Annotated in this window: 204 protein-coding genes and 13 pseudogenes (1 of these 217 running past the window's edge); 92 read left to right on the plus strand and 125 right to left on the minus strand. The window is 70.1% G+C overall.

Going from position 1 to position 229,094, the window contains the following annotated elements:
- Positions 1-547 precede the first annotated feature (547 nt).
- The 6 genes from ACYVF7_RS29815 to ACYVF7_RS29840 form a co-directional block, all read right to left on the minus strand.
- On the minus strand, positions 548-1,177 hold the full coding sequence (locus ACYVF7_RS29815) for a TetR/AcrR family transcriptional regulator (RefSeq protein ID WP_460347282.1): 630 nt from the start codon (positions 1,175-1,177) through the stop codon (positions 548-550).
- A gap of 505 nt (positions 1,178-1,682) precedes the next feature.
- On the minus strand, positions 1,683-2,891 hold the full coding sequence (locus ACYVF7_RS29820) for an MFS transporter (RefSeq protein WP_460347284.1): 1,209 nt from the start codon (positions 2,889-2,891) through the stop codon (positions 1,683-1,685).
- Positions 2,892-3,091: 200 nt separating this feature from the next.
- A complete protein-coding gene (locus ACYVF7_RS29825) occupies positions 3,092-3,544 on the minus strand; it encodes a GNAT family N-acetyltransferase (protein ID WP_460347286.1) in 453 nt (150 codons plus the stop codon).
- Between the two features lie 767 nt (positions 3,545-4,311).
- Entirely contained in the window at positions 4,312-4,959 is a 648-nt protein-coding gene (locus tag ACYVF7_RS29830; RefSeq protein ID WP_460347288.1) for a nitroreductase family protein, read from the minus strand.
- A gap of 60 nt (positions 4,960-5,019) precedes the next feature.
- Positions 5,020-5,844, minus strand: a complete 825-nt coding sequence (locus ACYVF7_RS29835) for an isocitrate lyase/PEP mutase family protein (protein WP_460347290.1) — start codon at positions 5,842-5,844, stop codon at positions 5,020-5,022.
- Positions 5,845-6,199: 355 nt separating this feature from the next.
- Positions 6,200-6,754 (minus strand): carboxymuconolactone decarboxylase family protein, encoded by a 555-nt coding sequence (locus ACYVF7_RS29840; protein ID WP_460347292.1) that lies wholly within the window; start codon positions 6,752-6,754, stop codon positions 6,200-6,202.
- 763 nt (positions 6,755-7,517) lie between these two features.
- Here ACYVF7_RS29840 and ACYVF7_RS29845 point away from each other — a divergent pair.
- Positions 7,518-7,745 (plus strand): annotated as a pseudogene (locus tag ACYVF7_RS29845) (non-reducing end alpha-L-arabinofuranosidase family hydrolase); the annotation flags it as partial.
- Positions 7,746-8,136: 391 nt separating this feature from the next.
- Here ACYVF7_RS29845 and ACYVF7_RS29850 read toward each other — a convergent pair.
- The 4 genes and pseudogenes from ACYVF7_RS29850 to ACYVF7_RS29865 form a co-directional block, all read right to left on the minus strand.
- Positions 8,137-8,520, minus strand: a complete 384-nt coding sequence (locus ACYVF7_RS29850; protein WP_460347294.1) for an MmcQ/YjbR family DNA-binding protein — start codon at positions 8,518-8,520, stop codon at positions 8,137-8,139.
- Positions 8,521-8,920: 400 nt separating this feature from the next.
- Complete coding sequence (locus tag ACYVF7_RS29855; RefSeq protein ID WP_460347296.1) at positions 8,921-9,667, minus strand: SDR family oxidoreductase; 747 nt, start codon at positions 9,665-9,667, stop codon at positions 8,921-8,923.
- A gap of 115 nt (positions 9,668-9,782) precedes the next feature.
- Positions 9,783-10,319, minus strand: coding sequence for a hypothetical protein (locus ACYVF7_RS29860; RefSeq protein ID WP_460347298.1), 537 nt, complete (start codon positions 10,317-10,319; stop codon positions 9,783-9,785).
- Positions 10,320-10,459: 140 nt separating this feature from the next.
- Positions 10,460-10,651 (minus strand): annotated as a pseudogene (locus ACYVF7_RS29865) (IS5/IS1182 family transposase); the annotation flags it as partial.
- 356 nt (positions 10,652-11,007) lie between these two features.
- Between ACYVF7_RS29865 and ACYVF7_RS29870 the strand changes: the two are divergent.
- The 4 genes and pseudogenes from ACYVF7_RS29870 (at position 11,008) to ACYVF7_RS29885 (ending at position 15,310) form a co-directional block, all read left to right on the plus strand.
- The gene (locus ACYVF7_RS29870) at positions 11,008-12,069 is read left to right on the plus strand and encodes an MFS transporter (protein ID WP_460347300.1); all 1,062 of its coding nucleotides are present in this window, start codon (positions 11,008-11,010) and stop codon (positions 12,067-12,069) included.
- A 1,149-nt stretch (positions 12,070-13,218) separates the two neighbouring features.
- Complete coding sequence (locus tag ACYVF7_RS29875) at positions 13,219-13,992, plus strand: SDR family NAD(P)-dependent oxidoreductase (RefSeq protein ID WP_460347302.1); 774 nt, start codon at positions 13,219-13,221, stop codon at positions 13,990-13,992.
- A 966-nt stretch (positions 13,993-14,958) separates the two neighbouring features.
- A pseudogene (locus ACYVF7_RS29880) lies at positions 14,959-15,180 on the plus strand (DUF6000 family protein); the annotation flags it as partial.
- The gene (locus ACYVF7_RS29885; RefSeq protein WP_460347304.1) at positions 15,119-15,310 is read left to right on the plus strand and encodes a DUF6000 family protein; all 192 of its coding nucleotides are present in this window, start codon (positions 15,119-15,121) and stop codon (positions 15,308-15,310) included. The pseudogene ACYVF7_RS29880 and the gene ACYVF7_RS29885, both read left to right, overlap by 62 nt.
- 26 nt (positions 15,311-15,336) lie before the next feature.
- Here ACYVF7_RS29885 and ACYVF7_RS29890 read toward each other — a convergent pair.
- Positions 15,337-15,807 (minus strand): annotated as a pseudogene (locus tag ACYVF7_RS29890) (helix-turn-helix domain-containing protein); the annotation flags it as partial.
- Here ACYVF7_RS29890 and ACYVF7_RS29895 point away from each other — a divergent pair.
- Together ACYVF7_RS29895 and ACYVF7_RS29900 are read left to right on the plus strand one after the other, a co-directional pair.
- A pseudogene (locus ACYVF7_RS29895) lies at positions 15,725-16,788 on the plus strand (lactonase family protein). The pseudogenes ACYVF7_RS29890 and ACYVF7_RS29895 sit on opposite strands and share 83 nt — an antisense overlap.
- A 43-nt stretch (positions 16,789-16,831) precedes the next feature.
- Positions 16,832-17,476 (plus strand): TMEM175 family protein, encoded by a 645-nt coding sequence (locus ACYVF7_RS29900; protein WP_460347306.1) that lies wholly within the window; start codon positions 16,832-16,834, stop codon positions 17,474-17,476.
- A gap of 16 nt (positions 17,477-17,492) precedes the next feature.
- Here ACYVF7_RS29900 and ACYVF7_RS29905 read toward each other — a convergent pair whose 3' ends face one another.
- Positions 17,493-20,198 carry a hypothetical protein gene (locus ACYVF7_RS29905; RefSeq protein WP_460347308.1) on the minus strand — a complete coding sequence of 902 codons (2,706 nt, stop codon included), beginning with the start codon at positions 20,196-20,198 and terminating at the stop codon, positions 17,493-17,495.
- On the minus strand, positions 20,173-21,711 hold the full coding sequence (locus tag ACYVF7_RS29910; protein WP_460347310.1) for a purine-cytosine permease family protein: 1,539 nt from the start codon (positions 21,709-21,711) through the stop codon (positions 20,173-20,175). The genes ACYVF7_RS29905 and ACYVF7_RS29910 overlap by 26 nt, the downstream gene beginning before the upstream one ends.
- Before the next feature lie 240 nt (positions 21,712-21,951).
- Between ACYVF7_RS29910 and ACYVF7_RS29915 the strand changes: the two genes are divergently transcribed.
- The 11 genes from ACYVF7_RS29915 to ACYVF7_RS29965 all read left to right on the plus strand — a co-directional run bounded on the left by ACYVF7_RS29915 (position 21,952) and on the right by ACYVF7_RS29965 (position 33,265).
- Positions 21,952-22,431 (plus strand): MarR family winged helix-turn-helix transcriptional regulator, encoded by a 480-nt coding sequence (locus ACYVF7_RS29915; protein WP_460347312.1) that lies wholly within the window; start codon positions 21,952-21,954, stop codon positions 22,429-22,431.
- Positions 22,432-22,653: 222 nt separating this feature from the next.
- Complete coding sequence (locus tag ACYVF7_RS29920; protein WP_460347314.1) at positions 22,654-23,922, plus strand: FAD-dependent oxidoreductase; 1,269 nt, start codon at positions 22,654-22,656, stop codon at positions 23,920-23,922.
- A gap of 131 nt (positions 23,923-24,053) precedes the next feature.
- Positions 24,054-25,436, plus strand: coding sequence for an MFS transporter (locus ACYVF7_RS29925; RefSeq protein WP_460347316.1), 1,383 nt, complete (start codon positions 24,054-24,056; stop codon positions 25,434-25,436).
- Between the two features lie 16 nt (positions 25,437-25,452).
- A complete protein-coding gene (locus ACYVF7_RS29930) occupies positions 25,453-26,283 on the plus strand; it encodes an FAD binding domain-containing protein (RefSeq protein WP_460347318.1) in 831 nt (276 codons plus the stop codon).
- Positions 26,280-28,613, plus strand: a complete 2,334-nt coding sequence (locus ACYVF7_RS29935) for a xanthine dehydrogenase family protein molybdopterin-binding subunit (RefSeq protein WP_460347320.1) — start codon at positions 26,280-26,282, stop codon at positions 28,611-28,613. Before ACYVF7_RS29930 ends, ACYVF7_RS29935 begins: the two co-directional genes overlap by 4 nt.
- Positions 28,610-29,110, plus strand: coding sequence for a (2Fe-2S)-binding protein (locus ACYVF7_RS29940; RefSeq protein ID WP_460347322.1), 501 nt, complete (start codon positions 28,610-28,612; stop codon positions 29,108-29,110). Before ACYVF7_RS29935 ends, ACYVF7_RS29940 begins: the two co-directional genes overlap by 4 nt.
- Positions 29,107-29,811, plus strand: coding sequence for an SRPBCC family protein (locus ACYVF7_RS29945; protein ID WP_460347325.1), 705 nt, complete (start codon positions 29,107-29,109; stop codon positions 29,809-29,811). The genes ACYVF7_RS29940 and ACYVF7_RS29945 overlap by 4 nt, the downstream gene beginning before the upstream one ends.
- Positions 29,804-30,463: an isochorismatase family protein gene (locus ACYVF7_RS29950; protein WP_460347327.1), complete on the plus strand. Its 660-nt coding sequence runs from the start codon at positions 29,804-29,806 to the stop codon at positions 30,461-30,463. Before ACYVF7_RS29945 ends, ACYVF7_RS29950 begins: the two co-directional genes overlap by 8 nt.
- Positions 30,456-31,325: an alpha/beta fold hydrolase gene (locus tag ACYVF7_RS29955; protein WP_460347329.1), complete on the plus strand. Its 870-nt coding sequence runs from the start codon at positions 30,456-30,458 to the stop codon at positions 31,323-31,325. Before ACYVF7_RS29950 ends, ACYVF7_RS29955 begins: the two co-directional genes overlap by 8 nt.
- 114 nt (positions 31,326-31,439) lie before the next feature.
- Positions 31,440-32,471: a M29 family metallopeptidase gene (locus tag ACYVF7_RS29960; RefSeq protein ID WP_460347331.1), complete on the plus strand. Its 1,032-nt coding sequence runs from the start codon at positions 31,440-31,442 to the stop codon at positions 32,469-32,471.
- A gap of 35 nt (positions 32,472-32,506) precedes the next feature.
- Entirely contained in the window at positions 32,507-33,265 is a 759-nt protein-coding gene (locus tag ACYVF7_RS29965) for a maleate cis-trans isomerase family protein (protein ID WP_460347333.1), read from the plus strand.
- Positions 33,266-33,315: 50 nt separating this feature from the next.
- Here the strand turns inward: ACYVF7_RS29965 and ACYVF7_RS29970 are convergent, their stop codons facing one another.
- A complete protein-coding gene (locus tag ACYVF7_RS29970; RefSeq protein ID WP_460347335.1) occupies positions 33,316-33,927 on the minus strand; it encodes a polysaccharide deacetylase family protein in 612 nt (203 codons plus the stop codon).
- Between the two features lie 796 nt (positions 33,928-34,723).
- Here ACYVF7_RS29970 and ACYVF7_RS29975 point away from each other — a divergent pair.
- Positions 34,724-36,280, plus strand: coding sequence for a Mur ligase family protein (locus ACYVF7_RS29975; RefSeq protein WP_460347337.1), 1,557 nt, complete (start codon positions 34,724-34,726; stop codon positions 36,278-36,280).
- Here the strand turns inward: ACYVF7_RS29975 and ACYVF7_RS29980 are convergent.
- The gene (locus ACYVF7_RS29980) at positions 36,246-37,253 is read right to left on the minus strand and encodes a DUF1259 domain-containing protein (protein ID WP_460347339.1); all 1,008 of its coding nucleotides are present in this window, start codon (positions 37,251-37,253) and stop codon (positions 36,246-36,248) included. The two genes, ACYVF7_RS29975 and ACYVF7_RS29980, sit on opposite strands and share 35 nt — an antisense overlap.
- A 334-nt stretch (positions 37,254-37,587) precedes the next feature.
- Here ACYVF7_RS29980 and ACYVF7_RS29985 point away from each other — a divergent pair, with 334 nt between their 5' ends.
- The 3 genes from ACYVF7_RS29985 (at position 37,588) to ACYVF7_RS29995 (ending at position 40,265) form a co-directional block, all read left to right on the plus strand.
- Positions 37,588-37,788: a hypothetical protein gene (locus ACYVF7_RS29985; RefSeq protein ID WP_460347341.1), complete on the plus strand. Its 201-nt coding sequence runs from the start codon at positions 37,588-37,590 to the stop codon at positions 37,786-37,788.
- Between the two features lie 119 nt (positions 37,789-37,907).
- Positions 37,908-39,263 (plus strand): acyltransferase family protein, encoded by a 1,356-nt coding sequence (locus tag ACYVF7_RS29990; protein ID WP_460347343.1) that lies wholly within the window; start codon positions 37,908-37,910, stop codon positions 39,261-39,263.
- 186 nt (positions 39,264-39,449) lie between these two features.
- Positions 39,450-40,265 carry an acetate uptake transporter family protein gene (locus tag ACYVF7_RS29995; protein ID WP_460347345.1) on the plus strand — a complete coding sequence of 272 codons (816 nt, stop codon included), beginning with the start codon at positions 39,450-39,452 and terminating at the stop codon, positions 40,263-40,265.
- Between the two features lie 175 nt (positions 40,266-40,440).
- Here the strand turns inward: ACYVF7_RS29995 and ACYVF7_RS30000 are convergent, their stop codons facing one another.
- Positions 40,441-41,040, minus strand: a complete 600-nt coding sequence (locus ACYVF7_RS30000) for a CBS domain-containing protein (RefSeq protein WP_460358176.1) — start codon at positions 41,038-41,040, stop codon at positions 40,441-40,443.
- Positions 41,041-41,183: 143 nt separating this feature from the next.
- The gene (locus tag ACYVF7_RS30005; RefSeq protein ID WP_460347347.1) at positions 41,184-43,790 is read right to left on the minus strand and encodes a cation-translocating P-type ATPase; all 2,607 of its coding nucleotides are present in this window, start codon (positions 43,788-43,790) and stop codon (positions 41,184-41,186) included.
- A 263-nt stretch (positions 43,791-44,053) separates the two neighbouring features.
- Here ACYVF7_RS30005 and ACYVF7_RS30010 point away from each other — a divergent pair, with 263 nt between their 5' ends.
- The 3 genes from ACYVF7_RS30010 (at position 44,054) to ACYVF7_RS30020 (ending at position 45,685) form a co-directional block, all read left to right on the plus strand.
- Complete coding sequence (locus tag ACYVF7_RS30010) at positions 44,054-44,500, plus strand: pyridoxamine 5'-phosphate oxidase family protein (RefSeq protein ID WP_460347349.1); 447 nt, start codon at positions 44,054-44,056, stop codon at positions 44,498-44,500.
- 12 nt (positions 44,501-44,512) lie between these two features.
- Entirely contained in the window at positions 44,513-44,974 is a 462-nt protein-coding gene (locus tag ACYVF7_RS30015) for a pyridoxamine 5'-phosphate oxidase family protein (RefSeq protein WP_460347351.1), read from the plus strand.
- A gap of 63 nt (positions 44,975-45,037) precedes the next feature.
- Positions 45,038-45,685 carry a CBS domain-containing protein gene (locus tag ACYVF7_RS30020; protein WP_460347353.1) on the plus strand — a complete coding sequence of 216 codons (648 nt, stop codon included), beginning with the start codon at positions 45,038-45,040 and terminating at the stop codon, positions 45,683-45,685.
- Positions 45,686-45,807: 122 nt separating this feature from the next.
- On the opposite strand, the gene ACYVF7_RS30025 is transcribed toward ACYVF7_RS30020, so the two are convergent.
- Entirely contained in the window at positions 45,808-46,320 is a 513-nt protein-coding gene (locus ACYVF7_RS30025; protein WP_460347356.1) for a flavodoxin domain-containing protein, read from the minus strand.
- 37 nt (positions 46,321-46,357) lie between these two features.
- Positions 46,358-47,194 carry a universal stress protein gene (locus ACYVF7_RS30030; RefSeq protein WP_460347358.1) on the minus strand — a complete coding sequence of 279 codons (837 nt, stop codon included), beginning with the start codon at positions 47,192-47,194 and terminating at the stop codon, positions 46,358-46,360.
- 286 nt (positions 47,195-47,480) lie between these two features.
- On the opposite strand from ACYVF7_RS30030, the gene ACYVF7_RS30035 reads away from it, so the two are divergent.
- Together ACYVF7_RS30035 and ACYVF7_RS30040 are read left to right on the plus strand one after the other, a co-directional pair.
- Positions 47,481-47,888 carry an Hsp20/alpha crystallin family protein gene (locus tag ACYVF7_RS30035; protein ID WP_460347360.1) on the plus strand — a complete coding sequence of 136 codons (408 nt, stop codon included), beginning with the start codon at positions 47,481-47,483 and terminating at the stop codon, positions 47,886-47,888.
- Positions 47,889-47,921: 33 nt separating this feature from the next.
- Positions 47,922-48,758 carry an HAD family hydrolase gene (locus ACYVF7_RS30040; protein WP_460347362.1) on the plus strand — a complete coding sequence of 279 codons (837 nt, stop codon included), beginning with the start codon at positions 47,922-47,924 and terminating at the stop codon, positions 48,756-48,758.
- Positions 48,759-48,974: 216 nt separating this feature from the next.
- Here the strand turns inward: ACYVF7_RS30040 and ACYVF7_RS30045 are convergent, their stop codons facing one another.
- Positions 48,975-49,841 carry a universal stress protein gene (locus ACYVF7_RS30045; RefSeq protein WP_460347364.1) on the minus strand — a complete coding sequence of 289 codons (867 nt, stop codon included), beginning with the start codon at positions 49,839-49,841 and terminating at the stop codon, positions 48,975-48,977.
- A 428-nt stretch (positions 49,842-50,269) separates the two neighbouring features.
- Here ACYVF7_RS30045 and ACYVF7_RS30050 point away from each other — a divergent pair, with 428 nt between their 5' ends.
- Complete coding sequence (locus ACYVF7_RS30050; RefSeq protein WP_460347366.1) at positions 50,270-52,675, plus strand: glycoside hydrolase family 65 protein; 2,406 nt, start codon at positions 50,270-50,272, stop codon at positions 52,673-52,675.
- 8 nt (positions 52,676-52,683) lie between these two features.
- On the opposite strand, the gene ACYVF7_RS30055 is transcribed toward ACYVF7_RS30050, so the two are convergent.
- The 9 genes and pseudogenes from ACYVF7_RS30055 to ACYVF7_RS30095 form a co-directional block, all read right to left on the minus strand.
- Positions 52,684-53,154: a hydrogenase maturation protease gene (locus ACYVF7_RS30055; protein ID WP_460347368.1), complete on the minus strand. Its 471-nt coding sequence runs from the start codon at positions 53,152-53,154 to the stop codon at positions 52,684-52,686.
- Positions 53,151-54,443: a Ni/Fe hydrogenase subunit alpha gene (locus ACYVF7_RS30060; protein WP_460347370.1), complete on the minus strand. Its 1,293-nt coding sequence runs from the start codon at positions 54,441-54,443 to the stop codon at positions 53,151-53,153. The genes ACYVF7_RS30055 and ACYVF7_RS30060 overlap by 4 nt, the downstream gene beginning before the upstream one ends.
- A complete protein-coding gene (locus tag ACYVF7_RS30065; protein WP_460347372.1) occupies positions 54,430-55,188 on the minus strand; it encodes an NADH-quinone oxidoreductase subunit B family protein in 759 nt (252 codons plus the stop codon). Before ACYVF7_RS30065 ends, ACYVF7_RS30060 begins: the two co-directional genes overlap by 14 nt.
- Positions 55,189-55,992: an FAD/NAD(P)-binding protein gene (locus ACYVF7_RS30070; RefSeq protein ID WP_460347374.1), complete on the minus strand. Its 804-nt coding sequence runs from the start codon at positions 55,990-55,992 to the stop codon at positions 55,189-55,191.
- Entirely contained in the window at positions 55,989-56,477 is a 489-nt protein-coding gene (locus tag ACYVF7_RS30075; protein WP_460347376.1) for a Crp/Fnr family transcriptional regulator, read from the minus strand. The genes ACYVF7_RS30070 and ACYVF7_RS30075 overlap by 4 nt, the downstream gene beginning before the upstream one ends.
- Positions 56,470-57,567: a 4Fe-4S dicluster domain-containing protein gene (locus ACYVF7_RS30080; protein WP_460347378.1), complete on the minus strand. Its 1,098-nt coding sequence runs from the start codon at positions 57,565-57,567 to the stop codon at positions 56,470-56,472. Before ACYVF7_RS30080 ends, ACYVF7_RS30075 begins: the two co-directional genes overlap by 8 nt.
- 120 nt (positions 57,568-57,687) lie before the next feature.
- Entirely contained in the window at positions 57,688-58,335 is a 648-nt protein-coding gene (locus ACYVF7_RS30085) for an acetate--CoA ligase family protein (RefSeq protein ID WP_460347380.1), read from the minus strand.
- Between the two features lie 386 nt (positions 58,336-58,721).
- Positions 58,722-60,218 (minus strand): annotated as a pseudogene (locus ACYVF7_RS30090) (GNAT family N-acetyltransferase); the annotation flags it as partial.
- Positions 60,219-60,485: 267 nt separating this feature from the next.
- Positions 60,486-60,917, minus strand: coding sequence for a universal stress protein (locus tag ACYVF7_RS30095; protein ID WP_460347382.1), 432 nt, complete (start codon positions 60,915-60,917; stop codon positions 60,486-60,488).
- Positions 60,918-61,098: 181 nt separating this feature from the next.
- On the opposite strand from ACYVF7_RS30095, the gene ACYVF7_RS30100 reads away from it, so the two are divergent.
- A complete protein-coding gene (locus ACYVF7_RS30100; RefSeq protein WP_460347384.1) occupies positions 61,099-62,586 on the plus strand; it encodes a bifunctional aminoglycoside phosphotransferase/ATP-binding protein in 1,488 nt (495 codons plus the stop codon).
- An 88-nt stretch (positions 62,587-62,674) separates the two neighbouring features.
- The gene (locus ACYVF7_RS30105; RefSeq protein ID WP_460347386.1) at positions 62,675-63,007 is read left to right on the plus strand and encodes a YciI family protein; all 333 of its coding nucleotides are present in this window, start codon (positions 62,675-62,677) and stop codon (positions 63,005-63,007) included.
- Between the two features lie 52 nt (positions 63,008-63,059).
- Here the strand turns inward: ACYVF7_RS30105 and ACYVF7_RS30110 are convergent, their stop codons facing one another.
- Positions 63,060-63,707 carry a TetR/AcrR family transcriptional regulator gene (locus ACYVF7_RS30110; RefSeq protein WP_460347388.1) on the minus strand — a complete coding sequence of 216 codons (648 nt, stop codon included), beginning with the start codon at positions 63,705-63,707 and terminating at the stop codon, positions 63,060-63,062.
- 158 nt (positions 63,708-63,865) lie between these two features.
- Here ACYVF7_RS30110 and ACYVF7_RS30115 point away from each other — a divergent pair, with 158 nt between their 5' ends.
- Entirely contained in the window at positions 63,866-64,540 is a 675-nt protein-coding gene (locus ACYVF7_RS30115) for an SRPBCC family protein (RefSeq protein ID WP_460347390.1), read from the plus strand.
- A gap of 224 nt (positions 64,541-64,764) precedes the next feature.
- Positions 64,765-65,814: a S1 family peptidase gene (locus ACYVF7_RS30120; protein ID WP_460347392.1), complete on the plus strand. Its 1,050-nt coding sequence runs from the start codon at positions 64,765-64,767 to the stop codon at positions 65,812-65,814.
- 150 nt (positions 65,815-65,964) lie between these two features.
- Here the strand turns inward: ACYVF7_RS30120 and ACYVF7_RS30125 are convergent, their stop codons facing one another.
- The 3 genes from ACYVF7_RS30125 to ACYVF7_RS30135 are packed head-to-tail and all read right to left on the minus strand — an operon-like array spanning position 65,965 to position 67,439.
- The gene (locus ACYVF7_RS30125) at positions 65,965-66,384 is read right to left on the minus strand and encodes a hypothetical protein (RefSeq protein ID WP_460347394.1); all 420 of its coding nucleotides are present in this window, start codon (positions 66,382-66,384) and stop codon (positions 65,965-65,967) included.
- Between the two features lie 3 nt (positions 66,385-66,387).
- Positions 66,388-66,987, minus strand: coding sequence for a hypothetical protein (locus ACYVF7_RS30130; protein WP_460347396.1), 600 nt, complete (start codon positions 66,985-66,987; stop codon positions 66,388-66,390).
- Positions 66,984-67,439 (minus strand): PadR family transcriptional regulator, encoded by a 456-nt coding sequence (locus tag ACYVF7_RS30135; protein ID WP_460347398.1) that lies wholly within the window; start codon positions 67,437-67,439, stop codon positions 66,984-66,986. Before ACYVF7_RS30135 ends, ACYVF7_RS30130 begins: the two co-directional genes overlap by 4 nt.
- A 196-nt stretch (positions 67,440-67,635) precedes the next feature.
- On the opposite strand from ACYVF7_RS30135, the gene ACYVF7_RS30140 reads away from it, so the two are divergent.
- From ACYVF7_RS30140 to ACYVF7_RS30150, 3 genes are all read left to right on the plus strand, one after another.
- Entirely contained in the window at positions 67,636-69,258 is a 1,623-nt protein-coding gene (locus ACYVF7_RS30140) for a CehA/McbA family metallohydrolase (RefSeq protein ID WP_460347400.1), read from the plus strand.
- Positions 69,259-69,426: 168 nt separating this feature from the next.
- Positions 69,427-70,680 (plus strand): MFS transporter, encoded by a 1,254-nt coding sequence (locus ACYVF7_RS30145; protein WP_460347402.1) that lies wholly within the window; start codon positions 69,427-69,429, stop codon positions 70,678-70,680.
- Between the two features lie 321 nt (positions 70,681-71,001).
- Positions 71,002-72,084 (plus strand): MGDG synthase family glycosyltransferase, encoded by a 1,083-nt coding sequence (locus tag ACYVF7_RS30150; protein ID WP_460347404.1) that lies wholly within the window; start codon positions 71,002-71,004, stop codon positions 72,082-72,084.
- 74 nt (positions 72,085-72,158) lie between these two features.
- Here the strand turns inward: ACYVF7_RS30150 and ACYVF7_RS30155 are convergent.
- The 7 genes and pseudogenes from ACYVF7_RS30155 to ACYVF7_RS30185 all read right to left on the minus strand — a co-directional run.
- Positions 72,159-72,512: pseudogene (locus ACYVF7_RS30155) on the minus strand (TlpA family protein disulfide reductase); the annotation flags it as partial.
- 12 nt (positions 72,513-72,524) lie between these two features.
- Positions 72,525-73,610, minus strand: coding sequence for a beta-propeller fold lactonase family protein (locus ACYVF7_RS30160; RefSeq protein WP_460347406.1), 1,086 nt, complete (start codon positions 73,608-73,610; stop codon positions 72,525-72,527).
- Positions 73,611-73,677: 67 nt separating this feature from the next.
- The gene (locus tag ACYVF7_RS30165) at positions 73,678-74,919 is read right to left on the minus strand and encodes a glycosyltransferase (protein WP_460347408.1); all 1,242 of its coding nucleotides are present in this window, start codon (positions 74,917-74,919) and stop codon (positions 73,678-73,680) included.
- Positions 74,920-74,973: 54 nt separating this feature from the next.
- On the minus strand, positions 74,974-76,692 hold the full coding sequence (locus ACYVF7_RS30170; protein WP_460347410.1) for an amylo-alpha-1,6-glucosidase: 1,719 nt from the start codon (positions 76,690-76,692) through the stop codon (positions 74,974-74,976).
- A 33-nt stretch (positions 76,693-76,725) separates the two neighbouring features.
- Positions 76,726-77,544 (minus strand): carbohydrate ABC transporter permease, encoded by an 819-nt coding sequence (locus ACYVF7_RS30175; RefSeq protein WP_460347412.1) that lies wholly within the window; start codon positions 77,542-77,544, stop codon positions 76,726-76,728.
- Positions 77,545-77,600: 56 nt separating this feature from the next.
- Positions 77,601-78,554 (minus strand): carbohydrate ABC transporter permease, encoded by a 954-nt coding sequence (locus ACYVF7_RS30180; RefSeq protein ID WP_460347414.1) that lies wholly within the window; start codon positions 78,552-78,554, stop codon positions 77,601-77,603.
- 19 nt (positions 78,555-78,573) lie between these two features.
- Complete coding sequence (locus ACYVF7_RS30185; protein WP_460347416.1) at positions 78,574-79,839, minus strand: sugar ABC transporter substrate-binding protein; 1,266 nt, start codon at positions 79,837-79,839, stop codon at positions 78,574-78,576.
- A 198-nt stretch (positions 79,840-80,037) separates the two neighbouring features.
- Here ACYVF7_RS30185 and ACYVF7_RS30190 point away from each other — a divergent pair.
- Both ACYVF7_RS30190 and ACYVF7_RS30195 read left to right on the plus strand, forming a co-directional pair.
- Positions 80,038-80,166 (plus strand): annotated as a pseudogene (locus ACYVF7_RS30190) (LacI family DNA-binding transcriptional regulator); the annotation flags it as partial.
- Between the two features lie 91 nt (positions 80,167-80,257).
- On the plus strand, positions 80,258-81,061 hold the full coding sequence (locus tag ACYVF7_RS30195; protein WP_460347418.1) for a LacI family DNA-binding transcriptional regulator: 804 nt from the start codon (positions 80,258-80,260) through the stop codon (positions 81,059-81,061).
- A gap of 206 nt (positions 81,062-81,267) precedes the next feature.
- On the opposite strand, the gene ACYVF7_RS30200 is transcribed toward ACYVF7_RS30195, so the two are convergent.
- From ACYVF7_RS30200 to ACYVF7_RS30255, 12 genes are all read right to left on the minus strand, one after another.
- On the minus strand, positions 81,268-81,744 hold the full coding sequence (locus tag ACYVF7_RS30200) for a DUF4279 domain-containing protein (RefSeq protein WP_460347420.1): 477 nt from the start codon (positions 81,742-81,744) through the stop codon (positions 81,268-81,270).
- 646 nt (positions 81,745-82,390) lie between these two features.
- On the minus strand, positions 82,391-82,786 hold the full coding sequence (locus ACYVF7_RS30205) for a VOC family protein (RefSeq protein ID WP_460347422.1): 396 nt from the start codon (positions 82,784-82,786) through the stop codon (positions 82,391-82,393).
- Between the two features lie 672 nt (positions 82,787-83,458).
- Entirely contained in the window at positions 83,459-83,842 is a 384-nt protein-coding gene (locus ACYVF7_RS30210; RefSeq protein WP_460347424.1) for a hypothetical protein, read from the minus strand.
- 129 nt (positions 83,843-83,971) lie between these two features.
- Positions 83,972-84,739: an SDR family NAD(P)-dependent oxidoreductase gene (locus tag ACYVF7_RS30215; RefSeq protein ID WP_460347426.1), complete on the minus strand. Its 768-nt coding sequence runs from the start codon at positions 84,737-84,739 to the stop codon at positions 83,972-83,974.
- Between the two features lie 64 nt (positions 84,740-84,803).
- Positions 84,804-86,627 carry a flavin-containing monooxygenase gene (locus tag ACYVF7_RS30220; protein ID WP_460347428.1) on the minus strand — a complete coding sequence of 608 codons (1,824 nt, stop codon included), beginning with the start codon at positions 86,625-86,627 and terminating at the stop codon, positions 84,804-84,806.
- Between the two features lie 119 nt (positions 86,628-86,746).
- On the minus strand, positions 86,747-87,370 hold the full coding sequence (locus tag ACYVF7_RS30225; RefSeq protein WP_460347430.1) for a TetR/AcrR family transcriptional regulator: 624 nt from the start codon (positions 87,368-87,370) through the stop codon (positions 86,747-86,749).
- Positions 87,371-87,641: 271 nt separating this feature from the next.
- The gene (locus ACYVF7_RS30230; RefSeq protein WP_460347432.1) at positions 87,642-89,096 is read right to left on the minus strand and encodes an ATP-binding cassette domain-containing protein; all 1,455 of its coding nucleotides are present in this window, start codon (positions 89,094-89,096) and stop codon (positions 87,642-87,644) included.
- Positions 89,093-89,371 (minus strand): hypothetical protein, encoded by a 279-nt coding sequence (locus ACYVF7_RS30235; protein WP_460347434.1) that lies wholly within the window; start codon positions 89,369-89,371, stop codon positions 89,093-89,095. The genes ACYVF7_RS30230 and ACYVF7_RS30235 overlap by 4 nt, the downstream gene beginning before the upstream one ends.
- A 41-nt stretch (positions 89,372-89,412) precedes the next feature.
- The gene (locus tag ACYVF7_RS30240) at positions 89,413-89,664 is read right to left on the minus strand and encodes a hypothetical protein (protein ID WP_460347436.1); all 252 of its coding nucleotides are present in this window, start codon (positions 89,662-89,664) and stop codon (positions 89,413-89,415) included.
- A 25-nt stretch (positions 89,665-89,689) separates the two neighbouring features.
- Positions 89,690-90,232 (minus strand): MauE/DoxX family redox-associated membrane protein, encoded by a 543-nt coding sequence (locus tag ACYVF7_RS30245; protein ID WP_460347438.1) that lies wholly within the window; start codon positions 90,230-90,232, stop codon positions 89,690-89,692.
- 154 nt (positions 90,233-90,386) lie between these two features.
- On the minus strand, positions 90,387-90,929 hold the full coding sequence (locus ACYVF7_RS30250) for a TlpA disulfide reductase family protein (RefSeq protein ID WP_460347440.1): 543 nt from the start codon (positions 90,927-90,929) through the stop codon (positions 90,387-90,389).
- A 170-nt stretch (positions 90,930-91,099) separates the two neighbouring features.
- A complete protein-coding gene (locus ACYVF7_RS30255) occupies positions 91,100-91,789 on the minus strand; it encodes a GNAT family N-acetyltransferase (protein WP_460347442.1) in 690 nt (229 codons plus the stop codon).
- Positions 91,790-91,994: 205 nt separating this feature from the next.
- On the opposite strand from ACYVF7_RS30255, the gene ACYVF7_RS30260 reads away from it, so the two are divergent.
- Positions 91,995-92,672 (plus strand): pentapeptide repeat-containing protein, encoded by a 678-nt coding sequence (locus tag ACYVF7_RS30260; RefSeq protein WP_460347444.1) that lies wholly within the window; start codon positions 91,995-91,997, stop codon positions 92,670-92,672.
- A gap of 138 nt (positions 92,673-92,810) precedes the next feature.
- Here ACYVF7_RS30260 and ACYVF7_RS30265 read toward each other — a convergent pair whose 3' ends face one another.
- The 3 genes from ACYVF7_RS30265 to ACYVF7_RS30275 form a co-directional block, all read right to left on the minus strand.
- Entirely contained in the window at positions 92,811-93,239 is a 429-nt protein-coding gene (locus ACYVF7_RS30265; protein WP_460347446.1) for a hypothetical protein, read from the minus strand.
- Positions 93,240-93,265: 26 nt separating this feature from the next.
- Positions 93,266-94,351, minus strand: a complete 1,086-nt coding sequence (locus ACYVF7_RS30270; protein WP_460347448.1) for a hypothetical protein — start codon at positions 94,349-94,351, stop codon at positions 93,266-93,268.
- Positions 94,352-94,619: 268 nt separating this feature from the next.
- On the minus strand, positions 94,620-94,745 hold the full coding sequence (locus ACYVF7_RS30275) for a hypothetical protein (protein WP_460347450.1): 126 nt from the start codon (positions 94,743-94,745) through the stop codon (positions 94,620-94,622).
- A 124-nt stretch (positions 94,746-94,869) separates the two neighbouring features.
- Between ACYVF7_RS30275 and ligA the strand changes: the two genes are divergently transcribed.
- Both ligA and ACYVF7_RS30285 read left to right on the plus strand, forming a co-directional pair.
- Positions 94,870-96,861 carry an NAD-dependent DNA ligase LigA gene (ligA, locus tag ACYVF7_RS30280; RefSeq protein ID WP_460347452.1) on the plus strand — a complete coding sequence of 664 codons (1,992 nt, stop codon included), beginning with the start codon at positions 94,870-94,872 and terminating at the stop codon, positions 96,859-96,861.
- Between the two features lie 437 nt (positions 96,862-97,298).
- Positions 97,299-99,440, plus strand: coding sequence for a glycoside hydrolase family 3 C-terminal domain-containing protein (locus ACYVF7_RS30285; protein WP_460347454.1), 2,142 nt, complete (start codon positions 97,299-97,301; stop codon positions 99,438-99,440).
- A gap of 19 nt (positions 99,441-99,459) precedes the next feature.
- Here the strand turns inward: ACYVF7_RS30285 and ACYVF7_RS30290 are convergent, their stop codons facing one another.
- The 3 genes from ACYVF7_RS30290 to ACYVF7_RS30300 all read right to left on the minus strand — a co-directional run bounded on the left by ACYVF7_RS30290 (position 99,460) and on the right by ACYVF7_RS30300 (position 101,530).
- The gene (locus ACYVF7_RS30290) at positions 99,460-100,074 is read right to left on the minus strand and encodes a bifunctional 4-hydroxy-2-oxoglutarate aldolase/2-dehydro-3-deoxy-phosphogluconate aldolase (protein WP_460347456.1); all 615 of its coding nucleotides are present in this window, start codon (positions 100,072-100,074) and stop codon (positions 99,460-99,462) included.
- Complete coding sequence (locus tag ACYVF7_RS30295; RefSeq protein WP_460347458.1) at positions 100,061-100,822, minus strand: IclR family transcriptional regulator; 762 nt, start codon at positions 100,820-100,822, stop codon at positions 100,061-100,063. Before ACYVF7_RS30295 ends, ACYVF7_RS30290 begins: the two co-directional genes overlap by 14 nt.
- Before the next feature lie 207 nt (positions 100,823-101,029).
- Positions 101,030-101,530 (minus strand): hypothetical protein, encoded by a 501-nt coding sequence (locus ACYVF7_RS30300; RefSeq protein WP_460347460.1) that lies wholly within the window; start codon positions 101,528-101,530, stop codon positions 101,030-101,032.
- A gap of 18 nt (positions 101,531-101,548) precedes the next feature.
- On the opposite strand from ACYVF7_RS30300, the gene ACYVF7_RS30305 reads away from it, so the two are divergent.
- Positions 101,549-101,947, plus strand: a complete 399-nt coding sequence (locus ACYVF7_RS30305; RefSeq protein ID WP_460347462.1) for a HEAT repeat domain-containing protein — start codon at positions 101,549-101,551, stop codon at positions 101,945-101,947.
- Positions 101,948-102,003: 56 nt separating this feature from the next.
- Here ACYVF7_RS30305 and ACYVF7_RS30310 read toward each other — a convergent pair whose 3' ends face one another.
- From ACYVF7_RS30310 to ACYVF7_RS30335, 6 genes are all read right to left on the minus strand, one after another.
- Positions 102,004-103,497: a CoA-acylating methylmalonate-semialdehyde dehydrogenase gene (locus ACYVF7_RS30310; RefSeq protein WP_460347464.1), complete on the minus strand. Its 1,494-nt coding sequence runs from the start codon at positions 103,495-103,497 to the stop codon at positions 102,004-102,006.
- An 8-nt stretch (positions 103,498-103,505) separates the two neighbouring features.
- A complete protein-coding gene (gene iolD / locus ACYVF7_RS30315) occupies positions 103,506-105,362 on the minus strand; it encodes a 3D-(3,5/4)-trihydroxycyclohexane-1,2-dione acylhydrolase (decyclizing) (RefSeq protein ID WP_460347466.1) in 1,857 nt (618 codons plus the stop codon).
- Complete coding sequence (gene iolB, locus ACYVF7_RS30320; RefSeq protein ID WP_460347468.1) at positions 105,359-106,198, minus strand: 5-deoxy-glucuronate isomerase; 840 nt, start codon at positions 106,196-106,198, stop codon at positions 105,359-105,361. The genes iolD and iolB overlap by 4 nt, the downstream gene beginning before the upstream one ends.
- The gene (locus ACYVF7_RS30325; RefSeq protein ID WP_460347470.1) at positions 106,195-107,064 is read right to left on the minus strand and encodes a Cgl0159 family (beta/alpha)8-fold protein; all 870 of its coding nucleotides are present in this window, start codon (positions 107,062-107,064) and stop codon (positions 106,195-106,197) included. Before ACYVF7_RS30325 ends, iolB begins: the two co-directional genes overlap by 4 nt.
- Positions 107,057-108,010 (minus strand): 5-dehydro-2-deoxygluconokinase, encoded by a 954-nt coding sequence (gene iolC, locus ACYVF7_RS30330; RefSeq protein WP_460347471.1) that lies wholly within the window; start codon positions 108,008-108,010, stop codon positions 107,057-107,059. The genes ACYVF7_RS30325 and iolC overlap by 8 nt, the downstream gene beginning before the upstream one ends.
- A 194-nt stretch (positions 108,011-108,204) precedes the next feature.
- Complete coding sequence (locus tag ACYVF7_RS30335; protein WP_460347472.1) at positions 108,205-109,263, minus strand: LacI family DNA-binding transcriptional regulator; 1,059 nt, start codon at positions 109,261-109,263, stop codon at positions 108,205-108,207.
- A 238-nt stretch (positions 109,264-109,501) separates the two neighbouring features.
- On the opposite strand from ACYVF7_RS30335, the gene ACYVF7_RS30340 reads away from it, so the two are divergent.
- Together ACYVF7_RS30340 and ACYVF7_RS30345 are read left to right on the plus strand one after the other, a co-directional pair.
- Positions 109,502-110,731: a metal-dependent hydrolase family protein gene (locus ACYVF7_RS30340; RefSeq protein ID WP_460347474.1), complete on the plus strand. Its 1,230-nt coding sequence runs from the start codon at positions 109,502-109,504 to the stop codon at positions 110,729-110,731.
- On the plus strand, positions 110,721-111,068 hold the full coding sequence (locus ACYVF7_RS30345; RefSeq protein WP_460347475.1) for a hypothetical protein: 348 nt from the start codon (positions 110,721-110,723) through the stop codon (positions 111,066-111,068). Before ACYVF7_RS30340 ends, ACYVF7_RS30345 begins: the two co-directional genes overlap by 11 nt.
- Positions 111,069-111,130: 62 nt before the next feature.
- On the opposite strand, the gene ACYVF7_RS30350 is transcribed toward ACYVF7_RS30345, so the two are convergent.
- From ACYVF7_RS30350 to ACYVF7_RS30435, 18 genes and pseudogenes are all read right to left on the minus strand, one after another.
- Positions 111,131-112,021 carry a TIGR03621 family F420-dependent LLM class oxidoreductase gene (locus ACYVF7_RS30350; protein ID WP_460347477.1) on the minus strand — a complete coding sequence of 297 codons (891 nt, stop codon included), beginning with the start codon at positions 112,019-112,021 and terminating at the stop codon, positions 111,131-111,133.
- Between the two features lie 22 nt (positions 112,022-112,043).
- Positions 112,044-113,276 carry an MFS transporter gene (locus ACYVF7_RS30355; RefSeq protein ID WP_460347479.1) on the minus strand — a complete coding sequence of 411 codons (1,233 nt, stop codon included), beginning with the start codon at positions 113,274-113,276 and terminating at the stop codon, positions 112,044-112,046.
- Entirely contained in the window at positions 113,273-114,514 is a 1,242-nt protein-coding gene (locus tag ACYVF7_RS30360; RefSeq protein ID WP_460347481.1) for an ATP-grasp domain-containing protein, read from the minus strand. Before ACYVF7_RS30360 ends, ACYVF7_RS30355 begins: the two co-directional genes overlap by 4 nt.
- 36 nt (positions 114,515-114,550) lie before the next feature.
- Positions 114,551-116,356, minus strand: a complete 1,806-nt coding sequence (locus ACYVF7_RS30365; protein ID WP_460347483.1) for an ABC transporter substrate-binding protein — start codon at positions 116,354-116,356, stop codon at positions 114,551-114,553.
- A 13-nt stretch (positions 116,357-116,369) separates the two neighbouring features.
- Positions 116,370-116,696: a hypothetical protein gene (locus ACYVF7_RS30370; RefSeq protein ID WP_460347485.1), complete on the minus strand. Its 327-nt coding sequence runs from the start codon at positions 116,694-116,696 to the stop codon at positions 116,370-116,372.
- A gap of 10 nt (positions 116,697-116,706) precedes the next feature.
- Positions 116,707-117,561 (minus strand): dimethylargininase, encoded by an 855-nt coding sequence (gene ddaH, locus ACYVF7_RS30375; protein ID WP_460347487.1) that lies wholly within the window; start codon positions 117,559-117,561, stop codon positions 116,707-116,709.
- 16 nt (positions 117,562-117,577) lie between these two features.
- Positions 117,578-118,822 carry an ATP-grasp domain-containing protein gene (locus ACYVF7_RS30380; RefSeq protein WP_460347489.1) on the minus strand — a complete coding sequence of 415 codons (1,245 nt, stop codon included), beginning with the start codon at positions 118,820-118,822 and terminating at the stop codon, positions 117,578-117,580.
- Positions 118,819-120,441, minus strand: coding sequence for a class I tRNA ligase family protein (locus ACYVF7_RS30385; RefSeq protein WP_460347491.1), 1,623 nt, complete (start codon positions 120,439-120,441; stop codon positions 118,819-118,821). The genes ACYVF7_RS30380 and ACYVF7_RS30385 overlap by 4 nt, the downstream gene beginning before the upstream one ends.
- Positions 120,438-120,803: a cupin domain-containing protein gene (locus tag ACYVF7_RS30390; protein WP_460347493.1), complete on the minus strand. Its 366-nt coding sequence runs from the start codon at positions 120,801-120,803 to the stop codon at positions 120,438-120,440. Before ACYVF7_RS30390 ends, ACYVF7_RS30385 begins: the two co-directional genes overlap by 4 nt.
- A gap of 9 nt (positions 120,804-120,812) precedes the next feature.
- Positions 120,813-122,141: a lysine N(6)-hydroxylase/L-ornithine N(5)-oxygenase family protein gene (locus ACYVF7_RS30395; RefSeq protein WP_460347495.1), complete on the minus strand. Its 1,329-nt coding sequence runs from the start codon at positions 122,139-122,141 to the stop codon at positions 120,813-120,815.
- A gap of 64 nt (positions 122,142-122,205) precedes the next feature.
- Positions 122,206-122,466, minus strand: a complete 261-nt coding sequence (locus ACYVF7_RS30400; protein ID WP_460347497.1) for an acyl carrier protein — start codon at positions 122,464-122,466, stop codon at positions 122,206-122,208.
- Position 122,467: 1 nt separating this feature from the next.
- On the minus strand, positions 122,468-124,132 hold the full coding sequence (locus ACYVF7_RS30405) for an HAD-IIIC family phosphatase (RefSeq protein ID WP_460347499.1): 1,665 nt from the start codon (positions 124,130-124,132) through the stop codon (positions 122,468-122,470).
- Complete coding sequence (locus tag ACYVF7_RS30410) at positions 124,129-124,287, minus strand: hypothetical protein (RefSeq protein WP_460347501.1); 159 nt, start codon at positions 124,285-124,287, stop codon at positions 124,129-124,131. Before ACYVF7_RS30410 ends, ACYVF7_RS30405 begins: the two co-directional genes overlap by 4 nt.
- A gap of 17 nt (positions 124,288-124,304) precedes the next feature.
- Positions 124,305-125,270, minus strand: coding sequence for a 3-oxoacyl-[acyl-carrier-protein] synthase III C-terminal domain-containing protein (locus ACYVF7_RS30415; RefSeq protein ID WP_460347503.1), 966 nt, complete (start codon positions 125,268-125,270; stop codon positions 124,305-124,307).
- Positions 125,271-125,557: 287 nt separating this feature from the next.
- Positions 125,558-126,292 (minus strand): annotated as a pseudogene (locus ACYVF7_RS30420) (FAD-dependent oxidoreductase); the annotation flags it as partial.
- Positions 126,293-126,317: 25 nt separating this feature from the next.
- A pseudogene (locus ACYVF7_RS30425) lies at positions 126,318-126,569 on the minus strand (FAD-dependent oxidoreductase); the annotation flags it as partial.
- Between the two features lie 25 nt (positions 126,570-126,594).
- Positions 126,595-129,246 (minus strand): aminopeptidase N, encoded by a 2,652-nt coding sequence (gene pepN, locus ACYVF7_RS30430; protein ID WP_460347505.1) that lies wholly within the window; start codon positions 129,244-129,246, stop codon positions 126,595-126,597.
- On the minus strand, positions 129,198-130,136 hold the full coding sequence (locus ACYVF7_RS30435) for a ParB/RepB/Spo0J family partition protein (protein WP_460347507.1): 939 nt from the start codon (positions 130,134-130,136) through the stop codon (positions 129,198-129,200). The genes pepN and ACYVF7_RS30435 overlap by 49 nt, the downstream gene beginning before the upstream one ends.
- Positions 130,137-131,204: 1,068 nt before the next feature.
- Between ACYVF7_RS30435 and ACYVF7_RS30440 the strand changes: the two genes are divergently transcribed.
- Together ACYVF7_RS30440 and ACYVF7_RS30445 are read left to right on the plus strand one after the other, a co-directional pair.
- Positions 131,205-132,524 (plus strand): APC family permease, encoded by a 1,320-nt coding sequence (locus tag ACYVF7_RS30440; RefSeq protein WP_460347509.1) that lies wholly within the window; start codon positions 131,205-131,207, stop codon positions 132,522-132,524.
- Between the two features lie 648 nt (positions 132,525-133,172).
- Positions 133,173-133,583: a VOC family protein gene (locus ACYVF7_RS30445; protein WP_460347511.1), complete on the plus strand. Its 411-nt coding sequence runs from the start codon at positions 133,173-133,175 to the stop codon at positions 133,581-133,583.
- Positions 133,584-133,661: 78 nt separating this feature from the next.
- Here ACYVF7_RS30445 and ACYVF7_RS30450 read toward each other — a convergent pair whose 3' ends face one another.
- The gene (locus ACYVF7_RS30450; RefSeq protein WP_460347513.1) at positions 133,662-134,966 is read right to left on the minus strand and encodes a cation:proton antiporter; all 1,305 of its coding nucleotides are present in this window, start codon (positions 134,964-134,966) and stop codon (positions 133,662-133,664) included.
- A 402-nt stretch (positions 134,967-135,368) separates the two neighbouring features.
- Between ACYVF7_RS30450 and ACYVF7_RS30455 the strand changes: the two genes are divergently transcribed.
- Complete coding sequence (locus tag ACYVF7_RS30455; RefSeq protein WP_460347515.1) at positions 135,369-135,719, plus strand: DUF3054 domain-containing protein; 351 nt, start codon at positions 135,369-135,371, stop codon at positions 135,717-135,719.
- Positions 135,720-135,746: 27 nt separating this feature from the next.
- Here ACYVF7_RS30455 and ACYVF7_RS30460 read toward each other — a convergent pair whose 3' ends face one another.
- Positions 135,747-136,511 (minus strand): NYN domain-containing protein, encoded by a 765-nt coding sequence (locus ACYVF7_RS30460; RefSeq protein WP_460347517.1) that lies wholly within the window; start codon positions 136,509-136,511, stop codon positions 135,747-135,749.
- Between the two features lie 131 nt (positions 136,512-136,642).
- A complete protein-coding gene (locus tag ACYVF7_RS30465) occupies positions 136,643-138,970 on the minus strand; it encodes an ATP-binding protein (protein ID WP_460347519.1) in 2,328 nt (775 codons plus the stop codon).
- Between the two features lie 119 nt (positions 138,971-139,089).
- On the opposite strand from ACYVF7_RS30465, the gene ACYVF7_RS30470 reads away from it, so the two are divergent.
- Positions 139,090-142,440: a hypothetical protein gene (locus ACYVF7_RS30470; RefSeq protein WP_460347521.1), complete on the plus strand. Its 3,351-nt coding sequence runs from the start codon at positions 139,090-139,092 to the stop codon at positions 142,438-142,440.
- A gap of 56 nt (positions 142,441-142,496) precedes the next feature.
- Here the strand turns inward: ACYVF7_RS30470 and ACYVF7_RS30475 are convergent, their stop codons facing one another.
- Positions 142,497-142,742, minus strand: a complete 246-nt coding sequence (locus tag ACYVF7_RS30475) for a hypothetical protein (RefSeq protein WP_460347523.1) — start codon at positions 142,740-142,742, stop codon at positions 142,497-142,499.
- A 183-nt stretch (positions 142,743-142,925) separates the two neighbouring features.
- Between ACYVF7_RS30475 and ACYVF7_RS30480 the strand changes: the two genes are divergently transcribed.
- From ACYVF7_RS30480 to ACYVF7_RS30490, 3 genes and pseudogenes are all read left to right on the plus strand, one after another.
- Positions 142,926-144,290, plus strand: coding sequence for an MBL fold metallo-hydrolase (locus tag ACYVF7_RS30480; RefSeq protein ID WP_460347525.1), 1,365 nt, complete (start codon positions 142,926-142,928; stop codon positions 144,288-144,290).
- A 107-nt stretch (positions 144,291-144,397) separates the two neighbouring features.
- Positions 144,398-144,658, plus strand: a pseudogene (locus ACYVF7_RS30485) (MFS transporter); the annotation flags it as partial.
- Positions 144,659-144,735: 77 nt separating this feature from the next.
- Complete coding sequence (locus ACYVF7_RS30490) at positions 144,736-145,572, plus strand: MFS transporter (protein WP_460347527.1); 837 nt, start codon at positions 144,736-144,738, stop codon at positions 145,570-145,572.
- On the opposite strand, the gene ACYVF7_RS30495 is transcribed toward ACYVF7_RS30490, so the two are convergent.
- Complete coding sequence (locus ACYVF7_RS30495; RefSeq protein WP_460347529.1) at positions 145,566-147,167, minus strand: FAD-dependent oxidoreductase; 1,602 nt, start codon at positions 147,165-147,167, stop codon at positions 145,566-145,568. The genes ACYVF7_RS30490 and ACYVF7_RS30495 overlap by 7 nt on opposite strands.
- Positions 147,168-147,333: 166 nt before the next feature.
- On the minus strand, positions 147,334-148,194 hold the full coding sequence (locus ACYVF7_RS30500; RefSeq protein WP_460347531.1) for a haloalkane dehalogenase: 861 nt from the start codon (positions 148,192-148,194) through the stop codon (positions 147,334-147,336).
- Between the two features lie 235 nt (positions 148,195-148,429).
- Between ACYVF7_RS30500 and ACYVF7_RS30505 the strand changes: the two genes are divergently transcribed.
- A complete protein-coding gene (locus ACYVF7_RS30505; protein WP_460347533.1) occupies positions 148,430-149,815 on the plus strand; it encodes a cytochrome P450 in 1,386 nt (461 codons plus the stop codon).
- A gap of 4 nt (positions 149,816-149,819) precedes the next feature.
- Here the strand turns inward: ACYVF7_RS30505 and ACYVF7_RS30510 are convergent, their stop codons facing one another.
- Positions 149,820-152,198 (minus strand): xanthine dehydrogenase family protein molybdopterin-binding subunit, encoded by a 2,379-nt coding sequence (locus ACYVF7_RS30510; RefSeq protein ID WP_460347535.1) that lies wholly within the window; start codon positions 152,196-152,198, stop codon positions 149,820-149,822.
- A 221-nt stretch (positions 152,199-152,419) separates the two neighbouring features.
- Between ACYVF7_RS30510 and ACYVF7_RS30515 the strand changes: the two genes are divergently transcribed.
- The 3 genes from ACYVF7_RS30515 to ACYVF7_RS30525 all read left to right on the plus strand — a co-directional run bounded on the left by ACYVF7_RS30515 (position 152,420) and on the right by ACYVF7_RS30525 (position 156,115).
- Positions 152,420-154,804, plus strand: a complete 2,385-nt coding sequence (locus tag ACYVF7_RS30515; protein ID WP_460347537.1) for an ATP-binding protein — start codon at positions 152,420-152,422, stop codon at positions 154,802-154,804.
- A 94-nt stretch (positions 154,805-154,898) separates the two neighbouring features.
- Positions 154,899-155,918, plus strand: coding sequence for a LacI family DNA-binding transcriptional regulator (locus tag ACYVF7_RS30520; RefSeq protein WP_460347539.1), 1,020 nt, complete (start codon positions 154,899-154,901; stop codon positions 155,916-155,918).
- Positions 155,873-156,115, plus strand: coding sequence for an SDR family oxidoreductase (locus tag ACYVF7_RS30525; RefSeq protein ID WP_460347541.1), 243 nt, complete (start codon positions 155,873-155,875; stop codon positions 156,113-156,115). Before ACYVF7_RS30520 ends, ACYVF7_RS30525 begins: the two co-directional genes overlap by 46 nt.
- Positions 156,116-156,225: 110 nt before the next feature.
- Here ACYVF7_RS30525 and ACYVF7_RS30530 read toward each other — a convergent pair whose 3' ends face one another.
- The 12 genes and pseudogenes from ACYVF7_RS30530 to ACYVF7_RS30585 form a co-directional block, all read right to left on the minus strand.
- The gene (locus ACYVF7_RS30530) at positions 156,226-156,639 is read right to left on the minus strand and encodes a gas vesicle protein K (protein WP_460347543.1); all 414 of its coding nucleotides are present in this window, start codon (positions 156,637-156,639) and stop codon (positions 156,226-156,228) included.
- Entirely contained in the window at positions 156,636-156,923 is a 288-nt protein-coding gene (locus ACYVF7_RS30535; RefSeq protein ID WP_460347544.1) for a gas vesicle protein, read from the minus strand. Before ACYVF7_RS30535 ends, ACYVF7_RS30530 begins: the two co-directional genes overlap by 4 nt.
- Positions 156,920-157,291, minus strand: a complete 372-nt coding sequence (locus ACYVF7_RS30540; RefSeq protein ID WP_460347546.1) for a GvpL/GvpF family gas vesicle protein — start codon at positions 157,289-157,291, stop codon at positions 156,920-156,922. The genes ACYVF7_RS30535 and ACYVF7_RS30540 overlap by 4 nt, the downstream gene beginning before the upstream one ends.
- 82 nt (positions 157,292-157,373) lie before the next feature.
- Positions 157,374-157,712: pseudogene (locus ACYVF7_RS30545) on the minus strand (GvpL/GvpF family gas vesicle protein); the annotation flags it as partial.
- Positions 157,705-158,160, minus strand: coding sequence for a gas vesicle protein (locus ACYVF7_RS30550; protein ID WP_460347548.1), 456 nt, complete (start codon positions 158,158-158,160; stop codon positions 157,705-157,707). The gene ACYVF7_RS30550 and the pseudogene ACYVF7_RS30545, both read right to left, overlap by 8 nt.
- Complete coding sequence (gvpO, locus tag ACYVF7_RS30555) at positions 158,157-158,558, minus strand: gas vesicle protein GvpO (RefSeq protein WP_460347550.1); 402 nt, start codon at positions 158,556-158,558, stop codon at positions 158,157-158,159. The genes ACYVF7_RS30550 and gvpO overlap by 4 nt, the downstream gene beginning before the upstream one ends.
- A gap of 33 nt (positions 158,559-158,591) precedes the next feature.
- On the minus strand, positions 158,592-158,834 hold the full coding sequence (locus tag ACYVF7_RS30560) for a gas vesicle protein GvpG (protein ID WP_460347552.1): 243 nt from the start codon (positions 158,832-158,834) through the stop codon (positions 158,592-158,594).
- A gap of 4 nt (positions 158,835-158,838) precedes the next feature.
- Positions 158,839-159,624 (minus strand): GvpL/GvpF family gas vesicle protein, encoded by a 786-nt coding sequence (locus ACYVF7_RS30565; protein WP_460347554.1) that lies wholly within the window; start codon positions 159,622-159,624, stop codon positions 158,839-158,841.
- 1 nt (position 159,625) lies between these two features.
- Entirely contained in the window at positions 159,626-160,021 is a 396-nt protein-coding gene (gene gvpJ, locus ACYVF7_RS30570; RefSeq protein ID WP_460347556.1) for a gas vesicle protein GvpJ, read from the minus strand.
- A gap of 96 nt (positions 160,022-160,117) precedes the next feature.
- On the minus strand, positions 160,118-161,278 hold the full coding sequence (locus ACYVF7_RS30575) for an SRPBCC family protein (RefSeq protein ID WP_460347558.1): 1,161 nt from the start codon (positions 161,276-161,278) through the stop codon (positions 160,118-160,120).
- Positions 161,279-161,283: 5 nt separating this feature from the next.
- A complete protein-coding gene (locus ACYVF7_RS30580; protein WP_460347560.1) occupies positions 161,284-161,877 on the minus strand; it encodes a hypothetical protein in 594 nt (197 codons plus the stop codon).
- 205 nt (positions 161,878-162,082) lie between these two features.
- Complete coding sequence (locus ACYVF7_RS30585; RefSeq protein ID WP_460347562.1) at positions 162,083-164,356, minus strand: FdhF/YdeP family oxidoreductase; 2,274 nt, start codon at positions 164,354-164,356, stop codon at positions 162,083-162,085.
- On the opposite strand from ACYVF7_RS30585, the gene ACYVF7_RS30590 reads away from it, so the two are divergent.
- Positions 164,301-164,549 carry a hypothetical protein gene (locus ACYVF7_RS30590; RefSeq protein WP_460358641.1) on the plus strand — a complete coding sequence of 83 codons (249 nt, stop codon included), beginning with the start codon at positions 164,301-164,303 and terminating at the stop codon, positions 164,547-164,549. The genes ACYVF7_RS30585 and ACYVF7_RS30590 overlap by 56 nt on opposite strands.
- 13 nt (positions 164,550-164,562) lie before the next feature.
- Here the strand turns inward: ACYVF7_RS30590 and ACYVF7_RS30595 are convergent, their stop codons facing one another.
- Positions 164,563-165,723: a cytochrome P450 family protein gene (locus tag ACYVF7_RS30595; protein ID WP_460347564.1), complete on the minus strand. Its 1,161-nt coding sequence runs from the start codon at positions 165,721-165,723 to the stop codon at positions 164,563-164,565.
- Between the two features lie 534 nt (positions 165,724-166,257).
- Between ACYVF7_RS30595 and ACYVF7_RS30600 the strand changes: the two genes are divergently transcribed.
- Both ACYVF7_RS30600 and ACYVF7_RS30605 read left to right on the plus strand, forming a co-directional pair.
- Positions 166,258-166,632 carry a DUF805 domain-containing protein gene (locus ACYVF7_RS30600; protein ID WP_460347566.1) on the plus strand — a complete coding sequence of 125 codons (375 nt, stop codon included), beginning with the start codon at positions 166,258-166,260 and terminating at the stop codon, positions 166,630-166,632.
- Positions 166,633-167,030: 398 nt separating this feature from the next.
- Positions 167,031-167,735: a cytidylate kinase family protein gene (locus ACYVF7_RS30605; protein ID WP_460347568.1), complete on the plus strand. Its 705-nt coding sequence runs from the start codon at positions 167,031-167,033 to the stop codon at positions 167,733-167,735.
- A 43-nt stretch (positions 167,736-167,778) separates the two neighbouring features.
- Here the strand turns inward: ACYVF7_RS30605 and ACYVF7_RS30610 are convergent, their stop codons facing one another.
- The 13 genes and pseudogenes from ACYVF7_RS30610 to ACYVF7_RS30670 all read right to left on the minus strand — a co-directional run.
- Positions 167,779-168,708: a DUF1963 domain-containing protein gene (locus tag ACYVF7_RS30610; protein WP_460347570.1), complete on the minus strand. Its 930-nt coding sequence runs from the start codon at positions 168,706-168,708 to the stop codon at positions 167,779-167,781.
- Between the two features lie 210 nt (positions 168,709-168,918).
- Positions 168,919-171,624 (minus strand): fumarate reductase/succinate dehydrogenase flavoprotein subunit, encoded by a 2,706-nt coding sequence (locus ACYVF7_RS30615; RefSeq protein ID WP_460347572.1) that lies wholly within the window; start codon positions 171,622-171,624, stop codon positions 168,919-168,921.
- A complete protein-coding gene (locus tag ACYVF7_RS30620; protein WP_460347574.1) occupies positions 171,624-172,427 on the minus strand; it encodes an ABC transporter ATP-binding protein in 804 nt (267 codons plus the stop codon). Before ACYVF7_RS30620 ends, ACYVF7_RS30615 begins: the two co-directional genes overlap by 1 nt.
- Before the next feature lie 58 nt (positions 172,428-172,485).
- Positions 172,486-173,349 carry an ABC transporter permease gene (locus tag ACYVF7_RS30625; protein ID WP_460347576.1) on the minus strand — a complete coding sequence of 288 codons (864 nt, stop codon included), beginning with the start codon at positions 173,347-173,349 and terminating at the stop codon, positions 172,486-172,488.
- A complete protein-coding gene (locus ACYVF7_RS30630; RefSeq protein WP_460347578.1) occupies positions 173,346-174,776 on the minus strand; it encodes an ABC transporter substrate-binding protein in 1,431 nt (476 codons plus the stop codon). The genes ACYVF7_RS30625 and ACYVF7_RS30630 overlap by 4 nt, the downstream gene beginning before the upstream one ends.
- Before the next feature lie 22 nt (positions 174,777-174,798).
- Positions 174,799-175,026: a 4Fe-4S dicluster domain-containing protein gene (locus ACYVF7_RS30635; protein ID WP_433189484.1), complete on the minus strand. Its 228-nt coding sequence runs from the start codon at positions 175,024-175,026 to the stop codon at positions 174,799-174,801.
- A gap of 120 nt (positions 175,027-175,146) precedes the next feature.
- Positions 175,147-175,242: a putative leader peptide gene (locus tag ACYVF7_RS30640; RefSeq protein ID WP_460347580.1), complete on the minus strand. Its 96-nt coding sequence runs from the start codon at positions 175,240-175,242 to the stop codon at positions 175,147-175,149.
- Positions 175,239-176,000 carry a GntR family transcriptional regulator gene (locus ACYVF7_RS30645; RefSeq protein WP_460347582.1) on the minus strand — a complete coding sequence of 254 codons (762 nt, stop codon included), beginning with the start codon at positions 175,998-176,000 and terminating at the stop codon, positions 175,239-175,241. The genes ACYVF7_RS30640 and ACYVF7_RS30645 overlap by 4 nt, the downstream gene beginning before the upstream one ends.
- Positions 176,001-176,128: 128 nt before the next feature.
- Positions 176,129-177,040, minus strand: coding sequence for a carbohydrate ABC transporter permease (locus tag ACYVF7_RS30650; protein WP_460347584.1), 912 nt, complete (start codon positions 177,038-177,040; stop codon positions 176,129-176,131).
- Complete coding sequence (locus tag ACYVF7_RS30655) at positions 177,037-177,990, minus strand: carbohydrate ABC transporter permease (RefSeq protein WP_460347586.1); 954 nt, start codon at positions 177,988-177,990, stop codon at positions 177,037-177,039. Before ACYVF7_RS30655 ends, ACYVF7_RS30650 begins: the two co-directional genes overlap by 4 nt.
- The gene (locus ACYVF7_RS30660; RefSeq protein WP_460347588.1) at positions 177,987-179,240 is read right to left on the minus strand and encodes an extracellular solute-binding protein; all 1,254 of its coding nucleotides are present in this window, start codon (positions 179,238-179,240) and stop codon (positions 177,987-177,989) included. Before ACYVF7_RS30660 ends, ACYVF7_RS30655 begins: the two co-directional genes overlap by 4 nt.
- Positions 179,241-179,425: 185 nt before the next feature.
- Positions 179,426-181,315 (minus strand): glycoside hydrolase family 15 protein, encoded by a 1,890-nt coding sequence (locus ACYVF7_RS30665; RefSeq protein ID WP_460347592.1) that lies wholly within the window; start codon positions 181,313-181,315, stop codon positions 179,426-179,428.
- A gap of 80 nt (positions 181,316-181,395) precedes the next feature.
- Positions 181,396-181,575 (minus strand): annotated as a pseudogene (locus tag ACYVF7_RS30670) (DUF5999 family protein); the annotation flags it as partial.
- 249 nt (positions 181,576-181,824) lie between these two features.
- Between ACYVF7_RS30670 and ACYVF7_RS30675 the strand changes: the two are divergent.
- From ACYVF7_RS30675 to ACYVF7_RS30705, 7 genes are all read left to right on the plus strand, one after another.
- Positions 181,825-182,277: a cupredoxin domain-containing protein gene (locus ACYVF7_RS30675; protein WP_460347594.1), complete on the plus strand. Its 453-nt coding sequence runs from the start codon at positions 181,825-181,827 to the stop codon at positions 182,275-182,277.
- On the plus strand, positions 182,274-183,227 hold the full coding sequence (locus ACYVF7_RS30680) for a metallophosphoesterase family protein (RefSeq protein ID WP_460347596.1): 954 nt from the start codon (positions 182,274-182,276) through the stop codon (positions 183,225-183,227). Before ACYVF7_RS30675 ends, ACYVF7_RS30680 begins: the two co-directional genes overlap by 4 nt.
- 114 nt (positions 183,228-183,341) lie before the next feature.
- Complete coding sequence (locus ACYVF7_RS30685) at positions 183,342-183,875, plus strand: RNA polymerase sigma factor (protein ID WP_460347598.1); 534 nt, start codon at positions 183,342-183,344, stop codon at positions 183,873-183,875.
- Between the two features lie 3 nt (positions 183,876-183,878).
- The gene (locus ACYVF7_RS30690; protein WP_460347600.1) at positions 183,879-184,526 is read left to right on the plus strand and encodes a Rieske (2Fe-2S) protein; all 648 of its coding nucleotides are present in this window, start codon (positions 183,879-183,881) and stop codon (positions 184,524-184,526) included.
- 162 nt (positions 184,527-184,688) lie between these two features.
- The gene (locus ACYVF7_RS30695; protein WP_460347602.1) at positions 184,689-185,888 is read left to right on the plus strand and encodes an RNA-guided endonuclease InsQ/TnpB family protein; all 1,200 of its coding nucleotides are present in this window, start codon (positions 184,689-184,691) and stop codon (positions 185,886-185,888) included.
- An 86-nt stretch (positions 185,889-185,974) separates the two neighbouring features.
- On the plus strand, positions 185,975-187,195 hold the full coding sequence (locus ACYVF7_RS30700) for a hypothetical protein (protein ID WP_460347604.1): 1,221 nt from the start codon (positions 185,975-185,977) through the stop codon (positions 187,193-187,195).
- Between the two features lie 196 nt (positions 187,196-187,391).
- Positions 187,392-188,576, plus strand: a complete 1,185-nt coding sequence (locus ACYVF7_RS30705) for a glycoside hydrolase family 64 protein (protein WP_460347606.1) — start codon at positions 187,392-187,394, stop codon at positions 188,574-188,576.
- Between the two features lie 53 nt (positions 188,577-188,629).
- Here the strand turns inward: ACYVF7_RS30705 and ACYVF7_RS30710 are convergent, their stop codons facing one another.
- Positions 188,630-189,829 (minus strand): ROK family transcriptional regulator, encoded by a 1,200-nt coding sequence (locus ACYVF7_RS30710; RefSeq protein ID WP_460347608.1) that lies wholly within the window; start codon positions 189,827-189,829, stop codon positions 188,630-188,632.
- Between the two features lie 265 nt (positions 189,830-190,094).
- Between ACYVF7_RS30710 and ACYVF7_RS30715 the strand changes: the two genes are divergently transcribed.
- The 8 genes from ACYVF7_RS30715 (at position 190,095) to ACYVF7_RS30750 (ending at position 196,757) form a co-directional block, all read left to right on the plus strand.
- On the plus strand, positions 190,095-190,229 hold the full coding sequence (locus ACYVF7_RS30715) for a hypothetical protein (protein ID WP_460347610.1): 135 nt from the start codon (positions 190,095-190,097) through the stop codon (positions 190,227-190,229).
- 8 nt (positions 190,230-190,237) lie between these two features.
- Entirely contained in the window at positions 190,238-190,579 is a 342-nt protein-coding gene (locus ACYVF7_RS30720; RefSeq protein WP_075033765.1) for an ArsR/SmtB family transcription factor, read from the plus strand.
- Positions 190,580-190,582: 3 nt separating this feature from the next.
- Complete coding sequence (locus ACYVF7_RS30725; RefSeq protein ID WP_460347612.1) at positions 190,583-191,083, plus strand: SRPBCC family protein; 501 nt, start codon at positions 190,583-190,585, stop codon at positions 191,081-191,083.
- 6 nt (positions 191,084-191,089) lie between these two features.
- Positions 191,090-191,710 (plus strand): dihydrofolate reductase family protein, encoded by a 621-nt coding sequence (locus tag ACYVF7_RS30730; RefSeq protein WP_460347614.1) that lies wholly within the window; start codon positions 191,090-191,092, stop codon positions 191,708-191,710.
- A gap of 76 nt (positions 191,711-191,786) precedes the next feature.
- A complete protein-coding gene (locus ACYVF7_RS30735) occupies positions 191,787-192,197 on the plus strand; it encodes a hypothetical protein (RefSeq protein ID WP_460347616.1) in 411 nt (136 codons plus the stop codon).
- Positions 192,194-194,398 carry a CARDB domain-containing protein gene (locus ACYVF7_RS30740; protein WP_460358178.1) on the plus strand — a complete coding sequence of 735 codons (2,205 nt, stop codon included), beginning with the start codon at positions 192,194-192,196 and terminating at the stop codon, positions 194,396-194,398. Before ACYVF7_RS30735 ends, ACYVF7_RS30740 begins: the two co-directional genes overlap by 4 nt.
- Before the next feature lie 444 nt (positions 194,399-194,842).
- Positions 194,843-195,145: a hypothetical protein gene (locus tag ACYVF7_RS30745; RefSeq protein ID WP_460347618.1), complete on the plus strand. Its 303-nt coding sequence runs from the start codon at positions 194,843-194,845 to the stop codon at positions 195,143-195,145.
- Between the two features lie 451 nt (positions 195,146-195,596).
- Positions 195,597-196,757 (plus strand): hypothetical protein, encoded by a 1,161-nt coding sequence (locus ACYVF7_RS30750; RefSeq protein WP_460347620.1) that lies wholly within the window; start codon positions 195,597-195,599, stop codon positions 196,755-196,757.
- A gap of 134 nt (positions 196,758-196,891) precedes the next feature.
- On the opposite strand, the gene ACYVF7_RS30755 is transcribed toward ACYVF7_RS30750, so the two are convergent.
- Complete coding sequence (locus ACYVF7_RS30755; RefSeq protein ID WP_460347622.1) at positions 196,892-200,518, minus strand: glycoside hydrolase family 3 C-terminal domain-containing protein; 3,627 nt, start codon at positions 200,516-200,518, stop codon at positions 196,892-196,894.
- A 242-nt stretch (positions 200,519-200,760) separates the two neighbouring features.
- On the opposite strand from ACYVF7_RS30755, the gene ACYVF7_RS30760 reads away from it, so the two are divergent.
- Entirely contained in the window at positions 200,761-201,975 is a 1,215-nt protein-coding gene (locus ACYVF7_RS30760) for an ROK family transcriptional regulator (protein ID WP_460347624.1), read from the plus strand.
- 48 nt (positions 201,976-202,023) lie between these two features.
- Here the strand turns inward: ACYVF7_RS30760 and ACYVF7_RS30765 are convergent, their stop codons facing one another.
- Positions 202,024-202,734 carry a GntR family transcriptional regulator gene (locus tag ACYVF7_RS30765; RefSeq protein WP_460347626.1) on the minus strand — a complete coding sequence of 237 codons (711 nt, stop codon included), beginning with the start codon at positions 202,732-202,734 and terminating at the stop codon, positions 202,024-202,026.
- Between the two features lie 18 nt (positions 202,735-202,752).
- Positions 202,753-203,517: a maleate cis-trans isomerase family protein gene (locus ACYVF7_RS30770; RefSeq protein ID WP_460347628.1), complete on the minus strand. Its 765-nt coding sequence runs from the start codon at positions 203,515-203,517 to the stop codon at positions 202,753-202,755.
- A gap of 263 nt (positions 203,518-203,780) precedes the next feature.
- On the opposite strand from ACYVF7_RS30770, the gene ACYVF7_RS30775 reads away from it, so the two are divergent.
- Positions 203,781-204,788: a D-2-hydroxyacid dehydrogenase gene (locus tag ACYVF7_RS30775; protein ID WP_460347630.1), complete on the plus strand. Its 1,008-nt coding sequence runs from the start codon at positions 203,781-203,783 to the stop codon at positions 204,786-204,788.
- On the plus strand, positions 204,785-206,245 hold the full coding sequence (locus tag ACYVF7_RS30780; protein WP_460347632.1) for an amidase: 1,461 nt from the start codon (positions 204,785-204,787) through the stop codon (positions 206,243-206,245). The genes ACYVF7_RS30775 and ACYVF7_RS30780 overlap by 4 nt, the downstream gene beginning before the upstream one ends.
- Positions 206,246-206,302: 57 nt before the next feature.
- Here the strand turns inward: ACYVF7_RS30780 and ACYVF7_RS30785 are convergent, their stop codons facing one another.
- The 3 genes from ACYVF7_RS30785 to ACYVF7_RS30795 form a co-directional block, all read right to left on the minus strand.
- Positions 206,303-206,788: a DUF3830 family protein gene (locus ACYVF7_RS30785; RefSeq protein WP_460358180.1), complete on the minus strand. Its 486-nt coding sequence runs from the start codon at positions 206,786-206,788 to the stop codon at positions 206,303-206,305.
- Positions 206,789-206,860: 72 nt separating this feature from the next.
- Positions 206,861-208,321 (minus strand): MFS transporter, encoded by a 1,461-nt coding sequence (locus tag ACYVF7_RS30790; RefSeq protein WP_460347634.1) that lies wholly within the window; start codon positions 208,319-208,321, stop codon positions 206,861-206,863.
- 222 nt (positions 208,322-208,543) lie between these two features.
- Positions 208,544-209,437, minus strand: a complete 894-nt coding sequence (locus ACYVF7_RS30795; protein ID WP_460347636.1) for a LysR family transcriptional regulator — start codon at positions 209,435-209,437, stop codon at positions 208,544-208,546.
- 231 nt (positions 209,438-209,668) lie between these two features.
- Between ACYVF7_RS30795 and ACYVF7_RS30800 the strand changes: the two genes are divergently transcribed.
- Positions 209,669-210,547, plus strand: a complete 879-nt coding sequence (locus tag ACYVF7_RS30800; RefSeq protein ID WP_460347638.1) for a maleate cis-trans isomerase family protein — start codon at positions 209,669-209,671, stop codon at positions 210,545-210,547.
- 33 nt (positions 210,548-210,580) lie between these two features.
- Here ACYVF7_RS30800 and ACYVF7_RS30805 read toward each other — a convergent pair whose 3' ends face one another.
- Positions 210,581-212,095, minus strand: coding sequence for a PucR family transcriptional regulator (locus ACYVF7_RS30805; RefSeq protein WP_460347640.1), 1,515 nt, complete (start codon positions 212,093-212,095; stop codon positions 210,581-210,583).
- A gap of 190 nt (positions 212,096-212,285) precedes the next feature.
- On the opposite strand from ACYVF7_RS30805, the gene uraD reads away from it, so the two are divergent.
- From uraD to alc, 10 genes are read left to right on the plus strand one after another with little or no spacing between them, the layout of a single operon-like run.
- Positions 212,286-212,801, plus strand: a complete 516-nt coding sequence (uraD, locus tag ACYVF7_RS30810; RefSeq protein ID WP_460347642.1) for a 2-oxo-4-hydroxy-4-carboxy-5-ureidoimidazoline decarboxylase — start codon at positions 212,286-212,288, stop codon at positions 212,799-212,801.
- Position 212,802: 1 nt separating this feature from the next.
- Positions 212,803-213,114: a hydroxyisourate hydrolase gene (gene uraH, locus ACYVF7_RS30815; protein WP_460347644.1), complete on the plus strand. Its 312-nt coding sequence runs from the start codon at positions 212,803-212,805 to the stop codon at positions 213,112-213,114.
- Between the two features lie 2 nt (positions 213,115-213,116).
- Positions 213,117-213,998 (plus strand): factor-independent urate hydroxylase, encoded by an 882-nt coding sequence (gene pucL, locus ACYVF7_RS30820; protein ID WP_460347646.1) that lies wholly within the window; start codon positions 213,117-213,119, stop codon positions 213,996-213,998.
- Between the two features lie 13 nt (positions 213,999-214,011).
- Entirely contained in the window at positions 214,012-214,881 is an 870-nt protein-coding gene (locus ACYVF7_RS30825; protein ID WP_460347648.1) for an FAD binding domain-containing protein, read from the plus strand.
- Positions 214,872-215,345: a (2Fe-2S)-binding protein gene (locus ACYVF7_RS30830; protein ID WP_460347650.1), complete on the plus strand. Its 474-nt coding sequence runs from the start codon at positions 214,872-214,874 to the stop codon at positions 215,343-215,345. Before ACYVF7_RS30825 ends, ACYVF7_RS30830 begins: the two co-directional genes overlap by 10 nt.
- Positions 215,342-216,694 carry an 8-oxoguanine deaminase gene (locus ACYVF7_RS30835; protein WP_460347652.1) on the plus strand — a complete coding sequence of 451 codons (1,353 nt, stop codon included), beginning with the start codon at positions 215,342-215,344 and terminating at the stop codon, positions 216,692-216,694. Before ACYVF7_RS30830 ends, ACYVF7_RS30835 begins: the two co-directional genes overlap by 4 nt.
- Positions 216,691-219,000 carry a molybdopterin cofactor-binding domain-containing protein gene (locus ACYVF7_RS30840; protein WP_460347654.1) on the plus strand — a complete coding sequence of 770 codons (2,310 nt, stop codon included), beginning with the start codon at positions 216,691-216,693 and terminating at the stop codon, positions 218,998-219,000. Before ACYVF7_RS30835 ends, ACYVF7_RS30840 begins: the two co-directional genes overlap by 4 nt.
- The gene (locus ACYVF7_RS30845; protein WP_460347656.1) at positions 218,991-219,374 is read left to right on the plus strand and encodes an allophanate hydrolase-related protein; all 384 of its coding nucleotides are present in this window, start codon (positions 218,991-218,993) and stop codon (positions 219,372-219,374) included. Before ACYVF7_RS30840 ends, ACYVF7_RS30845 begins: the two co-directional genes overlap by 10 nt.
- Positions 219,371-220,705 (plus strand): allantoinase AllB, encoded by a 1,335-nt coding sequence (allB, locus tag ACYVF7_RS30850; RefSeq protein WP_460347658.1) that lies wholly within the window; start codon positions 219,371-219,373, stop codon positions 220,703-220,705. The genes ACYVF7_RS30845 and allB overlap by 4 nt, the downstream gene beginning before the upstream one ends.
- A gap of 3 nt (positions 220,706-220,708) precedes the next feature.
- Positions 220,709-221,749 carry an allantoicase gene (alc, locus tag ACYVF7_RS30855; RefSeq protein WP_460347660.1) on the plus strand — a complete coding sequence of 347 codons (1,041 nt, stop codon included), beginning with the start codon at positions 220,709-220,711 and terminating at the stop codon, positions 221,747-221,749.
- Between the two features lie 22 nt (positions 221,750-221,771).
- Here the strand turns inward: alc and ACYVF7_RS30860 are convergent, their stop codons facing one another.
- On the minus strand, positions 221,772-222,968 hold the full coding sequence (locus ACYVF7_RS30860; protein WP_460345227.1) for an IS110 family RNA-guided transposase: 1,197 nt from the start codon (positions 222,966-222,968) through the stop codon (positions 221,772-221,774).
- 318 nt (positions 222,969-223,286) lie between these two features.
- On the opposite strand from ACYVF7_RS30860, the gene ACYVF7_RS30865 reads away from it, so the two are divergent.
- From ACYVF7_RS30865 to ACYVF7_RS30890, 6 genes are read left to right on the plus strand one after another with little or no spacing between them, the layout of a single operon-like run.
- Complete coding sequence (locus tag ACYVF7_RS30865; RefSeq protein ID WP_460347662.1) at positions 223,287-223,589, plus strand: urease subunit gamma; 303 nt, start codon at positions 223,287-223,289, stop codon at positions 223,587-223,589.
- A 40-nt stretch (positions 223,590-223,629) separates the two neighbouring features.
- Positions 223,630-223,932 (plus strand): urease subunit beta, encoded by a 303-nt coding sequence (locus ACYVF7_RS30870; RefSeq protein ID WP_460347664.1) that lies wholly within the window; start codon positions 223,630-223,632, stop codon positions 223,930-223,932.
- On the plus strand, positions 223,925-225,622 hold the full coding sequence (locus ACYVF7_RS30875) for an urease subunit alpha (protein WP_460347666.1): 1,698 nt from the start codon (positions 223,925-223,927) through the stop codon (positions 225,620-225,622). Before ACYVF7_RS30870 ends, ACYVF7_RS30875 begins: the two co-directional genes overlap by 8 nt.
- Before the next feature lie 10 nt (positions 225,623-225,632).
- Positions 225,633-226,343 carry an urease accessory protein UreF gene (locus ACYVF7_RS30880; protein WP_460347668.1) on the plus strand — a complete coding sequence of 237 codons (711 nt, stop codon included), beginning with the start codon at positions 225,633-225,635 and terminating at the stop codon, positions 226,341-226,343.
- Between the two features lie 15 nt (positions 226,344-226,358).
- Complete coding sequence (gene ureG / locus ACYVF7_RS30885) at positions 226,359-227,012, plus strand: urease accessory protein UreG (RefSeq protein WP_460347670.1); 654 nt, start codon at positions 226,359-226,361, stop codon at positions 227,010-227,012.
- The gene (locus ACYVF7_RS30890) at positions 227,009-227,776 is read left to right on the plus strand and encodes an urease accessory protein UreD (RefSeq protein ID WP_460347672.1); all 768 of its coding nucleotides are present in this window, start codon (positions 227,009-227,011) and stop codon (positions 227,774-227,776) included. Before ureG ends, ACYVF7_RS30890 begins: the two co-directional genes overlap by 4 nt.
- A 77-nt stretch (positions 227,777-227,853) precedes the next feature.
- On the opposite strand, the gene ACYVF7_RS30895 is transcribed toward ACYVF7_RS30890, so the two are convergent.
- Positions 227,854-229,094: the 3' portion of a hypothetical protein gene (locus tag ACYVF7_RS30895; protein WP_460347674.1), read on the minus strand. 505 nt of this gene lie beyond the right edge of the window; only the last 1,241 of its 1,746 coding nucleotides appear in the window; its start codon lies beyond the right edge, outside the window; its stop codon occupies positions 227,854-227,856.

Raw genomic sequence — 229,094 nt, forward strand, 5'->3', positions numbered from 1 at the left:
CCTGGTCCCTCACCACAATCGCCTTCATCCCGCACCTCCTTGCATCCAGTCCTCGCAGCCACACTCTGCGCACGATTCTGTGGACGATATCGTCCATTATAGCTCCGATGCAGAGGCACCCGGCCAGTCGAGGACGTACCACCACGACCGTCATTCGCGCTGATGCGCCCGACCATTGATGGCCGGCGAAGGCTCGCCGATCGATGCCACGCCGATCTTCTCTGGACATTATAGTCCAGACCGTCCGGCCACAGGATGTGGGTTGCATGGCAGTGATCAGACGCGGCTTCGGCGGCCGCAGACGTGACGACCCCGATCTCCCGCCTGGCCAGTACCGCACGGACGACTTCGGCCTTGTCCTGGTCGCGAGACGGCGCCCGGGTTCGGGACAGCGGCGAACCCACGGCGGATGCCGATCCTGGAAGACTCGCGACCGGCCTGATGGCCGCGCTACAGGGTGGTCTGCTACTCGCCCGCACCACCCGCGACGTGCGACGGTTGGAGGTGGCCCTGGACATAGCCCTCGGCTACGTCCGCACACACGCCGTCACGCCGTGAGGAACGACTTCACGTGGTCAAGCGCCATATCGAGGGCGATCTCCATGGGCTTGATGTCATGCGCGGTCTCAGCGAGGAGGTACCCGCCTTGCAAGGCGGCCATCAGACCCGTGGCAAGCTTCTCCGGGTCGGCATCCGGCCTGAGCACCCCGCTGTCCCACATCCGCCGCAGGCCGGCGGCGAGCAGCCCTTCCCATTCCACGAACGACTCGGCGAGCGTGGCTCGGGCATGGTCGTCCTGGTCGGCGAGCTCGCTGGCCAGCGAGCCGAGCGCACAGCCGTAGGCGCCGTTCCGCAACGCGTTTCGCTGCACCAGCGCGTCGCGCCAGCGGACCAGACCGCGGAACGACTTCAAGCGCTGAAGGTAGCCGCGTTCACGCTCGAGGACCTGCGCGGTCCGCTCCGCGACGACGGCGCGGACCAGTTCCTCCTTGTCCGGGAAGTGGTTGTAGAGCTGGGATTTACTGGTATTGCTCGCAGCCCGGACGTCGTCCAGCGTGGTCGCGTTCACGCCCTTCACGTACATCAGCTCGACAGCAGCCGCCACGATGCGCGCGCGGGTGGCGGCCCCACGTGGCGTCAGCCTCCGCTCCGGCTGTGCGTTCTCCGGCCTGCTCACAGGCTTCAGGCTACCCTGTTTGATCACAGCTGCCGCCGCATGGACTACATGGTCCCCTCGGCTACGGGTCTGCCACTAGCTCAGCCCCTTTGTCATCATCTTAAGTGGACGATAGACGCATTTGTATTGGCAATGCGGTGGGCTGGATGCGCGGTCGAATCGATATGACGATCGACACTCCGCTGGCCGGCTGACTCTCGTCGCCGACCACGGTGAACTGACCGGCATCTACTTCCCGTACCAACGGTCCCGTCCTGATCCCGCGACGTTCGGCGAGCGGTCCGACCCGGGATTCGAGGAGATCCCCCACCAGCTCGCGGCGGTCGAGACGACGTTCCGACGAGGAGGGACAGGGCACCGATCCGGTTCGGCCCCATCGCGCTGATCCGCGCGGCGATCGACGGGCGTCGCCGAGCGCGGGCGGCGACCTGCTCAGGGTCGAGTGAGGTCTGGATGACGGTGAGGTTCGTCATGACTACTCACCGAGCTGGCTGTTCCCGGTCGTCTAGGTGAGCGGGTTGCGCGCAGCGACAACAGTGAACAGCGTCGCGAGGAGGGCAAGGACGCCGTAGCCGAGGGCGATCTGCGGCAGCGAGAAGGTGTTGGAAAGCTGGCCGGCGAGGAGGCCGGGGAAGGTGGCGGCGCTGTAGCAGAAGAGGTAGATCGCGCTGAAGATTGGTGACCGGTCGGCCAGGGTGCTGCCGTGCAGGAGGCCGCGGGTGGCGGCGCTGATAGCGATGCCTTGAGCAGCGCCGCCGACGATGGTTGCGGCGATGAACAACGCCAGTGTGCCGGTGGCGATCGCTGTGATGATGCCGATCCATCCGGCCAGGAAGATGATCATGCCGATGCGTTGGGCTGCCGCCGGTGTGAACCGGCCGCCGAGGGGAGCACCCAGAGCACTGGGGCCCATGTAGGCGGCGAACACCAGCCCAAGGACGAGAGGGCTGCGCGTGTGGAGTTGATCTTCGACCAACGCGGGCACGAAGGCCTGGTAGAAAGCCCCGGTCGCCCAGGTGGCCAGGAACACCGCTGCGGCGACAGGGAGAAGACGCCTGACCCGGGCCGGAACGCGGACCTGGGGTCGCAGTGATCGCCAAGCGCCCGGCGACGGAGTTTCAGTCTCCGGGCTGACAGCGACGAGTGCGGCAGACAGGAGGAGGAGGCCGCCGGCAACCAGGTAGATGAGCTCGCGTGGCCAGGGGCCGAACTGGACCAAGGCTCCGGAGGCGATGGCGCCGACGGCGAGGCCGAGCATGACTGTCTGGCTGGAGGCGACGGAGGCCAACCAGGCCGGCCTGGCCGGTGCGGCATCGACGATGTAGGAGGTGAGGCTGGTGCCGGCCAGCCCGGCCCCGAGGCCCATCAGGAGCCGACCGGCGATCAGGATGCCGATGTCGTGCACGTTCAGCAGCACCAGACAGCCCAGCACAAGCAGGCCGAGGCTCGCGATCGAGGTGGGCCGTCGGCCGAGATGATTGGACAGCCGTCCCGTCATCAACAGTGTGGTGAAAGTGGCAGCGGAGTAGGCGACGACGGTCATCGAGATGCCGGCGTTGGTGAACCCGTCCTCGGCCCGGTAGATGTTGAAAAGCGGGATCGTCGAGCCCACCGCGGCAAACGCGGCCGCCAGGGATACCACCGCAGATGAGAAAGCCAGCCGGAGCGTTCCGCCCCGGCTGACCTGTTTGATCACAGGTGCCACGTTCTGCATCTTTCTGTTCTGAACTAGGCCGGCCGCGAATGGACCAAATAGTGACCCACGCGACACCGGTAAGCGAGAAGGCCCAACGAATGGTGGCCTCCGTGCACCTGATTTGTGTCTGTTCGTCGCGCAGTCTTACTTACAACGTCACGATTTCGCTCGTCCTCGATGCCTGCGCACGGACCACCAGCAGGTGCGGAGTACCAAGGTCATCGGTGGCCTTTGGTTACTCCTGGGCGCTTAGGGTCGATGAGGTCGGCGTACTCGGGGTTGTGCTCGATGAAGGTGCGCACGATCGGGCACATGATGGTGACCGTCTTGCCCTGCCCGCGCACGTCGTCGAGGACACGCCTTATCAGCTCGGTGGCGATGCCCTGTTTGCGGAACTCGGGGAACACCGAGGTGGCCAGCAACACGAGTCGGTCGTCGCCCGCGACGTTGTATGGCAGTCCGGCAATCTCGCGGTCGCCGACGATGGCCTCGTAGATGCCGGCTTTCTCGTCGTTGACGACTGCGAAGTCGAACGCAGGAGCGTGGGGATCGTCGATTACCTCGTCGATAAGGACGATCTGGTCCTGACTGAGGGTGCCATTCCCGTCGGAGTATCCGGCCTCGCCCGGGTACCCGAAGGCGCATCGGGCCGGCTTAGTCGGGTCGGTCATGGGGGTGTCCCTTCGTTGATTGTTCGTTCGCCGGCCGGGGCCGCTCATTCTTGTTCTTGGGCGTGCCGAGTGGTTTAGGGACGAAGCGCAGATGATGGTCTTGCCCTTGATCCGCTCGGTCGGGTTGAACGCTGGGACGACATCGTCGAGTGCCGCGATCTGGCCGATGTTCGTCCGCAGCCGACCATCCCGGACCCGCTGGGCGCGGCGTGAATGCTCAGGAGCCCAAATGCTCGGCGTGATGCCGCAGGTTCCTCAGAGTCAGTGCCGTATCAAGAGTGGCCACGGTCGCCTGCTGCGCGACGACCGGCAGCTCCAGCGCCCCGCGACCTGCACCACCACGCGCTCGCTCACGCCGCATTCCTTGGCCGCCGCCAGCGCGCGGTCGAGCAGTTGGTCGGTCACCTGCCCGTTCCAGCGCACGCAGGTTCGAGGCCAGCCGTGCCAGAGAGGATCACGAGTTCGTTGTCTGCTGGTATGCGGACGACATCGAAGTAGCCGCCAATCTTGGCGGCTACGGTCCCTACCCAAGTGCGGGGTTGCCTCGCGACCAGCGGCCTCGCGCGCGTGGCCGGGCTCAGATGCGCGGAGCGACCGCCCAGGCCGAGATGCAGACCCAGATACCCTGACGCTTCTGGTACGAAGTTCCACGATGAAGTCTTCGGCGAGTTCCTCGCTGAAGACTTCATCGTGGAACTGGTCGGAGTGGACGTACTCCGTCCGCGGCCTGCGCACTTCGGCCACAGTCGTTCCGATGCCGGGGATGCTTAGACGAAGGTGAACAGCCGGTCGGCATCGAAGCGCGAAATCGGGTCGGTGTACACCTTCTTAAGGTTGGGGTAGCCGAGGGCCAGCAGCACGGTTGTGGTGTGTCCGGTCTCGCGGATCTTGAACCCCTTGTCGACACTGGTCGGGTCGAACCCTTCGAGCGGCATGGCCTCAACGCCCAGCTCAGCGGCCGCCATCATGGTCATACCCAGCGCCATGTAGGTCTGCTTTTCCATCCAGTGGTTGATGTCCTTGTAGCCATAGTTGCGCAGGTTGAGGAAGTCGCGGGTCATCGACTGCCACAGCGCGCGCTTCGCCGGGTCACCGAACCGACCGTCGGCCGTCTCCTTGTCGAACACCTCTTCGACGTGGCTGTCGGGGAGATCTGCCCGAGTGGTGAGGATGATGGTGTGCGACGAGTACATGATCTTCTCGCCGTTGTCCTGGAATCGTTCACCCAGGTGGGCTACGAGCTTCTCTTTGCCTTCGGTCGTGCCGATCACGTAGAAGTGATTGGGCTGGATGTTCGTCGACGACGGCGTGGACCGCAGAAACCTCAACAGCTTTTGAAGGGTTTCTTCCGGGATGGTCTTACTGGGATCGAAAGCCCTGGTGAGATGCTTGCTCATGAGCTTGTCGAGATCCATGTCAACCTGCTTTCTTCTTGCAACCAGTGAGTGAAGAGCCAGTAATTCGTAGGGTTTGGGCTAGTTCTTGCCGCGGGCGAGTAGTTCGCCAATGCGCTCGAAGCTGATGCCTGTCGTCGCCGAGGCGAGGTCGCCCGCGACGAGCGCCTTCGTGGCCTGTTCGAGTGCGCCCATCGCGTGGATGTAGAGCAACGGACCCAAGCTGATGCGCTTGACCCCTGCCTTCTGCAGTTCGGCGACGGTCAGCACCTTGTCCGACGGTGACACGAGGACGTTGACCGGTGTCGGCGCGACTGCGGTGACGATCGCCTCAAGTGCGTCGAGGTCGGGTGGGTACGGGGCGTAGAGCACATCCGCGCCGACCTCAGCGAAGGCCGTCAGACGCCGGATGGTGTCGTCGAGATCGGGCCGCCCCTGGATGAAGTTGTCGGTGCGGCCGGTGACGACGATGCGCTCCTTGGCCGCGTCGACGGCGCTACGTACGCGATTGACTGCCTCGTCGAAGCCGCGGATGGGTTGATCGGGATTGCCCGAGGTGTCCTCGACCCCGATACCGGCCAGGCCAGACTCCACGGCGGCCTCAACGGTCGCGGCGACGTCTTCAAGCGTGTCGCCGTAACCGTCCTCGAAGTCTCCGTTGACGGGCAGCCCGGTGAGTCGGGCGAGCAGCCGCCCATGCTCGAGGTGCTCTTCGCGGGTGACTTCGTGACGCCCATCGAGGCGGCCGAGCGTGGTGGCGAGCGCCGCCGACGATGTCGCGATCGCCTCGAAGCCGGCATCGGCCAGCATCAGCGCCGAGAGGCCGTCCCAAGCATTCGGCATGACGAGGCCACCGTCGCGGGTGTGCAGCGCCATGAATTTCTCATAGAGTTCGGAGCCCGGCATGTCGAGCCTTTCCTGAATGATCGTTGATTCGGTGAAGGGTTTGCCGGCTGGGTGCGCGGACCGCGTCGAGGGTTCCGGCGATCAACCGGTGGGCGGGGTGTTGTTGGCGGCGGCGTGGAGCTTCTTAAACCCGATCCAGCCCCAACAGATCAGATGACGCGCGATGAGTCCGTCGATGATGTCCATGCACTCGACGAGGTGGGTCTGTTCGCCCGTCGGTGTCTGGCGCGGGTACTCCCAGAGCAACTGATGCCCGTCAGTGAGGTAGGTCCCGGTACGCCACCCAGTTCTCGAAGACTCCTTCGCGGCGACGGGCCGCGAAGTTGCGCCCGCCGCGTCGGCTCCGGGCGCGGGTTCACTGGGCCACGGCCGTATCGACCGAGTCCGCGCCGGGGATGTCGAGGTCGGTCTGGTTGACGTTGTTGATGAAGTTGGTGAGCAGGAATTGCACTGCCACAGCGACGATCGCCAGGATCTGTGGGTCGGTGTACCCGGCGCCTCGCACACCCGCGAGCTCGGCGTCGCTGACCCGCCCGCGGCTGTCGACCACCCGTTGCGCGAAGCGAGCGGCCGCGGCGCGCTCGGGATCGACCGAGCTCCCAGCGCGGCCGAGCTCGATGTCGTCGCCTGACATGCCGGTGAATTCGGTCGCGACGTAGGTGTGTATCGCCAGGCAGTAACTGCAGCCGCTGGCTTGCGACACGGCGAGCGCGATGCTGTGCCGGGTCTTTGCGTCCAGAACCCGGCTCAAGGTGCCCTGCAGAGTCGTGACGACCTCGAGAACGGTCGGGTTCGACGCGATGGTCTTGAACATGTTCGGGACGAAGCCGAGCTGCGCACCGACGTTGTCGAGTATCTGCTGCGCGCCGGCAGGTACATCCTCTAGAGGGGGAATGTTCAGTCGTGACACAGCGAATCGACCTCCGGTCGGGGTGTGAGTAGTCGTCGTCGAGCCCACGTCGGACTCTTAGTGCTTTAGAGCTCCGCCGCAGGTCCTAGCCCTGACCGCAACCTGGCCGATGGCCTCGGTTGCGCCGGGCGCCTCTGCATTGCGCGGGCTGACTCCGTCGGCGCCGAGTTCCGGATCTCTTCGCAACAGGAGCATCGTACAAAGAGGACTATACAGTCCAAAAACCTTCCACGCAACAACCCCTCCCCCAGGCGGGCCGAGCGGGCCGCGCTGGATGCAAGCGGGTCAATGCCCATCGGGTCGGTAAACCTGCCACCCAGAGCCACATCAAGGCACGCCGTGCGTCATTCGGCTGGTCAGAATGGGCGACTTCAAGCCGCCTCGAGCCAGGTCGGCTCGGGCGTGATCGTCCATTAAATGGACTATTTAGTCCGACGCTGCCTGTCGGGCTGCTGAAACGAACGCAAGATCTCTCGGATCTGCCTGCGCCTCCGCCTCGCGTCCATCTACGAGAGGGTTTGCAACACACTTCATCGAGGGTGTAGGGCTGTCCAACGTTCGGTTACCTCTCTGATCCCCGCGGCTTGACACCGAGTGGTGCCGAACGTCTTACAGTCCCCGCCGGCGCGGGAAGACACGCGGACTCGTCGGAGGCAGCCGCGGGGTTGCGGATGAAGACGGCCGAAACAACTCCACCGAGTGCCATGACCACGGCGATGATCAGGATGCCTCGAGTCCACCCCGTGAATGTCCAGGCGCGTGGACTCCGCAGGCCAGCAGCGAAAGCAACCCGTTCGCGGGCAAGGCCAACAGCGGAGCCACCTGGACCAACGACATCAGCCACGGCGACCTCGTCCGCAGCAACCCCGACCAGACCATGACCATCGATCCCTGCAACCTCCAACTCCTCTACCAGGGCAAATCCCCAACCGCCACCGGCCCCTACGACCAACTGCCATGGCGTCCGGGCCTGCTGACACTGCAGCACTAGCCTGCCGCGCGCGGTTCCAGCGGCGACCGCAGCCTCCGCGCACCGCTTGGGTGTGTCCATGTACCAGAGCACGTCGTGGGGGGCCAGGGCGGCGCCGGGCCCGAAAACGAGTGCCACTGCGTCGGACGTATGTTCCGGCACAGGCAGCTCGTCGAAGAGGTCGGCAAGGGTGCCTGTTCGTGTTGCAGCAGCCGCCCATACTCAGGTTCTGCCTTGCGGGTGACGATGTGTTCGTCCGGGCCGTCCGTGACGATCAGGACGACCTTGCCCGCCACCTTGTAGACCTCCAGCTGCTCGGTGAACGGACGCCCGTGGCTGACCCCGGGCAGCGCCAGTGCCGTGTCGCGCGCTCTGTCCTGGAGCTTCTCGCCGCTGATGGGCATGACGAAGGTCAGGCGCGGCGGCCGTGGGTGCGCGGATCCACGGGCTGCTCGGCTTTGGGAAGCCCGCCGACCACGAGACGGTAGGAGTCGATCACGAGCTCCTTCACTAGCTTCTCGTCGATGGTGCCCCCGCCTTCCACCGTGATCCAGTGCCTCTTGTTCATGTGATACCCGGGGGTAATGTCCACGTACTGCTCACACAGGGCTGCGGCGTCGTCCGGATCAGCTTTCAGGATCACGACGGGGCGCCCCGGCATGTCGGTCATGAGCATGAAGACCTTGCCGCGCACCTTGTAGACCTCCCAGTCGGGGCCGAAACGACGCTCCAGGTCGGCGCCGGGCAGTTCCACAATGCAGTCGCCCGCGATCTTCTGCAGTTCCTGTCCGTCCAAGGTGATCAACTCCTCTATCGATCCGAGTGCCCTGACCTCCCGGCCAAGGCCCAAGGTGGCGTCTCGTGCATGGCCGCCACGAACGGCGGCGCCCGCGCGCCGGCAACAGTGACGGAAGCCGACGCGGGTGTATGGCGAACTCGGGATCAAGCTGCGACCGACAGCAGCTCAGACGCGTGCTGAAAAGGCTCTCTAATCCGAACCCTATTTTCGAGCGGCACAGGGTTCCCGAGCGATTCGGTCGTGCGATGTCAAAGGCTTTGTATTCTGCGGTCCTGACACTTCCTTCGATTCTGCGGGCCGGGAATCCTGCCGTTCGTCGAATATCGGGTTCGTCACGCGCGAGGTCCGTGACACCGGATACGGACAGAAATGTGTCCGTAGATTGTCGATAGTACGGTCAGACGGCCAATCCAGCGCCGCCGGACACCACGATCTCTTGCCCAGTGATGTACGCGGCTCCGTCCGAAGCCAGAAACGCGACGGTCTCGGCGATGTCCTCAGGCCTGCCGAGGCGACCGAACGGGTTCTTCGCCGCCATAGCGGCCAGCATCGCGGCGACCTCATCGGATCCCATGCCGAGGGCGGCCCGCAGCATGGGCGTGTCGGTGAATCCCGGGCTGACGGCGTTGACTCGGATGCGGCGTGGGGCGAGCTCCAGGGCCAGCGTTGGGATCATGGTCAGCAGCGCGCCTCGCGACCCGGCTGTGAGACTGTTGCCGGTCAGGCTGCGCGTCGCTCCGATACCCGCGGTTACAATGATCGAAGCGCCGTCGGACAGCAGTGGCAGCGTTTTTACCAGAGTGAAGAACTGTCCTTTGGTGTTGACGGCGAACACGTCGTCGAAGGCGGCTTCGTCGCAGGCGTCCAGCGCCACGGGACGGCTGACGCCGGCGTTCAGGAACAGCGTTGTCAGACTCCCGAATCGTTCGCGGACCTCGGACACAACCCGGTCAGTGTCAGCAAGGGAGCGCGCGTCAGCACGCAACACCAGGACGTCCTCGGGTAGCTCCTCGCGCGCCCGGGCGACGCTTTCCGGACGTTGTCCAGTGACCGCGACCCGGTAGCCGCGGCTATGTAGAACCTCCGCGGTGGCCTTCCCGATCCCACTGGTGCCACCGGTGATCAGAGCTGCACGTGCCGACATGGCGATCACTCCACATTAGTTATTACACTGCCACGAATTCACAGTTATGCACGGCACGAGCGACTAAAGCTGCCTGGCCAGGGCTTGACAGGACCACTCGTCTTGATTGAACGGCTCAACAGGCATCGCACCGAGCCCAGCTGGTGTCACGGGGCGTGAGGAGGGAGGGCTGCCGCATCAACGAGTGACTGAGGGGCACGGCCAGGTGCCATCTTGAGTCGACGAGTGATGAGCGTGCAGCGTCGAACGTCGTGCTCCAAAAGTTCGTGGTAGCCCTCCCATCGGAGAAGGTCAGCGTCAACGTGTACGACCGCGCGGCGGCTGCGTCGTGGTACCCGCCGTGGCTCCGGCCGGAGAGGTGAAGGACGCCAGGCAGCGAACTCAGCAAGATCGAGTTGATGTACAGCTCGCGACGTTCTGCTGCCGGGATCTCACGGGAGTTACCGGCGCCTTCTCCAGACTTGTCGGTTGTGGCGAGCACGACCTCGATCTCGCCTAGCGCGCGCACACTGATCGAGAGCTCCAGCTGCACGAGGCGATCGGGCTCGAGGTCGCGGGACCGGTCGCCACCGGCTGTGATGTTGGCTGAGGACAGCTTCAATGGCAGGCCGGCAACCGACGAACTCGGCATGAAGCCCAGCTGCTCACTCACCGTGGTGGCCCTTCTTCTGTCCCTACGAGACTCACGAAGTCAGCGACGCCGAACTCGCCTGACGCAGCTTCGTCCTCTGGTGCGCCCATCATGCACCATAGAGAACTATTTAGTCCACTTCACTGATCGACAAGCGTACCGCGATACACGCCCAGACCGGAGCCGTGCGCCTCGCCGCGCCGGGCAATGAGCGGCGTGATCCCGACCCCGCGGGCCCGCCTGCGGTACTGGTCGTAGTCATAGTCGCGACAGGCGTAGCGCGTGTCTTGCCGCCGGCGGGGCCGGCCGCGACGGCCCCGCACCGGCGGGGTCGCGTGGACGAGCGACATCAACGTGTCAGGACCAAGCGCACACGCGCGCCGAAGCCGCGATACGCTAATTTGGACTAACTAGTCCTATTATTTCGTCGACGGATCGACCGAGCTCATCGGGCCAACCGCCCGCGGCAGGTCGAGGACGGAGCACACAGGAGCCATCAGCCGCGGAACCGACTGCGCCGATGCTGCAGTAAGTCGGCGCGACGGAGACCTCATCAAGGGCTAACACGGCCGCGCAGCCGCGCATTGGGCTCATGGAGCTAGATCGCAACGTGAGGTGTTTTGAATGCCCGCGTGACTCGCGCAGATACACCCCGTGGTGCTTACAGAGCGGAGCCCGGTCAGGAGCAAGCGATGAGCGAGGAGAACACGTGATCGAAAACGAAGAGGCGACGCCGACACACCACGCACCGCAGGTGCGCGTGGTCACGGCATCGTCGTGCACCGCGGCCGTCCCGACCCAGCCTGCAGCCGCCCGCACTGGCGTCGCTGCTGAGGAGCCCGGTAGCAGGCGGGGCTGGGCGTCCGTCGGTGCGGTCGCGCTCGGCGCGTTCGTCATCGTCATGACGGAGACGCTGCCAGTGGGGCTGCTACCGCAGATCGCCGATGGACTGCATGTCTCGCTCGGCCTCGCAGGGCTGATGGTGCTCGTGCCGGGCTTCAGTGCCGCGGTGTCGGCGCCGCCGTTCTTCCTCTGCTCCGGCCGCTTCAACCGGCGCTCGGTCATTCTCGTCCTATGTCTAACGGTGCTGGTGTCGAACGCGGTCGTCGCGGTGGCGCCGAACTTTCTCCTGGTGTTGATCGCCCGTATGCTCTTCGGCGCCGCCCTCGGAGCCTTCTGGACCGTGGTCGCACCGGTCGGACCCAAGCTGGTGGGCCCGGCCGGCGGAACTCGCGCCATCACCATCATCGCGGCCGGTATTTCGGGTGGGACGGTGGTGGGGCTGCCTGCGGGACAGTTCCTCGGCAACCTCGTCGGCTGGCGTCCCACTTTCGCCATTGCGGCGGCGGCGACACTGCTTATCGTGGTTGTGCAGACGGTCGTGCTGCCGGGTATTCCGCCGGACGGGCGTACACACCTGCGTGATCTCGTGGGAGTCGTGACACGGCGGGCCGCCCGGCTGGCGAGCGTGGGCACCCTCCCCTGGCTTGCTGGCCTGTTGATCGCGCTGTGGGGCCTGGTCTGGGGAATCGTGAACCCGGGAACGCTGGTCTGGATGCTCGACTCGGCCCCGGAAACCCCGGAAGCCGCGTCGGCGGTGAATGTGACGAACCTTCAGATAGCCCTGGCGGCCGGGTCTGGCCTCGGCGCGATCCTTGTTTCGTCGACAACCTTGCAGACGGTGTTCCTCACGGCGGGCTTCACCGTCCTTGCCTCCGCCGTGCTCACCGCGGTGGCGGCGCGGTTCATCACACTCACCCGGAGGGAATGAGGAGACTGAAGCGAGGCAGGGGGGCCAGGCGCTCAGAGCCCCGGGCGCACTTGGCGCTCGTGGCCGGGCTGGACGGTGCTGGCCACCGACATTTGGGGCCTGCCCTGGGAAGCACCCACCCTGCTCCACGGACCAATCCGAACCGACACACACGGCATCTGGGCCCGCCACGGCGCGTGCGGCACCGTACAGAAGATCACACAGACCCGTCCGAGTGCCGGCAATGCCCACCCGAGGCCGATTCCCTGACCGTCGCGCCGCAAAGGGGGCCAGACGCGTGATCCCCCGGCAACTGACGCGTAGACCGCCCCGCCACTCGGCGCCGGTCCGATCACGCCCACGCCGCTACACCCGAGTCCGATGGCGCGAAACTTTCACCCCGTGGGATCGATCATGTCGGCGAGGCTGATGATCGTCATTTCTCCGCGCGCCGAGCTTTTGGGCGTCGTCCCGGCCATCCGGCCGCATCGGGGGCGATCCGGCGGCCAGGCCACGCCCGGGTGCCGTGCGGGCGTCCTCGCCATGCACTCGGGCGGGAGGCGCATACGCCGGCTCGACCCGCTTCTCCCGGACGGTACCTAACCTGTGCCGCTCGAATATTGGACCACGCGGTCTGAGATGGGGTTATGCGGCGTGCCCAGAAGCAGCCGCCGACCAGGATCGCCTTCTCGGTAGGCAGATCGTCTCCTCTACCCAGTCAGTGATCCCGGTGCACACCTGAAGTCGGGCGCACTTCAACTGGGCTATATAGTCCTAATCACCAGCTTGGATCCTAGCAGCGGCCAGCCGAGGGGAGCTCCGGTACCGCCTCCCCGTCCGGATCGACTCTGCCCGGAGGTGGCGGGGTCCTGCCGAGCCGAAGCACCATCATCGCAGGTCTTGCGGCGGTGTGTGTGTCGCGGTCGTCGTCGAGGCCGAGCCGGGGATCACGGCGTGCTCCTCCTTCGCGAGCATCCGTTTGGACCTCAGAAGTGGACTTGACAGACCAGTTCTACCGAATCTAGTGTGCGACGGTCCGTGCCTCCGGTGGCGACGAACTGTCCGACTTGGACCAACCGGCGCCGAGTTCCACGGACGTCGTACCACCCCCCGGGGGTAACCGACTTCTACCAACACAAATCGCGATTCAATGGGGAAGGAACAACTGTCATGAGTGAGAACTTTGAGGGCCATAAAGTCGTGGTCGTCGGCGGCAGCAGCGGCATGGGCCTGGCCACGGCCCACCAAGTGCTCGCCGGGGGCGGCACCGCCGTAATCACGGGTCGAGACCAGGACAAGGTCCGGGCTGCGGTCGAAGCGTTGTCGCGGCACGGAAAGGCGTGGGGCATCACGACCGAGCTGACCGACCGCGACCAGGTACCGGAGGTCCGGAAGCAGCTCGCCGCCGAGCACGCCGACGCGACCCTGCTCGTCAACGCCGCGGGTTTCTTCGTCCCGAAGGCATTCAGCGAGTACGACGAAGCCTTCTACGACTCGTACAACGAACTGAACCGCGCACTGTTCTTCATAACGCAGACCGTCGTCGCGGGTATGGTCGCGGGAGGCCGGGGCGGCGCCATCGTCAACGTCGGCTCGATGTGGGCGCACCAGGGCATCGCGGCGACGCCGCACACCGGCTACTCCGTGCAGAAGGGCGGCCTGCACTCGTTCACCAAGGCACTCGCGATCGAGCTGGCGCCACACAGCATCCGGGTTAACGCGGTCGCGCCCGCGGTCGTGAAGACACCTTTGTACCTGGGCTTCATCCCAGCGGACAAGCTCGATGAAACCGTCGACAGCTTCAACGGCTTCCATCCGCTGGGGCGGGTCGGCAGCCCGGAGGACATCGCGAACGCGGTCTCGTTCCTGCTGTCGGACAAGTCGAGCTGGATGACCGGCGCCATCGTCGACGTCGACGGCGGCGTCATGGCCGGCCGCAACTGATCCTCGAAACGTAATCTCGGGATCGCGCCGACGGGGTTGCGGACGCGTCCGTAGCCCGCGCCCGCGGGGAAACCGCCGGCGAATTCAGCGAGACCGTGGCTCGGCCGACCCGCACGTGATCGCGCTCGATGCTGAGGTCAGCAATTCCACCCATGGGGATCAGTTCACCAAGGCTCGAGATCTTCACGTGCGCTACCGGCGCGCAGATCAGCAGCGGCAGGCACGACCTCATCTCTCCTTGCGGCCGACCGTCACGGAGATCAGGACGTGCGCTACCGATGCAAGGATGCGCAGGTAAACGGGATGCGGCTGATTACGGACCCATGCCGTCGGACGCAGGAATCACAGCCTGCAACCGCCGGCTCCGTGGTCATCGGTAACCGTGGTTTCTCGCGGGTTGCTCGGATGACACGAAACCCACCGTCACACGGCGGCACGAGCCGGCACCGGAACCATTGGAGTCGCGGACGAGAACCGGCATAGACTGACAGTGAGAGCATCGATCTGACACGAGAGCAGCGGACTCCTCGACCTGACCGCCGACGCCATCGAGCGGATCACTACCGAGAACCGGACGCTCCGGTTGAAAACCGGAAGCTCACTATCGACAACTAAAAGCTCACCGAGCGGCTCAAGGCTGCCCGGGAGAACAAGAGCAGGCCGCACCGTTTGCGGCCGAGGTCGCCGCGCGCCTGGGCCTGGTCTGCTTCGATCCTCAGGGAGGGCCTCTCTGGCGTTGAGCCAAGCCGACCCGAGGCCAGACAAGGATCCCTTAAAAGCAGCCGCAATCGGGCGTGACCTTCCGAGTGCCCGACGACCTAGACAGCCGAGCCTTCGTCCGCCGCTGGGTCAGCTGGGACCTCAACAAGGCGGCGGGCGGACCGTACACCCAACTTCTGGGGGCTCAACCCGCTCCGAGACGACCGCGAGGCGTTCGAGGCGGGCTTGGCCCGCGACGCCCGCCAGATGAGCGATGAAAACCTCCACCTACTCTTGGAGTTCGAGTGGCGCTCGCGGCTCACCGCAGCCTGGCTGATCGGCCTCGACCGGCGCCGCCAGTTCCGACAGCCCCTCGGTGACCTGCTGCTGGCAAGCAACTTCGTCTTCGCCAGCCGGGGCTGCTGCTTTGCCCCTGGCCCGCTTCGGCCAGCCCGAGGACGCCGAGATCCTTGTGGCCTACCTCGACCACTACCTTCCCGGCTCGACTGCCACTTCGACCAGCCAAGCCCTCTCGGCGCATTGCTCACAGCGTGGGGCGGGCTGGTCCTCGCTGTCGGGCACCGCTTCACGCCGCCGCGTCCCGTCCTGCGGGGACTGACCGGCGAGGAAGAACAGGTGGAGCCGCTCGGTTTCCGACAACCGGAGCGCCTGAGCGAGCGCGGCGAGCGCCTGGGCCGACGCTGCCTTGGCCCGCACCTGCTCTAGCTGGACGAGATGGTCAACGGACCCACCGGCCAGCCGGGCGACCCTCTGCCGGCGCAGCCCGCGGATCCGTCGACCGACCGAGACATCCGATCCGAAGTCCTTGAGCCGCCGTTCGTCGCGCCGGTCGCGTAAGGTCGCGCCGAGTTCGTTGCCCAAGACCTCCACAGTCTCGGATCCTACGTCGGCATCGCCGTAGCGGGTGTCGTGGCCATGCACCCGGGTCCGGCGAACGGGGGCGGCCTGCGGCCGACGCGATGTCCTCTGGGACGATCTATGGAAGCCGCCGACGAGGAGGATGACGCCGTTGATGCGCGATGATCGACCCCACACCGGCCGGTTGGTGTGCGTCGGCTCGTACACGAAGGAGGCCGGCGGGCGCGGGATCGGCATCACCACGTTCTGGCAGGATCCCGAGGACGGGACCCTTCAGCCGGCGGACTCGGTCGCCGTGCCCGCACCGTCCTACCTGGTATGGCATCCCGATCTGCCCGTGCTCTACGCCGTCAACGAGCTCACCGAGGGCATGGTCACCGCGCTGCGCGCCGAGCCGGACGGCCGGCTGCGGCCGATGGTCAGCCTGCCGAGCGGCGGCGCGACGCCGTGTCATCTGGCGCTGACGCCGGACCGGCGCCACCTGTTGTGCGCCAACTACCACGGAGGCAGCCTCGCCGTCTTCGCGCTGGACGACGCGGGCCGCCCGATCGAGCGCGTGGACCTGGTACGCCATCGCGGCCACGGGCCGCACCCGGATCGCCAGGACGCCGCACACGTGCACATGGCCGTGCCGGACGGCGCCGGAGACACGGTGAGCGCGGTGGATCTGGGCACCGACGAGATCCGCGGCTACCGGCTGTCGTCCGCCGGCGGCTCGAGCAGAGCACGTGCCTGTCGCTGCCACCGGGGTTCGGGCCACGCCAGATCATCCGCCACCCGTCGATGACGCGCGCGTACGTGGTCGGCGAGCTGGCGTCAGCGCTGATCACTCTGACCGAGACCGCGGACGGCCCGCGTGTCACCGGCACCCTGCCCGCGACGACCGCCGCCGCGGCCGGCGGCAACTTCCCCTCACATCTCGGCCTGTCCGACGACGGTCGTTTCCTGTACCTGGCCAACCGGGGCGCCGACCGGATCAGCGTGTTCGCCACCGAGCCGGACGGGTTGCGCCCGGCAGGTGAGTATCCGAGCGGTGGAGCGTGTCCACGGCAGTTCGCGCTGGCCGGACGATGGCTCTATGTGGCCAACCAGGACAGTGACCTCGTGACCGCCTTCGCCGTCGATCCGGCGACCGGGGCACCGTCGGTCCTGGCGCAATACCCGGTGGCCACGCCCACCTGTGTCGCGGTCGCGCCCTGGGAGCCGCCCAGCCGCTGAGGATGTCCGTCACCGGTCGCGCCGCGCTGCTACGGTGACCGCCGTGACGGAGATCGAGTCATCTGTGGAGAAGCCCGAGAGTGAGCACGAGGGTCCCGTCGTCGAACGCATGATGCTGTTCACCGACGCCGTCGTGGCCATCGCGATCACCCTGCTCGCTCTGGAGCTGCCCGTTCCCAAGGGCGGGACCAACTCCGAGCTGTGGCACGCGGCGGTCGAGGCTCGACCCGAGTACAAGGCGTTCCTGATCAGCTTCGCGGTCATCTGGGCCCACTGGTCCGCGCACCGCAACGTCTTCCGCGGCCTGCGCGCTCTCGACCGGACCCTCGGCTCACTCAACGGGTTGTGGCTGTTGATGGTCGTGCTCATCCCGTTCGCCACGAAGATACTCGCCGGCGACGGGGCGTTTCAGCTGCGCTTCGGTTTCTACGCGCTGATCGAGACGGTGACCAGCCTGCTGTTCCTGCTGATGACCTGGCACGTACGACGGGCCGGGCTGGCCGCCGAAGGCACGCCGCCCGAACGCTTCACCGACGCGATGGTGCGCAGCGGCGCCATCGCCGCCTGCTTCGCCGTGTCGATCCCCGTCGCGTTCGCCGGCCAATGGGCGTACCTCTGCTGGGTCGCGGCCATCGTCGTCGCGCGCCTCGCCACACGGGTGACACAGCGGCAGGTCCAGCCTGCCTGACCGCCCCCAGCCTGCTTCAGCTCGTGTCTTCCAGGCTGGGGCGCAGCAGTGGGGCGGCGCCGAGACCGCTGGGGGCTGGTGTGGCGCGCTGCGACGTTCCGGCGTAGTACCGGTTCGCGGCCGTCGAGGCGACGCGCACCCGCAGGTCGTTGCCCTGGCCGCGAAGCAGACCAGGGGGTACCGCGCAGCTGATCGGGCCCCAGCCGTACCGTCCGAGCGGTGTGCCGTTGAGTTCGATCTCGGCGCTCGTGTCGACCACGGGCAGGATCAGTTCCCAGTCGGGCCAGGCGAGATCCTCGCCGGGAATGTCGAAGCCGAGCCGGTACTCGCCGATGCCGGAGAACTCGGCGAGGCCCTGCAGCTCCCAGCCGCGGTCCACCCGGATCGGGATCTCCGGTCCTGCGGCGCGCAGGGTCCAGCCCTCCGCCAGCACCAGGTCGCCGGGGACGGGCGTGGTCCCGTCGCGGAGACTCATGCACACCAGTTCCCAGGGCGCGAGAGAGAGCGTGAGCGACACGCCGGTCGTCGTCCGCAGCGGTTCGATCGCGCCCGATTCGGGCCGCCATCGGGTCACCTCGGCCGGGGTCGAGGAGGGGCGGACGGTCACCGTTCTGGGATGGCCGGCGTCGTTGAACAGAGCCAGCCGGGTGCCCGTGGAGTCGCGGCCCGCGTACTGCCACACGGTCTCGCCGGAGTTCTCCGCGCCCTCCACCTCAACGACGGCGTGCCGGGCACGCAGCGGTCGCAGGACCGCCTCGACCTGCCGCGCGGAGGGTGGTTCCGGCCAGTGGGACATGGTCGCCGCGTCGCACAGGCCGGCCATCCGCGCCGCCAGCGTCGCGTCCACGCCGCCGGTCTGCGTGGCGCCGGGAAGCGGTCCGGACGCGAGGAGCGTGCCACCGGCGTCGAGGAACCGGGCGAGCACGTCGACCGTCGATCCGTCCCGTACGACCTCGACCCCCGGCAGCACCACGCCTCGGTACCGGCGTCCGCCGATGACCAGGCGACCGTGCTCGACCGCGGCGGCCCGCACGTCGCGCTCGTCGACCAGGTGATAGCCGTAGCCCTTCCGCGCGAGGTGCTCGGTCCAGAAGGCGGTGTGCGCACCGTACGGGTGCGCCGGACCGCCGGCCCAGCTGCTGCGCAGCGGGTAGACGACGGCGACCTCGCATTGCGGCTCCATGCCGTCGAGGAACACCGACAGGCGGCCGGACTCTTCGGCGAACGCGCGGTGATAGGGGAACCAGGGCTCGAAGTTCACCCCCGGCGCGAAGTCGAAGCGCGGGTTCGTGAACATCTCCTCGCGGTCGTCCCCGTCGGTCTGCCAGAACGCGTGCGTCAGCAGTTGGCGGGCGCCGAGCAGGTGGTGGCGGATCGTCTGCGCGCGCAGGTCCCGCAGGGTGAGCTCCCACTGTCCGGCCGCGAAGTGCGACCCGGTCGCCGTACTGCCGAAGTACTGCTCGACCAGGCATCCGCTGCGGCCGTTCGCCCGCGCGACCGAGTCGCCGAACTTCGCGCTGAGCTGCGGATCCGTGTTCCGTGCGTCGACGGCGGTGTGATCCCGCCACCGGTCGAGCCCGAAGTAGTCGGTCCCGAAGTTCGTCCGGGGGTCGTCGGTGATGATCGTCCCCGTCGGGTCCCATGAGGAGACATGGCCGAGGACCTCGTGTCCCGACAACGCGATGCCGTGCCGCCGGCACCAGCGGGCGAGTGTGCCGAAGAAGCTGTCGATGCCCAGCGTGGAGTAGGTCTCGAAGAAGTCGCAGCGGCGTGCGGGCGTCATCGGGCCGATGCCGCGCACGAGCGCCAGGAGCGAACGCCGGAAGGGAGCGTCGTGCTCGGCCTCGTATCGGCGGACGACCTCCGGCGCGTACATCAGCGACGAGCCGACGTGCCCGTGATGCTGACGCCAGCGGAAGAAGCACGCGTGCGGTTGGTCGAAGAACGCGTACTTGACCGTGCTGCCCCAGTGCGGACCGAACGCCTCGGCGTACGGGGCGTAGCCGACGTCCGTGTAACGCTCCGCCGCCTCGGGAAGCAGGTAGTCGATCATCCGGCTCGTCGCGCAGCGCGCCGCGACGAAGACGGTCACCGCGGTCGATCCGGTGGGGAGCGCACCGCGGGGAACGACGACGGTGCAGCCGTCAGCGCCGGCCGAGCCGATCCTGGCCGTTTCGGTGAGATCGTGGATCTGCGACTCGTCGGTCACCTCACCGGCCGGGTGTGCCAGGGCCGCGACGACCTCCCACTCGTCCCACCGCACTTCGCCGTTCTCGAAGACCCAGTGCATCCCCGGGTCCAGGAGGTACTCGACGTCAGTGGGGTGGATGTCGTCCACCGTGCACTCGACGTCCGTTCCCGCGTCCGTGACCTGCGCCGTCGACCAGAAGAGGTGGCGTTCGCGCAGCTCGTCATGGCCTTCGACGGTACGGCCGCCGGCGTGGCCGGAGAGCCAGTTGTACTCGTCGTAGACGCCAATGATCATGCGGTGCCCGGCCGCTTCGTCGGCCGCGAGCCGGCAGGCCGCGAGGTAGTCGTCGCTCAGGTACTCCTTCCGCGGGAAGGACATGCGGGCCTGGATCTGGAAGGAGCGAAAGCCCGCCCGCGCCATCTGCGCGACCTGTTCCCGGATCTCGGTGGGAGTGGGAAGCCGGTGCCAGAACCAGTACGTCGCGGGGGCGTGCCATGGATCGGGCTCACGCCACGCGGGGCTGCTCGCCATCTCGGAGGCCGCCTTCCTGGAGCTGGGGCGCCTTGCTGAAGTTCGGCGGGACGTCGAACTTGAACACGAAGGTCAGCAGCCCGTAAAGCACGATGCCGATCGCCATCGCGATGAGCACACCCATGTTGGTCTGGCCGATGACGCCCTTCTCCTGGCTCTTGGAGAGCAGGAAACCGACGACCCGTCCGATGTTCGGGTCGCTCGAGGTGACCGTGCCGAGACCGACCACGGTCGCGGCCGCGAGCGAGACGAGCGCGGTCCACCGGCCCGACCGTCCGCCGTACCCGGCCGCCTGTGCCATGCCGACGTTCCAGTCGAGCCGGCGCTGCCGGATGAAGTCGAGCAGCTGGATTCCGCCCATCGTTCCCATCACCACGGCGATGAGCGCGAGGAACGCCTGGAAGGTGGCCAGGAACGAGTCGGAGACGAACAGCAGATAGAACGCGCCCGCCGAGATGACCACCATGTTGATCACGGTCGTGGCGGCGCGCGACAGCGGAACGCCCAGTGCGAGGAGCGCCAGGCCCGAGGAGTACAGGCCGGTGATGGCCGCCGCGATCAGCGAGATGACGATGACGACCGAGAACGGGATGAAGAACCACAACGGCAGCAGCGCGGTGAGCGCCGCGATCGGGTCGGCCGCGGCCGCTTCGCCGAGCGCGTGGTCGCTGCCGGCGAGCAGTACGCCGAGGATCAGCAGCACGGCGACCGGCAGCGTGATGCCGCCGGCCGTCCAGCCGATGACGCCCCGCGCTCTGGTCCGCCGCGGCAGGTATCGGGCGAAGTCGCCGCCGTAGTTGAGGAATCCGATGCCCACCATCGTCATCGCCATCACGATGCCGCCGAGGAACGCCCACGCCGAGCCGTCGGGGGTGCTGCCAAGCCTGCTCCAGTGCACGTGCGGAATGATGATCACGATGAAGGCGATCGTCATCACGCCCGTCAGCCAGGCGATCCAGTTCTCGATCCGGGTGATCAGCTCGTGGCCGAACACCGCCGCGGTCATGGTGAGGGCGAGGACGACCACGAACCACAGCACGATGGCCGTCACGGTCGCCTTGCCGTTCGAGGAGGCGAAGACCGACGGCCAGAGCCGGGCGAAGAGTTCGGCGCCGGTAGTGGACGCCAGTGTGATGATCGTGACCTTCCAGCCCACGTTCGACAGATAGGCGAAGAAGCTCGGGAATTTGTTGCCGTGGATACCGAACGCGAAGCGGGTCTGGGTGAGTGTGGGCAGTCCGGTCCGCGGCCCGCCGACGGCGAGCACCCCGACCAGGAATGAGGACGCCGCGTAGCCGACGATGCCGGCGACGATCGCCTGCCACACACTCAGCCCGAGGGAGAACACGTAGATCCCGTAGCTGACGCCCAGGATCGAGACGTTCCACGAGAACCAGATTCCGAACAGTCCCCTGGGCGTGCCTCGCCGTTCGGCGTCGGACACCGGGTTGATCCCGTTCTTCTCAATGCCAGAGCCGGTATTCGGCCGATCCGTGACTTCTTCTGTGCTCATCGCCGGTCCTTCCGTGCACAACATGCGTCGCGATACCGCCACCACAACAGGAACGGGGGTCGCTCCGGCGAACGCCGGGCATTCCGACAGCAGCCCGCCTCCCGCACCGTCGGAAGCTCGGGCTCCAGGTGTGGAAAGTAATCCGAACACGGACTATCTGCAAAAGCAAGGGCTCGGGCCGACGGCTTTTGGGATCACCCGGGACCTCGCGCACCGCGGAGGCCGTGGCAAGGTAGAGGCATGACAGCCGATGCCGAGCGGGCGCGGGAGGCGGTCACGACACCTCCCGCGTTGATGGCCGCCCCCGGATACCTGGCCCGCCGGATCTACCAGTCGTACGTCGCGCTCTGGACGCGGGTCGTGGATCCGGTGCTGACCGGTCCGCAGTTCGCGGTGCTGACCGTGGTCGACAGCCATCCGGGGATGGATCAGGGGTCGCTGGCATCGTCGGTCGCGCTGGACCGGTCCACGATGACCGATGTCGTCCGCCGGATGGAGGCCGCCGGGCTGATCATCCGGCAGACCGCCCTGCACGACGGCCGGCGCAAGCTGCTCTACATGACCGACGAGGGCCGGCGGCGCCTGGCCGAGGTGAACCGGCTGGCCCGCACACTGGATGAGGAACTGCTGCGCGGCTACGAGGGCGCCGAGCGCGATCGGATCATGCGGGAGCTCACGAGGCTGGCCGGCCACTGGGAGAGCCTGCTCGACGACCGCTGACGAAGGTTCGCTCCGAGGCTCCGTCGCGAAACATCCACCTCAGCCCTTGCTTTCCGAGATAGTCCGTGTTCGGATTAGTTCCTGCGAACACCAGCTCGCGCTTCCGTCATACGAACCGCTGGTCGCCGTCGAACTGCCCGGATTGTGGCGATTCGCGTTGCATTCCCATCGTGTGGTGAACGGCGGACGCGCGCCACGGAACACGGGTGTGGAGGAGGAACAGTGCCCGCTAGCCAGTCATATGACGTCACGATCGTGGGAGGCGGCCTCGGAGGACTGACGGCCGCGTTGGCCCTGCGCCAGCGCGGGCTCCGCGTCACCGTCCTCGAGCAGGCCCCCGAACTCGGCGAGGTGGGCGCCGGCATCCAGACCGCGCCGAACGCCAGCCGCGTTCTGCTGGGTCTCGGACTACGCGACCGGCTCGAGGCGATCCGCACCGAGCCCCTCGACCAGGTACGCCGCCGCTGGCAGGACGGCAGCGTCATCGGGCTGACCAGCCTCGGGGACTTCTGCAAGCGCGAGTACAACGCCCCTTACTGGCATTACCACCGCGCCGACCTGCACAAGGTGCTGCTCGACGCGTGCCTGGACGCGGAGGGTGCCGGGCCGGTGGTCGAGGTGCGGACCAGCAGCAAGGTCGTGGAGATCGACCAGAGCGATCCGGCCCGGCCGGTCGCGGTCACACAGTCCGGGGACGCACATCGGGCGGACGTGCTGATCGGCGCCGACGGCATCAGGTCGAACGTGCGCGACCTGCTGGGCTTCGCGGACACGCTCGTGTTCTCCGGCGAGATGGCCTACCGGGCGCTCATTCCGGGCGACAAGATCGCCGCGGATCCCGCGACGCGCTGGCTGGTGGACCGCTTCCAGAGCACGATCTGGTACGGCCCGGACCGGCACCTCGTCCACTACATGATCCGTGGCGGGGAGTACCTCAACGTCGTGGCGATCGTGCCCTGCTCCCCGGAGGCGCGCGACCAGTGGACCGCGTCGGCGACCGTCGAGGAGCTCGTGGACGCCTTCCCCGGCTGGGACGACCGGGTCGCCGCGATGCTCTCCAAGGCGGAGGGCGACATCTCCGCGTGGGCGATGTACCACCGGCGCCGGGACCCCGTCTGGGTGGACGGCCACGTCGCGCTGCTCGGCGACGCCTGCCACGCGATGCTGCCCTACCAGGCGCAGGGCGCCTCGCAGGCGATGGAGGACGCGGCGGTGCTCGCGGAGGAGCTCGGCTCCGTCCCGGTCGAGGGGGTCGGGCACGCCCTCGTGCGCTATGTCGCGCGGCGGGCGAAGCACGCGGGGATGGTGCAGGACGCCGCCTGGGAGAACATGGCGTTCTATCACCTACCGGACGGGCCCGAGCAAAGGCGACGTGACGAGAGACTCAAGAATTTCGATGGCGAGTCCAACGTCTCCTACGAGTGGCTGTGGAGTGGTACGCCCCTGAACGATCCTGACGAGGAGCGGTTCGCGTATCAGTTCCACGGCTGATCCTCCGGGGCTCGCGAGGCACCGCGGCCCCGAAGGATCGTGACGCCACCGCCGTTGGCGCGGCGGGCGGCGTCGGTCAGGGAAGCGCGTACCAGCGCGCTCCGCCTCTCTCCGAAACAGCTGGAGTCTACATGGAGACAGGAAGCGAGATCGTCCAGGGCCTGCCCTGGAGGTGGCGGGTACAAGGAAAGATCTTCATCATCGGCGGCCTCGGCTACATGTTCGACGCCTGGGACGTCACGCTCAACGGCTACCTCACTCCCCTACTGGGCGAACACTTCGACCTCACGGTCGCCGAGAAGGGCCTCGTCGCCACCGCCAACCTGATCGGCATGGCGGTCGGCGCGGTCGTCTGGGGCACCATCGCCGACCGGGTGGGCCGGAAGAACGCCTTCAGCCTCACGCTGCTGGTGTTCGCCCTGTTCTCCGTCCTCGCCGCGCTGTCTCCGACGTACGACTTCTTCCTGGCGGCCCGTTTCCTCGCGGGCGTCGGCCTCGGCGGCTGCATCCCGGTCGACTACGCGCTCGTCGGCGAGTTCACGCCGAGCCGGCAGCGCGGCCGGGTGCTCACCGCGATGGACGTGTGGTGGCCGATCGGCGGAACCCTCTGCGGGCTGGTGGCCACCGCGCTGCTGCCCGTCCACGGGAACTGGCGGTGGATGCTCACCGTCATGATCCTCCCCGCGCTGCTGCTGTTCTGGATCCGGCGCGGCGTGCCGGAGTCGCCGCTCTACCTCGCCGGGGCCGGCCGGGAGACGGCGGCCCGCGCCGTCATCGACGACCTGGTCGCACGCACCGGAGCGGAGAGCAGGCCGTACGCCATCGTCGCCCCGGGGCCGCGCGCGCCGCGTGGCGTGCAGGCGGCATTCGGCCAACTCGCCCGGATCTGGCGGTACAGCCCGCGCATCACCTCGGTGGCCTGGCTGCTGTTCGTCTCGATCATGCTGGTGTACTACGTGTCGCTGACGTGGCTGCCCACCATTCTGAAGAGCCAGGGCTACGGCTCGTACGTGGCGTTCTCGGGCACGACGACGATGACCGCGGTGGGGGCCGTCGGCGTGATCCTGTCCGCGGTGCTCGTCGAGGTGGTCGGGCGCAAGTGGGTCATCGGGATCAGCGCGCCGCTCGCGTCCGTCGTCTTGGTGGTGTTCGCGTCGACGTTGAAGGTCCACTCCGCGGCGCTGCTGTGGATCGCGGTCTTCGGGTTCGTCATCCAGTTCACGATCCCGGCGCTGTACGCCTACGTGGCCGAGCTGTACCCGACCGCGCTGCGGGCCAGCGGATTCGGCTGGGCCTCCAGCATGAGCCGGATCGCCTCGGGCTTCATCCCGTTCATCTTCGGGACCGTCCTGTGGCCGCAGCTGGGACTGACGATGACGTTCACCGTGGCGGCCGGGTTCGTGCTGGTCGCCGTGGTCTGGATGGCGGTCGCCGGACCGGAGACCAAGGGCCGGAACCTGGACGCCGACGCCTCCACCGTCCCCGCGCCGGCCCCCGTCGCCGGATCCGCCTGACCTCGAAGAAGGGACCATGAAACCCGCATCGTTCACCTACCACCGGGCTCGCGACGTCGCCGGCACCGTGCGGCTGCTCGCGGAGCTGGGCGAGGACGCCAAGGTCATCGCGGGCGGCCAGAGCCTGGTCGCGATGATGAACTTCCGGCTGGCCCGGCCCACCCATCTCATCGACCTCGGGCGGCTGCGGCGCGACCTGGCGTACGTCCGCCTCGACGCCGACGGCGCGCTGCGGATCGGGGCGCTGACCACCCATCACGAGGTGGAGACCGCCGAGCTGGGGCCGGGCTTCCAGGTGATCCGGGACGCGATGCGGTGGATCGGCCACCTGCCGATCCGTACGCGGGGAACGGTCGGCGGCAGCCTCGCCCATGCCGACGCCACCGCCGAATGGTGCCTGCTCGCGATGCTCCTGGACGCCGAGATCGTCGTCCAGGGGCCGGGCGGGCGGCGGGTCGTCCCCGCCGGCGACCTGTTCCTCGGCTTCTACACGACGACGCTGGAGCCCGCCGAGCTCATCGTGGAGGTGGTCTTCCCGAGGGCGGCTCGGCGGGCCGCGCTCACCGAGTTCGCCGAGCGTCACGGGGACTTCGCCGTCGTCGCCGCCGCCGTCGACCTGGACCACGGGCGGGTCGCGCTGGGCGGGGTCGCGCCCGCTCCGGTCCGGGTCCCGGAGGCCGAGGCGGTGCTGACCGGCGGCCGGAACCCCGAAGTGTTCGCCGAGTGCGCGGAGGCCGCCGCGGCGGCCGTCGACCCGCCGAGCGACGGCAACGGCGACGCCGACTATCGCAGGGTCCTCACGCGGACCCTGGTCACCCGGGCCTGTGAGGAGGCGATGTGGCGATGAGCTGGGTCGGGAGATCGGTCACGCGCCGGGAGGACCCCCGGCTGCTCACCGGACGCGGCCGGTTCGTGGACGACATTCACCTGCCGCGCATGCTGCACGCGCAGTTCGTCCGCAGCACCGTCGCGCACGGAACGGTCACGGGCGTCGACCTGTCGGGGACGCTCGCGGTGCCGGGAGTGGTCGCGGCGTTCACCGCCGATGACCTGGAGCTCGGCGACATCACCGCGATGCTCGACCGGCCATCGAGCGAGTTCGTGCCGACCGCGATGCCCGTCCTGGCGCGGGACCGGGTCCGGTTCGTCGGGGAGCCGATCGCCATCGTGCTCGCCGAGGATCCCTACGCGGTCGAGGACGGTGTCGAGGCCGCCAAGGTGACCTATGAGGTGCTGCCGCCGGTGGTCTCCGACGAGCGGGCCCTCGCGCCGGGCGCACCGCTCGTCCACGCCGCCGCCACGGCGAACACGCTCGTCGACGTGTCGATGTTCGCCACGGAGGGCATCGACGAGGTCTTCGCCACCGCGCCCTGCGTCGTGAACGTGCGGATGAAGACCGGCCGGCAGAACGCGCTGCCGATGGAGACCCGGGGCGCCGTCGCGAACTGGGACGCGCGGGACGAGCAACTGCTCGTCCAGACCTGCACGCAGGTGCCCCACCTGGTCCGCACGCTCATGGCCGAATGCCTGGGACTGGCCGAACGGAACGTCCGGGTCGTGGTCCCCGACATGGGCGGCGGCTTCGGAATAAAGTGCGTGGTCGGACGGGAGGAGATCGCCGTCGGGGCGGCGGCACTGCGGCTGCGACGGCCGGTGAAGTGGATCGAAGACCGCAAGGACGCGCTGAGCGCCTCGTTCCTGGCCCGCGAACAGCGCTACGACCTGCGGGCGGCGTTCGACGCCGACGGCCGGATCCTCGGGATCGACGCCGACATCGTGTGCGACATGGGCGCCTACTCCTGCTACCCGTTCACCGCCGGCATCGAGCCCCTGATGGCCTCCGCCGAACTGCCCGGCGTCTACCGGGTCCCGGCGTACCGCGTCCGGGGCCGTGCGGTCACCACCAACAAGGCGCCTACCGCGCCGTACCGAGGCGTCAGCAGGCCACAGATCGTGATGGTCGTGGAGCGGCTGTTCGAGCGGGCCGCCCGCGAACTGAGCCTGGACCCCGTCGAGATCCGGCGCCGCAACCTCATCACCGAGTTCCCCTACACCGGCGTCAACGGCGTCACCTACGACCCGGGCTCCTACCTGGAATCGCTCGAGCTGTGCGAGCGGACACTTCGGGACGAGGACTGGTACTCGGTCCGGGAATCCGCCGACCGCTTGATCGGGATCGGCTACTCCTGCTTCAACGAGCGCACCGGCTACGGCTCGGCGGCGTTCGCCAAGCGGAAGATGGCCGTGGTGCCGGGCTTCGACCTGGCCGAGATCCGGATGGACCTCACCGCCGCCGTGACCGTCACGACCGGGACCATGAGCCACGGCCAGAGCCACGAGACCACCCTCGCCCAGATCGTCGCCGACCGGCTCGGCCTCGACCTCGCCCGGGTGAAGATCCATCAGGGCGACACCGACCGCGTCACCTACGGCTTCGGCAGCTTCGCGAGCCGCTCGGCGACCATCGGCGGCAGCGCCGTCGCCCGCGCCGCGACGGCACTTGCCGACCGGCTGCTGCGCCTCGGCGCGCACCTGCTGGAGACCACCCATGACCAGGTCGAACTGCACCGCGGCGCGGTCCGGACCCACGACGGCCGCAGCGTGTCGTTCGAGGACATCGCCGACGTCGCGTACCTGAAGGCGCACCTGCTGCCCGAAGGTGCCGAGCCGGGCCTGACCGCCCGCGCCTCGTTCGACGTGCAGGGCGACGGCACGTTCTCCAACGCCGCTCACGGCGTGGTGGTCGAACTGGACCCGGGCACCGGGCAGGTGCGGATCCTGCGGTACGTGTGCGTGGAGGACTGCGGGGTCGCCATCCACCCGCAGGTCGTGGAGGGCCAGTGTCGGGGCGGCATCGCGCAGGGCATCGCCGGGGCGCTGTTCGAGCAGGTGACCTACGACGCGCAGGGCGAGCCGTCGTGCGCGAGCTTCATCGACTACAAGGTGCCCTCCGCCCTGGAGATCCCGGAGGTCGCGATCCATCACCTGGAGACACCGTGCGAGTTCACCGAGAGCGGCGCGAAGGGCGCGGGAGAGGGCGGCACGATCGGCGCACCGGCCGCCGTGCTCAACGCCGTGAACGACGCGCTGCGCCGGACCGGGGTGGAACTCGACGACACGCCCATCCGGCCGGAGACCGTGCAGCGCGCGCTGCAGCGCCTTGGAGTGACCCTATGACCGACAAGATCTTGATCAGTCTCACCGTCAACGGCACGGCGTACGACGACGTCCTGGTCGAGGCCCGCCACACGCTCGTCGACGTGCTTCGCCACGGCCTCGGGCTGACCGGCACCCACGTCGGCTGCGAGCACGGGGTCTGCGGCGCCTGCACGGTGCTGGTCGACGGTGCCCCGGCACGTTCCTGCCTGATGTTCGCCGTGCAGGCCGAGGGCGCCGACATCCGCACGGTGGAGTCACTGTCGGACGGCGACGGCGACGGCGAGTTGAGCGATCTGCAGCGCGCGTTCTCCGCGCACCACGGGCTGCAGTGCGGCTTCTGCACGCCCGGTTTCCTCATGCTGGCCGAAGGATTCCTGGCCGAGCGGCCGCAGGCGACCAAAGAGGAGATCCGCGAGGTCGTCTCGGCCAACCTGTGCCGGTGTACCGGCTACCAGACCATCGTCGAGGCGATCGACGGCTGCGCGCGCGAACGGCGCGGAGAGGGAAGGCAATGATCCTGGACAACGAGATCACGGTGAACGCCTCGCCCGACGAGGTCTTCACACTGGTCAACGACGTGGAACGCGTCGTCACGTGCCTGCCCGGCGCGTCGATCCACGGCCGTGACGGCGACACCTACCAGGGCGGCATCAAGGTCAAGGTCGGGCCGATCACCGCCGAGTACGCCGGGACCGTACGGTTCCTGGAGACCGATCCGGAACGCCGGCACCTTCGCCTCCAGGGGCGGGGCGCCGACACGCGCGGGTCCGGCGACGCTGAGGCCGAGGTGCGCCTCTCGGTGGACGAGGCGCCCGGCGGCGCGGTGCTGCGGCTGACGACCGACCTGCTGATCCGGGGGAAGCTCGCCCAGTTCGGCAAGGGCGCGATCGTCACGGTGTCCGACCGCCTCCTCGCCCAGTTCGCCCAGAACCTGGCCGTCCTCGTCGAGTCCGACCAGGCCGCCGAGCCCGCCTCGGCCGCCGGCGTCGGGCACTCCGATGGGGCCGGAGCGGCCGTACGGTCCGGGCCGCACCGGCCGGGGTCGGCGGAGCGGGTGGCCGCCGCGGAGCTCGACGGGCTGGCGATGCTGGTGCCGCCGTCGGCGGCCAAGTACGCGCCGGTGGTCGCCGCGTTCGCGTTCGGGGCATTGCAGGGCTGGCTGATCGCCACCGTGCGGTCGCAGGCCAAACAGCTGAAGGAGCTTCGCCGTGGCTGACGGCATGTACGGGCGCCGCACCGACGACGTCTACGCGACCGCCGGGTTCGGGGCCGCCGTCCGACGAGGCGAGCGACCGGCGATCGTCGTCGTGGACCTCACCAACGGGTTCACGGACCCGGCGTACCCCTCCGGCACGGACCTCGGCGACGTCGTCGCGGCCACGGCCGCGCTGATCGAGGCGGGGCGCGCCGCCGGCGTACCGGTCGTCTTCACCACCATCGCCTACACCCCGGCCGAGGCGGACGGGACGGTCGTGCGCTGGCTGGACAAGGCACCCGGGATGCGCGCGCTGCGGGAGGGCAGCGCGGCCGTGGCGGTCGACGAGCGCCTGCCGCGCCGCGACGAGGACGTGCTCGTGGTGAAGAAAGGCGCGTCCGCGTTCTTCGGCACCTCGCTCGCCTCGATCCTCACCGGCGCGGGCTGCGACACGGTCGTCGTCTGCGGGGCGACGACCAGCGGCTGCGTCCGCGCGACGGTCGTCGACGCGGTGCAGTCCGGCTTCCCGGTCCTCGTGCCGCGCGAGTGCTGCGGCGACCGGGCCGCGGGCCCGCACGACGCCGCACTCTTCGACATCCAGGCCAAGTACGGCGACGTCATCTCGCTCGCCGACGCCCTCGACCATCTCGGCAGGTGCCCTCAGCATGTCTGACCGCGTCCTCCCCCAGTCCGCCCTCGCCGACCTGGCCGACGTCCCCGCGCTCAGCCGCTGGGTCCGGTCGGGCTCCGTGCGGCTGCACGCCCTCGACTACGGCGGCGAGGGCGTGCCCCTGGTCGTCCTGCCCGGCATCACCAGCCCGGCCATCAGCATGGACTTCGTCGCCCGTGAGCTCACCGACCTGGTCCGGCCGATCGTCCTCGATGTGCGCGGCCGCGGGCTGTCCGACGACGGCGCCTCGTACACGCTCGAGGATTACGCGGCCGACGTCGAGGCGGTGGTCCAGGGGCTGGACCTGCGCCGGCCGCTGCTGCTCGGGCACTCGATGGGCGCCCGGATCGTGGCCGTCACCGCCGCCCGATCGGCGGTGCCGCTGCGCGGGACCGTGCTGGTGGACCCGCCGATGAGCGGCCCGGCGCGCGGCCCGTACCCGACCACGCTGGCCGCCTTCCGGTCCCAGCTCGACCAGGCGAGGCGCGGCACCGACGCCGACGAGGTGGCGCTGTCGTGGCCGCGATGGCCGCGCCGTGAGCAGGAGTTGCGGGCCCGCTGGCTCGCGAGCTGCGGCGCGGAGGCGATCGCCGCGACGCATCGGGGCTTCGAGACCGAGGACTTCTTCGACACCTGGCCCGCCGTACCGGCGCCGGCCGTGCTGCTGTACGGCGCGCAGAGCCCCGTCGTCACGCGGGCCGGCGCGGCGGAGGCCGCCCGCGCCAACCCCGCCGCGCGCCTGGTCGAGATCCCCGACGCCGGCCACATGGTCTTCTGGGACAACCCCGGCGCCGCCCTGGCCGCCCTCCGCGAGGCGCTCTCGCGGTGGGTACCCGGCGACCGGCCGCGGACCGACGAGAACTGAAAGCCGGAGGGCTCACGCCCGACCGTCCGAATCAATCCGCCCCAGGAAGCTGGGCTTCCTCCGGACCGGATAGTCCGTGTTCGGATTAACTGGGGCCTCATCGCGGGAGGTGCGATGGATCAGAATCTGTTGAACGACATCTGCGTACGGCAGCTGACGATGAGCGGCGTACACGAGGGCGAGACCATCGCCGTGCTCTCTCAGGGAGCCGAGCGGCTGGACTACGCGGACGCCTTCCTGTTCGCCGCCCAGCGGCTGGGGGCGACCGCCTACCACGTGCGGCTGCCGGAGGAGTCGAGCGCGTCGGGCGCGTGGGCGGTCGGGCAGACCGCACTCGGCGCTAATCCGCAGGTGGTGGAGGCGTTCAAGCAGGCGGACATGTTGGTGGACCTGAAATTCCTGCTCTTCAGCAAGGAGCAGTTCGCCATCCAGGACGCGATGACGCGGATCCTGACCGTCGTCGAACCGGCTCCGCTGCTGGCGCGCCTGATGCCGACGCGGGAGCTGCGCGAGCGGGTCGAGGTGGGCGCCGAACTCTTGGGCAAGGCGAGCTCGATGCGCATCACCAGCCCGGCGGGCACGGACGTCACCTACCGGCTCGGCGTCTACCCGACGATGAGCGAGTACGGCTGTACCGACCAGCCCGGGCGCTGGGACCACTGGCCGGCCGCGTTCGTGTTCACGGGCGGGGCCGACGACGGGGTGGACGGGACCATCGTGCTGTCGCCGGGCGACGTGCTGCTGCCGTTCAACACGTACGTGCAGAGCCCGGTCACGCTCACGATCGAGCAGGGATTCATCACCGACATCCGGGGCGGCCTGGACGCCGAGCTGCTGTCGTCGTACATCACGTCCTTCGACGACCCGCGCGGGTACGGCATGTCGCACGTGGGATGGGGCCTGGACGAGCGGGCGCACTGGCACGGCCTGATGCAGTTCCCCGGCGGCATGGGCATGGAGCTGCGCTCCTTCTACGGGAACGTCATGTTCTCCATCGGCCCCAACAACGAGCTGGGCGGCCCGAACGACACGCCGTGCCACTTCGACATCCCCATGCGCGGCTGCAGTCTGTTCCTCGACGACGAACCCGTCGTGCGCGACGGCGACGTGGTCGTCCCCGAGATGCGCCCGGCGGGGCGGCGGTGACCGCCCCGGAGTCCGTCCGGAAAGGGGACGCGGACGTGATCGACCACCACATCGGCCTGATCGTGCCCAGCTCCAATCTGACGATGGAGACCGAGCTACCGCGCATGCTGCGCGCGCGGGAGGACGTCGAGCCGGGCGACCGGTTCGTGTTCCACAGTGCGCGGGCCCGGATGCGGCAGGTCACCCCCGACGAGCTGATCGCGATGAACGCGCAGGCCGAACGGGCCGCTCTGGAACTGGCCGACGCGCGCCCCGACGTCGTCACGACCGCCTGTCTGGTCGCCATCATGGCGCAGGGGCCGGGCTACCACTGCGTGGCCGAGGACTCGATCCGCGCGGTGCTGCGCGAGGAGGGTGCCGAGGCGCCGGTCGTGTCCAGTGCGGGCGCGCTGCTGGCCGCGCTCGGCGCTCTCTCGGCGCGGCGGATCGCCGTCATCACGCCGTACCTCAAGCCGCTGACCGGAAAGGTCGTCGAGTACCTCGAGGAATCCGGGGTGGAGGTCGTGGACGCGCTGAGCCTGGAGGTCTCGGACAACCTCGCGGTCGGCCGCCTCGATCCAGGGGATCTGCGCGAGCACTGGCGGCGGCTCGACCTGGCCGGCGCGGACGCGCTGGTCCTGTCGGCGTGCGTCCAGATGCCGTCGCTGTCCGCCATCCAGGCGGTCGAGGACGAAGCGGGCCTGCCGGTCCTGTCGGCGGCGACGGCGACGGCCTTCTGCATCCTGGAACAGTTGGGCCTGTCCCCCACCGTCCCGAACGCGGGCAGCCTCCTGAACGGCAAGTACGCCCTCTGACACCGGTAAGGGCCGGGCACCGTCCCGGCCCTTACCGGTGCTCAGGGTGATCAGCGTGCCGCTGCGCCGTGCCAGGGCGGCTGGATGTAGTCCTCGAGACGGGCGACCGTGAAGCCCTGGCCCTCGATGTGCTTCAGCAGTGCGACGAACATGGCGGTCATCGTCTCGCCTTTGAGCTGGGCCGGGCCGCGGAAGTGCGCGAGGATGATGTCCCCGGGGCTCAGTCTCTTGTCCCGGTTCAGGTACTGCATGTCGTGGATCTCCATCGCCTCCCGCCACAGCACGATCGCCCGTGGCCCGCAGCCGGCGACGGCGACCTTGGTCGCGGCGTTCAAGCCGCCGTACGGCGGCCGGAACAGGAATGGTGCGACGCCGTAGTGCCTGGTCAGCACCTGTTGGTCGCCGCAGACCTCCTGTCGCTGCCGGGGAAGCGGCAACCTGCTCATCAGCGGATGGTGCAGCGTGTGATTCTGGATGTCGTCGCCCATCGCCTGTAGCGGCTTGAAGTACGCGTAGTCGTCCTTGATCGCGTCGTCCATCAGGAACATGGTGATCGGGACCTTCAGGTCGGCCATCAGGCGGATGAACCTCGGGTCCTTCACCTGGCCGTCGTCGACGGTGACGAAAACGACCTTGCGCCTGGTCGGGATCCGGTAGATCACCGGGACGGGCCCCGCCGCGGTCAACCTGATCGGCTTTCTGCTCGGCGGAGCCGGCGCCGGGCGCATCGCCCTCAGGCCCCAGCGGGCCCATGCACCCGCGGCGGAGGTGCTACGAGCGGGAGCCCGTCCCGGGGTCGCCCCGGCCGACGGCCGTCCACCCCCGCCGGAGCAGCCGGCCAGCGCGACGACGGTTACGGCCAACGCTCCCAAAGCGGGAGAAACCACGCACCGACCGCCACCCGGCCTCATTAGTCCCCTTCGGCACCCGCACCTGAAGACACGGGTGTCTTCGACGATTCCTCGAAAGCCTCCATACGCTGGCGCCGGAACATACCGACCATCCGGTTAACGCGGAGAAAAGTCGACCGCACTTCGCAGCCCGCCGGGCCGACACGGCCCTGGGGCTCAAGACGCGATCCATCGCCTATAACGGTCTGTGACGAGGCGATAGTCATACCGTCATAGCCTCGAGCTGGTATATCGCAAGGTTATTGCCAGCTAACTGAATGTTTCCTGAGCATTAGCCTTAAAGCAGCTACATTCGGCGCCGTACGGATCACGGCGAAATAACACTCGCCCAGTGAAGCGATAGCGCCCTATTGATGGCGGCCTGCAATGTATCTAGGGGAACGTTCGACAGAGGCACCAGAATTGAATTTCAGTGAGGCTCCCATTCGGCGGTTTTCCCGCCACCGGCTGATATGGCGTCCCGCCATCACCGGCGCATTCGACGTCCTCTCGTCATCGCACGACCTGACCACCCGTTCCAGCGCCCCCGACCCAGAAGTGGACTCCCATGCGCCTACGTGATCTCGCGGCCGACGTGCCCGCCGCCGAACTGCACCCCTCGAGCGGTGACTACGACGTGCTCCGCGTCATCCACGACTCCCGGCAGGCGCGGGCGGGCGATCTGTTCGTCGCCGTACGCGGCTTGCGGTCGGACGGCCACGACCACGTGCCTCGCCTCATGGCGGAGGGCATCGCGGTCGCCGTCGAGCGGCCCGTACCGATCCCCACGGGGGCACCCGCGCTGATCCTCCCGGACACGCGCACCGGTCTGGCCGAGTTGTCCGCCGCCCAATGCGGAAGACCCGCCCGCCGGCTGCTGATGGTCGGCGTCACCGGCACCGCGGGCAAGACGACGACCACGCATATGACCGCCCACGTGCTCACCGCCGCCGGTATCCCCGCCGGATACCTCAGCACCGTCGCCCATGGAACCGGAACCCAAGCCGACGAGAACAGGTCCGGCCGGACCACGATGGCCGCCCCCGACAACCAGGAATGGCTGGTACAGATGGTCGAGCAGCGCATGCGCGCGGCGGTCATCGAGGCCAGTTCGCACGCCTTGGAACAAGGCAGGGTCGCCGCCTGCGAGTTCGATGTCGCCGCGTACACCAACATCGGCCACGATCACCTCGACTACCACCGGACCGCGAAGAACTACTTCAACGCCAAGGCACGGCTCATGGACCTGACCGCGGAGTCCGCCGGCAAGGTCGTCCCGAAGACCACGGTCCTCAACCGCGACGATCCCTCGTTCGAACTCCTCAGCGCGCGCTGCAGGACCGAAAGATGCCTCACGTACGCCATCGACCATCCCGCCGACGTACGGGCCACCGACGTATCCCCCGGCCGGGACCACACCCGGTTCGTCCTGCGCGGCGCCGGCAAGTCGGCTCCGGTCCACCTGCACCTGCCGGCCCTGTTCAACGTCCGCAACGCGCTCTGCGCGGCCGCGACCGGCCTGGCCCTCGGGGCGCCGATCGACGCCGTCGCCGATGCCCTGTCCGCTTTCGGCGGCGTACGCGGGCGTCTCCAGCCCATCGACCGCGGACAGCCGTTCACCGTCTATCTCGACTTCGCGCACTCCTCGCTGCGCCTGCGCAGTGTGCTGAGCGAACTCCGCACCACCACCTCCGGCCGGCTGATCGCCGTCTTCGGCGCCACCGGCCACGCCGACCATGACCCGGCGGGGATGGGAGGCGCGGCGGCGGAGTACGCGGACTTCTTCATCCTCACGACCGACGACCCCGCCGGCAAGGACCCGGTGGACCTCGTCCGGCGGATCGAATCGGGCGTCGGGGCACGGCGACGCGGCGTCGACTACGAGGTCATCCTGGACCGGCGGGCCGCGATCCGCCGGGCGATCGAGATGGCGCGGCCCGGTGATGTGGTCGTCCTGGCCGGCAAGGGTCCCGAACGCACCATGCTGCTCGCCGACGGCCCCGCGCCCTGGGACGAACAGGCCGAGGCGGAGGCCGCCCTCGATGAGCTGGGCCGGACCACCGCCCGGCTGGCGGCCGTGAACGCTCGTCTCAGCACCGACGCCTCATGGAACCGGTGCGGCTGACGGCCAGGTCCTCGGCGGCGAGCCGCGAGGGACTCGGCCTCAGTGCCGGGGCGCGTGGACCTGGTCGAGGCCGGCGCGCAGGTCGCGGGCGAGGGCGGTGGCGTCTCCGGTCTTCCAAAAATGCAGGTAGAACAGGCGGGGCTGTTCGTACAGCATGTGGTTGTGCAGCTCGATGATCGTCATGCCGTGGGCGCGCAGGGCTCTGATCACCGGGTTGACCTGATCGGCGGTCATGGTGAAATCGCCGTTGACCGCTGCGCCCGCCGCCGAGTGGCTGGAACATCAGCAAGGTGGATGCCTCCATCAGGTACGGCAGCGTGACGTGGGCGCGGGTATCGGTGATCTTCTGGGCGACCGGGATGTGGTACTGCAGGACGCCGTTCACGTCCTCGCCCTTGGCGCCGACGATGCGATCGATCGCGGCGACGTCCAGGTCGACGGGCGGCTCCTTCCCCTCTTCCTTCGTGCTGAGGGGGACTCCGGTCTGAACGAGCGCGGTGTGCACGGCACGGGCGATCTGAACGGGGTCGCCCAGGGCCCAGTAGTGCATCCACCACAACCGTGGCGTCTCGGCCTGGATGTGCTTGTGCAGCGCGGTGATCTGCACGCCGCCCCGTTGCAGGGCGTCGGCGACTTTGGGCACCTCGTCGCGGGTGAGGGTGACCTCACCGATCATGACCGTTCTGCCGGGGGCGGTCTGGTGGAAGGAGGCTTCGGCGTTCAGTTCCATGCCGGGGTTCTCGGTCACGCCGGCGTTGACGACGTGCAGGTCGGTGCGCAGCCACTCGGCGGTGTGCACGTCACCGGCCTCGGTCTCCAGGGGCCGGCCGATGGCCCGGCCCACGGCGTTCCAGTCGATGCCGCCGCCCTTTGCCGGGGCCGTACCGGCGGTCATGGCGAGGGTGGCGGCCAGCGCGGCGGCGCTCGCCACCAGTCGCGCGGCGCGATGCCGCGAGAGTGCGAAGTAGGCCATCACCGGCCTCCTGCGACATCAAGTAGTCGTTCGCGATGAGGCGCGCCCGCCCTGGTCGCGGATCGCCCATCGCTCATCCCCCGACGCGGGAAGGGATCGGATCCCGACGTCGTGGGCCGTTCCCCGCATTCGGGTGGCGCAACCACTGGTCCTTCCCGCCTCGTCGCCCGGACGAGCGATTGGACCGTGCTGAGATCTCTTCGGCCGGCTGATCCCCCGCACGGTGCTCCGCGGGTCATCCCGATAGGCGAAGCCCCTGGTCGCAGCCGGTTTTCCGTCCGATATGCTCGATGCGGTCCTCCAGTTCACCGTCGTCCCCGGGCGGGAGTCTCACGTGTCACGCATGGCCGGGTTCTGCAGATCATTGGTGCGCCGATCCATCCGCGCCTACCGCGTCGCCTGCGCTCGTGACGACATGGCGACCCAGAACCTCCTCGTGCCCGACGGCGTGTGGGCGTGCGATGAGTGCAACACCGTCCTGCTGGAGGCCGGCGCGCCGCGACAGCACCTGTGCATCGACCGTCCGGCTTTCTGAACGCCTGTTCACCTCACGTCGAGGTTCCCGACGGCCCGGGACACGGCCGGTAAAGCCTGCTCCTCCACCGCCCGACCAGGATGGGAGACTGGGACCGAGCGTTCGGGGACTGTCAGGCTATGAGCGGTGACGCAGGAGATCTGCCACCGCAGCATCCGGACACCGGCGGTGGGGAGGCGTCCCGCAACCGCTACGTGGACCTGCTGCGGGTCACGGCGATCGGCGCGGTGGTGCTCGGCCACTGGCTGGCGATCTCGATCACCTACAGCGCGGGCCACCTGGGCGGGTCGAATGTGCTGGGACAATTGCCGTGGACCCGATGGCTCAGCCTGATCTTCCAGGTGATGCCGGTGTTCTTCCTGGTGGGCGGCTTCGCCAACGCCACTTCGTGGACCTCACACCGCGGACGCGGCGAGGACTGGGCGCGCTGGCTGTACGGCCGGGCCGTGCGGCTCCTGGTCCCCACCACGGTGTACGTCGCCGTTGGCAGCGCCGCCGTGGCCGCCTGCCGCGCCGCCGGGGTCGGCCGCGAGGTGCTCGAGTCCGCAGGATGGGCCGTGGCCCTCCACCTGTGGTTTCTGCCGGTATATCTCGGCCTGCTGGCGATGACACCGGCGCTTCATGCCGCCCACCGGCGATGGGGACTCGTCGTCCCGGCCACCCTCGCCCTCGGCGTGGCCGGGGTGAACACCGCGGTCCTGCGATGGCATCCGCCTCTGCTGGGTGGGCTGAACTACCTGCTGGTATGGGGAGGGATACACCAGCTGGGCTTCGCCTGGCAGGATGGCACGCTCACCCGCGACAGACGGCGGCCGCCGGCCCTGGCGGTCATTGGGATCACCGCGCTGGCCGGCCTGGTGTGGCTGGGGCCCTTCCCGGTGAGCATGGTCGGCGTGCCCGGCGCGCGGATCAAGAACACAGCCCCGCCCTCGATCGCCCTCCTCGCCTACGCCACCGCTCAGGCGGGACTGCTGCTCGCCGCCGAGTCCGCCGTCACCCGCCGACTGCGCGGGACGCGCGCACGGCGTGCCGTGGCCCGGGCCGACCGGATGGTCCTGACGCTGTACCTGTGGCACATGGCGCCGGTGATCCCCGCGGCCATCGCCCTGTACACCACAGGCCTGCTCCCATCGGTGCCCATCGGATCGGCGGCCTGGTTGCAACAGCGCCTGGTGTGGGTGGCCGCCCTGACCATCCTGTTCATCCCGCTGGCCACCGTGCTCCGGCCCGCTGGGCAGGTGATGCCCGCCCGCCAGGGAGCGGATGCCGTCCGCCTTCGCCATGGCGCGTGGCCTGTGCTGATGGCCGGCGTCGCCGTGGCCGGCCTCGCCTTGTCCAGGCTCGCGGCGAAAGGGTTCGCCCCGAACGGGCGACTCCCGATCATCGCGCTCGTTGCCTACGCCGCGGGAATGCTCCTTCTGATCATGGCCGGTCGGATGCGCGCTCGCCCCGCCACACCGCCTCCCGCGATCTGATTGTTGTTCACATTAGGTGCACGTTCGAAGCCTGACACCTCCGTTCCGCGGCATTTACGGCGCGACAGAAGGGGCCATTGGGGTGCTTGAGGCGCATTGACACTGGTTGATATATATAGCGCCGTTTTGACGGGCGCGATTGCGGTATAGGGAGATCGTGCATCCGTGAACGGGGGGAAGGATGTCATGACGGAATCAATGGGCCATGGCGCCTACGAAAGACCGTCCGGACCAGAGACCAGGGCGCAGGAGGCCGGCAGGACGCCCGGCCCGGCGACGGGCGAGATGGAGGCCGAACGCGAGTTCTGGCAGGAGAGAAGCCGTGTGTTCCTGCAGCCGATCGCGGCGCCGTCGATCCTCGGGCTGTTCGGGCTCGCGACGGCGACGATGATGGTCGGCGCGTGGATGGCGGGTTGGTACGGCAACTTGCTCACCCCGCTGGTTCTCTTCCCATTCGTGTTGACCGCGGGCGGCCTCGCGCAGTTCCTGGCCGGCATGTGGTCCTATCGTGCTCGCGACGGCCTGGCGACCGCCGTGCACGGGATGTGGGGGGCGTTCTGGCTCGCCTTCGGCCTGGTCTTCATGCTGGTCGGCGCAGGAGCTTTCCCGGCCCTGCTGGCGCCGAGAATCGGGGCCGTCAATCCACCGTTCGCCTTCTGGTTCATCGCGCTGTGCGTGATCACCGCGCTGTGCGCGATGGCCGCGACGGCCGAGAACATGGGCATGACGGTCGTGCTCGCCCTCCTGGCCGTGGGCTCGGGGTTCATCGCGGCCGGCTTCTTCGCCGGCGCCGTCTGGCCGGTGCGCATCGCCGGCTGGCTGTTCGTGATCTCCGCAGCGGCGGCCCTGTACACCGCGGGCGCGATGATGCTCGAGTCCTGCTTCGGGCGGACGATCATGCCGCTGGGCCAGTACCGCGCCGCGGCCAACATCCCGGGCCGCAGGATGAGCCGGCCACTGGAGTACCGCTACGGCCAGCCCGGAGTCAAGATCGGCCAGTGATCCCATCGGTCGGCGTTCTGGCCTCGGGCCGTCGGCCATGCCTCGGAGCCCTCAGCCGCTGCCGGGACATGGTGTGATGCCCGAGGTCGGGAACCACACCGCGCCGAGGGCCACTGGCCGTCGTCCGGCGGTCCAGCGGCGACGGCGGGTGAGCCGCGCCTGGCGTACGGAACGGTCATCGCTGGTGGTGGACGACACGTACGACGCCGGGAACCGTACGCGCGATCACGTCGGCGATCCGCGCCGTCCTGTCGTCGCCGTCGCCGCCGAGTTCGACGATGCCATCGTGGACCGCCACCCGGGTGGTCACCGTCTCGGCGGACAGTTCCTTCAGAGCCGTCAGCACGTCGTCGCGGATCCGCTCGTCCCCGTGGGTCAGGATTCCCATCAGGTCGCGTCGGCTGACGATGCCGGCCAGACCGTCGTCACGCATGACGGGCACGCTCTTCACGCCGGTCGTCATCATCAGGTCGACGAGCCGTAGGACGTCGTCGGTCTCCCGTACGGTCCGCACCTGCGGGGTCATGACCTCCTCCACGGCCGTCGGCGGCTGCGACTCCGGCTCCGCCGCCGGGCGAAGATAAGCGCGCGGATCCGCCTCGAACTCCCCGCGCAGGAGGTCCATCTCGCTGACGATCCCGACCATCCTCCCCGCTTCGTCGACCACTGGAGCGGCCGTGATGTCCCGCTCGTACAGCAGACGGACCGCCTGCTTCACCGTCCACTCCCGTGGCACGGTCACCACAGGCGTCGTCATCACCTCGCGGACCAGCATCGTCACCACCTCCCGCCTTCATCGCACCCGTCGGCGCCGCGGCGTGCCAGAGGCCGAAGGTCCCCGAGGCGCAGCCATGCGTACTCGCGGTCCCTCCCGCGGCCGAGGCGGAATCCTCCGCTCCCGGCCGCCGCGCCGTACGGTCAGCAGGTCGGCGAGATGGCCCTCGCTGCTCGTGAGCCGTCGGCGTCGCCCGCAGGCGCGCCAGGATGCAGCTTCCGGTCGAGGCGGACCGCGACGAACCCGAGAGTGGAAAGGACGATGACGATCAACAGGTCGGGACCGGTGAGCGGCCGGGTGCCGAGCATCTCTCGGAGCGGCGGCAGGTAAAGGCCGGCCAGTTGCATGACGAAGGCGGATGCGACGGCCGCGAGCAGCATGGGATTGGCCCAGGAGCGGGGCCGGGAGCGGGAGCCGAGGGCGACGCCGAGCTGCGTGGTGCCGAGCGCGAAGAAGGCCATGCTCTGCCAGGGCCGGCCGCTCTGGTGCGCCCAGACGGCCACTCCCAGGGTGACGGCCGCCAGGACGATGGCGATCCGGATCACGCGCTGCCACAGGCCGCCTCCGAGGATGCTCTGAGTCGGTGGCCGGGGCGGGCGGGTCATGACGCCGCTCTGCGCGGGCTCGCCACCCAGCGCGACTCCCGGTAGGCCGTGGGTGATCAGGTTGATCCACAGAATCTGGGCGGGCAGGAGGGGAAGCGCCAACCCCAGGAACGGGCCCAGTAGCATCACGGCGATCTCGGCTGCTCCTCCGGACAACGCGTAGATCAGGAACCGGCGCAGGTTGCCGTACACGCGCCGGCCCTCCTCGACGGCGGCGACCACGGTGCCGAGCTGGTCATCGGCCAGCACGAGATCCGCGGCTTGGCGGGCCACCTCGGTACCGCGCCGCCCCATCGCCACGCCGATGTCGGCGCGGCGCAGCGCGGGGCCGTCGTTGACACCGTCGCCGGTCATCGCGACGACCTGACCGCGTTCGCGCAGTGTCTGGATGATGTGGAGCTTGTGGTGCGGGGTGGCCCGTGCGAAGACCGTGATCTCGCTCAGGTCGCCCACGGCCGGTCCGGATTCACCGAGGGACCGGCAGTCGAGCAGTCGATCGCCGGCACCCATGATCCCCAGTTCGGTGGCGATGGCACGCGCGGTGCCGGAATGGTCGCCGGTGATGAGAATCGGCCTGATTCCGGCGCGGCGGCAGGCCGCGATGGTCGCGAACGCCGCCGGGCGCGGCGGGTCCACGATGGCGATCAGGCCGACCAGGCGCAATCCGCGTTCCAGCTCCTCGTCCGCGCGGGGCGCCGGGTCGCGATCGGCCTGTGCGACGGCCAGTACCCGGAAACCGGCCCGGGCGAAAGCATTTGCGCGGTCGGCGGCCTCGGCGAGGAGCGCTGGATCATCGGCCAGGACGGGCGGGCGCAGGAGCGCTTCGGGTGCTCCCTTGCAGATCACGCGGAAGCCGCCGTCGGGGAGGCGGTGAACGGTGGTCATGCGTTTGCGGTCGCTGTCGAAGGGGCGTTCGCCGGACCGGGGCAGCCGCGCCTGCAACTCCTCGCGATCCAGCCCCAGTTTGGCGGCTCCGGCCAGCAGGGCGGCCTCGGTCGGGTCTCCCAAAGCCGTCCACTCCCCGTCGGTGCTGTCCGGCGGTGAGAGCCTGGCGTCGTTGCAGAGCACCGCTGCGGACAGCAGATCGGTGATCGCGTCCCCGCCGACCGGGCGCAGCGGCCGATGGTCGCGTAGGACATCTCCGTCGGGTGCGTAACCGGAACCGGTGATGACGGCTTCCGCGGTGGGTGTCCAGACACGGCGGGCGGTCATCCGGCCTTCGGTCAGGGTGCCGGTCTTGTCGGTGCCCAGTACGGTGACCGACCCGAGCGTCTCGACGGCCGGAAGCCTCCGGATGAGGGCATTGCGGGCGGCCATCCGGCGGGCGCCCAGGGCCAGGCTCAACGTCACGACCGCGGGCAGCGATTCGGGGACGGCGGCCACCACCAGGCTGATCGCGGTCACCACCATCAGCTCCGCCTGCTGACCCCGCGCCAGTCCCAGGGCCAGAACGACCAGGCACAGTACGACCGTGACACCCGCCAGCATCCGGCCGATATCGACGAGGCGACGCTGCAACGGTGTCAGGCCGCCGCCTCTGCCCATGATCGACGCGATCCGCCCGGTGGCACTCGCCGCTCCGATGGCGGTGACGAGTGCCCGGCCACGGCCCTTGACCACGACCGTCCCCGCCGACACGACCTCATCGACCCCCGGCCCTTTGTCCACGGGCACGGCCTCGCCCGTCAGGGAGGCCTCGTCGACGAGCAGCGCCGCCGCCTCCACCAGCCGAGCATCGGCCGGAACGATGTCGCCTTCTGCCAGGACCAGCAGGTCCCCCACCACGACCTCGGCCGCGGGAACCGACCGCTGCGTTCCGTCCCGGACCACACGGGCCGTCGGCGCGGTCAGCTCCGCGAGCGCCGTGATCGCCCGGTCCGCGCGCACCTCCTGGCCCACACCCACCGACGTGTTGACCACGATCACCAGGACGATGACGGCCATATCCGTCCAGTCACCGGTGGCAGCCGTCAGCACCGCCGCGACCAGCAACACCATGATCAATGGATCGCGCAGCTGGGCGGCGACCCTGCGCCACAGCCGGGTCGAGGGCGCCTGGGGCAGCAGATTCGGCCCGTCACACCTGAGCCGTGCGGCCGCCTCAGCCGACGACAGGCCGACCACGAATGTTCTGCTTTCGACCACCTGTCACCTCGCGGACGCTCTGTCGCCGGACGGCACACCTCGAAGCCACTGCCGAGGCGGTCAGGCCGTGGGCGCACCGGGTCGTTCGCCGAATCCGACGACCGCCGTACACGCATGCGACGCCCTCACCTGTGGCCACCACCAACCCTTGATCCGGACAGGACTGTCCGTGCAGAGGCGTTATCCCATGAAGAAGGGGACTTTCGACTCCAACCGCTGATCGCCGGCGATTAGCACCGCCGGGTGAGGGGGACGATCCGATCGTGACCGCGCAAGCCAGGACGATCGAGGAACTGGGCGAGGACGAGTGCCTGCGGCTGATCTCAGCAGGCGGCGTGGGCCGCATCGCCTACACCGGCCGGTTCGGGCCGGTGGTGCTTCCGGTCAACTACAAGCTCCATGACGGAGCCATCGTCTTCCGCACGGCACCGGGCAGCCCGATGGACGAGGACCTGAGAACCGGGATATCCGAGGCCGAGTACCTGGTGGCCTTCGAGATCGATGAGATCGACATGACGGCCAGGGAAGGCTGGAGCGTCCTCATCCAGGGCTCCTTGCACCACGTTGACTCCGAGACCGAGCGCGCATCCCTGACGCGGGCAGGTGTTGAACCATGGCCCGGCGGCGAACGCGAACTCTTCGTTCGCATCATCCCCACGCGTATCACCGGACGCCGCATTCGCCGAGCCGACGGATCAGCCTCCGGGTAGGCGGTAACGCAAATGACGCACGACGCCGGAGCGGCTCAGAGCCTCGACCGTGACACCTGCTTGAGGCTGCTGCGGAGCGTGGTGATCGGCCGTGTCGCGTGGGCCGACGCCGACGGTCGCGTCGTCGTACTGCCGGTCAATTTCCTTACGGACGGAGAAGCGGTCGTCTTCCGTACGGCAGAGGGCGGCAAGCTGTCCGCCGTACGAGAGGGCCGCTACCTGTCGTTCGAGGCCGACGATGTGGAACCGGGTCTTCGAACCGGATGGAGCGTCCTGGTCAGCGGCACCGCCCAACTCGTCACCGACCGTGCGGTGATCGACCGCCTCGAACACTCGCCGCTGGCCCCGTGGGCTCCCCTGCCCAGGTCCTGTTTCGTACGACTCCCTCCGGACCAGATCACCGGCCGCCGGCTCCCTCTTCATCCGGGTGGTGTGACACACGAACGCATCGGCTCGGAAGACGACAGGCCCTGAACCACGGCGTACGGACCCGGGAGGTGCCGAATGAATGTCGGGCGACGCTTGGTCAGAGACGTGATGACGACCTCCGTGGTGAGCGCGTACCGGGGTGCTTCGTTCAAGGACATCGCCCAGATGATGATCGAACGCGGCATCACCGCACTGCCGGTGATCGGTAAGGACCGACGCGTCGTCGGCGTGGTCTCGGAGGCGGATCTGCTGGCCAAGGAGGAGTACAAGGGCGTCTGGCCGAAGACACCTCGAGATCGGCCATCTGGGACGAAGGCCCAGGCGATCACCGCCGGGGAGCTGATGACCACGCCCGCGATCACGGTAGGCCCCGACGCATCGATCGTTCAGGCCGCCCGGCTGCTCGAGCAGCACCGGATCAAACGGTTGCCGGTGGTCGACGACCGCAACCGCCTCATCGGCATCGTCAGCCGCCGTGACCTGCTGCGGGTCTTCAGCCGTCCGGACGAGGAGATCCGCGACGAGATCTCGCAGGATGTGCTCCCGCTGCTCGTACCGGCTGCTCCGGAGGCGGTGTCGGTCCAGGTCGACCACGGCATCGTCACTCTCGCCGGCACCCTGGACGACAAGGCCCTCATACCGGTCCTCCTCCGGTTGACCTCTGCCACCGACGGAGTCGTCAGCGTGATCGACGAATTGCGCGTCGCCGTCGGCGGCACCAAAGAGGACAGGCCGGTGAGGCGCCCACGCACCTGACGACGCGGCTGCCGCAACTCACGCCGTTCGCGCGGGTCGGCACGGTGGCGCGGTACCGCCACCCTGTCAGCCGTGTGCGGCGGCCCCAAGAGCCGGCACGAAGCCTCAGGTGTCGGCGGAGGTCACGATCGGACCTTTCGTGGGCTCCGGCTGGGGAGTTCCGCGGCGATCCGTCGTGCCCACGCTCGCACCGCCTCCTCGTCTCGGTAGTCTCCGGCAAAACGCTTTGCCAAGGGCGCGGACAGAAGTCCTCGGACGTCCTTCCGCAACCGGCCACCGAAGGTGACGTGGTCGCGGGCGCCGAGCCGCTCGGCGATCCTTCGCATCCCCCAGCCGGGCAACCTGAGCGGCTCGCCCGCTCCCCCGCCGAGCGGGCCGCTGCCGAACAGCCATACCGGCATCTCACGGAGGACCCGCTCTTGTTTCCGAGCGAGCCGACGCGCGTCGCGCTGCCAGCGGCCCGCGTAAACGGCACCGCCGAGGATCGCCGCGTGGTACGGGGTCACCTCGCGCACTGACCGCGCGTCGCACACGTCCACCCGGAGGCCGGCCTTTCGCAGTTCCTCGCCGATCCAGTGGGCGATCTCCGCGGTTCCGCCGTGCCTGGATCCGTAGGCCACCAATATCTGTGTCATGACAGCGATCTCCTTCCCGGCCGGTCACGGCGAACGCTCAGTGGGCCTTGCCTGCTCGCTGGACGGCCACCGGGCAGTCCGCGTTGTGCAGTACGGCCTGACTCACCGACCCCAGCATCAGGCCCCGGAAGCCGCCCCGGCCGCGTGAGCCGACCACGAGAAGGTCGGCGTCGGCGGACGCGTTGATGAGCGCCTCGGCCGGGTGCGCGGTCACCGTGGTCAGTTCGGCGGGGACGTCGGGGAACCGTTCACGCAGGCGGGTCACCGCGTCGGCGATGTCGCCGTCTGCTTCGTCCGCGGGATGGTGGACGGCATGGATGGCGGTGAGGGCCGCCGCGCGCAGAGCGGCCTCCTCGAACCCGGACCACAGGGCCATCAGCGAGTTGTCCGAACCGTCCACGCCCACGACGATCCGCTGCGCCTTGTGCTCTCGCCCTCGTACGGCGACGACCGGGCATGCGGCCCGTGCCGCCAGTTCCACACCGGTCGATCCCAGGAACAGCGCTCCGACGGCGCCGAGGCCGCGTGAGCCGATCACCGCCAAAGACGCCCTGGCCGCTTCTTCGAGCAGAACGGGGATCGGCGCGCCGTCGATCAGGTCCGATTCGACGTCGATCTCAGGGGCACGGGCCTGGGCACGGCGTTCCGCCGTGTGAACGATCTGCCTGGCGGTCTCCATCAGTTCATCCAGCCGCGAGCTCAGCAACGGTGCGCCGAGCGGGGTGTACAGCAAGGGCCAGGCGAACACGTGCACGACCCGGAGTGGGCGACCGCGCCGTTTCGCCTCGTCCGCCGCCCAATCGACCGCGGTCAGGCTGCACTCCGAGCCGTCCACGCCGACCACCACCGGCTTCGCCGCCGACTCTGCGTCCATCTGAACCTCCTCTGATCACTTCCACCCCATCAGCGGCGACGTCGTTTGGGCAGGGACCAACGGCCCGAACCGGCCGCCATCAGCCCCGCGTTATCTGAGCGCCAGGACAACGCACCAGAGCCGACGCACCGAACCTGACGCCGCACGGGTCGGTGTCTCTCAGACGAGGCGACGAACGAGCTGGTCAGCCGGGACCGAAGTCCTCCCGCGCGAGGGAAGTCCGCCTCTAGGGCCCGGCACGCGATTCGCGTGGAATGAAGGTGCACGTCGAATTGAGGAGGATTCCATGGGAACACCGGCCCGCAGAGAAACCAGACTTCCTGATCTCTTCGACCTGTTCGAGATGCCGTTCACTACGCTGCGGCCCTTCACCGCTCAGGCCATCCGGATCGAGGACTACGTCGGCGAGGACAAGTACGTCATCCGAGCCGAGCTTCCTGACGTCGACCCAGACCACGACGTGGAGATCAGCGTCTCGCGGGGCATCCTGACGATCCGCGCCGAGCGGAAGGAAGAGCACGAAGGACGCCGTCATTCAGAATTCCGGTACGGCACTTACGAACGCCACGTCCGGCTGCCGGAGAACGCGAGCGAAGACGAGATCAAGGCGACGTACGACAAGGGTGTCCTGACGATCACCGTTCCGCTTCAGGAGGCCAAAGAGGCAACCCGGCGGGTCACCATCGGGCACTGAGCCGCGCTCGGCCAAGCGGGGGATGGAGAAGCCATGCGTACCACTGCTGGTCAATGCGTGCTCGGCGATGACATCGCTGCGATCATCTTCGGCGTCGACGGGATCGTCGTCGACGTCGACCGGGCCGCGGCCGCCGCCTGGAAAGCGGTGCTGGACCCGTTCCTGCGCTCCTACGCCGTGACGCGGGAAGCGGAGTTCAAGCCGTTCGAGGTCCGCGACGACTACCTAGGACATATGAATGGCAAATCGCGGCTCGACGGCGTGCGGACCTTTCTTTGCTCCCGAGAGATCACACTGCCGTACGACGATCTACGCGGCCTCGCCGGACGCGAGGAGGAGTTGTTCCTCACCGAGGTCCGCCGCTACGGCATCGCTCCCTTCACCTCGACCGTCCACCTCCTTCATGCGGTGCGTCGTAGCGGGCGGCGCACGGCCGCCGTCTCCGTCGACTGGTACGCCGCAGAGTTGCTCACCCGAGCGGGTGTCACGGAGATGTTCGACGTACGGCTGGACGGCTTGGACGCTCCGGGGACACGTCTGCCGGGACATCCCGAGCCGGGCCTGTTCTGTGAGGCGGCCCTACGGCTGAGAACGCCACCGGGGCGGATCGCCATCGTCGAGCAGTCACTCGCCGGCGTATCGGCCGCTCGGCATGGCGCCTTCGGGCTGGTAGTGGGAGTCGATCGCATCGGCCAGGCCGCCGCCGCGCTCCGCGAACACGGCGCGAACGTGGTGATCAACGATCTGTCCGAGATGCGGCTGCCCGCAGAGCCGGCCATGGCGGGGCGCTCGCGGCCATATGAGTTGATCGCTCAGCGAGCCGGTCACATCGAGGGCACGACGCCCACGAACATGTCGTCCACCTCGTAAGCGAGGCGCGGGTTCGCCGACACGACGCCTTCGACCTGGCGTACGGCGTGCAGCAGGGCGGGAATCTGCGAGCGGCGCGTGATATGTGCAAGACATCCCACCGCTCCGACGGTCGTCACCGGGGCATTTGAATGGCCGACCAGGCGATGGAAGACGTTCCTTGCCCCTGCCGAGCACCAAGGTTTCGGCCGGGGCCTGGCCGGCACCGCGTCAAGGTCAGCCGGAGGTCGGTACGACGGCCAGGGGGCAGTGCGCGTGGTGCAGCAACGCGTGGCTGACCGACCCCAGGAGCAGACCGGTGAAGCCCCCTCTCCCTCGGCTGCCGACCACCAGAAGATCGGCGTGTGCCGACGCGTCGGCCAATATTCGTACGGGGCGGCCGTGTTCGATGTCGAAGACGACCTCGACGTCGGGGAACTTGTCCCGCCAGGTGGCCAGCGACTGCTGCACCAGGCGTAGTTCCTCTTCCGTCACGAACCGTGGGTCGTAGACCAGCGGCTGCATGTCGCCCGGTCCTCTCCAGGCGGGATGCGACCAGACGTGGACGGCGCGCAGCCGCGCTCTGCGCAGCGCGGCCTCCTCGAACGCGAACGCGATGGCCGGCTCGCTGACCGGCGACGCGTCCACGCCGACCGCGACCTCGCGCCGCTCCGTGGGTTCCAGATCTCGTACGACCACGGTGGGAATCGTCGCGTGCGTGACGACCTGCAGCGTGGTCGAGCCCAGCAGCAGACCGGTCGCCGTGCCCATTCCATGGCCGCCGAGCACGATCATCGCCGCGTCTGCCGCCTTCTCCAGGAGGACATGGGCCACCTGGCCGGACACGGTCTCCGTGTCGACCGCGATGCCGGGGACGCGTTCGCGCGCGGCGGCCACCGCTTTTTCGAGTAGGTCCTTGCCGCCGGTCAGCAGCCATTCCCGGACGAGACCTATTCGCGGGTCGACCGGGGTGTCGTACAACCACTCGGCCTCGACGTGAATGATCCGAAGGGGCAGGCCTCTGCGCACCGCCTCCTCGGCCGCCCATGTGACCGCGTTCAGGCTCTGGTCCGGCCCGTCGGCGCCGACGATGATCGTGTTCATGGTCGCCCCTTTCTTCCGCCTTTCACCTGTTCTGTTGCGACAGTCGAGGTCCGTGGTACGCGGTGTCCGCGCCGACGACCACACGGGCCGACGGTCGGGCTGATGAGTTACGGTGTCCGACGACGGCGATCGGGACGTCGGGAAGAACGCGGGCACCCTCATCACCGCGTTCACCTTCGGTTCCATCGCATCCGCCGACGATGAACACCGCCAGGGGTCGAAGGTCCCGTCGCGGACCTCCTTGTGGCCTTGAGATCTCCCGCACAGGCGGAAGGCGGCACTCACGCCGTTCGCGGCGGAGACCCAGGAAGCCCGACGATCGGTTTTGGCAGGGACGGAAGTCCCGGATCGACGGGAAGTCCGCCTCTCCTGCGAACGATGCCCGGCGGGCTGAGATGAGGTTGCGAGCAAGCGGGAGGGGGCGGGCCATGGGGGGCTGGCGTGTCGTTTACGACGGCTTCGACCCCGACGCGGAACGCCTGCGGGAGGCGTTGTGCACGTTGGGCAACGGATACTTCGCCACCCGCGGGGCCGTCCCGGAGGCGACCGCCGACGACGTGCACTACCCCGGCACTTACATCGCCGGATGCTATGACCGGCTGTCGTCACCGCTGGCCGGACGGACGGTGGTCAACGAAGATCTCGTGAACGCGCCGAACTGGCTGCCGCTGACGTTCCGCCCCGAAGGCGGCGAATGGTTCGACGTCCGTGCGTCCGACCTGCTCGGCTACCGGCAGGAGCTGGACCTACGCCACGGACTGCTCACCCGGCGTCTTCGCTACGGTGACGTCGCCGGCCGTGTCACCGCGGTCGAGCAGGAGCGGCTCGTGTCCATGGACGATCCTCACCTGGCCGCGCTGCGGACCACGATCCGCGCGGAGAACTGGTCGGGAACGCTGGAGATCCGATCGGGCCTGGACGGCCGCGTCCGCAACGGCGGCGTGGCCCGCTACCGAGGGCTGGCCGACGTCCACCTGCTCGCCGGTTCGACCGGTGCCGACAAGGATCTGATCTGGCTTGACGCTGAGACGGTCACATCGGCGGTGCGCATCGCCGAGGCCGCGCGTACGACCGTGCACGCCGACGGGGCGATACGGCGCGAGACGCGGGACGGGCCAGGGTGGATCGCCCAGCGCCTGACCGTGGAAGCGCGTCGCGACGAGCCGGTGACCGTCGAGAAGGTCGTGGCGCTGCACACGTCCCGCGACCGGGCCACAGACGGGCCGCTGGCGGCGTCCCGGCTCGGAGCCGAGCGTGCACCGCGTTTCGCGGAACTGCGCGACCGGCACGGCTTGGCCTGGGAACATCTGTGGCGGCGCGCCCGCCTCGACGTCGGCCGCCCCGGCGCGCAGCGCACCATCAACCTTCACCTGTTCCACCTGCTGCAGACGCTGTCCCCGCACACCGTGGGGCTCGACGTCGGCGTTCCCGCCCGCGGGCTGCACGGCGAGGCCTACCGAGGGCATGTCTTCTGGGATGAGCTGTTCGTGCTGCCCTTTCTCAGCCTGCGTTTCCCGGACGTCGTACGCTCGCTCCTGCTCTACCGCTGGCACCGGCTGCCGGCGGCGCGTCAGGCGGCCCGGGAGGCCGGGCACACCGGTGCGATGTACCCGTGGCAGAGCGGCAGCGACGGCCGGGACGAGACCCCGCGGATGCACTTCAACCCGCGCTCGGCGCGGTGGCTGCCGGACAACTCCCGGCTGCAGCGGCACGTCGGCCTCGCGATCGCCTACAACGTCTGGCAGTACTACCAGGCCACCGGTGACCTGGATTTCCTCTCCTCGTACGGCGCGGAGATGCTCCTCGAGATCGCCCGGTTCTGGGCGGACCTCGCCACCCTGGACACGTCCTCCGGCCGGTACGACATCCGCGGGGTGATGGGCCCCGACGAGTATCACGACGCCTACCCTGGCTCGGCCGTACAAGGCCTGGACAACAACGCCTACACCAACGTCATGGCGGCCTGGACACTGTGCCGCGCGCTCGACGTCTTGGGCCTCCTGCCCTCGGGGCGCCGCGCCGAGCTTCTCGAACATCTCGACCTGCGGCCCGAGGAGCTCGCGCGCTTCGAAGACGTGAGCCAGCGACTGCGGGTCGTCTTCCACACCGACGGGATCATCAGCCAGTTCGAGGGATACGAGAAACTCGCCGAGTTCGACTGGGACGGATACCGGGCCAAGTACGGCGACATCCGCCGCCTCGACCGCATCCTCGAGGCCGAAAGCGACACCACCAACCGGTACAAGGCTTCCAAACAGGCCGACGTGCTCATGCTCTTCTACCTCCTGTCCGCCGACCAGCTGGCCGCCCTGCTCGACCGGCTCGGCTACGGCCTGGACCGTGCCGCCATCCCGAAGACCATCGAGTACTACCTGGCCCGCACCTCCCACGGCTCGACCCTCAGCGCGATCGTGCACGCCTGGGTCCTCGCTCGTTCCGACCGCGCCGCCTCCTGGCGGTTCTTCCTCCAGGCCCTCGACAGCGACCTGCACGACGTCCAAGGCGGCACCACCGCGGAGGGCGTCCATCTGGGTGCCATGGCCGGCACCCTCGACCTGGCACAACGCTGCTACACCGGCCTCGAGCTCCACGGCGACGTCCTCCGCCTCAACCCCCGCCTGCCGCCCGGCCTCCCCGGCCTCGGCATGGAACTGCGCTACCGCGGCCACTGGGAAATCCGCCTACACGCCGACCACACCGGCATCCGCATCGGGCTGCGCCCATCGGCACAGCCGCCGATCCGGATCGCGGTGAACGGCGGGCCGGTCACCACCCTCCCGGCCGGGCGAACCGTCTGGTTCGCCCGGCCGGGAGAGGCCGAAGAGATCGGGTGACGGCCGGATCATCCGTCGGGCCTGCCGGTCGGCTGCTGGTGGGCGTCCCGGGCGAGCGTGGTGATCCGCTGCGCCACCTCGCTGACGGCCTGGGCCACCAGTGGTGACAGGCCGGGGCCGAGACCGAAGTCGGCGCCTTCGATGCTGTAGATCCGCAACCTGCCGGGCATCCGGTCGAGGGCCTCGGCCAGGCGCATCGCGGCGCCGAGTCCGAGGGCGTGGCTGCTGCTGGTGCCGGGGTGGACTCCGTTGATGGAGTCGAGTTCCCGGACGCGACCGGGCTCGCCCGAGATGGTCTGTACGGCGTCGACCACGACGGCCAGGTCCGCCTTGGCCCACAGCTCGATCAGACGGGCCGGCTCACCGTCGGAGACCGCGAGCGTCACACCCTTCAGCCGCCGGTCGCGTAGCTCGCCGATCACGGCAGGGCCCGCACCGTCGTCACGGCGGAGGTCATTGCCAACGCCGATGACGATCACGAGCGCTCCACGGTCAGGTCGAGGAAGTGCGCCGCGCATGAGATGCACGGGTCGTAGTTGCGGATCGCCCGCTCGCACACCGCGGTCAACGCGGCGTCGTCCAGATCGAGGCGTGCCTGCACCACCTCGCGCATGTCGTCCTCGATCGCCGCCTGGTTCTGCGAGGTCGGTGGCACGATGCGCGCCGAGCCGACCGTCCCGTCCGAGCGGAGTTCGTAACGGTGGAAAAGCACCCCCCGCGGTGCCTCCGTCGCGCCGCGCCCGGTGCCCGCGCGGAACGGCACGTCGACGAACGGCTCGGCTGGTGGCCGGTAGGCCTCGATGATCCGCAGCGCCTCCTCGACGGCGTAGACGACCTCGACGGCGCGGACGATGATGCTCTGGAAGGGGTTGCGGCAGGTCTCGCCGAGTCCGGCCGCCCGCGCGGCCTCGCGGGCCAGCGGCGAGAGCCGGTCGTGGTTCAGCGCGTACCGGGCCAGCGGCCCGGTCAGGTAGCGCCCGCCCGCTGCCAGGCGGGCGTGCAGGGCCGTGGAGTGCGGCACCTGTTCCTCGACGATGTGGTCCTCGAAGTCGGTGACCGCGAACGTCCGCCCGCCGGTGGTACGGGGCAGACCGGCCTCGATCGGGTAGACGTCCGCGGTGAGGGCGAGGAACTCATGGCCGAGCTCGTCCTCGGGCATGTCGAAGCCGGCCGCCCATTCCACGGTGGCCAGGGCGTCATCCAGCGCCCGGCGCAGCCCCTCGGCCAGCGGCGTGAGCTCGGCGCGAGCGGGAGCCCGGTAGAAGCCGCCGACGCGGACGTTGATCGGATGGATGGGCCGGCCGCCGATCAATTCCATGATCGCGTTGCCGGTCTTCTTCAGGGCCAGGCCGCGCTCGACGGCGTGCCGGTGGTCGTGGGCCATCTCCACGGCGCTGGGGTAGCCGAGGAAGTCGGGGGCGTGCAGGAGGTAGATGTGCAGGGTGTGGCTTTCGATCCACTCCCCGCAGTACAGCAGGCGCCGCAGCGCCTCGATGCGCTCGTCCGCGGTGACGCCGCAGGCGGCCTCGATGGCCCGGCATGCGCTCATCTGGTACGCGACCGGGCAGATCCCGCAGATCCGGGCGGTGATGTCGGGCGGCTCGGTGTAGGCGCGGCCCCGCAGAAATGCCTCGAAGAACCGGGGCGGCTCGTAAATGTCGAGCCGGACCTCCTCCACGACGCCGTCGCGAGCGCGTACGTACATCGCGCCCTGACCCTCCACCCGGGCCAGGGCGCCCACGCTTAAGGTGCGCTCACGGTGGGTCATCCGGCTGCTCCTCGAACGCGGCGACGTTGAAGGTCGAGAACGCCCGGTCCACCTCCGGGCGTGACATACCGATGTTTCCCAGCCAGGTCTTCAGCGAACCCATGTTCGCCCTGGTCGCGGGCCCGAAGCAGCCGTAGCAGCCGCGTCCGTAGGCCGGGCAGATCGCTCCGCAGCCGGTGTGGGTCACCGGGCCCAGACACGGTGTGCCGTGGGCGACCATGACGCATACGGTGCCACGCATCTTGCATTCGAAGCACACCGGATGGTTCGGGATACCCGGCTTACGCCCGGCGAGGTAGGCCGAGATCACCTCCAGCAGCTGCCCCCGGTCGATCGGGCAGCCACGAAGCTCGAAGTCGACCGGCACGTGCGCGGAGATCGGTGTGGAGTCGGCGAGCGTGGCGACGTACTCGGGCTTGGCGTAGACGACCGACCGGTACTCCTCGGCATCGGCGTAGTTCCGCAGCGCCTGGATGCCGCCCGCGGTGGCGCAGGCCCCGATCGTGACCAGCGTCCGAGAGGCCTCCCTGACGTGCTGGATCTTCTCGGCGTCGGCCGGGGTGGAGATCGAACCCTCGACCAGCGACACGTCATACGGGCCCGCCACGACGGCGCTGGAGGCCTCCAGGAAATGCGCGATCTCGACCTCGCCCGCCAGCGTCAACAACTCGTCCTCACAGTCGAGGAGGCTGAGCTGGCAGCCGTCACAGGAGGCGAACTTCCACACCGCGAGCTTGGGCGCCATCTACCGCTCCTTCACGCTCAGCTGCGCGGCGGCGTCCCGGTAGGCCACCACCGGGCCGTCCCGGCAGATCAGCCAGGGACCCAGCTGGCAGTGGCCGCACCACCCGACGCCGCAGCGCATATTGCGTTCGAGGGAGATCCGCACGTCGGCCATGCCCCTGTCGCACAGCGCCTCCGCGGTCAGGCGCATCATGATCTCCGGGCCACAGATGAATCCCGTGGTCTTCGCCGCGTCGGCGTCAAGGAGTTCCAGGAGAGAGGTGATCAGCCCGACGTGGCCGGGCCAGCCGGCGCCGGCGCGGTCGACCGTCACCTCGACGCGTGCACCGCGCTCACGCCACCGGTCAAGCTCGGCCCGGTACAGCAGGTCCGCAGGGGTGCGGGCGCCGATGAGGACCGTGATGGCGCCATAGAACTCACGATGCTCCAGGGCGTACAGCAGAGCCGGGCGCAGCGGTGCGAGCCCGATCCCGCCCCCGGCGAAGACCAGGTCCCGGCCGACCGCGTCCTCGACACCCCAGCCGACGCCGTACGGCCCCCGGACGCCGACCATCCGCCCGGGCCCGCTCCCGGCCAGCGCACGGCTGACCGCGCCGACGTCACGGACCGTCTGCTCGATCACTCCTCCGGTACGGCTGACGGAGATCGGCGCCTCCCCGACGCCGAACGCGTACAGCATGGTGAACTGGCCGGGCCGGATCCACGGGATCGGCGCACCGCACGGCTCCAGGACGAGCGTCGCGGTGTCCCGGGTCTCCTCACGCCGTTCCGTCACCCGGTACGGGACCGGCGTCATGGCCGTCATACCTCACGCCCCAACGGCGCGCCGTACAGGTCCAGCAGCCGCATCCGGGTGTTCTGCAGCCGGTCGAGCATGACCGCGGTGAACCGGCGGGTGAGCTCGTACCCCAGCGCCGGATCCTTCGCGCACATCTCCCGCACCGCCCTCGCGTCCAGCCGGATCGCGCGGACCGGCTCGGCCGCGACGGCCCCGAACCGCCACTCATACGGCGGGAACAGCCACGACCAGCCCAGCACCGTACCCCGCCCGAGCGACTCCACGATCACGGTGCCACGGCCCGGAATGTGCAGATCCAGGGCGACCCGGCCGGCCTGGATCAACCAGAACCGGTCCGCGGAACCACCCTCCTCGAAGAAGCGGTGCCCGGCTGGCACGTCCTCGTAGCACGCCACCGAGGCCAGCCTCGCGATGTGGTGCTCCGGCATGTCACGGACGAAGGCGTGGCAGGTCAGCGCCGAGCCCGGCAGTGCGTGCGGCCGCTCACCCATCGCTTTCCTCCCGGAGTGCGGCCACCTCTTCGGTCAGGTCGATTCCGACCGGGCACCACACGATGCACCGCCCGCATCCGACGCATCCCGAAGAACCGAACTGGTCATGCCACGTCCCGAGCTTGTGGGTGAGCCACTGGCGGTAGCGGCTCCTGGTCGACGTGCGCACGCTTCCGCCCTGCAGATGGGAGAAGTCCAGGTCGAAGCAGGAGTCCCAGCGCTGCCACCGCTCGGCGTGCTCGCCCGTCAGGTCCGTGACGTCCTCGACGGTCGTGCAGAAACAGGTCGGGCAGACCATCGTGCAGTTACCGCAGGTGAGACAGCGTGAGGCCACATCGTCCCAACGGGCCGCCTCCAGACTTCCGGCCATCAGCTCCCGCAGGCCTTCGGCGGGCATCTCCCGGCCCATCCGGCCGGCTGCCGCGTCCACCTCCGCCCGCGCCCGCGTCTCGGTCACCGCGTCCGCCTCCTGGCGTTCGATCCGCGCGAGCACGCCGGCTCCCGCGTCGCTGCCGACGTCGACGAGGAATCGTCCCTCCCCCGTGAACTCGGTCAACGCCAGGTCATAACCGGAGTCGGCCCCCGGCCCGGTCCCCATGGACGTGCAGAAACACGTCTCCCCCGGCTCGGTGCAGTTGACGACGATGATGAACACACCGTCCCGGCGCGCGGCATAGGCATCGTCGGAGTTCCCGCCACCGGCGAGGACCCGGTCGAGGATCCCGATGGCCCGCAAATCGCAGGGGCGTACCCCCAGGAAGGCGTAACGCGGAGGCTTCTCCCTGGCCTCACTGATCTCAAAACCGTCATCGGTACGGCGGGCGTCCCACAGCTTAGAACGCGGCGGGTGCAGGAACGGCTTCCACGACTGCGGCCCCGCCGAATGGGCGAACGCCGCGGAGTCCGCACGACGCCGGATCCGGTACCCACCCGGCTCCAGCGCGACGCCCCAGCCGTAAGGAAGATCGTCCGCCGACGCCAGCTCCGCCAGCACGATCGCCCGGTCACGAACCGTCGGACCGATCACCGTATAACCCGAATCGATCAGCGCAGCGTGCAGCCCGGCCAAGCCATCGACCATCCAGGCCATGTCCATGCCCCCTCACGGACGCTGCCCCTCCTCTTTCAGCGTCCTGGCGTGGCCGACCGGCGAGGAGGGCCATAAGTCCCGTCTACCCAGGTCACTCGGTCCTACCGATAGGGCCGGTGATCAGCGGAGACGGCGGAGGTAGGGATCCCAGCGTCGTTGTGGAAGAACGCGGACCCTCGCGTCGACGGCGACGACACCGTCGGGCCGGGCGATGATCGGATTGAGGTCGACCTCGGCGATCTGCGGGTGATCGTCAGCAAGCCGGGACAGCCGCAGCAGAGTCTCCTCCAGCGACGCGGTGTCCACGGCCGGTGCGCCCCGATACCCCAGCAGCAGGGGCGCACTGCGCACCGAGCGGATCAGCTCCGCGGCGTCCACATCGGTGAGCGGCGTCAACCGGGCCGACCGGTCGCCGAGCACCTCGGTGGCGACCCCGCCCAGGCCGAAGACGACCAGCGGGCCGAAGACCGGCTCCTGCACGATCCCGCACAGAACCTCGACGCCACCACGGGCCATCGGCTGCACCAGGACCCCGCCCAGCCGATCGCCGAAGCGGGCGGCCAGCCGGGCGTAGGCGCACCGGACATCGGTTTCGCCGCGCAGGTCGAGCTCGACCGCACCGGCGTCGCTCTTGTGCACGATTCCCGGCACGTCCGCCTTGAGCACGACGTGATCGCCGAGTTCGGCCGCGGCGCGTACGGCTTCGTCCGCCGAGGTGGTGGGGCGCCAGGTCGCCAGCGGCAACCCGTACGCGTCCAGGAGCTCCATCGTGCCGGCCGCGGCAGCCAGCCGCCTTCGGGAACCGCGTCGAGGTGCCGCCGGATGATCCGGGTCACCGTGTTCTCCCGCAGGTCAGAGAACAGTGGCTCGTCCCCGGCCGGGCGTTCGAGCCATCGGCCGTGGGACCGGGCAAGGGAGAGGGCACGGGCCGCGTCCTCCGGGAAGGCGTACGAAGGGACGCGCCGATCGCCGGGCCCGTACCGGACGCGCACCGACTCGGGCTGGCCGAGAACGACCGTGGCGAGCGGCTTGGCGGCTCCACCGGCGGCGACGGCGGAGGCCAGGTCGGAGGCCGCCGTCGGGACGGCCAGTGCCAGAACGGCGTCCACCCCGTCATCGGCGGCGACGAGATCGAGGCAGCGCGTGAACCGTTCGGGGTCGATGGCCGCGGTGGTGTCGACCGGGCCGGTGCAGGCCGCTCCGCGCGGCAGGAGCCGCGTCAGCTCGGAGACGGTTCTCTCGCTCAATGAGGCGGCGGTCAGGCCGGCGTCTTCGCAGGCGTCGGCGGCCAGCACGCCCGCGCCCCCGGCGTTCGAGATGACGGCGACGCGTTCACCAGCCGGTACCGGCTGATGGGCGAGCAGCGCGGCGGCGTCGAGGAGCTCGCCGAGACCGTGGGTCGCGATGATGCCGGCCTGCCGGAACAGCGCCTCCTGCGTGACGGCCGGCGTCGCCGCAGCCGCCGTGTGCGACGCCGCGGCACGGTGCCCGGCCGCCGAGCGCCCCGCCACGACGGTCAACAGCGGCATCCGGCGCCCGACGCGCCGGGCGGTCCGCGCGAACTTGCGCGGATTGCCGAACGACTCGACGTGCAGGACGCCCAGGCGAGTCGCCGGGTCCGCCTCCCACCACAGCAGTAGGTCGTTGCTGCTGACGTCGTATTTGTCACCGACCGAGACGAACGACGACACGCCGATGTCCAGGCGGGACAGATGCTCGCGCAGCGCGATCCCGATGCCGCCGGACTGCACGACGACCCCGGCCGGCCCCGCCCGGGTAGATCGGGCGGCGAAGGTCGCGTCGAGCCGCACGGCGCTGTTGGCGACGCCGAAACAGTTGGGCCCCACCAGCCGCATGCCGTACCGCCGGCAGGCGGCGAGCAACGCCCGGCCGTCACAGCCCGAGGTGATCACCACCAGTGATCGCACTCCCCGCCGGCCGCACTCCTCGACGACCTGGACCACGGCGTCCGGCGGCACCGCGAGCACGGCGAGTTCCGGAGCCTCCGGAAGGGCGGCCATCGACGCCACGCACGGCACACCCGCCAGCCGCTCGCCCGCACGAGGATTGACCGCGAACACCGTGCCGGGAAAACCACCGGAGACCAGATTGCGAAGGATCGCCCCGCCGACCGATTCGGGACGCCGTCCGGCGCCGACGACGGCCACGGACGCCGGGCACAACAGATGGCGCAGGCTCGCGACGTCCGCGTATCGCTCCCGTTCGGCGACGGCGTCGAGGTATCGCGCGTCCGCCGTCAACGGCATCCGCACCTCGACCACACCGTCCGCGATGCCGCGCTGCACGGCGAGCCCCGCGGAGGCGAACACGCGCAGCATCGCGGCGTTCTGGACCAGAGTGTCGGCGCGGAACTCCCGCACGCCGCGAGAGCGGGCCAGCGACACCAGGTGCTCCAGCAGCAAGGTGCCGACACCGCGGTGGTGCGTTCCGTCCGCCACCGCGAGTGCGATCTCTGCGCTGCCGGGATCCTCGGTGGGCTCGTAGTTCGCGACGCCGACGAGCTCATCGCCGAGCCAGGCGCCGAGAACAGCATGGGCCGAGCCGGACCTGCGGCACAGCCGTACGGAGACCGCGTCGGCGATCCGCGGGCTGAGGCCGAAGAAGCGCAGATAGAGGTTTTCCAGCGACATGCCGCGGTGCAGGTCTCGTACGGCCTCCAGGTCACCCGGACCTACTTCGCGGATCTGGATCGCGGTGCCGTCGGTGAGCAACGCGAAGGCCGGCTCCGCCGGCGCGCGCTCTGCCGCGATGGCGCCTCCTGTCAGGGAGGCGTCATCGTACGGCGCCTGCCGCCCCGTTCGTTCGACCACGTTTCAACCCTCGACCGGCTGGATCGTCCGGTCAGCGGGCCGACGTCACCCAAGGGCGGGACCTTCGACCTCTGTCGGATCTCCGCGTCAGCCTCGGGCGCGTGACGGGACGACGACGACCGGGCAGCCGGCGTGGTGGACGCATTGGCTGCTCACCGAGCCCAGAAGCAGCCGGGCGAACCCGCCGTGGCCCCGGGATCCGACGACGAGCATGTCGGCGTCCGCCGAGGCGTTCAGGAGCTCTTCGGCCGGAACGCCGGAGATCGCCCGTACCTCGACCGGCACCTCATGCCCTACCACGGCCTTGTCCACCGCGGCGCGCACGGTCTCGCCCATGGCCTGAAGCGTCTCCTGATCGACCGGCCCCAGCATCGGAGCGCCCGCACCGACGGTCACCATACGAGGCACCACGATGATCGCGGTCACCGGCGCCTTCCACCGTTCGGCCTCCGCGACGGCCCACTCCAGCGCCACGTGCGAATCGGCCGACCCGTCGACACCCACCACGATTCCCGCCATGACAGCCTCCCTCCGCACCGGCGAAGCGGCCCGCCGGTGGCCGCCGGGCCGCGGCCTTTGATCCAGTCCGACACAGCCGGACGGCCGGTGCCCAGGGGCCTTCGGGCCGTTTCCGCAGGACCGACGCCCCTGGTGATACAAGTGCCCCGCACGCCAGGCTGCCAGTGTGGAAGAAGGGACCATGGAGTCCTGGGCCGCGGACGTCGCCGAGACCCATGCCGGGGTGGTGTTCTTCACCGGAGACCGGGCCTACAAGCTCAAGAAACCGGTGGATCTCGGCTTCCTGGACTTCTCCACCCGCGACCGCCGGGAACGAGCCTGTCACCGCGAGGTCGAACTCAACCGGCGGTTCGCCCCCGACGTCTACCTGGGCGTCGCCGACGTGACCATGTCCTCGGGGACACCATGCGACCATCTCGTCGTCATGCGCCGGATGCCCGCCGAACGCCGCCTCTCCGACCTGGTGCGGGCGCACGTTCCGGTCGACGACGCGCTGCGGGCGATCGCGCGCCTGCTCGCTCGCGCCCACGCCGCCTCGCCGCGCAGCGCCGAGATCTCCGCTCAGGGAACCCGCGACGCCCTGCGTGAGCGGTGGACGGCGAGTTTCGACCAGGTCCGGCCGTTCCACGGACGCGCGATCGACGCCTCCGACGCCACCGAAGCAGAACGGCTGACCCTACGCTTCCTGGAAGACCGCGAGCCGCTCTTCACCGCCCGGATCCACGAGGGACGCATCGTCGACGGGCACGGAGACCTGATGGCCGACGACATCTTCTGCCTCGACGACGGGCCCCGCGTGCTGGACTGCCTCGACTTCGACGACCACCTACGGTGGCTCGACGGGCTCGACGACGCCGCGTTCCTGGCCATGGACCTGGAACGCCTGGACGCCCCGCACTTCGCCGAGCACTTCATCGCCTGGTACGCCGAATACGCCGACGACCCGGCCCCGCCGTCACTGCGCCACCACTACGTGGCCTACCGCGCGTTCGTCCGCGCCAAGGTCGCCTGCCTGCGCTGGAGCCAGGGAGACACCCACGCGGCCGGCGACGCCGGCCACTACACCGAGATCGCGCTGCGTCACCTGAATGCCGGCTCGGTCGGCCTGATCCTGGTCGGCGGCCTGCCCGGCACCGGCAAGAGCGCCCTCAGCGAAGCCCTCGGCGACCGGCTCGGGTACACCGTCCTGAGCAGCGATCGCGTACGCAAGGAACTCGCCGAACTCGCACCGGACACCCCGGCGTCAGCCCCGTACGGCACCGGCATCTACAACGCCTTCTGGACCCGGCGCACCTACACCGAACTCCTCGACCGCGCCGCGCGCCTGCTCTCCTACGGCGAATCCGTCATCATCGACGCCTCCTGGACATCGGCCGAGCATCGCGCCGACGCCGCCCGCACCGCCGACCAGACGCACGCGGACCTGATCCCCCTGCGGTGCCACACCCCACTGGCCACCGAACGCCTGCGCACCCGCCCCCGCGGCGTGTCCGACGCCGACCCGGCGATCGCCGCTCAGATGGCCGAATCGACCGACCCGTGGCCGGAAGCCGTCGCGATCGACACGTCCGGACCGATCGAAGACTCGGCGGAGCGGGCGCTGAGGGCCGTCCGGCCCCACGGGCCCGAACATTCCTGGCAACGGCGCCCACGCATGTCCCCGGACTGATCCGGCGGTCGGACGCACCGATGAGTTGCGGGCGCGGTGAAGGTCAGTACTGGCAGGCAGTCCAGACGAACCCTAAGGAGCTCCTGCCATGGCGAAATTCGTGACCATCGGGTACGGCGATCAGGAAGGCTACGACCGCACCGACGCGGCGGTCCGCGACCAGGCACACGCCCATGACGCTCGCCTGCGTGCGGCGGGAGCCGACATGGGGATCGCCGGCTCGCCCGTACAGGTCCGAAACCACGACGGTGCCGGGACGAGCGTGGAGCGCGGATCGTTCATGTCGTCGGCTCTCCCCGTCGCCGGGTTCGCGATCATCGAAGCGGCAACACTGGAGGAAGCCGTCCAGCTCGCATCGGAGACCCCCTGCGCGGTCGCGCACGGGGTCGTCGAGGTCTGGCCGTTGCGGGAAACGCCGTAGGCCGCCGGCTGCGGCGTTCACACATCGGCGGTCCGCCGCGGTCGATGATCCGTCATTCCGTTGGTAGAGCGTTCAGTTCGTCGGCGATCAGCAGGCCGGGGTCGAACTTCATTCCCGTGAAGTGGCCGGCGAGTTCGAGCGACAGTACGCCGTGCAGGCGGGTCCAGAAGGACAGGGCGCGGTGCAGCGTCGCGGCCGTTGCCGGGTGGCCGCCGACCCACTGGCGGTTGTTCTCGAGGTGGGCGTCGAACGGGGTCGCCGGTTCGTCCGCCGATGGAGCACCGCAGGCGTCGATCAGCACTGTCATGACCTCGAACGAGATCGCCGTGGTGTCGTCGGGTGCGTGGTAGCCGGGGACGGGCGTGCCGTAGATGAGGAAATACCGGTGCGGGTCGCTCCGGGCCCATTCCCGGATGACGCGAGCCAGCCCGGCCAGGTCGGCACCGGAGTCGAACGCCGCCCGGACGGTGTCGGCGAGACTTCGGTAGGCGTCGCGGATGAGCGCGGTGATCAACTCGTCGCGGCCGGCGAAGTACCGGTACAGGGCAGGGCCGCTCATGCCCATCTGCTTGGCGATCGCGTTGAGGGACAGCGCGGACACCCCCTCCGCGGCGATCTGCTCCCACGCGTGTTGCTTGATCTCCGCACGCACCTGAGCCCGGTAGCGCTCCCGCGGGCTCTGCCCACCTGGGTCCGTCATCAGCCGCTCCCTCCCGATCAGCGTGGCGTCGTCGAGGTCTAGTTAGAGCCTCTCACCTTTCCTATTGCCTCTCAAACCGTGGTCGTTATAGCCTCTAACTAACGCGAGAGGAACTAAGGCCTCATCGCCGGTCCAACGAAGCAACAAGGAGAAGCGCCATGACCAGCACCACACGATCCCCACGTCACCAGGCCCGCCTGCGCTCCACCCTGCTCGCGACCCCCCTGGCCGCCGCCGGACTCCTCGGCGCCACCGCCGCCACACCGGCTCATGCCGCCACCGCCGGCCGAAGCGCGACGTCCGGCCACGCCACTCCGCCGGAGTCGCTGACCTGTCTGGGTCAGGGCATCGATCCCACCGCCCAGCTCCACCACCGGACCGAGACCTTCATCAAGGCGCCGCTGAGCACGGTCTGGAAGCTGCACACCGACGTGACAGGGTGGCCCTCCTGGCAGACGGCCGTCACCAGCATGAAGCGGCTGGACCCGGGAGCGCTGCGGAAGGGTTCGCGGTTCCAGTGGACCACTCCGGCCCCCGCCACGCCCACGACCCCCGCCACCGCCCTGGTCATCACCTCCACCGTCCAGCAGATCAAGCACGACCGGTGCGTCCGCTGGACCGGACCCGCGATCGGCAACGGGCTGCGCATCGACCGGGGCGTCCACGTCTGGAACTTCATCAGGGTCAAGGGCGGCGTCCTCGTCCGCACCGAAGAAAGCTGGACCGGCGACCAGATCGAGACCGACCCGGCCACCGCCATCACTTACCTCGCACCAGGCCTCGACGCCTGGCTGGCCGACCTCAAGGCCGCCGCCGAGGCCCGCTCCCGCTAGTCGGTTCCTTCATGCGTGGGTGAAATTACCCATCATCGACTGCCCAGGTTGCACAATTCGACCGATTCGCATTGTCTAGTTAGTCGCCTAACGTCCTGACGGAAAGGGAACGCGGCCAGTCATGACCGGCGCGTCCAAGAAATCCCCCCGGAGGGACAATGGCCAAGATCGCTTCATTCTCATGCGCGGTCGCGATGGTCGCGACGGCGGCTTTCTCGGCTGTTATGCCGACTGCACAGGCCGCCGCGTCGCCATCGCCGAAACCGGTGCCGACCGACCGGCAACATCTGGCGGACGTCGCGGCCACGCTGGCCAAGCGCCTAGGCGACAACCGAAGCGCCGGCTCGTATTTCGACAAGGCGACGGGCCGGCTCATCGTCACTGTCACCGACAATTCCGCCGCCCAGAGCGTCCGTGCGGCCAACGCGACCCCGCGAATGGTCGCTCGCAGCCACGCGGACCTCACCAGGGCGACCGACGAGCTCTACCGCTCCGCCCGGATCCCCGGTACCGCCTGGGCGATCGACCCGGCCACCGACCAGGTCGTGGTCTCGGCGGACAAAACCGTCACCGGGTCCAAGCTGACCAAGCTCAAGTCCGTCGCCGGCAAGCTGGGGGCGGCGGCCAGGATCGTGCCTCTCAACGGAAAGCTGACCACGCTCGACGGCCCCACCATGCTGGACGGCACGGCCATCTGGGCGAGCGGTGCGGGAGGTACGGCGCGCTGCTCACTCGGTTTCAATGTGTTCAACGGCGCCGGGCACTTCTTCATCACCGCCGGCCATTGCACGCACTTCAGCCAAACCTGGTTCGCCAACCAGGGCCTGACCAGCCGTCTCGGCAGCAGCTTGGGGCAGCCGAACGTCTTCGGCGCCGGCGGTGACTACGGCGTCGTCCAATACGACACTGCCGGAATCCACGTCTGGGGGACGGTGGCCGGCACCAGGCAGTTCATTGCCCGCCCGGGCGACGCCTTCGTCGGCGAGGCGGTGCAGCGCAGCGGCAGCACCACCGGTGTCCAACATGGCACCGTCACAGCGCTCAACGTGACCGTGACCTACTCCAGTGGAGACACGGTCCTCGGCCTGACCCAAACGACGGCCTGCGCCGAGCCGGGCGACAGCGGCGGCCCGTTCTACGACACCAGCACCGGACTCGGAATGCTCTCCGGCGGCTCCGGCAACTGCTCCTCAGGCGGCACCACGTTCTACCAGCCCGTCTCCAGCGTCCTGCGAGACTTCTCCTTCACGCTGTGGGACAAGCCCCAGCCCTGAGAAAGCGAACGAAGGTGCCGGGCGCCGGCGTCCGGCACCCGGTCGACCCGGCGGTTTCGGCTCATGACCGAGCCGCCGGGTGCACCATTTCCGCCATCGCCCGTGGCCAGCTCGGCTGCGGCCTTTACATAGTAAATCAGGTCCTGGCGTCTAGAGGACCTCGCGGGCGCGTGCGACGACCGACGGATCGGGCGCCCCGGCACGGATCGCATCCGCCGTTCCCAGAAACGCTCGGGCATAACGCAGACTGTTTCGCGTCACCACAAGACGCGCCCAGACGGTCAGCAACTTCCCCACGGCAGTCGTCCGTACCGCGGCGAACACCTCCGGCATCGCGAATCCAGACGCCGTGGCCAACCCCAGCAGCCGGCCACCCGGCCGGGTCCGCACCAGCGCCCGCAGCTCCTCGACCCGCTCGGCCGCCCGGGACGGATCGCACCCGTACCGCCGCCGCGCCGACCACCCCACCACCGCCATCGACAGCCGCGCCGTAAGCGGGCACGCCTCCGCCACCGCCGCCACGACCACCACGGCGAGCAGCACCTGCAGGATCGTCATGAGCGAAGGCACCGGCTACTCCTTCGCTTTCCGCTCGATGACCATCTTCATCGAGCCGACCGTCACCGTGACGTTGAAGGAGACCGGGCCCAGACGCGCGGCCACCGGCCCCCGCCGGCGGCGGAAGAGACCAACGGCCACGCCGTACAGGACGGACAGGCACATGATGGCCAGGCCCGGGACGCCGAACAGGACAGCGCCGATGACGGACACCGTCTCATTGTGGAACCCGAGCTCGAAGACGGGCCCCCAGATGTCAGCGATCGCCACCAGGACGACACCGATGAGCACGCCGACGCGGACCGGCCGGGGAATGTGCTGGAAGCCGGCGCGGGGGATCGCAGGGCCATGGCCGGCGCGCCGGGTGCCCGTGCGCCACAACGCGGCGACGCCGAAGCCGAGCCCGAAGAACAGCTTCCCCAGCTTCGTCGGGATCGACCTGTCGATGTGCGCCTGCCAGTCCTCGGCGTGTTCGGCCGCGCGCTGCGGGTCGGCAGCGTAGATCCGGAACGCGGCCCAGCGCACCAGCCTGACGGCGAGCCAGGGCGAGATGTCGCTGACCTCGTTGGCCACCAGGCCCACGAGGATGCTGAGGAGGATCTCCCCGACGCTCATCGGGCACCGCCGGCGAGCCCGCTGAACAGGGTGCCGAGCCCCGGCCGCGGCGCGCGGGACCGGCCGGGCTCCGTACGGCCGAGCTCGCGCAGGACCTCGGGGCGGCGTTCCTCCAGGAGCTCGCGGGCGAACGCCGCGCCTGCCGGGTTGAGCCGGTAGAACCTGCGGCGGGGCCGTTCGTCCCCTTCCGGGCGGTCCTCCCACCGGGAGTCGACCAGGTGGGCGTCTTCGAACCGGTCGAGGACCCGGTAGGTGGTCGGGCCGTTGCGACCGGAGCGTTTCATGATCTCGTAGCCGTGGAGCTCCTCGCCGCGGACGTGGGCGTCGAGGAGGACATAGGCGATGTCGAGCTGCTGCTTGGTGACCCGCTGGACACCGGCCGGCTTCGGGTTCCGCGCGGCCTTCGGTGGGTCTCCCCCGTGAGGTGGGGTCGACCGGCTCTCACGCTTCATGTCCTTATTGTATGCATACATTAAGGCCGGTCGCGAGGGCCCGCCGGTTCGTTCCGCGAACGCCGATCTCTCCTTCCCGCCACCCACGTGATCCGTGTCATTCGTGCGAAGATCATCTGACGTTCGATCGGCTGGAGGAGCATCCGGCATCGATGCCGCGCGGACGTGCCGTCCGGCCCGACCCGAGGAGGACACCATGTGCCGTCACGAGAACTGTGAGCACAGCACCACCCCCTTGGACGACGGCGTGCAGCCGAGCGCGGACACCGTCGACCGGCGGCGCCTGCTGATGGCGGCCGCGACGGGCGCCGCGCTCACCCTCGCCCCGATCTCCTTCACCCCCGCCCGCGCCGACGAGACCACGAAGGACACCGTCCCGGCCGACGGCCAGGTGACCCGCGTCGTGACGGGACATCTCGCGACGGGCGCGGCGGACTTCGTGTACCTCCCGGTGGAGGTCCCGAAGAGCGTGCAGAAGATCTCGGTGCAGTACTCCTACGACAAGCCGGCCGTCCCCGCCGGCACCCCGGGGAACTCCTGCGACATCGGCGTCTTCGACGAGCGGGGTCTCAAGCTCGGCGGCAAGGGCTTCCGCGGCTGGTCCGGCGGGTTCCGTACCTCGTTCGAGATCAGCAACGGCGAGGCCACCCCCGGCTACCTGCCCGGTCCGGTCAACCCCGGCACCTGGCACATCGTCCTCGGTCCGTACCAGGTGGCGCCGCAGGGCATGAACTACCAGGTCCAGATCACGCTGACGTACGGCGAGCCGGGCCCGGCCTTCACCCCGAACTACCCGCCGAAACGCGCCAAGGGCCGCGGTCGCGCCTGGTATCGCGGAGACGGGCATCTGCACACGGTGTACTCCGACGGCAAGAGGCTGCCCGCCGAGGTCGCGGCCGGCGCCCGGGCGGCCGGACTCGACTTCATGGTCTCCACCGACCACAACACGTCCTCATCCCACGCCGTCTGGGGGCAGTACGCCGGCGATGACCTGCTCATCCTCACCGGCGAGGAGATCACCACCCGGAACGGTCACTGGCTGGCCCTCGGCCTGCCCGCCGGGGAGTGGATCGACTGGCGCTACCGTTCGCGCGACGACGCGTTCGGCCGCTTCGCACGGCAGGTGCACAGCGTCGGCGGTCTCGTGGTGCCCGCCCATCCGTACTGCCCGTACGTCGCCTGCCAATGGAAGTTCGGGTACGACGACGCCGACGCCGTCGAGGTGTGGAACGGCCCCTGGACCTACGACGACGAGTCCGCCGTTGACACCTGGGACGCCATGCTCGGCGAGGCCGTGCGCACGGGCAAGCGCTGGATCCCGGCGATGGGCAACAGCGACGCCCACAGCGAACCGCAGGTCATCGGCCTGCCGCACAACGTCGTGTACGCCGACGACCTCGCCACCGACGCCATTCTCAGCGGCCTGCGGGCGGGCCACACCTGGATCGCCGAGTCGCACACGGTGCAGTTGACGTTCACCGTCACCGGCAACGGGCGCAAGGCCGGCATCGGCGAGACGCTGACCGCGCCCACTGGCGCTCCGATCGACGTACGGCTCGACGTCGAGGGCGTGCCGAACGGCACGGTCCGGTTCATCACGGACGAGGGTCAGATGCACCAGGAGTCGCTGCCCGCCTCCGGCTCGGGCAGCGTCGTGTGGCAGACCACCACCTCGCTCGCCGCCTACGTGCGCGCGGAGGTCCGGCATCCGATGGCCGACGGCACGCCTGGCAAGGGCAACACGATGGGCCCGAACCTCATGTGGGGCCCGATGGCCGCCCTGACCAACCCGGTCTTCCTCCGGCGCTCCGGCGCCTGACGAACTCCGCCGTACCCAATCGCACGGGACCAAGGTCCCTGTCTCGGCCGATCGCCATCGGTCAGGGTGGAAAGGGGGGTTGAAGGCAACCATCGATGCGCAGCGCAGATCCGGAAACGGAGTCCATCACGCATCGCGTGACGGTCATGCGCGGCGGAGGTGCGGGCGATGGGCAGACCGCTGGAACGGGCAGGGCGGCGGTCGGGCGAGCCGGTCAGGACCGGGCCGGGCGGGCGTCCGGTCGTGATGCTGGTGATGGCGACGCTCGGGTTCGCGGTGAACTTCTGGGCGTGGGCGCTGCTGAGCCCGCTCGGTCCCCGGTTCAAGGACACGCTGCATCTCGGCTCTCTTGAGCAGGCGCTGCTGGTGGCGGTCCCGGTGCTGGTGGGGTCCGTGGGGCGGATTCCGGTGGGGGCGCTGACCGATCGGTTCGGCGGGCGGGTGATGTTCCCCCTGGTGTCGGCGGCGACCATCGTCCCCGTGCTGTATCTGGGGCTGGCCGGGCACTCGTCGATCGGCGAGCTGCTGGTCGGAGGATTCTTCCTCGGTATCGGCGGCACGGCGTTCGCCGTGGGCGTCCCGTTCCTCAACCAGTGGTTCGCGCCCGAGCGGCGAGGCCTGGCGATCGGTGTCTTCGGCGTCGGGATGGGCGGCACCGCGATCAGCGCGCTGACGACGGTGCAGATGGCCGACCGATGGGGAACCGCGACGCCGTTCGTGGAGACCGCGATCCTGCTGGCGGTGTACGCGGTGGCGGCGGCGCTGGTGCTGCGGGAGGCGCCCGGCCGTACGGCGCCGGCCGAGCCGCTGGCGCGGCGGCTGGTGGCGACCGCCCGGCTGCGGGTGACCTGGCAGGCCTCCGCGCTGTACGCGGTTGCCTTCGGCGGATATGTGGCGTTCTCGGTGTATCTGCCGACCTATCTGAAGACCGAATACGGGCTGGGGCAGGCGGACGCGGCCAACCGGATGGCCGGGTTCGTCGCACTGGCGGTCGTGATGCGCCCGATCGGCGGCTGGCTGTCGGACCGGCTCGGCCCGGTGCGGGCACTGACCGCGTCATTGGGGGTCGTCACCGTGGCCGCGGCCGTGCAGGCGTTCACTCCGCCGCTGATGCCGGTGGGAACGGTCGCGTTCCTGGTGATGGCCGCGGCGCTGGGCGCGGGCAGCGGCGCGACCTTCGCTCTCGTGGCGGTGCTGGCTCCGGCGGACAAGGTCGGCGCGGTGACCGGAGTGGTGGGCGCGGCCGGTGGATTGGGCGGGTTCGTGCCGCCACTGGTGATGGGCTCCATCTACGGCGCCTACGGCGGCTACGGAATCGGCCTGGGCCTGCTGTCCGTCGTGGCCATGGCGGCGGCCGTCTTCACCGCGACGGCCGTACGCCGAGCGTCCCAGCCGCGACGGACCATCGCCGGGAACGCGTGAGATGGCCACCGAGCGGCGTCCGGAGAGGGAGCGAGGATGAGCGACGGGCGGACGCGGATGGACGGGCCGCTGACCGACGCGCACTTTCGGCGGCGGCTATGACTACCGCGAGACCGCCCTCGGCCGGCGACCACCGCGCCGCGGGTGGGAACCCATGCGATGACCTGGAGACACCAGGCCCGCCCGCGCTGTTGTGGCCTGGTTCCCAGGGTAAGCGTCCTAGAGACGCATGCCCAAGGAGCGTGCGGGTAGCGCGTGCCCATCCGCCGACGGCACATGGGTTCCGGCGCGCCGACCGGCAGAGCCGCATGGGAGAGGCGAATGCGCAGCCCTCAGCACGTGTTGATCCTGACCGCGGGGATGGGCGCCGGCCATGACCAGGTCGCCGCGGAACTCGCCGCCCGGCTCGGCGAACAGGGTGTCGAGAGCGAGGTCATCGACGTTCTGACCCTGCTTCCGCTGCGGCTGGGCGCGGCGCTGCGGGCCTCGTACAGCCTGATGATGCGATCCACGCCCTGGCTGTATGAGGGGATCTATCGGACGTTCTTCGTCTCCCGGCACGCGCCGTCGACCTCGCCGCTCGTCGCCCTGGCCGCCCGGCGGCTGGAGAGACGGATCCGGGAGCGGCCGCCCGGACGCGTCGTGGCGACATTCCACCTCGCGGCGCAGGTCACCGGCCGGCTCCGCGAATCCGGGCGGCTTCCGGCGCCGACCACGGTGCTGGTGACCGACTTCGCGGTGCACCGGCTGTGGCTCCACCAGGGCAACGATGACCATCTGTGCACGGATCCGGTCGCGGCGGGCGAGGTCACCGCGGCCCTGGGCCGCCCCGCGGTGAACCACGCCCCCTTGGTCCGGCCGGAGTTCGGGGACGGCTCAGGAGACGCGGCGCGGTGCCGGGCGCTGCTCCAGGCGGGCACCGGTGATCGCCTGGTGCTGGTGTCCGCCGGTTCCTGGGGCGTGGGCAAGGTCGCGGAGACCGCCCGGGTCATCGCTGAATCCGGGCGTTACGTCCCGGTCGTGCTCTGCGGCGGCAACGAACGGCTCCGCCGGCGGCTCAGCGGCACGGGCCTCGGCCACGTCCTCGGGTGGCGAAAGGACATGCCCGACCTCATGGCGGCCGCCCACGCTCTCGTGGAGAACGCCGCGGGGCTCACCTGCCGCGAGGCGTTCGCCGCGGGGCTGCCGGTGATCTCGTATCGCCCCATCGCCGGACATGGACGCGACGGCGCGCGGGCCATGTCGGCCCGGGGCCTCAGCGTGTACGCGCGCACGCCCGCGGAACTGCTCGCTGCGCTCGACCGGCTCCGAGAGCCGTCCGTCCGGCGCGGCCAGGCCGACCGGGCCGCCGGTCTGTTCGACGCCGCGCCCGCGGAGAAGATCGTGGCATCGCGGTTGCCGTGACCCGCGCGATCGTCGGGACGCTGATCGAGCAGCCACTGCTCCTCACGGCATGACGGAGCGGCGGCGGACGATTCTCACCGCCCGGGACCGGGGCTCTCCCGTCCACCGGCGTCACGAGGCTGCGACCCCGGGCGGGCCAGGAGGAGTTCGTCGACGGCGGCGTCGAGCTCGGCCGGGGCGGTGACGCCGACCGCGCGGACGATCCCGTGCTCGTCGACGAGGATGTTGGTCGGGACCCCACGGATCCCGAGCCGCATCGCGTACTGGCCGGTCTCGTCCAGCAGCACGGGGCCTTGGATGCCCCATACCTCCGCGAAATGGCGTGCTTCGTGGAGGGTGTGCACGCTCTCCCAGACGTTGATGCAAATGATCTCCAGCCCCGACCGGACCGTACGGCGGCGCAGTTCCTCCAGAACCGGCGCCTCCGCGTTACAGGGGCCTCACCAGCTGGCGAAGAAGTTGATCACATATTTCTTCTCGGCCCACTCACGCGTGGTGCGGATCCGCCCGGTGTGCAGGTCCGGAAGCGCGAACTCCGGAAGTCGTCGCCCGACCGCCCGGTGCCGCTTCGGCGATTCCGGCCCGGGGAGCCAGGGCCGGTCCACGATGGTGAGCGTGCCGCTGCCCGCGTTGGACACCAGCAGGCGCCCGGTCGCCGGATCCATGGCGCAGTCGCCGGGCCCGCGTCCGACGTGGATCCGGTGGGTCTCGGCGCCGTCGCGAGCGTCCAGCGCGCTGATCGTGCCCGCGCCCCGGTTGCATACGTAGATCCGGCGGCCGTCCTCCGAGGTGCACAGGCCCACCGGGGCGCGTTCCACCTGCCAGCGCGCGCGGAGCCGTCCGTCCTCGAGCGAAAATAGCGTCACCGCGTTGTCCAGGGAGTTCGCCACGTACAGCTGATCGGTCGTCATGTCGGCGACGACCTTGCAGGGGCCGTGTCCGACGGGGATCCGGCCGAGTGGGCGCAGCGTGGCCGCCTCGAAGACGGTGAGCGACGCGTTCATGAAGTTCGCGCAGTAGCCGAGGCCGCGCCGCACGTCGATCGCGATGCTGCCCGCGCCGAGTTCGGCGGGGATGATCCCCGTCGTTTCGAGACGATCAACGTCGATCACGCTGATCGTCGCTCCGGCGGTGTTCCCGCAGAAGATCCGGCGGACGCCTGGGTGGTACCCCAGCCCGGCCGGATAGGCCCCGACGCCGATCTGGGTGATCCGTTCCCCGGTTCGCGCGTCGAGCACGGTCACCGTGTCGGATCGGGCGTCCGCGGTGAACAACCGCCCCGTCGGCCGGTCGAAGACGAGCGGAATCGGCTCGCGTCCGACCTCCGCCTGCCACGTCCGCGTGCCCCGTTCGAGATCCACGGCGGTAACGGCGTTACTCCGTGAGCACGCCACGAACGCGCTCCGTCGCCGCGAATCGACCACGACGGCTTCGGGCCCCATGCCGACGGGCACGGACGCCAGGAGCCGATGGGTCTGATCGAGGCGGCAGAACCCACCGGAGGCCGGCGGCTCCTGCGGTTCCATACGGCTACGCCTTCCCGCGCGGTTCAGCCCGATAACGGCCCGTTCGGCAAAGCCGACGGTGACCGGCTCAAGCCCGACGCCGGCGTCCGGCGGTGCTGGAACTCGTTCCCGCGCTGGGCCCTGAACCGCCGACGGCGGGCCCGGCCCGCCGATATTCGCCGACCGTACGGCGCTTCCAGGCGCCGCCCCGGCCGGTGTGATACCGGCGGGCGGAGTCGAGCGTCATCCCCAGGTAGATCATCGCCACCAACGGCAGCATCAAGGCCCTCAGCGCGGACATCCGGTAGAACCGCAGCGTCGGGACGTACGTCACCGCCATGATCGCCCAGGCGAGCAGCCCGGTCCCCGTCGCCATGGTCGCGGGAACCTTCAGGCCGAGGCCGACGCCCACGGCACCGATCATGGCCCCAACGGGCGGCGCCGCGTAGAGCACCATCAGTCCCAGCACCGTCGCCGCCAGCAGCGGGGGCGAGTACCGAAGCTGGGTGTAGGCGGTGCGCGCGATCATGCTCCACAGATCGGCGAGCCGCGGGTACGGACGGCGGCTCACCACCTGTCGGCTCATGTCGAGCCGGCACCGTCCGCCGTGGCGTTTCACCAGCCGCCCGAGCGCCACGTCGTCAATGAGGGCACCGCGGATGGCATCGAGCCCTCCCGCGCCGGCCAGCGCACTGCGCCGGACCAGAATGCATCCGCCCGCCGCGGCGGCCGTCCGCGCCGTCGGCCGCCGGACCCGCCGGAAGGGGTAGAGCTGGGCGAAGAAGTAGACGAACGCGGGGACGATGGTGCGTTCCCAGCCGGTCCGGGTCCGCAGGGTGGCCATCAGGGACACCAGGTCCCGGTCCTCGTCCAGGGCCGTGGCGACGAGCCGGGCCAGGGTGCCGGGTGCGTAGGCGATGTCGGCGTCGGTGAACAGCAGGTATTCCGGTTCCCCCGCCGCTCGCACGCCCTGGGCCAACGCCCACACCTTGCCGGCCCAGCCGGTGGGCGGCCCCGACGCACGTACGACGCGAAGCTCGGCCGATCCGGACGTACGGCCGATCCGCTCGGCCACGGCGGCCGTGCCGTCACGGCTGTCGTCGTCGACGAGCACCACCCGGAACCGGCCCGGATATCGTTGCGTCAGCAAACTCGGGAGGGTCTGCGGGAGCACCTCCGCCTCGTCCCGGGCCGGGACCACTGCCACCACTTCGGGCCACTCGGCAGGGGCCGGACCGTCGGGCGGCCCCGACTCGGTCAGCCAGAAGCCACCGCGGCCCACCGCCAGGTGGATCCAGCCCACCAGTGCCACCGTCGTGACGACGCTCACCACCCACATGAGGGCCATCTGCCCGCGCGCCCAGCGGCTTACGCGACCGGCGTCTCAGTCCGTCGTCCCCTGCGTCCGGCGCTCGTGGGCGGCGGCGAGGATGAGGTAGGCGCTGGCCGTCCAGGTGTAGGCGCGGTCGCGGAGACCGGTGCCGCTGCGGGCGTCGAAGTTCTCCGCGAACCCGGACTTCTCGCACAGGGCGCGGAAGCGCGCGCTGATCTCGTCGGCCAGGTCCGGGTATCCCGCGCGGCGGAGGCCGTCCTCGATGAGGACCGTGGAGGGCGCCCAGATGGGTCCGCGCCAGTACCCGTCGTCCTGGTAGTGCGGCGAGGTGGGCAGTTCGGTGGCGAGCCCGAAGGCGGTCAGGTGCGTCTCGACCGCGGCGGCCAGCGTCGCGCGGACGGTCTCGGGCAGTTCCTCCCCCAGGACGATCGGCATGAGGTCGAGCAGGCTGGAGCTGGACCAGGTCCGTCCGGAGCGCACGCCCCGGGCGACGAAGCGCTCGCCGTTCCACAGTTCGGCGAGCAGCGCGTCGCGCATGCGGTCGGCCGCCCGCCCCCAGTGGGCGGACTCGTCGGGCCGGGCCAGCTCGGCGGCCAGGCGGGCGAGTTCGCGCATCTGGAGGACGAGGAAGGCCGCCAGGTCGGCGGTCTCGACGACGCGCTCGGGGTCGAAGGTGGTGGCGTTGTCCCACCCGCTGTCGTTGCCGTGCTGGTAGTGGGCGAGCTCGTGGCCGGGGACGCGCCGGGAGGTCAGCCAGAAGGACGTCCACCGCTCCAGCCTCCGGTAGACCTCGTCCGGTTCGCCGTCGCGCGGCGGACGCAGCCGCCGGAGGGCCCAGCCGTGGATGGGCGGCTTGACGAAGTTGTAGAGGATCTCGGAGTGCGTGATCGAGTCGGGCAGTGCGCCGGCGGCGTCCTGGTGGTCGAACACCAACTGGAACTGGTCCCAGGCCAGGTCCGGCAGGCCGTCGGCGAGGGCGATCGCGTTGAAGCAGTGGTCCCAGCTCCAGACCTTGTCCATCCAGTGCTTGGACATCAGCACGGCGGGCCGGGTGACGAAGCCGGCCGGTCGGACCGTGGCCGACCACAGGACGTAGGCGGCGAGTTCGGCGGCGGGCGTCCGGTTGCTGCGCCAGGGTGCCACGGCGTCGCGAAACGATTCGAATTCGGCCCGGGTGGCCGAGACCACCTCCGCGAACGGGGTCTCGCTCGTGTACGGGGCGCGCGCGGTCTCGTACTCCTCGATGGCGAGCTCCCACGGTCCGCCGTCGCCCGGCAGCACGACGCCGCGCTCGGCCGTACCGAGCGTCTGCACGCCCGGTTCCCCGGCGGCCCGTCCCGCCAGGAGCGTGATCCGGTAGCGGCGTCCGGTCTGGTAGACGGTGAACACCCAGGAGCCGTCGCGGGGATCCTGGTAGAAGTACGGCCCGCTGAACGGCGTCAGGACCGGGTCGGCCGCCAGGAGGTGCAGGCCCAGGCCGTGACCGCGTACGCGCACCGTGTCCGGGGTCTCGTACGCGAGGTCGACCCGGCCGGCGTCGCAGGTCCAGGTGAGCCGGTACGGCGTGGCGGTGACGGTCGTCTCGGCGCGGGCACCCATCGCGGTGGGGGTCAGCCGCAGGATCGGATGCATGCCGTTCTGGTGGGACACCAGGTGGACGTCCCGCGCGTAGGTGTTCTCCCCCACCACGGGCGAGAGGTCGAACCAGGATCCGCGATGGCTGAACGGAATCTCCTGCGGGGAGAACGCCGGGCCTGCGGCGGCGGTCATGAAAAACGGGTCCCTTCTGTCGCGGTGGCCGGGTCAGTTCTTCACCGCGCCCGCCGTGACGCCGGCGGCGACGTAGCGTTGAGCGATGACGAGGAGGACGGCGGCGGGCACGGAGGCGACGACGGCGGTGGCCATGATCGCGTTCCACTGCTGGTTGTTGTTGCCGATGTAGTGGTAGATGCCGAGGGTGATCGGCTGGCGGCGGCCTCCGCCGTCGAGGGTGCTGGCGAAGATGAAGTCCGACCACGCCCACAGGAACGTGAACAGCGACACCGTGATGAGGGCGTTGCGGCTGACCGGCAGGACGATGGACCAGAAGGTCCGCAGGCTCCCCGCGCCGTCCACCCGGGCCGCCTGCAGGAGCTCCTCGGAGATGCCGGACATGAACGTGGTCAGGACGAGCACCGCGAACGGGACCGCCAGCGTGGAGTCGGCCACGATCAGCCCCGGGACGGTGTTGAGCACGCCGGCGCCCAGGAAGATGGCGTAGAACCCCATCGCCATGATGATCCCCGGGATCATCTGGGCGATCAGCAGCACGAAGCTCAGCACTCCGCCGCCGCGCGGGCGCAGCTTGGCCAGCGAGTACGCGGCCGGCGCCGCGACCAGCAGGGTCAGCACCACCGTGCCCAGCCCCACGACCATGCTGTTGCCCAGGTAGGGCAGCTGCTGCTTGAAGACCGCCCGGTAGCCCTCCAGCGTGCCGTCGGACGGGAACAACGAGGGCGGGCTCTTGCGCATGTCCTGGTCGCGGGTGAACGACACGTTGATCATCCAGTAGACCGGGAACAGCATCGCCGCGGTCAGCACCAGCCCGATCACGGTCTTCCCCCGGCGCCGTACGGTGCTCATGTGAGGGCCCGCCTTCCGTACGGTGCTCACGTGAAGGCCTGCCTTCCGTACGGCGCTCACGTGAGGGCCTGCCTTCGCTGCACGCGGATGTAGATGAGGCCGAAGATCAGGGCCGCGAGGATCAGGAGGTTCCCGACCGCGGCCCCCGGGCCGAAGGCCGGCAGCAGGTTGCCGAACCCGAGCCGGTACGACCAGGTGGCGAACGTGGTGGAGGACGTGCTCGGCCCGCCCTTGGTCATGATCCAGATGATGTCGAACACCTTCAGCGTGTAGACCAGCCCCAGCAGGAGGGTGATCGCCGAGACCGGCCGCAGCAGCGGGAAGGTCACCTTCCAGAACCGCTGCCAGGCGCTCGCGCCGTCCAGCTCGGCCGCCTCGTAGATGGCCGGGTCGATCGCCTGCAGACCGGCGTACAGGACGACCAGGTTGAACGGGACGCCGATCCAGATGTTGGCGATGGTCACCGACCACAGCGACCAGGCCGGGGAGGTCAGCCAGTCGACGGGCCCGACGCCGAACGCGCCGAGCGCGGCGTTGACGACGCCCGAGTCGCTGTTCAGCATCCACGACCAGGTCGAGGCCGACACGATCAGCGGCAGCAGCCACGGGACCAGGAACAGCGCTCGCAGGGTGGCCGACAGCCGGAAGTTCTTGTGGAAGAAGACGGCCAGCGCGAGCCCGATCCCGAACTGGAAGGCCAACGACACCAGCGTGAACACCGCGGTGTGCCACAGGGCGGGCCGGAACGTCGCGTCGCGCAGGACCTTGGCGTAGTTGGCGAGCCCGGTGAAGGGCGCGTCGCCCTGGACGAACGAGCGCACCGTGTAGTCGCGCAGGCTCAGGTCGACGTTGCGGTAGAGCGGATAGGCGTAGAAGACCAGCAGATAGACGACGACCGGGGCCAGGAAGCCCCAGGCCGCCCACTGGCCGGACCGCGGGCGCGGCGCCTGCGGACGGGCGCGTGCCGCCGTCGGTGCGGGCCGGGCGGCCGTCTGTGTGACTTGGTTCATCCTCGCGTCGCCCAAGTGCCTATCGCGTCGCGTTCGCGGCCGTCGACTGCGCGTCGGCCATCGCCCGCTGCGGACTCTTGGCCCCGCTCAAGGCCGCCTGCACCGCGCCCCACATCGGCTCGGAGATCTTCGGGTACTTGGTGCCGAGGTCGTCACTGGTCCGGCCCTTGGCGGCCTTGACCGCCTCGACCCACACCTTCAGGTCCGGGTTCGCGGCGACCTGCTTGGCCTGCACCTGCGCGGTCGGGGCGACGTACGACAGCGTCGTCGTCGTGGTGAGCGAGTTGTCGGTGCTGGTCAGGCAGGTCACGAGCTTCTGGGACGTGGCGTAGCGGGCCGTCTTCTTCTGTACGGGGATGCTGACGAACTCACCACCGGTCGGCGCCGGCGCCGTGCCGCCGTTCCGGCCGGGGATCGGGATGATGCCGTACGAGAGACCGGCCTTCTTGGCATTGGCCAGCTGCCAGGTGCCGTTCTCGGCGAAGGCGTAGTCGCCGGCGGCGAACTCCTGCCAGCTCGTGGTCTGGGTATTGTTGATGACCGAGTTGGGGGCGTAGCCCTTCTTGAGCCAGTCCGTCCAGAGCGCCACCGCCGAGACGCCCTCCGGGGAGTCCAGCTTGGTGAGGTTGGCGCCGGCCCCCCAGAACCAGGGCAGGAACTGGAAGCTGCCCTCCTCCGTGCCGATCGCGGAGAACGTGATGCCCTTTTTGCCCGCGGCCTTGACCTTCTGGAGGGCGGCCGTCAGCGACGCCCAGTCCTTGACCGAGGCGATGTCCACCCCGGCCTTCGCGAGGACCTTCTTGTTGTAGTAGAGGGCCAGCGTGTTCGCGCCGATCGGGACGCCGTACGTCTTGCCGGCACGCTGCCCGGCGGCCAGCAGGTTCGGCGCGATGGCGGAGGTGTCGAGCTTGTTCTCGGCCGTGGTCGTGAGGATGCCGCCCTCCGCCAGCGTGGACACGACCGGGTTGTCCACGACGAGCACGTCGGGCGCGTTGCCCTGCTGGGCGGCGAGCAGCACCTTGTTGGTCAGGTCGCTGGTGTCGAAGCCGGTGCGCTTGACACTCACCCCGGCCTGGGCGCCGCACTTGTCCAGCAGCTTCACCCAGTCGGAGCCGTTGTCGTACTGCGGGTACGGATCCCAGATCGTGTACGTCCCGCCCTGGGCCGCGCCCGCCTGATCGCCACCGCCGCCGGACGACGTGGAGCACGCGACCAAGCCGCCCGCGGCCGCCAGGACCGCGAGGATCAGGCCGGCCGCACGCCGGCTCGTTGCCGCTGATCCCATGATTTGTGACCTCCGCAGACGCGCGTTACGCGGTTGTTCCGATCCGATGTCGAATCGGTTCGCATGAACATAGAGCTGCGTGTTCGCACACGTCAATGGGCTGCGGCGAAAAACCGCCGGAACCCGTATATCGTGCTCCCGTACACTCGATTCGACCTACGAGTGTGGCGAGTCGGGTGGATCAAGTGAGGAGCGCCGGTGAACATCGGGGAGATCGCCAGGCGGTCGGGCGTGTCGCGCAGCACCGTCTCGTACGCCCTCAGTGGCAAGCGCCCGGTGTCGGAGGAGACCCGGCGGCGCATCCAGTCGGTCATCGACGAGCTCGGTTACCGCCCCAACGCCGTCGCCAAGGCGCTCAAGGAGGGCAGGACCCACACCATCGGCCTGGTCATTCCCCCCGCGCCGGCGCCTGACCGACATGCAGCTCGGCTTCGTGGCCAGCGTCGTCGACGCCGCCGCACGCGCCGACCTGGACGTCCTGCTGTCGCCGTCCGGGGGCGAGCACGACCGTTCGTTCGAGCGCGTGGTCGGCAGCCGGCGCGTCGACGGCGTCGTCGTCATGGAGATCCGGCTGGAGGACGACCGGGTCACCCGCCTACGCGAGACCGGACTGCCGTTCGTCGGCATCGGCCGCACCGCCCGCCCGGAGGAGATGTCCTGGCTCGACATCGACTACGAGACCCTGATCTCCCGATGCGTCCATCACCTGGCCGACCTGGGCCACCGCCGCATCGCCCTGGTCAACCGCTCAGCGGAGCTGGTGGCGGCAGGATACGGTCCCGGCCACCGCGCCCAGGCCGGCTTCGCGCGCGCCGTCGCCGAACGCGGCCTGGAGAGCGTGGAGACCTGCTGCGCCGACGACGCCCAGTCCGGCATGTCCTGCGTCGAACGGCTCCTCGCCGAGCACCCCGGCCTGACCGCCGTCGCCACCATCAACGAGGCCGCCGTCCCGGGCATGTACCACGCGCTGTCCCAGGCGGGCCTGACCGTGCCCAGGGACTTCTCCATCGCCGGAGTCGCCGCCCAGGACTGGGCGGAGAATCTCCACCCACCCCTCACCGCCGCCGACGTGCCCGCCGACGAGCTCGGCGCCCAGGCCGTGGAGATGCTCATCCAGCTCATCGCCGATCCCGTGACCCCCCACCGCCACGTCCTCGTCGCCCCACCCATCTCCCTACGCGGAACGACCGCACCCGCACGCGCCCACGACCCACTCCACTGACGACGGCGTCGTACCCCGGTACCGCACGACGGCGAACGGCCCGGCGGTGTGCGCAGGCCCTCTCGGCTGGACGCGGTCGAACCGGTTCGCTGAGTGCGGCGGACGGCGGCGAACGCCTAGCCCACGCAGACCGCGGGACGATGTGACAGACGGCTTCGCGCGGGCGTGGGAGCGCGGCTGTGGGTCACTCCTGGACGGGTCGGACGTCATCCATAGGCATACTCGTCGATATCCAGTTCCGCTCGCGTCAACCGGAGGAACTCCAGCACCCTGGCGTCAAGATGCCAGCCCAGCAACTGATGCTGTCCCGCAAGCTTCTCGAGGCCCTCAACCGGGTTGGTGTCCTCTTCTTCCTCGCCGTCCGGATGCTCAAATATCCGAACGACCTGCAGCTTGCTGGCACCTGGTCGTCCATCCATCCGGTCAATCTCGGCGGCCAGGGCGCCGATGCGTTCGGCATGGGCGAACAACCTGTCCACGATCCGGGCTATCTGCTCGTCCACGGTAAGGCGGGCCGTACGGCAGACCACTCGCCACGTGTGTGCAACCGGCCGAGGCGGATCGACAATGCGACTACCGCGCGTTGTCACCTCGTCGGGCTCAACACGCAGCCGAGCGGTGATCTCGGTTGCTGACATCTGCGTTGAAGACAAGGCGAAGTAGGCGTACTGGGAGACGCGCACGCGGGCACCCTACCGATGACCGTCGCCCGCTTGCCCAGCCGGAGCGAGCCGAACCGACGTCCTGATCCGTAGCCGACGGCAGCGCCTCGCCAGAGCAACGCCGTCACACCCCGATTACCCGTGAACGTTTACGCACGGCGTTGTTGGACGCGGTCCTCAGCCAGGGCCATGTAGAGACCGAACACCCACAGAGGCCCCGTCCTTGATCAGATCCGTACGACTAGGGAGCGTTGGCTCATGAGAATCGTGTCTCATCCGCCCTTCGGCGAAGTGCACTGCTGGTCGATAGCCCGCTTGGAGGCATGCCGCGTCGATGGAGGTAGGGCGCCGACTCCCGTTCAGTGTCCGATGCGTCCCTTGGGACACCACCAGCTTGGGAAGTCGGTGCAGCTGATCGTTGATCACCTGTGGCACTGCTGACCTGCGTCTCCTCGGTGCTCTCCCCGTGAGCGACCGTACGTGACCGTGATCGTCCGCTCTGACGGGCACGCAACGGGCACGGCTGGCGGATTTACAGGACGCCATGGATCTTGGCGCTACTCCCCGGCTGACTTGCACAGAGCCCCGGTCGGTCCTTCCGACACAGGCGACGCATTCCGCATATTTTCCGGATCTTGCTCGACCACTAACCCTTGGGAGTGATCATCTAGTTGGGCGCTGCCAGGGTGCGCAGGACGTCGAACTCGTTGCCCTCGGGGTCGGCCATGACCACCCAGCTCTGGCCAGGGCCCTGGCCCACGTCCACCTTGGCGGCGCCAAGGCCAAGCAGCCTGGCCACCTCGTCGTCGGTACTGCGGTCGATTGGGCTGACGTCGAGGTGGAGCCGGTTCTTCACGGTCTTGCCCTCAGGCACCCGGATGAACACCAGGGTGGGCGGCATCTGGCGGGCCCGGACCTCCTCGACGGTCGGCTCCCAGGAGCCGATCTCGACCTTACCCTCGCTCCGGTCGATCACCTTGAAGTCCAGGACCGCGCACCAGAAGGCCGCGAGGCGCTCCGGATCGTGGCAGTCGACAACCAACTCGGTGAACCTACTTGTCATGACTCTCCCAGACAGTGCGGACGGCGGCTCAGCCTACGGGGTCCCGCCACCCGTCCGGCAAGTCGGGGATGACCCGGCCTCCACCCCAGCCACCGACCACCGTGCGCCGCGTGCGGCCCAACTCCATCCCCGAGCCTGAGCGCCCCCGCCGGAGGCATCTTCTACAGCGCCCGCGCTCTGGTGAGCGGGCTGCCGTCCAATCGCCGAAGGCGACCCAGCGGGCGAACGAAGTGAGTTGGCCGGCGGCCCTGCGCCCGTCCCGAGCGAACGATCCGACCGGATGAGGCTGGAGAGAATCCGCGGTTGGGTCTTCGTCCGGTGGCCGCCCGACCGGCACGACCGGAGGGACCGGCGCCCACGCCGCACGCCCGTAGGGCGTGGCGTAGCGGGAGCGCACCACGCGGTTGATGCGCGATGCCGCATCTTGGGGTTTCCGCCTGGCGCAACGACGCCCCAACGAACTACCGCCCGAGTTTGAGATCGATTGGGACGGTGATCTTCCTCTACTGATGGTCAAGTCGAAAGCCGCGGATCCCTTCTTTGCCCGAGGCCGCTCATACCAACCAACCATCGCCGAGGTTGACGAATACCTCGACAGAGCTCACAAGGGCCTTCTCTAAGGGCTGTCCCGTGGCTGCTCGTTACGGTGAGTCGGTAACGCCAGGTCGGCGATCAGCCGAAGAGGAGATCGACGTCCTTTTCGACACACAGTTGCAGTACGACCACCAACTGGCGGGCGTCGTCGATGTGCCGCTGAAGGAGCGGATCGAAGCTTCCCTCTTGCCAGTGGTCGGCGATCTCCTTCAGGCGTGGCAGGATCGCGGCGCATTGGGTGGGCGTGAGGCCGGGGCCGTCGTCGTCGGGGTGATCGAGAAGCGGTGTCAGCGTAGTGGAGACGTTGCTCCAGGGGCGCTGCCCGCCGAAGCCGTGCATCTCGTCAAGAGCGAATCCCTCGGTCTGCGCCAGCCACCGCCGGAACACGCCAAAGCCGGTGTAGGACCAGGAGACGTCCGGACTGTCGGTGTCGTCGTCTCCTGGAAACAAAACGAGCCCCACGATGTCCTCCTCGTTGGCCTGTCGGTGGCGACGCGCCGGCTCCACGGCGCACGGGGCCCCCGCCGAGGCGTCCGCGCGGAAGGCGTAGCTCCTTACAACACGAGCCTCCTGGAGGGTGGCCGGATGTTGTCAGACGGCGGCCCAGCCGTCGTCGACGGGGAGGACGGCGCCGTTGACAAAGGACGCGGCGTCGGAGGCCAGGAAGACGATGGCGGCGGCCTGCTCCTCCGCCGAACCAAGTCGGCCGATGCCGGCGCCGATCAACCCGCCGATGACGGTGGGTCCGTGGGCTTCCGCACCGGCGTCCACGCGTATGTTGGTCGCGGTGGGACCGGGGGCGACGGCGTTGGCGCGGATGCCCTGTCCCCGGTACATGACGGCCAGGTTCTTCACCAGGCCGACGATGCCGTGCTTGGAAGCGGTGTAGGCGGCGCCCGCCGCGCCGCCGCGCAGACCGGCCTCGGAGGCGGTGAAGACGATCGAGCCGTGTCCGGCGGCCAGCATGTGCGGCAGGACGGCACGGGTCAGCAGGAACGGCGCCGTCAGATTGATCCGGATGACCCGCTCCCACTCGGCGTCGTCGGTCTCGCCGAGCGCGGACATGCGGTCCATGATCCCGGCGTTGTTCACCAGGACGTCCAAGCGGCCGAAGGCCTCCATGGTCCGCTCGACGACCGTGTCCACGACCTGCTGGTCGCTCAGGTCACCGACGACCGCGAGGGCGTCTCCCCCGGTGGCCTCGATCTCCTTGACGGTCTCCTCGGCGCCCGTCCGATCGAGGTCCGCGACCAGTACCTTCGCACCTTCCTGCGCGAACCTCAGGGCCGTGGCCCTGCCGATTCCGGACGCGGCGCCGGTGACGACGACACCGCGACCTTCGAGCCCCATACCGATCATGTGACGCGCCTTCTCTGTGTGAACTTCCTGCGGTTCTCGCCGAAGCCGCTGGTGTACGTGGTGGTCACGCCCGTTCCTCCGCGACGAGCACCTCGTCCATGCCGCCGTCCGCACGCCAGCGCCGGAGCAGTTCGTGGAAGGCCACCGGCCCGTCGGCGTATGCCTCCCTCCGCTCCCGGGGCATGCCCTCGTTGTTGTAGTAGCCGGGGGTGCACTCGGCCTGGAACTTGTACAGGTCGGGCGCGTTCTTCCGAAGTGTGGCCAGCCAGTCGTCCTGGGCCTCGGGGCTCGGCTCGACGTACCGGGCCCGGCGCGCCCGGGCCTGCGCGACCACCTCGGCGACGTGGGTGGCCTGCTCGTCGAGGACGTGGACGAAGTTCACGGCGGTCGCGCTCTGCGTCGGGCCGAGTTGGAAGAGGTTGGGGAATCCATGGGTGTAGAACCCGTGGAGCGTTCTGGGCCCCTGCGACCAGGCCTGGAACAGGTGGACGCCGTGCCGTCCGTACACGGGCAGTCGTCCGGAGAGGATCCCGGAGATGCCCGCCTCGAAGCCGGTCGCGAAGATGATGCAGTCGACCTCGTACGCCCGGTCGCCGACCACGACGGCGTTCTCGGTGATCCGCTCGACGCCGTGCGTGTCGGCGGTGTCGACGAGGGTGACGTCGGGTCGGTTGAAGGTCTGCAGGTAGTCGTCGCTGAACGTGGGCCGCTTGCACATGTAGCGGTACCAAGGCTTGAGCTTCTCCGCCGTGTCCGGGTGCTGAACGATGGCGTCGACCCGGGCGCGGATCTCGTTCATCTTCTGGAAGTCGGCGAGTTCGTAGGCGCGTTCGCGCTCCTCGGCCGGAACGTCCGCGTACGCGTTGGTCGGGACGAGCTTCTCCTGGAGGCGAGCGCTGCTGGTCCAGGCGTCGCTCACCAGGTCCTCGTCCGTCCGGATGCCGGTGACGACCTTCAGGAAGTTCTCCATACGCTGCCGCTGCCAGCCGGGCTTCAGTGAGCCTGCCCAGTCCGGGTCGGTGGGGCCGTTGTCCCGTACGTCGACGGAGGAGGGCGTGCGCTGGAACACGTACAGGTGCTTCGCGTCCCGTCCCAGGTGGGGCACGACCTGGATGGCGGTCGCGCCGGTGCCGATCAGGGCGACGCGCTTGTCGGCCAGCTTGTGCAGGCCGCCGTTCGCGTCGCCTCCGGTGTAGCCGTAGTCCCAGCGGCTGGTGTGGAAGGTATGTCCCTGGAAAGTCTCGATGCCGCGGATGCCAGGGAGTTTGGCCTGGCTGAGCGTTCCGGTGGCGACGATCACGTAGCGGGCCCGCATGCGATCGCCGCGGTCGGTGGAGACGGTCCACTCCGACTCGGCGTCGTCCCACCGGAGTTCGGTCGCCCGGGTCTGGAAACAGGCGTCGTCGTAGAGGCTGAAATGCCGGGCGATGGCCTGTGCGTGCTGCCGGATCTCCTCCCCCGGCGCGTACCGCCACCTGGGGACGTAGCCGACCTCCTCCAGCAGCGGCAGGTAGATGTACGACTCGATGTCGCAGTGGATTCCCGGGTAGCGGTTCCAGTACCAGGTGCCGCCGAAGTCCCCACCTTCGTCGATCACCCGGATCGACTCCACGCCCGCCTGCCGCAGTCGGGCGGCGGCGAGCAGGCCACCGAACCCGCCGCCGACGATCAGCGCCTCGACCCGGTCGTGCAGCGGCTCTCGCGTGTACGTCGGGTCCGCGTAGGGGTCTTCGGCGTAGTAGCCGAACTCGCCGCCGGTACCCCGGTATTGGGCGTTTCCGTCGGGGCGGATGCGACGGTCGCGTTCGGCGCGGTACTTGGTCCGCAGGGCGTCGGGGTCGAAATCGAGGTCGGGGTCCGTGGAGCGGGAGGCACGGGGGGCGGACATGCGTGTCCTTGTCCTCTCTGGTTCGTTCCAGGTGGCCGCGAAGCATCGGAGATCAAAAATCTATCACTCAAAAAATTCGAGCCCCGAGGCGTCGACCGCCGACATCGGGTTGCGACCGATCAGTCGGTCGGCTTCTCCTCCTGCCCGGAACCGGCCGTAGGCGCCAGCATCCGCGTGAACGTCACGGCGATCGCGGCGATGTCCACCGTGGGGTCGTGCATCCACTGGATCTGCAGGCCGTCCAGCATCGCCAGCACCGCCCTGGCAAGGTGGTCGGCCGGCTCGTCGGCTCGGATGATTCCGGTCCGCTGCAGCTCCTCCAGGTCCCGCGTGACCTCGGTTGCGAGGTTCCGGTAGCGCTCGGCGAAGTAGCCGTGCGCGGGGCTCTCCGGATCGGTGGCCGCCGCCGAGAGCGTGACGTACAGCTTGGCCAGCCCCGGGTGGTCGGTGATGTGACGCGTGCCCGCCACCATGCCGTCGATCAAGGTCTGCCCCTCCCCCGTTGGATCGGCGAACGCCTTGCCCAGCACGTCCCGCCGCTCCAGAACCGCGAGGAGCAGGTCGTCGCGCGTGGGGAAGTAATACGTCAGCGCCGGCTGCGTGACCCCGACCCGGTCGGCGATGTCCTGCAGGGAGGCCCGTTCTCCGTGCTCGTCGATGGCCTCATAGGCAGCCTGGAGAATCTGTTCCCGTCGTTCCGCGCTCTTGCGATACGGGCCGCGCCGTTTTCGCTGGTTGGTCACTCGCCAGACCGTACTTCAGGGCGGTGCCCGTCCTGCTCCTCGGCTCGGCCGGGTGCCGCCGTGTCAGGGCGCCGGCGCCCGGCAGGCCGTTCTCATCGGCGTTCCTGAACCATCGAATCGGTTCATTCAAGGCGTCGCAAGCACGTACCGCCAGAGCAACCAGATCTGCCCAGCGCCAGGCGCTGCCACTGTCCGCCGGAGAGGTGGATGCCGCTCGTCCGCGCGGCCTCCTCCTTGTCGTCCTCCTCGTCCCCTGTGTGGAACAGCCTGCTCAGCATCGTCTGATAGCCGGCCGGCAGCCACTCGACGATCTCGTGGACCCCGGCACGCTCGGCGGCGGCCCGGACCCGGTCCTGGTCGTCGATCGCCTCCAGGTCCCGGGTCCGATGTTCTCGGCCGCCGTGAGGTCGTAGTCCATGTAGTCCTGGAACACCGCCCCGATCCGCTGACGCAGCTGCGCCACCGGAACGTCGCGGATGTCCACCCCGTCCCACAGCACGGCGCCGCGCTGCGGATCGTAGAACCGGCAGAGCAGCTTGACGAGTGTGCTCTTGCCTGCGCCGTTGAGCCCGACCACGGCCAGGCTGGTGCCGTACGGGATGGTGAGGTTCAGCCCGCGCAGAACCCACGGGGCGTCCTCGCCGTAGCGGAACCACACATCGCGCAGTTCGATGGCGTGGACCAGCGGGGCGAGTTCCCGGGGCTGTGCGGGCCCGGCCAGGTCGTCCCCGGTCCCGACCACCGTCAGGTAGTGGTGGAATACCAGAGCGAACTGATGTCCCGTGGCGATGCTCTGCACCAGAGTGCTGAGCCCGGACTGGACTCCGGCCGCCGATGAAGACCGAGACATCGCCGATGCTGATCGTCTTGGTGGCCGCGGCGTGCACGGCCCACAGCAGTCCCCCGGCCGCCAGTAGCGCCCCGAGGGCGGCGAGGAAGACCTGGACGCGCACGACGCTCCGCTCCAGCCGGTCCTCGGCGTCGTTGGCCGCGCGCAGTTCGGTGAGCATCCGGCCGTGCAGGAAGCCCCCAGCCCGAACAGGCGGACCTCTTTGGCGGCCTGCAGGTCCGTCAGCAGCATCTGGTAGAAAATCTTCCGCCGCACGCCGGGGCTGGTTCGCCACAGCAGCCCCGCCCGCCGCCGGCTGAGCGTCAGATGGGCGATCATCGCGGGTACGGCGGCCGCCAGCGCGGCGCCCGCCATGATCGGGTTGATCGCCATCAGGGTGCCCAGGAAGCCGGCGATGCCCAGGGTCCCCTGCAAGGTGGACAGGCCCATGTGGACCAGCCGGTCCGGGGCACTTTCGGCGGACTGCTGGGCCAGCCGCAGCCGGTCATGGAAGCGCGGTTCCTCCAGGCGTGCCAGCCCGTTCATCCGGTTGACCGCGCCGAACAGCCGGTCCTGTGAGAGCAGCCCGATGGCGCGCCGGGCACGCCCCTGTGCATAGGTGGTGACGGCCGAGGTGGTGGCCATCGCGATGCCCAGGGCACCGATGCCGGCCGCCATCCACACCAGCGCCCCGGTTCGGGGGTGGGAGGCGGTGAGCTCGTCGAGCGCGACCTTGGTCAGCCAGGCGGTGGCCACCGGCGCCGTGCCATCGATCACCGCCATGACGAGTTGGAGGAACGGCATGCCGGGGCTGGCCTGCCAGGCGAGTGCGTAGGCCGCCTTCATACTGCGGACGACGGAGACGCCGGACTCCGTCACGTCATCGTCGCCGCTCATGGCGCTGAAGGCCGCGCGGTCTCGCCCAGCCCCTGCAGGCCGACGCTGGCGGCGGTGGCGACCCCGTCAGGACCGTAGCGGGCGGACCCGGGGTAGAAGCGAACCCCGAAGGCAGTGCCGACGGGCGCGTCGAGGAATTCGGGCACCACATGGTCCGCGATGCCGACGAGCCGGGCGGCCAGTTCGCTGCCGGCCGCGTCGACACCGACCACCGTGGCCAGTACCCGACCCCCCGCGTCCCGCACCCGGCGCGCGTGCTCGGCGAACTCCGGCACGCTGTCGTCGCAGCCCGAGCAGTCCAGCGACAGGAAGGCGATCAGCGCCGGCCGGCCAGCTCGTCCCTGTTGACGGTCGCGCCGTCGGCGGTGGTCGCGGTGAACTCGGGCATCCGGTCTCCGGGCGCGATGCCCAGGTCCGGGTTCCTGTCGACGTGGTCGTGGCGGTGGTGCTGGGCGGCTGGCGGAGCGCTCATACGGGCACGCCGGCGACGCACCACGGCCACGGTCAGCACGAGGTTCAGCGCGGTTACCACCGCGACCAGAACGAGCCCTGCGACGAGGTACTTCACGGATGTCCTTTCCGGCTCCGGCGCCTCACCGGCCGAGGTCCCCGGCCGCGGCCGGGGACTGGAAAAGCGCGGCGATGTCATCGACGAAGACGACCAATGCGGTGAGCACGCCCGCCGAGACTACGGCCAGCGCGATTCCTGGTACCTGGCCGGGAACGCCGTCGCCGCGAGATATCGCCACGAACGAGCCCAGGATCGCCGCCGCCAGCAGCACCGCGTTGCGGGCGATGTGCCAGCCGCTCATTGGCACTTCGCTAGCGCCGAAGCAGGCGCACTTCACCTTCTTCCCGCGGGCCACGACGAGGGTCGGTACGGCCGTCAGGCCGCAGCAGAACAGTGCGGCGGCGAGGAAACCGGCGGTGACCGTGGCGGGCAGGGCCAGCAGCAGCGCGATGAGCAGCTCGGCGGCCGGGACAGCCGCGGCCAGCGGGCGGCGCAGCCGCGCGGGGATGAAGTCGAAATCTTTCAGGGAGGCGGCGAAGACACTTGGTGAGCGCAGCTTGGCCACCGCCGCCAGCGTCATCACCGCCACCAGGGTGAGGCGGCAGGCGAGCGATACGTACAGCAAGGAAGCTCCTGGAAGAGGTGGTGCGTGAGCGCGCGGCCGCTTGTTCCTCCTTTGTGGGGGTGAACTGTTTCCACGCACGGGCCAGGTGCGGCCGAGAAAGGGTCGAACGCGGCGGACGAGGCCCGCGGAGCATGGTGGGTGGCGCTTCGGCGCGCTAAGGGGCGGCCAGTTCGGTGCGCAGGGCGGAGAGGCCCACGCCCGCCGAGGTCACCATGCCGTTGGGGCCGTACCAGGCGTAGGTCGGGTAGTGCTTGGCTCCGTACCGCTGCGACAGCTCGGCCTTCGCGTCCTCGGCGATCACGATGTCCATCACGTCGCTGAGCGTCGCGGCCAGCTCGCTGTCGGCCGAGTCGTCTCCGTGGACGATCGCCAGGGAGGTCCCACCGCCGGCCCGCAGCCGCTCGGCGTGCTCGGCGAAGACGGGCACGGCCTCGACGCAGACCTTGCACGTGAGGGAGAAGAACCCGACCAGGGTCTCCTTCCCGAGCAGCGTCCGCTCCGTCACGGCGGTGCCGTCGAGGGCACGGGCCGAGAAGTTCGGAATCCGACCCATCCGAACGTTGGAGACGGCTCCGGTAGTGGGAAAGCCGCCTGCGGCATCCAGCTCTCGCCACCGACGGAGCATGATCAGCAGGATCGCCAGGTTCAGCACAGCGACGACGCCGACCAGCACCAGCCCCACTACAGCGAATATCACGACATGCGTCCTCTCCCAGAACCTACGGGAACCGGTAGGCCGCGGCCACGCGCCCATGATCGTCTAAAAGAGATCTTGCCGCAATGCCGGATATGCAACGGCGCTTAATCCCTGGTTCCGGCGATGACAGCCAGACCACCCGACCACACGCATCCCGGTGCCCGAGGCCGTCACGGCGTACGGAACCCCCGAAAGGTGACGTGCTTCCGGGTCTCGAAACCGAGCCGCTCGTAGAGGGCGATCGCGCCGGTGTTCGTCTCGGCCACGTGCAGGAAGGGACGTTCGTCGCGAGCCACGATGCGCGCGACGAGCGCACGGACCAGGCGGGCGGCGTGGCCTCGCCCGCGTGCCTCGGGAGCCGTGCAGACGGCGCTGATCTCGGTCCATCCCGGTGGCCGGAGCCGTTCGCCCGCCATCGCCACCAACGTGCCGTTGTCGCGGACGCCGAGATAGGTGCCGAGTTCATGGGTGCGGGGCCAGAACGGCCCCGGTTCGGCCCGCGCGACGAGGTCGAGCATCTCGGGCACGCTGTCCGCGCCCAGTTCGATCACACCGGCCTCGGCACCGGGGGGAATGCTGCCGGGCCAGACCATCTGGCGGCCTTCGAGGACGAAGACCGGCTCCCAGTCCGACGGCGGGATCGCCGGGCAGCTGAACATGTCGGCGAACTCGCCTGGACCGAGCAGCCGAGCGAGGTCGGCCCACTCCCCCGGATCCGGGTCGGCGGTCACCGCGGAGAAGGTCGCGACTTCCGGCAGGTAGGTGGCGGCCCGGCCGAAGCGGCGGGCGAGATGTGCGTGGTGGCCGCGGAGTGATTCGCCCACCGGGTCGTCGAGTGCGACGACGTCGCGGTCCTCCATCGTGCTCGCGCCTCTCGTCTCGTACGGGGCCTACCAGGATTCCGTACGGGCCCGCACCAGGTCCCCGCGGGAGCGGCGATGGACCGGCAGCCCTCAGGGCCGGCGACTCGCCGCCGGCGGAGTCCAGAACTACGGCCACGGCCGTGTGTCGATGGATCAAGAGACAGTCCGCATCCGAGGCGATGCTCGCCGATACGCTCGGGCAATGCCGAATTCCCGTGGTGCGACTCGGTTTCGCAAGCCGACTGCCCCCAGACTCCCGCGCCAACTGACGCGCATCGCCGTCGCCGAGCAGCCGATCGGAGACGACCAGGTGCTGTTGTCCCTGGAGCTTCACGGCAGCGGCTGGACCGGGATACAGGCGGAGGATGTCGAGGTGAATCGGTGCCGGTTCACCAATGCTCAGTTTCCTGGTGTGATTCTTCCGCGGGCCCGGCTCGAGGATGTCGAGATGATCCGCTGTGATCTGGCCAACATGCAGATCACCGATGGGCGGATGTTCACCACCCAGTTGGCGAACTCCAGGCTCACAGGGCTGGCGTGGATCGGCTGCGGCATGCGCGATGTCGTGTTCACCGACTGCCGCGCCAACCTCGCCCGGTTCCGGATGTCGACACTACGTGATGTGACCTTCCGCGGCTGCGACCTGACAGAGGCCAGCTTCCAGGCCGCCACCCTCAACGGGGTCGTGTTCGAGAACTGCCGCCTGACCGGCACACAATTCTCCCAAGCGAAGATCATCGACGCCCGGTTCAGCGATTGCGATCTTTCAGGCGTTGGCGGCGTCGAGGGCCTTCGCGGTGCCACCGTGTCGGCCGCCGACGCGCAGAGCCTCGTGTGGGCCCTGGCCTCCGCGTTCGGCATCAAGATCGAGGAAGACTAGACGGGCCCCGGCTGCCGGTGACGCGTACGGCACTGTCGGCGCTCGGCACCGCCTGTGGACCGACCGCGTCCACGGGTGGGCCTTTGCCGAGATGCGGGCATCGGCACCTGCGTACTGAGGCTGCTGGAGCCGGTCTGGTCAGGTCGCTTCTGGTTCCAGCGGAAGCAGGACGGGGGAGAGAGCGTTCAGCGCGGTCGTGAGCAGACGCGCCCCCGTCCTGACCTGTCCGTCGGCATCGTCGAGCAGAGCGTGACACTCTCGTACGGCGGCGTCCCGTTCACGGCCGTACACAGCGAAGACCTCCTGAATCGCCGTGTGGATCCAGTCGGACGTGTTGTCGTCGGCGACGGCGAGCGCCCGCGAGATCACGGCATACCCGGCCTTGTCCTGCCGGCGAAGCAAGGCGACCGCCGTCGCCCAGGTCACGAACGTGTCGTGAGTGTCGAGCACAAGCGCAACGAGCGGTTCACGAGCCTGCCGCAGGTCGGCGAAGACGGCCAGGGCGCGACCCGCGTCCGCCCTGTCCTGATGATCGGCACTGCGCGCCATGGTGATCAAAGAGACCACCACCGCGCGCCTCGATCCACTCTGACTCATCCCGTGTAGTCGGTGGTATGGCTTGCAGCGCCGGTCGGCCAAAGATATCTGCCGTTGTCGGCCGTCGAATAGGTGTGGTCGCCGTCGCCGGAACGAGCTTGGATGAGGTTGCCACGCCAGGTGGAGCCTCGAGCCGACCCGCCCCAGATGTTGCCGTACAAGAAGCCGTACACCTGCTCGAGCTCGGCCGAGAAGATGTTTCCGGTGACGGTGATGTTGGTGGCGTTGTCGACGTCGCCGATATGCACGGCATAACCCCAGCCGGAAACATAGTTGTTCGTAACTGAAATATGATCATAGACACCGCTGCCCTGCAGGGCCAGGGCGTTGGTGTTGCCCAGAGAGGCCAGGGTGTTGTGGTCGACGATCATGGGGCCGCCATCACCTTCGCTCTGCGGCCCTATACCGTCATGGTGATACACGTCGTGCGACGTATCGGCCATATCGTGAATGTAGTTGTTGGTCCAGGTCGATGGACGCCCCGGGAAGCCCGTGACCATCTCCAAACCCGCGTTACCCCAGATGTCATTGTGGTCCATGACGGCAACGGCTTCCTTCATCGTCGTGGACAACTGCCAGGACTTGTCGAAAGGCGTGCCAGGCTTGGAATGCGACGACGAGACGGTGCCATCGTTACCAGGCGGCATCGAGTAGGAGTTGGGCTTGAACGTCGAGTACAGGAACTTGATGTTGTTGTCGGAGTATATCTGTACAAGATTATCGTTGGGGTCGGTGCCCTCGAACAAGCAGCCGACGAAGGTGAGATTGTCGCCGTAGATATTTACCTTGGCAGCCAAAAAGTGCTTGAAGGAGATAACGCTGTTGTCCGGGTAGCTGAGCGTCAGTGGTTTGTCGGCACTCATGCCCGACGCATAGTCGGTAAGGTGGCCTGGATACGCACCCAAGCCCAGGCCGCCGGCGTCGGCCGGAGTGTTGACATAGCCCGTGTTGGAGAAGTCCGGCCAGTATCCGGAGCCATCGTTGGGCCGCGCATCGATGGCCGAGACGCCCGCGGCCGTCGTCCGAGTACGGGATTCGGCACCGACAGTGACATCGGCGACGAGGATGGACGCGATGAACACGAGAGCTGCGACAGCGGAGAGAGAACCTCGAGTCATCGCACGGGCGAGCGGAAGACGCCGACGCTTTTTCAGGTCTATATAAGATGATCCCTTGATGTCGTGCTCCCGTTCAGTCGATATGTGATTCGCGCCGCTAGGTCGATGAAATATCCCAGTTCGGCATTGCCGTCATGGCGCCGATGATTCGGAGCGGGCAATACGCGAACCGGACGTTAGCGATCTTCACCCGGCTGGTCAACGCGCACGCCCAGCGCGCAGAGCACCTTGTTCAACGGCTTGGCGGGCGGGCACCGTCGATCGCGGCCAGCAGCTTGTCGGTGCTCACCTCCCCCATCCGGTCGAGCTCGAGGAGCTGGTCGATGATCTTTTCGCCCAGGCCCTCGACGTCGAGCAACGCGAGTCACCCGGGGGGATCGGGCGACGGGCGTTCCCAGGGGGGCGCGTCTTCCCATCCGTGCCGAGCATCCAGCGGGCTCTGCAGGGCGTGGATGTCGGTGGCTTGCCGTTTAATCGAGGGCGTGGACATAGGTGAGCGCATTGCTGAGCTGACCGCTGAGGTCAAGCGGCTGAACGACCTGTATTACGGCACCGGCGACAGCCCGCTGCCAGACGCCGACTACGACGCGTTGAAGGACGAGCTGGCGGCGCTCGTCGCCGAGCACCCGGAGCTGGAGCCGGCCGACAGCCCGCTCGGCAAGGTCAACGCGCCCGCGGAGCTGACCGGCCCGACGGTGCGGCACGCGCGTCCGATGCTCTCATTGGCGAAGGCAACGGGTGAGGAACAGATCCGCACCTTCTGCGAGCGCTTCGGCGGCCAGGTGTTCCGTGTGTCGGAGAAGCTCGACGGACTCTCGCTCAGCGTGGTCTACCTCGACGGGAGCCTGGACCATGTCGCCACGCGCGGCACGGGCACGGTCGGTGAGCTGGTGACCGAGAAGGTGCGGTACGTGATTCCCGGTCTGCCGGTCGAGATCGACGTGCCGGGGCGTGTGGAGGTCCGCGGTGAGGCGGTGATGCTGCGGTCGGTGTGGGCCGCCTACAACGAGGCACACCCGGACCGTACGCTGACCAACCCGCGGTCGGGCGCGGCCGGGACGCTGGTGCTGAAGGACCCCGCGGCGGCCGCGGCCGCCCAACGGCTGCTGCGGTTCTTCGCGTTCGGTGCCGACCGTGACGGCGCCGCGCTGGAGATCCCGGCGGGCTTCGAGCCGGTCGCCCAGTACGTCTGCGCGAGCGTCGAGGAGGTGCTGGCGGCGATCGAGGAGATCGGCGACCGCCGCGACGGGCTGGACTACGACATCGACGGCGCGGTCATCCGGTTGCATACGCCGGCGGCGTTCGACGCCGCGGGCTTCAACAGCGCCGAGCCGCGCGGGGCGATCGCGTTCAAGTACCCGCCAGAGGAGAAGCTGACGAGGCTGCTGTCGGTGGAGTGGCCGGTGGGCAAGATCGGCCGGGTTCCGCCGCGCGCGAGGGTCGCGCCGGTGTTCGTCGGCGGCGTGACCGTGGAGAACGTCACCCTCCACAACCCCAGGCTGATCCGTGAGCGCGACCTGCGGATCGGGGACATGGTGGCCGTCGTACGGCGCGGCGACGTGATCCCGTTCGCGGGCCGCTCGCTGCCCGAGGAGCGCGACGGCACCGAGGTCGAGATCATCCCGCCGGCGCACTGCCCGTCGTGCGGTTCCGAGCTGGAGGTCCGCGGCACCGGCGAGGAGCGCTGGTGCGTGAACCTGCAGTGCCCGGCGCAGGCGACGCGCCGACTGATGCACTGGGCCTCGCGGCAGGCCGCCGACATGGAGGGCGTCGGCGACGTCTGGATCGAGAAGCTCGCCGAGGACGGCGTGCTCAAGCGCCGTAGCGACTTCTATGACCTGACGGCTGAGCAGCTGCTCGGCTACGAGCGGATGGGCGAGGTCAGCGCCAAGAACATGGTCGACTCGATCGCGTCCTCGAGGGGCATGGGGCTGCGGCGCGCGCTGATCGGCCTGGCGATCCCGATGGCTTCGGAGGGCACGGCCAAGCGCCTGTGCCTGGCCGGCTACGAGCGTATCGAGGACGTCGCCGCGGCGACGGCCGAGGACCTGGTGGCGATCCGCGACATCGGCCCGAGAGTCGCCGCGAGCGTCGTCGCGTTCTTCGCCCGCACGGAGGTCAAGGAGGAGATCGCCAGGCTGCGTGAGCGCGGCGTCGACCTCGACGTGCTGGACGAGGACCGGCCACTCGACGCGGCCGCCGCGGGCGACTCGCCGCTGAAGGGCAGGTCGGCCGTGATCACCGGTGCGTTCACCGACCCGCGCTCGGGCGCGAAGATCAGTCGCCCGGACGTCACGCGCCTGGTCGAGCAGGCGGCGGCGACGACCGCCTCGTCGGTCTCGGCCAACACCGACTACCTGCTCGCCGGCGACAACGTCGGAGCCGCCAAGACCGCCAAGGCCGAGAAGCTCGGCGTCACGATCGTCCGGCAGGACGAGCTGTGGCAGTGGCTGGCCGAGGCCGGCGTGCTCTAGAGCCGCTCCGTCCTTCCCGCACGCCGCTAAAACCGGCGGCCCCAGCTCGCGCCTCCGCATCGTCATCCGCAGCTCGCCGTGGCGCGTCCTTTCCGCAGAGGGCTGAAAGGGTCGACGATGGACGATGGCTACTGGATGGACTACGGCAACGGCTGGCCGCCTCCGCCAGAGGCCTTCAGGCCGCGCTCGCGGCCGTCGCGCCCCCGTCGGCTCCTCCGGGCTTTACGCCTGCACGGCGCTCCGATCATGGGCTGTGCCATCTGTCTGTGGTGGTCGCTCCGCGAGCTGCTCATCGTGCTGCTGAGCTGACGAATACGCCCCGCTCCCCACCGAGGTCGAGGAGCGGGGCCGCCCTGCCGGCCGATGAGCGGTCTTGACAGGACAGGAAAACCTTTGCACGCTCTCAACGGCGTTTCCGTACGGTGAGGGTGGGCGTAATGGGCATTCGAACTCTCCGGGCCGCCGGCGGCCTGGCCGGCCTGACGGCGTTGATCGCGTCCCTCGTCGCGACGCCGGGAGCGGCAACGGCGGCGCGTCTGTCCCCGGGTACGGTTCCCGGACGGCAGGCGGCGCGGGCCACCGCGGCCCTCCCTCCTGAGCAACGGGCGGCGCGGCTCGTCGCCCAGCTGACGCTGGACGAGAAGATCTCGCAGTTGCACGGCATCCAGGACGCCGAGCACCTCCGTTATGTCCCCGGCGTCCCCCGGCTCGGCATCCCGCCCCTGCGGATCACGAACGGTCCGGCCGGCATCGGCCACAGCGACGACCGTCCGTACAAGCCCGCCACCGCGCTGCCCGCGCCGATCGGCCTCGCGGCGACCTTCGACACCCGCCTCGCCGAGGTGTACGGGACGGTGCAGGCGAACGAGACCCGCGACCTGGCGCACGGCCTGATCGAGGCACCCGACATCAACCTGACGCGCGTCCCGCAGAACGGCCGGACCTTCGAAACGTACGGCGAGGACCCGTACCTCGCCGGGCGGCTGGCGGTCGCGAACATCCGCGCCATCCAGCGGAAGGGCGTCATCGCCGAGGTCAAGCACTTCGCGGCCAACAACCAGGAGACCGACCGGCTGACCGTCGACGAGCGCGTTGACGAGCGGACCCTGCAGGAGCTCTACCTGCCCGCCTTCGAAGCATCAGTGAAGGAGGGACATGTCGGATCGGTCATGTGCGCGTACCCGAAGGTGAACGGCTCCTACGCGTGCGAGAACCCCTACCTGCTGGACACCGTGCTGCGCGGGCAGTGGGGTTTCAACGGGTTCGTGCAGTCCGACTTCGGCGCGACGCACAGCACGGTGCCGTCCGCGCTCGCCGGTGAGGACCTGGAGATGGCGACCGGCACGTACTTCGACACCGCGATGCGCCAGGCCGTCGAGTCGGGCCAGATCAAGGAGTCGGTGATCGACCGGATGATCGCACGGCGGTACACGGTCATGATCCGGGCTGGTCTCTTCGACCGGCCGCTCACGCCGGCGCCCATCCCCGCGCAGCAGGACGGCGCCATCGCCCGGAGCATCGCCGAGCAGGGCACCGTACTGCTCAAGAACTCCGGTGCGCAGCTCCCGCTCGCCCCCGCCCGGACCCGGTCGGTCGCGGTGATCGGGCCGTACGCCGGCGCGGCGCGTACCGGTGGCGGCGGCAGTTCACAGGTGCTGCCCCTCTACACGGTCGACCCGGTCACCGGGATCAAGAACCGGCTGCCGTCCGGTTCGACCGTCTCGTACTCCGACGGCTCCGACGTGACGGCCGCCGCGACGCTCGCCCGGTCGGCGGACGTCGCGATCGTCATGGTGGGCGACGACGAGAAGGAGGGACAGGACCGAACCGGCCTGTCCCTGTCCGGCGACCAGGATCGGCTCGTCGCGGGGGTGGCGGCGGCCAACCCGCACACCGTCGTCGTCGTGAAGAGCGGCGCGCCGGTGCTCATGCCGTGGCTGGACAAGGTGCCCGCCGTCGTCGAGGCGTGGTATCCGGGAGAAGAGGACGGCAACGCGGTGAGCGCCGTCCTGTTCGGGGACGTCAACCCGTCCGGCAAGCTTCCGGTGACCTTCCCTCGCGCCGACGCGGACACCCCGGCGCACACGCCGGAGCGGTGGCCCGGCGTCGGCGGCACGGCGACGTACTCCGAAGGCCTGCAGATCGGCTACCGCTGGTACGACGGCCAGAACATCACGCCGCTGTTCCCGTTCGGCTTCGGCCTGTCCTACACCACCTTCAGGTACGGGCGGCTGCACGTCAGCCCGGTGCCAGCGCGTGACGGCAGGGTCACGGTCCAGGTGGACGTCACCAACACCGGGCGCCGGGCCGGCACCGACGTGGCGCAGGTGTACGTGAGCGATCCGGCCGTCGCCGGCGAACCGCCCCGCCAGTTGAAGGGCTTCCAGAAGGTGTCCCTGCGGCCGGGCCAGACGCGGCGGCTGACGTTCACCCTCGACCGACGGGCCTTCTCGGTCTGGGACACGGCCGCACACGCCTGGACGACCGTTCCTGGCTCGTACCAGGTCGCGGTCGGCGACTCCTCCCGCGACCTGCCACTTCGCGCCACGGTCCACGTCGCCGGCGCCGCGCGCTCCTGACCCGGGTGAGAATCAGTGATCAGCGGTCGGATGCGCGTATGGCGTCACGGAGAAGAGGAAGCGCGTCCGGATCCGCCAACGCCGACCCGACGGCGACTCCACGGCAGCCGGCGGCGATGAAATCCGGCGCGTTGGAAGCATCGATCCCGCCGGTGGCGACGAAGCGGGCGGTGGGGAAAGGGGCCTGTTGGGCGACGATCCAGCCGGCACCGAGTTGCCGGGCCGGAAACGCCTTCAGCCAGGTGAGCTCATGCTCCAGGGCAGCGGCGATCTCGGTGGCGGTCGCCACACCAGGAAGGTGCGGAAGTCCGGTTCGGCGGGATTCCATGACGACGGCGGGGTGCAGGCCGGGAGCGACCGTGAACGCGACGCCCATGTCGCGGACCGCGGTCAGTTGGTCGACCGTCGTCACGGTGCCCGCGCCGACGGGTTTGCCGTGTTGTCGCGCCGCGGCGAGCGCCGCCCGGAGTGCGGGCAACGCGTCGGACGTCTGGACCGGGATCTCGACCAGTTCGACACCGAACCGCCAGGCCTGTTCGCACATATCGACGGTCTCGTCCGGGCTGAGGTTACGAAAGATCCCTAGGATCGGGTTGCGGTCGAGATGATGTTGGAAGAACTCAGCGCTGGTCATTGCCGTCTCCTTTCCAGCCGAGCCTTTTGGACACTTCGTTTCCGGCGGCGCGGAATTCGTTCAGGTGCTTGCGGAGTTGCTCCAGTGGAGCGACGGCGCTCAGCGCGGTGATGGATATTCCGTGGGTGACCTTTCCCCGAGCGTCGAAGACGGGGAGGGCGACGCAGTTGATGTAGTCCTCGTGCTCACCGCGGTCTTCCGCCCATCCTCTGGAGCGGATCAGATCGAGCTCCTTTTCGAGTTCGGTCCGGTTGGTGATGGTCGTCGGCGTGAAGCGTTCGAAGGTGGCGTCGTCGAGGATGCGGCCCCGGGTCTCGTCGTCCTGGTAGGCGATGATGACCTTGGCGACTCCGGCGGTGTGGGTGAGCGCCGGCAGGCCGATGCGGGAACCCATCGCGACCGTTCCGCGTCCGTCGATCTTGTCGACGTAGACGACCTGGTCCCCGACGAGCTCCCCGAGGTGAACGGTGTGCCCGTATCGCTCGCTCAGCTCCTGGAGAACGGGGTGCGCCAGGGAACGGGCCTCGACCTGGTCGAGTGCCATCTGACCGAGCGCTATGAGCTGGAACCCCATGCCGTAGATGCCTCCGGGCAGGCGCCGGACGAAGTCGTGCTCTTCGAGCGTCTGCAGCAGCCGCAACGCGGTCGACTTGTGCACGCCGAGACGGTCGGCGATCTCCCCGAGTGAGCGACCCTGACGAGAGACGAAGCCGATGATGTCAATCGCACGAGCTACGGTCTGCGACATGGGTGATCGCCCCTTCGGTTGAGAGCACGGCGTCCGCACCGGGGTACGGCGTTCGGTCGTCGAGCATCCGTACGACCTGCCGGGCCGCCGGCACTTCCCGCGCTTCGAGGCGATCCGGGCCGGCCCATGTCACCGCTCGCATCGATCCCGGCCTCACACCGACACTGCGTTGCATATATTGCAATGGTTTTGCACCATATGCAAAAGCTAGATCGCATCGCGGTAACATGTCAACGGCTCGGCCTCCCCGCCGCGTTCGAGTGCCGGCAGAGCGGCCTCCGGGTCGCCCTGCAGGACGGCGAGGAATCCCCGGGCGAAGTACGCCCATGGGTGAGCGGCCGACTCGGCATGCAGCGCCTTGTCCGTGAGATACGACCGGATCAGGGCCGCCGCCTCGAGCGCGGCCTGGTCGCGAAGGTCGAGGGCGGCCATGACGGCGTTGCCGACCAGCGCCGGATCGTGCAGCTCGGCGAGCTCGACCAGCCAGACGCCGTCCGGGAAACCTCGTCCGAGGTCGGCCGCGAGGCGGGTCTTGCCCACACCGCCCGGCCCGGCCAGGGTGACCAGACGCGCGACCGTCAACCGTTTCCTGACTTCGGCCAGCTCGTCGCGGCGGCCGACGAAACTCGTCGGCTCGGAACGAAGGGGTGTGCGGGCGGGGCTCATGAGCGAGACGACTTCGAGCGGCCGAGCGATTCTCTGGGTCACTCCGATGTCGAGGAGGCGGTGTGGGCCGCGCGGACGACAGGGGTGCTGGCGCGGGTGCTGCAGCATCAGCGCCCCTCGGCACTGCAGAGCGCGAATCTCGGGGCGGCCGCCGCACCGCCGCGACCGGCGCGCGTCCGCGCCGCCGCGATGTGGGCGCCGGCCACCGGATGCAGCCGAGGCGCCACATCGGAGATCGTGCCCGCGCTGCGCGACACCGACCCCACGGTACGGCTGCAGGCGGTGCGAGCGTTGCGGGCGCAGCAGGACACCGACGCCACCGTGGTCTTCAACGCGGTGCGCCCGCTTCTGGCCGACGTGAGTCCCGCCGTCCGGCGGGCGGCGATTTCTGTTCTCACCGACGCCGCGGTCCGCGAACGCGCCGCACGCGTTCTCGGAAACGTCGCCGACGCGGAGTGAGCCGACCGGTGGTGCGGAACGCCTTCGGCGTTCCGCACCACTCGTCCGAGACGACCTCAGTTCGAGGTGGGGAAGTTGAACGCCGCCGTGTGGCTGTCCGTCTCGGGCCAGCGCGTGGTGACGACCTTCGGGCGGGTGTAGAAGCGCACGCCCTCGGCCCCGTGGATCGGGCTGTCGCCGATCAGCGAGTCCTTCCAGCCGCCGAAGGAGTAGTACGACATCGGCACCGGGATGGGCACGTTGACGCCGATCATGCCGACCCTGACCCGGCGCTGGAACCGGCGTGCCGCCTCACCGCTGGAGGTGAACAGCGCGGTGCCGTTGCCGTAGGGGTTGGCGTTGATGATCTCGATGGCCTCGTCGAGGGTGCCGGCGCGCACGATCGAGAGGACGGGGCCGAAGATCTCCTCGGTGTAGGCCGCCATGTCCGTGGTGACGTGGTCGAGCAGGGACGGGCCGGCGAAGAAGCCGTCCTCGTGCCCGTCGACGGTGAGGTCCCGGCCGTCGACCACCACGGTGGCGCCCTGCTCGGCGCCGGTCCCGACCGCGGCGACGACCCGCTGCCGGGCCGCGTCGGTGACCAGCGGTCCCATGTCATTGCTCGCGTCGGAGCCGGGGCCGACCTTGACCTCGCGGGCCTTGCGCGCCAGGACCTCGACGAGCGCGTCGCCTGCCGAGCCGACCGCGACGCCGACGGACACGGCCATGCAGCGCTGGCCCGCCGAGCCGAAGGCGGCGGCGGTGAGGTGGTTGGCGGCGTACTCCAGGTCGGCGTCGGGCAGCACGACGGCGTGGTTCTTCGCGCCGCCGAGCGCCTGCACCCGCTTGCCGCTCGCGGTGGCGCGCTCGTGCACGTACTTCGCGATCGGGGTGGACCCGACGAACGACACCGCCTCGATGTCCGGGTGGTCGAGGATCGCGTCCACCGCGGCCTTGTCGCCGTTGACGACGTTGAACACGCCGTCGGGCAGCCCGGCCTCGGCGTACAGCTCGGCCACGAGCGCGGACGCGGACGGGTCGCGTTCGCTGGGCTTGAGCACGAACGTGTTGCCGGTGGCGATCGCGATCGGGTGCATCCACAGCGGCACCATGATCGGGAAGTTGAACGGCGTGATGCCGGCGCACACGCCGAGCGGCTGCCGGAAGTTGTGCACGTCCACGCCGCGCGACACCTGGTCGGAGAAGTCGCCCTTGAGCGCGTCGGCGATCCCGCAGGCGTACTCCACGATCTCGCGGCCCCGTACGATCTCGCCGCGGGCGTCGTCGACGACCTTGCCGTGCTCGCTGGAGATGATGCGCGCGAGCTCGTCCTCGTGCTTCACCAGCAGCTCGCGGAAGGCGAACATGACCTTGACGCGCTGGGACAGCGACGAGTCGCCCCACGCCACGAAGGCCTTGCTCGCGGCCGCGACCGCGGAGTCCACATCGGCCGTGTCGGCCAGCAGCACGTCGGCCTGGCGGGCTCCGGTGCCCGGGTCGTAGACGGGCGCCGTACGGGTCGAGTTCGCCGGGGTGGCGGCGCCGTTGATCCAGTGTTCGATGGTCTTCACGCCTGCTCCTACAGGTAATGACGCTGGGTACGTTTGGTGGCGGCGTAGGTCTCGTACGCCTTCCGCGTGGACTCCAGCTCGGACACCTCGCTGACGGGGACGTCCCACCAGGCGCTCCCGGGCGGGTTGGGTCCGAGCAGGTCGGTCTCGACGTGCACGACGGTGGTCGTGGAGTTCGCCTTGGCGGTGGCGATCGCGGCCGTGAACTCCTCCACGGTGGACGCGCGCAGCACCGTGGCGCCGAGGCTCTCGGCGTTGGCGGCGAGGTCGACGGGCAGCGTGCCGCCGTCGAGCTGCCCGGAGTCCTGGGCGCGGTAGCGGTACGACGTGCCGAACCGCTGCGAGCCGAGGGACTCCGACAGCGAGCCGATCGAGGCGAACCCGTGGTTCTGCACGAGCACGATGATCACCTTCAGCCCCTCGGAGACCATCGTGACGATCTCCTGCGACATCATCAGGTACGAGCCGTCGCCGACCAGCACCACGACCTCGCGGTCGGGCGCGGCCAGCTTGGCTCCCACACCGGCGGCGACCTCGTAGCCCATGCACGAGTACGCGTACTCGACGTGGTAGGCCTTCGGATCCCGGGCCCGCCACAGCATCTGCAGGTCGCCGGGCATGGAACCGGCCGCGTTGATCACCACGTCGCGGTCGTCGAGCGCCTCATTGAGCGCGCCCAGGATCTCGGTCTGCGCGGGCAGCGGGCCGTGGCCGAGGTGGAAGCACTCGTCGGCCTTGCGGTTCCAGTCGTCGGCCAGCGTGCGCGTCCGCACGCGGTACGCGTCGTCCACCTGCCAGCCGGACAACGCCTCGTGCAGCGCCGCGAGGCCGCGTTTCGCGTCGGCCTCGACCATCTGCGCGGAGTGCTTCGCGGCGTCGAGCCGGGCCACGTTGAGGTTGACGAACCGTACGTCCGGGTCGCCGAAGACCGTGTGCGAGGCGGTGGTGAAGTCGCTGTAGCGCGTGCCGATACCGAGCACGACGTCGGCCTCGGCGGCCAGCGCGTTGGCCGCCGACGTGCCGGTGGAGCCGATGCCGCCGACCGCGCACGGGTGGTCCCACGGCACGGCGCCCTTCCCGGCGTGCGTGTCGGCCACGGGGATGCCGGTCGCCTCGGCGAAGGCGCGCAGCTCGCGTTCGGCCTCGGAGTACACGACTCCCCCGCCCGCGACGATCAGCGGCCTCTCGGCTCCGCGCAGCAGCTCCACGGCCCGCTCGATCGCCTCGGGCTCGGGCACCGGCCGGCCGATGTGCCAGACCCGGCGGCGGAAGAAGTCCTCGGGCCAGTCGTACGCCTCGGCCTGCACGTCCTGCGGCAGGCACAACGTCACCGCGCCGGTCTCGGCCGGATCGGTCAGCACCCGCATGGCCGCGAGCGCCGCCGGGATCAGCTGCTCGGGGCGCGTGACGCGGTCGAAGTACTTCGACACCGGGCGGAACGCGTCGTTGACCGTCACGTCGCCGCCGCGCGTGTCCTCCAGCTGCTGCAGCACCGGATCCGGGGCCCGGGTGGCGAACATGTCCGACGGCAACAGCAGCACGGGCAGCCGATTGGTGGTCGCCAGCGCCGCGCCGGTGATCATGTTGGTCGAGCCGGGACCGGTCGACGCGGTGCAGGCGAAGGTCTGCAGCCGGTTGCGCATCTTGGCGAACGCCGCCGCCGCGTGCACCTGGCCCTGCTCGTTGCGAGCCAGGTAGTACGGCATCTCGTGCTGGTACTGCAACAGCGCCTGGCCGATGCCCGCCACGTTGCCGTGCCCGAAGATGCCCCACACGCCGGGGATGAGCCGCTGCTCGACGCCGTCGCGTTCGGAGTACTGGCCGGCCAGGAACCGTACGAGCGCCTGCGCCGTGGTGAGCCTCATCGCGCACCTCCGAACGGCAGGCGCGGGTCGACGTCCTGCGACTCCCACAGTCCGCGCACCCAGCCGTGCGCGGGGTCGTCGCAGATCAGCCACGCGCGCTCCTGACCCGGCCCGGCCATGACGTTGAGGTAGTAGAGGTCGTAGCCGGGCGCGGCCATCGACGGCCCGTGCCAGCCGTGCGGGATCAGCACGACGTCGCCGCTGCGCACCTCGGCGAGCACGTCGATCGGCCGCTCGTCGGTGCCGTAGACACGCTGGTAGCCCATGCCGTCGCGGGCGACCTCGAAGTAGTAGATCTCCTCGAGCTCGCTCTCGCCCTCGCGCGCCTCGTCGTGCTTGTGCGGCGGGTACGACGACCAGTTGCCGCCCGGCGTCAGCACCTCGCACACCAGCAGCTGGTCGGCCTCGAACGTGTGCGGCAGGCAGTAGTTGTTGACCTGGCGGCTGCAGTTCCCCGCGCCGCGCAGCTCGACGGGCACGCCGCTCACCGGCCCGTACCGCGCGGGCAGGCGTTCGCTCGTCTTCGCGCTCGGCAGCGCGAACCGGCCGGTGCCGGTGATCGTCGCCTCCGCGTCGCGCGGCAGGTAGGCGAAGTCGGTGACCGCGTCGAACACCCCGGTCCGCCCGGCCAGCTCGAAGGTCTGCCCGTCAACGCGGACCGTGCACGAACCGGACAGCGGCAGGACCAGCGCCTCCGCGTCACCGGTGCCGACGGTCTCGGTGCCGTTCAGCTCGAGCACCCGCAGCCCGGAGTAACCCCAGCCCGCCGACTCCGGCGTGACCACCGTGCTGAACGGACCTTCGGCGGTGCTGCCCGCCTCCCGATGCAACGTCATATCAACCCCACCGCTGTGTCAACTGCCTTGGCGACGTCTCCGTCGTGCGGATACAGCAACGACCGCCCGACCACGAGCCCCTGCACCGTCGGCAGAGACAGTGCGTGCTGCCAGGCGGCGAAGGCCGCGTCCGGGTCCTTGACCTCGCCGCCCAGCAGCACGGCGGGCAGCGTCGAGGAGGCGAGCACCCGTTCCATGTCGGCCACCACGGGCAGTTTCAGCCACGTGTAGGCCGACGTCCTGCCCAGCGCGGAGGCGATCGTGATCGAGCGGATCACCGCCTCCGGCGACAGGTCGTTCTTCAGCCGTCCGTCGGTCCACACCGACACGAACGGCTCCACCATCGCGATCAGCCTGCGCGCTGCCAGGGCGTTGACGGCGGCCGCGGTGTTCTCCAGTACGGCCGGCGTCGCGGGGTCGCCGAGGCAGATGCGGGTCAGCGTCTTGCCGCCGTCGAAGCGCATGCGTTCGATGGACTCCGCGTCGTAGCAGGCGAAGCGGTCGTCGATCTCGAAGGTGGACCCCGCCAGGCCGGTACGGTTCATCGAGCCGATCACGGTCTTGCCGTCCAGCGCGCCGAGCAGCAGCAGGTCGTCGATGACGTCCGGGGTCGCCAGCACGCCGGTGACGCCGGGGCGCTCCAGCGCCAGGCACAGCCGCTCCAGCAGCTCGCCGCGGTCGGCCATCGCGAGCGGGTCGCCGCCGACGGCGTTGGCGCCGCGTGCCGGGTGGTCCGCGGCGATGATCATCATCCGGCCCTTGTCGTTGAAGGGCGACTTCGCCCGCACGCGGTTTGCAGCCGCCTCGGCGATCGCCTCCGGTTCGTGCACCCGTTTCACGACGATCCGCCGCACGGTGTCAGACACCCTGTGTCCCTTCCAGTCTGCGCAGTACCTGTTCCTCGGTCGGCATGGCGTCCGAGCAGGCCAGTTCCCCGGCCACGTGCGCGCCCGCGGCGTTCGCGAAGCGCATGATCCGCTCGGTGTCCCAGCCGGACAGCAGCCCGTGACACAGCGCGCCGCCGAACGCGTCGCCCGCGCCCAGCCCGTTGACGACCTCGACCGGCGCCGGCGGCACCACGACCTCACCGGAGTCATCGACCGCGAGCACGCCCTCGGGGCCCTGTTTGACCACGGCGAGCGAGATCCCCCTCTCGCGCAACGCCTTCGCCGCCTCGCGCGGCCGGTCGGTGCCGACGGCGGTCAGGCACTCGTCGAGGTTGCCGACGGCCACCGTGACGTGGTCGAGCGCCTTGCTCACCCGCTCCCGCGCGTGTTCGCGCGACTCCCAGAACATCGGCCGGTAGTCCAAGTCCAGCACGGTGATGCCCCTGCGGCCACGCGCCTCCAGCGCCGCCATGGTCGCCGTCCGGCTGGGTTCCTCCGAGAAGCCGGTGCCGGTGACCCAGAAGATCTTCGCCTCGCGTACGGCGTCGAAGTCGATGTCCTCTTCGCGCAGGTCCAGATCGGGCGCCTGCGGGAAGCGGTAGAAGTACAACGGGAAGTCGTCGGGCGGGAAGATCTCGCAGAACGTCACGGGCGTGGGCAGGTGCTCGGAGGTGCCGACGAAGCGATCGTCCACCCCGTACTCCCGCAGCGCGCGGTGGATGAACCGGCCGAACGGGTCCGCGCCCGTCTTCGTCACGACCGCCGAGCGCCGGCCGTACCGCGCGGCCGCCACCGCCACGTTGGTCGCGGTGCCGCCGAGATACTTGCCGAACGAGGTGACGTCCTCCAGGCCCACGCCGGTCTGCAGCGGATAGATATCCACACCGATCCGGCCCATCGTCACGAGGTCGAACTGTGCGGTCATGATGCTCGCCGCCTTCCGCGTTTGCTCTCACCGGCTTGAGCCGAACACTGTCGATGGTACGACATTTGTCAAGACATACGGACATAGCAACATGCGTACATGCAGTCGATTGAAGTGCTCGACCTGAGTCGTTCTCCCAGGTCATCCGCTCTATCAAGCGTGGCGTGGAGGACAAGGCCGACGCCACTGTCTGATCAGCGGGGTGCCACCGGGCCGGTCGATCCGCGGACCACCAGGTGAGGGGCGAGCCAGAAGACCCGTGTCTCGCCGTCCAGGCCCTTGTCGAGCCGTTCGACGGCGGCCTGGACCGCGAGGCGGGCCAGCTGCTTGGCGTCCTGGCGCACGGTGGTGAGGTCGATGTGCGCGAGCCGCGCGAGCCGGCTGTCGTCGTATCCCACGATCGAGACCCGACCGGGGACGTCGACGCCGGCGTGCCGCAGTTCGACGAGCAGCCCGATGGCGCACTGGTCGTTGCCCGCGACGACGGCGGTGGGGAGTTCGCCGTCGTCGAGCAGGGTGCGTGCCGCCGCGAAGCCGGACGACTCGGTGTAGTCGCCAGGCAGCACTCGCGCCCGGTCCCGCAGCCCGTGGTGGCGCATGGCGTCGAGGTAGCCGGTCCGCCGCTCGACGGCACCGGGCTGGTCGCCGCCGTCGACGTGGACGATGTCGCGATGCCCCAGCGAGACAAGGTGGTCCACGGCGAGGCGGGCGCCCTCGTCGTCGGCGGTGTGGACCGCGTCGAACACCGTTTCGTTCGGTGGGCGGCCGATCTCCACCACCGGGAGCCGGTTGCCGAAGTCGGTGGTGCAAGCCTCGCGCGCACCGACCAGGACCACCGCTTCGCAGCGGGAGGCAATGAGCGCCTCGAGGGCGCGGCGCTCGCCACGACTCGGGACCACGGCGCTGAGCACCACGTCATAGCCGACCTCTTCGGTGGCGGCGTAGATGCTCTCGATCAGATCGGCGTGGAACGGCTCGTGCGCGGTGAACATCACCCCGATCAGGCGGCTGTTCCGGCGCCGGAGCGACCGTGCGGCCTGGTCGGGACGGTAGTCGAGTTCGGCGGCCGCCTTCCGCACACGCTCGCGGGATTCGGCGCTCGGGCCGGCCGCGTCGCGGATGACCAGCGATGCCGTCGCCCGCGACACGCCCGCACGCCGTGCGACGTCCAGCAGGGTCGGCCGTCGCTCCGTCCCCGCATCCGACGGGTCCCCCTTCGAGCCCGAGGGGCGGGACGCCTTTGGGGTGGACATGCGACCTCCGGGACCTCGGCTGTGGCAGGGCTTCTCGCCGAACCGTCTCACTAGCAGTGTAGATCGATCTAAGTTAACTCCTTGACGACGCGATACGGACTACACACCGAAGTACGTCGCGAATCTCCTGCGCCGATCGGTGCGCCGCATTCTAGAATGCGGCATTTCGCCGTCGCGTTCAACATTACGAGTGCGCGGATTCATTGTCATTAACCGGGAATCCTGATTTGCTGCGAATATGTTGCAGCGTATCGAAGCGGATCAATTGATTCCAGGAAGAGGCAACCCCATTGGCGACGCCGTCGTCATTCTCGACGACGGCACGATCAGCTACGCCGGACCCGCCGCCGAAGCGCCGGCGACGCCCGGAGTCACCGCCGTCCGCACACCCACCGTGATGCCGGGGCTGTGGGACAGCCACACGCATTTCATGGGCCTGCGGTCCGCCGACATGACGGTGATGCTCCAGGAGCCCATCGCGCTGCGGGCCGCACGGGTCAGCAGCGACCTGCGGGCGGCCCTGAACGCCGGCGTCACCTCGGTCCGTGAGGTGGGCGGCCTCGGCATCCACATGGCCCGCGCGGTGGCCGAGGGCACCGTCGAAGGCCCGTCGATCTACGCGGCCGGGTCGACCCTGTCGACCACGGGCGGGCACGGCGACATGCACAGCTATCCGCTGTCGTGGATGCGCGACTACAGCCACCTCGGCGGCGAGCTGACCCTGGTCGACGGGCCCGCTGAGTGCGTTCGGGGCGCGCGCGAGCAGCTTCGCCAGAACGCCAAGCTCATCAAGGTCTACGCCTCCGGCGGCGTGCTGTCGGAGGTCGACCATCCGATCCACCAGCAGTTCACCGGCGCGGAGCTGCGCGCGATCGTCGAGGTGGCGGGGATGGCGGACCGGATCGTCGCCGCGCACTGCCACGGCAAGCCGGGCATCATGGCGGCCCTGGAGGCGGGCGTCACCACGATCGAGCACGGCACCTACCTCGACGAAGAGGCGGCCGTGGCCATGCGGGAGTGCGGCGCCATCCTCGTCACCACCCGCACCATCTTCCAGGAGCTCCTCGACCACAGCGACGAGGTGCCGGCGTACGCCGTGCGCAAGCTCGAGGAGACGATGGGCAGGCACGCGGAGGCCATCGCCATCGCCCGGGAGCACGGTGTCACGATCGCCTCGGGCACCGACATCTCCGCGAGCGGCCCGGACATGCTCAACTCCTGGGGGCGCAACGGCCGCGAGCTGCCCCTGCTCGCCAAGATCGGACTCACTCCCCTGGAGATCATCGAGGCGGCGACGGCCAACGGCCCGGCCACTCTGGGCCCGCAGGCGCCGCGCTCGGGGCAGCTGAAGCCCGGGTACGACGCCGACGTCATCACCCTCGACGCCGACCCCCTGGCGGACATGGCGGTCATGGCCGAACCCGACCACATCACCGGAGTCTGGAAGGCGGGCCGGCGTGTCAAATGACGGCGACTGGATCCTCGAGATCCGGCTTTTCACGGTGAGCCCCGATGCGCGGCCGGAATTTCACCGGATCAGCCGTGACGGCACGATTCCGCTGATGCGCGAATGCGGGATCACCGTGTTGGCGCACGGCCCCTCGCCGACCGACGACGACGGTTACTTCCTGATCCGCGCGTTCCCGTCGGTGGAGCTGCGGAACGAGCTCGCGCCGGCCGTCTACGCCACGAAGGAGTGGGAGGAGAACTACGAAGAGCCAGTGATGAAGATGATCCAGGAGTACCACACCACGCTGGTGCCGGTGTCCCGCCGGGTCATCGAGGAGTGGTCCACCACCGGATGACGGACCCGACGACGAAGCGGCTCGGTCCCCGAAAGGGACCGGGCCGCTTCTCGTCGTACTTGTCAGGCCAGGTCGCGGACGCGCTTGATGACCGGGCCGAGGACGTCCATGTGCGGGCGCTGCACGCAGATGTAGGAGAAGCCGTAGCGCTCCCGGTTCTCCAGGATCCGCCGGGCGATCTCCTCCTCCGTGCCGATCAGCATGAAGGGGCTCTCCAGGGCGTCCCGTACGTCGTCCAGCTGGAGGTAGGGGACGTTCTCGGCCGCGATCCGCTCGGCGACCGCGCGGCGGTCGTCGGTCACCTCGACGACCAGGACGAAGGCGTTCCACTCCATCTCATCGGCCCGCGGCCCCGCGACCTCGCGGAAGAACTCCACGCGCTGGTCCGCCTCGGCCGCCTTGATGATCCGCATGGTGCCCGGCGGCTCGCCGGGCAGCTGGAAGCGCCCGCCGAAGCTCACGATGTCGGCGCGTTCCGCGGCGACCCGGAGCGCGCGCTCGCTGGCCCCGCCGAGCAGCAGCGGCGGGCGTTCGACGTCCTCCTCCAGGGCGAGCAGCGCGTCGACCTCCTCGATCGTGGCCGCCAGCCGGTCCATGCGCTCGCCGAAGGGGTGCCAGGGGATCCGCGCGGCGTCGTACTGCTCCTTGACGATGCCGGCGCCGAGGCCGAGCTCGAACCGGCCGCCGCTCAGCCGGACGGCCGTGGCGACCTCCCGCGCGAGGATCGTGGGGTTCCAGTAGCCGTTGTTGAGCACGTACGTGCCGATCCGCAGCCGGTCCGCGACGGCCGCGGCGGCCAGCAGACCCTGGAACGGGGACGTCCGCCCGGTGCCCAGGTGTTCCACGGCCAGCGCTACGTCGAAGCCGTACGCCTCCGCCGTCGCGATCGTGTCCGTGAGCTCCCGGTATGACGGGACGCTGCCCAGGGTGAAGCCGAATCGGAAGTCGCGCATTGTCTCCTCCTCGTGACGAGAATCAGGGGGAATCGGTGGGACGGATGGCGGCGACGCCCAGCACGGCGGCGGCCAGCCCGGCGAGGGCCATCACCGGCCAGACCCCGTGCCCGAGCCGGACGAACAGGGCGCCGCCGATGATGGGACCCACTGCCGTGCCGAGCGTGTGCATGAACTGGAAGCCGCCGATGTACAGGCTCTTCAGCGGGGGCGGGGCGGCCATCGCCGGATAGGCGAACACGGAAGGCCCGCCGAGGATCTCGCCCAGCGTCCACACCAGCGTGGCGCCGATGATCACGACGGGCGAGATCGGGAATCCGTAACAGGCGTTGCCGAGGCCGACGAGGGTCAGGGTCAGGCCGACCGTGAACCGGGTGGGCCAGTGCTGCGAGATCTTCGTCAGCGGAAGCTCGAACACCACCACGATGAGCCCGTTGAGCGAGACCGCGACGGTGTACCAGAGCACCCAGACGTGGGCGGCCTTCACCTCGAGCGGCAGCGTGGACAGGTACTGCACGTAGACGATGGCGTTGAGCATCGTGGCGAACAGGAACAGCAGGTAGCGGCGGTCGTGGAACATCGCGACGTACCGGGCCGGCCCGGACTCCGCCGAGGCGTCTGTGCCGGTCGCCGGCCGGGAGCGCGCCGGGATCGCGACGAGGGCCAGCGCCGCGTACGCGAGCGCGATCAGCCCTTCGCCCCAGAACAGCAGCGTGTACTCCCGGCCGCCCAGGTAGAACAGCGCGAAGCCGAGGAGAGGCGCGGCCGTCGCGCCGAGGTTCAGCCCGAACCGGTACATCCCGAAGATCATCACCTGCCGGTCCTCGGGCGTCAGCTCGGAGAGCAGCGACGCCGAGGACGGCCGGTAGATCTGGGCGGCCACGCTCGCCAGGCCCACCGCGACGAGCACGGCCGGATAGCCGGGCAGGTAGAGCAGTGAGGCGGTGAGCACGGCGGTCGCCGTCATGCCGAGCACGGCGGAGTTCCGCGCTCCGAGCCGATCGGCGAGCGTCGCGCCGAGGAGCAGCCCGGCCACCCCGCCGGCGCCGTAGACGCTCAGCGCGAGCGCCGACCGTTCGGTGGAGTACCCCTTGGCCGCGAGGTACAGCACGATGAAGATGTTGAGGAATCCGCCGAGCCGGCTCAGGAAGACGCCGACGAGGAGCACCTTCACCGCGAGCTGTGACTCACGGAAGGTGTTCCAGACGGCGACGGTCCCCCTCTCCTCGGCCTCGATGTCGATCGCCATGGTCATCCCGTCGTGACGGTGAGCGCGGCCTCCGCGCCGTCCAGCGCGCGCAGGCATTCCTCGGCGGAGTCCGCCACGGCGATCGCGAAGGCGATCCGGCCCCACACGGTGCCTTTGGGGGGCGGGGACACCACGGCGCCCGGCGTGGCGACCGCGACCGCCCGCTCGATCGCGGCCGGCAGGGCGTCCTCGTCGAAGGCGACGGATCCGATGGTCGTGTCCTCCTCGTCGACGTAGAAGAAGCGGATCGCCGCGACGCGCCGGCGTACCGGATGGGTGTCCGGCGCCAGGCCGCAGGCCGCGGACGCCGCCGCCAGGCCCGGGTCGACGCCGGTGGCCAGCATTCCGAGGTAGGGGATCATGTCGCCGCCGAGCCGGCCGTTGACCTCGATGAGCCGTGGCCCGTCGGCGGTGAGCATGAACTCGGTGTGCGTCCAGCCGTCGAGGAATCCCAGCGCGGTGTGGGTGTCCTGCAGCGCCTGGAGGAGCGCCGGGTCGCCGAGCAGCGGGTCTGCGGCGTCGACGAAGTGACCGATCTCCTCCGCGTACGGCGGGTAGCCGACGACCTTGCGGGCGACGTACAGCGGGGTGACCTTGCCGTCCTGCACCAGCGCGTCGACGCTGATCTCCTCGCCGGTCACGCGCTCCTCGACGAGGAGCGGCTGGTCGGTGCTGTAGACGACCGGGTCCGGCGCCTTGGTGTCGCGCGAGAAGGCGAACCGGTCGCGGAGTTCGCCGGCGTCGTCGACGCGGACGACGCCGAGGCTCGCGCCCAGCCCTCGCGGCTTGAGGATCGCCGGATAGCCGACCCGCTCGGCGGCCTCCAGGGCCTCGTCGAGGGTCTTCACCGGGAGCGATCGCGGCTGGGGCACACCGGCCGCGTCGAGCGCGACGCGTGTCTGCCACTTGTCGCGCAGCCGCCAGATGACCGCCGGGTCGCCGTTTCGGGCGCCGATCGCCTCGGCGACGTACGCGGTCGCGTGGATCCGGCCCTCGTCCCAGCACAGGACGCCGGCCACGGGCTCCTGCGCGTGGACCTTCACGGCCGCCTCGGCCATGGCCGGGCCGTCGATCGTGCTCGGCACGACCGTCCAGCCGCTGATGTACTCCTTCTCCCAGGTCGGCTCGCTGACGTGGAAGAGGTGAATGCGAAATCGGGTGCCGATGGAGCGCAGCAGGTATTCGCGGTACGTGCGCATACCCGTCGCGACCACGAGCAGCAGAGGGTCATGCTGCTCAGCCATTTTGTCGTGTTGCTCAGCCATTTTCCGCCCTTTCCGCTAGTCCTCGGTGTAGTACCAGTTCTCGGGGTTGAGCATCCCGAACGGATTCACCGGCTCGAAGCCGCCGAGTCTCTTGTCCACTTCGAACAGCCGGATCGGGAAATTGGGGGTGAAGATGACCGGCACCTCTTCGGCGATGAAGCGCTGGAATTCGTACAGCGCGTCCAGGCCGTCGCTGGTGACGGTCCGCTCGACCAGTTCGTCGCAGCGCGGGTCTGAGTAGTGCCCGAAATTGCCGCCGGCGTCGGTCTTGAACAGGATCTCGCCGCTCGGATAGTGGTACGCCCAGCCGCCGTTCCAGCAGCACATCTCCCACCGGCACGGCACGCCGGGGCCCGGCTCGCAGGGAGCGTCCTCCGCGACGAGGATCGAGCCGTACACCTCTTCCAGTCGGAGCTCGATGCCGGCCGCGGCGGCGTCCTCCTTGTACTTGCGCATCAGCCGGGTGAGGGCGGGCCGGCCCTCGACGTACCGGAGCAGGATGCTGAGCCGCGTGCCCGCCGGGATGCCCTCCCCCGCCTGGCCCGGCCCGGTGCCGGGGTTCACGCACACGGCCGGGGTCGTGCTCGTGTCCCAGCCGTTGGCCTCGAGCAGCGCCCGCGCCGCCTCGGGGTCGAACGGCAGCGGCCCCTTCCCGCCGACCAGCTCCGGCGCGACCAGGTCGCTCGCCGGGATGACCGGAACGGGGCCGTCCTGGCGGTAGGCGTACCCGTGGTAGATGTCGTGGACGGCCGAGTCCTGGTCGAGCGTCCGCTGCAGGGCCTGCCGGACGTACGTCTGCTTGAAGAGCTTCCCGACGACGGTGGGGTTGTTGAAGTTCAGGCTGGTGTACCGGATGCAGTACGCCACCTGGGGAACGAGCCGGTAGTGCTCGTCGAGAGGGTTCGGGCCGCCCTGGGTGGGGTCGGTGGTCGGCTCCGTGGTGAAGCTCAGCGGCAGGTAGCCGACCTGGACCGAGCCCGGCCCGTCCGGCCCGCCCTTGAGGATCGCGAACTCCGCCTCGTCGGAGGCCATCGGGATCTGCCGGAACTCGTCCAGGTGCGGCTTGTTCGGCCCCGAGTAGTGCTCGTTGGGGACGAAGGTGACCACGGCGTCGAGGGTGTAGCTCTTCAGTCGCCAGGGTCCGCTGACGACGCTCCAGAGGGGGCTGTCCGGCCAGCGGGTCCGGTGCGCGTTGCCCTCGTCGACGATGTTGCCCTGCTGCTCCATCAGGTAGTCGTAGACGGCGAGGACGTCCGCGGTGTCACCGGAGGCGTTCGCCGGCCCGTCGGCGGTGCGGTCCCACGCCTTCGGCAGCGGGGTGATGGTGCTGAGCTGGTTCATCAGCACCCATTCCTTGGAATACGGCTTGTCGAAGGTGAAGAAGACGACGTCCTCGGCCAGCTTGCCGTACGAGGTGCAGTTGTCCGGGAAATAGCCGGGGACGTACTCGCCGTAGCGTTCGCCCTTCACCTTCAAGAGGTTGACCCAGAACAGCACGTTGTCCGCGCACAACGTCTCGCCGTTCGACCATTTCCACGGCTTGACCCTGATGGTCACCGTGCGGCCGTCCTCGCTCCACTGCGGGGGCTCGCCGATGCTCTGGTCGTAGTCCACCTCGGGGGTGCCGCGGCTGCCGAAGTAGTACAGCGGCCGGTACATCAGCATCTGGAACTCGTAGTTGTTCCGCATCCCCATGCGTTCCGCCGGGGTGAACGGGAAGATCACGGCGGGCGGGAAGCCTGGGGCCATCGCCCAGGTGACCACGCCGCCCTTCTTCGGCCGGCCGCCCGCCGTCGCCACGGCGGTGGTCTGCTGCGTCATCGGGTCCCTCCCGCTATCGGATCTCGGTCAGGTACGACACGCCCGCGGAGGCGTGGGCGCCGTAGCGCTCCCACTCCTCGCGCAGGTCGACGCCGCCGTCGGAGCGGAACTCCGGGGTGCTCCGGCAGTGCCCGGAGATCACTTCGCCGCTGTCCAGGACGATGCAGTAGGCGAAGTCGAGCGTGCCGTCGGCAGCGCATCGCCCGGCGAGCGAACCGCGCCGGGCCCTGCCCCCGGTGAACTCGCCCCAGAGCAGGTCGCCGTCCTGCCGGTAAATCGCCACCCGGCCGCTCTCGGCGGCCTCCGCCGGACGGAACCGGCGGCCGTTGTAATCGATCATTTTCCGCACCTCACCGATTGACCGGCGCACGCAATTCCAACGTGCAGCATTTGGCGCCACCGCCGGACTTCTTCAGTTCCGACAGGTCCACGCTGATGGGCACGAATCCACGCGCCCACAATTCGTCGATCAGATGGGTCGCCTGTTCGGCCAGCACGACGTACCGGCCGTCGGAGACCGCGTTGAGCCCGAACACCTCCGCGTCGGCGTCGGTGGCCAGGATCGCGTCGGGGTACAGCTCGCGCAGGAGCAGGCGGCTGTCGGCGGAGAACGCCGCCGGGTAGTACATGATCTGGTCGTCGTCGAGGACGGCCAGGGCGGTGTCGAGATGGTAGAAGCGCGCGTCGACCAGGGTCAGGGCGACCACCGGGCGGCCGAGGAACCGCTGCGCCTCCGCGTGCGACCGCCGATCCGTACGGAATTCGGTACCCGCCAGGATCCGGTCGCCGGCCACGAGGTAGTCGCCCTCGCCCTCGTTGACGTACGCGGGTTCGTGCACCTCGTAGCCCCGCTCGCGGAACCAGGACGCGTAGGCCCCCGCCTCGGCGGCCCGCTCGGGGTACCGGAACCGGGCGGCCAGGACCCTGCCGTCGACGACGGTCGCGCCGTTGGCGGCGAAGACCATGTCCGGCAGGCCCGGCGACGGAGTGATCACCTCGACCTGGTGGCCGAGCCCGAGGTACAGGCTCCGCAGCCGCTCCCACTGCGCGACGGCCAGGGCCGCGTCGGTCGGCTTGCCGGGGTCCATCCACGGGTTGATGGAGTAGCGGACGTCGAAGTGGGTCGGCGGGCACATCAGGAACCGGCGGCGCCGGGACACGCGCGCCGGACGGCCGGCGCGCGTGTCAACGAACTGTTCTGGCACGGACTCTGCTCCCCCGCTACTTCGCGAACGTGACCTTGATCTTGTCGGCGAACTCGTTCATGGTCCGGAAGGCCTCGGCCTCGGACCCGCCGGTCGTTCCGAGGAAGCCGAGGATCGTGTTGCCGTTCGGCGGCCTCTTGATCACGTCCCCCGGCCGTGCGGTGATCTTGAGCAGGAACACCTCGTCCGACTCGCTCACCTCCGGCGGCACCTCGACGTGCTCGACGACGCCCTCGTCGCAGATGAGGCACATCGCCGTGACGTGCACGCCGGTCGGCTGGAAGTGCCGGACCTTCGGGCGTCGTCCCAGTCCGATGTCGACGACCGCGGCGATCGGGTCGTGGTCGGCGGTGAGCCGGGCGATCATGTCCAGACCGCCGCCTCCGACCCGGGCGGCGATCTCCAGGAGGTACGGCTCGCCCTCGTGGAAGCGGACCTCCGCGTGCATCACGCTGCGCCGCAGCCCCTGGGCGCGCGCGGCGGCCCTGACCGCGCGCTGCACCTTGGCGACGTCCTCCGGGCCGAGCGAGGTGGGCGCGTGGTGGACGTCGTCGTCGAACGTCCCGCCCTCGGGGGTGATCCGGTCCACGACCGAGCCGAGGTAGACCTCGTCGTCCCAGGCGACGGCCTCCATCAGGTACTCCTTGCCGTCGAGGAACGACTCGACGAGCAGGCCGTTCGGGCCCAGGTCGACGCCGTCGGCCTCGGAGTTCACCCAGAACATCTCCTTGATGCCTTCGGCCGCCTGGGCGAAGTGCTCGGCCATCTCCTCCGGCGTGTCGACGCGGAAGACGAAGTGGCTGCCCGCGCCCAACGTCGGCTTGAGGATCACCGGGTACCCGAAGTCCTCGGCGGCCCGCAGCGCGTCGGACAGCTCGGGGACCAGCCGGTACGACGGGATCGGCACGCCGGCCTTCTCGTACGCCTGCCGCATCAGGTACTTGTTACGGCTGCGGACCGCGGCGTCGACCCCGATGCCGGGCAGCCCTAGGGCCTCGGCGACCGCCGCGACCGTGATGACCGCGGACTCGGAGAACGTGATCACACCGTCGAACTCCTCGACGGCGTGCCACTCGCGGGCCATGGCGACGATGTCGTCGATCTTCTTGTTCCCGACGAAGCGGTAGTGGTCGGCGGGCCAAAAGTCCGCGGTGCCCTCGCCGTTCAGGACATACAGGTCGACGCCGAGGTCCTGCACCTGCTTGTAGCGGGAGTGGTAGTAGTTCAGATACTGACGCGTCTCGATCGTGAGCAGCTTCATGGCTTACCTGCCTTTGAACGGGGATCAGGCGCCGGCCGGTACGCCGGTCGTCTCGCCGGCGTCCGCGGTCCGCAGGCGCGGGAGCGTGAACGCGCCGATCTCGGCCGGCTGCGCGGCGGCCAGGCCCAGGTCGACGCCGGCGTCCGCGGCCTCGCCGGCGACGTCGATGAGGATGGGCGCGGCGCAGGCCAGGAGCGCGCGGACCTGCAGGAACAGGTCGCCGAGCGCGGCCGGATCGCCGTCCGTGACCGCCGCCTCCTCGGCCAGCCCCTCGAGCCGCCGGCGATCGTGTCCGCCACCCTGCTGAGGCTGGGCAGTTCGTACCCGAGCCGGACGCGCTCGATGAGGATCTCCGCCCGCCGCCGTCCCGTCTCCGACGTCGGCAGCGGCGCGTCGCCAGTGCCCGCCGACGCGAGCCAGAGCGCGTCGGCGAGGGCGTTCCACGGCTCGACCAGCCGCCGGCCGGTCACCTCGCGCAGCGCGGCCACGCTGAAGTCGGTGCGCTGGTACTCCGGCGCGGTCAGCGCGAGGTGGAACCGTACGAGGTCGCGCGGCACCTCGGCGAGCAGGTCCGCGGTCCAGATGAGATGGTCCCGGCTGGTGGAGAACTTCTGCCCCTCGAGCTCGTAGAACTCGTTGCAGACGTTCGTCTCCGGCAGGACGTAGCGGTCGCCGTGGGCCATCAGCAGGACCAGGTCCAGCAGCCCCCAGTGGTAGACGTTGTCGAAGCCGTGGAAGTAGACGAGCTCCGCGCCGTGCTCGGCGCGCCAGTGCTCGTCGACCGCCTCGGCACGCTCGCCGCGCTGCGCCGCCGACCACCACGTGCTGTACATCACGGCCGGCATGGCCTCGACCCACGGATAGAGGATCTGCCCGGGGGTCTCGGGGAACGGCGCCGCGACGCCCCAGGTGCCGGGGAACGTCACCGGGATGTCCGGCAGCGGCCGGTCGAGGAGTTCACGGATGAGCTGCATGCCGTGCGGCCGCCAGCGCCCCTCCCGCGCGGCGAAGTAGGCGGTGAGGCGGTCCCGGTACTCCTCCATGGGCAGCACCAGGATGGTCTGCTCGCGGAACGTCACCGGCGCGTCGGGATCGAGCGTCGAGCGGGGATCGAGCAGCTCGTCGTAGTTGTTCGGGTGCCCGCATCCCTCGCAGACGCCGCCGCTGCTCCCGCTCAGGCAGGCCGGGCAGGTGCCGGTCAGCAGCCCGTCGTAGAGGTAGGCGCCGTTCGCGTACGGCAGGCGCACGGTGCGGAGCCGGAGTCGTCCCGCCTCGTGCAGGGCCGTGAAGAACTCCTGGACGGTCTCGCGGTAGCGGTCGTCGATCGGCGGCAGCCCGGCCATCGAGATGCCCATCGCGGTGAGGGTCCGCTCGATCGCCTCGGTCGACGTCGCGCACAGGCGCTCGGGCGGGATCCCCTTCCGGTGCGCCGTCGTGATCACGTAGCTCTGGCTGTCGTCGGTGCAGGTCGTGTAGATCACCGGACGGCCCATGGCCGCCAGGTAGCGGCTGTAGACGTCTCCGGCGAGGTACGGGCCGGCCATGTGACCGACGTGCAGGTCGCCGTTGGAGGTCGGCGTCGCGGCGACGACGATCGCCGGGCGCCCGCCGGCGGTCACGCCGGCCCGCCGTGACGGGTGCTGAACCGCTCGGCCATCTCGGCGTCCCACCACACGGCGTACATCTCGAAGTCGGCGTCGCCGTCGTTGACGACCTGGTGGCGCTGTTCCGGCGGGAAGTGGACGACGTCGCCGGCGACGAACGGCACGCGCTTGCCCTCGCTGATGATCTCGGCGGCGCCGTTCATCGCGACCCAGATCTCGTACTCGTGGTGCCCGTGGGCGCCGGAGGACGCGCCGGGCTTGACGACGCACCACGATCCCTCGAAGGGCGCGTTGAGGGCCGCCCACGGCATCAGCCGCTGCGCGATCAGCCCGTTGTCCTGTTTGAGGTTGTCCCGGTCGAGCTTGCGAATCTCCACGATCGCTCCTTACTGGACGTTGAGGACGAGCTCGGGGTCGTGGCGGCTGGCGAGGAGCTCGGTGACGATCTCCTGGGAGCGGGCGGCCAGCACGCTGAGCAGGGAGTCCGCGATGCCGTGGGTGGCCTCGTTGACGCCCTGCAGGTAGCAGCCCGCGGTGAACGACGGCGGCAGGTCCATCCGGTAGTTGCGGTTCACACGCGCTTCGCCGACGCCGGCCGTCGCCGCCAGGTCGCGCACCATCCGCGGCATTCCGCGGACGAAGCCGGTGCCGAGCATGACGACGTCGCAGCGGAGTTCGTCGACGCGGTGGCTCTTGCGGTCGGCGAGCGTGAGCACGACGTCGCCGTCGTCCATGCGCGCGTCGGTGACCTCCGCCATCGTGACCATGCGGAGCCGCTCGGTGCCCGTGAGCCGGTCCTGGTAGATCGCCCGGTACAGGGAGTCGAGCATGTTCGGCGCCAGGCCGGCGTAGTTGGTGCGGTGCATCTCACGCAGGAGCTGCTCACGTGCCTCGGGCAGCGCCGCGTGGAACTCGTCGATGAACGACGGGTAGAACAGCTCGTTGGTGAACTTGCTGGTCTCGTACGCGTTGAGGCCGATCGACCGCATGACCATCGTGCACCGTGCGCGGGGGAAGCCCTGGTAGGTCGCCCACAGCATCTCCGCGGCGCTCTGCGCGCCGCCGATCACCGCGACCCGCAGCGGGGCGCCGGTGTCCAGGTCGGCGACGCGCGTCGAGAACTCCGTGCTGTGGATCACCCGTGCCCGCGGGAGTCCCGAGAACTCGGCGGGGATGTGCGCGTCCCGTCCCGCGCCGATGACCAGGTTCCGGCAGACGATCTGCCCGCCGTCGGCCAGCTCGACCAGCCACTCCTCCACCTGCCCGTCGCTGGAATGGCAGGGCTTGATCGAGACGCAGCGCCGTCCGTGCTCGATTCGCACGGCGCGCAGCGACTCGGCGACCCAGCGCAGGTAGCCGGAGATCTCCAGCCGGTACGGCGTGAAGCTGCCGAGGTTGATGAACTCGTCGAGGCGGCCGACCGAGTGCAGGTAGTTGACGAACGAGAACCGGCTCCGCGGGTTGCGCAGGGTCACCAGGTCCTTCAGGAACGACACCTGACTCTGTGTCCAGGGCAGGAGCATTCCCCGCTGCCATTCCACGCTGTCGTGCTGTTCGATGATCAGCGTGTCGTGGGCGATCTCCTCGAGCGCCATCTCCTCCAGCGCCACGCCCAGGGCGAGGTTCGCCGGACCGGCGCCGATCGCGAGTAGCTCGACTTCCTGACGCTCCACTCTGTCCTCCAAGGATTCCGGGATGCGGGGTCGCTCGGTCATGTGGCCTCCTTCGTCGGAGGAGTGACCGGGCGCACTGTGCTTCTGATTCGCTCGCTCCGCTCGCTCATGGGATGCGTGCCTTGCCGGCCACGGCGTCCGTGACGAGGGCGACCATGTCGGGGACCGTGTGCGCGGCGTGGAAGGACCGCAGGTCCAACGTGATCTGGAGCCGGTCCTCCAGCTGCGCGAGGGCTTCGAGGGAGGCGATGCTGTCCCACCCGTGCGCGGCGAGGACCGGTTCGGCGTAAAGGCCGTCGGGCGTCTCGCTCAGTACGTCGCCGAGGATCTCCAGCACGGTCGGCTCGACCGTGGATGAGGCGCTCATGTCAGTCGTCACTCCGCTCGCGCAATGTGATCCATTCCGGGATGCCGGGGAGCTCGTCGCTCAGGTCGAAGGCGAACGCCTCGCCGTCGCCGGCCTGGGTGAATCCGGCCCGCGTCCAGAAGTCGGCGGCCACGCCGTTCTTCGGCGAGCGCGCGAACCGGCCCTCGACCGTTCCGGCGCCGCCGTCCCGCGCCGTCCGCAGGAGCCATCCGGCGATCGCGAGTTCGACGCCGCGGCCCAGGACGCGGCAGCTCAGCACCAGGTTCAGCACCTTCCAGGCGCCGGCCCGGCGGTCCACCCAGACGGCCCCGACGATCCCGTCGTCCCCGAAGCGGTCCCCCACCGCAATCGAGGCGACCAGGTGCCCCGGGTCTGTGCTCATGGCGGCGGTCTCGGCCTCGTCGAAGCGGATCCCGGTCAGGTTGAACTGGTTGGTCCGCGCGGCGAGCTGCGCCAGGCGGGCCACGGTGAAGCCGGTCGCCGGCGCGATCTCCATCTCGATGCCCAGTGCGCCGAGGTACTCCTCGGAGGACCCGAAGCCGGTGGCGAAGTCGCTGCGCAGCGCACGGGTCCGGTACAGCTCCGGGCGCCGCCGGTCGGTCTCGGTGAGCGCCATGACGTCGAACCAGCCGTCGTCCAGAAGCGCGCCCACGAGGTACGCGGGATCGCCGTTCGCCGGGACGAGCGCGACCTCGGGCAGTTCGTCGGCGACGTGACCGCGTTCGAAGTCCGAGTCGTCCATGAACACGAACGCGTCGGTGGACAGGCCCAGCGACCGCGCGGCGTCACGCAGGTTGCCGGCCTTCGCGGACCAGTTCACCGCGCTCACCGAGAAGGCGTCCGGGCGCAGCAGCACCTCCGGATGCCCGGTGAGCGCCTCCTCGACCACCTGCGGGTCGTTCTTGCTGGCCAGCACCAGGATGACGCCCTGGTCGCGCAGCCTTCGCGCGGTGCGCTGCAGCTCCAGGTAGCAGTTGCCCGGGTACAGGCCGCCGAGCTGGACGCCCTGCGCGCCCACCTCGCCGACGACGCCGCCCCACAGGGTGTTGTCCAGGTCGAGGGCGAGCACCTTGCGCGACAGCCCCCGCTTCGCCTGCACGACCCGGCGTACCTGCCGGGCCAGGACGAGCAGCGCGCCGTCGGTGTAGGGCATGTCCCCGTACCGGTGCAGCCGCGCGTCCCGTACGGGCACCGGCGCCTCGGCCAGCGCTCCGGCCAGGTCCACGGTCACGACCTGGGCGTCCTCCTCGGCGAGGCGGAGCAGGGACGCGTTGAGCTCGCACCACAGGCGTGCCACGCCCGCCCGCGCCCGCACGCTGATGAAGGCGTCGCGCACCTCGGACGTCAGCGGGACGGTGTGCAGCACCAGGAGCGCCGAGGTGCGTTCCCGCGCCCCCGCGAGCAGGCCGCGGAACTCCGCCAGGCGCGCCTCGACGTGCTTCTCCAGCGTCTCGAGGTCGGCGCTCCAGTCGCGGGGCAGGAAGTACGCCGCGTCCAGCAGCAGCGTGACGACGTCGGCGCTGAAGGCGGCCGTGGCCAGGGTCAGGTCGAAGGTGCCGTACTCCCCGTGCTCGATCTCGGGCACGAGCCCGGTGCCGACGAGCGCGGCGCGGAGCAGCGGCTCGAAGGAGCCCGCGGTGAACGTCGCGTGCACCGCCACGGTCACGGCCGGTGTGTCCTCGACCTCGAGGCCGGCCAGCAGCCGGCCTTCCGCATCAGGGCGGCGTCGGCGGACCCGGCCAGCGCCCGGCGTACGGCCGGCGCCGGCTGCCGGCGCTCGGCGACGGCGGCCCGCAGTTCGTTCAGGATGGTGTCACCCATCGGGTTCGTCACCGCCCTCAGGCCCGGACGAGCGTGCAGTACCAGCGCATGCCGATGGAGATCCCGGTCAGCGCGACCAGGTCACCGGGGGCGATGACGCCCTGCTCGGTCAGTTGCCCGAGGGAAACGAGCTGGTCGGCGGCGCCCATGTGCCCGTGCGTGACGGAGATCGCGGCGTTGGTCCGTTCCGGCGGGACGCCGAACGGCCGGGCGATGTCGTCGATGGAGTCCGCGCTGTCGTTGATGTAGATCACGTGGGTGACGTCGTCGCGGCTCACGCCCGCCCGGCGGCACGCCCCCTCGATGACCTCGACGGAGCGCGCGATGGCCTGTCCGGCGAACTCCCGCAGCCGGCGCGGGTCCTTCTGGAAGTGCGCCTGCACCCGCTCGTGCCCGGCCGGGGCCGTCAGGCTGGACCATCCCTCCGGCGCCACCGGCGCGACGGCCCCGCCGTAGTCCGTACGGAACCAGTCGCACAGGTCGGGGTCGGTGAACTGGTCGGTCGACAGCCACCGATTGCGGGGATGGCCCCGGCGGAGAACGGCGGCGACGGCCCCGTCGCTGTGCACGGCGTTGTTCACCTTCATGCGGTTCCGGTGGTACTCGCTGACCCGGTTCACCGCGGTGAAGAGAACGGTCTCGATCTCTGGCTGAACGGCGAGGACCCCGGCTACGATGCCCAGGCCGGTGACGCCTGACGCGCATCCCTCATTGAGCAGGAGCGTCTGCGCCTGGCGGATCTTCAGCTCTCTGGCGAGGGCCGCCGACGAATCCCAGTGCGGGTATTCCGGCATTTCCGAGGTCACGAGCACCACGAGGTCGATGTCGTCGGCGCTCAGCTCCGTGCGGGTGAGCGCGTCCTGGGCGGCCTCGGCCGCCAGGTCGGTGGCGGTGACGCCATCCGCGGCCCGGTGGAACGTGTGATAGCCCCACTGGAGTACCCGCTCCGGGTCCGTCACGTAGGACCCGACGGTCTTTTCCACGTCCTGGTCTTCGCCGAAGGCATATCCGAATCCAGCAATTCCGAAATCTACCGATGGACTCGCCATCACCACTCCTTCTTTTGCCTCGATACGCCGAAATTCTGTCCCGTGGAGGCGTTCAGCGGCAATAGCCGCCGATATTGAACGCAGGCGGATAATCATCAACCGCAAAAAAGAGACGGGTGATCGAATGCGGCCGGTGTTATGCCGAATGCTTCTTACGAGCAAGAAACGGCGCGGCCGTCAGATCCCCCGTGCGGGGGATCTGACGGCCGCGCCGTCCGGACTCAGGCCAGCAGGGACGCCGCCGCGATCCGGCTCGTCGCCAGAATCGTCTTGGCGGCGCCGCCGCTGCCCCCGGTGAAGGTGAACACCGGCGCGCCGGCCGCGACCGGACGCAGCCGCAGCCCGGCCGGATCGTGGTAGCAGTCGAACGACGCGACGGTACGGATCGGCTCCACGGGGACCCCGAACGTGTCGCGCGCGTGCGCGACCGTCCGGCGTTCCAGGTCCGCGTCGGGCGTCACCGCGTCCGGATCGATTCCCCACCGGTCACCGGGCAGCCCCAGCAGGAACGTCCCGGGTCCGGCGGGACGACCGTAGAAACCGGTGGACTCGTCGACGAAGGCGCCGAGGCCGGGGATGCCGGCGGCGCACAAGGTGTACTGGATCTGCTTGGTGCGCAGGCCGTCGGCGGGCAGGCCGCTGCGGGCCAGCAGGCGGGCCGTCCACGCGCCGGCCGCCACGACCACGGCGTCATGGCCGGCCGTCGCGCCGTCGGGCAGCCGTACCTCCGCCTTCGGCGTGACCGCCAGAACCGGGGTCCGCCGTACCGAGATCCCGGGATCGCGGAGCGCGGCGGCGCGCAGCCGGTCCGGGTGAATGTGGCCGGCGTGACGCTCGGCGACGCCGAGCGCGCCGGCCGGGAGGTCGCGGAACGGGTACGCCTGCCGGAGACGCTCCCGGTCGAGGACCGCGGCCGACCCGGGCAGCAGCTCGTCGACCACCGCGACCGGGCCGGCCGGGTCGGCGCGGCGGCAGCAGGTACAGCGACCCGATCTCCCGAAATCCGGCCCAGTCGCGGAGCGTGGCGCTCGCCCGGAGCTCGGCGAGGCTCTCGGCCGCGGCCCGGCACGCCTCCGGGTCGCTCTCGAACGCGCGGGTCAGTCCGCCCGAAGCACCGGAGGCGTCGGCGGACGAGCCGGTGTACACGATCGGCTCGACCCGCCGGGACGCCTGGCGCAACCGGAGCGCGAGCACGGCGCCCGCGATGCCGCCGCCGATGATCGCTATCCGCATGACTCCTCCTCGTCGGGGCTCCGATTCACCGCGACATCGCGGTCGTCCGGCGGACCTGCCGGTCCCTCGCCTCGGCCACGCGCCGCAGGTCGTCGGTGAAGTCGGTCACCCGGCGGTGCAGCGGCAGCGGAACATCGTCGCGGGCGAGCATCGCGCCGGCCAGTTCCAGGGTCTCGATCGTCGCCGCGTACCGCGGGTAGAGGAAGCGGAGCAGGACGTCCAGCACCAGGTCGCCGCGCCGTTCGGCCGCCTCCGGCATCGTCGCGAAGAACCGCTCGACGTACGGCGCCGTGAGCTCGTCCTGCTCCGGCTGCCAGAACCCCTCGGCGAGGGCCCACAGCGTGTAGCTGGACAGGCTGGTGTCGTTGATGATCGCGTTCCAGGTCGCTTCCTTCGCCGCCGGATCGGGACGTGCGGCACGGCATTTCGTGGCGAACTGCTCGCTCTCGCTCGTGGGATCGGCGTCGTACGCGGCGGAGATCTCCGCCTCCGTCAGCGCGCCCAGGATCGCGAGCCGGTAGCGGACCCGCCAGGCCAGGTCGGCGTCGAGCGTGAGCCCGGCCGGCAGCCCGGTCCCGGCGAGCCAGCCGCGCAGCTCCCCGACCTCCGCGGTCGAGCCGATCAGCGCGCGGAACAGCGTGATCTGGCGTTCGTCGCCGGCGCCGGTCCGCGCGAGGCGTTCCCGCAGGCTCCCGGCGATGCGGTCGAGCGCCGCCGGGCGCTCTTCGGGCAGCAGGAAGCGGCCGGCGACGTCGTCGTGGGCGTGTTCGAGCACCTCCGCGAGGATGGACGGCTCGGTCTCCACCGCGATCATCCGGCAGACCAGCGCGAGATGGTCCGCCGGCGGAAAGACGCCGTCCTGGACCCCGAGCAGCAGCGCGCACCAGACCATCGCCCGGTTGATCGGCGCCAGCGTCGGCAGCAGGTCTGGCAGCGCGGTCAGCGACGCGGCGTCGAACCTGATCTTCGCGTACGTCAGGTCGCCGTCGTTGAGCAGCAGCAGCGACGGCGCCGGCCTGGCGAGCTCCGGCAGCGGACGGCGTTCCCCACCGACCTGGACGCGCAGCGTCGTCCGCGCCTCGCCCGGTCCGTACAGGCCGACGTCGAGCGTGTGCGGTCGCAGGACCGAGTGGGTGTCGGGCGCGGACTGGCAGATCGCCGCCGTACGGACCCGGCCGTCCGCGACGGTGATCTCCGGCCACAGCGTGTTCACGTTCGCCGACTTCAGCCACTTTTCGGCCCAGCCGCTGAGGTCGGTGCCCACGGCCGTGCTCAAGGCGGCCATGAAGTCGCTGAACGTCGCACTGCCGTACGCGTGCCGCTCGAAGTAGATCCGCAGGCCGGCACGCAGCGCGTCGTCGCCGACCCGCGCGGCGAGCTGGCGCAACGCCGAGTGGCCCTTGAAATAGGAGATCCGGTCCATCTCCAGCAGCACGGTCTGCACATCCGGCCCCTCGAGACTGATCGGATGCGTCGACGGGCGCTGGTCGGCGACGTACGCCTGCGCCTTGCGGCGCACCGCGAAGGTCGTCGGCGGGCCGGGGAACCGGGTGGCCTCACTGGACACCCGGTGCGCCAGGTAGTCGGCGAACGCCTGGCCGAGCCACAGGTCGTCCCACCATCGGTTCGTCACCAGGCCGGCCATCCACATGAGCGAGATGCCGTGCGCGAGGACGACGGCGCGAGTCTCACGCTCGCTGACGGCCGCCGCGGAGCTGAACAGGTACAGCTCCCTGAGCAGGACGAGGCCCGGATGGTCGAGCGACAGCACGCTGAACTCCGGAGCGAACAGCTGGTCGAACTTCCCGAAGGGATACTCCACGCCGAACAGCCGCCCGCACGCGTCCAGGCACTGCCCGGTGATCTCGAAGACCTCGTCGACGTCGGGGGCGAGGGAGTCCCGCAGCGAGGCCCGGCAGTGCAGGCCGAGGGTGGTGCCGCCGTGCTCGGTGTGGAAGGAGGCGTACGGGCCGGCGGCCAGCGCGGTGAGGTACGTCGCCTGCGGCGGCGTCTCGGCCAGCTCCCAGCGGCCCGGGCCGGTCCTGACCGCCGCGCTGGTGCCCAGCACCGTCCAGTCGTCCGGGGCCGTCACGGTGAAGGTGTACGGCGCCTTGAGATCCGGCTGGTCGAAGCAGGCGAACACGCGGGGCGCGTTGTCGACGTACACGAACGTGTAGAGGTACACCTGGCCGTCGGCGGGGTCGACGTAGCGGTGCATGCCCTCGCACTCTCGGGAGTACCTCATGTCCGCGGTCACGACGATCTCGTTCCGTGCCGCGAGACCGGTCAGCGGCAGCCGTCCGTCGCTGAGCGCGCCGACGTCCAATGGCCTGCCGTTCAGGTACGCCGAATGCAGTGTCTCCGGCTTGATGTCGAGAAATGTAGTCTCATCCGGATCGGTGGCGTCGAACGCGATCGTCGTCGTGGAGCGGAAGATGCTCGGTCCGGTCGTCAGATCAAGGTCGACGTGGTACGAGCGAACGCTCAGCAACGCACTTCGTCCAGCGGCCTCGATTCGAGTAAGACTGCGCATTCGTTTACCCTCCATGACGTTAGAGTCAGGACATCCGACGCTTCGCGTAAACGCGAGCGCCGGATGCCTGACCTGGTCAGCGTCTAATGAACGCCCTACAAAGTGCTGCAGTTCTGCTCGACCTGTCGAGCGATATCCAGCCATCGGTCAGAACAGTAACGAGCCAGCACGACGATGTCATTCGCCCAGTGCGGGGGGACGGCGTCGACGACCAATTTCCAGTCGTCGAGGCCGACGACGTGGGCGTCGAACCAGCGCAGGAATTGCCGACCGGACTCGGCGTACTTCAACGCGGGATCGGCCCTCAGCTTCTCCCGCGTCGATCCCCAGTCGATGACCTCGACGCTCCGCCGGGCGCGGCGCAGCAGGGGTGGCCGTACGGCCGGCCGCGCGACGACGGGGGCAGCGACCTGCCGCTCCGTCGCGCGCTGCTTGAGTGGGAGCGGATCTCGGCCGTCCTTTACGCGTTCGCGCACGTCACGAGCCGTCCCTACGGAGATGCCCGCCTCTCGCGCGATCTCCCGGAGTGCCGCGTCGGGCCGGTTCCGGATGATCTCGCTGGCTCGCAGCCGTCCCTGGCTGGCGTCGAGGGGGCGGACGCGCCCGTCCCTGCCGATCCGGGCGTGCAACTGTGGAGAATCCACAGTTGCACGCTGACGGATCGCACTCACGGTCTTGGCGGAGAGTCCGGTCGCGGCGCCGATCGCCCGATCGGACCACTCCGATTGGGAGCGGATGATCCGAGCCGCCGCGGCCTCCCGGTCGGCCAGTGAGAGCGGTAGGCCATGGGTGATGTTCGACCTGACCGCCAGGAGGAACGCCGTCGCCTCGGTGCCGTCGAAAAAACGCACTTCGATGGTCTTTGATCCGCGCATCTTCGCGGCCATGAGGCGGTGCATTCCGTCGATGACCCGCATGGTTTCGCGGTGGACGAGAATAGGGGGAAGTGTTGATTCGAGTCCGGCCAGGACCCGCGTGTGCGCCGCGTCCTCCCCGGCCAGTCGAGGCGAGTCGGCCGGCAGCAGAGAATCCACCGGAACGACGGTGATCGGGCCGGTCTCCGGCGCGTCGGATAGGAGGTCATCGTATGGGTGCGCGATGGATTCATTACCTCCATCACGCGCCCTTCCCCGTGCATTTACTTCGACCAACAACCCCGCCTCCGTACCATGAAACAAAGCAGAAAGATCCGGAAGGTAGCCACGGCAGGCGAAATGGATCTACGACCTTTGTAGCTCGAAAGTAGGCTGCCATAGCCTTCGCAGATGCGCAATTATTCGAATGCTTACCGACCGACGACGATCGCTTACGGAGCGCCGTCAGCGACGGGCTGGGCTGCCTCTTGGAGAAGCGATTCTTGGCCTTTTCCGAGATAGAGAGTTGCTTTTTTACGCAACCCGAAGCAATCTGATCGGACGGCCGAAACCTGGGCCTTGACTCGATGAGCAGGCATGTTGTCGCTCTGATCAGTGAGTCAGATGTCACCAGTGCGCACGGACCGGACAGGAGTGACCGGTGGGACCGATCCCACCGGAGTCAAGTGCTAAGTGTTGTGACCAGAGTGAAGTTTATCGTCAGATGTTACGGAAGTTAGTTCAAGTACGTTCGCACCTTCCGGAATGGACCTTGTGCGCACCTCCCGCGCGCACGCGGCCGCGCCAGCGCCGGCCCAGCGACTCGCGCCACACACAGCCTCGGACCCGATGTGGCCTGGGCAGGAGCCCTGGACGGGACGCCGGGCGCGGGCGGGCGGAAACGGGGCATCGACACCGCGCCGGGCCGGCGGCCACACGCACGGACCCCCGAGCGCCCCCGGGATCGAGCCGTCTCGGACGCGGCCGTGCCGCCCTGGAGGACCAGGCGGGTCAGGTACGAGTCAGGCCCGTGACCCGAGGTCCGCGCGTCACTCTCGTCGAACAGGCTGGTGAGCCGCCCGTCAACTGAAATCTCATGAGCCGATGAGAATTCGAAATCGTTCATACCGGACACCGTGCACGAGGCGTCCGGCAGAACAATTTGTCAGCGGTCCGTGACGCACGGCGAAATGGGACAGCTCATTTCTCCCTGGATGGCGGGGTGCGGATATGGAAGGCTAGGCGATCGTGGCGGACACAATTCCAGAGAATCCCGCAGGCCGGCTGACCCTGGCTCAGGGGACCGCGATGTACGTGGGCGCGGTGCTCGGCACCGGCGTCATCGCCCTTCCCGCTCTCGCCGCCAGAGTCGCCGGACCGGCGTCGCTGCTGGCGTGGCTCGCCCTCGTCGTCCTTTCCGCGCCGCTCGCCGCGGTCTTCGCCGCCCTCGGCGCCCGCCATCCCGATGCCGGGGGCGTCTCGACGTACGCGCGCCTGGCGTTCGGAGAGCGCGCCGCGGCCGTCGTGGGCTGGTGTTTCTTCTTCGCGGTGCCACCGGGCATGTCGGCCGCCGCCCTGTTCGGCGGCGCGTACGTCTCCGCCGCCCTCGGCGGCGGGACGACGACCACCGTCAGCACGGCGGTGACGATGACGGTCGTGGTCACCGTGGCCAACGCCGTGGGCGTGCAGCTGACCGGGCGGCTGCAGTTCGCGTTCGCCGGGCTGCTGGTCGGCCTCCTCCTCGTCTCGATCGCCCTGTCCCTCCCCCACGCCCGGCTCCACAACCTGACGCCGTTCGCACCGCACGGATGGACGGCCATCGGCCCGGCGGCGGCACTGCTGGTGTGGAGCTTCGCCGGCTGGGAGGCGATCACGCACCTGGCCGCGGAGTTCCGCCGGCCGCGTCGCGACCTGCCCCGGGCGACCGCGGTGGCCGTCGTGACGGTGGGCGCGCTGTACGTCTCCCTGGCCTTCGCGATCATCGCCGTGCTCGGCGCGTCCGCGGGCAGCAGCGAGGCGCCGCTGGGCGAGCTGATGGCGCGGGGGCTCGGCGGCAACGCCCGCGTGCTCGCCGCGGTCGTGGCGACCCTCGTCACGCTCGCCACCATGAACGTCTACTGCGCCGCCGCCGCGAAGCTCGGCTCCGCGTTGAGCCGCGACGGCGCCTTCCCCCGCGGCCTGTCGCGGGGCAGCATGGCGGGTGAGGTGCCGCGACGCAGCCTCGTCGTCGTGGCGACCCTCTACTTCCTCGCGCTGTTCATCGTCATCGGCACCGGCGTGGGCACCCGGCCGCTCGTCCTGCTCGCCACGGGCCAGTTCACGACGGTGTACGCCGTGGGCGTCGCGGCGGCGATCCGGCTGCTCCCCCGCGGCGGCAAGGCGCACATCGCGGCTCTGGTGTCGCTCGCCGGGGTCGTCGCTCTGCTCGTCATGGCCGGGATCTACCTCGTCTGGCCGCTGCTCGTGACCGGCGCCGCGCTGTTGTACCTGCGGTTGGGCCGGCGTCGCCACGAGATCGCGCCACCGCCCGTACCCGTCCTCGATGCACCGGAGAGCAGCAGCCCGTGACGACCGACCTCAGGCCCGACCTGGAGAGCCTCCGCGCCGCCGTCACCGCCTTCGCCGGTTTCACCGGGGCGGACCGCGCGTCCGCGGCACTCGCGCTGGCGACCGCGCCCCGACCGGACCTCACCGTGCCCGCGCACCGGCGTGCCCTGCTGGCCTGGCTGAACTCCTGGGGCTGCCGGATCAGATACCCGCGTCCCGGCGAGCCGGACCTGTTCGACCTCAGCGTCGGCGCGTGGTGGACCCGCCGGCGACACGCGCTGCCGGACGAGGACATCGCTCTGTCCGCGCTCACCGACGAGGCGATCACCGAGCTTCGCGAGTGCTACGCGGATCTGGTCGCGGCACAGGTCGGCAGCCCCGTACGGCCGCGCGCGCTCGGGCCGACCGCGGCGTCCAAGCTGCTCCACGCGCTGCGCCCGAAGGCGCTCATGCCCTGGGACGAGGCGATCGCCGACCACCTGCACGGGGCACGTGACGCCGCGGCGTACGCCGCGCACCTGCGTCTCGGCCGCGCGTGGGCCACGGCGCTGCTCACCGAGGCCGGCGTGGACGAAGAGAAGCTGGCCGACCGGCTCGGCGGCCCGGCCGGCCGCTGGCCAAGATGCTGGACGACTACTGCTACCTGCGGTTCACGAGATCGGAGTCCGGATGATCCTCGGCATCGACCACATTGGACTCGCCAGCGACGACCCCGCTGGAGTCGGCGTCTTCCTGGCCGCGCTGGGCATGGCCAAGGCCGACGCGGGCATCGCCGACGCGTACGGCGTCGCCTGCGAGTTCTGGCAGTACCCGGGCCAGCCCGCCGTGGAGATCGTCTCCCCGGTCACCGACGACTCCTCGGTGGCCGGTCGCCTCGAGCGCAGCGGACCCGGGCTGTACCACCTGGCCTTCGTCGTGGACGACATCGACGCCGAGCTCAGCAGGCTGCGCGGACACGGGTTCGTCCCGATCGACGCGCGGCCGTGCGCCGGCGCCAAGGAGGGCATGGAGGTCGCGTTCATGTACTCGCGCCGCCCCGCCGCGCTGCTGATCGAACTCGTCCGGTACCGGGAGAATTGACCCTCCGAACAGCGGTCTTCCGGCGGGCGCACGCCCGCCGGAAGACCGCTTCGGAAGATGTCGGTACGGGGATGGTCGTCACCGATAGCCGCCGAGCAGCACCTGCTCCCGGTGCTGCTCCTCACTGGTGACCTCGATCCGGCGCACCGCGTAGCGGAGGATCGGCGGCGCCATCACCGAGGTCACGATCGCCACCAGGACGACGATCGTGTACATCGCCGTGGACAGTACGCCCAGCCGCAGTCCGACCATCGCGATGACCAGCCCGATGACCCCCCGGGCGTTCATCCCCGCGCCCAGGGACAGCGCCTCCCAGTGGCCGAGCCGGCTGGCCCGCGCCCCGGTGTAAGCGCCGGCGAACTTGCCGATCACCGCGACCAGGAGGACCACCACGGCCGTGACCGCGACGGCCGGCCGGGTGAGTGCGGTCAGGTCCGCGCGCAGGCCCGCGGTGGCGAAGTACAGCGGCGCCAGCACGGCCATCACGAACGTCCGCAGCGCCGCGAGCCGCTCCGAGCCGGCGCCCCAGCCCGCCGAGCTGAGCAGGATGCCGCCGAGGAAGGCGCCCAGGACCGACTCCATCCCCAGGGCCTGGGTGCCGGCCCCGCACAGGAAGATCACCAACACGGCCGCCGCCACGCCGATCCCCTCCCCCTCCGATCGACCGGCGAGCCGCATGATGACGCGCACGAGCGGTCGCCCGAGGACGACGGCGAACGCGACCACTCCGGCCAGGCCGGCCACGGACCTCGCGACCCCGGAGGCGTGCACTCCCGTGGTCGCCATCGCGGACACGACCGACAGCAGCAGCCATCCGGCCGCGTCGTCCACCACCGCCGAGTTGACGATCTGCTGGCCGATGTCGCGGTGGAGCAGCCGCATCTCCAGCAGCGTCTTGGCGATGACGGGGATCGCGCTCACGCACAGCGCGACGCCGATGAACCAGGCGAAGACCGTACGGTCCTCGCCGGCGACCAGAAGTGAGCCGGGGAGGAGGAAACCGACGCCGATCCCCAATCCGAGCGGTACGAGCAGGCCGCCGGCACTGACGCGCACCGCCGTCATGCCCTGGCGTTTGACCAGGTCCAGGTCGATGTGCATGCCGGTGATGCCGACGAGGAGGAGGACACCGAACTGCCCGGCCGCGTCCAGCAGATGCTGCTGGTCAGGCCGCTGGGGCAGCAGCCACCCCGCGAACCCGGGCGCCACGTGATCGAGCAGCGAGGGCCCCAAGAGCACCCCGGCGAACAATTCGCCGACGATCGCGGGCATGCCCAGCCGCCGCGCCAACCGGCCCAGTGCGAGCGCCGCTCCCAGGAGCAGTCCGATTTGGAGAAGGAACACCAGGAGTTGGTGACTGTTGAGAGGAGCGACAGGTGCCATGAGTGGTTCCTCACTCTTCAGAAGAGTCACAGAACGCGGCGTCCCCGGCGCGACCTCGAGAAATGCATTCGCGTCCGGTGTCGCGGTGGCGAATTTCGCCTTACCGTTCTGATCGACACGGTGGATCCTCACCCGGCAATGCCGAGCAAGTCAAGGAAAAGGGCACCGCAAGAAAAGCGGTTGCCAACGTCGCACCTGACCGGACTTCTCGTTTTCCCGATGAATGACGCTGCGGTCGAATGACGGTTTCGACACGGTAGTGACCACGGAAATGCCCGCCCGATGTTCAACTGCGGTGTCGGTTCAGTTGAACGGGCGCGGATCTCGGCGAGCGTCTTGCCAGCGGGCCGATCCGGCAGGGTGCGCAGAGGTGGCCACGCGCCCGTCGGTACGCTGACGCGCATGCGTTCGGTAACCGCGGTGGCCCTTGACCTGTGCTGTGTGATGGCGTTCGTGGTGATCGGGCGGGCCGGCCACAGTGAGGGCGAGACCATCGCCGGGATCGCGAAGACGGCCTGGCCGTTCCTGCTGGGACTGCTGATCGGCTGGGCGGTGACCCGGGCCTGGCGGCGACCTGCGGCGCTCGCCGGCACCGGCATCGGCGTCTGGCTGGTGACCGTCGCCGCCGGCATGGCGTTGCGCGTCGTCTCCGGTCAGGGGACCGCGGTGACCTTCGTTCTCGTCGCGCTGGTCTTTCTCGGGCTGGTCATGCTCGGCTGGCGTGCCGTGGCCCATCGAATCGTGCGGGCATGACGCCGCGATCCGCGGCCTGGAGTGATGTCAGCCGCCCTGGCGGCGCTTGTCCCGGGCGTAGATGACCGCCTGTTTTCCGTCGCCGGGGCTACGGCGGTCCAGTTCGAACAGGGTCGTGGCGGTCATCAGGTCGCTGAGCTTGGCGTATCCGTAGGTGCGGGAGTCGAAGTCGGGGCGCTGCTTGGTGATGATGTGCCCGACATTGGCGAGCGGGGCCCATCCGTCGTCGTCGGAGGCCGCCTCCACGGCGTTGCGCAGCTGATTCACCAGCGCGGTGTCCGCCTTGAGCTTCGCCGCCGACGCCGACGGAGCCGGCCTCAGCGAGACGTCGGGAGTGGTCGGGCTCGTGGCGTAGCTGAGGTTTTCGATATAGATGAACTTGTCGCATGCCGAGACGAAGGGCTTGGGCGTCTTACGTTCGCCGAATCCGTACACGGTCAGCCCGGACTCGCGGATACGCGCGGCCAGGCGAGTGAAGTCGCTATCGCTGGAGACGAGACAGAAGCCGTCGAACCGTCCGGTGTACAACAGGTCCATTGCGTCGATGACCATCGCGGCGTCGGTGGCGTTCTTGCCCGTGGTGTACGCGAACTGCTGGATCGGCTGAATCGACTGGGTCAGCAACTGCTCTTTCCAGCCTTTCAGGCTCGTGCCCGTCCAGTCGCCGTACGCCCGCTTGACGTGCGCCGTGCCGTACTTGGCGACCTCGGCCAGCAAGCCCTCGACCACCGAGGACTGTGCGTTGTCGGCGTCGATGAGCACGGCGAGCTTGGCAGCGTTCTCGCTGTCCACGGGCGCTTCTCCTCGTCTTGGGGGTACCGGAGGGCCAAGGTCGGACCTGCAGCCAGTGTGGCAGGACGCCAGGTCGGCGCGCACCGGTCGGTCAGGGAACGGCCGGCCGAGAGCAAGGGCGGCCGGGTCCGTCAGTCCGCGAGTGCGGCCTGCTCGGCGACCCAGGTGGCGATCTGGGCGCGGGAGGTGAACCCGAGCTTGCGGAGGATGTGCTCGATGTGACCTTCGGCGGTGCGCTGGGCGATCACCAGTGACGCGGCGATCTCCTTGTTGCTCATTCCTTGACCGACGAGCCGGGCGATCTCCGTCTCTCGCCGGGTCAAGGGCGACCAGCGGTCGGTCACGCCGGACCGGCCGGGCGTGGGCCGGGGCTCGTCGAGGACGTAGGCGAGCGCTTCGTCGTCGGAGAGCCTGGTGCCTCGTTCGACGGCCGCCCGGAAGGCCGACGGGCCGAGGGCCTCGCGCGCACGGGTCTCGCATTCATCGTGGTAGCCCGCGAGATGGGCATATCCCGGCAGCGGCACGCCGACCGCCTCCCAGACGTTCCGCAGGATGCCCAGCATCGCGGCGGCCCGCTCGTGGTCCTGCTCGGTGGCGGCGATCCAGGCCAGCACCTCGAGGTTCAGGCCGACCCCGAGCGAGTCGCCGAGCGACCGGTTGAACCGCAGGCTCTCCCGTTCCAGGGAGGCGGCGCGCCGAGTGTCGCCCTCGCGCCAGGCCTCGATGCCGAGCGCCGTCCTCGTGTACGCCTTCTGCCAGAGCTCTCCGTGGGCGTCACAGACGGACATGCTCTCCTCGGCGGCGGCGATCGCCCGTTCCGCGTGCCCGAGGAAGGAGTACGCGAGGGACAGCCGGGTCAGGGCCAGAACCTCACCGAAAGGATCTTCGGTGGCGCGGTGACGGGCCACCGACTCCTCGAAGAACCGGACCGCCGACGCGCCGTCTCCCTGGTGCATGGCGACCATCCCGGAGTACAGGGCGACGTACCCGAGGACCGGCTCCAGCCCGAGCCGTTCCCCGAGGGCCCTGCTCTCGGCGAGCATCTTCGTGGCCGAGGCCTGATCGCCCTGGATGATCGCGAGCCAGCTGCACGCCCACAGCGCCCGGGCCCTGACCTCGGAGCCGCCGCCGCTGTCCGCGAGCCCCTGTTCGAGCCAGACGCGCCCCTCCCCCATGTGGCAGCTGGTGATCCAGTGGTGCAGGAGGTCGCTGGCCATGTCGATGCACAGCCCCGCGTGCTCGGCGTGGCAGTACTCCAGGGCGGTGCGCAGGTTCGGGTGCTCCACGCGCAGCCGGGTGAGGAGCTCGACCTGCCCCGGGCCGAACAGCCGGGCCTTCGCCTCCCGCGAGAGCCGCCGGTAGTAGTCGCGGTACCGCCGTTTCACCGCCGGTTCCTCCCCCGAGGCGGCCAGCCGCTCCCGGCCGTACTGCCGGATCGTGTCCAGCAGGCGGTAGCGGACCCCGCTCGGGTACTCGTCGCGGACGAGAACCGACTTCTCCACCAGGCCGATGACCAGGCCGACGATCTCATCGCGGGCGATGCCGTCCCCGGAGCAGACCTCCTCGGCCCCCTCCAGGTCCAGGCTGCCGGTGAACACCGACACGCGCGCCCACAGCAGGCGCTCGCTCTCGGTGCACAGGGAGTAACTCCAGTCGATCAGGGCACGGAGTGTCCGGTGCCGGGGCACGACCGCCCCCGATCCCGCGCTGAGCAGCCGGAAACGGTCGTCCAGCCGGTCCAGCAACTGCTCGACCGACAGCACGCGCAGCCGCGCGGCGGCGAGCTCGATACCGAGAGGAAGGCCGTCCAGGCGCCGGCAGATCCGTTCGACGATCTCCCGGTTCTGCTCCGTGACGGCGAACCCGGGAAGCACCGCCTCGGCCCGCTCGGCGAAGAGCCGGACGGCGTCGGACGCCGCCGCCGTGCCGTGCCGCGGCCCGTCCGGCAGGGACAGCATGGGGACGGTGAACGTCTTCTCGCTGAAGATCCCCAGCGGTTGCCGGCTGGTGGCCAGGATCCGCAGCCCTGGAACGGAGGGCAGCAGCCTCTGCACCAGCACGGCGGACTCGTGGAGGACGTGCTCGCAGTTGTCCAAGATCACTAGCATCCGCTCGTCGCGCAGCCGCTCGACCAGTACGTCGATGGGCCGCTGTATCGAGTGGTCCTGGATCTGCAGCGCGGCGACCAGCGCCTGGGGCAGCAGCGTGGGGTTGTCCAGCTCCGCGAGTTCGACCAGCCAGACGTCGTCGGGGAAGCCGCGCCGCAGTTCGGTGGCGACGCGCAGCGCCAGCCGGGTCTTCCCGATACCGCCCGGACCCATGAGGGTCACCATCCGTGAGGCGGACAGGAGGCGTTTGACCTCGGCAACCTCATGCCGACGTCCGATGAAGCTGGTCACCTCGGCGGGGAGCCCGAGATCGTTCCTCCGCCTCGAGGTGCTCGACGTGACAGTGGTCATCGACGCCTCGTATCGGCTCCGGCCGCGCTCGCCGGCGACTGCGACCAGCCGACATGCCCACCCTAATCTCCTCATATCTCGCGCGCCACCAGGCCCTCTATGCGGCAAGATGGCGCGCCATGCACGTCGATGATCTGCTGGACGAGATCGAGCCGCTGACCTACAAGCGGCGCTGCGAGCGGCTGGCGGGGCTGCGCCGGCTGGCGGGCGACCCCGCGCTCGCCGGCCTGCTGGCCGGGCTGGGCGCGCGCGGAAACTACGAGCGGTCCCTCGCCCTGTTCATCGCGGCTGCCGTACGGGACGACGCGTCGCTGGCGTACATCGGGCGGACCGCGCAGGACCCGGACGCGCAGCTCGCGTGCGAGGCGATCCGGTACGGCGTGAAGTACGGGGTCGGCCCGGAGCCGTTCCTGGAACGGCTCGAGGACGCTCCGGCCGCGGTTCGCACGGTGATCTACGACGCCGTTCGCAAGCGGAGGCGGACGGACCTGGCCGACGCGCTCATCGGCCCGGTCGCCGACCGGTGGGGCGATCAGGAGGCGGCGGCGCTGCTGCCGGCGTGCGGCGACACGGTCGTACGGGCCCGGCTGGACGCGCTGGCGCACGCCGTGCCGAGCTGGAAGCGGCTCGGCCACGCGCACCCAGGCCCGGTCCTGGACCACGCGGAACGGCGGCTCGCCGCGCTGCCCGAGGGGGCCCGGAACGCCTGGTGGAACCGGCACGGCGGCGGGATCGCGGCGGCGGTGCCGCATGATCCCGGACGGGTCGTCGCGCTGCTGGAACGCCACTGCCACACTGCCTGGCTGCCGCACGCCCTGCAAAGGTGGGCCGGGCTGCTGCTGGCAGCCGAGCCGGGCCGCATGCTGCGCCTGCTGCTGTCCGAACGGCACCGCGGGCACCTGCGCGACCTGCTCGGCCACCGGGCGCTACGGGACCGCCTCGCCCGGCTCGACGACACCGACCTGGCGGCCGTGGCACGGGCGGTGCGGGAGGACGAGGACGCGCTGAGCGAACTGCTCCACGCGCTCGCGCCGTCGCGGCGGGGACGGCTGTTCGACGCCGCGATGAGCGGCGTGGACCTGAGCGAGGCGAAGATCGGCGACGCCCTGCTCGACGTGCTGCCACGCGCCGTCCGGATCAGGGAGGCCCGCCGGATGCTGGGTCTGCGCCGCGTCGCCGAGACGCCCGCACGCGTGCGGGAACTGACCGCCCACCTGCCGTACGACGAGGCGCTGCCCGTGCTGGGCGAGCTGACGCGCAGGCCGGACCCCGACGAGCGCGCGACCGGATACCGGCTGCTGATCCACTGTGCCGGGCGTAGCGGCGACCCGGACGTGCTGACGCGGATGTTCGAATCGCTCGGGCGGCTCCGCAACGAGCAGGACCCGGTCCGCGGCACCGCGCTGCGGGCGCTCGCCGCCGTCCCGGAGAACCTGCTGCTGCCCATCCACGCGGCGGCGGTCGGACAACTCACCGACGACGCGCTGGACGCCCGCGACTGCTCCCACGCCACCCGCCACACGATCTCCCAGATCGCCACCGTGTTCTGCCGTCAGGGCGCGATCCGCGACGACGGCGACCTGGTGGTGTTCGGGCTCGACCTGTTCAAGCGCCTCACCGGCCATGCGGGCATGTTCACGCTGGGCCGTCTCGACCACGTGCTGAGGCGCGGCCAGGAACACCGTCTCGCCGCGACGCTGGCGCCCTACCTGCGGGACGCGGCGCGACGCGACGACCACCGGCTCGCGCTGATCCTCGCCCGGTCACTCGGCCGCCGCGCCTACGACGTCATCGAGATCCAGGACGCGCTGCGGGCGGCGCTGGAGGCCACCAGCGACTTCGTCCTGCGCCGGGCGATCGAGCTCTGGCTCGCCCCGCCGCGCACCCGCGACGAGCGCGTCGCGGCGGTCGTCGAACGGGATCCGTCGGCGGTCGCGATCCCCGCGGTCCTCTCCGCCATCGCGCTCGGGCGCACCGACCTGCTGCACCTCGTGCTGACCCGGAACACCCCGGCGGGCCGGTTCCAGCGCGCGGACGTGACCTATGTGCCGCTCGCGGCGCGGTCGTGGGTCCGGCGCTGGACGGGGCGGCAGCGCGACGCCTACCTGGCGCTCCTCGAACGCGCCGCGGCCTCGCCGGGTGTCCCCGACAGTCAGCGGGCGGCCGCGGTCTCGGCCATCGCGCAGGTCCCCGGGACGACCGCGACGCGGCTGCGGCCCTACTTCGCGTCGGAGGGCCACATCCGCCGGGTGGCGCTCACCGCCGCCGCGTGGACGGCGTCCCCGCAGGACGTCCTGCCGGACCTGCTCGCGCACGCCTCCTCGGACGACGCGCACGTCGCCGTGTACGCCGCGAGCCGGGCCGCGCGCTTCGTGCCGCCGTCGGCGCTGGCGGGCGCGCTCGGGCCGGTCCTGACCGAAGGCAAGATCACCGCGCGGAAGGAGGCGCTGCGGATCCTGCTGCGCAACCGGGTGCCGGAGGCGATGGACCTCGTCACGACGGCGTGGGAGGACCCCGGCCAGCACCGCGACGTGCGCGCCGCGATCGTCTCGGCCGTCCGCGAGCACCTGGCCGAGCCGGCCGCGCGGCGGATCCTGACCGAGGCCGCCGAGGGGCCACGGGACCTGGCCCGCCAGGTGCTCGGCACGCTGCCGCTCCAGATCGACGAACGGTTCCGGACGGAGTACGCCGCGCTGGTGGTGCGCGTGGCCCGGTCCGCGGATCCGGAGGCGCGGGACGCGGCACTGACCGCCATCCCGGCGTGGGCGCCCTGGGCGCCGGACGCCCCGGCCGTGCTCGCCGCCCTGATCACCGATCTCGGCGAGACGCGGAGCTGGCGGGCGGCCCTGTCCGCGCTGGTCGGCTGCGTGGCCGGAGGCGCCGGCGCGGCGGAACTGGGCGCGGTCGCGGCCGAACTGGCCGCCGCGCCGGACCTGCCCGACGCTGCGGCCGACCGCGACCTGCCCGCCCTTCAGCGGCTGACCGCGCTGGTGGGCGCCGTCCGCGGCACTGCGGCGCACGATCGCCGCGGCGCCGATCGCGCCGTCCGCGCCGTGGACGGGCGGCTGCCGGAACCTCTCGCGGGCGAGCTCACCGCCGCCACCCTGCGGTGGGACTCCCCCGGCGCCGCCGAGGCCGTCGACGCTCTGGCCGACCGGTGCACGGGCGGGCCACTGGCTGTCCTGCACGTCGCGGGCGCGCTGGCCGACGGGCCGGTCGAGGGGCGCCACCCCCACGGGGTTTTCGCCCGCCACGACCTGCCCGAACCGGACCAGGTGTACCCGCACGCCGCCCGGCTCGCCACGCGCGGCGACCTGGCCGGTGGCCTGTTCGCGTGCGCGCTCGCCGAGCGCCACGGCCCCCGCGCGGGCTGGCCGCAGGCGTGGCGGGACCTGCTGCGCGGGCTGCGCGCCCACACCGCGCCGGACGTCGCCTTCGTCGCGAGGACGATCCACACCGCCCAGGAATGAGATCGACCCACTGGTCGGTCACCACGCGACCGCCGCGATCCGCCCGGGGCCCTCGCTCAGACCTCCTCGAGCACCTCGCCCAAGCCTCGGACCAGCCTCCGATGCGCCTGGTCCGCCAGCAGGTGCCCGGCGCCGATGACCAGCGCGATGGGCCACTCCACCACCTCGAAGACGGCGAGCAGCCCGAGCCCGGCGTAATAGACCAGCTTCTCGGGCGGAGGCAACGTGACCACTCCGAGCATGGGCACCCGCACGTCCCTGCCAAGATGCTGCTCGATCTCATGCATCGCCGATTCCACCATGTCACGGCACCTTCGGCTCAGCATCGCCGTCACCAGGCCCTACCCGCCGCCGCGCCGTCGCATGCTCACGACAGAGTCAGAAGATCTTCACGTCCCGCGCCGCCCCGTTTTCACAATTATTGTGGATGTGAGACGGGGTTTGCCGTGCCGCACCCCAGTTTGGGGTAGTTGTGGATTGCTTTCGTGGGTTTCGCCGAGGACCACCTGATACCGCTGGTCGATGAAGGACTGGGCAACAGCGCCTACCTCCTCGACCTTGGCGATGGCCGCGCCCTGGTCGTCGATGCCAGTAGGGATCTGCGTGCCCTGCACGCCGCCGTGCGGCGGCGCGGCCTGGACGTCGCCTACGCGGCGGACACGCATCTGCACGCGGACTTCCTGTCCGGTGCCGTCCAGCTCGCCCACGACGCCGGCGCCACCGTGCTGGCCTCCGCCGCCGGACGGCGGTTCTTCGCCCACATCCCGCTCGCGGACGGTGACGAGGTCGACCTGGGCGGGCTTCGGCTGCGGGCCCTGGCCACGCCGGGCCACACCGACGAGCACCTGTCCTATCTGCTGCTGGACGGCGACCGCGAACTGGGCGTGTTCACCGGCGGCTCGCTGATCGTGAACTCCGCCGCCCGTACCGACCTGCTCGGCGCCGACCGGACCGAGGAACTCGCCCGCGCCCAGTACCGCTCCCTCCAGCGCCTGGCCGCCCTCCCCGACCGGGTCGCGGTGTGGCCCACCCACGGGGCGGGCTCGTTCTGCTCGGTCCCGCCCGGCACCGAGCGCACCACCACCGTCGGCGACCAGAAGAGGACCAACACGCTGCTCGCGGCGCCGGATGAGGACGCCTTCGTCCAGCGCCTTCTGGACGGCTTCGGCTCCTACCCCCCGTACTTCGACCGGCTCGCACAGGTCAACCGGCGCGGACCCGCCCTGCTCCCCGCCGTCGTGGAACCGGCGCCCCTGCCCGCGGCGGCCGTACGGGAACTGCTCGCCCAGGGCGCCCGGCTGGTCGACGTCCGCCCGGTGGAACAGTTCGCCGCCGGGCACATCACCGGGGCCGTCTCGATCCCGCTGCGCGAGGCGTTCGCGACCTGGCTGGGCTGGCTGCTCCCGCCGGACGTGCCGCTGGTGTTCCTCCTCGGCCCCGGCCAGGACGGCGTGGAGGCGGCGTGGCAGGCGGCGAAGATCGGCTACGACCGCCTCGCCGGTCACCTGCACGGCGGCATGGACGCCTGGCGGGCGGTCGGCGGGCCCGTACGCGTGCTGGAGCTGGTCACGGCCGACCGCATCGGCGACCGCCCCGTCCTCGACGTGCGGCAGGACGCCGAGTACGCGGCCGGGCACATCCCCCACACCCGGCACGCCGAACTCGGCACTCTGCCCCGGTCGTCCGAGGCGGCCCCGGCCGGGACCGTGGTGATGTGCGGGCACGGCGAGCGCGCCATGACCGCCGCCAGCATCCTGGCCCGCGGCGGCGCCGGCGACGTGGCCGTGCTGGTCGGCGGGCCCGCCGACTGGGTGCGGGCCACCGGCCGCCCCCTGGAGGAGGGCCGGTGACCACGCCGGCCACCACCGGCGCGACCGGCCACGGCGTCCGGCTCGGGCTGCGCGCCAACTTGGCGCAGTTCATCCTCCTGGTGGCGGTCAACGCCCTGGTCGGCGGCATGCTCGGCCAAGAACGCACCGTGCTGCCCCTGCTCGCACGCCAGGTCTTCCACCTGTCCGCCTACACTGCGGCTCTCACCTACATCGTGGCCTTCGGCGCCACCAAGGCGATCACCAACTTCTTCGCCGGCACCCTGTCGGACCGCTACGGCCGCAAGCCCGTCCTGGTCGCCGGGTGGTTGGTCGCCCTCCCGGTGCCGGTCCTGCTCATCTGGGGACCGGCCTGGGGCTGGATCGTGTTCGCCAACGTCCTGCTCGGCATCAACCAGGGTCTGACCTGGTCCACCACCGTCATCATGAAGATCGACCTGGTCGGGCGGCCCGCCGCGGGCTGGCGATGGGCTTCAACGAAGCCGCCGGCTACGTCGCCCTGGCCGCCACCGCCATGGCCACCGGCGCCATCGCCGCCCACGCCGGGCTACGGCCGGGCCCGTTCCTGCTCGGCGCCGCCTACGCCGCCCTGGGCCTGGGCCTGTCCACCCTGGCCGTCCGCGAGACCCGGGCCCACGCCCGCGCGGAAGCCGCCCGCCACCGCGCCCCGGCCGACGCCGACCACCACGGCAAGCTCACCACGGGTCAGGTCGCGTGGATCACCAGCGCCCGCGACAGGGCCCTGTCGGCGGCCAGCCAGGCCGGCATGGTCAACAACCTCAACGACGCCCTCGCCTGGGGCGTCTTCCCCCTGCTGTTCGCCGCCCACGGCCTGTCCGTCGCCGCGATCGGCGTGCTCGCCGCCCTCTACCCCGCGGTATGGGGCCTCGGGCAGCTGGTCACCGGCTGGTGGTCCGACCGGATCGGCCGCAAGCACCTGATCACCGCCGGCATGCTGATCCAGGCCGCCGCCATCGCCCTGGTGGCGGTCGGCACCGCCTTCCCCCTGTGGGCGGCGGCGCAGGTCCTGCTCGGCGCCGGCACCGCGCTGGTCTACCCCACGCTGCTCGCCGCCATCGGCGACGTCGCCCACCCCGCCTGGCGCGCCCGCGCCGTCGGCGTCTACCGCCTCTGGCGCGATGGCGGCTTCGCCATCGGCGCCCTGCTCGCCGGGGCCCTCGCCGACGCCTACGGCCTGACCACCGCCATCTGGGCCGTCGCCGCCCTCACCGCCGCCTCCGGACTGACCGTGGCGGCGCGCATGTACGAAACCCACCCGCGGCCCGCAGGACCGGATCAGTAGCCCCGTACCCGCGGCCAGTGCAGCTCGACGCCCGACCGGACGAGCCGGTCCTGGTAGTCGGCGAGCAGCTCGTCCTTCTTGCGGACGGCGTGCGGCGTCGCGGACGTGTCCAGGCAGAACGCCGCGAGGGTGCCCGCCGCCTCGCCGATGTTCCACTCGACGGGATGCAGGCGGTAGGCGCCGTTGCTGATGTGGGTGGTGCCGATGTTCTTGGCCGCCGCGAGGAGGTTGTCCATGCGCCGTGGGATCAGGGCGCCGAGCGGGATCTCGAACGGCGAGCAGCCCACGTCGATGTAGTTGTCGCCGCCGGTCGAGGGGTGCAGGTCGATCCGGTACATGCCGACGCCCACCGAGTCGCGGTAGCGGACGGCGCCCTCGTCGCCGCGTACGACGAGGGACAGGTCCTGCTCGGGGACGGTGTAGAGGGCGCGGATGCGGCGCGACTCCCGGATGTACGGCGCCTGGGCGAGGCCGTCGGTGCCTCCGGTGATGTCGCCGCGAAGGCGCAGGCCCGGGTATCCGGTGCCGCCGTCCGGCCGCGGCGCCTCGGTCTGCATCCAGTACAGCGCCGACCGCGACAGCTCGCGCGCGGCCTCCAGGTGCCGGTCGGCGTCCGGGACGTCGATGATCGAGCCGTCGAAGTAGTCGATCATCGGCCAGTTCACGAGCGTGATGTCGCTGGCGTAGGCGCCGTCCTCGAAGTTGCGCCGTGCGGCGATCCGGCGGAACGTCCACAGGTCCAGGTCACCGCCGAAGCGCCGCTGGTCGCCGAGGACGTCCATCGGGTCGCCGTCGGGGTTGGGGGTGAAGGACCGCTCGACCGGCTCCAGGGTGCGCGGCACCGGCGCCCGCCAGGACAGCAGGCGGTCGCCCCAGAACTCCGGCCGGTACTCCCGCCAGTAGTCGTAGGTCCTCGGCCGCTCGATCGTGTGGTCGCCGTCGACGTGGTCGAGGGCGAAGCACACCGAGATAGCCTGCATGTTCTGCGGCTGGGCCTCCGCCGGCGCGCTGGGCTCCCCGGTCTCGGCCCGCGACTCGAAGCCGGTGACGTACTCGGTGCCCGTCAGGGGCAGCAGCTCGCCGGTCTCGGTGGCGTCCAGCACGTACGGGGCGGAGACGGTCACCCGCGCGCCCGTGTCGCGGTGCGCCAGGGTCACGGCGGTCACGCGGTCGCCGTCGACGTCCGCCCCGGCCGGCCGGTAGGGCTGGAGGACGCGCAGCCGGCCCGAGCCGCGGTAGGGGGCGAGCATGGCCTCGATGACGGCGACCGCGACGCGGGGCTCGTGACAGAGCCGGCTCACCGAGCCCGCGCCGGGGTTCAGCTCGTCCCAGGCGCGAGCCCGCCCGGTGAGGGGGTAGTGGTCGCGGTAGTAGGCCCGGATGCCGTCGCGCAGCGCGCGGTAGCCGGCGGTGACGCCGAAGCGCTCGACCCAGGTGTGCTCGTCCGGCGGCACCGCCTGGCTGGTGAGCTGACCGCCCAGCCAGTCGTACTCCTCGGTCAGCACGACCGAGCGGCCCGCCTTCAGCAGCGCCAGCGCGGCGGCGACGCCGCCCAGTCCTCCGCCCACGACGAGGACATCGGTGTGAATCTCCATTTGGGGGAAAGCTCCTGTGAAGGGCCGCCCGCCTGCTCGGCGACGCGCGGGAACGGGGGAACGTCCGGTGCGCAAGGCGGCGACGTCATCGGATGGGGATGCGTAACGTCACCGCCAGCATACCTCGGACCGTCACCGTGGGTTGACCGGTGCCGCCGAACAGTGATCATCGCAGGTCGTGTTCGTCCGCCCATGCGGCGATGGCCGCGGAGATCGCCTCGGGCTGGTCCTCCTGGACGTGATGCCCGGCGATCCCATGCCGGGAGATCTCCAGGTTCGCGATGTTCGCGGCGGCCCAGTCGACGCTGTCCGGGCCGGTCATCGCGCCGGGACCGGGTTCGAAGGCGAGCAGGAGCTTGGGGACGTCGGCGCTGGTCGCCAGCCACTCGTCGTACCGCTCGACTCTGGCCACGATGTCGGCGGGCCGCCCGTCCAGCGGCATCGCCCGCGCCCACTGCAGCATCGGCCGGCGGCTCTCCGGCGTGGGATAGGGCCGGCGGTACTCCGCGAGGTCCTCTTCGGCGATGGAGCCTGCGACGCTCTTCGGCAGCAGTTGGTCGATGAAGGCGTTCTGCTCCAGGATCAGGGCCTCCCCCGCCCCCGGAGTCTTGATCGTCTCGAACAGCGCGCGGCCGTCCTCGGGGAACTCCGGTCCGTACATCGGCTTCAGGATCGTCTCGGCGAAGGCGATCCCGCGGACCCGGCCGGGATGACGGGCGGCCCAGTCGAAGGCGAGCGCGCCACCCCAGTCGTGTCCGATCAGCACGACACTGTCGAGGTCGAGGGCGTCGAACCACGCGTCCAGGTACCGGGCGTGATCGTCGAAGGTGTAGTCGATGTCCGGCTTGCCGGACTCGCCCATGCCGATCAGGTCCGGCGCCAGACGCCGGCCCGGGTCGCCGACCGCGGGCAGGATGTTCCGCCAGAGATACGACGACGTCGGGTTCCCGTGCAGGAACACCATCGGAACCCCTGATCCGATCTCCCGGTAGAAGATCGCTGAGTCGAGAACGTGCTGAGTGGGCATGGCAGGACCTCTCCGTCATCCGCTGCGACTCTCTCTGAGTCAGTTGACTAACTTACACGAAAACGGCGCGACCGGAAATACGGCATCGCACTGGTAGATGACGATCACCAGCTGTAATCTCTTGGGCTCACGAGAGCCCCCTGGGACCCCTCGCCGTCCGATCCGTGCCCGGCGGACGCGGGCGCGTCGATCGTTTCGCCGAGTCCCCGCCCCCTTTTTTCGAACAGGAGTCCGCGTGACCTCCGATTCCTTCGCCACCGGCCCCTCGTCGCCACCACCGGGCTGCCCGGCCCACTCCGGTCCCGCTCCGTTGTACGGACCGGAGTTCGCCGCCGACCCCGCGCGGACGTACTCCCAGTTGCGTCGGTACGGCGCCGTCGCCCCGGTCGAGCTCGCGCCCGGCGTGCCGGGCATGCTCGTCACCGGCTACGAGGCCGCGCTGGAGGTGCTGCGCGACCCGATCACGTTCCCGAAGGACCCCCGCCGCTGGCAGGCGACCGTCCCGCCCGACTGCCCGCTCCTGCCGATGATGGGCTACCGGCCGAACGCCCTGTTCACCGACGGCAGCGTCCACGCCCGCCTGCGGGCCGCGGTGACCGACAGCCTGGCGCGCGTCGACCCGAACCTCCTGCGGGGCTACGTCGAGAGCAGCGCCGAGCTTCTCATCGCGCGGTTCGCGCCGAACGGCGAGGCCGATCTGATCACCGAGTACGCCCGCGTCCTGCCGTTGTACGTGTTCCGCTCGCTGTTCGGCTGCCCGCCGGGGATCGGCGACCGCCTGGTGGAGGGCATGAGCGGGATCTTCGACGGTGTCGACCCGGAGAAGTCCAACGTGATCCTCGGCGAGGCCCTCATGGAACTGGTGGCCCTCAAACGCTCCCAGCCGGGCGCGGACGTCACCTCCTGGCTGATGGCCCATCCCACGCGGCTCACGGACGAGGAGATGCTGCACCAGCTCGTCACCCTCCTGGGAGGCGGCACCGAGCCCGAGCAGAACCTGATCGCCAACACGATGCTGCTTCTGCTGTCCGACGACCGTTTCGCCGGTGACCTGTCGGGCGGCAGCCTGCCCGTCGAGGACGCCCTCGACGAGGTGCTGTGGACGGACCCGCCCATCGCCAACTACGCGGCGACCTATCCCCGGCAGGACGCCGAGCTCGCCGGGATCAGGCTGCCCGCGGACCAGCCCGTCGTCATCAGCTTCGCCGCCGCGAACACCGACCCGTCGCTCATGACGGATCGCCGGGCCGGCAACCGGGCGCACCTGGCGTGGGGCGCCGGACCGCACACCTGCCCGGCGCAGAGCCAGGGACGCCTCATCGCCTCCATCGCGGTCGAGCGGCTTCTCGACGGCGTCCCCGACATGGAGCTCGCGGTTCCCGCCGACCGGCTGGAGTGGCGGCCGGGGATGTTCCACCGCGCGCTGACCGCGCTGCCGGTCCGCTTCCCGCCGACCTCGGTGTCGTCGCAGCCGAGCCCGGCCCCGGCGATGAGCCGGCCAGAAACGCCCGCCGCCTCGGCGCCGATACCGCCGGCCGGTGCACCGCCACAGGCCGCCGCGGCGGCCGCGGAACGCCCCGGCTGGTGGGGCTCCCTGGTCGGCTGGTGGCGTGGGCGATGACGCCTCAGGAGCCGCCGCCGGCGTCTCGCAGAGCCGTCCAGACCCGGGCGGGGGTGAGGGGCACCTCCCCGATGAAGGCTCCGAACTCGGCGAGAGCGTCGCTGACGGCGTTGGCGATCGCGGCCGGCGGCGCGATCGCCCCGCTCTCGCCCACCCCCTTCACGCCGTGGACCGTGTGCGGGGACGGCGTCTCGAGGTGATGAACGCGGATGCGCGGGACGTCCGACACGCCCGGGACGAGGTAGTCGGTCAGTGAGGTCGCCCGGGGCCGGCCGTCGCCGTCGTAGACCAGCTCCTCCAGGAGCGCGGTGCCGATGCCCTGGGCGACTCCGCCGACGATCTGATCGTCCACGATGAGGGGGTTGACGACCGTCCCGCAGTCCTCGGCGACCGCGTAGTCGAGGATCCGGACCAGCCCGGTGTCGATGTCCACCTCGACCACGGCGGCGTGCGTCGCGTAGGTGAAGGCGCCGGTCTGCACGTCCGGCCGGTAGTGGCAGGTGGCCTCCAGCCCCGGCTCGATCCCGGCCGGGACGCGTTCGGGGCGGAGGAGGAAGGTCCGGGCCAGCTCCCGCAAGGTGATCGACGCCCCGGAGCCGGCGATCCGGCCGTCGGCGAACCGGAGCTCGCCGGCCGGGCGGCCGAGCAGGGCCGCGGCGATCCGCCGTACCTTCGCCGCGAGCGTGGTCGCCGCGCCGTGCACGGCGCCGCCGGCCATGACGATGCTGCGCGAGGAGAACGTCCCGTCCCCGCGCGGGGTCAGGCCGGTGTCGCCCTGCACGACCGCGACGGCACCCGGATCGACGTCGAACACCTCCCCCACCACCTGGGCGAGACAGGTCTCCAGCCCCTGGCCCAGCTCCTTGATCCCGCAGGCCACGGTGAGCCTCCCGGTGGTGTCCAGGACGACGCGGGCGCTCTCCACCCCGAACGTGACCGGCATGCCCCGGCTGGTCCACTCCGCGACGCCGTGCGCCGTCTGCTCGGTGAACGCGGCGTACCCGATGCCGATCCGGGTGCGCGCCCGCGGGTCCGTGTGCCGCTGCCGGCGTCGCCAGGCGTCGTGCCCGATGAGCTTCGCCGCCTGGCGTACGGCCTCGGGGTAGTCACCGCTGTCGTAGACCTTGCCGGCCACCGAGGTGTAGGGCATCTGCTCCGGGCGCACCATGTTCCGGACGCGCAGGTCGTACGGCTCGGCGCCCAGGCGGCGTGCGAGCTCGTCGACGGTCCGCTCGATCGCGAAGCAGGCCACCGGGCGGCTGACTCCGCGGTACGGGCCCAACGGGGCCTTGTTCGTCGCGACCGTCGTGCTCGTGAACCGGTAGTCGCGGATCCGGTACGGGCCGGGGATCATCGCCGCGGCCATGGTCGCGTCCATCGACGCGGTCCAGGGCCAGATGGAGTAGGCGCCGGCGTCGGCGACGATGTCCGCCTCGACGGCGAGGATCGTGCCGCCCGCGGAGGCGTGGACCGTGACCCGTACGCGGTGGCCGTGTGCCTGGGTCGCGGCGACGAGGTGCTCCCTGCGACTCTCCACCCACCGGATCGGATGGCCGCACCGGAGCGCGGCGGCCGCGATCGCCAGCTCCTCCGGATACAGGGACACCTTGGCGCCGAAGCCCCCGCCGACGTCCGGCGCGATCACCCGGAGACGCCGGACCTCGAGCCGCTCGGCCAGAGCGTCGCGGAGGACGTGGGGGAACTGCGTGGCGGAGTAGACGACCAGCTGCTCCATGCCGGGGTCGTAGTGGGCGATGACGCCCCGGCACTCCAGGGGCGCGCAGGACTGCCGGGCGAGCCGGTACTCCCGCGTGATCGACAGGTCCGCCGCCCGCGCGGCGGCCTCCACGTCGCCGAAGGAACGCGCGAGGCGGACGTAGACGTTGTCGGGCCAGGACTCGTGCACGAGCGCCGGCCGCTCGGCGAGGGCCTGGTCGAGGCCGCTGACGGCCGGAAGAGGCTCGATCCGCACGTCGACGCGGTCGGCGAGGTCCGCCGCGGCCGCCCGGTCGTCGCCCAGGACCATCGCGATCGGCTCGCCGACGTAACGCACCACGTCCGTCGCCAGCGGCGGGTAGGCGGCCGCCCGGAAGCCCGGCAGGGCGGCGGTGGCCGCCACGGGACGCATCGCCGCGCCCAGGTCGCCGGCGGTCCAGCAGGCGCCGGACGGGGCGCCCGAGGGCGGCCGCACGTCGAGCAGCCGGCCGTGCGCCACGGGACTGCGCACGAAGACCGCGTCCCGCATGCCGGGCAACGCGATGTCCGCGAGAAAGCGGCCCTGGCCGCGCAGGTGGCGGGCGTCCTCGACGCGAAGGCGCGCGGCGCCGATGCCGTACCGGGACCGCGACGAGACGGACGGTCCCGCCGGGCGCGCATCGGTCATGGCGTCCTCCTCGGCCACCGGAGCGCACGGCCGGGCTGCGGGGACGCGTCCCACGTCGTTCGTCCCTGCGGACGCCGCAGTGGATCTCAGCTCACGCCTGGTAAATTGTACCGTACCGTGCGTGATCAACCGGATTGTGGACTTCGATCGATCGTGTGCCCATGACGTGCGCCGACTGGGGGCGCCAGACACGCCGCCATAAGGGCAATCTTCCGGCCGACGTGACGAGTTTCGTCGGACGCAGGGACCTGCTGGCCGAGGTCCGGCGTCTGCTGTCGCAGTCACGGCTGGTGACGCTCACCGGCGTCGGCGGGGTCGGCAAGACCCGGCTGGCGCTCCGGGTCGCGGCCGATCTCGATCGATCCTTCGCGGACGGCGCATGGCTGGTCCAGCTCGCGGGGCTGGAGGATCCCGAGCTCGTCGCCCTGACGGCCGCCGTCACGGTGGGCGCCTGTGACCACTCGACCCGGGAACCCCTCGCGAGTCTCACGCAGTACCTCGAGGACCGGCGGCTGCTCCTGGTCCTGGACAACTGCGAGCACCTCCACGCCACCTGCGCCTCGGTGGTCGACGTCCTCCTCCGGCACTGCCCGGACGTGCGGGTCCTCGCCACCAGCCGTCAGTCGCTCGGCATCGGCGGAGAGCACATCCTCATCGTGCCGCCGATGTCGGTCCCCCCACTCGATCACGAGCCGCGGGCGGCCGACCTCACCCAGAGCGAGGCCGTGGCGCTGTTCCTCGACCGCGCCGAAGCGGTGGTGGGCGGCTTCCGGGCCGAAACGGGATCGCACGTCACGGCGGCCCGGATCTGCCGGCGCCTGGACGGGATCCCCCTCGCGATCGAACTCGCGGCCGTACGGCTGCGCGCCCTGTCGGCCCAGCAGATCCTCGACCGGCTCACGAACCGGTTCGAGCTGCTGACGTCCGGCTACCGGACCGCGGTGCCGCGCCAGCAGACCCTGCGCGCGCTGATCGACTGGAGTCACGCGCTGTGCTCGGTGCCGGAGCAGGTGCTGTGGGCACGGCTGTCGGTGTTCGCCGAGCGCTTCGACATCGAGGCCGTCATGGCGGTGTGCGCCGACGAGGCGCTGCCGCCGCGAACGCTGCAGGATCTGCTGTCCTCCCTGGTCGACAAGTCGATCGTGCTGCGTGAGCCGCACGGGGATCAGGTGCGCTTCGTGCTGCTGGAGACGCTCCGCGAGTACGGGCAGGAACGCCTGGCCGAGTCCGGTGAGCTGCCGATGCTGCGGCGGCGGCACCGGGACTGGTACCAGCGGATCGCCGAGCGCTCCGAGCGGGAGTGGTTCGGTCCGGCACAGCTGGAATGGATGGCCCGCCTGCGGTCGGAGCTGCCCAACCTGCGCTCCGCGCTGAACTTCAGCCTCACCGATGAGGGCGAGGTGGCGGCGGGCCTGACCATCGCGGCCGCCCTGCGCTTCTACTGGGTCGGCGGTGGCCTGCTCCACGAAGGCCGGCACTGGCTCGGCCGCCTGCTCGCCGCCGACACGGCACCCGGCTCGACCCGGGTGAAAGGCCTCTACGTCGACGCCTACCTGGCCCTGCTGCTCAGCGACCGGGCCGCCGCGATCGACCGGATGCGCGAGGTCGACACGCTCATACGGGACTTCGGCGGCGATTCCCTCCCCGAGGCCGATGCCGGCTATATCGCGCAGGTCCTCGGCCTGGTGGCGCTGTTCGGCGGCGACTCCACCGGCGCGGCGCCGCTCTGCGAGCAGGCGGTCGCCCATCACGAGGTCGCCGGGGACGCCGCCGGGGTGATCCACGACAAGATCGAGCTGGGCCAGGCCCTGTCCCTGCTGGACCAGCACGACCGCGCCCGGGAGCTGTACGAGGAGTGCCTGGCCGAATGCGTCGCCTGCGGCGAGCGCTGGCTCCGGTGCCTGGCCCTGTACGCTCTCGCGATCGCGCTGTCGCGTCAGGGTGAGCATCGGCGCGCCGTCGCCGCCGCGCACGAGAGCGTCCTGCTCAAACGGCCGTTCAACGACGCCGTCGTCAGCGGCCTGGCCGTCGAGGTGATGGCCTGGAGCACCGTCGCGGACGGCCGGGCCGAGCGCGGCGCGTGCCTGCTGGGCGCGGCGGAGGCGATCCTGCGGGCGATCGGGGCGCGACTGTCGACGTTCGGGCACCTCGTCGTGGGGCACGAGAAGACGGTGGCGATGGCGCGCCGCGCGCTGGGGGACGCCGCCTACGAGACCGCCTTCCGCGAGGGCGCGGAGCGCACGATGGAGGAGGCGCTCGACTACGCGCTGGAGGCCACGGCCGACCGGCACGGCGCTCAGGACCGCGCTCGCCCCGACGACGTACCGCCGTCCAGCCCTCCGCCCGGCGGGGACACCGTGCCCGTGCCCGCCGCCACCGTCGGCGCCCTGACCCGGCGCGAGTGGCAGATCGCCGAACTCGTCGCCGCCGGCCTGCGCAATCGTGACATCGCCGCGGAACTGGTGATCGCCGTCCGTACGGCAGAGGGCCATATCCAGAACATCCTGAAGAAGCTGGGCTTCACCTCGCGCTCCCAGATCGCCGCCTGGGTCACGGCGCGGCGCGAGCATGCCGCCGACCGTCCAGGCGACGAGACGCCACGATGACCTGAAACGTTTTCGGTGGCGTAAGATTTTGCTCCGGGCCTGTCAACGTCTTTCGCGAGCGAACACTTCGGCGGCTACCGAAAAGGGTTTCTCTTTGGCACCTCAGCGACCACGAGCGGTCACGATCACGGATGTCGCGGCCCGGGCCGGGGTGTCCATCGCGACGGCCTCGAAGGCGATCAACGGCCGGGCGCAGGTCCGCGCCGAGACCCGGGAGCGCGTGCTCCAGGCCGCCGAGGAGCTGGGGTTCCGGCCCAACGCGATCGCCCGCAGCCTCCTGTCGGGTCAGAGCCGGATGGTGGGACTGCTGACGAGCGACAGTGTCGGGCGATTCGGCATCCCGGTGCTGTTCGGCGCCGAGGACGCGTTCGGGGTCGGAGAGATGGCCGTTCTGCTCTGCGACGCCCGCGGCGACTCCATCCGCGAGCAGCATCACCTGCGCACGCTGCTGAGTCACCGGGTCGACGGGCTCATCGTCGTCGGCCAGAGCACCGACCCGCGTCCCTCGCTCAGCCGGGGCCTGCCCGTCCCCGTCGTCTACGCCTACGCCCCGTCCGAGGACCCCGGCGACGTCTCGTTCGTGCCGGACGACGTCGGCGGCGCGCGGCTCGCCGTCGAGCACCTGCTGTCCCTGGGACGCCGCCGGATCGCCCACATCACGGGGCCGGTCAACTACCAGGCCGCCCGCGACCGGGCCGCCGGCGTGCGCGCGGCCCTGGAGGACGCCGGGCTGACGCTCTGCGGCCAGGCGTGGCACGGCGTGTGGTCCCAGCGGTGGGGTCGGCAGGCCGCGGAGATGGTGTTCCGGACCGACCCGGAGCCCGACGCCGTGGTGTGCGGCAACGACCAGATCGCCGCCGGTTTCATCGACGCGGCCCGCGAGCGCGGCCGTCGCGTGCCCGACGACGTGGCGGTCGTCGGCTACGACAACTGGGAGGTCCTGTCCGCCGAGACCAGGCCCCCGCTGACCACCGTCGACATGAACCTGGAGAGTCTCGGCCGCACGGCGGCGCAGCAGCTGTTCGCCGCGATCGACGGCGGCGCCACCCCGGGCGTCCACCGGATGCCGTGCCGTCTGGTCATCCGCGACTCCACCGCGCCGGCCCCGGCCTGACCCGCGATCCCGCCAGGGCGCGGATTGCCGCCGATCGCCAACGACCGTCGCGTACCGCCTCGTTCGAGCGCATCCCGCTCCACCGGCAGGGCACCGCTTGGGAAGTGGCGAACGCCGTGGCCTTTCTGCTGTCCGACCGCGCGTCCTACATCACCGGGCAGAGTCTGGTCGTGGACGGCGGCATGAACGCCGTCTGACCGCTCCCCGGTCCCGGCGCGGGCGGCGCGTGCTCACCCGGAGGCGGCCGTGTCCTCCCGGGCGGGCTACGCGCCGCCCGCTTACCCGCCTCGATGATCGCGTCGTGCGATCAGTCGCCGTCGGTGGGCAGGAGGGTGCCGAGCGGGCCCAGGTCGAGGTTGAGGTCGGACATCGTGAGGTCGAACCGGTCGCACAGCTCCTCCATGGCCTCCTCCAGACGCATCAGCGTGACGCCGATCTCCTCGACCTGCTCGTCGGACAGGTCGCCCTGGTCGACCCGCCGGAGGCACTGGCGTTCGACCAACTGCCGTACGAGTTCGACGACGGTGAGGACCAGCTGGGCCAGGTCGCGCTGGACGGTCTCGGAGTCGGCCTCGATGCGCCGCCCTCCGCTGCGGACCGGGGTGCCCACCGGGTGGACGGCGTCCGGGTCGAGCGGACGGGCGTGGACGGGATCGTTCGCGGGCGGACGGGCGTTGATGGGGTCGTTCGCGGGCGGACGGGCGTTGATGGGATCGTTCACCGCGCCGCCCTCCGGCTTTCGGGGTCTCGCGGGGCGATGACGTCGTCCCCGCCGACCGAGCCGATCAGCACCCGCAGCGAGATCCGGACGAGGTCGACGTCGGCGATGGACAGGACCAGGTCGCCGCTGATGACGACACCGCCGGCCAGCAGGCGGTCGAGCAGGTCGACGAGCGCCACGCGCTGGGCGGGAACGCCGCTCCGCGCGGCCGGAGGGTACCCGGTGGAGCGGTCTACGCCGCTTCGTGCGGTCGGCGGGGACCCGGTGGAACGGTCGACCGTCACGCGGTCCCTCCCGCGCCGGGCTCGGAGATCGTGAAGGAGTACGGCGCCCACGGCCCGGTGAGCTGCACCTCCAGCTCCGGCTCGCGAAGGGCGGCGACCGTGGCGGCGAACTCCTCGCCTCGATCGTCGTCGACGAGGTACGCGCCGTTCAGCACCATCCAGTCGTCACGGCCGGACAGCTGGGGGTCCTGAGCCCGGTGGTGGCGGCGCGCCACCGCGATCCCGGCCAGGGCCGCGTCGATCCGCTCGGCGCGGGAGGCCGCCTTCCGCCACGCCTCCTCGCGAGTGCGCAGGTCCGTCCGGCGGCGCTTGAGGTACGCGGTGCCGGGCCGCCCGGTGGCCTGCTCCGAAGGTCCGGGCGTCCGCACGTCGCCGGATGGGGCGTGCCCGGCCGGTCGCGTAGATCTTTACGCCCCACTCCCGGCGGCCGGTCACCCGGGCGAGCACGTCGGTGAACTCCTCGGCGCGTTCGCGCAGCAGACGGCGTATCTGCTCGTCGTCGCGGTAGACGGTGACGAGCCGGACGGGAGCGACCGGGCCCACCGCCGCGGCCGCCTCCACGACCTGGTGGTGGGCGCGGGCGGTCGCCTCCAGCCACGCCAGGTCCTCCAGGTTGCGTTTCAGGCCCTCCTCGCCGAACTGCTCGAGCGGCACGCTCCCGGCGTACGCGACGAGCCCCGCCTCCGTGATCGTCCGCACCGGCGCGCCGAGCAGCCCCGTCAGACCCGACGGCAGGGCCGCCCTGGTGTCCGGGGCGATGGCGTACAGGTACGTTCCGGACTCAGTCACGACGGCGCTCCGGATCGGTACGGCGGCGCTCCGGGTCCGGGCGGCCGGACGACTCCTCGTACGGGGCCTCGACGGCTCGCCGCCCGCCCCGGCCCTCCTCCAGGCCGGCGCCTCTCCGCGTGCCCCGGCCTTCTTCCAGGTCGGCGACCCGCTCCCGCAGCCGGCGGTTCTCCTCCTCCAGGCCGTGCCGGTCGCCCGTCAGCCACGGGTCGTGCTCCCACCAGTCGATGCCCAGCTCCCGCGCCGTCTCCACCGACACGATCAGCAGCCGCAGCTTGATGGTGAGCAGCTCGATGTCGAGGAGGTTCACCTGGATGTCGCCGGCGATCACGATGCCCTTGTCCAGGACGCGCTCGAGGATGTCGCCGAGGTTGGCGGGCTCGCGCCCGCCCCCCTGCCCCGCCCCGTACGGCGTGACGTAGCCACCGCGCGGCTCGCCCGGGGTCATGACGCCTCACTGCGGCCGCGCGGGTACCGCTGGATCCGGCGGTACGACGTCAGGTCGCCGCCGTCGTCGATCTCGACCTCGTAGAGGGCGAGCGTGTCCGAAGAGGAGGGGATGCGGCGCGCCTCGAGCAGTTCCACGCCGGCCACCCAGCCGTCCTCCGCCGGGCGTACGGAGGTCACGCCCTCCGCGCTCTTGCCGGTGAGCGCGGTGATCTCCCGCAGCGCGGCCTTCGCCGCCTCCGCCGCGGGCAAGCGTGAGGCGGCGCGGCGACGCCTCGGCCGCGCCTCCGGCTCGTCCTCCTCGTAGGCGTCCTCGTACTCGGCCGCGTAGTCCTCGTCGGACTCGTCGAGCCGCCGCCCGTGCGCGCGTTCCGGCCGGTCTCTGCGGCTGGCGGACACGGTTTCTCCCTTCCGGCGAGGCGGCCGGACCCCTTATGGGGCGCCGGTGGCCTGGCCGCCGATCAGACGGCCGAGGATCTCCTGCTGCGCCTCGGCCTCTTCCTCCTCCGAGATGAGGCCGGCCTGGCGTTGCCGCTCGAGCTCCTCGAGCTGGGCGCGGATCGCCATCGGGCTCGTGAGCTCCTGCTCGACCTGCTGCTGGATCACCTCGCCCAGCTTGATCACGCCTTTCACCGGGAGGACCGGCAACGTGAGGATCGACGAGATCAGCCCCACCGGATCACCCTCCCGGCCTCGGCGTGATGACGAAGTCGTACGGCGCCATCGGGCCGAGCAGGCGGAGGCTCACGCGGCCCCGCCACTCTCGGGCGAGCTCCTCCACGGCCTTCTCGAACCGCTGCCGCTGCGAGGTCTCGACGAGGAAGGCGGCCTGGACGGCGTCCTCGCGGTGCGTCGGCTCGCGCAGGACGTTCGCCGCCGTGTGGCCGGACAGCGCCTGGACGGCCTGCCGGGTGTCCGCATCGCGCTTGGCGGAGATCGCCTGGTTGATGACCTCGCCCAGGCGGATCCGGGCGTCGCGGGTGAGCTCTTCGGGCCGGTCGCGGATCTCCTCGCGGAGGCGGGCGGCCTCGGGGACCTGCGCCAGGATCTCGCGGAGCACGGCGCGCTCCTCGTAACGGCCCTTCAGGACGTACTCGACGCGCCCTTCCATCGCGTTCAAGGCGGCCAGGAACTGGTCGTGGTTGGCGGCCAGCAGCTCGTCCTCGACGGCTTCGCGGCTCGTCAGCACCGCACCGAAACGCAGCGGCAGCACCGGGACCTCCACGGCCGCCTCGTCCAGCAGCCGCTGGTGCGCGGTGAGGTCTTCCGGCCGGCCGATCGGGGATCCGGTCCGGATCTCGCTCACGAGGGCGGCGATCCGCCCGTGGCGGACCAGGCCGACGTCGCTGTCCCGCAGGCCGTGCGCGTCGGGGCTCACCTCGACGTCTCCGGGCAGGATGCCGTACACGTAGCAGCCGACGGCGCGCTCCTCCTGCGCGTCCTGGGTCTGCTCGGGTGCTGCCATCTCAGTCCCCCTCCAGCCGACGGTGCCGCCGTACGGCCCGCTCGGCGTCGTCGGCGCCCACGAACTCACGGAGCTTCTCGCCGACGCCCTCGATGGCGCCCCGGGTCTTGTGCTTGGCGCCGCCCTCCTGGATGTCCTTCATCAGTCCGGGGATCCCCTGCTCCTCGGTCTGGGTCAGGTCCAGGCGGCCGGCCGCCTCGGCGAACTGCAGGTAGGTCTCGACGCTGGCCACCACGATGCGCGCGTCGATGGTCAGCACCTCGATGCCGACCAGCGAAACCCGGACGTACGCGTCGATGACCAGGCCCTTGTCCAGGATCGTGTCGATGACGTCGGCCAGGCCGCCTCCCGAAGGCCGCCCCATGCCCCCGCCCGCCGGCTGTACTGCCGTGGTCATGGTCCCCCCAATGTGTCCTCGGTCAGCCTCGGCGCTCGCGGCGTGCCGAGCGTTCAGGCCGGTCCCCGCGCCCGGTCTCGCCCCGCCGCCCGGAACTCACGGCCTCGCGGCTCCGGAACTCCTCGCCGGGCTCTTCGTCCTCGTAGTCGTACTCGTACTCGGACTCCTCCTCCGCGTACCGTTCCCCGCGTCCGCGCCGCCCCGCGCGTTCCGGCTCTTTCGCGCGCTCGCGTTCCGCCGGCCCTCGGCCTCCTGCTCTTCGCGCAGCGCGGTCTCGTGGTCCTTGACGACCTGGCCGTCGTGGATCTCCCCGCGCCAGCCCTCGATCTCGTCCGGGCGCAGGATCGCCTGGGTCATGGCGTGCCGCTGGAAGTGCTTGAACTCCAGGCGCGCACGGCGTCCCTGGGCGCGCCACAGGTTGCCGGTGTACTCGAAGAACCCCTTCGGGTGGTACTCCAGCACGAGCGCGATGCGGGTCAGGTCCGGCCCGATCTCGCTGAACGTCACCGCGCCGTCCACGTAGCCCTTGGGGCCCTTGGACCGCCAGACGATCCGCCGGTCGGGGACCTGCTCGATGATGGTCGACTCCCAGTCGCGGTGCGACCAGAGGATATGGGCCTTCCAGCGGACCTTCTCGTCGGACTCCTGGTGGACGTCCTCGACCTTCTTGGTGAACGAGGGGAAGTCCTCGAACCGGGTCCACTGGTCGTAGGCCAGCCGAAGTGGCACGCCGACGTCGAGCGTCTCGACGATGTTGGTGACCTTGAGCTTCTTGCCCTTGCCGCCCTTGCCGCCGCGTGCCTTCTGTTCGATCTTGGTCTTGGTGTACGCCTTCAGCGCGTTGAAGCCTGGGGCGAGCCGGTCCTTCAGCGACCCGCCCTCGCCTCCTCCGGCCAGGGCGGACAGCAGGCGACCGCCGCCACCCTTGGTCACCGCGGACAGCAGGCCGCCGCCCTTGCCCTTGGTCGCCGCGGACAGCAGACCACCGCCGGCGCCTCCCGTCAGCGCCGACAGCAGGCCGCCCTCACCGTGCTCGGAGTAGTCGCCGAGCCGGTCCGCGGCGCCTTCGACCCGGGCGATGAGGCGGAGCAGGGCTCGCGTGCCCATGGCGGTGATCAGACCCTGTACCTCGTTGAGCAGCCGGTCGGTGGGCAGGCCCTTGAGCAGTTCGCCGCCGGGGAGGCGTTCGGTGGCCTCCTCCAGCGGTCGGGTCGCCGAGCGTGCCGCCTTCCTGGCCGAGCGTGTCGCCTCCGTCACGGGACTCACCTCCGTGTCCGCCGGACGGGCGACCCGCCGAACCGGCCGGCCCGCCGTGGCCGCTCGCTCTCCTCGTCGGGCGCGTCCCCGGCATCCGCACCGCGCCGTGCGGCCCGCGGCCGCTCGACTTCCTCATCCTCGTCCGGGGCGACGTCCTTCCGGGAGGCACGGGGCCGGCCGCGGCCGGCGGGAGGCCGGCGCCTCGGGCGTTCCTCGCGCTCTTCGTCGTAGTCGTCCTCGTAGGCCTCCCGGCCCTCGTACTCCTCATCGGCCTCCCGCGCGCCACCGGGCGGCCGGAGCAGAGAGTCGGTCCGCCGCTGGAGGCGGTCGCTCAGCGCGTCGATCTGGCTGCTCGCCGCCGTGACGGCGGCCGCCTTGCCGGCCTCGACGAGGCGCCCGCGAACGGTCTCGGTCAGGACCTTGACCTCGGGAGAGGCGCTGAGCAGCTTGGTGCCCTGCTTGACCAGGCCGGCCGGGTTCTTGGCGATACGGCCGGACGCCCCGGCCGCCGCGAGCGTCAACGCGAGCTTCATCTTGCGTCTGCGCCCCATCAGATAGCCCGCGCCGACGGCCAGGGCGATCCGCAGTCCGTCCTTCATGATCGTCCCCCTTAGCGCCGTCGCCAGGGCGGGCACCGTGCCCCGCACCGCCCTGGACCCATCTCGACCTCGGCCATCCCCCGATGCCGGAAACGTCGAAATTAGGCGCACATACGATGAATTCGTCCCCGCCTTAACACGCTTCGCCTTACCCGCAGGGTCGCCCCCAAAACACGCTGCGCAAGCGGCCGGACACGACCGTCCGTCACCCCGCCGGTTCGAGCCTGACGATCACGGACTTGGACGTCGGGGTGTTGCTGACGTCGGCCGTGCTGTCCAGGGGGACCAGGACGTTCGTCTCCGGGAAGTAGGCCGCCGCGCAGCCGCGCGCGGTCGGATACCCGATGACGCGGAAGGCAGGCGCCCGGCGCTCCACGCCGTCGGCCCACTCGCCGACCAGGTCGACGAGGGCACCGTCGGCGATCCCGAGCGCCTCCAGGTCGGCCGGGTTGACGAACACCACCCGGCGTCCGGCCCGTACGCCCCGGTAGCGATCGTCCAGGCCGTAGACGGTCGTGTTGTACTGGTCGTGGCTCCGGACGGTCTGCAGCAGCAGCCGCCCCTCCGGCACCCGCAGCACCTCCAGGGGATTGACCGTGATCCGGGCCTTCCCGGTGGCGGTCGGGAAGCGCCGCTCGTCGCGCGGGGCGTGCGGCAGCGTGAACCCGCCCGGCCGCCGGACGCGGGCGTTGTAGTCGGCGAAGCCCGGGACGACCCGGGAGATGTGGTCGCGGATCCGGTCGTAGTCGTCCTCCAGCGCCGCCCAGTCGACCCCCGCGCCGGGCAGGGCCGCCCGGGCCAGGCGGCACACGATCGCGACCTCCGACAGCAGCTCCGGGGAGGCGGGCCGCAGCCGGCCCCGCGAGGCGTGCACCATCCCCATCGAGTCCTCGACCGACACGACCTGCGGGCCGCTCGCCCGTACGTCCAGCTCCGTACGGCCGAGCGTCGGCAGGATCAGCGCCTGCTCCCCCGCGACGGCATGCGAGCGGTTGAGCTTGGTGGACACCTGGACGGTGAGCCGGCAGGTCCGCATCGCCGCCTCGGTCACCGCCGAGTCCGGGGCCGCCCGGACGAAGTTGCCGCCCATGCCGAAGAAGACCTTGATCCGGCCCTCCCGCATCGCGCGGATCGCCGCGACCGTGTCCACGCCGTGCTCGCGCGGCGGCTCGAACCCGAACTCGGCGCCCAGCGCGTCCAGGAACGCCGGGGCCGGCTTCTCGTAGATGCCCATCGTCCGGTCGCCCTGGACGTTCGAATGCCCGCGCACCGGGCACACCCCCGCGCCGGGCCGGCCGACGTTGCCGCGCAGCAGCAGGAAGTTCACGACCTCGCGGATGGTCGGCACGGAGTTCTTGTGCTGGGTCAGCCCCATCGCCCAGCAGACGACGATCCGCTCGGCCCGCAGCACCTCGGCGAGCGCCTCGTCGATCTGCTCCCGCGACAGCCCGGTCGCCTCCAGGACCTGTTCCCAGTCGAGCGCGCGCAGGTGGGCGGCCAGCTCGTCGAACCCGTCGGTGTGGGCGGCCAGGAACTCGTGGTCGACGGCGTCCTTGTCCAGCAGCAGGCGGTTCAGGGCCTGGAACAGCGCCAGGTCGCCGTTCACCCGGATCTGCAGGAACAGGTCGGCCAGCGGCGTTCCCTTCCCCACCAGCCCGGACGCCTTCTGCGGGTTCTTGAACCGGATCAGCCCGGCCTCCGGCAGCGGGTTGACCGCCACGATCCGTGCCCCGGCCTTCTTGGCCCGTTCCAGCGCGGACAGCATGCGCGGGTGGTTGGTCCCCGGATTCTGCCCGACCACGAAGATCAGGTCGGTGGTGTGCAGGTCCTCCAGCAGCACCGACCCCTTGCCGACGCCGAGCGTCTCGGTCAGCGCCGAACCCGACGACTCGTGGCACATGTTCGAGCAGTCCGGCAGGTTGTTCGTGCCGAACGTCCGGACGAAGAGCTGGTAGGCGAACGCCGCCTCGTTGGACGTACGGCCCGAGGTGTAGAAGACGGCCTCGTCCGGGGACGACAGCGCGGTCAGCTCGGCCGCCACCAGCGCGAACGCCTCGTCCCACGAGACGGGCTCGTAGTGGTCGCTGCCGGCCCGCTTCAGCATGGGCTCGGTGAGCCGGCCCTGTTTGCCCAGCCAGTGGTCGCTCCGCTCAGCCAGCTCCGTCACCGGGTGGGCGGCGAAGAACTCCCGCGTCACCCGGCGGGTCGTGGCCTCCTCCGCGACGGCCTTGGCACCGTTCTCGCAGAACTCCGCGACGTGCCGGTGGTCGCCCTCCGGCCAGGCGCAGCCGGGACAGTCGAACCCGTCCTTCTGGTTCACGCGGAGCAGAGTGAGGGCCGTGCGGCGCGGCCCCATCTCCCGCAGCGCCTCACCCAGGCCGACACGGACGCCCGGAAGACCGGCCGCGGCGCGCTCCGGCGGAGTGACCTCCATCCCCGCGTCGTCGGCATCGTCGGTAGCGGGCCTGCGCGATGGCATCGCTGTTCTCCTGTTCCCGGGTTCGGCGCCCGTCCGGGTCAAGGATGACATCTCCGAGGCCCGGATCGCCGTCCCGGGCCTCGTCATGTTCCCCGAGCTCATGACGTTGGACACTTACCCGGCCGCGCTGGTCGTGATGGCGTTGGGGTCCTTCCTGCCCTACCTGGTGTTCAAGCGACGAAAGTGGCTGTGAGCGCCGTGAACCGTCACCGCAGGGTGACGGGGAGGGCGCGGAGCCCGCGGTTGCGGAAGGAGTCGCGCCACTCCAGATCCTTCTCGGCGACGGCGAGCGCGAGCTGCGGGAACCGGTGCAGCAGCGCGGCGATGCCCGCCTCGACCTCCATGCGCGCCAGCGACGCGCCCAGGCAGTAGTGCGGGCCGTGCCCGAAGCCGAGGTGCGGATTGTCGGTGCGGCCCGGGTCGAGCCGCTCCGGATCGGGGAACCGGTCCGGGTCGTGGTGGGCGGACACCAGGGAGAGCATGACCGTCTCCCCCGCCGGAATCGTCACCCCGCCGATCTCCACGTCCGTCACCGGGAACCGCCGGATCGCGAGCTGTGGCGGCGGGTCGAACCGCAGCAGCTCGTCCACTACGGCCGGGGTGAGCTCCGCGCGCGCCCTGGTCAGCGCCTCCGGGCGGGTCAACAGAGCGACGAGACCGTTGCCCAGCAGGTGCATGGTGTTCTCGTAGCCGGCGAACAGGACCAGGAACGCCGCGGAGGTCAGCTCGTCCTCGCTGAGCCGGTCCTCCTCGTCGCGGAGCTGGATCAGCGCGCTGAGCATGTCCTCACCCGGCGTCGCCCGCTTGGCCGCGATGAGGCCGAGAATGAAGCGGTACAACGAGCCCAGCGAGTCGCGCGCCTGCTGCGGGGTCTCGGGCGCGAGCAGGCCATCGGTCCAGGAGCGGAAGTCCGGCCGGTCCGCCGCGTCGACGCCGAGGAGCTCGCAGATCACGACGATCGGCAACGGCGCGCAGTACGCGGCGAGGAGGTCGACCTCGTCGCGTCCGTCGAGCGCGTCCAGCAGTTCTTCTGCGACGTCCCGTACGCGGGGCCGGAGCCGCTCGATCCGGCGCGGCGTGAGCCCCTTCGCCACGATCCGGCGCAGCCGCGTGTGGGCCGGCGCGTCCATGTTCAGCAGGTTCGCGTCCAGGGCGGGCGGCAGCGAGAACCCCTTGTATCCGCCGCTGGAATGAGCCTTGTCCAACGACAGCCGCGGGTCGGCCAGCGCCTTGCGGACGTCCTCGTACCGGGTGACCAGCCAGACCTCGGTTCCGTCCGGGGCCAGGGCGCGATGCACCGGTCCCTGCTCGCGCAGGCGGGCGTACGTGGCGCGTGGATCCGTGACGAACTCACTGTCGATCTTCATCGGCTGCACTGCCCTGAATGTACCGGGCACCGAATGCGTCCGCTCATCCACAACCTTCGTAACGCCGGCGACCGGAAGCGGGCCCGCGCCGGTCTGCTCTGGCCGAGGACGGGCTGACGACCGGCGAGCGCGATCAGTCGACCCTCCTCAGAAGTCTTCTTGGAGCGGGCCCGGACCGACGCGGCCGCCGATCTTCTGGAAAAGGCCGCACAAGTTGGCAGCTGAGATTCCTCCGTCACGTGAGCCACCGAATTCACAGACCAGTGGTCGCTCGACATGAGCGATGCCAGCCGATCTTGAACGCCGACAAATGTCCGCCAACAAAGATGCGATGAAATCGCGGCCGATCCGAGCCTCATCTGTGATCGAGGCGGCAAGGAAGGCTGCTGACCTTGATCGTCGATCATTATCGCCAGGTCATCGTCGACGGATTAGCTCCAGCGCGCCCTGGGTCGGAGTCTTGCCGACGTAGCTCCTTTACCTTACATTTAGCGTGCGGGCCTTGAGGGGATAAAAAGGCTTGCGGCGAAACCGGTGGGAGGGCGCATGAGCTGGTATCTTGCCGTACTCAGGAATTATGCAGGTTTCGACGGGCGAGCACGCCGTACGGAATACTGGATGTTCGTCCTCTTCAACGTCATCATCACCGTGGTGCTTGATTTGATCGGTACGGCGGTGAGGCTGGTCGGTATCCTCGGCTTCGTTTACGGACTCGCGGTGCTTATCCCGTCGCTCGCGGTGGGCGTCCGTCGGCTGCACGACACCGGGCGGACCGGATGGTGGTTGCTGATCGGCCTCATCCCCATCATCGGGACCATCATCCTCATCGTCTTCATGGCCACCCCCGGCGACCGCGGAGACAACGCCTACGGTCCAGACCCGAAGCTGGAGCCGCAGCCGACGGCCTGATTCGTGCGCGCCATGAAACCCGCGGGTGCGGGTCGATCTCCTAGGCGCGAGCTCGGCAGATCCGGTCCGCACACCGCACGTCCGCACGGTTATCGAGGCATGGCCGCATGGCCCGCGATCAGGTCATCGAGGAACTTATCGACTTGCGTGACCAGGCCCTCTCATGCCTGGCGGCCCAACATGAAGAGATCCTCCGGCTTCGCCCCAAACGAGCAGGAATCACGGGTGCGCCGCCTCCCGGCGCGAAGTTCTGGGATCGGGCCATGCAGCTGACCTCGGCGCCCGCACGGACTCCCATCGGCGGATCCGAGGGTGTTGGACCTGTCCTACGAAGATCGCGATGAGATCTTACGCAAGGGCATCAACTCACGTCAGGCGAACGGGCAAGGGGACAGATAATGCGACACGGCACCCGCGACGATCTCCTCGGCAGACTGGCCGCGGAGGTCGGATCCGCCACGACCACGCACCCGCTAAGGGTCGCCATCGACGGGCCGCCCGCCGCGGGCAAGACCACGCTGGCCGACGAACTCGCCGTCGTCCTCCGCGCACAGGGCCGCGACGTCATCCGCGCGACGATCGATGACTTCCTGTTCCCCCGCGCCCAGCGCTATCGACGCGGCCAGTACTCGGCCGAAGGCTGCTACTTCGACGCCCACGACCACGACGCGATGCGCCGGGTGCTACTCGACCCGCTGGGCCCGAACGGAGATCGAAGGTTCCAGACAGCGGTCTACGACCGGGAAACGGACACCACACTGTCCCTCCCGATCACCACGGCCCCCGCGGACGCTGTGCTGCTCTTCGACGGTGTCTTCCTCCTGCGCCCAGAGCTGCTCGACCGGTGGGACCTGAGCATCTTCATGGCCGTCACGTTCGATCGGACGTTGGATCGCGCCCAGGACCGAGGCACAGCACTGGCCGGACTCACCGCCGACACAACCGAGATCGAGCGGTCCTGGCGCGACCGCTACATCCCCTCCCAACAGCTCTACTTCGCCCAGGACCGCCCGACCGACCACGCCGACATCATCGTGAACAACGACGAGCTCCAGCGGCCCGCCTGGGAAGTCAGAACGCACCGATCGGTACACAAGATTTGACAGGGATCAGCCGTCGGCCGAACCGACGCCGACGCCGCGCCGCCTATTCGGTGAATGCGGTGAAGGAGAGTGCCTTGTCGAATCGACCGGCGGCGAGGTCGTCGTGGCGGATCATGAAACGCCCGCAGTAGACGTCGTCCGGCTCGAACTGGGCAAGCGGCACCCACTCGCGCATCACCCGAAGAGCCTCCTCCTCCAGGCGCAGATCCCACTCGTCCGGCGGGATGACGAGTTCGCCGGCCTTTTCGCGTGCCTCAAAAATGTCCTCCGCCATCCTGGTCTCCGGGGTGGTGTACATGTAGGCGGTGGAAAGCTCGCCGATGCCCATGGAGTACCCGCCGAGGCGGAAGGCGGCGCCGTTGCTTTCCGGCCAGAGCTCTCCGGCCAGAGCGCAGAGTTCCTTTATGTGTGGCAGGTTGCGAGCCAGGTGCTCCTGGTTGTCGGACCGCGAACCCTCGTCCTCATCGTCGTCCTCGAACCAGCTGGGCAGTTCCGCGTTGACCGTGGCGAAGAGGTCGTACTCCCGGCCGACGAAGTCGAGCGTCATATTGCAGAACATCTCCTCGTCGTGGTCGGGCTCCTCCGCTGTTGCGGTGTTGGTGCCGGCCGGCACATACACAACCCGCGCGAACTCCTGCTCGTCGGCGATGGAACAGGTGTCGTCGGCCCACTCGTGGTGCAAGAAGAAGAGCAGCGAGCCGTCCGCCGGCAGGGCGAGGCCGTCGACTCTGGGAAGCGCCGCGCAGTCGAAGGAGGCGACGAACGGCAGCGGCCCGTACTCGGAGGACGGCCACCCCATGCCCACCGGCAGCCGGGGCAACCCGCCGCTTCGCCCGACCGGAACGCCGTTGCGGCGCTCACTTGTCCAGATCGCGAATCGCAGGAACTCGGCAAACTTGCTGACCTCATCCTCCGGGATGCCCCGTTCGATCGCCGCGCGATGGAATTGCCGGTGATAGTCCATGGCGGGCATGATGCCAGATCAAGACAAATGGCGGACCGCGGAACTCACCCCCGCCGGGAACGTCTCGCGTTCCGCCCCGATCTCCATTAAGGATGGAACTCGGCAGGCGCACTCTCATGCCGCTGATCGGTGCTGACCGTGATTTGTGGCCCGGTGGTCAAAAGTCGATGAGCTCGACGGTTACGAGTGGCCGCGCACATCGGCTTCGGTGGCCGGCCGTCAGCGCGACGTGCCCGCCCCGCGTACGCCCAGCGCGTGGCGGGCGTAGCCGCGTACGTCCGCGTCGCCGTCGTCCAGGGCTCTCCGCAGTGCCTCGGCGGCGTCCGGGTCGGCGGCCCACCGGCCGAGTGAGATCACCGCCGCCTTGCGGACGTCGAGGTGCGGGTCTGCCAGGGCCTTGACCAGCGGGCCGATCGCGACCGCGCCGTCCGCGCCGGCCAGGCCGCGTGCCGCTCCGGTCCGCACCTGCCAGGCCGGATCGCCGAGCGCGGCCGTGGCGTCGGCGTCCAGGGGCGGCGGGCAGCCGATCGGCGCGAACGCCTCGAGAGCCGCGGCCCGAACCAGCGGGTCGGGATCGGCGCCGAGTTCGCGCAGGGTGCCGGCCGACGTCGGAGAGCCGATCGCGCCCAGCCCGTGGGCGACGGCCACCCGTACCTCGCGGGACGGGTCGGCGGCGGCGCGCGCGACGGCCTCGGCGGCGTCCAGGGACACGAGTCCCCGGACGGCCTGCAGACGTACCCGTTGATCCTCGTCGGCGAGCGCTCCGGCGAAGGCATCCCGGTCGGCGAGGCGGAGCGCGCGCAGCACGTCGAGGACGGCGGCGCGGGCGATCGGGTCGCGGGCGGTGAGTCGCCGGGTGAGGCACGCGCGTACCTCTTCGGTGGCGGGCAGCACCTCGACCAGTTCCCGCAGTCCGGTGGCGGCGGCGCGGCGGACCGACGGCTGGTCGTCGTCCAGGCGCTCGGCGAGCGCTCCGGCCACGCCGTCCGGCACCACCTCGGTGAGGGCCGTCACGACCGCCCGCCGTACCTTCGGGTCGGGGTCCATCAGGTAGGGCCGGAGCCGGTCGAGCTCGGGCCGTTCCTCGACCAGTTCGAGGAGCTCCAGGATGCGCGGCGAGCGTCCGTTGCCCCCGCCGCCGAGGCGGGTGGCGGTGTCCTCCTCCGGGCCCACGGGCCGGTACGTGCCGCCCACCGGGCCGAGGACGACCGGCTCGGGGTCCGCCTCGGGCACGGTGAACTCCTCGACCGGCACGATGTACGGTGCGACGGGCCGCTTCAGGAACTCCATGGACCCGTCGGCCGCGCGGCGCAGGTTGAGATGGCAGAACCACGAGGAGTCGTCGCGTTCGGGCAGGTCGGCGCGGTCGTGGTACAGCCCCCACCGGCTCTCGGTGCGGGCCAGGGAGGACCGCGCGGCCATCTCGGCGCAGTCGCGGATGAAGGTCACCTCGACGCAGCGCATCAGCTCGTGCGGGGTTCGGGCGCCCATCTCGGCGATCTCCCGCTCCATACGGGTGAACGTCTCGATCGCGATCTCCAGCTTGGCCGCGGTCTTCGACGGGGCGACGTAGTCGTTGACGAAGCGGCGCATCTTGTACTCCACCTGCTCCTGCGGCGGGCCGTCGGGGTTGCGCAGCGGCCGGTAGATCAGCTCGTGCGCGGCGGCGATCTGATCCTCGGGCAGGCCGCCGTGTGTCACGTGGGCGGCTGCGTGCGCGCCCGCCAGGTCGCCGAAGACGAAGGCGCCGATCATGTAGTTGTGCGGCACGCAGGCGAGGTCGCCGGCCGCGTACAGGCCCGGCACGGTGGTCGCGGCGTTCTCGTCGACCCACACGCCCGAGGACGAGTGCCCTCCGCACAGACCGATCTCGGAGATGTGCATCTCCACGTCGTGGGTGCGATAGTCGTGGCCACGACCGGCGTGAAACGTGCCGCGCGTCGGCCGCTCGGTGGTGTGCAGGATGCCCTTGAGGGTGTCGATCGTCTCGCCCGGCAGATGGGTCAGCTTCAGGTAGATCGGCCCGCGCGCCGAGTCGATCTCCCGCTTGACCTCGGCCATCATCTGCCCGGACCAGTAGTCGCAGTCGACGAAGCGCTCCCCCGCGGCGTTGACCTGGTAGCCGCCGAAGGGATTGGCGACGTACGCGCAGGCGGGCCCGTTGTAGTCCTTGATCAGCGGGTTGATCTGGAAGCACTCGATGCCGCTGAGCTCGGCGCCGGCGTGGTAGGCCATCGCGTGGCCGTCGCCGGCGTTCGTCGGGTTCTCGTACGTGCCGTACAGGTAGCCGCTGGCGGGCAGGCCGAGCCGTCCGGCCGCGCCGGTCGCCAGGATGACCGCGCCGGCCGAGACGACAGTGAACTCCCCGGTGCGGGTGTCGAACCCGGCGACGCCGACCGCCCGGCCGCTTTCAGTGAGGACGCGCACGGGCATGACGCGGTTCTCGATGCGGATCCGCTCGCGCATCGACCGCTGCCGCAGCACCCGGTAGAGCGCCTTCTTGACGTCTTTGCCCTCGGGCATCGGCAGGACGTAGCTGCCGGAGCGGTGCACCCGGCGGACGTTGTACTCGCCGTGCTCGTCCTTCTCGAACTTCACGCCGTAGCGTTCGAGCCGTTGGACCATCGCGAAGCCGCGCGTGGCGGTCTGGTGGATCGTGCGCTGGTTCACGATGCCGTCGTTGGCGCGGGTGATCTCGGCGACGTAGTCCTCGGGTTCGGCGCGGCCCGGGATGACCGCGTTGTTGACGCCGTCCATGCCCATCGCCAGCGCGCCGGAGTGCCGGACGTGCGCCTTCTCCAGCAGGAGTACGGAGGCCCCGTGTTCGGCCGCGGTGATCGCGGCCATCGTCCCGGCGGTCCCGCCGCCGACGACCACCACGTCGGCGCGGAGTTCCTGCCGCGTGCTCGGCGGGGGGACGTCCATCAGCCGCTCTCCTCTCCGGCCGCTCCGGCGGGCACGCCGGCGCGGGTACCGAGTGCCGCGAGGATCCGGGTCCGCTCCTCCTCGCGTAGGGGTGAATCGGGTCGCCGGGGATCGGAGACGTCGATCTCCACCTCGATCCCGGCCGGGCCGAGGACCGCGACCCGGTCGCCGAGCAGGAGCGCCTCCTCGACGTCGTGGGTGACGAAGACGACCGTGGTGGGGGCGGCCTGCCACACGCCGACGAGCAGGCGCTGCATCACCGCGCGGGTCTGGGCGTCCAGGGCGCCGAACGGCTCGTCCATCAGGACGGCGCGGGGCGCGCCGGCCAGCGTGCGGGCGAGCTGGACCCGCTGGCGCATGCCGCCGGACAGTTCGCGCGGCAGCCGGTCCCCCGTTTCGCCGAGGCCCACCCGGTGCAGCCACTCCTCGGCCCGCGTTCTCCGCTCCCGCCGGGGCACGCCGCGTACGGAGAGGGGCAGTTCGACATTGCGGCGGACCGATCGCCACGGCAGCAGAGCGTCGTCCTGGAAGATCAGCGCCCGGTCGGAGGACGGCCCGGCGATCGGCGCGCCGTCGGCCAGGAGGCGGCCCGCGGAGGCCGGCAGCAGGCCGGCGAACGCGCGGAGCAGGGTCGACTTGCCGCAGCCGGACGGCCCGACGACGACCAGGATCTCCCCCGCCCGTACCCGCAGGTCGAGTCCGGCGATGACGGGCGAGCCGGGGTAGCCGAGCGCGACCTCCTCGGCGCGCAGCTCGAGGGCGCTCACGACCGCCTCGTCCGTACGCGTCTCCAGCACGCTCATGACCACTCCTCCGCACGCGATTCCAGTACGGTCATGGCCGCTCCGCCACACGCGACGCTCATGACCGGCTCCTCGCCTCGGCGGGGAGCCAGCGTGTGGCCCGGCGGCCGACCAGCTCGACGGCGCCCGAGGTGAGCTTGCCGAGCAGGCCGATCGTGAGCATGCCGATGATGACCCCGGGATAGTCGACGATCGTGTACGCCTGCCAGGTCCGGTAGCCGATGCCGTAGTCGCCGGAGATCATCTCGGCGGAGATCACGCAGATCCAGGCCACGCCCATGCCGATCGACAGCCCGCCGAACACCCCCGGCAGGGCCCCGGGGAGCACGACGCTCCACAGCACGCGCCACCGTCCGGCGCCCATGGTCCGGACCGCGTCCTCCCACACGGTCGGCAGGGCCCGTACGGCGTGCCGGGTGCTGACGAGGATGGGGAAGAACGCCGCGGCGAAGGTGATGAACACGACCCCCTGCTCGTTCTTCGGGAAGACCAGGATGGCGACGGGCACCATCGCGATCGCCGGGATCGGGCGGACCAGCTCGAAGAGAGGCTGCAGGAGGTCCTCGGCGAGCCGCGACCGTGCCACCAGGACGCCCACCGTGATCCCCAGCGCTGCGGCCAGCGTGAAGCCGGTCAGGATCCGGACCAGGCTCTGCGCCACGTCGAGGTAGTACTGGCCGCCGCCGAGGTGATCGGCGAACTGCCGGGCGACCTCGAGGGGGCCGGGCAGCCGGTCGAACCGCACCCCCACCCGCAGGTTCGCCGCCGTGACCGCCTGCCAGACCAGGAGGGCGGCGAGCACGGACGCCGCGCGCAGCGCCACCCGCCGGAGGCGCGGTGCCGCAGGCGGCGCGAGTGACGGCGTCGTCTCCCGCGCGGGCCGCGCCCGCACGCGCGCGTCCCGGGTGATCAGGCCGCTCATGCCGCGCTCACCGCCTCCGCGTACGAGACGGTCTTCGCGCCGGCGTGCCCGGCGAGGTAGGCGCGCGCCTGTTCCGGAGTGGTGAACGGGATGAGCCGCCGATCCTTCGCGGCCGCGGGGTCCAGCACCCAGACCATCTTGTCGGCGAACCACCGGGTCCCGGTCGCCGCGCCGGGCACGTACGCGGCGCGGACCGTCCGGCCTACGCGCTGGAACGCCCGGATCCCGCGGAGCAGGCAGACGGGGTCGGCCGCCGGATGCGTGGTCTCTTCGCCGTTCAGCCAGATCTCGCCCGCGGTCGCGGGGTCCTTGACGGGCACGTGGCAGGCGGCGTCCGTCCCGGTGATGGCGGCCGGATTCGCGGTGGACGCCGCATCCGCGGCGTAGGAGCCGCCGTACACCTGCCGCAGGTAGGTGTCGTCGATGAACTTCGTGGGGTCGAGCGGTTTCTGCAGCACGCCGATCGACTTCAGGAACGGCACGTCGTGCTCGAAGGCCGCTCGCAGCGGGGCTTTGATCGTCAGGTCGAAGGTCGCCACTCCCCCGGCGCCGTTGTACAGGTAGACCACCTCCGGGGGCAGGCCGGTCGCCCGCGCGACCGTCTCCGCCGCCTTGACCGGGGCGGCGTGCAGGGAGCGGGTCGCGTCGATCTGCGCCTGGAGGAAGGCCTTCAGCACGTCCGGCCGCGCACCGGCGAAGCTCTTGCGCACCACGACCCCGTGGAAGGTGGGGACGTCGAGCGAGCCGCCGTCGTAGAGCAGCCGCGCCTGCCCCTTCTGGACCAGGAGGCCGGGCCAGGCGACGAACTGGGCCAGCGCCTTCACGCTGCCGGACTGCAGCGCCGACGTGCCGACCGGCGGCTGCTGGTTCTCGATCCGGACGTCGTGGGCGGCGTCGAGACCGTACTTCCGCATCGCCTGGACGAGCGTCCCGTGCCCCGCGGATCCGACGCTGGCGGAGACGGCCTGCCCCTTGAGGTCCCGCAGCGTCCGGGCGCTCGACCCCGGTGCGACGACGACGCCGTTCAGCGCTCCCTTGAGGTTGTACCCGGTGACGGACACCATCTCGGTGAGGGCGTCACCGCCCTGGGCCTGGGAGCGGGATCCGTTGATCAGCAGCGGATAGTCGCCCATGGAGCCGATGTCGATCTTCCCGGCGATCATCTGCGCGGTGATCGGCGCTCCGGTGTCGTAGTCCTGCCAGACGACCGTGTACTTCTTGCCGGTCCGCCGGCCGAGCGCGGCGAGCCGGGACTCGAACGAGCCGAGTGAGCGCAGCAGCGTGCCGGCCGTGACGGTGTTGATGGTCTTGGACTGGTAGCCGACGACGACGCGGATGCTCCCCTCGGCGGCGTTGCCGGCCACGGTGCAGCCGGCGACGATCGGGATCAGGGCCGTGAGCAGGACGGACGTTCTCGTTTTTCGCATCTCGTTCTCGCGCTCCGCAGCGTCAGCGCAGCAGGTAGGGGATGTTCACGGTCACGGCGCCGGTGGGGCATCGATCCGCGCACGGGCCGCAGTACCAGCACTCGTCGACGTGCATGTACGCCTTGCCGGTCTCCGGGTGGATTGCCAGGGCGTCCAGCGGGCACACGTCGACGCAGAGCGTGCACCCGGCGATGCACAGGGACTCGTCGACGGTCACGGGCACGTCGGCACGGTGGTTGACAAGAGGCATGATGGGACTCCGAAGGCCGTACCAGCGGTGAAGGGTGATCGCGGCGCAGGTGCTCTCAGGGCGCGGGCACGGACGCTGCAAGGGCGGCGAGGTGATCCGCCGGCGCGTCCCGCCCTGCTCTCAGCGGCTACACAGGGCTCCGGCCTGACGGCGCAGGTCGACGTGGAGACGGCGGACGAGCCGTACGCCGCGGCGTACGGCCGCCGGCCCCCTCATGCTCCGGCCTCCTCGGCCGGATCCCGCCGTGCCGTGCCGCGCATGGCCAGGCGGTCGCCGCGGAAGCGGATGTACTCCAGGTCCACCGGCCGTCCGTCGGCCAGGTGGGTCAGGCGCTCGACCATCAGCAGCGCCGCGTTCGGGGCCGCCTCCAGGACGGCCGCCGAGTGCTGGTCGGCGTTGACCGCCTCGACGGTCAGGTCGGCGGTGCCCAGGCGCGTCCCGGTGAGCCGCTCGATGAGCACGAAGACGTCGTTGTGGGCGAGGTCCTCGCGCAGCAGCGGCTCTCCCACGTCGCGCACCAGGTAGGTCAGATCGAGGGAGAGCGGGCTGCCGGCCAGGCGGCGGAGCCGTTCGATGTAGACGACGGGCTCGCCGTCGGGCAGGCGCAGCCGTGCGGTGATGGCCGGCGGTGCGGTGATCAGCCCGGTCGCCCGGAGCTCGTTGGTGACCTCACCGTGGGAGTGGAGGGTCTCGGCCAGCCCGAGCAGGTGGTCGAGGCCGTGGGCGTACTTCCGGCCCACGACGACGGTGCCGACGCCGGGCAGTCGCTCGACCAGTCCTTCCGCGCGCAGCAGGTCGAGCGCGTCGCGCACGGTGTTCCGCGAGGTGCCGAACTCCCGGACGAGCTCGGCCTCCCCCGGCAGAACGCCGACGTGCAGCCGGCGGCGCAGCATGTCGGCAACCTGGCGGGCGCGGTCGGCGCGCCGACGACGCGCGTCGGTCAGCGACAGCACCGGGACTTCCGTTCTGGACACGGACAAAACCCTACAAAATCCATCGGGAATTGGGAATAACGTGGGAGTCACGCCACCTGAATCCAGCCACAAACCCGCATCTACCAGGGCAGACGCGCTCACGACCATGAATTCCGCCACCCGGCGGCTCAGCCCTTCATGCCCGACAGGACGATCCCGCGGGTGAAGTGCCGCTGGAAGGACAGGAAGAAGACGATCGTCGGCAGCGACGCCAGCAGGGCCCCGGCCATGATCGCGCCCTCGCTCTGCGCGCCGACGTAGTAGGAGTTCATCCGGGCCAGCGCGACCGGGACGTTCGCCATCCGGTCGCTCTGCACGATGATCAGCGGCCACAGGAAGTTGTTCCACTCCGCCAGCACGATGAGGATCGACATGGCGGCGAGGGCCGGCCGGAGCAACGGCAGCACGATCCGCCACCAGATCCGCCACTCCCCCGCGCCGTCGACGCGGGCGGCCTGGATCAGCTCGTCGGGGATCGCGTGCAGGTACTGCACGAGGAAGAACACGACGAACGCCTTGGCCAGCGCGGGCACGATGTACCCCTGGTAGGTGTCGAGCCAGCCGAGATTACGGACGATCACGTAGTTCGGCACCAGCGTCGTCTGCCATGGCACCATCATCGACGCGACGATCACGAGGAAGATCACCCGCCGGCCGCGGATCCGGTGCTTGGCGATGACGTACGCGGCCAGCGAGCAGATCAGGAGCGAGCCGACCGTGATCGTCGTCGTGATGAGCAGGCTGTTGATCAGGAAGCGCCAGAACCCGAGCGACACCTGCGGGAAGCGCTGGAACAACCCGTTGGTGTGCGCGGCCGAGGTCCGTTGGGGCGTCCAGGCCGGGTCGTAGAAGGAGTCGAACGTCGGATGCTCCGGCACGAAGGAGGGCGGCTGGCGGGTCACCTCGGAGAACGGCTTGAAGACGGTGATCAGCATCCAGTAGAACGGCATGATCATCGTCAGCGCGAGCAGGTAGAAGGGCAGCCGCAGCAGCGTTCCCCGGACGTCCCGGCGACGGCCGGTGGCTCCCGTGGCGGTCATCGGATCTCCTCCAGTGCCCGGCCGGCACGCAGGTTGACCAGACTGATCCCGAAGATGACGGCGAACAGCACCCAGGCGATCGCCGAGGCGTAGCCGAGCTGAAAGTGGGTGAACCCCATGTCGTACAGGTACGGCACGATCATCAGCGCCGAGTCCAGGACGCCGCCGATGGTGTTGGCCTGCGTCCGGTAGACGATGTAGACCGCCTCGAACACCTGGAAGGCGCCGATCAGCGAGGTCACGACGACATACGTCGTCACCGGGCGCAGCAGCGGAAGGGTGATCCGGCGGAACTGCTGCCAGGTGGACGCCCCGTCGATCCGGGCGGCCTCGTAGTACTCCTCCGGGATGGCGTTCAGGCCGGCCACGAAGATGACCATCCCGTAGCCCATGCCGCCCCAGACCGCCATCAGCACGAGGATCGGCACGCTCAGGCCGGGGGTCGCCAGCCACTGGACCGGCCCATGGCCGAACCAGCCGATGACCGTGTTGGCCAGCCCGAAGTCGTTCGGATCGAAGATCCACTTCCAGATCAGCATGATCGCGATCGTGGAGGTGACCGACGGCAGAAAGAAGATCGTCCGCATCACGCGGTCCCGCCAGGCCGAACCCCGGAAGGCCAGCGCGATTCCCAGCGACAGCACCGTCGTGAGCACCACCGTCGCCACGACGTACAGCGCGGTGTTGGACAGGGCGTGGCGGAACCGGTCGTCGTGCAGCATCCGGCGGAAGTTCCCGAGCCCGGTGAACCGCGGGGCGTTGATCCCGTCGAAGTCGGTCAGGCTGAGGTAGAGCGAGTTGGCCAGCGGCCACAGCAGGAACGCGACGAACAGGGCGGCGAACGGCAGCAGCATCACGTACGACACGGCGCCACGCCGCACGCGCGTCCGGCGTCCCTCAGCCGCGTACGGCCTCACCCGTCCCGTGGTGCCGGCGACGCCGCGCGTCATCCCGCGTTCCGCTGCATCACCTGTGCGCTGCGTTGTAGCGACGTCCCCGCGTCGGTCTTACCGAGGATGGCCGCCTGTAGCTGCTTGCCCACCTCCGGCGCGCTCTCGTCCCAGCCCGGGCAGCCGGGCGCGGCGACGCCGGTCTTGAACGAGTCGGCGATGGCCGTGCGCTCGCCGGGGGTCAGGTCCACCTTGTCCAGCCGGTCGGGCCGGGGCGGAAGGTAGGGCACTCCGCGGCCCTTGGCGATGCCGGCCATCGTCTCGATCGCCTGGTCGGTGTAGAGGAACTTGATGAAGTCGACCGACTGGGCGACGTGCTTACTGGACGACATCACGCCGATCGAGCGCCCGCCGATGAACGCCGTCGGGTTCACCGGGCCCACCGGGATCGTCGTCACCGCCCACCGGCCCTTCAGCTTCGGCTTGGAAGCGGTGATCGTGTTGCCGATCCAGTTCCCGGCGTACGTCATCGCGGTCCCGGTCTCCAGGGCGTTCTCGCCGCTGATGTTCGCGGTCGGCGCGCCGTACGTCCGGTAGAGGCCGACGTAGAAGTCCAGGGCCCGGCGCGCCTGCGGCGTGTCCAGCGCGGGCTTGCAGTCCGGGGTGTAGAAGGAGCCGCCCGCCTGGTAGAGGAAGTTGAAGTAGCCGATCCAGTCGAGGTTGCCCCAGTCGATGCTGAACGGCCGCGCGACCCCGGCCGCCTTGAGCTTGCCGATGTCGGCGGTCAGCTCCTCCCAGGTCTTCGGCGGCGCGGCCACGTTCGCCTTCTTCAGCAGGTCGGTGCGGTAGTAGAGGAGCTCGGTGGACATGTCGAGCGGGACGCCGTAGATGGTGCCGTCGGGAGAGACGGCCGACTTCCACTGGGCCGGATGCGCCTGCGCCTTGAGCGGGTCGATCTCGTACTTGCGCAGGTCGACCATGCCGCCTCTGCGGCCGAACTGGATGCCCCACGTCATGCCGCCGGAGATGATGTCCGGTCCGTTGCGGGCGGTCACCGCGGCGAGGATCTTGGCGTACGCGTCGTCCCAGGTCAGGGTCTGGACCTTGATCGTCACCCGGGGGTGCGACCGGTGGTAGAGGTCGGCCGCTCCCTGGAAGATGGCGGTGTCGTCGTCGCCTCCGGTCGACCAGTAGGTGAGCGTGGCCGGGGCGTTCTGGTCGGCCTGCTTCTGACCGGACGTGCCACTGGTCGCGCAGCCCGCGCCGAGGGCGGCGAGCAGGGCGGCGCAGGCGGCCAGGGTCCTTCGCATACCATCTCCGATCACCGGAATCCGCCCGCGACGGGTCGGACCAATCGCGGGCGGAGGGCTTCGCGGGGCTGCGAAAAGCACAACAATCAGCCGATCAAGCCGCAATGGCCTTTCATCCGCTTTCACGGGATTCGCACGGCGTAACACGGCTCTCATCACGCCCCGCCTTCGGACGGGACAGGCCCTCACATCGGTGCCGGCGCTACGGCGTGAGCGTCCCGACGCAGCGCGCAACGGCCGGAACCGGCCGTGGGCCGTCCGCGCGCGGTGTCACGGATGGCGCGTGCGGCGTTGATCAGGCCGACGTGGCTGAACGCCTGGGGGAAGTTCCCGATGGGCTCACCGGTGGCGGAGTCGACCTCTTCGGCGAGGAGGCCGACGTCGTTGGCGAAGGAGGTGGCCGTCCGGAACGCCTGCTCGGCGGGTGCGCGTCGGCCGGTGAGGGCCAGCGCGTGGGAGAGCCAGAAGGTGCACAGGAGGAAGGCACCCTCGTCTCCGGCGATCCCGTCGGCGGCGTCGTAACGGCGTACCAGACCTCGCGTGTCGGTCAGGCGGGTGGCGACGGCCGCGACCGTGGCGCGGACGCGAGGGTCGTCGCCGGGCAGGAAGCCGACGATGGGGATGGTCAGCGCGGACGCGTCGAGGTCGGTGTCGCCGAACGCCCGGGTGAACGTGCCGGTCTCCGCGTTCCAGCCCTCCGTCAGGATCGCGGCGCGGATCTGGGCGCGGGTGCGCTTCCAATCGTCGACGCGGCCGGTGGCGCCGAGGGCGGGCGCCAGGGCGATGGCGCGGTCGAGCGCCACCCAGCACATGAGTTTCGAGTGCAGGAAGTGGCGGCTCGGCCCGCGGATCTCCCAGATGCCCTGGTCCGGTTCCCGCCAGCGGCGGGCCGCCGCGTCGGCCGCGCCGAGCAGGAAGGCGCGCGTGACGGCGTCGAGGCGGTGCTCGGTGGCGTGACCGGAGAGCCGGTGGGCCGCGTCGAGCATCTCGCCGTAGACATCCAGCTGGCGCTGGCGCCACGCGTCGTTGCCGACGCGCACGGGCGCGCTGTCGCGCCAGCCGGTCAGGTGGGGCAGCGACCGCTCGGTCAGATCGCACTCGCCGCCGATGCCGTACATGATCTGCAGGTCCACGCCCCGGTCGAGCTGGGTGGCCGCGGTGCGGGCGAGGAAGGCGAAGAACGCCTCCTGCTCACTGTCGCACGAGGAGACGGTGGTGAGGGCCTGGACGGTGAGGCTGGCGTCGCGGATCCAGGTGTAGCGGTAGTCCCAGTTGCGTTCTCCGCCGATGCGTTCGGGCAGGGAGGTGGTGGCCGCGGCGATGATCGCGCCCGTGGGGGCGAAGGTCAGCGCCCGCAGCACTCGTCCGCTGTGTCCCACCTCGTTCTGCCAGGGCCCGTGGTAGTCGGCGTGCAGCCGGGACCAGGAGCGCCAGCCGGCGATGGTGTCCATGATGCGGCGGTGGACGGCGCGCGGGCTCCAGCACTCCGGTTCCGCCTCCCAGCAGGGACGGGCGTGCAGGGCCATGCCGAGGCGTTCACCGGCGCGGAGCGTGACCGTGCCGTGCGCGATCGAGCCGCTCACCCGAAGGTCGATCGGCGTCGACAGCGTGAGCACCTGGGCACCGCCGCGGGCGACCAGCGCGCCGGGGCGGGATTCCAGCAGCGGATGGACGAGCCCGAACTCGGGACGGGGAGCGTAGGTCACCTCGAGGGCGACGCGTCCCTGGACGCAGATGGCCTCGCGCAGGAGGACACCCGGCGAGGAGACGCCCAGGCGGTGCCCGCGCTCGCGGTCGCCCAGGGCGAGGGCGTCCACGAGCACGAGCGTGCCACCTCGGGTGTGGAAGGTCGTCTCCAGGACGAGGGTGTCTTCCAGGTACCTGCGGGTGACCCGCGCGGGACCGCGAGGACGAATGGACCAGTGGCCGGCGTCCTCGTCCAGCAGCCTGGCGAAGGTCGCCGGGCTGTGGAAGCGGGGAGAGCACAGCCAGTCCACCGAGCCGTCCGACGTGACCAGCGCGGCCGAGCGGCAGTCCGACAACAGGCCGTGATCATTGATCGGCCGGGTGCTCACGCCGTACCTCCTCGGTCGCGGCCGCAGCGCACACGTTGCCGTTGCGGACGAGGCCGCGCAGGCTGCGGTCTCGGTACGGCGTCGGTCGGCCGGTGCGGCGGGACGACGCCGCCGTCCGGCAGGAGCTCTCCCGTGTCGTCGAAGACGATGACGCCGTTGCACAGCAGGCTCCATCCCTGCTCGGGATGGGAGGCGACGGTGTGCGCGGCGTCCCGGTCGACGGCGTCGGCCGGTGGGCAGTGCGGTCGATGGCGACACATGGCATACCTCCGGAAACCGGGCCACGGACGCGAATCCGCAGCGTCAAGGTGATCTGTCGAGTACGTGCCGCGGGGCTCTGGCAGTGGCGGCCAGGTCGGGCGGCGAACGCCCTCGAAAGGAGATAGACGCGGAGGTTACGGCCGGTGTTCGGAGATCACGGTGTAACCCCCGGTCCTATCTGTGGTCGAAGGTCCGCGAACAGCGGATACGCGACGACGTCCGCCCCGGCGGAACGGATGGGACGACAGATGAACCTGTACACATACTTCGCGCGCGGGCGACGCGGGGCCGCGGTGCTCGTGGCCATCGGCGGGCTGGCCCTGCAGGCCGCCTGCGGCTGGGGGCCGGCGTCCGGAGGCGCTCAGCCCGCCCCGCAGCCGAAAGCGCCCGGCAATTCGATGCCCGGGATGAAGATGGGCTCCGGCGCCGCACCACACGGCGCACCGGTCGCCGCGAACGCGGTGTCGATCAAGAGCTTCGCGTTCGGGCCCGCGTCGGTGTCCGTCAAGGTCGGCACCACGGTGACCTGGACGAATCAGGACGAGGAGCCGCACACGGTGACGGCCGACGGCGGCGCGTTCCGCTCCCCGACACTGGGATCCGGGAAGACGTTCCGGTTCACGTTCACCAAGCCCGGCAGCTACCCGTACTCCTGCACGATCCACCCGTTCATGCGCGGGACGGTGGTGGTGCAGAAATGAACGCGCCGAACATTCCACCGCCCGAAGACCAGAACGACCCGGCCGGCATGACCCGACGTCAGCTGCTCAGGCACAGCGCGTGGTTCGGTGGCGCGGTCGTCCTCGCGGTCGCCGCCGGTGAGGTGGTCAGCCGCGTCGCCGATTCGAGCGACGCCCTGCCCTCGAACGCCACCGTACGGTTCGCGCAGATCAGCGACAGCCACATCGGCTTCCACGGACCGGCGAACACCGACGTCACCGACTCGTTCTCCGACGCGCTGCACCGGATCGACGCGCTGGAGCACCGGCCGGACTTCGTCATCCACACCGGGGACCTGACCCACCTGGCCACACCGGGCCAGTTCGACCAGGTCAAGCAGATGATGACCGGGCTGAAGACGGGGCATGTCTTCACTGTGCCGGGCGAACACGACTCCATCGACGACGCGGGCCAGAAGTACCGCCGGACCTTCGGCGCCGGTGCCCGCGGGGACGGCTGGTACAGCTTCGACGTGCGGGGCGTGCACTTCATCGCGCTGGTGAACACGCTGCACATGAGCAAGCTCGGCCATCTCGGCACCGAGCAGCTCGACTTCATTCGCAAGGACGTGGCCGGCCTGTCGAGCGACACGCCGATCGTCGTGTTCAGCCACATCCCGATGTTCGCGCTGTACCCGAACTGGGGCTGGGGAACCGACGACTCGGTACAGGCGCTGAGCCTCCTGCGCCGCTTCGCGTCCGTGACCTGCCTCAACGGCCACATCCACCAGTTGTTCACCAAGACCGAGGGCAACGTCACCTTCCACAGCGCCACGACCACGGCCTACCCGCTGCCCCGTCCCGGGCACGGTCCGGCACCCGCTCCGGTGACCCTGCCGGCCGGAAAACTGCGGCACGCCCTCGGCATCCGCGAGGTCGGCTACGTACGAGGCCGGCACGCCCTGGCGGTCCGCGACGAGAGGCTCGGCTGAGGCTCCGGCCGTACCGCCATGTGAAGATGGTGAAGGGGGCTGGTGATGGACCGCTGGATCCCGGGTCGACGCGAGCGCCCGGGGCCGGATGCCGAGTCTCCTTCCGAGCCCCGGATGCCGCTCCGTCTGGTGGAGGGTGATGCCTATACCGGCTGGGAGGCCATCTACCTGGACAATGTGCATCGCATCTACCGGTTGATGTTCTCCAAGGTCGGCAACCGGCCGGACGCGGAAGACCTCACCGCCGAGGTCTTCCTCGCCGCGCTGCGCCCGCTGCGGACCTCCGCCAGCGTCGGCGAGGTCCGCGCGTACCTGCTGGCGACCGCGCGTTCCGTGCTGGCCGCGCACTGGCGCCGGACGCTCGGGCACGAGATCACCGCCATCGACATCGAACGCGTGGCGGCCGACTTCGGTCGGCCGCCCGAGGACGGTCGTTCGCCCGAACGCGTGGCGAGGGTCCTGGCGGCGCTGCCCGACCGCTACCGGCGCGTCCTCGAGCTGAGGTTCCTCCGGTCCTACTCGATCCGTGAGGCGGCACGGGAGCTGGGAGTCAGCGTCGGCAACGCGAAGGTCCTCCAGCATCGTGCGCTCCGGCTCGCGGCGGAGGTCATGCGAGAGGATCGACCGGACGACAGGACGGGGAGGTGACCCATGAAGGGTCTACGGCGTTACGTCGAGGATCTGCTCAAGGGCCGCCGCCCGCGTTCCTACCCGGTCGACGACGCGGACGCCGACGCGCTCCGCCTCGCCATCGAGCTGCGCGCCGCGCGCCCGGGATCGGACGCACCGCGCGAGGAGTTCGTCGCCGACCTGCACCGTCGCCTGGCGGAGCCGGAGGTCGCGCGAGCGCCGATGCCGGTCGGGCGCCGCCTGGTCCTGGGCGGCGCGGTCGCCGCGAGCGGCGCCGTCGTGGGAGTGTCGGTCGACCGCGCGCTCACCCATGGTGGGACGCCGGCGGGTGACGGGACCATGATCCCCGACAGCGGCAGGTGGCATCCGGTGGTCGCCGCCGCCGACCTGGCGGAGGGCGCGGTGCGTTCCTTCGACGCCGGCAGTACCACCGGCTTCGTAACCCGCGACGGCGGCCGACTGCGCGCGGTATCCGGCGTGTGCACGCATCAGGGTTGCCGCCTGCATCTGGAAGGCGGCGCACGGCTGCGCTGCCCTTGCCATCAGGCGCTCTTCGCACTCGACGGCGCCGTCCTCCACCACCGGCTTCGCGCGCCGATTCCGGCTCTGCCCCGGCTCGCCGTACGAGTGGCGAGCGGCATCGTCCAGGTGTACGTCTCGTCGGCCTGACGGGCCGAGCCGGCCACCGTGGTGACGAGTGCGCTCCACGCGACCCTGGTGCCGACCGTGTTCGCTTCATCTGCTTCGCGGCGTGGAGACCCCGGCCTTGAGGCCGGGGAGGAAACGCCGCTTCCTCCTCGGAATGTCGGTGGTGGTGGTTAGAGTGCGGGCATGCGGTTCCGGCTTGCGCCCACGCCCGCTCAAGAGCTGGCGTTGCTGGAGCACTGCTCCCACGCCCGATATGTGTGGAACCTCGCGGTCGAGCAGCATCAACACTGGCGGCCGGGCCGGGCGAGCGCGCCGGGCTATGGCGAGCAGTCCCGCCAGTTGACCGACGCCAGGAAGGAGTTCGACTGGCTGGCGGCGGGTTCCCAGACGGTGCAGCAGCAGGCGTTGCGTGACTTCGCCCAGGCCATGGCGGGCTTCTTCGTCGGCACGCACCGGCGGCCGACCTGGCGTAAGGCGGGGGTGCACGAGGGGTTCCGGATCGTCGGGCAGCGCGGTCGGCACTGGGACGTGCGGCGCCTGTCCCGCAAGGTCGGTGAGGTCTGGGTCCCCAAGGTGGGCTGGGTCCGGTTCCGCTGGTCCCGCCAACTCCCTGTGGACGCCAAGTCCTTCAGGGTGAACCGGGACCAGGCGGGCCGCTGGCATGTCGCGTTCGCCATGATCCCGCCACCGATCAACGGGCCCGGCGCCGGACAGGTCGTCGGCGTGGACCGCGGTGTGGCGGTCTCCGCAGCGCTGTCCACCGGCGAGCGACTGTCCGTGCCCGGCCTGTGTGAGACCGAGGCTGAACGGCTGCTGCGTTTGCAGCGCCGGTTGGCGCGCGCAAAGCCCGGCTCGAACCGCCGCGCGGGGATCAAGACCGCGATCGCCCGGATCAAAGCCCGCCAGACCGACCGGCGCAAGGACTGGGCCGAAAAGACCTCCACCCGCCTCGCCGCCGATTTCGACCTGATCCGGGTCGAGGACCTGAAGATCAAGAACATGGTGCGGTCCGCGCGCGGCACCCTCACCGCGCCCGGCACGAACGTGCGCGCCAAGGCCGGGCTCAACCACTCCATCCACGCGGCCGGATGGGGCCTTCTGGTAACCCGCCTGGAGCAGAAGGCACCGGGCCGGGTGGAGAAGGTAAATCCCGCGTACACCTCCCAGATCTGTCATGCCTGTGGGCACTGCGCAGCGGACAACCGTGAGAGCCAAGCGGTCTTTCGCTGTCGCGCCTGCGGGCATGCCGATCACGCGGACGTGAACGCGGCCAAGAACATCAGAGACATCGCCGTCGGACGGACGGTGACAGCGCGGGGAGCCCTCCAGCCACCAGGCGGGGCTATGAACCGCGAACCTCAACCTGTTCTCACCTCCGGGTAGGACCGGGTTGGAATCCCCCCGCCTTCAGGCGAGGGGAGGACGTCAACATGATCTGGACCAGTACCAGGTGAGAGAGGAACATGCGGATGTCCGTTCCCCCCGTTCGGCTCGCCGCGCACGCCTACCCCTGGGACGTCGTCGGGGATGACGCGTTCGCGGATCGAGTGCACGCGCACGGCGTCGCGGAGGTGACGCTCGCGGCCGCCTACCACTCGGTCCGCGCGGCCACGCCCCTCCATCCCTCCCATCGGGTCGTCACCGCCCGGAGCGCGGCGCTCTACCGGCCGCTCCGGCGGCAGGTCTGGGCCGGTCGGCGGCTCGTTCCCGCCGTCGCCGACTGGGTCGGCGGCGATGACCCGTTCGCCGAGGCGTCCGGCGTCCTCAAGAGTGCCGGGCTGGCGGTCAACGCCTGGATCGTGCTGACGCACGCCACGCGCCTCGGCGAGTCGCATCCCGAACTCGCGGTCGTGAACTGCTTCGGCGACGGCTATCCGTACGCGCTGTGCCCGTCCTTGGCCGAGGTCCGCTCGTACGCGGCGACGCTCGCGGCGGAAGCGGTCCGCGACGTCCCGATCGACGGCGTCTCGCTGGAGGCCTGGGGGCAGCTGGGCGTCACGCATGGCGGCCATCATGAGAAGACCGATGGCGCCTGGGGTCCGGCCGCCGAGCGGCTGCTCTCGGTCTGCTGCTGCCATGCCTGCCGGCGAGCCTGGGAAGCGGCGGGGGTCGCCCCGGACGCCGTGGTGGATGAACTGCGGAGGGCCGTGATCGCGCTCGGCGCGGACGACCAGGCGAGCATCGGCGCCGACCTCGCCGATGTCATTCTGCGTTGCCGGCACGAGGCCGCGGACGCGCTCCTGGCCGAGGTCCTGTCCGAGGTGCGGCAGGTCGCTCCGGGCAGCCGGGTCACGTTGCACGGCAGCGTCGACCCGTGGGCGACCGGGCCCGCCCCGGCCCTGACGTCGGCGGCGACCAGGGCCGCCGACGCGGTACTGATCCCGGCGTGGCCCACGACGGAGGGCCCCGTGGAGGACGCGCGGCGAATCCGGGCGGCGCTTCCGGAGGACAAGGCCGTCGCCGCGTACGTCACCGTGTTGCCGCCCGTCCGGCCGGAACGCGTCCTGCCCCATGCTCGTGCGCTACGCGACGTGGGTGTCACTGAGTTCCACGTCTACCACCTCGGTCTCGCGGCGGGCGCCCGCCGGGGGCTGATCACGCAGCTCGCGGAGTTCGCGCGCGGTCTCGACGGGCACGCCGGGCTCCCGCCGGCCGCAGCCGGCCTTCAGTCGCCGCCCGAGATGAGCTGACAGAAAACCAACTTCGCCATTGACGTGAAATAGTAAAGAAGCCATCCTGAAAGCGCTCTCGCGAGGGAAAGGGTTCGATCGCTCGCGGACGAACCGCATCTGAGGCCGACCGCGGAGGCCATCAGCCCGCGAGGCAGCGATCGCATGCCGGGACTGCTTCTTACTGCTCTCCAGAAGAGAGAAGAGGGACACGAGGATGCGCAAACTGTACGGACTGCTGATCGCAGCCATGCTCGTGGCAGGCGGCTCGATCACTGTCACACCCGCGGCGGAGGCCACCGTCACCGCCGCGACCGTTCCGTTGCAGGTCGCGAACAAGTCCGACCGGACGGACGCCGTCTACCTCTACGTGCTGGGCACCAACCTGGCGACCGGTCAGCAGGGATGGGCGGACTCCGGTGGCGGCTTCCACGCGTGGCCGGCGGGCGGTATGCCGCCGACGCCCGCGCCCGACGCGTCGATCCCGGGACCTGCGAACGGCCAGTCGATCACCCTCCGGCTGCCCAAGTTCTCCGGGCGCGTGTACTTCTCCTACGGCCAGAAGCTCAAATTCTTCGTGACGACCGGTGGGCTGGTCCAGCCGGACGTCAACAACCCGACCGATCCGAACCGCAACATCCTGTTCAACTGGAGCGAGTACACGCTGAACGACTCCGGCCTGTGGATCAACAGCACGCAGGTCGACATGTTCTCCGCGCCGTACGCCGTCGGTGTCAAGAACACGAGCGGGACGGTGCGCAACACCGGCCATCTCAAGTCCGGCGGCTACCACGGCTTCTTCAACGCTCTCACCGGACAGCCCGGCGGCTGGGCCAACCTGATCCAGCGCGACCCAGGCGGCAACATCCTCCGGGCCATCGCGCCCGGTCACGGGATCGCCGCCGGCGCGTTGCCGGCGAGCGTGATGAACGACTACGTCAACCGGGTCTGGGCGAAGTACGGCTCGGCCACCCTCACCGTGCAGCCGTTCGCCGACCAGCCCGGCGTCCGGTACTACGGCCGCGTCTCCGGCAACGTCATGAACTTCACCAACGGCGCCGGCCAGGTCGTCACGAGCTTCCAGAAGCCGGACTCGGACAGCATCTTCGGCTGCTACAAGCTGCTCGACGCGCCCAACGACCAGGTCCGCGGCCCGATCTCCCGGACCCTGTGCGCGGGCTTCAACCGCAGCACCCTGCTCACCAGCACCACCCAGCCGGACACCAACGCCGCGGACTTCTACCAGGACGTGGTGACCAACCACTACGCGCGCAAGATCCACGCCCAGATGCAGGACGGCAAGGCGTACGCGTTCGCCTTCGACGACGTGGGCGACTTCGAGTCTCTCGTCAACGACTCAAACCCCGCCACTGCATACCTGACGCTGGACCCGCTCGACTGAGCCGATAGGGAAAGGCCGCCGCCGGGCATTCGGCGGCGGCCTTTTCCATCGGCTCAGTCGGCGCTGATCGGGTCGTGCCGGTCCTCGCCGCGTTCCGCGGAGACGCGTCGGCCGGCGAGTATCCGGGGGGCGTGGGCAAGGACCATGCCGGCGGCACCTCGTACCTCGGCCTGGTCACCGAGTTCGCCCGGGACGACGGTGACGTCCTCCGCTGCGGGTGCCAGGGCATAGCGCCGGATCGCCCGCTCCATCGGCTCGAACAGCTTCGGGCCGGCGGCCGCGAGATCACCGCCGACGACGATGAACTCGGGGTTCAGCACGGTGACGAGGTTGGCCAGGACGAAGCCGACGCGTTCGGCCGCGTCCTCCAGCGCGCGAACGGCCCCCTTCTCACCCTCATCGATCAGCCGCAGGAGATCGGGCACCGTGACGCGGCGGTCCCAACTCTGCTCCAGGAGCCTGGCGATGGCGGCCGAGCCGGCCACGGTCTCCAGGCATCCCCGGTTTCCGCATCGGCAGATCGGACCGCGTGGGTCGGCGAGGGTGTGGCCGAATTCGCCGGCCAGGCCCCCGGCGCCGGTCAGCGGCCGGCCGCTGCTGACGATTCCCGCGCCGATGCCGGTGGAGAGCCGGATATAGATCATGTCCGACGTGCCACGCCCGGCGCCGTAAAGACGCTCGGCGAGGGCGCCGGCGTCGGCGTCGTTGGCGATCCAGGTGGTCAGGCCGGTGCGCTGTTCCAACTCGCGGCCCGGCCGCAGTCCGACCCAGCCCGGCATGATGCCGTGCGCTTCCAGGACTCCGTCGGCGGCACGAACCGGAACGGCGATGTCGACGCCCAGCCCCAACACGTCGCCGATGGGGATGCCCTTCTCACGGAGGGCCTGATGGATCAGGTCGGCGGTGAGGTCGAGGGTCTCGCGGGGCGCCCGGTCGGTGTCGCCGGCCACGGAGGTGTCCCAGATCGGGTTTCCGTGAAGATCGCTTACGGCGACACGGACATGGTGATGGCCGATGTCGGCTGCGACCGCGTAGGCGGCGGAGGGGACGAGCGTCAACGACTGCGCCGGTCGTCCGGTGGGCCGGGTCGCCGGATCCGACGTGTCCGCGCCCTCCCGGATAAGGCCCGCGGACAGCAGGTCGGTGACGATCGAAGAGACCGTAGCCCGGGACAGCCCGGTGAGTCTGGTGAGCTCGGAGCGGCTCGACTGGCCCACGTGGTGAAGCGCCTCGAGAACCCGGAGCCGCCCCACCTCGCGAAGGTTCAGTGGGGTATCGATCGCTGGCTCCTCGGCTCGGCATTCCCAGGGCTCAGGCTAGCAGCGGCGATTGACGAAACCCCACGGCAGATGACCGAACAAGACTTTATTTAAGGCACAAAATCAGCGTAACTCGCTCTTTGAGGGCGGTTTCCAAGGCGGTACATCCCGCACTTCATCCGAGATCGATCAATACTACGGCACCCTGCGCGGTGACGCCCGTCGGCGGCATGACCACCAGCTGTTCGCCCAGACGCTCGTGACCCGGTTCGCCATCCCCGATGCCTCGGGCGGCGGGATCGACTCGACCCTGGACGCTTACGGCGACGGGACGTTCCTCAAGGCCATCGACCTGCCTTCCTCCGGCTTGACGCATGCCGATATCGGCATATGATCGCTGCCATGGCACGAGCAGCGACGACGTCGGACGTCTTCAACGCGATCGCCGAGCCGCAGCGCCGCGAGATTCTGGTTCTGCTGCGGGCGGGTGAGCGGCCGGTGACCGAGTTGGCCCAGGAGCTGGGGATGACCCAGCCGGGGGCGTCCAAGCACCTGCGGGTGCTCCGGGAGGTCGGGCTGGTGCGGGACCGCAAGGCAGGCAAGCAGCGCCTGTACGGCCTTGACGCCCGTGGGCTGCGGCCGGTTCACGAGTGGACCGGCGGGTTCGAGCGGTTCTGGAACGAGAGCTTCGACCGGCTGGACGCGTACGTGCAGGACCTCAAGCAGGCAAGGCAGGAGGAGTAGCTGATGAGCGCGACGGGACGAGGAGCGCCGGCGCAGTCCGCGACGGCCGACCGCGAGATCGTGATCTCCCGGGTCATCGACGCCCCACGGGAGCTGGTGTTCGAGGCGTTCACCGAAGTGCGGCACCTGTCGCGGTGGTGGGGACCGGAGGGGTTCACCACCACCACGCGGTCCTTCGAGTTCCGCGTCGGCGGGGACTGGGACTTTGTGATGCACGGACCGGACGGGACGGACTACCAGGAGTGGATCACCTGGACCGAGATCGCCCCGCCGGAGCGCATCGCGCTGCTGCACGGTGAGTCCCGCGGCGACCCGAACGCCTTCGAGTCGGTCCTGACGTTCGCGCCCGACGGGGCGGCGACCCGGATCGAGATGCGCACGGTGTTCCCCACCAAGGAGCTGCGCGACGAGGCGGTCGAGAAGTACCACGCGATCGAGGGCGGCCGGGCAGACCCTGAGCAACCTGGCTGCCTACGTCACCGAGACCGTTCGGAAGGGAGCTGAGGACTGATGGCCGGAAAGGTGTTCTTCAGCGTGTCGATGTCGCTGGACGGCTTCATCGCGCCCGGGTCCCTCGGGGACTTGATGGGGCAGCAGTGGATGGAACTGCAGCAGTGGATCTTCCCGCAGCGGTTCTTCCGGGAGAACCTGAAGCTCGGCGAGGGCGGCGAGGAAGGGCGCGACAACGACATCGCGCGCGAGACGTTCGAGCGCACCGGCGCTAGCGTGATGGGCAAGCGCATGTTCGACGCCGGCGAGCAGATGTGGCCGGAGGAGGCGCCGTTCCACACGCCGGTGTTCGTCGTGACGCACGAGAAGCGTGACATCTGGGAGCGGCCGGGTGGGACCACCTTCCACTTCGTCAACGACGGCATCGAGACCGCGCTCGACCAGGCCCGCGAGGCCGCCGGCGACCGAGACGTCCGCATCGCAGGAGGCGGCGCAACGATCCTGGAGTACGTGAACGCCGGCCTGATCGACGAGTTCACGATCGCGCTGTCACCCGTGCTGTTCGGCTCCGGAATCCGCCTGTTCGAAGGCGTGGACGCGGGCCGCGTGGCCCTGGAGCCGGTCCGCGCGGAGCCGACGCAGCGGGTGACCCACCTGACCTACGCAGTCCGGGAGCGGTAACTGTCTCGACCTCAGCGCTCTCCCGCCGCAAGGCGCGGAACCGGAGATCACCGAACACCGGTCCTAGGATCACGCCATGGACAACGCGCTGGGCCCGGAGGAGGTCACCCGCCTCCTCGACGGCATGGGCTTCTTCCAGAAGCGGGCACTGAAGAAGGCCGGCTTCAAGTGGGATGGCCTGCACCGGATAGCCGGAAACGGGTACGGCGCCGGCCTGGTCGAGGCCGTACTGGCCTGCCACACCGACCTGCTGGGCCGCCCGCCCCGCGACGACGAGCCCGAGAAGGCCAAGGCGGCTCAGCGCTACCCCGGCGTCAGCGCGGTCACCACCTGGGGCGGCGACTCCCTCGACGGCTCTGCGAGCGGCCGCGGCCGCCTCAACATCGACCCCGACCTGCTCGCCGAACTGGACGCCTCCATCAAAGCCCGCAAGAAGGCGGAGAAGGAGCAGCGCCGCCGCAACCCCAACGGACGTCGACTCCCCTGACCCCTGCCTGGCGTGTCGGTGCCGGGGTCTCGACCACGGTGACCGCGTCGGCGGGGACCCGCGACTCGGGGACCTACCAGCTCAGCGCCAAGGTCGACGAGGCCGACGACGTCCTGGAGCTGAACGAGGACAACAACTCCTACACCAACCCGACGTCACTGACGGTGGCGCCGGTCGCCAGCTCCGACCTGATCGCGTCGTCGGTGACCTGGACACCCGGCAACCCCTCGAGCGGCGACAACGTGACGTTCGGCGTCACGGTGAAGAACCAGGGCACCGTGGCCTCCGGCTCCGGATCGCACGGCATCACGCTCACGCTCCTCGACGCGAGCAACGCGACCGTGAAGACGTTCACCGGCTCGGTCAGCGGGACCATCGCCGCGGGCGCCACCGCCGCCCCCGTGGACCTCGGGTCGTGGACGGCGGTGAACGGCAAGTACACCGTCAAGGTCGTGCTGGCCAATGACACGAACGAGCTGCCGGTCAAACAGGCCAACAACACCAGCAGCACGCCGTTCTTCGTCGGACGCGGCGCGAACATGCCGTACGACATGTACGAGGCCGAGGACGGCGTCCTGGCCGGCGGAGCGACGACCGTCGGGCCGAACCGTACGATCGGCGACCTGGCCGGTGAGGCGTCCGGCCGCCGCGCGGTGAAGCTGGCCACCACCGGCAGCAGCGTGGAGTTCACCACCAGGGCGAGCACCAACACGCTCGTGACCCGGTTCGCCATCCCCGACGCCTCGGGCGGCGGCGGGATCAACTCGACCCTGGACGTCTACGTCGACGGGACGTTCCTCAAGACCATCGACCTGACCTCGCACTTCGCGTGGCTCTACGGCAGCGAGACGAGCCCGGGCAACTCGCCGGACTTCTCGCCGCGGCATATCTACGACGAGGCGCACGTCATGCTCGGCACGACCGTAGCGGCCGGGCACAAGATCAGGCTGCAGAAGGACGCGGCCAACACGGCGGCCTACTACTCGATCGACTTCATCAACACCGAGCAGGTCTCCCCCGTCGCCAACCCCGACCTGGCCAAGTACGCGGTGCCAGCCGGCTTCACCCAGCAGGACGTGCAGAACGCGCTGGACAAGGTGCGGCAGGACTCCACCCTGGTCGGCGTGTACCTGCCCGCGGGCACGTACGAGACGTCCGGCAAGCTCCAGGTGTACGGCAAGGCGATCAAGCTGGTCGGCGCCGGCCCGTGGTACACCCAGTTCCAGGCGCCCACCGGCCAGGAGAACACCGACATCGGGATCCGGGCGGACGCGACGGCGAACGGCTCGACGTTCTCCGGCTTCGCCTACTTCGGCAACTACACGTCGCGGATCGACGGGCCGGGCAAGGTGTTCGACCTCCAGAACGTCGCGAACGACACGATCGACAACATCTGGGTCGAGCACATGGTCTGCATGTACTGGGGCAACAACACCGACCACATGACGATCACCAACGCGCGGATCCGGGACACGTTCGCCGACGGCATCAACATGACCAACGGCAGCTCGGACAACCTGGTGTCCAACGACGAGGCCCGCGCGACCGGCGACGACAGCTTCGCGCTGTTCGCCGCGACCGACTCCGGCGGCACGGGCGAGAAGAACAACACCTTCCAGAACCTCACGGCGATCCTGCCGTGGCGTGCGGCGGGCGTAGCGGTGTACGGCGGGCAGGACAACACCGTCAAGAACATCTACGTCGCCGACACGTTGACCTACTCCGGCATCACGATCAGCTCGCTGGACTTCGGCTATCCGATGGAGGACTTCGGACCGGACCCGACGACCTTCGGCAACATCTCGATCGTGCGGGCCGGCGGCCACTTCTGGGGAGCGCAGACCTTCCCCGGGATCTGGATGTTCTCGGCCTCGAAGCAGTTCCGGGCGATCCGGGTCAGTGACGTCGACATCATCGACCCGACGTACTCAGGGATCATGTTCCAGACCGACTACGTCAACGGGGCGCCGCTGAGCCCGGTCACCGACACCGTGCTCACCAACGTCACCATCACGGGCGCGCACAAGAGCGGCGACGCCTACGACGCCAAGTCGGGGTTCGGTCTCTGGGCGAATGAGCTGCCCGAGCCCGGCCAGGGCCCGGCGGTCGGCTCGGTCACCTTCCACAACCTCAAGATGAGCGACAACGCCGTCGACGTCAGGAACACGACGTCCACCTTCACGATCAACGTCCAGCCGTAGCGGAACCGGAACGCGCCCCCGGCCGGGTCCCGGCCGGTGGCGCGTTCACGTCGGGCAATCCGTCAGTCGTGATCAGGTCGAAGGCCGCGTCGCGCGGACGACGACGCCGCCCGTCTGGCCGGGTCGGCATCAGACGAGACGCGAACCCCTCCTCACCGAGGACGAGGTGAACGACCTCCTCGACGACTACCGCGACGCCGTATGGGAGAAGGAACTTGCCGAGCGCTGCGGCATCAGCCAGTCTCTGATGTATGACATCGAGGCTGGTTGACGCACCGAAGTCTGCAATTTACGACCTCGCTGCCTCAACAGAAGGTCGGCTGTTCAGCGGCCTTCCGCGACGGTGAACTCTTCCTGCCCCAGGCGCTGTACGGGGTCAATGCCCGCGAGGCGGGCCGCCCCCGAATCACCAAAGCCCCGCGACACCAGAAGAAGAGGCAACTCGTGGAAAAGAAGCTTGAGGGCGAGACGGCGGCCACCGAGGCTCCTTCCGAACTGACGATTTACCGGGCCGACGCCGGGCACGGGAGGGCTATTCTCGGTCTGTACACGAACCGGGAGGCCGCCCGCGCCCACTGCGAGGACTACGCACGCGGTGGGCAAAACGACGAGCCCCTCGTCTGGTACCCGGACGACGCCGATGAGGCGGTAGAGGCACTGTCCGTCGCGGGCGTGGGGTTGGACACCGGTTTCACGGTCACGGCGGTGACCGTCGCCTCCGAGTATGGCGGCAAGACCGACGAGTGAGCCACGCGACCACCCCGGGCGACAAGCGCGCGGCGTACCCCGAAGCCGTTGAGCAGGCGCACGCGGACTTTGTCGCCCGCTTGGCGGGCTCGGCGCGTGCTCGCCGCGGCCGGCGCGCAGCACGCCCGCCGCAGGCCGGGGTGAGCATGACGCCGAGCGGCAGTGCAGATCGCGGCAAGGGCCGGCGGGAAGCGGCTGAGACGCGTAGCTCAACTGTTCGTCAAGACGCTGACTATATTGCCGGATCGCCCTTTTATGGGCCCCTTTAAGCTCTTGGCGCGCTTTGCCGCCATTGTTTGGATCTAGTGGTGCTCTTCTATGGGTGGGCGGGTTTCAGGAACTTCGCCGGTGTCGCCGTCTGTTCTGCCCGGCCTGTTCCCGCCCGGCCCGGCCCGCTTGTGGCGGGCGTGTCGTCGTCCGGTGTCGTTCTCCCAGCCAAGGAGTGGTGACCATGACCCTGCTGACCTACACCTTGCTCACCGACCCGGCCCCCCTGGAGGCGTCAAGGACCGGGCAGTCCCGCTCCATCGGGACGGTGTACCTGATGGCCACCAACACCGGCAGGGACAAGGCGTACTGGTCCGTTAACGAGGTGAAGGTGCCCGTCGGCGACGGCGCCGACCACCTCACGCCGGACATCACCAAGATCAAGGCCACAGGCGAGTACCACGGCCTCCAGTCGCCCGTGCGGAAGCTGAAGGTCCAGCCCCAGTCCGGGTCCTTCCAGGTCACCGACCCGGCCGGCCACAGAATCCCTTTCGCCCCCGGTGACTACCTGGTGCTGAAACTGGAGGACGTTCCGGTCGCCGCAGCCGCAGGGCTGGCCGTGCTGAGGGTGACAGAGGCCGCCAGCAGAACACAGAACGCGAGCCCGAGCACCACCGTCGCGGCGGTGCCGCTGGTGAAGACCGCCAAGCAAGCCCCGGCGCCCAGTAACTTCCACCCCGACAAGGCCATGGTGGACGACGGAGACAAAATCGTCCTGCGCTGGGACGGACCCGGCGACCTGGGCTACAAGATCAGGTCGTCGGACGGCAACCCGGCACCCGGCGTCACCACCAAGGGCGAATGGAAACCCGACCCCGGAACCGGCCCGAAACGCGACACCACTTACACCCTCATCGCCACCGACCCCAACACCGGGCGGCAACACTTCCTCACCACCACCGTCCAACTGTGCAACCCCACCTTCGAGACCGGCATCCACGCCTCCCGGATCCAGGGGACGGCGGACACCGGGGGCCTCACCTTCACCGCCGACGGGGTGAAGGTTGCCAACAACTCCGGCGGCCAGGGAAGGCTCCTCGCCGACAAGATCGAAGTCAACCGGGTGAACGCCGAACGGGTCCAGGGAAAAAACACCAACGACGGATGGATCAGCTTTCCTGGAGCTGGCGTACAGGTCGGCCATGGCTCGTACAACGAACCCAAACTCGGCGTGGTGTACGCCGAGGGAGGGCTATATCGGAGGCAATTCGCCGACGGGGAGGACAATTCATGGATCGAAATTAGATACGGTGCGCTAAGCGTATTCCATTACAATCCGGACAATGGCAACAGCTACGGGATCATAAGGGTGTCCAATGTGGCCCCCCATGATGAACGCTGGTGAGTAGGTAATTGGCAGCCTGCTGCTGAGGCACCGGCGTTCTCCGCGGTGACGTAGTCACTGTTGGCCCGGGAGCGCAGGCTGATGACCGCGCCGGGCGGTCGGCGGGTGGCGCCGACCGCCCGGCCGCTTGGCCGCTATCCGTTGGTCGCGAGGGCGAAGACGTGCAGCGCGTTGGCGCCGCTTCCGCCCTGGCTGACGTTGGGGAGGGTCACGAACTGCACCTTCTTGCCGGCCTGCAGCTTGACGGTGGACATGTAGAGGTGGACGGTCTGGTCCCGTCGCCCGCTGTTCTTGCTGTTGATGTAGGGAAGGGTCGCGACCGTGTCTCCGCCGCTGGACCACCAGTCAGGGAAGCTGATCGAGAACGCTTGCGTGGTGCCGTCGGTGTAGGTGATCACTCCGCTGCCCGAGGCGGTGCCGTTGTTGGCCGTCCCCAGGAAGGCGAGGTTCGCGCCCGACCCGGAGTAGTCGAACGCCTGTCCACTGGAGAGGACGTTGTCCGCCTTGCCCGCCGGGACGTCCGGCCAGGTGAAGGTGAACCCGCCGTGGTCGACCTTGCCGCCCGGCGTGATGCCCACGCCCGCGAGGGCCTGGGCCGACAGGCTGAACTCGCCGCCGTCGAGGGTGCCCGCCGACGGGTTGCCGTCGTCGGTGATCCCGATGTTGTTGTAGGCGGCGGCCAGCGACGCGTACGGGATTCCGACGTTGGTGGCCGCGGCGCCGCTGCCCTGGCCGCCTTGGGCGGTGTAGGTGACCTTGGCCTGCAGGTCGTACCCGTTGCGCGCCGCGTCGGCCGGGACCTTGACCGTCCAGGTGGTCTTGACCGTCTGACCGGCCGCGACCTGGGCGAACGTGGCGGGCGAGGTGGCCTCCGCGGTCCAGCCGTTCGGCGTGGTCAGCGCCACCGTCACGTCGCTCAGCGCGTTCGGGCCGGAGTTGGTGAACGCGGTCGTGGCGGTGAGGGTGCCGCCCGGTTCGACGGTCGAGGGCGCGGTGACCGAGAAGGGGTACTTGGCGCTGATGACGGCCGAGCCGGTGACGCCGCCCACCTTCGCGGTGAGGGTCGTGACGCCGGAACCGACCACCTTGACGTGTCCGGCCTGATCGACCGTTGCCACGTGTGGGTCGCTGCTGCCGTAGTGGACCTTCGCGTGGGTCAGGTCGACGAAGGACTGGTCGTTGTTGACGGCCTCGACGATGTCGTCGGCGGTCACGGCCAGGTTGCGCTGCTCCTTCGAACGGTCGGTGTCGTCCTTGATCCACTGGTTCTTGCCGGTCAGGTCGAGGGTGTCGCCGACCTTGTACTGGACCGCCTCGGGCTGGACGGTGACGTACTGGACCTTCGGCGTGATCCGCCCGGTGACCTGCACCGACGGGGCGGCGGTGATGTCGGCGGAGTCGGCCCCGACCTGGAACTGATAGGTGCCGTCCGGCACGAACGAACGCATCGCCTTGGCGTCCCACACGGCCAGGTCGGCGACGTTGACGGTGAGGGAGACGTGCTCGGTGGCGCCGGGCCGCAGCACTGCGGTCTTCTTGAAGCCCACCAGCCGCTTCTTGGGCATCTCGACGCCCGGGACGCTGAAGGGGGTCGCGGCGTACAGCTGAGCGACCGTGGCGCCGGCGACGTGGCGGGTGTTCTTGACGTCGAACCGTACGGTGACCTTCCCGTTCGCGCTCACCGAGCCGGTGTTCGCCCGGATGTGGGAGTAGGCGAAGCCGGTGTAGCTCTTGCCGTAGCCGAAGGGGTAGGTGGGGGTGCCGGTGAAGTACCGGTAGGTGCGGCCGATCCCGCCGGTGCCCGCCGGCGTGAGGTTGTAGTTGGACATGGCCGGCAGCTGGGAGTCGTCCTTGTACCAGGTGAAGTTGAGGTGCCCGCTCGGGTTCTGCCTGCCCGTCAGCACGTCGGCCAGCGCGGTGCCCTGGCTCTCGCCGTTGAACCCGCTGAAGACGATCGCGGGGAACTTCGCGGCGACATCGTCGATCTTGACCGGGCCGCCCGCCTGCATGACCAGCGCCATCTTGTCGTTGCCCAGCGCGGTGGCCTGGTCGATCAGTGAGTGGTAATTGCCCGGGATCGCGAGCGTGGTCCGGTCCTTGCCCTCATCGGCCACGCCGTGGTCGGTGCCCACGAACACGATGACCAGGTCGGCGCTCTTGATGTCGGCCTTGGTCTGGTCGCCGAGCACCGCCGGGGTGGTGGTCGTGGTCGAGGTCTTGGCGTCGTCGAACACGATCGAGGCGCCGGGGTTGGCGGCCTTGACCGCGTCGGTGATGCCCTTGACCGCGCTGACCTGCAGCGTCGGCTCGCCCGAGTAGTTGCCCAGGTTCACCGTGTTCGCCTGGTCGCCGAGGATCACGACCTTGTTCAGCTTCGAGGCGTTCAGCGGCAGGAGAGGGTTCTTCGTGCCCGGTACGTCATCGTTCTTGAGCAGGACGAGCGAGTTGTCGGCGACCTTGGTGGCCAGGGCCTGGTGCTCGGGGCTCTGGATGACGTCCTTGGTGATCTTGGTGTACTTGACCCGGTCCGGCGAATCGAACTCGCCGGTCCGCATCCGGATGGTGAACAGGTGCACCAGCGCGGTGTCCACAACACCCTCGCTCAGCGCGCCGGCGTCGATCGCGTCGCGGATGTTCTGCGCGGTGGCCTCGTCACCGGTGCAGTTGACATTGGTCCCGGCGCGCAGCGCGTACGCCTGCCCGCCCGCCTGACCGGACAGCGTGGTCCCGGTCGCGGTGTTCGTCCAGGTCGGGTTGTCCTTGTGGTCCGTGGTCCAGCCCGGCGGCGTCCAGTCGTGGCCGCCGTACGGCAGCCGCCAGGTCGTGCCGACCGCGCCGCAGTCGGACGTGATGTAGCCGTTGAACCCGTACGTCCGCTGGGCGAGCTGGTTCACGGTGTAGGTGTTCGCGACCGCCGGGGTGCCGTTGATGGCGTTGTAGGAGGTCATCAGCCCCGAGACGTGATCCTTCTCGATCAGGTCGCGGAACTGGGCGGTGTAGTACTCCCGCAGCGCCCGGTCGTCGGTGTCCGAGCTGATCCCCGTGCGGTTGTTCTCGGTGTCGTTCAGCGCGTAGTGCTTGGCCGTCGCGGCGACCTTCAGATAGCCGGTCGTGGACTTCCCGCTCTGGCTCTGGCCCTGGTAGCCGTTGACGAACGCGCCGGCCAGCCGCCCGGCGAAGTAGGGGTCCTCCCCGAACGCCTCATCGGTCCGGCCCCACCGCGGGTCCCGATCCAGGTTCACCGTCGGCGCCCAGTACGTCAGCGAGCCGTAGGCGTTCTTGTCCGGCCCGAGGTTGTTCTGCCCGACGCCCCACAGCGACTTGTCCAGGAAGCCGCGCGCCTCGTCGGAGATCGCCGTCGTCTCGGCGTAGACCAGCTGCGGGTCCCACGACATGGAGGAGGCGAAGTTGGTCGGAAAGCTGGTGGCGTGCACCCCACCCGAGGCCGAGCCGTGGTCGGTGTCGGCGCCCAGCGTGTTAACCCCGTGCTGGCCTTCGTTCCAGTACGTGTATCGCTGCACCCCCAGCCGCGGGATGGCAGGGGCGTCGTTGGTGTGCAGCTGGGCGGCCTTCTCGTCCAGCGTCATCCGCGACACCAGGTCCGCGGCGCGCTCCTCGAAGGAGTAGTGGGGGTCCAGGTAGATCGGCGTGGTGGCCGCGTGCGCCGGCGACGCCGAGACACCGGCCAGACCGAGCGCGCAGGCGAACGAACACAGTGCGGCGAGGAAGGAGCGCCGCCGCGGGGAGTGGCGTCGTGCCATCAGGAGGCTCCCTGATCATGAAGTTGACGGAGGTGGAACACGCGCCGCTGCCGACGGCGCCACGTCCTCCCTTCGCGGGTCGAGCCCCCGACCGGACCAGATCGACTCCCCCGTACGTGCAAGACAGCCCTGCGATGCCAGGTTTAGGCGTACATTGCGAGGTGATCATCTGGCGCGGGCATAGTTACGATGACATTACGCACAAGTCAGCGCAAGGCCCGGCTGTGGACGGCTTCGTTAGGTTGAATCCGAACGAAATCCGAGACGAGGAGTCAGCGATCGACACCCCACTGAACCTGCGGGAGGTGGGCCGGCTCCGGGTGCTGCAGGCCTTGTTCGACACCGACAGCACGAGCCGCTCCGAACTCGTCCAGGTCACCGGCCTGTCCCGGGCCACCGTCTCCTCGCTCGTCGCGGACCTGCTCGCGGCCGACCTGGTCGAGGAGAGCGAACCGGACGGCCAGACACGGCCCACCGGCCGCCCCGCGCAGTCCCTGACCCTGCGCGCGCCCGCGGCGTACGCCATCGGAGCCGACATCGGCCACCAGCACGTCCGGGTGGCGCTGTGCGACCTGAACGGCACCCCCATCTGGAACGACACCGTGGTCACCGACGTCGACCGCGCCCCCGGCGAAACACTCGACCTGACCGCCGATCTGGTCCAGCGAGCGCTGCGGGAACGGAACATCGGCCAAGAGCGCGTGCTCGGCCTCGGCGTCGACATCGCCGCCCCCGTCCGCGTCCCCAGCGGCGTCCTGGAAGCCCACGGCATCATGCCCGGCTGGGTCGGCGTGCAGCCCGGCGCCGAGCTTCAGCGGCGCACCGGCCTGCCCACACGACTGGCCAACGACGCCAACGCGGGCGCGCTGGCCGAACGCGAGTACGGCGCCGGCCGCAACGTCGACGACATGATCTATATCCGGCTGTCCGCCGGGATCGGCGCCGGAATCATCTCCGGCGGCCAGCCCCTGCACGGCACCGGCGGTCTCGCCGGCGAGATCGGCCACATCCGGTCAACCCCGGACGGGCGCGTCTGCCGCTGCGGCAACCGCGGCTGCCTGGAGACCGTCGCCAGCCCGGTCGCCATCGCCCGCCTGCTGGAGAACAGCTGGGGGTACCCGGTCGCCGTCTCCGACCTGCTCCCGCTCATCAAGGCCGGCGACCGGGGCGCCGTTCACGCACTGCAGGACGCGGCCGAAGAGATCGGCCGCGTCCTCGCCAACCTCGTCACCATGCTCAACCCGGAGCTCATCGTGGTCGGCGGCGACCTCGCCCGCGCCGGCGAACGGCTCATCGAGCCGATCACCCGCGCCATCCGCCGCTACGCGCTCGCCCCGGCCGCCGAAGCCGTCCAGATCACCAGCGGGCAGCTCGGCGACCACGCCGAGGTCCTCGGTGCCGCCGGCATGGTCCTCGCCGACGCCCCCCGCCTCCTCACCGCCGCCCTCGCCCGGTGAACCAGGCCAGGCGCGACCGCTGAGGCCCGTGAACGGCGTGCGGTGCCGTCAGGCCGTCCGGTCGGCCGCCGCGACCGGTCCGGGCGGGTCGGTGATCTGGCCGTGCCCCGTCAGCCGGCGGACGGCGTCCTGCATGTGCTCGTCCAGCAGGGCGTACAGCCGTTCCTCGTCGCCCGCGCGCAGGGCCTCGATGATCGCCGCGTGCTCCTCGACCAGCTCCACCGGCATCGGGTATTCGCCCGCCAGCGCGGTCATGCACATCCGGGTCTCGACGAACAACGTCTCCGCCATCCGTTTCAGCCGCGCGCTGCCCGACTCCTCGACGAGCACCTGGTGCAGCTCCATGTCGGCCGCGCTGAGGGCGGCCGGGTCTCCCTTGCGGGCGGCAGCGGCCATGGCGCGGTGCACCTTGGCCAGCCGGTCGGCGGTACGTTGCGGATTCTGCCGCAGCACCAGACGGCAGGCGGCGGACTCGATGGCCGTCCGGGCCAGGTAGATGTCGCGCACATCGTCTTCGTTCAGGGTCATGACGAACACACCACGGTGCGGCACGCTGCGGGCGATGCCCTGTTGCACGAGGCGTTGCATGGCCTCGCGCAACGGGCCGCGGCTGACGCCGAGTTGCCCGGCCAGCTCCGCCTCACCGAGCTGACCGCCAGGCGGAAGCGTGCCGTCCATGATCGCTTCGGTCAGCCGAGACGCGATGATGGTCACCGCGGGTTCTCGTTTGAGCGGTCGCAGCGTTCTCGATTCCGCCATGGTGCGTTCGTTCCTTCGTCAAGGCCGCTCCTCAGTTCCCACAGGAGCGGTGATGTGGGTGCTTCGAAAAAGGGAACCGAGGCCATTCCGCGGCCGGGTGTCGCCCGCCAGCCGAAGACCTTCCCACACGCTGACCTGATTCGCCGTCAGGACCGGCTTGCCGACGGCCTCTTCCAGTTCGTCGAGCCATGCGGCGGTGTGCAGCGCGGTGTCGGGAAGAAGCACGGCGTCGGCGTCGGGGTGATCGTTCGAACGCGCCAGCTCGAGCACCTGCTCGCGCCCGAGCGTGCCCACCTCCGCCGCGGTGATGATGCCCCGGCCGGAGACCTGGATCACTTCGGCGCCCGAGGCCTCGAGGAAGCGGACGAAGTAGGCCGCGACGTCCTCGGGATAGGTGGCGCCCACCGCGAGGCGGCGCACGCCCAGCGCTTGCGCCGCGTGCGCGAAGGCGAAAGAGGTGCTGGACGCCGGCAGACCGCTCACCTGCGAGAGCTCCTCGACCTGCCGCCGGGCGCCGTCCCATCCGAAGATGAAGCTGGCGCTGGTGCAGGCCCACACCACCGCGTCGACGTCGTGCTCCTTGAGCCGTCCGACCCGGTCGGCCAGCCGGTGGATCGCCCCCATCTCCAGCAGAGCGTCCACCCGGTGGGCGTCCTCCCCGATGTCCGTGTGGACGAGCGGAAGCCGGACCCCGCCCGCGACCTTGCTCTCCAGCAGCGGGTAGTCATCCTCCGCGGAATATCCCGGGTAAAGGAATCCCACCGTCGCGGTCCGGTCAGTCATGCGTTTCAGCGCCCTTTCGAAGCAAGGGACAGTCTAAGTCGCCTTGCAGCCTGTTGACATTCGGCAATAAGTCGGAGCCGTGGCCGAGGAGAGTGGCGCGTGCCGAACCACCTCGGCACCGATATGTAGATTGTTGACAACACTAAGAACGGGTACCTAGCGTGTCAACACCATGACGAGGCGGCGTTATCGGATGTCCTAACGGCTCCCCGCCCGGGCATGCGGGACCCCCAGCACCATCGCAGCGATCTGAAGGGCGCCTGATGAGCGAGACCGGACCCCCTGTCGTCGTGGTTCTCGGAGACGAGAAGCCACCGCTCCTGGAACGTATGGGTCAGGCGGCCCGGCTACGGCAGGTCACGGAGAAGGGCCTGCGGGAGGCACTGGCGGAGGCCGACGTCCTCCTGGTGTGGGACTTCCTGACCGATGCTCTGCCGGCGGCCTGGCCCGAACACGGCGGACCACGGTGGGTGCACACCGCCAGCGCCGGTGTGGATCGCCTGTTGTTCCCCGCGCTGATCGACTCGGACGCCGTGATCACCAATTCCCGTGGGGTCTTCGAGCAGCCGATCGCCGAGTACGTGGCCGGTCTCGTACTGGCCATGGCCAAGGATCTGCCCGGCACGTACGACCTGCAGCGCTCTCGCGTCTGGCGGCACCGGGAGACGGAACGCGTGACCGGCACCCGTGCCGTGGTGGTGGGCGGCGGCCCCATCGGGCGCGCCACGGCCCGCCTGCTGTCCGCGCTCGGCCTGCGGACGGCGCTCGTGGCGCGCACCGCCCGGGAGGCCGATCCGGACTTCGGCCGCGTCCACGGCTTCGCCGAGTTGCCCCGGCTGCTGCCGGAGGCGGACTGGGTGGTCAGTGCCGCGCCGCTGACCGACGAGACGGCCGACATGTTCGACGCCGCGGCGTTCGGCCGGATGAAGCGCGGCGCGCGCTTCATCAACGTCGGCCGCGGCCCGCTGGTCGTCGAGGACGACCTGGTGGCGGCGCTGCGCGAGGGCCGGCTGGGCGGAGCGGCCCTGGACGTGTTCCGGGAGGAGCCGCTGCCCGGCGACAGCCCGCTGTGGCAGACCCCGGGGCTGCTCGTCTCCCCGCACATGTCGGCCGACACGCACGGCTGGCTGGAGGACCTCGCCGAGGTCTTCCTGACCAACTTCGAGCGCTGGGTGACCGGCCGGCCGCTGCACAACATCGTGGACAAGAAGCTGGGATACGTGCCCGTGGCCGCGGCGGACACCCCGAAGATCGAGGAGGGCATCCGATGACCGAGCTCGACGACGGCAGGACCGAGACAGGGCGCCCCAGCACCGACGAACTCTGCGCGTACACCGCGACGGAGCTGGTCACGGCGTACGCGAACCGGACCCTGTCCCCCGTGGACGTGGTCGATGCCGTGCTCGACCGCATCGAACGGCTCGATCCCCTGGTGAACGCCTTCTGCCTGGTCGAGGGTGACACGGCGCGCGCGCAGGCGCGGGCATCGCAGGAGCGCTGGCGCCGACGTGAACCACAGGGCCTGCTCGACGGCGTTCCGGTCTCCATCAAGGACCTGCTGCTCACCAAGGGCCGGCCGACGCTGCGCGGCTCGCTGAGTGTCGACCCCGACCGCGACTGGGACGAGGACGCGCCGAGCGTGGCCCGGATGCGCGAGCACGGAGCGGTCTTCGTCGGCAAGACGACGACTCCGGAGTTCGGCTGGAAGGGAGTCACCGACAACCCGCTGACCGGAGTGACGCGTAATCCGTGGGATCCCTCGCGCACCTCCGGAGGATCCAGCGGGGGCAGTGCGGCCGCCGTCGCGCTGGGTCTGGCCCCGCTGTCGGTGGGCACCGACGGCGGCGGCTCGGTGCGCATCCCCGCCGCGTTCTGCGGCATCTTCGGCCTCAAGCCCACGTACGGCCGGATCCCGCTCTACCCGGCGAGCCCGTTCGGCACTCTGGCCCACGCCGGGCCGATGACCCGTACGGTGGCGGACGCGGCCCTCATGATGGACGTGATCTGCGGCGCCGACAGCCGCGACTGGTCGGCTCTCGCGCCGTACGCGGGCAGCTTCCGGGCCGAGATCGACGGCGGGGTGCGCGGCCTGCGCGTCGCCTACAGCCCGACCCTGGCGGGCGCGCCGGTGGATCCGCAGGTGGCCGCCCGGGTGCGGCGGGCGGTCGCGCTGCTCGCCGAGTCGGGTGCGCACGTCGAGGAGGTGGACCCCGGATTCGCCGACCCGGTGGAGGCCTACCACACGCTGTGGTTCTCCGGCGCGGCCAAGGTGGTCGAGCACCTGACGGCCGAGCAGTCGGAGCGGCTCGACCCCGGGCTGCGGGAGATATGCCGGCGGGGAGCGGCCATGAGCGCCCTCGACTACCTCGGCGCGGTGGACGAGCGCATGGCGCTGGGCCGGCGGATGGGCGCGTTCCACGAACGCCACGACCTTCTGGTGACGCCGACCGTCCCGATACCCGCCTTCGAGGCAGGCCGGGAGGTCCCCGAGGGCAGCGGCCTCGAGCGCTGGACCGGTTGGACGCCGTTCAGCTACCCCTTCAACCTCACCCAGCAGCCGGCGGCCAGCGTGCCCTGTGGGACGACCGCGGAGGGACTTCCGGTGGGTGTGCAACTGGTCGCCGCCCGGCACCAGGACGCGCTGGTGCTGCGCGCCTCCCACACGCTCTTCGAGGCGCTGGTGAACGATGGCGTCGTGTCCGCGGGCCCGGTCCGGCCGCACGGCTGATCGAGCAGGACGGAAAAGGGGTGGGGCCGGGCGTTCGCCCGGCCCCACCCCTTCCGGTCAGGCGCGCTTGAAGGTCAGGGACTCCCCGATCACACCGGACAGCCACAGGTCCTGCGCCGCCTCGGCGATCCGATCCAGGCCTTCGGTGATGGTGGCGAAGATGTTGCCGGGTACGAAGCCGGTGTCCGGGTTGAGCAGCAGATTGTTGCGTTCGTAGAACAACGCGAGATCGATGATGCTCTCCGCCTCCTGTGGACGGCCTCCCTGCGTGTAGCCGTGCGAGCTGGTGCTCAGCTGCCAGTTGGCGAAGGTGAAGTAGGCGACGTCGCCGGGGATCGGGGTGATCGTCGGGTTCTCGGTGCCCGGCTCGACCTCGGCGAACGCCGGCACCAGCGTGTAGATCTCGTTGCGGGCGTACTTGCCGTGGAAGACGTCCTTGCCCAGGGGAAGGGCGTTCCAGACCGCCTCGCAGGTACGCGGGGCCCTGTCGTCCAGCAGCTTCGCGACGCAGCTCACGCCGCGCTTCTCAAGCGTGATCTCGATGTAACGATCATCCACTGTCGGTCCTCCGATCGTTCGGCGATTCGGCTTCGCGGTATTCCGGCGGGCTCTTCATTACCCGCCGACGGCTTGGGATCCGGCCATTCCCACGGTCGGGTTCGGTACCACGGCGTCTTCGAGGATGGATGCCTCGTTCTCGGCCGGGGCACGGCGTCCGCGGAGTGAATGCCCGGCAGTCTCCGGCATAAGCAGGAGCGGCACCAGAGCGATCAGGGCGGCGAGCGCCATGTAGATGCCGGGCACCAGGTCGTTGTGCGTGGCGGTGATCAGTGCGGTGACGACCAGCGGAGTCGTTCCCCCGAACAGCGAGGTGCTGAGGTTGTAGCCGATCGCGAAGGCACCGTACCGGACATGCGTCGGGAAGAGCGCCGGCAGGGTGGAGGCGATGGAGGCCAGCAGCATGACCAGGAGCAACGCCAGCAGCATGAGGCCGGCCACGGTCGCGGCCATGTTCTTGACGCCCATCAGCGCCACCAGCGGCACCGACAGCAGGATCGAGCCGATGCACGAGGTGAGGATGATCGGCTTGCGCCCGATCCGGTCGGAGAGCGCCCCGATCGGTGCGATCACTACCATCATGCCGACCATCACGGCCAGCGGGATCGCGTCGCCGGCCACCTCGCTGAGGCCCAGCACGTCCTTCAGGTAGGTCGGCATGTAGGTGAGGATGCCGTAGTCGGTGACGTTCAGCAGCAGCACGAAGCCCATCAGGATGAGGATCGGCCGCCAGTACCTGAGGGTCTCCCGGAAGGGTGCCCTCGAGGTCTCGCCGCGGGCGGCCAGTTCCTCGAAGATCGGGGTGTCCTCGAGCCGCGTCCGCAGGTATAGGCCGATCCCGCCCAGCGGCAGCGCGATCAGGAACGGCACCCGCCACGCCCAGGATGAGACGGTCGCGTCGCTGAAGAGCGTCGACATCAGCGTGGCCATCGACGCGCCGACGCTCAGGCCGATGAGGGTGCCGAACTCCAGGAAGCTTCCATAGAAGCCGCGTTTTCTGTCCGGGGCGTACTCCGCCATGAAGGTGGCGGCGCCGCCGTACTCACCGCCGGTGGAGAATCCCTGGAGCAGCCGCGCCAGGATCAGCAGGATGGGAGACCAGACGCCGATCACGGCGTAGGTGGGCAGGACGCCGATCACGAAGGTGGACAGCGACATCAGGGTGAGCGTCAGCACGAGCACGCGCTGCCGCCCGAGCCGGTCGCCGAGCGGCCCGAAGAACATCCCGCCGAACGGGCGGATCGCGAATGAGATCGCCAGGACGCCGAAGGTCGACAGCAGACGGGTCGTGGAGTCATGCGCCGGGAAGAACGCTTTTCCCACATAGCTGGCCAGATATCCGTAGATGCCGTAGTCGAACCACTCGATGGCGTTGCCCATCGCGGAAGCGGCGACGACGCGGCGCAGCAGTTTCTTGTCGACTGCGGGGGACTGCCCGGGCTCCTCGGCATCCGAGCGTGGGGGTGAGGCTGCGGTATGTGACGCAGCGGGGCTGTCGGGCGCCTGGTGGGGCTCCATCGCGGTGATCCCTTCCGCCTGTCTGTCCAGAAACGTCGGCTGCCCACATCCGAGGTCGTTGAAATACGACAAGCCGGACAAGCAGCAGTCGGAGCCCCGCCGCAGCCGACTGCCCTCTTGTCGACAATCGAATGTCGACACGATCCGGATATGAGAACAGCTCGACGATCATTTGGCAAGTAGCACACCGATTACCGAGCGGAATCTCCCGCCGATGAGCGCTTACTCGCACCCGGCCACGCGACGCAGCGCACGGACGAGCGCGGCGATCGCCGGATCGCCGCCGCTGCCCGACCGCACGGCAACCGACACGGTGCGGCTCAGCCGCAGGTCGGTGACCGGCTGCAGGCGCACCTCGGCGGCCAGCTGTTCCGCCGCGAGACGAGGGATCAGCGACACCCCGACCCCGGCCTGCACGAGTGCCATGATCACCCGGTAGTCGTCGCTGATGTAGTCAAGCTGCGGATCGAACCCCGCGGCGTTACAGGCCCGCACCAGCACGGACCGCAACGCGCTGTCGCTGCCCGGCGCGATCCAGCGCTCCTGGCTGAGCTCTTCGAGGCTTCCGGAACCACCGCCCCCCATCGGCGGCAGGGCCAGCAGCAGGGGCTCGTGCAGCAGCGGCTGCAGCTCGATACCGGCGTCGTGCAGCCGGGGCAGGACGTTGTACTCGTACACCAGCGCGACGTCGATTCGCCGGGCCCGCAGGCCCGCCACGCTCTGCTCGGGCTCCTCCTCGCCGAGCAGGACGCGCAGATCCGGATAGGTCGTCTGGCACTCGGCGATGGCCGGCGCGGCGAGAACGCCCGCCGCGCTCGGGAAGGCGACCAACCCCACCGTCCCCCGCACGTTGTGGTCGAGCGCCGCCATCTCCGCGCGCGCCTGTTCCATCTCGGCCAGGATGCGCTCGGTGTGCGCGACGAGGATGCGAGCCGCCTCGGTGAGTACGAGGCGTCTGCCATCCCGGATGAGCAGCGGGGTACGCACCTCCCGTTCCAGCAACGACAACTGCTGCGACACGGCCGACGGAGACAGCGCGCAGGCCTCGGCCACGGCTGCGATCGTCCCGTGCGCGGCCAACTCCCAGAGCAGCCTGAGCCGACGCACCTCGAACATGAAGGGATGCTAATGCCAGCCCTTGGAAATTCTCGCTGGTGCGGCGACGGGCCGCACCACAGACTGGAGCTGTGACACCCGAGCTCTTACCGGCGATCCCCCCGCTGGCCTCGTGTTACGCGCTTGACCACTCCCGGCCGTCGGCCTTGCCGGATGCCCTGAAGATAGAAGATTGTCAACAGTCAGCAATCTTCGCCCTTGCCTTGTACCTTCGCCCCTAAGGGGGTCATCTTGCAGCTCACTTTTCTCGGCGGTCCGATCCCGCAGCGCGGCATCGGCATCGTCGCGCCGTTCGACTTCGCGCTCGACCGCGAGCTGTGGCGATGGGTACCAGACGACACGTCGCTGCATCTGACGCGCACGCCGTTCGTCCCGGTCGAGGTCAGCCTCGACATGGCACGGATCGTCAGTGAGCACGAGACGCTGCGTGAGGCCGTCCGCGCGCTGCACTCGGTGCGACCCGAGGTGGTCGCCTACGCGTGCACCTCCGGCAGCTTCGTCGGCGGGACGGCGGGCGAGCAGGCGATGTCCGCGGCGATGAGCGAGGCCGCGGGCCTACCCGCGGTGACCACCTCGGGCGCGCTCCTCGAAGCGCTGGCGGAGATCGGTGCGCGCAGTGTCGCGATCGTCACCCCGTACACCAAGTCGGTGACCGATTCGCTGGAGGACTTTCTCGGCGAGGCGGGCGTCGCGGTGACCGGGCGGGCCTACCTCGGCCTGACCCGGGAGATCTGGAAGGTCCCGTATCGCGACGTCGAGGAGATGGCCCGCCAGGCGATGGTCGGCGCCGCCGACGCGCTGTTCATCAGCTGCACGAACCTGCCCACCTACGACGTGATCCCGCACCTGGAGGCCGAGTTGCAGCGGCCGGTGCTCTCCGCCAACCAGGTGACGATGTGGGCCGCACTCCGGCGCATGAACGTGTCGGCGGTCGGCCAGAATCAGGCGCTGCTCGACCCGGCCGCACGCCTCGGCCTCGGCCCCCTGAAACAGCTACCCACCGGCCAGACGCTTCCCGAGGTCGCGCTGGCCGGTCAGACACTCGGTGACGGGGAGATCCTCGAGGCGCTGGACCCCCCTCCCCCACCCGATGACCCGCTCCTCAACTGAGCGAGCACGTCCACGACCGGACCCTGCTTCCGTTCAGCGGAGGCGAAGCGCCAGGAAGAGGTCGACCCGGTCTTCGAGCCGGGCGAGGTCGCGGCCGGTGAGTTCCTCGACGCGCTGGATGCGGTAGCGCACCGAGTTGACGTGGAGGTGCATCTGGTCGGCGCATCTGGTCCAGGAGCCGGAGACCTGGAGGAAGACCTCCAGCGTGCGGATCAGATCGGTGCGGTGCGCCTCGTCGTAGGCGCACAGCGGTCCGAGTACGCGATCCCTGAACACGGTCCGCGCGTCGTCGGGAACACTCGCCAGCAGCAGGGCGTGGGTGGCGAGTTCGCCGGGGCCGACGACCCGGACCGGGTCGGTGCCGCCGGCAGCCAGCGAGCGGGCGCGGCGGGCCTCCTTGACCGCGCCGCACAGTCCCTCCGCGGTGGTGGCCTTGGCGACGCCCACCGCCAGGCCGCCGTCGGTGAGCCCGGGGGCCAGGACCAGGAGCGCCTTCCGGATCTCTCCGGCGAGGTCGGGCCCGCCGGCCGGGACGAGCGCGACCGCCTCGTCCTCGACGAGTCCCACGGCGGATCCGAGGGGAAGGATCTCGCGGAGCAGGCGGCAGAGCTCGTCCGGACGCGGTGCGCGCTCGGCGCTCGCGGCCACGGCGATGACGGCGGCGGGGTCGAGCCCGGCCAGTTCCAGGCGGGGAAGGATCTCGGTGGTGGCGGCATCGGCCATGACGAGACGTACGAGCTCCTGGGCCAGACGTCTCCCGGCGCTCAGGCGATCGTCCGAGCGGGCCCGCTCGACGGCCACGATCGCGGTCAGCTCGGCGATCAGGGCCCGGCGTTCGGCGGACCACTCGGTCCAGTCACCCTCACAGACGAGGAGCCAGTCGGCGACGCGTGACGTGGTGTCCCCGGCGACGGGAAGGACCGAGAGGTCCCGGCCCGGGAGCGGGACCGGCAGGCGAGGGGCGGTGAGGAAGGCGCGGACCAGGTCGGCGGGCGAGAAGGCGTCGGGCAGGTCGTGGGAGCCGGCGACCAGCCGGCCGGGAGGTGCCAGCACCCAGCAGCGCATGCCCAGGTCACGGCCGATGAGATCAAGAAGGGGACCGAGGCCGGAGCCCTCGGTGACGCCCTCGACCAGGCGGCGGTGACGGCCCAGCACGGCGGTCAGGTCGGCGGCGCGGGCGGTGGACAGACGCCGCATGACCTGCTCGGTCACGCTGTCGAAGGCGACGTCCTCCGGCACCCGGAACAGCGGCAGGCCGCGACGGCGGCACGCGTCGATCAGGTCGGCGGGAATGGCGTGGAACCGGGCGTCCCCGGCCGCCAGCGCGGAGACCCGGGCCTCGGTGAGGGCGTGCACGAAGATCTCGGTGTCGCTGGGACGGGCCCGCCACACGAGGCCGGACAGGACCAGCTCACCGCCGCTCAGGTAGCGGCCGGGGTCCTTCAGGTCGGTGGTGACCACCCAGCGGATCGTCCGGTCGAGCTCACCGTGTCCGGTGACGAGTTCCAGCCGCAGATCGGGGATGGCCAGGAGACTCCGCAGCCGCATCAAGGCTCCCTTCGTCGATCGTCTCCGGCCGGTGGACACCGGGCGGTGTCGCGGCAGAACGGCCGAGTTTGGAGGAACCTACGGAACACCGCAGAGGCCGGCGGTCACGGTTCGGAGGTCCTGCGTCTCGACCTACCCCGTCCGACCTATGTGTACTTGCCGTAAATGGGCGAACGGGTGAGGAGGTCCGGTGGTGGCACCGTCCGATCAAGGGAGGCCGGACGAGTCTACGCGAGCGCCGTCCGAGGCGGAGCTGCTGGCCTGCTGCGCCTCCCGCCGATGGGCCCGCGCGGTCGCGGCGGGGCGCCACGAGGATCTGGCCGCCCTGCGGGCCGCCTCGGCCCGCGCCCTGGCCGGGCTGGGCTGGGACGACGTCCTCGAGGCGCTGGCCGCCCACCCCCGGATCGGGGACCGGCCGGAGGGAGCCGGGCGCGACGCCCGATGGTCCCGCGGCGAGCAGTCCGGAATGGACGCGGCCGCCGCGCAGATCCGGCGGGCGATGACCGAGAGTAACGTGGCGTACGAGGAACGTTTCGGCCATGTCTTCCTGATCTGCGCCATCGGGCGGAGCGCCGCTGAGCTGCTCGCCGAGCTGCGGGCCCGACTGGACCACGACGTCGAGACCGAGCGCCGCGTCGTCCGCACCGAGCTGGCCAAGATCGTCGATCTTCGCCTCGCCAAGCTCGTCACGGAAGGAGACCGCTGAGATGTCCCTGTCCACCCACGTCCTGGACGCCGCGGTCGGACGGCCCGCCGAGGGCGTGCCCGTACGGCTGGAGAGCCGCGCGGCCGACGGATCCTGGAAGCCGGTGGCCGCGGGCCGTACCGACGCCGACGGGCGGTTCGGGGACTGGCCGGCCCCCGGCGCGGGCGTCCACCGGCTGGTCTTCGAGACGGAGCGGATCTCCGCCTTCTATCCCGAGGTCGCGGTCGCCTTCACGATCAGCGAGCCCGACCGGCACCACCACATTCCCCTGCTGCTCAGTCCGTTCGCCTACTCCACCTACCGAGGGAGCTAGCCGTGCGACTCGGGCCGAACAGGTACGGCAAGGCCGAGACCCGGGTCGTCCGGATCACCCGGGACGGCGACGTCCATCACATCAAGGACTGCAACGTCAGCGTCTCCCTCGCGGGGGACATGGACGCGGCCCACCTGCACGGCGACAACGCGGCGGTCCTGCCGACCGACAGCCAGAAGAACACGGTCTTCGCCTTCGCCAGGAAGTTCGGCATCGCCGAGATCGAGGAGTTCGCGCTGCGGCTGGCACGGCACTTCGTCGACTCCCAGCCGACCATCCACCACGCGCGTGTCGAGGTCGAGGAGTACTTCTGGGACCGGATCCCGACGTACGGAGGCACGCGCCGGGGACAGCACTCCTTTGTCAGGTCCGGCCGCGAGATCCGCACCTGTGTCGCCCACCACGACGGACCGTCGCGGCAGGTCACAATCGTGTCCGGGCTGAAGGGTCTGACCGTCCTCAACTCCACCGGCTCGGAGTTCCACGGCTTTATCGAGGACGAATACACGACCCTCCGGCCGACCCGCGACCGCGTCCTGGCCACCGAGGTCGGCGCCGCGTGGCGGCATCGGGGCGAGCACGAGGCCTTCGGCACGTCGTACGAGCGGGTGCGCCGGGCCATGCTCGACGCGTTCGCCGGGACCCACAGCCTCTCGCTGCAGCAGACGCTGTACGCGATGGGCGGCCAGGCCCTGGAGGCCTGCGCGGAGATCTGCGAGATCCGCCTCGCGATGCCCAACAAGCACCATTTCACGGTCGACCTGGAGCCCTTCGGCCTGGACAACCCGCAAGAGGTGTTCTTCGCCGCCGACCGTCCGTACGGCCTGATCGAGGGCGCCGTCCTCGCCGATGACGCCCCCGACGCCGGATTCGCCTGGAACTAGGGGGACGAGAAGGATGGACTTCCTGCGCCCCACGAGCTGGGAGGAGGCGCTGGCCGCCAAGGCCGAGCGCCCGGAGGCGCTGCCCATCCAGGGCGGCACCGACGTCATGGTCGAACTGAACTTCGACACGTGCCGCCCGGCGGCGCTCCTCGACCTCGGCCCGGTCCCCGAGCTCGCCACCTGGGAGACGCTGCCCGACGGGACCGTCCGCGTCGGCGCCGGCGTCTCGTACGCCCGGCTGATGGCCGAGCTCGGCGACCGGCTGCCCGGTCTCGCCCAGGCCTCCCGCACGGTCGGCTCGCCGCAGATCCGCAACCGCGGCACGGTCGGCGGCAACCTCGGCGCGGCGTCGCCCGCCGGCGACGCGCATCCGCCGCTGCTGGCGGCGGGCGCGGTGTACGAGGTCGAATCGGCGGCCCGGGGCGTCCGGATGATCCCGGCCGCCGAGTTCTACCTGGGCGTCAAACGCAACGCGCTGCGGCCCGACGAGCTGGTCCGCGCATTCCGGGTGGCCCCGGTGGCGGGCCCGCAGTACTTCTCCAAGATCGGTACGCGTAACGCGATGGTGATCGCGGTCTGCTCGTTCTCCATCGCGCTCTTCCCCGGCGAACGGCGCGTCGGCACCGGGATCGGCTCCGCCGCTCCCACCCCGCTGCGCGCGTACGCGGCCGAGGAGTTCCTGGCCGGTGAGGCGGACTGGGACGGCGACCTGGACGAGGCGGTCGCCGCGCGCTTCGGCGAACTGGTCGGCGCGGCGGCGAGCCCCATCGACGACGTGCGCGGCACGGCCGAATACCGCCGGCACGCGCTCGGCGTCATGGCGCGCCGGACCCTGACCTGGGCGTGGCACGACCACCGGAAGGGAGCCCTGGAATGCGCGTGACGTTCAGCGTCAACGACCGGGAACAGGTCGCCGACGACGTGTGGGAGGGCGAGAGCCTGCTGTTCGTGCTCCGCGAGCGCCTGGGCCTGCCCGGCGCCAAGAACGCCTGCGAGCAAGGCGAGTGCGGCTCGTGCACGGTCTACCTCGACGGCGTGCCGGTCTGCGCGTGCCTCGTCGCCGCGGGCCAGGCGCAGGGCCGGGAGGTGCGGACGGTGGAGGGCCTGGCCTCGGCCGACGGCCTCACGCCCGTCCAGCAGGCGTTCGTGGAGTGCGGAGCCGTGCAGTGCGGCTTCTGTACACCGGGCCTGCTCGTGCAGGCCGACGACCTGATCACTCGAGTGTCCGACCCCTCCGACGCGGAGATCCGCGAGGCGCTCGCCGGCAACCTGTGCCGGTGCACCGGGTACGAGAAGATCCTGGACGCCGTACGCCGTGCGGCCGAGCTGAAGGCCGCCGGCCGATGACCGTCATCATCGAGGGCGCCCACCTCGCGCCGGTCGTCGGCGCCGAGATCCCCGACGGCCATCTGGTGATCGAAGGCGACCGGATCACCGCGATCGGGTCCGGCCCTGCGCCGTTCGCCGCCGGCGCGGAGCGGATCGACGCCCGGGGCTGCCTGGTCACCCCGGGGCTGGTCAACACCCACCATCACCTCTACCAGTGGGCCTCTCAGGGGCTGGCCAAGGACGACACGCTCTTCGACTGGCTGGTGACGCTCTACCCGACCTGGGCGCGAATGGACGCCGAGGTCGTGAGCGGAGCGGCGGCCGCCGGGCTCGGCTGGCTGGCCAGGTCGGGTGCCACGACGACCACCGACCACCATTACATCTTCCCCAAGGGGCGCGGCGACCTGTTCGCCGCCGAGATCGACGCCGCCCGGCGCGTCGGCGTCCGCTTCCACCCCTGCCGGGGCTCGATGGACCGCGGTCGATCGGACGGCGGACTGCCGCCGGACGAGGTGGTGGAGAGTCTCGACGACATCCTCGAGGCCACCGCCGCCGCGATCGACGCCTACCACGACGACTCGTTCTCCTCCATGCTGCGGATCGCGGTGGCCCCCTGCTCTCCGTTCTCCGTCAGCAAGGAACTGCTGGTCGAGTCGGCCGGCCTGGCGCGGGCCAAGGGTGTACGGCTGCACACCCACCTCGCCGAGACCCTCGAGGAGGAGGAGTACTGCCGCGAGCAGCTGAACCGCACTCCGGTGGAGTACATGGAGCAGGTCGGCTGGCTCGGCGACGACGTGTGGTTCGCGCACACCGTCCACCTGAGTGACTCCGACATCGCCGCGATGGCGGGCACGGGCACCGGCACGGCACACTGCCCCAGCTCCAACGCGCGGCTGGGCGCCGGCATCGCCCGGGTCCGCGACCTGCTCGGCGCCGGCGTCCCGGTCGGCCTGGGAGTGGACGGCGCGGCGTCGGCCGAGATGGTCCCGATGGCCGGCGAGCTCCGGCAGGCCATGTACCTGCAGCGGGCCCGGTACGGCCCGAGCGCGCTGGCCGCCCGGCAGGCCCTGGAACTCGGCACTCTCGGCGGCGCTCGGCTCCTCGGCCGGCAGCACGAGATCGGCTCCCTGGAGGTCGGCAAGCTCGCCGACGTCGCCGTCTGGCGGGTGGACGGCTTCCACGCCGCCGTGGAAGACCCGGTGGTCGCGCTCGTCCACGGCCAGTCCCCGCCGCTGGCGAGGCTGCTGGTGGGCGGCCGGACGGTGGTGGCCGACGACGTGGTCGTCTCCGCGCCGCAGCACGAGATCGCCGAGGCCGGCGCCGCCGCGCGCCGCCGCCTGATGGAGCTGGCGAAGGAGGTCCTGTGACGACGGTTCCGGCACGCGAGGCGAAGGACGTCGTCGCCCCCGGCCATGGCGGGGTGGGCGACAGCGTGCTCCGGCCCGACGGCACGCTCAAGGTCACGGGCGAGTTCGCCTACGCCTCCGACCTGTGGATCGACGGGATGCTGTTCGGCGCGACGCTGCGCAGCCCGCACGCTCGCGCCAGGATCCGATCGATCGACATCGGCCCCGCGCTCGCGGTGCCCGGCGTCGAGGCGGTCCTGACGCACGAGGACGTGCCCGGACGCAAGCTGTACGGACTGGAGCACGCCGACCAGCCCGTGCTCGCCATCGATGAGGTCCGCCACCAGGGCGAGCCGATCGCGCTCGTCGCGGCCGACCACCCGGAGACGGCCCGGCGCGCGATGGAGAAGATCGGCATCGAGTGGGAGGTCCTGGAACCGATCACCGACGCGCGCGCCGTGATCGCCGACCCGGACCGCCTCAGGGTCCAGGAGCGCGGCGGCATCGTCCGCCACCAGCCGGTCCGGGTGGGAGACGTGGCCGCCGCCCGCGCGCGGGCGGAGGTCGTCGTGTCCGGTGACTTCTCCGTCGGCATCCAGGACCAGGCGTTCCTCGGGCCGGAGTCCGGTCTGGCGGTGCCGGGTGAGGACGGCGGGCTCGACCTGTTCGTCGCCACCCAGTGGCTGCACAACGACCTCCGGCAGATCGCGCCCTGCCTCGGCCTGCCGGATGAGAAGGTCCGGATGACGGTGGCCGGCGTCGGCGGTGCGTTCGGGGGCCGCGAGGACCTGTCGATGCAGATCCACGCCGGCATGCTGGCGCTGCACACGGGCCGACCGGTCAAAATCGTCTACAACCGGTACGAGTCGTTCTTCGGCCACGTGCACCGGCACCCCGCGCTGATGCGCTACGAGTACGGCGCGACCCGCGACGGCAGGATCCTCTACGCCGACGCCGAGATCGTGCTCGACGGCGGCGCCTACACCTCCTCCTCGCTCGCCGTGGTGGCGAACGCGGCCTCCCTCGGCGTCGGACCGTACGAGATCCCCAACCTGCGGATGGACGCGTACGGCGTCTACACCAACAACCCGCCGTGCGGCGCGATGCGGGGCTTCGGCGCGGTACAGGCCTGCTTCGCCTACGAGTCGATGATGGACCGGCTGGGCGCGGCCTGCGGCGTCGGGCCGGTGGAGATCCGCCGGATCAACGCCGCCGGCCAGGGGTCCAAGCTGGCCACCGGCCAGGTCATCGACTCGCCCGCCCCGCTGAAAGAGATGCTCACCCGGCTGGAGGCCATGCCACTGCCCGCGCCGCCGGGCACCACCGACCTGCGTGACCTGCCCGGCGGCGTCTCCCAGACCACCCACGGCGAGGGCGTGGCCCGCGGTATCGGCTACGGCGTGGGCATCAAGAACATCTGCTTCTCCGAGGGCTTCGACGACTACTCGACCGCCCGGGTGCGGCTGGAGGTCGTCGGCGGCGAGGCGACGGCGGTGGTGCACACCGCGGCCGCCGAGGTCGGCCAGGGCCTGGTCACGCTGCAGGAGCAGATCGCCCGTACCGAGCTGGGCGTCGAGCGGGTGACCGTACGGCCCGCCGACGACCGGGTCGGCGACGCCGGCTCCTCCTCCGCCTCGCGCCAGTCCTACATGACCGGTGGCGCGGTGAAGGCGGCCTGCGAGGCGGTCCGCGCGGACGTCCTCGCGCTGGCCCGGGAACGCCTCGGTACGACCCTCGGCGATCTGTCGCTCATCGGCGGAAAGGTCGTGTCGGCGTCGGCGGGCGCGCTGGCCGACATCGCCGACGTCCTCGGCGACCGAGTCGTCGAGCAGACCCGCGAATACCACCACCGGCCCACCGTCCCCATGGACCCCGTCACCGGACAGGGCGACACCCATGTCCAGCTCGCGCTCTGCGTGCACCGCGCCGTGGTCGACGTCGACGTGGAGCTCGGCCTGGTCAAGGTGGTGGAGCTGGCCGCCGTCCAGGACGTCGGAAAGATCATGAATCGGCTGTCGCTGGAAGGCCAGATCCACGGCGGCTCCGCGCAGGGCCTCGGGCTGGCGCTGATGGAGGAGATCGTCGTCCAGGACGGCCTCGTCCGGAACCCTTCCTTCACCGACTACCTCATCCCCACGATCCTCGACACGCCGCCCATGCGGCTGGACATCCTCGAGAGTCCCGACCCGGCCGCACCGTACGGACTGCGAGGCGCGGGAGAACCACCCACGCTCTCCTCCACGCCCGCCATCGTCGCGGCCGTCCGCGACGCCACCGGAAGGGCGCTCACCCGGGTACCGATCCGACCGGAGCACATATGCCGCTGATGTTCCTCAACGGCGGGGCGATGCGCGGCGGGCCGCTGCATCACCTCCTGGACGGCGCGCCGCTGGCCGCCGCGACCACGACCGCGCCCCGATACCGCTTCTACTCGGTCGCCGACCGCTTCCCCGCCCTTCTTCCGGTCGCGCACGGCGGGGCCCGCATCGCGGGCGAGGTCTACGACGTGCCGATGGACGTGCTGCGTGACCGGCTGCTGCCGGCCGAGCCGCCCGAGCTCGAACTGGGCGTGATCGAGCTGGTCGACGGCACCTCGTCCCTGGCCATGGTTCTCCGCCGCCCGCCGACGTCCTTCCCCGAACTGCTCGACATCACCGAACACGGCGACTGGTCCGCCTACCGGAGAACGAGGTCCCCATGAGCCCGGACTCCGTCTTCGACCTGGTCGTGCGCTCGCGCCGTACGCTGCTGCCGGAAGGGGAGCGGCCCGCGGCCGTGGCCGTGCGGGACGGCAGGATCGCCGCGATCGGCGACCACGACGACGCTCCCCCGGCCGGTACCCGGGTGGACCTCGGCGACATCGCGCTGCTCCCGGGGCTCGTCGACACGCACGTCCACGTCAACGAGCCGGGCCGTACGGAGTGGGAGGGCTTCGCCACGGCGACCCGCGCCGCCGCGGCCGGCGGAGTGACCACCATCGTGGACATGCCGCTCAACTCGCTCCCGCCCGTGACCACTTCCGCGGCGCTGGCCGTCAAGAAGGAGGCGGCGTCCGGCCGGTGCTTCGTGGACGTCGGCTTCTGGGGCGGCGCCGTTCCGGGCAACACGCGGGAGCTGCGGGCCCTGCACGACGGCGGGGTCTTCGGCTTCAAGTGCTTCACCGCCGACTCCGGCGTGCCGGAGTTCCCGCCGCTGTCGTACGACGAGATGGAGAAGGCGTTCACCGAGATCGGGGCCTTCCAGGGCCTGGTCATCGTGCACGCCGAGGACCCGGGCGCGCTGACGGCCCCGGCCGACGGCGGTTATGACGCCTTCCTGGCCGCGCGGCCGCCGAGCGCGGAGCACAAGGCGGTCGAGCAGGTGATCCGGCTGGCCGAGACGACGGGGACACGGGCGCACATCCTGCACCTGTCGGCCGCCGACTGCCTCGAGCCGCTGGCCCGGGCACAGGCGCGGGGCGTGCGGATCACCGCCGAGACCTGCCCGCACTACCTGACGCTGTCGGCCGCCGAGATCCGGCCGGACGCCACCCACTTCAAGTGCTGCCCGCCGATCCGCGACGCCGCCAACCGGGACGGGCTCTGGCAGGGCCTGGCCGCCGGAGTGGTCGGCTGCGTCGTGACGGACCACTCGCCCTGCCCGCCCGAACTCAAGCGCGGCGGGTTCGACGAGGCCTGGGGCGGAATCTCCTCCCTGCAGCTCGGCCTGCCCGCCGTCTGGACCGAGGCGCGCCGCCGGGGTCACGAGCTGGCGGACGTGGTGCGGTGGATGTCGGCCGCGCCGGCGGCGCTGGCGGGCGTCCCGGGCAAGGGCGCCATCGCGGTCGGCGACGACGCCGACCTCGTGGCCTTCGCCGCGGACGAGACGTTCACCGTCGACCCGGCGGCGCTACGAACCCGTCACCACGTCACACCCTACGCGGGCCGCGAGCTCACCGGTGTCGTGCGGGCCACCTGGCTGCGCGGCGAGGTCGTGGGCGACACGCCTCGCGGGCGCCTCCTGCGGAGACGCTCCGCGGTACCGGGGAGCTGAACGATGGCCGATTTCACCTCCTTGCCGGATCTGGCGGTCCGGAACCTCGGCGGCTCCGTCCTCGCCGCGAGCGACGAGTCCTTCGCGGAACGGGAGAACCTGATCAACCCCTGGGCTGCCCGCCATCAGGCGGAGACCTTCGGCCGGAAGGGCCAGGTCTACGACGGCTGGGAGACCGCCCGGCGGCGGCCGTCCGCGCTCGGGCTGAAGGTCGACGACCGCGGCCACGACTGGGCCCTGGTCCGGCTCGGGCTGCCCGGCGTGATCCGGGGGGTCGTCATCGACACCGCCTGGTTCCGGGGGAACTTCCCGGCCTACGCCTCGGTCGAGGCCTGCGCGGCGGAGGGTTATCCGTCGGCCGAGGAGCTGGCCGCCCGCGCGTGGGTGGAGATCGTGCCGCGGAGCCCGCTGACCGGGGACGCCGAGCACCGTTTCGCGGTCCTGGCGGCGCGGCGGTTCACCCATGTCCGCCTGAACATCTTCCCGGACGGCGGTGTCGCGCGGCTCCGCGTGCACGGCGAGGTCGTCCCGGACCCGCGGCTGCTGACCGGCCTGACGGTGGACCTGGCCGCGCTGGAGAACGGCGCGCGCGTCACGGGCTGCTCGAACCTGTTCTACTCCGCGCCGGAGAACATCCTGGCCCCAGGCCTGCCACGCCACCAGGGCGAGGGCTGGGAGACCGCGCGGCGGCGCGACGACGGCAACGACTGGGTCACGGTGGAACTGGCCGCCCCCGGCAGGCCGAGGCTGGTCGAGATCGACACCACGCACCTCAAGTTCAACGCCCCGGGCTGGGCGGCGCTCTCCGGCCGGGACGCCCGGGTGACGGAGGAGTGGACCCCTCTCCTGCCACCCACCCGGATCCAGCCGGACGGCCGCCACCACTTCCGACTCGACGCCGCCGCCCCACGGGCCGAGGTGACACACGTACGGCTCGACATCTACCCCGACGGCGGCGTGGGCCGGCTCCGTGTCTGGGGTGAGCTGACGGCCGACGGCGAGCAGGCCCTCCGCGACCGCTGGGACGCCTTCGATTCTCAATGAGGTTTGTCAAGTGATGATCGAGCTATGCGGCCTGGGCGGCCGGAGGACTCTGCTCGTAGCAGCGGCGATCTCGGATGAGTGCCCACAGGACGTTGACGCGCCGTCTGGCGAGGGCCAGGACGGCTTGGGTGTGGAGCTTGCCTTCGGTGCGCTTGCGGTCGTAGAAGGTCCGGGATTCGGCGTTGAAGCGGATGCTCACCAGCGCGGATGTGTAGAACACCCGATTGAGGGCGCGGTTGTAGCGGCGGGGTCGGTGAAGGTTGCCGTGGATACGGCCCGAATCGCGGGGCACCGGGGCCAGGCCGGCGTAGGCGGCCAGGTGGTCGGCGGAGGCGTAGGCGGTCAGGTCGCCTCCGGTGGCGGCGAGGAACTCGGCGCCGAGCAACACGCCGATGCCAGGCATGCTGATGATCACCTCGGCCAGTTCGTGGCGGCGAAACCGGTCCTCGATCAGCAGGTCGATGTGCTTGATCTGCTCATTGAGGGCCATCACCCCCTTCGCCAGGTCGGCCACCAGCATGGCGGCCAACTGCTCGCCCGGCAGGGTGGTGGTCTGGGATCTGGCGGCCTGCACCGCACGGGCGGCCAGGTCGGCGGTACCCCGCCGGGCGCCATGGTCGCTCAGCCAGCGCTCCAGCTCCGCGGCACCAGCCGCGCGGATCGCCGCAGGGGTCTGGAAGCCGGTGAGCAGGACCAGCGGGCCCTTGTTCGTCACGTCCAGGGCGCGCTCCAGCGCCGGGCAGAGGGCCAACAGCTGCTCGCGCAGCCGGTTGACCATCCGGGTGCGGTCGGCGACCAGGTCGGCGCGGCGGGCGGTCAGCATCCGCATCTCGACGATGAGTTCGTCATCGACCCGCAGCGGGGCCAGGCCGCGGCGCATGCGGGCCTGGTCGGCGATGATCGCAGCGTCGCGGGCATCGGTCTTGCCTGCCCCGCGGTAGCCGCCGGCGGCAGCGTTGACCATGGTGGAAGAGATGTAGAGGACCTGCTGCCCGTGAGCGATCAGCAGCGCCAGGACCAGGGCCGCGCCGCCGGTGGTCATATCCACGGCCCAAGTCACCTCATCGGCCAGGCCGAGCACTTGCGTGATCAGCTCGCCCAGCGTGGTCTCGTCGTTGGCCACGCGCCGCGACAGCAGCCGCTGCCCGTCTGCGTCGATGACCACCACGTGGTGGTGTCCCTTGCCGATATCGATCCCGGCCCATGCCCGCCTCAACATCGCCTCCCAGCGCGTTTGTCCTGGTCTTCCCGCAGACGACCTCGCCGGCTCATCCCTACACAGCGACGTGTTCGCAGTTCTCAATCAGCGGCCGAGTCGTCGCGGGGTGCCGGGCGGCCAATCGAGGGAAGCCACAGACGGCAGATGCCTGACAGCCACACCCGGCACCCCTGGGTGCTCGAACCCTACGACTGGCCCGAGCGGCCCGAGAAAGAAGGTAGGGATGCCTGACTCCCCCGCGGCCGGCTCACGTGAAGTTCCTGTTACATCCACGACCGGCCCGTTCCCGCGGGCTCGAGCGGAAGGTAGCGTCCAGCTGTGCTGATCAGCCCACACGAGCAGGAACGGCTGCTGATCCACGTGGCGGCCGGCCTCGCCCGCGACCGGCGCGCCCGCGGATTGCGGCTCAACCATCCCGAGGCGACCGCGGTCATCGCCTCCTATGTCCTGGAGGGCGCCCGCGACGGGCGGAGCGTCGCCGATCTCATGGAGGCCGGGCGTGCCGTGCTCAGCCGCGAGGACGTCATGGAGGGGATTCCGGAGATGCTCGACTCCGTGCAGGTCGAGGCGACCTTCCCCGACGGCACCAAGCTCGTCACCGTCCACCGGCCGATCCCGTGACGCGGGGAGGCCACGCGGGTTCCACCAGAGGGAGGTTCGGATGAGCGCCGGATCCGTCCCGGGCGAGATCGTGGCCGGAGAGGGCCGGGTGGAGCTGAACCCCGGCCGTCCGCGTACGACGATCACGGTCGTCAACACCGGGGACCGGCCGGTGCAGGTCGGCTCGCACTATCACTTCGCGCAGGCCAACGACGCGCTCGACTTCGACCGGGAGGCCGCGCGCGGTCACCGGCTCGACGTGCCCGCGGGCACCGCCGTACGGTTCGAGCCGGGGATCGCGCGCGAGGTGTCGCTGGTGCCCCTCGCCGGGCGCGCGGTCGTACCGGGGCTGCGCCATGACTGAGATCTCGCGCTCCCGCTACGCGCAGCTGTACGGACCGACCGTCGGCGACCGCGTACGCCTCGCCGACACCGACCTGTTCATCGAGGTCACCGACGATCTGTCCCGGGGCGCGGGGGCCGGCGACGAGGCGGTCTTCGGCGGCGGCAAGATGATCCGCGAGTCCATGGGCCAGGGTGTGGCGACGCGCGCCGAGGGGGCGCCCGACCTGGTGATCACCGGGGTCGTGGTGCTGGACCACTGGGGCGTCGTCAAGGCCGACGTGGGTGTGCGCGACGGCCGGATCGTCGCGCTCGGCAAGGCCGGCAACCCGGACACGATGGACGGGGTCCATCCCGACCTGGTGATCGGCCCGTCCACCGAGATCCTGGCCGGCAACGGCAGGATCCTCACGGCCGGGGCGGTCGACTCGCACGTCCACCTGATCTGCCCGCAGCTCGTCGACGAGGCCCTCGGCGCCGGTGTCACCACGCTCATCGGCGGCGGCACCGGCCCGGCCGAGGGCACCAAGGCGACGACGGTGACCCCCGGCGCCTGGTACCTCGCCCGGATGCTGGAGGCGATGGACTCCTTTCCGGTCAACGTGGCGCTGCTCGCCAAGGGCAACACGGTGTCCGAGGAGGGCATGTGGGAGGCGCTGCGCGGCGGCGCGTCCGGTTTCAAACTGCACGAGGACTGGGGGTCGACGCCGGCCGCGATCGACGCGTGCCTGCGCGTCGCCGACGCCTCGGGAGTGCAGGTCGCCCTGCACTCCGACACCCTCAACGAGGCCGGGTACGTCGAGTCGACGCTGAACGCCATCGGCGGCCGGTCCATCCACGCATACCACACCGAGGGCGCCGGCGGCGGGCACGCGCCGGACATCATCACGGCCGCCGGGTACCCGAACGTCCTGCCGTCCTCGACCAACCCGACCCGGCCGCACACGGTCAACACGCTCGACGAGCACCTCGACATGCTCATGGTCTGCCACCACCTGAATCCGTCGGTGCCGGAGGACCTCGCGTTCGCCGAGTCGCGGATCCGCCCGACCACGATGGCGGCCGAGGACGTCCTGCACGACATCGGCGCGATCTCGATGATCGGCTCGGACTCCCAGGCGATGGGCCGGATCGGCGAGACCGTCATCCGCACCTGGCAGACCGCGCACGTGATGAAGGGCCACCGGGGCGGCCTGGACGACAACCTCCGCGCCCGTCGTTACGTCGCCAAGTACACGATCTGCCCGGCGGTCGCGCACGGTCTCGACGCGGAGATCGGCTCGGTCGAGGTGGGCAAGCTCGCCGACCTGGTGCTGTGGGACCCGGCGTTCTTCGGCGTGCGGCCGCACGTCGTACTCAAGGGCGGCATGATCGCCTGGGGCCAGATGGGCGACGCGAACGCCTCCATCCCGACGCCGCAGCCGGTGTTCCCCCGCCCGATGTGGGGCGCGACCGCAGCTCCGGCCACGTCGGTGCACTTCGTGGCCCCGGCCGCGCTGGACGACGGCCTCGCCGAACGCCTCGACGTGAAGCGGCGCCTGGTCGCGGTCAAGGACACCCGGCGGTTGGGGAAGGCGGACATGCCGTTGAACGACGCGCTGCCGGAGATCAAGGTCGACCCGGACACGTTCACGGTGAGCGTCGACGGGAACGAGGTCGAGCCCGCGCCCGCCTCCGAGCTGCCCATGGCCCAGCGGTACTTCCTGTTCTGATGGACTCCTGATGGACGCCGCGCTGCTGCTGCTCGCCGACTCCCGGCTCCCCGCGGGCGGGCACGCGCACTCGGGCGGCCTCGAAACAGCCGCCGCGACCGGCGTCGTCCACGATCTGGCGACGCTCTCCGACTTCCTGCGCGGCCGGCTCGCGACCACGGGACTCGTCACGGCGGGCCTGGCCGCGGCCGCCTGCGCGTGCGCACAGGTGCCCGCGGCCGGCGCACGCACGCCACCCGTGGAAGCGTCGCCGGGTGACCTCACCGGCTGGGCCCGGCTCGACGCCGAGGCCGACGCACGCACCCCGTCGCCCGCGCAGCGGCGGGCCTCGCGGGCACAGGGGCGGGCGCTGCTGCGCGTCGCCCGCGTCGCGTGGCCCGGTCCGGTTCTGGAGAGCCTGGCGGCGGCGTCCGGCGGCCCGCACCATCCGGTCGCGCTCGGCGCCGCGGTCGCCGCCGCAGGCGGCGCTCCGGAACGCGCGGCGCAGATCGCGGCGTACGGCTCGGTGACCGGTCCGGCCTCGGCGGCGGTCCGCCTGCTCGGGCTCGACCCCATGGGCGTGCACCGGGTGCTCGCGGGCCTCGCCGGACGGATCGACGCCGTCGCGGAGGAGGCCGCCGAGGACGTACGCGCCGGTGACCTGCCCGCGGCCTCCGCACCCGCGCTGGACGTGTTCGCCGAGCTTCACCAGCAGGCCGAACTCCGCCTGTTCGAATCCTGACATCGGAGGTCTCTTTTGGGACTGGACCACAGCCACGACCCGCACGAGCCGCGGTCGCACCGCGCCCTGCGGCTCGGCATCGGAGGCCCGGTCGGCAGCGGCAAGACCGCCCTGGTCGCCGCGCTGTGCCGCCTGCTCCGCGACGAGGTCGCCCTGGCCGTCGTCACGAACGACATCTACACGACCGAGGACGCCGACTTCCTGCGCCGGAACGGCGTCCTGGACGACGACCGGATCGCGGCCGTCCGGACCGGCTGCTGCCCGCACACGGCGATCCGCGACGACATCTCCGCCAACCTCGACGCCGTCGAGGCGCTGGAGGACCGGCACGGCCCGCTCGACCTGGTGATCGTGGAGAGCGGCGGCGACAATCTCACCGCGACGTTCAGCCGCGGGCTGGTCGACCGGCAGATCTTCGTCCTCGACGTGTCCGGCGGCGACAAGGTCCCCCGCAAGGGCGGCCCGGGCGTCACCACCGCCGACCTGCTGGTGATCAACAAGACCGACCTCGCACCGTTGGTCGGCGCCGACCTGACCGTCATGGCACGCGACGCCGAACGCGTGCGGGCCGGCCTGCCGATCGCCTTCACCTCGCTGCGGGAACGCCCGGACATTCCGGAGGTGACCGCCTGGGTCCGCTCCGCCCTCGCCGAACGCGCCCCCGCGTGAGCCTCGCCGCGTGCGCCCGCACGGCCGTCCCCACGGACGCGGGTGCGGACGGGCGCACCGGTTTCGCGGCGCGCGCGGCCGTGCGCGCCGAGCGCGGCCCCGGGGGGCGGACCCGGATCACACGGTTGCGGTCGGACGGCCCGCTCGCGCTGCGCGAGTCCGGTGACTCGGTCTACCTGGTCGGCGCGGGGGCGGGACCGCTCGGCGGCGACGACCTGGAGCTGACGATCGAAGTCGGCTCGGGGGCGCGGCTCGACCTCCGCTCGGCCGCGGCGGCGCTCGTTCTACCGGGACGCCGGGACGCCGGGGCGTCACGCCTGACCGTACGAGCCGACGTCGCGGCCGGAGGACGGCTCGTCTTCGCCCCCGAACCCACGATCGCCGCGGCCGGCTGCGACCACCACGCGCTGGCGGAGGTGACTCTCGACGAAGGCGCGGAGCTGGTGTGGCGGGAGGAGATCGTCCTCGGCCGCCACGGTGAGCCTCCAGGGCGCTATGTCAGCAGGTTCGACGTCACGGCGGGCACGACGCCGCTGCTCCGCCACGAACTGCGGATCGACGAGGACGCCACGAGCAGCGCCGTGCTCGGCGACGCCGGAGCCGTCGGCACCCTGCTGGTCACCGGCGTCACCGCGGAGCCGTACGCCGCCGAAGGGCTGGCCGTGCTGCCGCTCGCCGGCCCAGGTGTCCTGGTGACGGCCATGGCCGCCGACACCGTACGGCTGCGGGAGCGATTGGACCGGTGCCGCCGCCTCTACACCTGACGCGAGCGTCCCGGTCGGCGAATGGTGCGCACCGACCGGGACGCCGCGGCTGCGGGGGGAACCGCCGGTTGCTGCGCTCAGTCCTTCTGCGCGTCTCGGGTCGGCGCGCTTCCTGCGCTGACGGTGGGCATGGCGAGGTCCACCGGTCCCGCGCTCCTGCTCTTGCACTGGTCGTGGCAGTTCTTCTCCAGGCTGCAGCAGAGCGAGCAGATGGTCCCCGAGTGGAATGGGCACCCGGCGATATCGGGACGTTCGAAGACTTCTTGGCAGACGGTGCAGGTGAGGGTGGCTGCGGAGGGCAGTCCGTCGACGAAGAGCGGCTCGGGCAGATCGTCGGTTCGGGCGATGTAGTACCGGCCCTTCGTCGCCACGGCGAGAACCGGAGAGAGGACCATCGCGATGCCCAGGGCGATGAAGGGGGAGAACGCCTTGCCGTACGGTCCGAAGGCGTTGAAGTACGCCAGGATGGAGATGGCCGAGGCGACGAGCATGGAGCCGAAGCCGACAGGGTTGAAGTTGTACAGGTGGGCTCGTTTGAACTCGATGTAGGACGGGCTGAGCTTCAGCGGCTTGTTGATCATCAGGTCGGCGACGACCGCGCCGATCCAGGCGATGGCCACGTTGGAGTAGAAGCCGAGGACCGTGTTCAGGAAGCCGAAGACCCCGCCTTCCATGAGCGCGAGTGCGACGCCGACGTTGAGGAAGATCCACACCACCCGGCCGGGGTGCCAGTGCAGCAGCCGGGAGAAGAAGTTGGACCAGGACAGCGATCCGGAGTAGGCGTTGGTCGTGTTGATCTTGATCTGGGACAGCACGACGAAGAAGGTGGCCAGGCCCAGCGCGACGGGTGCGGCGAAGGTGCGGAAACCGGCGAGGTACTGCTGGATCGGCTGATCGGCCTTCACCAGGCCGACGCTGTCGGCGATGTAGAAGGCCAGGAATGCGCCGCCGAGCTGTTTGAACGCGCCGAGGATCACCCATCCGGGGCCGGCGCTGAGCACGGCCGCCCACCACTTGCGGGAGTTCTCCGGGGTCTTGTCGGGCATGAAGCGCAGGTAGTCCACCTGCTCGCCGATCTGCGCGATCAGCGAGAGCGCGACGCCTGCTCCGGCGCCCACACCGAGCATGCTGAACGCGGATCCGGTGGGTGAGTTGCCGGCGAAGTGGGTGAAGCGTGAGAACTTGTGGGGGTCCTGGATGGCGATGGAGATGAACGGGGCGACCATCAGGACCAGCCAGATGGGCTGCGTCCATACCTGCATCTTCGACAGCGCGGTCATGCCGTAGATCACCAATGGAATGATCGCCAGCGAGGCGA

Source organism: Actinoallomurus acanthiterrae (genome assembly GCF_054775715.1).

Coding starts and splice junctions, on each gene's coding strand:
- iolD (WP_460347466.1), bottom strand. CDS start 105,362: ATGAGGCTCACCACGGCGCAGGCGCTCGTACGGTTCCTGGCCGGCCAG.
- ACYVF7_RS30625 (WP_460347576.1), bottom strand. CDS start 173,349: ATGAGCGGCCTGATCACCCGGGACGCGCGCGTGCGGGCGCGGCCCGCG.
- ACYVF7_RS30830 (WP_460347650.1), top strand. CDS start 214,872: ATGCGCGTGACGTTCAGCGTCAACGACCGGGAACAGGTCGCCGACGAC.
- ACYVF7_RS29980 (WP_460347339.1), bottom strand. CDS start 37,253: ATGGCCTACTTCGCACTCTCGCGGCATCGCGCCGCGCGACTGGTGGCG.
- ACYVF7_RS30730 (WP_460347614.1), top strand. CDS start 191,090: ATGGCCGGAAAGGTGTTCTTCAGCGTGTCGATGTCGCTGGACGGCTTC.
- ACYVF7_RS30860 (WP_460345227.1), bottom strand. CDS start 222,968: ATGTTGAGGCGGGCATGGGCCGGGATCGATATCGGCAAGGGACACCAC.
- ACYVF7_RS30825 (WP_460347648.1), top strand. CDS start 214,012: ATGGACTTCCTGCGCCCCACGAGCTGGGAGGAGGCGCTGGCCGCCAAG.
- ACYVF7_RS30350 (WP_460347477.1), bottom strand. CDS start 112,021: ATGCGCGACTTCCGATTCGGCTTCACCCTGGGCAGCGTCCCGTCATAC.
- ACYVF7_RS30015 (WP_460347351.1), top strand. CDS start 44,513: ATGACGCACGACGCCGGAGCGGCTCAGAGCCTCGACCGTGACACCTGC.
- ACYVF7_RS30655 (WP_460347586.1), bottom strand. CDS start 177,990: ATGACGCGCGGCGTCGCCGGCACCACGGGACGGGTGAGGCCGTACGCG.
- ACYVF7_RS30495 (WP_460347529.1), bottom strand. CDS start 147,167: ATGGAGATTCACACCGATGTCCTCGTCGTGGGCGGAGGACTGGGCGGC.
- ACYVF7_RS30120 (WP_460347392.1), top strand. CDS start 64,765: ATGCCGACTGCACAGGCCGCCGCGTCGCCATCGCCGAAACCGGTGCCG.
- ACYVF7_RS30680 (WP_460347596.1), top strand. CDS start 182,274: ATGAACGCGCCGAACATTCCACCGCCCGAAGACCAGAACGACCCGGCC.
- ACYVF7_RS30040 (WP_460347362.1), top strand. CDS start 47,922: ATGCGTACCACTGCTGGTCAATGCGTGCTCGGCGATGACATCGCTGCG.
- gvpJ (WP_460347556.1), bottom strand. CDS start 160,021: ATGACCACGGCAGTACAGCCGGCGGGCGGGGGCATGGGGCGGCCTTCG.
- ACYVF7_RS30115 (WP_460347390.1), top strand. CDS start 63,866: ATGACCAGCACCACACGATCCCCACGTCACCAGGCCCGCCTGCGCTCC.
- ACYVF7_RS30765 (WP_460347626.1), bottom strand. CDS start 202,734: ATGGCGGAATCGAGAACGCTGCGACCGCTCAAACGAGAACCCGCGGTG.
- ACYVF7_RS30695 (WP_460347602.1), top strand. CDS start 184,689: ATGCGGTTCCGGCTTGCGCCCACGCCCGCTCAAGAGCTGGCGTTGCTG.
- ACYVF7_RS30295 (WP_460347458.1), bottom strand. CDS start 100,822: ATGTCGCAGACCGTAGCTCGTGCGATTGACATCATCGGCTTCGTCTCT.
- allB (WP_460347658.1), top strand. CDS start 219,371: ATGAGCCCGGACTCCGTCTTCGACCTGGTCGTGCGCTCGCGCCGTACG.
- ACYVF7_RS30000 (WP_460358176.1), bottom strand. CDS start 41,040: ATGCTGGTCCGCGAGGTGATGACGACGCCTGTGGTGACCGTGCCACGG.
- ACYVF7_RS30410 (WP_460347501.1), bottom strand. CDS start 124,287: ATGGGTGACACCATCCTGAACGAACTGCGGGCCGCCGTCGCCGAGCGC.
- ACYVF7_RS30045 (WP_460347364.1), bottom strand. CDS start 49,841: ATGAACACGATCATCGTCGGCGCCGACGGGCCGGACCAGAGCCTGAAC.
- uraH (WP_460347644.1), top strand. CDS start 212,803: ATGTCCCTGTCCACCCACGTCCTGGACGCCGCGGTCGGACGGCCCGCC.
- ACYVF7_RS30150 (WP_460347404.1), top strand. CDS start 71,002: ATGCGCAGCCCTCAGCACGTGTTGATCCTGACCGCGGGGATGGGCGCC.
- ACYVF7_RS30635 (WP_433189484.1), bottom strand. CDS start 175,026: ATGCCTCTTGTCAACCACCGTGCCGACGTGCCCGTGACCGTCGACGAG.
- ACYVF7_RS30110 (WP_460347388.1), bottom strand. CDS start 63,707: ATGACGGACCCAGGTGGGCAGAGCCCGCGGGAGCGCTACCGGGCTCAG.
- ACYVF7_RS30640 (WP_460347580.1), bottom strand. CDS start 175,242: ATGAGGGGGCCGGCGGCCGTACGCCGCGGCGTACGGCTCGTCCGCCGT.
- ACYVF7_RS30835 (WP_460347652.1), top strand. CDS start 215,342: ATGACCGTCATCATCGAGGGCGCCCACCTCGCGCCGGTCGTCGGCGCC.
- ACYVF7_RS30075 (WP_460347376.1), bottom strand. CDS start 56,477: ATGGGTGAGCGGCCGCACGCACTGCCGGGCTCGGCGCTGACCTGCCAC.
- ACYVF7_RS29825 (WP_460347286.1), bottom strand. CDS start 3,544: ATGACCGACCCGACTAAGCCGGCCCGATGCGCCTTCGGGTACCCGGGC.
- ACYVF7_RS29855 (WP_460347296.1), bottom strand. CDS start 9,667: ATGTCGGCACGTGCAGCTCTGATCACCGGTGGCACCAGTGGGATCGGG.
- ACYVF7_RS30180 (WP_460347414.1), bottom strand. CDS start 78,554: ATGAACCAAGTCACACAGACGGCCGCCCGGCCCGCACCGACGGCGGCA.
- ACYVF7_RS30675 (WP_460347594.1), top strand. CDS start 181,825: ATGAACCTGTACACATACTTCGCGCGCGGGCGACGCGGGGCCGCGGTG.
- ACYVF7_RS29975 (WP_460347337.1), top strand. CDS start 34,724: ATGCGCCTACGTGATCTCGCGGCCGACGTGCCCGCCGCCGAACTGCAC.
- ACYVF7_RS30585 (WP_460347562.1), bottom strand. CDS start 164,356: ATGCCATCGCGCAGGCCCGCTACCGACGATGCCGACGACGCGGGGATG.
- ACYVF7_RS30720 (WP_075033765.1), top strand. CDS start 190,238: ATGGCACGAGCAGCGACGACGTCGGACGTCTTCAACGCGATCGCCGAG.
- ACYVF7_RS30580 (WP_460347560.1), bottom strand. CDS start 161,877: ATGAAGGACGGACTGCGGATCGCCCTGGCCGTCGGCGCGGGCTATCTG.
- ACYVF7_RS30025 (WP_460347356.1), bottom strand. CDS start 46,320: ATGACACAGATATTGGTGGCCTACGGATCCAGGCACGGCGGAACCGCG.
- ACYVF7_RS30360 (WP_460347481.1), bottom strand. CDS start 114,514: ATGGCTGAGCAGCATGACCCTCTGCTGCTCGTGGTCGCGACGGGTATG.
- ACYVF7_RS30565 (WP_460347554.1), bottom strand. CDS start 159,624: ATGGCAGCACCCGAGCAGACCCAGGACGCGCAGGAGGAGCGCGCCGTC.
- ACYVF7_RS30550 (WP_460347548.1), bottom strand. CDS start 158,160: ATGACCCCGGGCGAGCCGCGCGGTGGCTACGTCACGCCGTACGGGGCG.
- ACYVF7_RS29945 (WP_460347325.1), top strand. CDS start 29,107: ATGATCCTGGACAACGAGATCACGGTGAACGCCTCGCCCGACGAGGTC.
- ACYVF7_RS30775 (WP_460347630.1), top strand. CDS start 203,781: ATGAGCGAGACCGGACCCCCTGTCGTCGTGGTTCTCGGAGACGAGAAG.
- ACYVF7_RS30255 (WP_460347442.1), bottom strand. CDS start 91,789: ATGGAGGACCGCGACGTCGTCGCACTCGACGACCCGGTGGGCGAATCA.
- ACYVF7_RS30685 (WP_460347598.1), top strand. CDS start 183,342: ATGCCGCTCCGTCTGGTGGAGGGTGATGCCTATACCGGCTGGGAGGCC.
- ACYVF7_RS30135 (WP_460347398.1), bottom strand. CDS start 67,439: ATGAAGCGTGAGAGCCGGTCGACCCCACCTCACGGGGGAGACCCACCG.
- ACYVF7_RS30880 (WP_460347668.1), top strand. CDS start 225,633: ATGGACGCCGCGCTGCTGCTGCTCGCCGACTCCCGGCTCCCCGCGGGC.
- ACYVF7_RS30755 (WP_460347622.1), bottom strand. CDS start 200,518: ATGGCACGACGCCACTCCCCGCGGCGGCGCTCCTTCCTCGCCGCACTG.
- ACYVF7_RS30595 (WP_460347564.1), bottom strand. CDS start 165,723: ATGAAGATCGACAGTGAGTTCGTCACGGATCCACGCGCCACGTACGCC.
- ACYVF7_RS29995 (WP_460347345.1), top strand. CDS start 39,450: ATGACGGAATCAATGGGCCATGGCGCCTACGAAAGACCGTCCGGACCA.
- ACYVF7_RS30490 (WP_460347527.1), top strand. CDS start 144,736: ATGGGCTTCAACGAAGCCGCCGGCTACGTCGCCCTGGCCGCCACCGCC.
- ACYVF7_RS30020 (WP_460347353.1), top strand. CDS start 45,038: ATGACGACCTCCGTGGTGAGCGCGTACCGGGGTGCTTCGTTCAAGGAC.
- ACYVF7_RS30340 (WP_460347474.1), top strand. CDS start 109,502: ATGTTGCAGCGTATCGAAGCGGATCAATTGATTCCAGGAAGAGGCAAC.
- ACYVF7_RS30140 (WP_460347400.1), top strand. CDS start 67,636: ATGTGCCGTCACGAGAACTGTGAGCACAGCACCACCCCCTTGGACGAC.
- iolC (WP_460347471.1), bottom strand. CDS start 108,010: ATGACCGCACAGTTCGACCTCGTGACGATGGGCCGGATCGGTGTGGAT.
- ACYVF7_RS29915 (WP_460347312.1), top strand. CDS start 21,952: ATGACAGCCGATGCCGAGCGGGCGCGGGAGGCGGTCACGACACCTCCC.
- ACYVF7_RS30450 (WP_460347513.1), bottom strand. CDS start 134,966: ATGGCACCTGTCGCTCCTCTCAACAGTCACCAACTCCTGGTGTTCCTT.
- ACYVF7_RS30750 (WP_460347620.1), top strand. CDS start 195,597: ATGACCCTGCTGACCTACACCTTGCTCACCGACCCGGCCCCCCTGGAG.
- pepN (WP_460347505.1), bottom strand. CDS start 129,246: ATGGCTGGATATCGCTCGACAGGTCGAGCAGAACTGCAGCACTTTGTA.
- ACYVF7_RS30370 (WP_460347485.1), bottom strand. CDS start 116,696: ATGATCGATTACAACGGCCGCCGGTTCCGTCCGGCGGAGGCCGCCGAG.
- ACYVF7_RS29960 (WP_460347331.1), top strand. CDS start 31,440: ATGGATCAGAATCTGTTGAACGACATCTGCGTACGGCAGCTGACGATG.
- ACYVF7_RS30160 (WP_460347406.1), bottom strand. CDS start 73,610: ATGGAACCGCAGGAGCCGCCGGCCTCCGGTGGGTTCTGCCGCCTCGAT.
- ACYVF7_RS30145 (WP_460347402.1), top strand. CDS start 69,427: ATGGGCAGACCGCTGGAACGGGCAGGGCGGCGGTCGGGCGAGCCGGTC.
- ACYVF7_RS30365 (WP_460347483.1), bottom strand. CDS start 116,356: ATGACGCAGCAGACCACCGCCGTGGCGACGGCGGGCGGCCGGCCGAAG.
- ACYVF7_RS30660 (WP_460347588.1), bottom strand. CDS start 179,240: ATGCGAAGGACCCTGGCCGCCTGCGCCGCCCTGCTCGCCGCCCTCGGC.
- ACYVF7_RS30465 (WP_460347519.1), bottom strand. CDS start 138,970: ATGACCACTGTCACGTCGAGCACCTCGAGGCGGAGGAACGATCTCGGG.
- ACYVF7_RS30230 (WP_460347432.1), bottom strand. CDS start 89,096: ATGAGCGGCGACGATGACGTGACGGAGTCCGGCGTCTCCGTCGTCCGC.
- ACYVF7_RS29935 (WP_460347320.1), top strand. CDS start 26,280: ATGAGCTGGGTCGGGAGATCGGTCACGCGCCGGGAGGACCCCCGGCTG.
- ACYVF7_RS30065 (WP_460347372.1), bottom strand. CDS start 55,188: ATGGCGCCCAAGCTCGCGGTGTGGAAGTTCGCCTCCTGTGACGGCTGC.
- ACYVF7_RS30475 (WP_460347523.1), bottom strand. CDS start 142,742: ATGGTGGAATCGGCGATGCATGAGATCGAGCAGCATCTTGGCAGGGAC.
- ACYVF7_RS29990 (WP_460347343.1), top strand. CDS start 37,908: ATGAGCGGTGACGCAGGAGATCTGCCACCGCAGCATCCGGACACCGGC.
- ACYVF7_RS30260 (WP_460347444.1), top strand. CDS start 91,995: ATGCCGAATTCCCGTGGTGCGACTCGGTTTCGCAAGCCGACTGCCCCC.
- alc (WP_460347660.1), top strand. CDS start 220,709: ATGGCCGATTTCACCTCCTTGCCGGATCTGGCGGTCCGGAACCTCGGC.
- ACYVF7_RS29910 (WP_460347310.1), bottom strand. CDS start 21,711: ATGAGCACAGAAGAAGTCACGGATCGGCCGAATACCGGCTCTGGCATT.
- ACYVF7_RS30170 (WP_460347410.1), bottom strand. CDS start 76,692: ATGACCGCCGCCGCAGGCCCGGCGTTCTCCCCGCAGGAGATTCCGTTC.
- ACYVF7_RS29835 (WP_460347290.1), bottom strand. CDS start 5,844: ATGCCGGGCTCCGAACTCTATGAGAAATTCATGGCGCTGCACACCCGC.
- ACYVF7_RS30215 (WP_460347426.1), bottom strand. CDS start 84,739: ATGATCGGTATGGGGCTCGAAGGTCGCGGTGTCGTCGTCACCGGCGCC.
- ACYVF7_RS30100 (WP_460347384.1), top strand. CDS start 61,099: ATGGAGTCCTGGGCCGCGGACGTCGCCGAGACCCATGCCGGGGTGGTG.
- ACYVF7_RS30780 (WP_460347632.1), top strand. CDS start 204,785: ATGACCGAGCTCGACGACGGCAGGACCGAGACAGGGCGCCCCAGCACC.
- ACYVF7_RS30870 (WP_460347664.1), top strand. CDS start 223,630: ATGAGCGCCGGATCCGTCCCGGGCGAGATCGTGGCCGGAGAGGGCCGG.
- ACYVF7_RS30650 (WP_460347584.1), bottom strand. CDS start 177,040: ATGACCGCCACGGGAGCCACCGGCCGTCGCCGGGACGTCCGGGGAACG.
- ACYVF7_RS30195 (WP_460347418.1), top strand. CDS start 80,258: ATGCAGCTCGGCTTCGTGGCCAGCGTCGTCGACGCCGCCGCACGCGCC.
- ACYVF7_RS30610 (WP_460347570.1), bottom strand. CDS start 168,708: ATGCCCGCCATGGACTATCACCGGCAATTCCATCGCGCGGCGATCGAA.
- ACYVF7_RS30130 (WP_460347396.1), bottom strand. CDS start 66,987: ATGAGCGTCGGGGAGATCCTCCTCAGCATCCTCGTGGGCCTGGTGGCC.
- ACYVF7_RS30725 (WP_460347612.1), top strand. CDS start 190,583: ATGAGCGCGACGGGACGAGGAGCGCCGGCGCAGTCCGCGACGGCCGAC.
- ACYVF7_RS29930 (WP_460347318.1), top strand. CDS start 25,453: ATGAAACCCGCATCGTTCACCTACCACCGGGCTCGCGACGTCGCCGGC.
- ACYVF7_RS30220 (WP_460347428.1), bottom strand. CDS start 86,627: ATGTCCGCCCCCCGTGCCTCCCGCTCCACGGACCCCGACCTCGATTTC.
- ACYVF7_RS29905 (WP_460347308.1), bottom strand. CDS start 20,198: ATGGCGAGCAGCCCCGCGTGGCGTGAGCCCGATCCATGGCACGCCCCC.
- ACYVF7_RS30470 (WP_460347521.1), top strand. CDS start 139,090: ATGCACGTCGATGATCTGCTGGACGAGATCGAGCCGCTGACCTACAAG.
- ACYVF7_RS30070 (WP_460347374.1), bottom strand. CDS start 55,992: ATGACGGCCATGACGCCGGTCCCGTACCGGGTGACGGAACGGCGTGAG.
- ACYVF7_RS30060 (WP_460347370.1), bottom strand. CDS start 54,443: ATGACCCACCGTGAGCGCACCTTAAGCGTGGGCGCCCTGGCCCGGGTG.
- ACYVF7_RS29875 (WP_460347302.1), top strand. CDS start 13,219: ATGAGTGAGAACTTTGAGGGCCATAAAGTCGTGGTCGTCGGCGGCAGC.
- ACYVF7_RS30290 (WP_460347456.1), bottom strand. CDS start 100,074: ATGACCAGCGCTGAGTTCTTCCAACATCATCTCGACCGCAACCCGATC.
- ACYVF7_RS29955 (WP_460347329.1), top strand. CDS start 30,456: ATGTCTGACCGCGTCCTCCCCCAGTCCGCCCTCGCCGACCTGGCCGAC.
- ACYVF7_RS30690 (WP_460347600.1), top strand. CDS start 183,879: ATGAAGGGTCTACGGCGTTACGTCGAGGATCTGCTCAAGGGCCGCCGC.
- ACYVF7_RS30205 (WP_460347422.1), bottom strand. CDS start 82,786: ATGACAAGTAGGTTCACCGAGTTGGTTGTCGACTGCCACGATCCGGAG.
- ACYVF7_RS29940 (WP_460347322.1), top strand. CDS start 28,610: ATGACCGACAAGATCTTGATCAGTCTCACCGTCAACGGCACGGCGTAC.
- ACYVF7_RS30085 (WP_460347380.1), bottom strand. CDS start 58,335: ATGGAGCTCCTGGACGCGTACGGGTTGCCGCTGGCGACCTGGCGCCCC.
- ACYVF7_RS30615 (WP_460347572.1), bottom strand. CDS start 171,624: ATGGACGTCCCCCCGCCGAGCACGCGGCAGGAACTCCGCGCCGACGTG.
- ACYVF7_RS30175 (WP_460347412.1), bottom strand. CDS start 77,544: ATGAGCACCGTACGGCGCCGGGGGAAGACCGTGATCGGGCTGGTGCTG.
- ACYVF7_RS30770 (WP_460347628.1), bottom strand. CDS start 203,517: ATGACTGACCGGACCGCGACGGTGGGATTCCTTTACCCGGGATATTCC.
- ACYVF7_RS29830 (WP_460347288.1), bottom strand. CDS start 4,959: ATGGATCTCGACAAGCTCATGAGCAAGCATCTCACCAGGGCTTTCGAT.
- ACYVF7_RS30035 (WP_460347360.1), top strand. CDS start 47,481: ATGGGAACACCGGCCCGCAGAGAAACCAGACTTCCTGATCTCTTCGAC.
- ACYVF7_RS30050 (WP_460347366.1), top strand. CDS start 50,270: ATGGGGGGCTGGCGTGTCGTTTACGACGGCTTCGACCCCGACGCGGAA.
- ACYVF7_RS30080 (WP_460347378.1), bottom strand. CDS start 57,567: ATGGCCTGGATGGTCGATGGCTTGGCCGGGCTGCACGCTGCGCTGATC.
- ACYVF7_RS30185 (WP_460347416.1), bottom strand. CDS start 79,839: ATGGGATCAGCGGCAACGAGCCGGCGTGCGGCCGGCCTGATCCTCGCG.
- ACYVF7_RS29925 (WP_460347316.1), top strand. CDS start 24,054: ATGGAGACAGGAAGCGAGATCGTCCAGGGCCTGCCCTGGAGGTGGCGG.
- ACYVF7_RS30455 (WP_460347515.1), top strand. CDS start 135,369: ATGCGTTCGGTAACCGCGGTGGCCCTTGACCTGTGCTGTGTGATGGCG.
- ACYVF7_RS30620 (WP_460347574.1), bottom strand. CDS start 172,427: ATGAGCGTGCTGGAGACGCGTACGGACGAGGCGGTCGTGAGCGCCCTC.
- ACYVF7_RS30795 (WP_460347636.1), bottom strand. CDS start 209,437: ATGTTCGAGGTGCGTCGGCTCAGGCTGCTCTGGGAGTTGGCCGCGCAC.
- ACYVF7_RS30705 (WP_460347606.1), top strand. CDS start 187,392: ATGCGCAAACTGTACGGACTGCTGATCGCAGCCATGCTCGTGGCAGGC.
- ACYVF7_RS30400 (WP_460347497.1), bottom strand. CDS start 122,466: ATGAGCGCCTCATCCACGGTCGAGCCGACCGTGCTGGAGATCCTCGGC.
- ACYVF7_RS30445 (WP_460347511.1), top strand. CDS start 133,173: ATGATCCTCGGCATCGACCACATTGGACTCGCCAGCGACGACCCCGCT.
- iolB (WP_460347468.1), bottom strand. CDS start 106,198: ATGACGTTGCATCGGGAGGCGGGCAGCACCGCCGAAGGTCCGTTCAGC.
- ACYVF7_RS30875 (WP_460347666.1), top strand. CDS start 223,925: ATGACTGAGATCTCGCGCTCCCGCTACGCGCAGCTGTACGGACCGACC.
- ACYVF7_RS30500 (WP_460347531.1), bottom strand. CDS start 148,194: ATGCCCACTCAGCACGTTCTCGACTCAGCGATCTTCTACCGGGAGATC.
- ACYVF7_RS30805 (WP_460347640.1), bottom strand. CDS start 212,095: ATGCGGCTGCGGAGTCTCCTGGCCATCCCCGATCTGCGGCTGGAACTC.
- ACYVF7_RS30790 (WP_460347634.1), bottom strand. CDS start 208,321: ATGGAGCCCCACCAGGCGCCCGACAGCCCCGCTGCGTCACATACCGCA.
- ACYVF7_RS30630 (WP_460347578.1), bottom strand. CDS start 174,776: ATGCGAAAAACGAGAACGTCCGTCCTGCTCACGGCCCTGATCCCGATC.
- ACYVF7_RS30030 (WP_460347358.1), bottom strand. CDS start 47,194: ATGGACGCAGAGTCGGCGGCGAAGCCGGTGGTGGTCGGCGTGGACGGC.
- ACYVF7_RS30105 (WP_460347386.1), top strand. CDS start 62,675: ATGGCGAAATTCGTGACCATCGGGTACGGCGATCAGGAAGGCTACGAC.
- ACYVF7_RS30605 (WP_460347568.1), top strand. CDS start 167,031: ATGCGACACGGCACCCGCGACGATCTCCTCGGCAGACTGGCCGCGGAG.
- ACYVF7_RS30735 (WP_460347616.1), top strand. CDS start 191,787: ATGGACAACGCGCTGGGCCCGGAGGAGGTCACCCGCCTCCTCGACGGC.
- ACYVF7_RS30700 (WP_460347604.1), top strand. CDS start 185,975: ATGTCCGTTCCCCCCGTTCGGCTCGCCGCGCACGCCTACCCCTGGGAC.
- ACYVF7_RS30510 (WP_460347535.1), bottom strand. CDS start 152,198: ATGACCGATGCGCGCCCGGCGGGACCGTCCGTCTCGTCGCGGTCCCGG.
- ACYVF7_RS30845 (WP_460347656.1), top strand. CDS start 218,991: ATGCCGCTGATGTTCCTCAACGGCGGGGCGATGCGCGGCGGGCCGCTG.
- ACYVF7_RS30395 (WP_460347495.1), bottom strand. CDS start 122,141: ATGACCGAGCGACCCCGCATCCCGGAATCCTTGGAGGACAGAGTGGAG.
- ACYVF7_RS29820 (WP_460347284.1), bottom strand. CDS start 2,891: ATGCAGAACGTGGCACCTGTGATCAAACAGGTCAGCCGGGGCGGAACG.
- ACYVF7_RS30335 (WP_460347472.1), bottom strand. CDS start 109,263: ATGTCCACCCCAAAGGCGTCCCGCCCCTCGGGCTCGAAGGGGGACCCG.
- ACYVF7_RS30095 (WP_460347382.1), bottom strand. CDS start 60,917: ATGGCGGGAATCGTGGTGGGTGTCGACGGGTCGGCCGATTCGCACGTG.
- ACYVF7_RS30355 (WP_460347479.1), bottom strand. CDS start 113,276: ATGACCATGGCGATCGACATCGAGGCCGAGGAGAGGGGGACCGTCGCC.
- ACYVF7_RS30380 (WP_460347489.1), bottom strand. CDS start 118,822: ATGAAGCTGCTCACGATCGAGACGCGTCAGTATCTGAACTACTACCAC.
- ACYVF7_RS30285 (WP_460347454.1), top strand. CDS start 97,299: ATGGGCATTCGAACTCTCCGGGCCGCCGGCGGCCTGGCCGGCCTGACG.